The 227,068-nt window shown below is 70.3% G+C and carries 206 protein-coding genes, 3 rRNA genes, 5 pseudogenes and 2 riboswitches (2 of these 216 only partly in view); of the genes and pseudogenes, 108 read left to right on the top strand and 106 right to left on the bottom strand.

The window, feature by feature from the left end:
• The 3 genes from LRD69_RS03350 to LRD69_RS03340 all read left to right on the top strand — a co-directional run.
• Positions 1-1,524, top strand: partial view of a hypothetical protein gene (locus LRD69_RS03350; protein WP_277325047.1) — the 3' portion only. Its footprint begins 3 nt before the window's first position; the window shows 1,524 of its 1,527 coding nt (coding positions 4-1,527); its start codon lies off the left edge, out of view; it ends in the stop codon at positions 1,522-1,524.
• A 133-nt stretch (positions 1,525-1,657) separates the two neighbouring features.
• Positions 1,658-2,578 carry a hypothetical protein gene (locus LRD69_RS03345; protein WP_277325046.1) on the top strand — a complete coding sequence of 307 codons (921 nt, stop codon included), beginning with the start codon at positions 1,658-1,660 and terminating at the stop codon, positions 2,576-2,578.
• Positions 2,579-2,631: 53 nt separating this feature from the next.
• Positions 2,632-7,530: a hypothetical protein gene (locus tag LRD69_RS03340; RefSeq protein WP_277325045.1), complete on the top strand. Its 4,899-nt coding sequence runs from the start codon at positions 2,632-2,634 to the stop codon at positions 7,528-7,530.
• 26 nt (positions 7,531-7,556) lie between these two features.
• Here the strand turns inward: LRD69_RS03340 and LRD69_RS03335 are convergent, their stop codons facing one another.
• The gene (locus tag LRD69_RS03335; protein ID WP_277325044.1) at positions 7,557-8,000 is read right to left on the bottom strand and encodes a hypothetical protein; all 444 of its coding nucleotides are present in this window, start codon (positions 7,998-8,000) and stop codon (positions 7,557-7,559) included.
• Positions 8,001-8,401: 401 nt separating this feature from the next.
• Here LRD69_RS03335 and LRD69_RS03330 point away from each other — a divergent pair, with 401 nt between their 5' ends.
• Genes LRD69_RS03330 through LRD69_RS03315 form a run of 4 tightly spaced genes read left to right on the top strand, consistent with a single transcriptional unit; the run spans position 8,402 to position 12,793 of the window.
• Positions 8,402-11,317 (top strand): nitrate- and nitrite sensing domain-containing protein, encoded by a 2,916-nt coding sequence (locus tag LRD69_RS03330; RefSeq protein ID WP_277325043.1) that lies wholly within the window; start codon positions 8,402-8,404, stop codon positions 11,315-11,317.
• Complete coding sequence (locus LRD69_RS03325) at positions 11,314-11,757, top strand: roadblock/LC7 domain-containing protein (protein ID WP_277325042.1); 444 nt, start codon at positions 11,314-11,316, stop codon at positions 11,755-11,757. Before LRD69_RS03330 ends, LRD69_RS03325 begins: the two co-directional genes overlap by 4 nt.
• 9 nt (positions 11,758-11,766) lie before the next feature.
• Entirely contained in the window at positions 11,767-12,204 is a 438-nt protein-coding gene (locus LRD69_RS03320) for a DUF742 domain-containing protein (RefSeq protein WP_277325041.1), read from the top strand.
• Positions 12,185-12,793, top strand: a complete 609-nt coding sequence (locus LRD69_RS03315; protein WP_277325040.1) for an ATP/GTP-binding protein — start codon at positions 12,185-12,187, stop codon at positions 12,791-12,793. The genes LRD69_RS03320 and LRD69_RS03315 overlap by 20 nt, the downstream gene beginning before the upstream one ends.
• Before the next feature lie 89 nt (positions 12,794-12,882).
• On the opposite strand, the gene LRD69_RS03310 is transcribed toward LRD69_RS03315, so the two are convergent.
• The 4 genes from LRD69_RS03310 to LRD69_RS03295 all read right to left on the bottom strand — a co-directional run bounded on the left by LRD69_RS03310 (position 12,883) and on the right by LRD69_RS03295 (position 15,880).
• A complete protein-coding gene (locus LRD69_RS03310) occupies positions 12,883-14,073 on the bottom strand; it encodes a lipid-transfer protein (protein WP_277325039.1) in 1,191 nt (396 codons plus the stop codon).
• Positions 14,070-14,558, bottom strand: coding sequence for a zinc ribbon domain-containing protein (locus tag LRD69_RS03305; protein WP_277325038.1), 489 nt, complete (start codon positions 14,556-14,558; stop codon positions 14,070-14,072). Before LRD69_RS03305 ends, LRD69_RS03310 begins: the two co-directional genes overlap by 4 nt.
• Before the next feature lie 49 nt (positions 14,559-14,607).
• Positions 14,608-14,955: a DUF962 domain-containing protein gene (locus LRD69_RS03300; protein ID WP_277325037.1), complete on the bottom strand. Its 348-nt coding sequence runs from the start codon at positions 14,953-14,955 to the stop codon at positions 14,608-14,610.
• A 118-nt stretch (positions 14,956-15,073) separates the two neighbouring features.
• Positions 15,074-15,880 carry a M15 family metallopeptidase gene (locus LRD69_RS03295; protein WP_277325036.1) on the bottom strand — a complete coding sequence of 269 codons (807 nt, stop codon included), beginning with the start codon at positions 15,878-15,880 and terminating at the stop codon, positions 15,074-15,076.
• A 112-nt stretch (positions 15,881-15,992) separates the two neighbouring features.
• On the opposite strand from LRD69_RS03295, the gene LRD69_RS03290 reads away from it, so the two are divergent.
• On the top strand, positions 15,993-16,508 hold the full coding sequence (locus LRD69_RS03290; RefSeq protein WP_277329608.1) for an NUDIX domain-containing protein: 516 nt from the start codon (positions 15,993-15,995) through the stop codon (positions 16,506-16,508).
• Between the two features lie 6 nt (positions 16,509-16,514).
• On the opposite strand, the gene LRD69_RS03285 is transcribed toward LRD69_RS03290, so the two are convergent.
• Positions 16,515-18,866 (bottom strand): glycoside hydrolase family 31 protein, encoded by a 2,352-nt coding sequence (locus LRD69_RS03285; RefSeq protein WP_277325035.1) that lies wholly within the window; start codon positions 18,864-18,866, stop codon positions 16,515-16,517.
• Between the two features lie 220 nt (positions 18,867-19,086).
• Between LRD69_RS03285 and LRD69_RS03280 the strand changes: the two genes are divergently transcribed.
• The gene (locus LRD69_RS03280) at positions 19,087-21,066 is read left to right on the top strand and encodes an acetoacetate--CoA ligase (protein ID WP_277325034.1); all 1,980 of its coding nucleotides are present in this window, start codon (positions 19,087-19,089) and stop codon (positions 21,064-21,066) included.
• Between the two features lie 67 nt (positions 21,067-21,133).
• Positions 21,134-22,060 (top strand): hypothetical protein, encoded by a 927-nt coding sequence (locus LRD69_RS03275; RefSeq protein ID WP_277325033.1) that lies wholly within the window; start codon positions 21,134-21,136, stop codon positions 22,058-22,060.
• A gap of 60 nt (positions 22,061-22,120) precedes the next feature.
• Here the strand turns inward: LRD69_RS03275 and ptsP are convergent, their stop codons facing one another.
• On the bottom strand, positions 22,121-23,791 hold the full coding sequence (gene ptsP / locus LRD69_RS03270; protein WP_277325032.1) for a phosphoenolpyruvate--protein phosphotransferase: 1,671 nt from the start codon (positions 23,789-23,791) through the stop codon (positions 22,121-22,123).
• A 74-nt stretch (positions 23,792-23,865) separates the two neighbouring features.
• Positions 23,866-24,315: a PTS glucose transporter subunit IIA gene (locus LRD69_RS03265; RefSeq protein ID WP_277325031.1), complete on the bottom strand. Its 450-nt coding sequence runs from the start codon at positions 24,313-24,315 to the stop codon at positions 23,866-23,868.
• A gap of 678 nt (positions 24,316-24,993) precedes the next feature.
• On the opposite strand from LRD69_RS03265, the gene LRD69_RS03260 reads away from it, so the two are divergent.
• The 13 genes from LRD69_RS03260 to LRD69_RS03200 all read left to right on the top strand — a co-directional run bounded on the left by LRD69_RS03260 (position 24,994) and on the right by LRD69_RS03200 (position 40,203).
• Positions 24,994-26,519 (top strand): 16S ribosomal RNA (locus LRD69_RS03260).
• A 302-nt stretch (positions 26,520-26,821) separates the two neighbouring features.
• Positions 26,822-29,946, top strand: a 23S ribosomal RNA gene (locus tag LRD69_RS03255).
• Between the two features lie 79 nt (positions 29,947-30,025).
• Positions 30,026-30,142, top strand: a 5S ribosomal RNA gene (gene rrf, locus LRD69_RS03250).
• Together the 16S, 23S and 5S rRNA genes form the textbook arrangement of a ribosomal RNA operon.
• A 145-nt stretch (positions 30,143-30,287) precedes the next feature.
• The gene (locus tag LRD69_RS03245; RefSeq protein ID WP_277325030.1) at positions 30,288-30,896 is read left to right on the top strand and encodes a CDP-alcohol phosphatidyltransferase family protein; all 609 of its coding nucleotides are present in this window, start codon (positions 30,288-30,290) and stop codon (positions 30,894-30,896) included.
• A gap of 113 nt (positions 30,897-31,009) precedes the next feature.
• Positions 31,010-33,505 (top strand): mannose-1-phosphate guanyltransferase, encoded by a 2,496-nt coding sequence (locus LRD69_RS03240; protein WP_277325029.1) that lies wholly within the window; start codon positions 31,010-31,012, stop codon positions 33,503-33,505.
• Positions 33,506-33,602: 97 nt separating this feature from the next.
• The gene (locus LRD69_RS03235) at positions 33,603-34,523 is read left to right on the top strand and encodes a DUF881 domain-containing protein (protein WP_277325028.1); all 921 of its coding nucleotides are present in this window, start codon (positions 33,603-33,605) and stop codon (positions 34,521-34,523) included.
• On the top strand, positions 34,520-34,852 hold the full coding sequence (locus LRD69_RS03230) for a small basic family protein (protein ID WP_003970459.1): 333 nt from the start codon (positions 34,520-34,522) through the stop codon (positions 34,850-34,852). Before LRD69_RS03235 ends, LRD69_RS03230 begins: the two co-directional genes overlap by 4 nt.
• A gap of 5 nt (positions 34,853-34,857) precedes the next feature.
• Positions 34,858-35,646 (top strand): DUF881 domain-containing protein, encoded by a 789-nt coding sequence (locus tag LRD69_RS03225; RefSeq protein ID WP_277325027.1) that lies wholly within the window; start codon positions 34,858-34,860, stop codon positions 35,644-35,646.
• Positions 35,647-35,836: 190 nt separating this feature from the next.
• Positions 35,837-36,610 (top strand): FHA domain-containing protein, encoded by a 774-nt coding sequence (locus LRD69_RS03220; protein WP_277325026.1) that lies wholly within the window; start codon positions 35,837-35,839, stop codon positions 36,608-36,610.
• Positions 36,611-36,627: 17 nt separating this feature from the next.
• The gene (locus LRD69_RS03215; RefSeq protein WP_277325025.1) at positions 36,628-37,371 is read left to right on the top strand and encodes a MerR family transcriptional regulator; all 744 of its coding nucleotides are present in this window, start codon (positions 36,628-36,630) and stop codon (positions 37,369-37,371) included.
• A 54-nt stretch (positions 37,372-37,425) separates the two neighbouring features.
• Positions 37,426-37,899, top strand: a complete 474-nt coding sequence (locus LRD69_RS03210) for a bifunctional nuclease family protein (RefSeq protein WP_030921587.1) — start codon at positions 37,426-37,428, stop codon at positions 37,897-37,899.
• Between the two features lie 168 nt (positions 37,900-38,067).
• Positions 38,068-38,685 (top strand): MerR family transcriptional regulator, encoded by a 618-nt coding sequence (locus LRD69_RS03205; RefSeq protein WP_277325024.1) that lies wholly within the window; start codon positions 38,068-38,070, stop codon positions 38,683-38,685.
• Positions 38,686-38,742: 57 nt separating this feature from the next.
• Positions 38,743-40,203 carry a DNA polymerase IV gene (locus LRD69_RS03200; protein ID WP_277325023.1) on the top strand — a complete coding sequence of 487 codons (1,461 nt, stop codon included), beginning with the start codon at positions 38,743-38,745 and terminating at the stop codon, positions 40,201-40,203.
• Here the strand turns inward: LRD69_RS03200 and LRD69_RS03195 are convergent.
• On the bottom strand, positions 40,128-40,496 hold the full coding sequence (locus LRD69_RS03195; RefSeq protein WP_277325022.1) for a PRC-barrel domain-containing protein: 369 nt from the start codon (positions 40,494-40,496) through the stop codon (positions 40,128-40,130). The two genes, LRD69_RS03200 and LRD69_RS03195, sit on opposite strands and share 76 nt — an antisense overlap.
• 113 nt (positions 40,497-40,609) lie before the next feature.
• Positions 40,610-40,707, top strand: a riboswitch (glycine riboswitch).
• A 194-nt stretch (positions 40,708-40,901) separates the two neighbouring features.
• Between LRD69_RS03195 and gcvP the strand changes: the two genes are divergently transcribed.
• Positions 40,902-43,787, top strand: a complete 2,886-nt coding sequence (gene gcvP / locus LRD69_RS03190) for an aminomethyl-transferring glycine dehydrogenase (protein WP_277325021.1) — start codon at positions 40,902-40,904, stop codon at positions 43,785-43,787.
• An 84-nt stretch (positions 43,788-43,871) separates the two neighbouring features.
• Here the strand turns inward: gcvP and LRD69_RS03185 are convergent, their stop codons facing one another.
• Entirely contained in the window at positions 43,872-44,078 is a 207-nt protein-coding gene (locus LRD69_RS03185; RefSeq protein WP_277325020.1) for a DUF5999 family protein, read from the bottom strand.
• A gap of 319 nt (positions 44,079-44,397) precedes the next feature.
• Positions 44,398-44,994, bottom strand: a complete 597-nt coding sequence (locus LRD69_RS03180) for a hypothetical protein (protein WP_277325019.1) — start codon at positions 44,992-44,994, stop codon at positions 44,398-44,400.
• Between the two features lie 484 nt (positions 44,995-45,478).
• On the opposite strand from LRD69_RS03180, the gene LRD69_RS03175 reads away from it, so the two are divergent.
• A complete protein-coding gene (locus tag LRD69_RS03175) occupies positions 45,479-46,987 on the top strand; it encodes a glutamate-cysteine ligase family protein (protein ID WP_277325018.1) in 1,509 nt (502 codons plus the stop codon).
• Between the two features lie 221 nt (positions 46,988-47,208).
• On the opposite strand, the gene LRD69_RS03170 is transcribed toward LRD69_RS03175, so the two are convergent.
• Positions 47,209-48,999: a substrate-binding and VWA domain-containing protein gene (locus tag LRD69_RS03170; protein WP_277325017.1), complete on the bottom strand. Its 1,791-nt coding sequence runs from the start codon at positions 48,997-48,999 to the stop codon at positions 47,209-47,211.
• Positions 49,000-49,183: 184 nt separating this feature from the next.
• Here LRD69_RS03170 and LRD69_RS03165 point away from each other — a divergent pair, with 184 nt between their 5' ends.
• Positions 49,184-49,963, top strand: coding sequence for a CPBP family intramembrane glutamic endopeptidase (locus tag LRD69_RS03165; protein ID WP_277325016.1), 780 nt, complete (start codon positions 49,184-49,186; stop codon positions 49,961-49,963).
• A 58-nt stretch (positions 49,964-50,021) separates the two neighbouring features.
• Here LRD69_RS03165 and LRD69_RS03160 read toward each other — a convergent pair whose 3' ends face one another.
• Both LRD69_RS03160 and LRD69_RS03155 read right to left on the bottom strand, forming a co-directional pair.
• On the bottom strand, positions 50,022-50,843 hold the full coding sequence (locus LRD69_RS03160; protein WP_277325015.1) for a PhzF family phenazine biosynthesis protein: 822 nt from the start codon (positions 50,841-50,843) through the stop codon (positions 50,022-50,024).
• An 86-nt stretch (positions 50,844-50,929) separates the two neighbouring features.
• Positions 50,930-51,751, bottom strand: a complete 822-nt coding sequence (locus LRD69_RS03155; RefSeq protein ID WP_277325014.1) for a methyltransferase domain-containing protein — start codon at positions 51,749-51,751, stop codon at positions 50,930-50,932.
• Positions 51,752-51,884: 133 nt separating this feature from the next.
• On the opposite strand from LRD69_RS03155, the gene LRD69_RS03150 reads away from it, so the two are divergent.
• Positions 51,885-52,502 (top strand): PadR family transcriptional regulator, encoded by a 618-nt coding sequence (locus LRD69_RS03150; RefSeq protein ID WP_277325013.1) that lies wholly within the window; start codon positions 51,885-51,887, stop codon positions 52,500-52,502.
• Between the two features lie 60 nt (positions 52,503-52,562).
• Here the strand turns inward: LRD69_RS03150 and LRD69_RS03145 are convergent, their stop codons facing one another.
• Both LRD69_RS03145 and LRD69_RS03140 read right to left on the bottom strand, forming a co-directional pair.
• Positions 52,563-52,994 carry an SRPBCC family protein gene (locus tag LRD69_RS03145; protein WP_277325012.1) on the bottom strand — a complete coding sequence of 144 codons (432 nt, stop codon included), beginning with the start codon at positions 52,992-52,994 and terminating at the stop codon, positions 52,563-52,565.
• A gap of 78 nt (positions 52,995-53,072) precedes the next feature.
• Positions 53,073-53,267, bottom strand: coding sequence for a hypothetical protein (locus tag LRD69_RS03140; protein WP_277325011.1), 195 nt, complete (start codon positions 53,265-53,267; stop codon positions 53,073-53,075).
• A 245-nt stretch (positions 53,268-53,512) separates the two neighbouring features.
• Between LRD69_RS03140 and LRD69_RS03135 the strand changes: the two genes are divergently transcribed.
• The 3 genes from LRD69_RS03135 to LRD69_RS03125 all read left to right on the top strand — a co-directional run bounded on the left by LRD69_RS03135 (position 53,513) and on the right by LRD69_RS03125 (position 56,296).
• Positions 53,513-54,043, top strand: coding sequence for a Clp protease N-terminal domain-containing protein (locus LRD69_RS03135; protein ID WP_277325010.1), 531 nt, complete (start codon positions 53,513-53,515; stop codon positions 54,041-54,043).
• Between the two features lie 81 nt (positions 54,044-54,124).
• Entirely contained in the window at positions 54,125-55,180 is a 1,056-nt protein-coding gene (locus LRD69_RS03130; RefSeq protein WP_277325009.1) for an EamA family transporter, read from the top strand.
• 159 nt (positions 55,181-55,339) lie between these two features.
• Entirely contained in the window at positions 55,340-56,296 is a 957-nt protein-coding gene (locus tag LRD69_RS03125; protein ID WP_277325008.1) for an EamA family transporter, read from the top strand.
• Between the two features lie 99 nt (positions 56,297-56,395).
• Here LRD69_RS03125 and LRD69_RS03120 read toward each other — a convergent pair whose 3' ends face one another.
• The gene (locus LRD69_RS03120) at positions 56,396-57,091 is read right to left on the bottom strand and encodes a pyridoxamine 5'-phosphate oxidase family protein (RefSeq protein WP_277325007.1); all 696 of its coding nucleotides are present in this window, start codon (positions 57,089-57,091) and stop codon (positions 56,396-56,398) included.
• 35 nt (positions 57,092-57,126) lie between these two features.
• On the opposite strand from LRD69_RS03120, the gene LRD69_RS03115 reads away from it, so the two are divergent.
• A complete protein-coding gene (locus LRD69_RS03115; RefSeq protein ID WP_277325006.1) occupies positions 57,127-58,458 on the top strand; it encodes an aminotransferase class I/II-fold pyridoxal phosphate-dependent enzyme in 1,332 nt (443 codons plus the stop codon).
• Here LRD69_RS03115 and LRD69_RS03110 read toward each other — a convergent pair.
• Positions 58,449-59,468: a DMT family transporter gene (locus LRD69_RS03110; RefSeq protein WP_277325005.1), complete on the bottom strand. Its 1,020-nt coding sequence runs from the start codon at positions 59,466-59,468 to the stop codon at positions 58,449-58,451. The two genes, LRD69_RS03115 and LRD69_RS03110, sit on opposite strands and share 10 nt — an antisense overlap.
• 74 nt (positions 59,469-59,542) lie before the next feature.
• On the opposite strand from LRD69_RS03110, the gene LRD69_RS03105 reads away from it, so the two are divergent.
• The gene (locus LRD69_RS03105) at positions 59,543-60,472 is read left to right on the top strand and encodes a LysR family transcriptional regulator (protein WP_277325004.1); all 930 of its coding nucleotides are present in this window, start codon (positions 59,543-59,545) and stop codon (positions 60,470-60,472) included.
• A 55-nt stretch (positions 60,473-60,527) separates the two neighbouring features.
• On the opposite strand, the gene LRD69_RS03100 is transcribed toward LRD69_RS03105, so the two are convergent.
• Positions 60,528-60,998, bottom strand: a complete 471-nt coding sequence (locus tag LRD69_RS03100) for a pyridoxamine 5'-phosphate oxidase family protein (RefSeq protein WP_277325003.1) — start codon at positions 60,996-60,998, stop codon at positions 60,528-60,530.
• Between the two features lie 137 nt (positions 60,999-61,135).
• Here LRD69_RS03100 and LRD69_RS03095 point away from each other — a divergent pair, with 137 nt between their 5' ends.
• Positions 61,136-61,789, top strand: a complete 654-nt coding sequence (locus LRD69_RS03095; protein WP_277325002.1) for a cysteine hydrolase — start codon at positions 61,136-61,138, stop codon at positions 61,787-61,789.
• On the opposite strand, the gene LRD69_RS03090 is transcribed toward LRD69_RS03095, so the two are convergent.
• Together LRD69_RS03090 and LRD69_RS03085 are read right to left on the bottom strand one after the other, a co-directional pair.
• Entirely contained in the window at positions 61,773-62,225 is a 453-nt protein-coding gene (locus LRD69_RS03090) for a Rieske (2Fe-2S) protein (RefSeq protein ID WP_277325001.1), read from the bottom strand. The genes LRD69_RS03095 and LRD69_RS03090 overlap by 17 nt on opposite strands.
• A 65-nt stretch (positions 62,226-62,290) precedes the next feature.
• On the bottom strand, positions 62,291-64,441 hold the full coding sequence (locus LRD69_RS03085) for a prolyl oligopeptidase family serine peptidase (protein ID WP_277325000.1): 2,151 nt from the start codon (positions 64,439-64,441) through the stop codon (positions 62,291-62,293).
• 100 nt (positions 64,442-64,541) lie between these two features.
• On the opposite strand from LRD69_RS03085, the gene LRD69_RS03080 reads away from it, so the two are divergent.
• The 7 genes from LRD69_RS03080 to LRD69_RS03050 all read left to right on the top strand — a co-directional run bounded on the left by LRD69_RS03080 (position 64,542) and on the right by LRD69_RS03050 (position 70,637).
• Entirely contained in the window at positions 64,542-65,435 is an 894-nt protein-coding gene (locus LRD69_RS03080) for a HipA family kinase (protein WP_277324999.1), read from the top strand.
• Complete coding sequence (locus LRD69_RS03075; RefSeq protein ID WP_277324998.1) at positions 65,432-65,815, top strand: DUF3037 domain-containing protein; 384 nt, start codon at positions 65,432-65,434, stop codon at positions 65,813-65,815. Before LRD69_RS03080 ends, LRD69_RS03075 begins: the two co-directional genes overlap by 4 nt.
• 203 nt (positions 65,816-66,018) lie before the next feature.
• A complete protein-coding gene (gene fabG, locus LRD69_RS03070) occupies positions 66,019-66,780 on the top strand; it encodes a 3-oxoacyl-ACP reductase FabG (protein ID WP_277324997.1) in 762 nt (253 codons plus the stop codon).
• Between the two features lie 20 nt (positions 66,781-66,800).
• Positions 66,801-67,556, top strand: a complete 756-nt coding sequence (locus LRD69_RS03065; protein WP_277324996.1) for an SDR family oxidoreductase — start codon at positions 66,801-66,803, stop codon at positions 67,554-67,556.
• Between the two features lie 118 nt (positions 67,557-67,674).
• Positions 67,675-69,255 (top strand): ABC transporter substrate-binding protein, encoded by a 1,581-nt coding sequence (locus tag LRD69_RS03060; protein ID WP_277324995.1) that lies wholly within the window; start codon positions 67,675-67,677, stop codon positions 69,253-69,255.
• 78 nt (positions 69,256-69,333) lie between these two features.
• Complete coding sequence (locus LRD69_RS03055) at positions 69,334-70,017, top strand: uracil-DNA glycosylase (RefSeq protein ID WP_277324994.1); 684 nt, start codon at positions 69,334-69,336, stop codon at positions 70,015-70,017.
• Positions 70,018-70,145: 128 nt separating this feature from the next.
• Positions 70,146-70,637 carry a hypothetical protein gene (locus tag LRD69_RS03050; RefSeq protein WP_277324993.1) on the top strand — a complete coding sequence of 164 codons (492 nt, stop codon included), beginning with the start codon at positions 70,146-70,148 and terminating at the stop codon, positions 70,635-70,637.
• On the opposite strand, the gene LRD69_RS03045 is transcribed toward LRD69_RS03050, so the two are convergent.
• The 3 genes from LRD69_RS03045 to LRD69_RS03035 all read right to left on the bottom strand — a co-directional run bounded on the left by LRD69_RS03045 (position 70,625) and on the right by LRD69_RS03035 (position 72,462).
• Positions 70,625-71,080: a hypothetical protein gene (locus tag LRD69_RS03045; RefSeq protein WP_277324992.1), complete on the bottom strand. Its 456-nt coding sequence runs from the start codon at positions 71,078-71,080 to the stop codon at positions 70,625-70,627. The two genes, LRD69_RS03050 and LRD69_RS03045, sit on opposite strands and share 13 nt — an antisense overlap.
• Before the next feature lie 141 nt (positions 71,081-71,221).
• Positions 71,222-71,734: a DinB family protein gene (locus tag LRD69_RS03040; protein WP_277324991.1), complete on the bottom strand. Its 513-nt coding sequence runs from the start codon at positions 71,732-71,734 to the stop codon at positions 71,222-71,224.
• A gap of 41 nt (positions 71,735-71,775) precedes the next feature.
• Positions 71,776-72,462, bottom strand: a complete 687-nt coding sequence (locus tag LRD69_RS03035) for a TetR/AcrR family transcriptional regulator (RefSeq protein WP_277324990.1) — start codon at positions 72,460-72,462, stop codon at positions 71,776-71,778.
• A gap of 80 nt (positions 72,463-72,542) precedes the next feature.
• Between LRD69_RS03035 and LRD69_RS03030 the strand changes: the two genes are divergently transcribed.
• The 3 genes from LRD69_RS03030 (at position 72,543) to LRD69_RS03020 (ending at position 75,184) form a co-directional block, all read left to right on the top strand.
• Positions 72,543-73,763 carry an FAD-dependent monooxygenase gene (locus LRD69_RS03030; RefSeq protein ID WP_277324989.1) on the top strand — a complete coding sequence of 407 codons (1,221 nt, stop codon included), beginning with the start codon at positions 72,543-72,545 and terminating at the stop codon, positions 73,761-73,763.
• On the top strand, positions 73,760-74,659 hold the full coding sequence (locus LRD69_RS03025; RefSeq protein WP_277324988.1) for a Gfo/Idh/MocA family oxidoreductase: 900 nt from the start codon (positions 73,760-73,762) through the stop codon (positions 74,657-74,659). The genes LRD69_RS03030 and LRD69_RS03025 overlap by 4 nt, the downstream gene beginning before the upstream one ends.
• A gap of 177 nt (positions 74,660-74,836) precedes the next feature.
• The gene (locus LRD69_RS03020) at positions 74,837-75,184 is read left to right on the top strand and encodes a hypothetical protein (RefSeq protein ID WP_277324987.1); all 348 of its coding nucleotides are present in this window, start codon (positions 74,837-74,839) and stop codon (positions 75,182-75,184) included.
• Here LRD69_RS03020 and lnt read toward each other — a convergent pair.
• From lnt to LRD69_RS03000, 4 genes are all read right to left on the bottom strand, one after another.
• A complete protein-coding gene (gene lnt, locus LRD69_RS03015) occupies positions 75,179-76,786 on the bottom strand; it encodes an apolipoprotein N-acyltransferase (RefSeq protein WP_277329607.1) in 1,608 nt (535 codons plus the stop codon). The genes LRD69_RS03020 and lnt overlap by 6 nt on opposite strands.
• Positions 76,787-76,976: 190 nt before the next feature.
• On the bottom strand, positions 76,977-77,474 hold the full coding sequence (locus LRD69_RS03010) for a nuclear transport factor 2 family protein (RefSeq protein WP_277324986.1): 498 nt from the start codon (positions 77,472-77,474) through the stop codon (positions 76,977-76,979).
• A 112-nt stretch (positions 77,475-77,586) separates the two neighbouring features.
• The gene (locus LRD69_RS03005) at positions 77,587-78,450 is read right to left on the bottom strand and encodes a universal stress protein (protein WP_277324985.1); all 864 of its coding nucleotides are present in this window, start codon (positions 78,448-78,450) and stop codon (positions 77,587-77,589) included.
• 314 nt (positions 78,451-78,764) lie between these two features.
• Positions 78,765-80,570 (bottom strand): pectate lyase, encoded by a 1,806-nt coding sequence (locus LRD69_RS03000; protein ID WP_277324984.1) that lies wholly within the window; start codon positions 80,568-80,570, stop codon positions 78,765-78,767.
• A gap of 435 nt (positions 80,571-81,005) precedes the next feature.
• Here LRD69_RS03000 and LRD69_RS02995 point away from each other — a divergent pair, with 435 nt between their 5' ends.
• Entirely contained in the window at positions 81,006-81,830 is an 825-nt protein-coding gene (locus LRD69_RS02995) for a hypothetical protein (protein ID WP_277324983.1), read from the top strand.
• Positions 81,831-82,082: 252 nt separating this feature from the next.
• A complete protein-coding gene (locus tag LRD69_RS02990; protein WP_277324982.1) occupies positions 82,083-82,241 on the top strand; it encodes a hypothetical protein in 159 nt (52 codons plus the stop codon).
• 141 nt (positions 82,242-82,382) lie between these two features.
• Here the strand turns inward: LRD69_RS02990 and LRD69_RS02985 are convergent, their stop codons facing one another.
• The 3 genes from LRD69_RS02985 to LRD69_RS02975 form a co-directional block, all read right to left on the bottom strand.
• A complete protein-coding gene (locus LRD69_RS02985) occupies positions 82,383-82,583 on the bottom strand; it encodes a CsbD family protein (protein WP_277324981.1) in 201 nt (66 codons plus the stop codon).
• A 221-nt stretch (positions 82,584-82,804) separates the two neighbouring features.
• The gene (locus tag LRD69_RS02980; protein WP_277324980.1) at positions 82,805-83,677 is read right to left on the bottom strand and encodes an undecaprenyl-diphosphate phosphatase; all 873 of its coding nucleotides are present in this window, start codon (positions 83,675-83,677) and stop codon (positions 82,805-82,807) included.
• Between the two features lie 282 nt (positions 83,678-83,959).
• The gene (locus tag LRD69_RS02975) at positions 83,960-84,673 is read right to left on the bottom strand and encodes a TVP38/TMEM64 family protein (protein WP_277324979.1); all 714 of its coding nucleotides are present in this window, start codon (positions 84,671-84,673) and stop codon (positions 83,960-83,962) included.
• 398 nt (positions 84,674-85,071) lie between these two features.
• On the opposite strand from LRD69_RS02975, the gene tuf reads away from it, so the two are divergent.
• From tuf to LRD69_RS02960, 3 genes are all read left to right on the top strand, one after another.
• On the top strand, positions 85,072-86,247 hold the full coding sequence (gene tuf / locus LRD69_RS02970; RefSeq protein WP_277324978.1) for an elongation factor Tu: 1,176 nt from the start codon (positions 85,072-85,074) through the stop codon (positions 86,245-86,247).
• A 78-nt stretch (positions 86,248-86,325) separates the two neighbouring features.
• Positions 86,326-87,171: a patatin-like phospholipase family protein gene (locus LRD69_RS02965; RefSeq protein WP_277324977.1), complete on the top strand. Its 846-nt coding sequence runs from the start codon at positions 86,326-86,328 to the stop codon at positions 87,169-87,171.
• 22 nt (positions 87,172-87,193) lie between these two features.
• On the top strand, positions 87,194-88,039 hold the full coding sequence (locus LRD69_RS02960; protein ID WP_277324976.1) for a fused MFS/spermidine synthase: 846 nt from the start codon (positions 87,194-87,196) through the stop codon (positions 88,037-88,039).
• On the opposite strand, the gene LRD69_RS02955 is transcribed toward LRD69_RS02960, so the two are convergent.
• Both LRD69_RS02955 and LRD69_RS02950 read right to left on the bottom strand, forming a co-directional pair.
• Entirely contained in the window at positions 88,001-89,323 is a 1,323-nt protein-coding gene (locus LRD69_RS02955; protein ID WP_277324975.1) for an MFS transporter, read from the bottom strand. The two genes, LRD69_RS02960 and LRD69_RS02955, sit on opposite strands and share 39 nt — an antisense overlap.
• 123 nt (positions 89,324-89,446) lie before the next feature.
• The gene (locus LRD69_RS02950) at positions 89,447-90,526 is read right to left on the bottom strand and encodes a hypothetical protein (protein WP_277324974.1); all 1,080 of its coding nucleotides are present in this window, start codon (positions 90,524-90,526) and stop codon (positions 89,447-89,449) included.
• Positions 90,527-90,667: 141 nt separating this feature from the next.
• Here LRD69_RS02950 and LRD69_RS02945 point away from each other — a divergent pair, with 141 nt between their 5' ends.
• Positions 90,668-91,105: a DUF4442 domain-containing protein gene (locus LRD69_RS02945; RefSeq protein ID WP_277329606.1), complete on the top strand. Its 438-nt coding sequence runs from the start codon at positions 90,668-90,670 to the stop codon at positions 91,103-91,105.
• 157 nt (positions 91,106-91,262) lie between these two features.
• The gene (locus LRD69_RS02940) at positions 91,263-91,922 is read left to right on the top strand and encodes a DedA family protein (RefSeq protein ID WP_277329605.1); all 660 of its coding nucleotides are present in this window, start codon (positions 91,263-91,265) and stop codon (positions 91,920-91,922) included.
• Between the two features lie 113 nt (positions 91,923-92,035).
• Here LRD69_RS02940 and LRD69_RS02935 read toward each other — a convergent pair whose 3' ends face one another.
• Complete coding sequence (locus LRD69_RS02935) at positions 92,036-92,566, bottom strand: gamma carbonic anhydrase family protein (RefSeq protein ID WP_277324973.1); 531 nt, start codon at positions 92,564-92,566, stop codon at positions 92,036-92,038.
• Between the two features lie 191 nt (positions 92,567-92,757).
• On the opposite strand from LRD69_RS02935, the gene LRD69_RS02930 reads away from it, so the two are divergent.
• Positions 92,758-93,495 (top strand): acyltransferase, encoded by a 738-nt coding sequence (locus LRD69_RS02930; RefSeq protein ID WP_277324972.1) that lies wholly within the window; start codon positions 92,758-92,760, stop codon positions 93,493-93,495.
• A 53-nt stretch (positions 93,496-93,548) separates the two neighbouring features.
• On the opposite strand, the gene LRD69_RS02925 is transcribed toward LRD69_RS02930, so the two are convergent.
• The gene (locus LRD69_RS02925; protein WP_277324971.1) at positions 93,549-94,415 is read right to left on the bottom strand and encodes a DMT family transporter; all 867 of its coding nucleotides are present in this window, start codon (positions 94,413-94,415) and stop codon (positions 93,549-93,551) included.
• A gap of 93 nt (positions 94,416-94,508) precedes the next feature.
• On the opposite strand from LRD69_RS02925, the gene LRD69_RS02920 reads away from it, so the two are divergent.
• Both LRD69_RS02920 and LRD69_RS02915 read left to right on the top strand, forming a co-directional pair.
• Positions 94,509-95,081, top strand: a complete 573-nt coding sequence (locus LRD69_RS02920; RefSeq protein WP_277324970.1) for an XRE family transcriptional regulator — start codon at positions 94,509-94,511, stop codon at positions 95,079-95,081.
• A gap of 44 nt (positions 95,082-95,125) precedes the next feature.
• On the top strand, positions 95,126-95,686 hold the full coding sequence (locus tag LRD69_RS02915) for a YbaK/EbsC family protein (protein ID WP_277324969.1): 561 nt from the start codon (positions 95,126-95,128) through the stop codon (positions 95,684-95,686).
• Between the two features lie 102 nt (positions 95,687-95,788).
• On the opposite strand, the gene LRD69_RS02910 is transcribed toward LRD69_RS02915, so the two are convergent.
• Positions 95,789-96,556 (bottom strand): AAC(3) family N-acetyltransferase, encoded by a 768-nt coding sequence (locus LRD69_RS02910; RefSeq protein WP_277329604.1) that lies wholly within the window; start codon positions 96,554-96,556, stop codon positions 95,789-95,791.
• 136 nt (positions 96,557-96,692) lie between these two features.
• Positions 96,693-97,118 (bottom strand): CoA-binding protein, encoded by a 426-nt coding sequence (locus tag LRD69_RS02905; RefSeq protein ID WP_277324968.1) that lies wholly within the window; start codon positions 97,116-97,118, stop codon positions 96,693-96,695.
• Between the two features lie 59 nt (positions 97,119-97,177).
• Between LRD69_RS02905 and LRD69_RS02900 the strand changes: the two genes are divergently transcribed.
• The 3 genes from LRD69_RS02900 to LRD69_RS02890 all read left to right on the top strand — a co-directional run bounded on the left by LRD69_RS02900 (position 97,178) and on the right by LRD69_RS02890 (position 102,430).
• Complete coding sequence (locus LRD69_RS02900; protein ID WP_277324967.1) at positions 97,178-97,804, top strand: YigZ family protein; 627 nt, start codon at positions 97,178-97,180, stop codon at positions 97,802-97,804.
• 385 nt (positions 97,805-98,189) lie between these two features.
• Positions 98,190-99,356 (top strand): exonuclease SbcCD subunit D, encoded by a 1,167-nt coding sequence (locus tag LRD69_RS02895; RefSeq protein WP_277324966.1) that lies wholly within the window; start codon positions 98,190-98,192, stop codon positions 99,354-99,356.
• Positions 99,353-102,430: an SMC family ATPase gene (locus LRD69_RS02890; RefSeq protein WP_277324965.1), complete on the top strand. Its 3,078-nt coding sequence runs from the start codon at positions 99,353-99,355 to the stop codon at positions 102,428-102,430. Before LRD69_RS02895 ends, LRD69_RS02890 begins: the two co-directional genes overlap by 4 nt.
• Here LRD69_RS02890 and LRD69_RS02885 read toward each other — a convergent pair.
• Positions 102,420-102,866: an Lrp/AsnC family transcriptional regulator gene (locus tag LRD69_RS02885; RefSeq protein WP_277324964.1), complete on the bottom strand. Its 447-nt coding sequence runs from the start codon at positions 102,864-102,866 to the stop codon at positions 102,420-102,422. The two genes, LRD69_RS02890 and LRD69_RS02885, sit on opposite strands and share 11 nt — an antisense overlap.
• A gap of 93 nt (positions 102,867-102,959) precedes the next feature.
• Here LRD69_RS02885 and LRD69_RS02880 point away from each other — a divergent pair, with 93 nt between their 5' ends.
• The gene (locus LRD69_RS02880) at positions 102,960-103,448 is read left to right on the top strand and encodes a rhodanese-like domain-containing protein (protein WP_277324963.1); all 489 of its coding nucleotides are present in this window, start codon (positions 102,960-102,962) and stop codon (positions 103,446-103,448) included.
• A 171-nt stretch (positions 103,449-103,619) separates the two neighbouring features.
• Here the strand turns inward: LRD69_RS02880 and LRD69_RS02875 are convergent, their stop codons facing one another.
• Together LRD69_RS02875 and LRD69_RS02870 are read right to left on the bottom strand one after the other, a co-directional pair.
• Positions 103,620-105,305: a DUF885 domain-containing protein gene (locus LRD69_RS02875; protein WP_277324962.1), complete on the bottom strand. Its 1,686-nt coding sequence runs from the start codon at positions 105,303-105,305 to the stop codon at positions 103,620-103,622.
• A 207-nt stretch (positions 105,306-105,512) separates the two neighbouring features.
• Positions 105,513-106,019, bottom strand: coding sequence for an Lrp/AsnC family transcriptional regulator (locus LRD69_RS02870; protein ID WP_277324961.1), 507 nt, complete (start codon positions 106,017-106,019; stop codon positions 105,513-105,515).
• A 59-nt stretch (positions 106,020-106,078) separates the two neighbouring features.
• Between LRD69_RS02870 and LRD69_RS02865 the strand changes: the two genes are divergently transcribed.
• Positions 106,079-107,290: a PLP-dependent transferase gene (locus tag LRD69_RS02865; protein ID WP_277324960.1), complete on the top strand. Its 1,212-nt coding sequence runs from the start codon at positions 106,079-106,081 to the stop codon at positions 107,288-107,290.
• Here LRD69_RS02865 and LRD69_RS02860 read toward each other — a convergent pair.
• The 5 genes from LRD69_RS02860 to LRD69_RS02840 all read right to left on the bottom strand — a co-directional run bounded on the left by LRD69_RS02860 (position 107,226) and on the right by LRD69_RS02840 (position 115,672).
• Positions 107,226-108,668, bottom strand: a complete 1,443-nt coding sequence (locus LRD69_RS02860) for a GNAT family N-acetyltransferase (protein ID WP_277329603.1) — start codon at positions 108,666-108,668, stop codon at positions 107,226-107,228. The genes LRD69_RS02865 and LRD69_RS02860 overlap by 65 nt on opposite strands.
• Before the next feature lie 242 nt (positions 108,669-108,910).
• Positions 108,911-111,604 (bottom strand): DUF6493 family protein, encoded by a 2,694-nt coding sequence (locus LRD69_RS02855; protein ID WP_277324959.1) that lies wholly within the window; start codon positions 111,602-111,604, stop codon positions 108,911-108,913.
• Positions 111,601-112,974 carry an SWIM zinc finger family protein gene (locus tag LRD69_RS02850; protein WP_277324958.1) on the bottom strand — a complete coding sequence of 458 codons (1,374 nt, stop codon included), beginning with the start codon at positions 112,972-112,974 and terminating at the stop codon, positions 111,601-111,603. Before LRD69_RS02850 ends, LRD69_RS02855 begins: the two co-directional genes overlap by 4 nt.
• 83 nt (positions 112,975-113,057) lie before the next feature.
• Positions 113,058-114,638, bottom strand: coding sequence for an alkaline phosphatase D family protein (locus LRD69_RS02845; RefSeq protein WP_277324957.1), 1,581 nt, complete (start codon positions 114,636-114,638; stop codon positions 113,058-113,060).
• 203 nt (positions 114,639-114,841) lie between these two features.
• Positions 114,842-115,672: an alpha/beta fold hydrolase gene (locus tag LRD69_RS02840; RefSeq protein WP_277324956.1), complete on the bottom strand. Its 831-nt coding sequence runs from the start codon at positions 115,670-115,672 to the stop codon at positions 114,842-114,844.
• A 199-nt stretch (positions 115,673-115,871) separates the two neighbouring features.
• Between LRD69_RS02840 and LRD69_RS02835 the strand changes: the two genes are divergently transcribed.
• Together LRD69_RS02835 and LRD69_RS02830 are read left to right on the top strand one after the other, a co-directional pair.
• Positions 115,872-116,756: an RNA polymerase sigma-70 factor gene (locus tag LRD69_RS02835; RefSeq protein ID WP_277324955.1), complete on the top strand. Its 885-nt coding sequence runs from the start codon at positions 115,872-115,874 to the stop codon at positions 116,754-116,756.
• A 256-nt stretch (positions 116,757-117,012) separates the two neighbouring features.
• Positions 117,013-117,780 (top strand): GntR family transcriptional regulator, encoded by a 768-nt coding sequence (locus tag LRD69_RS02830; protein ID WP_277324954.1) that lies wholly within the window; start codon positions 117,013-117,015, stop codon positions 117,778-117,780.
• A 55-nt stretch (positions 117,781-117,835) separates the two neighbouring features.
• Here LRD69_RS02830 and LRD69_RS02825 read toward each other — a convergent pair whose 3' ends face one another.
• The 3 genes from LRD69_RS02825 to LRD69_RS02815 all read right to left on the bottom strand — a co-directional run bounded on the left by LRD69_RS02825 (position 117,836) and on the right by LRD69_RS02815 (position 120,937).
• On the bottom strand, positions 117,836-118,993 hold the full coding sequence (locus LRD69_RS02825) for an ROK family transcriptional regulator (RefSeq protein WP_277324953.1): 1,158 nt from the start codon (positions 118,991-118,993) through the stop codon (positions 117,836-117,838).
• Between the two features lie 99 nt (positions 118,994-119,092).
• Positions 119,093-119,743 carry a response regulator transcription factor gene (locus tag LRD69_RS02820; RefSeq protein WP_277324952.1) on the bottom strand — a complete coding sequence of 217 codons (651 nt, stop codon included), beginning with the start codon at positions 119,741-119,743 and terminating at the stop codon, positions 119,093-119,095.
• Between the two features lie 24 nt (positions 119,744-119,767).
• A complete protein-coding gene (locus tag LRD69_RS02815; RefSeq protein ID WP_277324951.1) occupies positions 119,768-120,937 on the bottom strand; it encodes a histidine kinase in 1,170 nt (389 codons plus the stop codon).
• A 108-nt stretch (positions 120,938-121,045) separates the two neighbouring features.
• Between LRD69_RS02815 and LRD69_RS02810 the strand changes: the two genes are divergently transcribed.
• The 3 genes from LRD69_RS02810 to LRD69_RS02800 all read left to right on the top strand — a co-directional run bounded on the left by LRD69_RS02810 (position 121,046) and on the right by LRD69_RS02800 (position 123,319).
• A complete protein-coding gene (locus LRD69_RS02810; protein WP_277324950.1) occupies positions 121,046-121,984 on the top strand; it encodes an ATP-binding cassette domain-containing protein in 939 nt (312 codons plus the stop codon).
• Between the two features lie 2 nt (positions 121,985-121,986).
• Positions 121,987-122,724 carry an ABC transporter permease gene (locus LRD69_RS02805; protein WP_277324949.1) on the top strand — a complete coding sequence of 246 codons (738 nt, stop codon included), beginning with the start codon at positions 121,987-121,989 and terminating at the stop codon, positions 122,722-122,724.
• Between the two features lie 160 nt (positions 122,725-122,884).
• Positions 122,885-123,319 carry a hypothetical protein gene (locus tag LRD69_RS02800; protein ID WP_277324948.1) on the top strand — a complete coding sequence of 145 codons (435 nt, stop codon included), beginning with the start codon at positions 122,885-122,887 and terminating at the stop codon, positions 123,317-123,319.
• Positions 123,320-123,351: 32 nt separating this feature from the next.
• On the opposite strand, the gene mug is transcribed toward LRD69_RS02800, so the two are convergent.
• The 3 genes from mug to LRD69_RS02785 all read right to left on the bottom strand — a co-directional run bounded on the left by mug (position 123,352) and on the right by LRD69_RS02785 (position 126,784).
• Entirely contained in the window at positions 123,352-123,909 is a 558-nt protein-coding gene (gene mug, locus LRD69_RS02795) for a G/U mismatch-specific DNA glycosylase (RefSeq protein WP_277324947.1), read from the bottom strand.
• A gap of 19 nt (positions 123,910-123,928) precedes the next feature.
• Complete coding sequence (gene purB, locus LRD69_RS02790) at positions 123,929-125,371, bottom strand: adenylosuccinate lyase (protein WP_277324946.1); 1,443 nt, start codon at positions 125,369-125,371, stop codon at positions 123,929-123,931.
• A 141-nt stretch (positions 125,372-125,512) separates the two neighbouring features.
• Entirely contained in the window at positions 125,513-126,784 is a 1,272-nt protein-coding gene (locus LRD69_RS02785; protein WP_277324945.1) for an APC family permease, read from the bottom strand.
• A gap of 372 nt (positions 126,785-127,156) precedes the next feature.
• On the opposite strand from LRD69_RS02785, the gene LRD69_RS02780 reads away from it, so the two are divergent.
• The 3 genes from LRD69_RS02780 (at position 127,157) to LRD69_RS02770 (ending at position 129,875) form a co-directional block, all read left to right on the top strand.
• Complete coding sequence (locus LRD69_RS02780; protein ID WP_277324944.1) at positions 127,157-127,783, top strand: RNA polymerase sigma factor; 627 nt, start codon at positions 127,157-127,159, stop codon at positions 127,781-127,783.
• Positions 127,780-128,541 carry a hypothetical protein gene (locus tag LRD69_RS02775; protein ID WP_277324943.1) on the top strand — a complete coding sequence of 254 codons (762 nt, stop codon included), beginning with the start codon at positions 127,780-127,782 and terminating at the stop codon, positions 128,539-128,541. The genes LRD69_RS02780 and LRD69_RS02775 overlap by 4 nt, the downstream gene beginning before the upstream one ends.
• Positions 128,542-128,735: 194 nt before the next feature.
• Positions 128,736-129,875: a glycosyltransferase gene (locus tag LRD69_RS02770; RefSeq protein WP_277324942.1), complete on the top strand. Its 1,140-nt coding sequence runs from the start codon at positions 128,736-128,738 to the stop codon at positions 129,873-129,875.
• Positions 129,876-130,077: 202 nt separating this feature from the next.
• Here the strand turns inward: LRD69_RS02770 and LRD69_RS02765 are convergent, their stop codons facing one another.
• From LRD69_RS02765 to LRD69_RS02745, 5 genes are all read right to left on the bottom strand, one after another.
• On the bottom strand, positions 130,078-130,920 hold the full coding sequence (locus LRD69_RS02765) for an SGNH/GDSL hydrolase family protein (protein WP_277324941.1): 843 nt from the start codon (positions 130,918-130,920) through the stop codon (positions 130,078-130,080).
• A gap of 178 nt (positions 130,921-131,098) precedes the next feature.
• Positions 131,099-132,118 carry a hemolysin family protein gene (locus tag LRD69_RS02760; RefSeq protein WP_277324940.1) on the bottom strand — a complete coding sequence of 340 codons (1,020 nt, stop codon included), beginning with the start codon at positions 132,116-132,118 and terminating at the stop codon, positions 131,099-131,101.
• Positions 132,115-133,452, bottom strand: a complete 1,338-nt coding sequence (locus tag LRD69_RS02755; RefSeq protein ID WP_277324939.1) for a hemolysin family protein — start codon at positions 133,450-133,452, stop codon at positions 132,115-132,117. The genes LRD69_RS02760 and LRD69_RS02755 overlap by 4 nt, the downstream gene beginning before the upstream one ends.
• Positions 133,453-133,689: 237 nt before the next feature.
• The gene (locus LRD69_RS02750; RefSeq protein WP_277324938.1) at positions 133,690-134,133 is read right to left on the bottom strand and encodes a GNAT family N-acetyltransferase; all 444 of its coding nucleotides are present in this window, start codon (positions 134,131-134,133) and stop codon (positions 133,690-133,692) included.
• 325 nt (positions 134,134-134,458) lie between these two features.
• Positions 134,459-135,343: an LLM class F420-dependent oxidoreductase gene (locus LRD69_RS02745; protein ID WP_277324937.1), complete on the bottom strand. Its 885-nt coding sequence runs from the start codon at positions 135,341-135,343 to the stop codon at positions 134,459-134,461.
• A gap of 120 nt (positions 135,344-135,463) precedes the next feature.
• On the opposite strand from LRD69_RS02745, the gene LRD69_RS02740 reads away from it, so the two are divergent.
• Together LRD69_RS02740 and LRD69_RS02735 are read left to right on the top strand one after the other, a co-directional pair.
• Positions 135,464-135,691 (top strand): antitoxin, encoded by a 228-nt coding sequence (locus tag LRD69_RS02740; protein ID WP_093551072.1) that lies wholly within the window; start codon positions 135,464-135,466, stop codon positions 135,689-135,691.
• On the top strand, positions 135,688-136,059 hold the full coding sequence (locus tag LRD69_RS02735) for a fic family toxin-antitoxin system, toxin component (protein WP_277324936.1): 372 nt from the start codon (positions 135,688-135,690) through the stop codon (positions 136,057-136,059). Before LRD69_RS02740 ends, LRD69_RS02735 begins: the two co-directional genes overlap by 4 nt.
• Before the next feature lie 63 nt (positions 136,060-136,122).
• Here LRD69_RS02735 and LRD69_RS02730 read toward each other — a convergent pair whose 3' ends face one another.
• From LRD69_RS02730 to bioB, 4 genes are all read right to left on the bottom strand, one after another.
• Positions 136,123-136,800, bottom strand: a complete 678-nt coding sequence (locus tag LRD69_RS02730; RefSeq protein ID WP_277324935.1) for a class I SAM-dependent methyltransferase — start codon at positions 136,798-136,800, stop codon at positions 136,123-136,125.
• 143 nt (positions 136,801-136,943) lie between these two features.
• Positions 136,944-137,639: a dethiobiotin synthase gene (gene bioD, locus LRD69_RS02725; protein WP_277324934.1), complete on the bottom strand. Its 696-nt coding sequence runs from the start codon at positions 137,637-137,639 to the stop codon at positions 136,944-136,946.
• Between the two features lie 3 nt (positions 137,640-137,642).
• Positions 137,643-138,947 carry an adenosylmethionine--8-amino-7-oxononanoate transaminase gene (locus tag LRD69_RS02720; RefSeq protein WP_277324933.1) on the bottom strand — a complete coding sequence of 435 codons (1,305 nt, stop codon included), beginning with the start codon at positions 138,945-138,947 and terminating at the stop codon, positions 137,643-137,645.
• Positions 138,940-140,124 (bottom strand): biotin synthase BioB, encoded by a 1,185-nt coding sequence (gene bioB, locus LRD69_RS02715; RefSeq protein ID WP_277324932.1) that lies wholly within the window; start codon positions 140,122-140,124, stop codon positions 138,940-138,942. Before bioB ends, LRD69_RS02720 begins: the two co-directional genes overlap by 8 nt.
• A 144-nt stretch (positions 140,125-140,268) precedes the next feature.
• On the opposite strand from bioB, the gene LRD69_RS02710 reads away from it, so the two are divergent.
• Entirely contained in the window at positions 140,269-141,411 is a 1,143-nt protein-coding gene (locus tag LRD69_RS02710) for an 8-amino-7-oxononanoate synthase (RefSeq protein WP_277324931.1), read from the top strand.
• Between the two features lie 21 nt (positions 141,412-141,432).
• Here the strand turns inward: LRD69_RS02710 and LRD69_RS02705 are convergent, their stop codons facing one another.
• Complete coding sequence (locus LRD69_RS02705; protein WP_277324930.1) at positions 141,433-141,639, bottom strand: DUF397 domain-containing protein; 207 nt, start codon at positions 141,637-141,639, stop codon at positions 141,433-141,435.
• Positions 141,640-141,666: 27 nt separating this feature from the next.
• A complete protein-coding gene (locus LRD69_RS02700) occupies positions 141,667-142,524 on the bottom strand; it encodes a helix-turn-helix transcriptional regulator (RefSeq protein ID WP_277324929.1) in 858 nt (285 codons plus the stop codon).
• Positions 142,525-142,728: 204 nt separating this feature from the next.
• Between LRD69_RS02700 and LRD69_RS02695 the strand changes: the two genes are divergently transcribed.
• Positions 142,729-143,160: an ATP-binding protein gene (locus LRD69_RS02695; protein ID WP_277324928.1), complete on the top strand. Its 432-nt coding sequence runs from the start codon at positions 142,729-142,731 to the stop codon at positions 143,158-143,160.
• 64 nt (positions 143,161-143,224) lie between these two features.
• Here LRD69_RS02695 and LRD69_RS02690 read toward each other — a convergent pair whose 3' ends face one another.
• The 3 genes from LRD69_RS02690 to LRD69_RS02680 form a co-directional block, all read right to left on the bottom strand.
• A complete protein-coding gene (locus tag LRD69_RS02690; protein ID WP_277324927.1) occupies positions 143,225-143,698 on the bottom strand; it encodes a C40 family peptidase in 474 nt (157 codons plus the stop codon).
• A gap of 3 nt (positions 143,699-143,701) precedes the next feature.
• Positions 143,702-143,898, bottom strand: a riboswitch (cyclic di-AMP (ydaO/yuaA leader).
• A gap of 303 nt (positions 143,899-144,201) precedes the next feature.
• Positions 144,202-144,510 (bottom strand): hypothetical protein, encoded by a 309-nt coding sequence (locus tag LRD69_RS02685; protein WP_277324926.1) that lies wholly within the window; start codon positions 144,508-144,510, stop codon positions 144,202-144,204.
• Between the two features lie 7 nt (positions 144,511-144,517).
• The gene (locus LRD69_RS02680) at positions 144,518-145,153 is read right to left on the bottom strand and encodes an ATP-dependent Clp protease proteolytic subunit (RefSeq protein WP_277324925.1); all 636 of its coding nucleotides are present in this window, start codon (positions 145,151-145,153) and stop codon (positions 144,518-144,520) included.
• 94 nt (positions 145,154-145,247) lie between these two features.
• Here LRD69_RS02680 and LRD69_RS02675 point away from each other — a divergent pair, with 94 nt between their 5' ends.
• From LRD69_RS02675 to LRD69_RS02635, 9 genes are all read left to right on the top strand, one after another.
• A complete protein-coding gene (locus LRD69_RS02675) occupies positions 145,248-145,541 on the top strand; it encodes a type II toxin-antitoxin system Phd/YefM family antitoxin (RefSeq protein ID WP_277324924.1) in 294 nt (97 codons plus the stop codon).
• A 327-nt stretch (positions 145,542-145,868) separates the two neighbouring features.
• A complete protein-coding gene (locus LRD69_RS02670) occupies positions 145,869-146,027 on the top strand; it encodes a hypothetical protein (protein WP_277324923.1) in 159 nt (52 codons plus the stop codon).
• A 138-nt stretch (positions 146,028-146,165) separates the two neighbouring features.
• Positions 146,166-146,468 carry an urease subunit gamma gene (locus LRD69_RS02665; protein WP_199919267.1) on the top strand — a complete coding sequence of 101 codons (303 nt, stop codon included), beginning with the start codon at positions 146,166-146,168 and terminating at the stop codon, positions 146,466-146,468.
• A gap of 12 nt (positions 146,469-146,480) precedes the next feature.
• Positions 146,481-146,792, top strand: coding sequence for an urease subunit beta (locus LRD69_RS02660; RefSeq protein ID WP_277324922.1), 312 nt, complete (start codon positions 146,481-146,483; stop codon positions 146,790-146,792).
• On the top strand, positions 146,785-148,506 hold the full coding sequence (locus LRD69_RS02655) for an urease subunit alpha (RefSeq protein WP_277324921.1): 1,722 nt from the start codon (positions 146,785-146,787) through the stop codon (positions 148,504-148,506). The genes LRD69_RS02660 and LRD69_RS02655 overlap by 8 nt, the downstream gene beginning before the upstream one ends.
• A 13-nt stretch (positions 148,507-148,519) precedes the next feature.
• Positions 148,520-149,182, top strand: coding sequence for an urease accessory UreF family protein (locus tag LRD69_RS02650; protein WP_277324920.1), 663 nt, complete (start codon positions 148,520-148,522; stop codon positions 149,180-149,182).
• A gap of 36 nt (positions 149,183-149,218) precedes the next feature.
• On the top strand, positions 149,219-149,896 hold the full coding sequence (ureG, locus tag LRD69_RS02645) for an urease accessory protein UreG (RefSeq protein ID WP_277324919.1): 678 nt from the start codon (positions 149,219-149,221) through the stop codon (positions 149,894-149,896).
• Positions 149,893-150,657 (top strand): urease accessory protein UreD, encoded by a 765-nt coding sequence (locus LRD69_RS02640; RefSeq protein ID WP_277324918.1) that lies wholly within the window; start codon positions 149,893-149,895, stop codon positions 150,655-150,657. The genes ureG and LRD69_RS02640 overlap by 4 nt, the downstream gene beginning before the upstream one ends.
• Positions 150,658-150,825: 168 nt before the next feature.
• Entirely contained in the window at positions 150,826-152,403 is a 1,578-nt protein-coding gene (locus tag LRD69_RS02635) for an alpha/beta hydrolase (RefSeq protein ID WP_277324917.1), read from the top strand.
• Positions 152,404-152,473: 70 nt separating this feature from the next.
• Here the strand turns inward: LRD69_RS02635 and LRD69_RS02630 are convergent, their stop codons facing one another.
• On the bottom strand, positions 152,474-153,523 hold the full coding sequence (locus LRD69_RS02630) for an NAD-dependent epimerase/dehydratase family protein (protein ID WP_277324916.1): 1,050 nt from the start codon (positions 153,521-153,523) through the stop codon (positions 152,474-152,476).
• Positions 153,524-153,587: 64 nt separating this feature from the next.
• Positions 153,588-154,298, bottom strand: a complete 711-nt coding sequence (locus LRD69_RS02625; RefSeq protein ID WP_277324915.1) for a lysophospholipid acyltransferase family protein — start codon at positions 154,296-154,298, stop codon at positions 153,588-153,590.
• Between the two features lie 948 nt (positions 154,299-155,246).
• On the opposite strand from LRD69_RS02625, the gene LRD69_RS02620 reads away from it, so the two are divergent.
• Positions 155,247-155,963 carry a hypothetical protein gene (locus LRD69_RS02620; protein WP_277324914.1) on the top strand — a complete coding sequence of 239 codons (717 nt, stop codon included), beginning with the start codon at positions 155,247-155,249 and terminating at the stop codon, positions 155,961-155,963.
• 431 nt (positions 155,964-156,394) lie between these two features.
• Here LRD69_RS02620 and LRD69_RS02615 read toward each other — a convergent pair whose 3' ends face one another.
• Both LRD69_RS02615 and LRD69_RS02610 read right to left on the bottom strand, forming a co-directional pair.
• Positions 156,395-157,285, bottom strand: coding sequence for a helix-turn-helix transcriptional regulator (locus tag LRD69_RS02615; protein ID WP_277324913.1), 891 nt, complete (start codon positions 157,283-157,285; stop codon positions 156,395-156,397).
• 7 nt (positions 157,286-157,292) lie between these two features.
• Positions 157,293-158,921 carry a transposase gene (locus LRD69_RS02610; RefSeq protein ID WP_277324912.1) on the bottom strand — a complete coding sequence of 543 codons (1,629 nt, stop codon included), beginning with the start codon at positions 158,919-158,921 and terminating at the stop codon, positions 157,293-157,295.
• A gap of 182 nt (positions 158,922-159,103) precedes the next feature.
• On the opposite strand from LRD69_RS02610, the pseudogene LRD69_RS31020 reads away from it, so the two are divergent.
• A pseudogene (locus LRD69_RS31020) lies at positions 159,104-159,253 on the top strand (dehydrogenase); the annotation flags it as partial.
• Between the two features lie 183 nt (positions 159,254-159,436).
• Positions 159,437-159,838: a cupin domain-containing protein gene (locus LRD69_RS02605; protein WP_277324911.1), complete on the top strand. Its 402-nt coding sequence runs from the start codon at positions 159,437-159,439 to the stop codon at positions 159,836-159,838.
• 120 nt (positions 159,839-159,958) lie between these two features.
• On the opposite strand, the gene LRD69_RS02600 is transcribed toward LRD69_RS02605, so the two are convergent.
• From LRD69_RS02600 to LRD69_RS02575, 6 genes are all read right to left on the bottom strand, one after another.
• Positions 159,959-161,794 (bottom strand): glycoside hydrolase family 15 protein, encoded by a 1,836-nt coding sequence (locus LRD69_RS02600; protein ID WP_277324910.1) that lies wholly within the window; start codon positions 161,792-161,794, stop codon positions 159,959-159,961.
• Between the two features lie 217 nt (positions 161,795-162,011).
• A complete protein-coding gene (locus tag LRD69_RS02595; protein WP_277324909.1) occupies positions 162,012-162,170 on the bottom strand; it encodes a hypothetical protein in 159 nt (52 codons plus the stop codon).
• A 66-nt stretch (positions 162,171-162,236) separates the two neighbouring features.
• Positions 162,237-163,187 (bottom strand): cytochrome c oxidase assembly protein, encoded by a 951-nt coding sequence (locus tag LRD69_RS02590; RefSeq protein ID WP_277324908.1) that lies wholly within the window; start codon positions 163,185-163,187, stop codon positions 162,237-162,239.
• A 111-nt stretch (positions 163,188-163,298) separates the two neighbouring features.
• On the bottom strand, positions 163,299-164,324 hold the full coding sequence (locus LRD69_RS02585) for a 6-phosphofructokinase (RefSeq protein WP_277324907.1): 1,026 nt from the start codon (positions 164,322-164,324) through the stop codon (positions 163,299-163,301).
• Positions 164,325-164,464: 140 nt separating this feature from the next.
• A complete protein-coding gene (locus tag LRD69_RS02580; RefSeq protein WP_277324906.1) occupies positions 164,465-165,190 on the bottom strand; it encodes a glutamine amidotransferase in 726 nt (241 codons plus the stop codon).
• A gap of 34 nt (positions 165,191-165,224) precedes the next feature.
• Complete coding sequence (locus LRD69_RS02575; protein ID WP_277324904.1) at positions 165,225-166,463, bottom strand: MurT ligase domain-containing protein; 1,239 nt, start codon at positions 166,461-166,463, stop codon at positions 165,225-165,227.
• Between the two features lie 114 nt (positions 166,464-166,577).
• Between LRD69_RS02575 and def the strand changes: the two genes are divergently transcribed.
• Positions 166,578-167,123: a peptide deformylase gene (gene def, locus LRD69_RS02570; RefSeq protein ID WP_277324903.1), complete on the top strand. Its 546-nt coding sequence runs from the start codon at positions 166,578-166,580 to the stop codon at positions 167,121-167,123.
• Between the two features lie 16 nt (positions 167,124-167,139).
• Here the strand turns inward: def and LRD69_RS02565 are convergent, their stop codons facing one another.
• Positions 167,140-167,790 (bottom strand): TetR family transcriptional regulator, encoded by a 651-nt coding sequence (locus LRD69_RS02565; RefSeq protein ID WP_277329602.1) that lies wholly within the window; start codon positions 167,788-167,790, stop codon positions 167,140-167,142.
• A gap of 185 nt (positions 167,791-167,975) precedes the next feature.
• On the opposite strand from LRD69_RS02565, the gene LRD69_RS02560 reads away from it, so the two are divergent.
• Positions 167,976-169,202 (top strand): acyl-CoA dehydrogenase family protein, encoded by a 1,227-nt coding sequence (locus tag LRD69_RS02560; protein ID WP_277324902.1) that lies wholly within the window; start codon positions 167,976-167,978, stop codon positions 169,200-169,202.
• Between the two features lie 170 nt (positions 169,203-169,372).
• Here LRD69_RS02560 and LRD69_RS02555 read toward each other — a convergent pair whose 3' ends face one another.
• Genes LRD69_RS02555 through LRD69_RS02545 form a run of 3 tightly spaced genes read right to left on the bottom strand, consistent with a single transcriptional unit; the run spans position 169,373 to position 171,087 of the window.
• Positions 169,373-169,861: a glutathione peroxidase gene (locus LRD69_RS02555; RefSeq protein WP_277324901.1), complete on the bottom strand. Its 489-nt coding sequence runs from the start codon at positions 169,859-169,861 to the stop codon at positions 169,373-169,375.
• 49 nt (positions 169,862-169,910) lie between these two features.
• On the bottom strand, positions 169,911-170,492 hold the full coding sequence (locus LRD69_RS02550) for a GNAT family N-acetyltransferase (RefSeq protein ID WP_277324900.1): 582 nt from the start codon (positions 170,490-170,492) through the stop codon (positions 169,911-169,913).
• Between the two features lie 13 nt (positions 170,493-170,505).
• Entirely contained in the window at positions 170,506-171,087 is a 582-nt protein-coding gene (locus LRD69_RS02545) for an XRE family transcriptional regulator (RefSeq protein WP_277324899.1), read from the bottom strand.
• 247 nt (positions 171,088-171,334) lie between these two features.
• On the opposite strand from LRD69_RS02545, the gene LRD69_RS02540 reads away from it, so the two are divergent.
• The 3 genes from LRD69_RS02540 (at position 171,335) to LRD69_RS02530 (ending at position 174,265) form a co-directional block, all read left to right on the top strand.
• On the top strand, positions 171,335-171,685 hold the full coding sequence (locus LRD69_RS02540) for a hypothetical protein (protein ID WP_277329601.1): 351 nt from the start codon (positions 171,335-171,337) through the stop codon (positions 171,683-171,685).
• A gap of 98 nt (positions 171,686-171,783) precedes the next feature.
• A complete protein-coding gene (locus LRD69_RS02535; RefSeq protein ID WP_277324898.1) occupies positions 171,784-173,295 on the top strand; it encodes an MFS transporter in 1,512 nt (503 codons plus the stop codon).
• Positions 173,276-174,265 (top strand): glutathione S-transferase C-terminal domain-containing protein, encoded by a 990-nt coding sequence (locus LRD69_RS02530; protein WP_277324897.1) that lies wholly within the window; start codon positions 173,276-173,278, stop codon positions 174,263-174,265. Before LRD69_RS02535 ends, LRD69_RS02530 begins: the two co-directional genes overlap by 20 nt.
• A 60-nt stretch (positions 174,266-174,325) precedes the next feature.
• Here LRD69_RS02530 and LRD69_RS02525 read toward each other — a convergent pair whose 3' ends face one another.
• The 3 genes from LRD69_RS02525 to LRD69_RS02515 all read right to left on the bottom strand — a co-directional run bounded on the left by LRD69_RS02525 (position 174,326) and on the right by LRD69_RS02515 (position 177,194).
• A complete protein-coding gene (locus LRD69_RS02525; RefSeq protein ID WP_277324896.1) occupies positions 174,326-174,916 on the bottom strand; it encodes a hypothetical protein in 591 nt (196 codons plus the stop codon).
• A complete protein-coding gene (locus tag LRD69_RS02520; RefSeq protein WP_277324895.1) occupies positions 174,913-176,427 on the bottom strand; it encodes a HAMP domain-containing sensor histidine kinase in 1,515 nt (504 codons plus the stop codon). Before LRD69_RS02520 ends, LRD69_RS02525 begins: the two co-directional genes overlap by 4 nt.
• A 77-nt stretch (positions 176,428-176,504) precedes the next feature.
• The gene (locus LRD69_RS02515; RefSeq protein WP_277324894.1) at positions 176,505-177,194 is read right to left on the bottom strand and encodes a response regulator transcription factor; all 690 of its coding nucleotides are present in this window, start codon (positions 177,192-177,194) and stop codon (positions 176,505-176,507) included.
• Between the two features lie 418 nt (positions 177,195-177,612).
• Between LRD69_RS02515 and LRD69_RS02510 the strand changes: the two genes are divergently transcribed.
• Both LRD69_RS02510 and LRD69_RS02505 read left to right on the top strand, forming a co-directional pair.
• The gene (locus LRD69_RS02510) at positions 177,613-178,362 is read left to right on the top strand and encodes a DUF3152 domain-containing protein (protein ID WP_277329600.1); all 750 of its coding nucleotides are present in this window, start codon (positions 177,613-177,615) and stop codon (positions 178,360-178,362) included.
• Between the two features lie 110 nt (positions 178,363-178,472).
• A complete protein-coding gene (locus LRD69_RS02505) occupies positions 178,473-179,150 on the top strand; it encodes an ABC transporter permease (RefSeq protein ID WP_277324893.1) in 678 nt (225 codons plus the stop codon).
• Positions 179,151-179,259: 109 nt separating this feature from the next.
• On the opposite strand, the gene LRD69_RS02500 is transcribed toward LRD69_RS02505, so the two are convergent.
• The 3 genes from LRD69_RS02500 to LRD69_RS02490 all read right to left on the bottom strand — a co-directional run bounded on the left by LRD69_RS02500 (position 179,260) and on the right by LRD69_RS02490 (position 183,000).
• A complete protein-coding gene (locus LRD69_RS02500) occupies positions 179,260-180,600 on the bottom strand; it encodes a chloride channel protein (RefSeq protein WP_277324892.1) in 1,341 nt (446 codons plus the stop codon).
• Positions 180,601-180,757: 157 nt separating this feature from the next.
• Positions 180,758-182,194 (bottom strand): DUF2252 domain-containing protein, encoded by a 1,437-nt coding sequence (locus LRD69_RS02495; RefSeq protein WP_277324891.1) that lies wholly within the window; start codon positions 182,192-182,194, stop codon positions 180,758-180,760.
• A 119-nt stretch (positions 182,195-182,313) separates the two neighbouring features.
• A complete protein-coding gene (locus LRD69_RS02490; RefSeq protein WP_277324890.1) occupies positions 182,314-183,000 on the bottom strand; it encodes a hypothetical protein in 687 nt (228 codons plus the stop codon).
• Between the two features lie 70 nt (positions 183,001-183,070).
• Between LRD69_RS02490 and LRD69_RS02485 the strand changes: the two genes are divergently transcribed.
• A complete protein-coding gene (locus LRD69_RS02485) occupies positions 183,071-183,301 on the top strand; it encodes a DUF6011 domain-containing protein (RefSeq protein WP_277324889.1) in 231 nt (76 codons plus the stop codon).
• Between the two features lie 9 nt (positions 183,302-183,310).
• On the opposite strand, the gene LRD69_RS02480 is transcribed toward LRD69_RS02485, so the two are convergent.
• Together LRD69_RS02480 and LRD69_RS02475 are read right to left on the bottom strand one after the other, a co-directional pair.
• Positions 183,311-184,183, bottom strand: a complete 873-nt coding sequence (locus tag LRD69_RS02480) for an acyl-CoA thioesterase II (protein ID WP_277324888.1) — start codon at positions 184,181-184,183, stop codon at positions 183,311-183,313.
• Positions 184,184-184,232: 49 nt separating this feature from the next.
• Positions 184,233-186,806 carry a DEAD/DEAH box helicase gene (locus tag LRD69_RS02475; protein ID WP_277324887.1) on the bottom strand — a complete coding sequence of 858 codons (2,574 nt, stop codon included), beginning with the start codon at positions 186,804-186,806 and terminating at the stop codon, positions 184,233-184,235.
• 79 nt (positions 186,807-186,885) lie between these two features.
• Here LRD69_RS02475 and LRD69_RS02470 point away from each other — a divergent pair, with 79 nt between their 5' ends.
• Positions 186,886-187,677: a metal-dependent hydrolase gene (locus tag LRD69_RS02470; RefSeq protein WP_277324886.1), complete on the top strand. Its 792-nt coding sequence runs from the start codon at positions 186,886-186,888 to the stop codon at positions 187,675-187,677.
• Positions 187,678-187,683: 6 nt separating this feature from the next.
• On the opposite strand, the pseudogene LRD69_RS02465 reads toward LRD69_RS02470, so the two are convergent.
• Positions 187,684-189,312: pseudogene (locus tag LRD69_RS02465) on the bottom strand (IS200/IS605 family accessory protein TnpB-related protein).
• Positions 189,313-189,507: 195 nt separating this feature from the next.
• Positions 189,508-189,870 (bottom strand): annotated as a pseudogene (locus LRD69_RS02460) (substrate-binding domain-containing protein); the annotation flags it as partial.
• Between the two features lie 229 nt (positions 189,871-190,099).
• Here LRD69_RS02460 and LRD69_RS02455 point away from each other — a divergent pair.
• From LRD69_RS02455 to LRD69_RS02445, 3 genes are all read left to right on the top strand, one after another.
• Positions 190,100-190,282, top strand: coding sequence for a hypothetical protein (locus LRD69_RS02455; RefSeq protein ID WP_277324885.1), 183 nt, complete (start codon positions 190,100-190,102; stop codon positions 190,280-190,282).
• A complete protein-coding gene (locus tag LRD69_RS02450; protein WP_277324884.1) occupies positions 190,279-191,199 on the top strand; it encodes a nucleoside hydrolase in 921 nt (306 codons plus the stop codon). Before LRD69_RS02455 ends, LRD69_RS02450 begins: the two co-directional genes overlap by 4 nt.
• A gap of 238 nt (positions 191,200-191,437) precedes the next feature.
• Positions 191,438-191,971: an HAD domain-containing protein gene (locus LRD69_RS02445; RefSeq protein ID WP_277324883.1), complete on the top strand. Its 534-nt coding sequence runs from the start codon at positions 191,438-191,440 to the stop codon at positions 191,969-191,971.
• A gap of 30 nt (positions 191,972-192,001) precedes the next feature.
• Here the strand turns inward: LRD69_RS02445 and LRD69_RS02440 are convergent, their stop codons facing one another.
• A complete protein-coding gene (locus tag LRD69_RS02440; protein ID WP_277324882.1) occupies positions 192,002-193,783 on the bottom strand; it encodes an ABC transporter ATP-binding protein in 1,782 nt (593 codons plus the stop codon).
• Entirely contained in the window at positions 193,780-195,738 is a 1,959-nt protein-coding gene (locus LRD69_RS02435) for an ABC transporter ATP-binding protein (RefSeq protein ID WP_277324881.1), read from the bottom strand. Before LRD69_RS02435 ends, LRD69_RS02440 begins: the two co-directional genes overlap by 4 nt.
• Before the next feature lie 223 nt (positions 195,739-195,961).
• On the opposite strand from LRD69_RS02435, the gene LRD69_RS02430 reads away from it, so the two are divergent.
• Positions 195,962-196,675 (top strand): L,D-transpeptidase family protein, encoded by a 714-nt coding sequence (locus tag LRD69_RS02430; protein ID WP_277329599.1) that lies wholly within the window; start codon positions 195,962-195,964, stop codon positions 196,673-196,675.
• A gap of 57 nt (positions 196,676-196,732) precedes the next feature.
• Here LRD69_RS02430 and LRD69_RS02425 read toward each other — a convergent pair whose 3' ends face one another.
• Together LRD69_RS02425 and LRD69_RS02420 are read right to left on the bottom strand one after the other, a co-directional pair.
• Positions 196,733-199,657, bottom strand: a complete 2,925-nt coding sequence (locus tag LRD69_RS02425; RefSeq protein WP_277324880.1) for an FAD-binding and (Fe-S)-binding domain-containing protein — start codon at positions 199,655-199,657, stop codon at positions 196,733-196,735.
• 97 nt (positions 199,658-199,754) lie between these two features.
• Complete coding sequence (locus LRD69_RS02420) at positions 199,755-200,198, bottom strand: MarR family transcriptional regulator (protein ID WP_277324879.1); 444 nt, start codon at positions 200,196-200,198, stop codon at positions 199,755-199,757.
• Positions 200,199-200,316: 118 nt separating this feature from the next.
• Here LRD69_RS02420 and LRD69_RS02415 point away from each other — a divergent pair, with 118 nt between their 5' ends.
• Entirely contained in the window at positions 200,317-202,122 is a 1,806-nt protein-coding gene (locus tag LRD69_RS02415) for an ABC transporter ATP-binding protein (protein WP_277324878.1), read from the top strand.
• A 56-nt stretch (positions 202,123-202,178) separates the two neighbouring features.
• Here the strand turns inward: LRD69_RS02415 and LRD69_RS02410 are convergent, their stop codons facing one another.
• Positions 202,179-203,231 (bottom strand): NAD(+)/NADH kinase, encoded by a 1,053-nt coding sequence (locus LRD69_RS02410; RefSeq protein ID WP_277324877.1) that lies wholly within the window; start codon positions 203,229-203,231, stop codon positions 202,179-202,181.
• 445 nt (positions 203,232-203,676) lie between these two features.
• Here LRD69_RS02410 and mltG point away from each other — a divergent pair, with 445 nt between their 5' ends.
• Entirely contained in the window at positions 203,677-204,519 is an 843-nt protein-coding gene (gene mltG, locus LRD69_RS02405) for an endolytic transglycosylase MltG (protein WP_277324876.1), read from the top strand.
• Between the two features lie 37 nt (positions 204,520-204,556).
• On the opposite strand, the gene LRD69_RS02400 is transcribed toward mltG, so the two are convergent.
• From LRD69_RS02400 to LRD69_RS02380, 5 genes are read right to left on the bottom strand one after another with little or no spacing between them, the layout of a single operon-like run.
• The gene (locus LRD69_RS02400; protein WP_277324875.1) at positions 204,557-205,684 is read right to left on the bottom strand and encodes an NAD(P)-binding domain-containing protein; all 1,128 of its coding nucleotides are present in this window, start codon (positions 205,682-205,684) and stop codon (positions 204,557-204,559) included.
• Between the two features lie 38 nt (positions 205,685-205,722).
• Positions 205,723-206,931 (bottom strand): LLM class flavin-dependent oxidoreductase, encoded by a 1,209-nt coding sequence (locus tag LRD69_RS02395; protein ID WP_277324874.1) that lies wholly within the window; start codon positions 206,929-206,931, stop codon positions 205,723-205,725.
• A complete protein-coding gene (locus tag LRD69_RS02390) occupies positions 206,928-207,956 on the bottom strand; it encodes an ABC transporter substrate-binding protein (RefSeq protein WP_277324873.1) in 1,029 nt (342 codons plus the stop codon). Before LRD69_RS02390 ends, LRD69_RS02395 begins: the two co-directional genes overlap by 4 nt.
• Before the next feature lie 54 nt (positions 207,957-208,010).
• Positions 208,011-208,769 carry an ABC transporter ATP-binding protein gene (locus tag LRD69_RS02385; protein WP_277324872.1) on the bottom strand — a complete coding sequence of 253 codons (759 nt, stop codon included), beginning with the start codon at positions 208,767-208,769 and terminating at the stop codon, positions 208,011-208,013.
• Complete coding sequence (locus LRD69_RS02380) at positions 208,742-209,500, bottom strand: ABC transporter permease (protein WP_277324871.1); 759 nt, start codon at positions 209,498-209,500, stop codon at positions 208,742-208,744. The genes LRD69_RS02385 and LRD69_RS02380 overlap by 28 nt, the downstream gene beginning before the upstream one ends.
• 507 nt (positions 209,501-210,007) lie before the next feature.
• Here LRD69_RS02380 and LRD69_RS02375 point away from each other — a divergent pair.
• The 3 genes and pseudogenes from LRD69_RS02375 to LRD69_RS02365 all read left to right on the top strand — a co-directional run.
• Positions 210,008-210,430 (top strand): secondary thiamine-phosphate synthase enzyme YjbQ, encoded by a 423-nt coding sequence (locus tag LRD69_RS02375; protein ID WP_277324870.1) that lies wholly within the window; start codon positions 210,008-210,010, stop codon positions 210,428-210,430.
• A gap of 198 nt (positions 210,431-210,628) precedes the next feature.
• Positions 210,629-210,793 carry a hypothetical protein gene (locus LRD69_RS02370; RefSeq protein ID WP_277324869.1) on the top strand — a complete coding sequence of 55 codons (165 nt, stop codon included), beginning with the start codon at positions 210,629-210,631 and terminating at the stop codon, positions 210,791-210,793.
• Positions 210,786-210,930, top strand: a pseudogene (locus LRD69_RS02365) (NAD(P)-dependent alcohol dehydrogenase); the annotation flags it as partial. The gene LRD69_RS02370 and the pseudogene LRD69_RS02365, both read left to right, overlap by 8 nt.
• 59 nt (positions 210,931-210,989) lie before the next feature.
• Here LRD69_RS02365 and LRD69_RS02360 read toward each other — a convergent pair.
• Entirely contained in the window at positions 210,990-211,214 is a 225-nt protein-coding gene (locus LRD69_RS02360) for a hypothetical protein (protein ID WP_277324868.1), read from the bottom strand.
• A 1,177-nt stretch (positions 211,215-212,391) separates the two neighbouring features.
• Here LRD69_RS02360 and LRD69_RS02355 point away from each other — a divergent pair.
• The 5 genes from LRD69_RS02355 (at position 212,392) to LRD69_RS02330 (ending at position 217,842) form a co-directional block, all read left to right on the top strand.
• Complete coding sequence (locus tag LRD69_RS02355) at positions 212,392-213,027, top strand: DUF1345 domain-containing protein (protein WP_277329598.1); 636 nt, start codon at positions 212,392-212,394, stop codon at positions 213,025-213,027.
• A gap of 351 nt (positions 213,028-213,378) precedes the next feature.
• Entirely contained in the window at positions 213,379-213,909 is a 531-nt protein-coding gene (locus tag LRD69_RS02350) for a hypothetical protein (protein ID WP_346771929.1), read from the top strand.
• 933 nt (positions 213,910-214,842) lie between these two features.
• Positions 214,843-216,132: an N-acetylmuramoyl-L-alanine amidase gene (locus tag LRD69_RS02340; protein ID WP_277324867.1), complete on the top strand. Its 1,290-nt coding sequence runs from the start codon at positions 214,843-214,845 to the stop codon at positions 216,130-216,132.
• A gap of 316 nt (positions 216,133-216,448) precedes the next feature.
• Positions 216,449-217,003 carry a transposase gene (locus LRD69_RS02335; RefSeq protein WP_277324866.1) on the top strand — a complete coding sequence of 185 codons (555 nt, stop codon included), beginning with the start codon at positions 216,449-216,451 and terminating at the stop codon, positions 217,001-217,003.
• A 14-nt stretch (positions 217,004-217,017) separates the two neighbouring features.
• A complete protein-coding gene (locus tag LRD69_RS02330) occupies positions 217,018-217,842 on the top strand; it encodes a transposase (protein ID WP_277324865.1) in 825 nt (274 codons plus the stop codon).
• On the opposite strand, the pseudogene LRD69_RS02325 reads toward LRD69_RS02330, so the two are convergent.
• From LRD69_RS02325 to LRD69_RS31010, 4 genes and pseudogenes are all read right to left on the bottom strand, one after another.
• Positions 217,839-218,352 (bottom strand): annotated as a pseudogene (locus LRD69_RS02325) (integrase); the annotation flags it as partial. The gene LRD69_RS02330 and the pseudogene LRD69_RS02325 overlap by 4 nt on opposite strands.
• 193 nt (positions 218,353-218,545) lie before the next feature.
• On the bottom strand, positions 218,546-220,966 hold the full coding sequence (locus LRD69_RS02320; protein WP_277324864.1) for a SpoIIE family protein phosphatase: 2,421 nt from the start codon (positions 220,964-220,966) through the stop codon (positions 218,546-218,548).
• Between the two features lie 98 nt (positions 220,967-221,064).
• Entirely contained in the window at positions 221,065-221,577 is a 513-nt protein-coding gene (locus LRD69_RS31015) for a DUF2397 family protein (RefSeq protein ID WP_346771928.1), read from the bottom strand.
• A gap of 6 nt (positions 221,578-221,583) precedes the next feature.
• Positions 221,584-221,721: a hypothetical protein gene (locus LRD69_RS31010; RefSeq protein WP_346771894.1), complete on the bottom strand. Its 138-nt coding sequence runs from the start codon at positions 221,719-221,721 to the stop codon at positions 221,584-221,586.
• A gap of 135 nt (positions 221,722-221,856) precedes the next feature.
• Between LRD69_RS31010 and LRD69_RS02310 the strand changes: the two genes are divergently transcribed.
• Entirely contained in the window at positions 221,857-222,087 is a 231-nt protein-coding gene (locus LRD69_RS02310) for a hypothetical protein (protein ID WP_277324863.1), read from the top strand.
• A 407-nt stretch (positions 222,088-222,494) separates the two neighbouring features.
• The gene (locus LRD69_RS02305; protein WP_277324862.1) at positions 222,495-224,372 is read left to right on the top strand and encodes a CocE/NonD family hydrolase; all 1,878 of its coding nucleotides are present in this window, start codon (positions 222,495-222,497) and stop codon (positions 224,370-224,372) included.
• A gap of 316 nt (positions 224,373-224,688) precedes the next feature.
• Here the strand turns inward: LRD69_RS02305 and LRD69_RS02300 are convergent, their stop codons facing one another.
• On the bottom strand, positions 224,689-224,883 hold the full coding sequence (locus LRD69_RS02300; RefSeq protein WP_277324861.1) for a transposase: 195 nt from the start codon (positions 224,881-224,883) through the stop codon (positions 224,689-224,691).
• 39 nt (positions 224,884-224,922) lie between these two features.
• Positions 224,923-225,573, bottom strand: a complete 651-nt coding sequence (locus LRD69_RS02295) for a TetR/AcrR family transcriptional regulator (protein ID WP_277329596.1) — start codon at positions 225,571-225,573, stop codon at positions 224,923-224,925.
• A 182-nt stretch (positions 225,574-225,755) separates the two neighbouring features.
• Between LRD69_RS02295 and LRD69_RS02290 the strand changes: the two genes are divergently transcribed.
• Positions 225,756-227,068, top strand: partial view of an FAD-dependent monooxygenase gene (locus LRD69_RS02290; RefSeq protein WP_277324860.1) — the 5' portion only. The gene runs 232 nt beyond the window's last position; the window shows 1,313 of its 1,545 coding nt (coding positions 1-1,313); it begins with the start codon at positions 225,756-225,758; the stop codon falls past the right edge of the window.

The raw sequence follows: 227,068 nt of genomic DNA, 5'->3' as shown, positions 1-227,068 counted from the left end.
ACTTCGCCTGCCTACACGGACAACGCTGCGCCCCAGCTCAGCGCGGGGCCGCGGCCTGCCACGGGCCCGGCCGCCGACGAGGGGCTCGCGCGGCGGCTGCGCGCGCTCGCCTGCACGGCGCCGCTGCACGACCTCGACGTGCGCAAGGCGAATCTGGCCGGTGAGTACACGGTCTACTCGATGGCGGAGGTGGCGCTCGCCGTCATCGACCTGGTCACGCTCAACATGGACTTCGACACGGGCGCCGACCACGAGCAGATAGTGACCAGGGTGCTCCCGCGCGTCGCGGCCCAGGCCCCGCGCCGCCCTGCCGCGGAGCATGAGCGGGTGGCCCGCTGGGTGCTGGAGAACCTGATCAACGTCGGAAGCGTGGACCGCGGTTTCCGTGCGGTGTACGGCACCTTCGGCCCCGACGGCGTCTATGTCCGCAGGGACTACGACTTCAAGCTGATCGAAGAGGTACCGGGATACGGCGGCAGCGTCTACCTGCGGGCCACCGACGAAGCGGTCAACGTGCTGGTCGGAGCCCTCGACACGGACGTCACCAGCGCCCAGATCGCCGCCGAGGTGAAGCTGGAGGTCCTGATCAGCAGGGGCCGCCTGGCCGACGCGCAGCTCGCCGCCGAACAGGCCCGCTACCGCACCGTGCAGTACGCGCAGACCCTCCGCAGGACGCTGGAGGCGACCCGGCGCAACGTCAGGGCCGTCGACTGGCTCAACGCCGTGCCCGACATGATCGCCGAGGCGCTGGACCACGTGGCCGACCGCTACCGCCACGAGAACGCGATCCTCACCAACATCCGCAAGGCCCGGGACGAGGCGGAGGACCCGGAGCACAAGCGCCGCGCCGCCGAGCTCGTCGACATCGTCAAGGACTGCATCCGCCGCCACACCCAGCTCCAGTCCCGCCTGCTGGAGGCCGGACCGCTGTTCCGCGCCGAGCAGGACCGGCAGGCGTTCGCCACCCCCACGGCCAGGACCGGACTCGACCTGTACGGGCAGCTGGTCGCCCCGCTGCTGCCGCTCCCCGTCGAGCAGGCCACCCGCGTCACCGACGCGTTCTTCGCCCACGGCACGGGGCTGCGCACGCCCCCGTCGGTCCGGGTGGGCGACCTGGTCGACATGCTGCTCACCCCGCCCGTCGAGCGGGAGCACCTGGGCGCCGAGATGCCCGAGCCGGACCTGATCGCAACCCCGGACGACAGCAGGTTCAGCGAGGAGCAGCTCGCGAGCGCCATGCACCTCCTCGATCTGGAGCACGACGCACCCCGCCGGCTCTCCGGGCTCCTCGCCGAGGCCCGGCGGCGCGATCCGGACCTGCCCTATCTGGTCGCTCTTCTGGCCGTCCACGCGGCATCCCCGCCGGTCGGCACGGCCTACCGGCAGGGAGAGCGGCGCCTGCTGTTCGCCGTCGACGACGGGACCGAGCTCGACGACCCGGAGTTCGGCGGCGCCGATCTGATCGTGGGCATGGCCCTGCTGGACGCGGCCGGAATGGCCGCGGACCGCTCGGAGGCGGCATGACCCGGCGCGGACGCCGGGTCCGCCCGCGTCCCCATCCCGCCCATCTCCGGCCGGGCGCCTCCGCGTGCGCCGACGCCGGCGCCGGCGCCGTCCACCCCGTACCACCGAACTTCCGCACCGAGGAGCGACCGTCGTGAGCGACCACCGCGCAGAGCACACCGACGCGTGGGGCGAGCCGACCGCCGGGTACGCAACCGACGGCGAAGCCGCCCACGAGACGACGGCGCCCACCGCCGTCACCCCGGCCGACGCCGCCGACGCCGCCCGGCTCGTCGCCTTCGGACTGCAGCCCAAGCTGTTGCCCGCCCGCGACGCCGAATACGCGGAGCTGCTGCGCCGCTACCGCGAGGAGACCCCCTTCGCCAGGCTCGCCGATGCCGTGGCCACCGGACTCGGACTCGTCGTCCTGGAGGTGTCCACCCGGGCCGGCATGGCCGTGACGGCGGGCGAGGACTCGGTCTTCGCCGTCCGCATGGGCGACTACGCCCGCCGTGCCTCCTCCGACTCCGCCGACCGCTTCCTGCACGGACTGGCCCACCTCGCCGTCGCCGCCATGGCCTTCCCACGCCCCGAGGACCTCGCCGACGACGCGTACATCGGCCGGATCACGGTCAACGGCGTCGACGCGTTCGTACGCCAGGCCTGCCACCGCCTGGAGGAGCGCGCCGAGGAGCACGGCGACAACACCGACCCGGCGACCGACGCCCCCGGCTTGGAAGCGGCCTGGCGGATCTACGCCCGGCGCAGCGCGACCGGCGCGACGAAGGACGCCCGGCGGCTGGCCGGCTCGACAACCGGCATCGTCGGGAAGGCCGTCGCCTTCCTCACCGATTCCGGCTTCCTCCAGCGCACCGGGGACGACGCCGGAGGCGCTTTCCGTACCACCGCCCGCTACCAACTGCAGGTCCGTGACATGGCGGGCACCGCCGCCATGGCCGAACTGCTGGAGCTCGGCGTCGTACCCGTCACGGACGGCGCGGCGACGCTGCTGCCGCCGCCCCACGGCGACGACCTGGAACTGGCGGCCGACGCAGGTCTGCCCTTCCACGCCTGAGCACCCCACCGCCGCCCCCCCTTCTGCTTTCCGAACGACGAGAGTCCGCCGCCATGTACGAGCTGTCCCGGGTCCGCCTCTACTCCATCGGGCCTGCCGGTGCGCGCTACGCCGACACCGTGCTTGACCTGCGCGGAGTGGGCGAGCCCGTGCCCCACCCCGCCCCGGCCCAGGCGGAGTTCTTCGAGGAGGAGCCGGTCGGCCCGCCGCGCCGCCCCGCGCCCGCCGGTGTGCTCTTCCTGGAGAACGGCGGCGGCAAGTCCGTCCTGCTGAAGCTGATCTTCTCGGTGATGCTGCCGGGCCACCGCAACACCCTGGGCGGCGCCAGCTCCGGCGTCCTGCGCAAGTTCCTGCTCGCCGACGACTGCGGCCATGTGGCCCTGGAGTGGCAGCACACCCTCACCGGCGAGTGCGTGGTCGTCGGCAAGGTCAGCGAGTGGCGCGGGCGGCAGGTCTCCAACGACCCGCGGAAGTTCGCCGAAGCCTGGTACTCCTTCCGCCCCGGGCCCGGGCTCAGTCTTGACTCGCTGCCGGTCGCCGAGGCCACCGCCGTCGGACGCCCCGTCGAAGGCACCTCCGGGGCCCAGGGCAGGCGACGCACCATGAAGGGCTTCCGGGACGCCCTCACGGACGCGGGCAAGTTCTACCAGCACCTCGATGTGTACTGGGAAGAGATCCACGACCGGTGGAACGAGCACCTCGGCGACCTCGGTCTCGACCCCGAACTCTTCCGCTACCAGCGCGAGATGAACGCCGACGAGGGCGAGGCCGCGGGGCTCTTCGCGGTCAAGAAGGACTCCGACTTCACTGACCTGCTGCTCCGCGCCGTCACCGACACCCGGGACACGGACGGCCTCGCCGACCTCGTCAGCGGCTTCGGCAACAAGCTGGGCCGCCGGGCCGAACTGACCGCGGAACGCGACTTCACCGCGGGCTCGGTCGATCTGCTCGGCCGGATCGTCGAGGCCGCAGACACCCGTTCCCGCACCCGTGACGTCCACGCGGGCGCCGAGCGCCGTACCCGTACCCTCGCGCGCAGGCTCTCCGCCCGGGCCGCCGAGGAGCGCGGCCGCACCGCCGACCTCGCCCAGCAGGTGACGGGCGCCGCGCACACCGTCACCGCCGCCGAGGAGGCCCGCAGCCGCAGCGCGCTCATCGCCGCCGAGCTCGCCTACCGGCACGCGTCCCTGGCGCTGGCCGCGGCCGAGAAGGGCGCCGCCGCCCAGCGCCGGGAACTGGCCGACGCCCGCACCCTGCACTCCGCCTGGCAGGCAGCCGAAGCCGTGCTGCGCCACCGCGCCGCCGCCGACCGGTCCGCGCGCGTCGCCGCCGCCATCCGCGAGGCCGAGCGCGACGCCGCACCGGCGCTCGCCGCCCGGGCCACGGCCGCCGCCGACCTCGTACGCGCGCTGCACACCGCAGCCGAGGCCGGCGAGCAGGTGGCCAACGAGGAGGAGGAGCGCTCCGACACCCTTCAGGCCGCGGGCGAGACCGCCCACCGGGACGCCACCACCGCCGCCACCGAGGCCCAGCGCGCCCGCAGCGAGGCCGGACATCTGCGCCAGCGCCTCGCCGAGGTCGAGCAGGAGACCGCCGAGGCCGTACGGGCGGGCTGGCTCGACAACACCGCTCCGGACGCCGACCCGGCGCGCGCCGCCCTCGCGGCGAGCGACGCCGAGAAGTCCACCGTCGCCGCGTGGAACACCGCCAGGGAGGCCGCCGTCGCCGCCGCCGACCGGGCCAGGGAAGCGGCGGCCGCCGAGAGCCGGGCCGAGCTGGCCGCGGCGCGGGCCGCCGACGGTGCGCAGGCGGCGCAACAGTCGTACGAGGCCGAGTTCAGGGCCGCCGAGTCGATCGCCGCCGACCCTCGCCTCGCGGACCTGCTGGGCCTGCCCCAGGCTCACGGCACCGGAGTACCGCGGCCCCGCCGGGGCACCGCCGGAATCGAGCCGGGCACGGCGGCGGACATCGCCGAAGCGCATGCCACCGGTCCTCATGGCGCATCCCGGGACCGCCATGGGGACTCCACCGGCACCGCGGCCGCCGGATCCGACCGGCCGGCGGCCGACGCCGACCACGGTGACGGCGCCGCTCACACCGTCGCCACCGAACGGCCCCTCACCGCCGAGGAGCTCGACCGCAGCGCCGACGAACTGCGGGACCTGCTCGATCAGGGCATCTCCGCCGCCGAACGGCGCCTCTTCGAACTGCGCACCGCGGCTGCCGACGACTCCCGCATCCTCGGCGCGCTCGGCGACGGCGGGCTGCTGCCGCCCGGGCCCGACGTCCTCGCCACCGTCGAATACCTCGGCGAGCACGGCATCCCCGCCCTGCCCGGCTGGCGCTACCTCGCCCAGGCCGTCGACCCCGCCGACCACGCGGCGGTGCTCGCCGCCCGTCCCGAGCTCGTCGACGGCGTGGTCATCACCGACACCGACTCGCACGCCCGCGCCCGCGAAGTCCTGGGCAGCGCCGCCCTGCTGCCGCGCTCCGCCGTCGCCGTCGGCACCACAGCCGCGCTGCTGGCCCCCGTACCGGCGACCGGAACAGGCTTCGACGCGGACGGCGTGTTCCTCGTCCCGCCGAACCCCGCGATGCACGACGAGCACGCCGCCGACGAGGAGCGGCAGGCGCTCAGAAGCCGGGCGGCCGCACGCGACGAGGACATCCGTACGCTCGCTGCCCGCCTCACCGGCGACCGGTCGCTCGCCGCCCGCATCGGCTCCTGGCGCGCCGACTGCCCGCCCGGCATGCTCGCCGAGCTCGCCGAAGCCGCGCGCACCGCCCGCACAGCAGCCGAGACGGCCCGGGCCACCCTTGCCGAGGCCCGTACGGTGCGCGCCGAGGCCGACGAAGCCGCCGCGGACACCGCCCGTGTCCGCGACGAGCGCCAGGAGGCCGCCCAGCGGGCCCGTCGCGCCGCCGACGCCCTCGCGGGCCTGGCCCACCGTCTTCGCGAGCGCGCCGCCTGGCAGACCAAGCTGCGCGAACTGACCGAAGAGGCAGCCGAGTCCGAGGCCCGGGCCACCGTCTGCCTGGAGCGGGCCCGCGCGGCCGACGAGGACCGCAGGGCCGCCCAGCGCGCCGCCGACGACGCCCGCCGCACCGCCCGCGCCCTGCGGGCCGAACGCGCCGAGATCGCGGGCGCCCCGGAGAACCTCCCGGAGCCCGGGGGCGACGCCCCGCGTCCCGCCCTCCCCGCCCTGCGCGAGGCGTACCGGGCCGCATCCCAGCTGTACGAGAAGGTGGGCGTCGGCGCCGACCTGCGCGCCGAACAGGCCCGCGCCGAGAGCGACGAGAGCGCCGCCCTCGCCGAGCTGGACCGGCTCACCAACAAGGTCCGCAGCCGGGCCGCCCAGCTCCTCGAAGGCACCGACGGCGCCGACGGCCCGTCCCGGCAGGCTGCCGCCGCCCGCGCCGAGTCCCTGGTCCAGCTCCTGGAGACCCGGGCGTCCACGGCGAGCGAGCAGCTCGGCCGGCTGCGCGGCGAGGCCGAGCGCCTGGCCCCGGCCGACGGCGAGACCCACCACACCGAGCTCCCCGACGAGCTGGCCCCCGCCGACGCCGAGCAGGCCCAGGACCTCCTGCGTACCGCCACGGCCGAACTCGGCACCGCCATCGGCGCCCTGGACACAGCCCGCGCCGTACATGGCGAGCTGCTGCACGCCCACCGCACCGCCGAGGCCTCCGCCGGCGGCTTCGACGAGACCGCGGCCCTCCTGCGCGACCTGCTCAGGGACCACGGCGCGGACGACGAGCCCGAGTCCCCGGATCCGTACCCGGGCAGTCTCGACGAGGCACGGCAGTCCGCCGCCGAGGCCCGCCGCTCACTGCGCGGCTGCGCCGCGGACCTCTCCGCGGCGGAGAGCGCGGTGCGCGACGCGAGCGACGTGCTCGTACGGCACGCCAACTCCACCCGCTACGAGCAGGTCCGTACCCCGGCCCGCCAGCAGATCCGTGAACTCCCGGCAGCCGCCCTGCCCGAGCACGCCGAGAAGTGGGCCGCCGCCTTCGCCCCCCGCCTCCGTGTCCTCACCGACGAGCTGGCCCAGCTGGAGCGCAACCGCGACTCCATCGTCGACCGGCTGCGCGGGCTCGTGGAGTCCGCGCTCACCACTCTGCGCTCCGCCCAGCGGCTCTCCCAGCTCCCCGAGGGGCTGGGGGAGTGGTCCGGTCAGGAGTTCCTCCGGATCCGCTTCGAGGAGCCCGACCAGGCAACGCTCACCGAGCGGCTCGGCGAAGTGATCGACGAGGCCACCCGCGCCGCTCTCAGGAAGAACTCCGATCTGCGCCGCGACGGCATGTCCCTCCTGCTGCGCGGCGTCCAGGCGGCACTGGAGCCCAAGGGCATCGCCGTGGAGATCCTGAAGCCGGACGCGGTGCTCCGCGCCGAACGTGTCCCGGTCGGTCAGATGGGCGACGTCTTCTCCGGTGGTCAGCTGCTCACCGCGGCCATCGCCCTGTACTGCACGATGGCCGCGCTCCGCAGCAACGACCGGGGCCGCGACCGGCACCAGCATCGCCATGCGGGCACGCTCTTCCTCGACAACCCCATCGGCCGCGCCAATGCCACGTATCTGCTGGAGCTCCAGCGCGCGGTGTCGGACGCCCTCGGCGTACAACTGCTTTACACCACGGGCCTGTTCGACACGACCGCCCTCGCGGAATTCCCGCTGGTCATCCGGTTGCGCAATGACGCGGACCTGCGGGCGGGCCTGAAGTACATCAGCGTGGAGGAGCATCTGCGCCCCGGTCTGCCGCAGCAGGACCCGAACGGCGAGACGGTGCACGGCGAGATCACCGCCACCCGCATGTTCAAGCGCACCCCGACGACGCCCGAGGCGTCAGCGGTGACCGAGACCGCGGGGATCCCTCAGCAGACGCAGGAGAGTCCTGCGACCCCACAGGTCCCGGAATCCTCCCGGGTCCCCGGCACCACGACCGACGACTGACCCCAACTCCCCGTCGGAGCGCGTGCTCAAGCCCGGGACAGGCTGCTCGCGCCCCGGCGGCGTATCCGCGCGCGCTCCCGCTCCGCAGCGCGGGCCGTCCGTCGCGCCGCGCGCCGTTCCCGGCGCAGCCGCCGCGCCGAACTGCTCGGCACGGACACCACACCATGGCGCTGATTCCAGACCTGACGGGTCACCCATACGTCCAGCACCGACCAGGTCGCGACCACCGTGCTGCCCACACTGCTCAGCAGCATGGGGAACGCCAGCCAGGAACCCGTCATCGTGCACAGCAGAGCCACCATGGCCTGAATGATCGTCAGCGACATGATGAGCACGGCACGCACGGCCGCCGTGCGCACCGGATCCGGCATTCGCCACCGTATCGCGGGCTCCTCGACCCACAACGGCTGACGTGGGATCCCTGTCCCGCTCCCCGTCGACACCGGGCTCCGACGCTCTTCCGTGTCCAAGGACCCTCAACTCCCCACCGCTGTCCGACTTCAGGGTTGCTGCCCGGCATGCGCCGTTTCTACGCGGGCGGACCCCACCGTCCTGCCATACGTGCGTCCCGCACTCCCCGTCCCTCGTACAGACAGACGAGTGACCGGTGGTGAAGATTCCCCCGATCCCTCGTGGAACGCATAGTTCCGGCCAACTGATGGCCGAGGGGTTACGGGGCCGTGTGGGGTCTCTTCTGCCGCTTTCGCGGAATTCATCTCCTGGAACGCCGCGACAACTCATGATCAACCATCGGGAGCGCGGCTGAAAACAGTCCGGACATGTCTTCGAGTTGGCTGTGCGGCAGTAGTAGGCTCGCGCCGTTTATTGACGGAACACCACCCCGCTGTGCGGGGCCGAGCTGGGGGAGGCCATGCGCTTTCGCGGAAAGTCCATCCGCAGGAAGATCGTGGCGTTGCTGCTCGTGCCGCTCGTCTCCCTCACCGCACTGTGGGTCTTCGCCACCTTTCTGACCGGCCGCGAAGCCGGCGATCTGATGGGCGCGAGCAACGTCGTGGAGCAGGTCGGCCGTCCCCTCGAGGACACCGTCCGCGGCATTCAGGACGAGCGCCGCCGGACACTCGTCTTCCTCGCCGACCCCCGCGCCTCCGATGCCCTTCCCCTGCTGCGCCGCCAACGGGCCGCCACCGACCGGGTCGTGGCGGACGTCAAGGAGAGCGCTCGGCAGAAGGGCATTCGGGACGCGCTGGGCCCCGATGCCGAGGCGCAGCTCAATGCGGTTCTCAGCGCGGTCGAAGGCCTTGGCACACTCCGCGACTCGGTCGAGCGGCGCACCATCGACCGCGGCCAGGCGCTGGAGTTCTACAACCGTCTCATCGACCCCTGCTATCACTTTCTGACCGGCCTCCACATGACGGAGAACGTGTCGATGGACCAGCAGGTGCGTGCGCTGGCCGGCATATCCCGGGCCCGCGAAATGCTCTCCCGGGAGGACGCCCTGGTCGCCTCGGCGCTCATTGCCGGACGGTTCGACGCGCCCGAGCTGAGGCAGATCTCCGACCTCGTCGCCAACCGCAAGCTGCTCTACGAGATCAACACCGAGGTCCTCCCGCCGGCGGAGCGCCGACGCGTCGAGCAGTACTGGGCGAGTCCGGACAGCGAACCGCTGCGCACGGCCGAGAACAAGATCCTCGCCGCCGGCCCGGCCGGCGCCCCCCGTGCGGTCGACGCCGAACGCTGGCAGGAGGTCGCCCCGCCGGTCCTCGACCGGCTGGCCAACGACTCGACCGAGATGACCAACCGCTTCCAGGACCGCAGCACGCCGGCGAGCCGCAGCGTCCTGATCAAGGCCGGTGTGGCCGGTGTCCTCGGCTTCCTCGCCCTGCTCGTCTCCGTCTTCGTCTCCGTACGCATAGGCCGCGAACTCGTCCGCGACCTCTCCCGGCTCCGCAAGGACGCCCACGAGGTCTCCGGCGTACGGCTGCCGAGCGTGATGCGCCGCCTCGCCGCGGGCGAGCACGTGGACGTCGAGACCGAGGCCCCGCATCTCACGTACGAGAAGGACGAGATCGGCCAGGTCGGCCAGGCGCTCAACACCCTGCAGCGCGCCGCCGTCGAGGCCGCGGTCAAACAGGCCGACGTGCGACGCGGCGTATCCGAGGTCTTCGTCAACCTCGCCCGCCGCAACCAGGTGCTGCTGCACCGGCAGTTGACGCTCCTGGACGCCATGGAGCGCCGCACCGAGAACACCGAGGAGCTTGCCGACCTCTTCCGCCTCGACCACCTCACCACCCGCATGCGGCGGCACGCCGAGGGACTCGTGATCCTGTCCGGCGCGGCGCCGTCCCGGCAGTGGCGCAAACCGATCCAGCTGATGGACGTCGTGAGGGCAGCGGTCGCCGAGGTCGAGGACTACGAGCGGATCGAGGTCCGCCGCCTGCCGCGGATCGGCGTCGGCGGTCCCGCCGTCGCCGACCTCACCCATCTCATCGCCGAACTCCTGGAGAACGCCACGGTGTTCTCGCCCCCGCACACCGCGGTCCAGGTGCACGGCGAGCGGGTCGCCAACGGCTTCACCCTCGAAATCCACGACCGCGGACTGGGCATGCCCCCCGAAGTCCTGCTGGACGCCAATCTGCGGCTCGCCGAGACCCCCGAGTTCGAGCTCTCCGACACCGACCGGCTCGGCCTCTTCGTGGTCAGCCGACTGGCACAGCGGCAGAACGTCCGCGTCTCCCTGCAGACGTCTCCGTACGGAGGAACCACCGCCGTCGTCTTCATGCCGGCGGCCCTGCTCACCGACGCGCCGGAGACGCACGGCTCCGGATTCAGGCTCGACCGCCGCGCCGACAAGGCGATCGGCAGCGGCCGCCCGGGCGACGCGAGTCCGCGCAGCGACAAGGACCGTAGGGACGGCGTGGCGGACCGGAGCACGGGCGGCGCGGGGCCCAGGAGCCTCGCCCCGGTCCCGGCCGGCCGCGTCGGCCCGTCCGTCCTTGACGGGCCGGTCGAGCTCGAAGGCCCGGTCGAGGCCCTCGACTTCGAGACCGACCCCGTACTCGCCCCCGTCATGGACCCGATGCTGACCCCGGTACTCGACGGGGTGTCCGACATCGACGACACCGAGAGCGAGCGCGGCGGCATCTTCCGCGCCCGCGGTGTCCGCCGCGACGGCGACCGCGACCAGCACCAGCAGGCCGCCGATGACACGGCCGACGTCCGGGCGGTGCGCCCGGACGGCCCGGTGCCGCTGCCCCGCCGCAAGCCGCCGACGCCGCTCGGCGGCCGCGGCCACCGGGCCGGCGAGACCGGCCGCGCGCACCCCACGACCACCGGCCCGGAGCGCTCACGCGCCGGAGCCGGTGCGTCGCCGCACGATTCCGGGAAGCCCGCCACAGGCTCCCGGCAGCCCGCCGCCGAGACCCGGCGGCCCACCGAACCCCGGCAGCCCACCGGCTTCCGGAGACCGACCGAGCCCGCCACGTCCGCACTCGCACCCGTGCCGGCACCGCCTGCGTCGACGCCATCGACTGCACCTTCCTCCCCCTCCGCCGCACCGTCCTCGCAGCCGGGGACCGTGGGCGGGCTGCCCCGCCGGGTCCGGCAGGCCAGCCTCGCTCCGCAGCTGCGCGACGTCTCCGGCGGCCGCGCTCCAGAGCCGGCCGGTACGGAGTCCGCCGAGGACATCGAGCGGGACGCGGACGAGGTGCGCACGCGCATGGCATCGCTTCAGCGCGGCTGGCAGCGCGGCCGCCGGCAGAACGCCGAGGACGTGACCGGCTCCGGTGAGACAGCGCAAGGAACCACTCCGGGAGGGGACGGTCGATGACCGCACCGAACGCCGCAGCACCCCACGCCGCACGCCAGGGATCCGGCGAACTCAACTGGCTCCTCGACGAACTCGTCGAGCGCGTCGGCTCCATCCGCAAGGCGCTGGTGCTCTCCAGCGACGGCCTTCCCACCGGCACGTCCAAGGACCTGACCCGGGAGGACGCCGAACATCTGGCAGCCGTCGCCTCCGGTTTCCACAGTCTCGCCAAGGGCGTCGGACGCCACTTCGACGCGGGCCGTGTCCGCCAGACCGTCGTCGAACTCGACGAGGCGTTCCTGTTCGTCACGGCCGCCGGCGACGGCAGTTGTCTCGCCGTGCTGGCCGACTCCGACTCCGACGTGGGCCAGGTGGCGTACGAGATGACGCTGATGGTCAAGCGTGTGGGGGCCCACCTGGCCAACGCCCCCCGGACGTCCGGTCTGCCCGCCGGAGGGTGAGTGGATGGCATGAGCGCTGACTCCTCCTGGGGAACGCCCCCCGGAACCCCGGCCGCTCCCACCGACCCGCAGTCGTCGCGCTGGTACGACGCCGAGGCGGGGCCGGTGGTCCGTCCGTACGCGATGACCCGGGGCCGTACCAGCAGCGCGTCCCGCCATCGGCTCGACCTGATCGCCCTCGTCGTCACGGAGTCCGCGGCCGACGATCCCGGTCTGAGCCAGACGCTCTCGCCCGAGCACGTGGAGATCGTCGAACTCTGCAGTGACATGCCTCAGTCGATCGCCGAGCTGGCGTCCGGTCTGGACCTCCCCGTCGGGGTGGTCCGGGTGCTGGTCGGCGATCTCGTCGAGGACGAGCTGGTGCACGTGACCCGTCCCGTTCCGCCGGCCGAGCTGCCGGACGTGAACATTCTTCGAGAGGTGATCAATGGCCTTCGGGCGCTCTAGCAGCAGCAAGCGGCCCGTGGTGGAACCGGTCGCCCTGAAGATTCTGGTGGCGGGCGGTTTCGGCGCGGGCAAGACGACGCTGGTCGGCGCGGTCAGCGAGATCAGACCGCTGCGTACGGAGGAGCGGCTGAGCGAGGCGGGCCGTCCCGTGGACGACACGGCCGGAGTCGAGGCCAAGAACACCACCACCGTGGCCATGGACTTCGGGCGGATCACGCTCCGCGAGGATCTGGTGCTGTACCTGTTCGGCACACCTGGGCAGGACCGGTTCTGGTTCCTCTGGGACGAACTGGCCCAGGGTGCCCTCGGGGCCGTCGTGCTCGCTGACACCCGCCGTCTGGAGGACTCCTTCGCGGCCGTGGACTACTTCGAGCGGCGCGAGATCCCGTTCACCGTCGCGGTCAACTGCTTCGAGGGCGCGGACCGCTTCCCGGCCGAGACGGTCCGGGCGGCTCTGGACCTCGACCCCGAGGTGGCGCTGCTGATGTGCGATGCACGCGACCGGCACTCCGTACGGGACGTCCTGGTCGCGGTCGTCGAACACGCGATGGCCCGGGCGGACCGCCTTCGTGAGCCGGCGGCCACCTGAGTACGGAGCATCGTCGAGCGCCATGAGGACCGGCCCGGTCCGCCGCGTGCGGACCGGGCCCCCTCGCGGTCCATGCCCACCGGCGTATCTCAGCGGACCGCGACCACCGCCGAACCGTGCCCGAACAGACCCTGGTTCGCGGTGATCCCCGCGCGCGCCCCGGGTACCTGCCGCTCCGCCGCGGCGCCGCGCAGCTGCCAGGTCAGCTCGCAGACCTGGGCGATGGCCTGCGCAGGCACGGCCTCCCCGAAGGAGGCGAGCCCTCCGCTCGGGTTGACCGGGATGCGTCCGCCGAGCGCCGTGGTCCCTTCGCGTACGAGCTTGGCCCCCTCGCCCGGCGCGCACAGGCCGATGTCCTCGTACCAGTCCAGTTCCAGTGCGGTGGAGAGGTCGTACACCTCGGCGAGCGAGAGCTCGTCGGGTCCGATGCCCGCCTCCTCGTACGCCGCCCGGGCGATCGACGCGCGGAAGGTCTCCGGAGCGGGCTCCACGGCGACCGCCGAATCGGTCGCGATGTCCGGAAGGTCGAGTACCGCCTTCGGGTAGGTGGGTGTCACGGTGGAGACGGCGCGGACACGGACCGGATCGGCGTGCCCGTGGCGGCGTGCGAACTCCATGCTGGACAGGACGACCGCCGCCGCGCCGTCGGACGTCGCGCAGATGTCGAGCAGGCGCAGCGGATCGGCGACCACGGCGGACGCGGCCACCTGCTCGGCCGTCACCGGCGCGCGGTAGCGCGCATGGCGGTTCAACGCGCCGGCTGCCGCGTTCTTCACCTTGACCAGGGCGAAGTCGTCCGGAGTGTCCCCGTACAGGGCCATCCGGCGGCGCGCGTACAGCGCGAAGTACGCAGGGTTGGTCGCCCCGAGCACCCGGAAGCGCAGCCAGTCGGGATCGTCGGGCCGGTCGCCGCCCGCCGGGGCGAAGAACCCCTTGGGCGCCGCATCCGCACCGACCACGAGCACCACGTCGGCCATGCCCGCCAGGATCTGCGCCCTGGCGGTATTGACGGCCTGGGCGCCGGACGCGCACGCCGCGTATACGCTGGCGACGCGGGCGCCCTGCCAGCCCAGCGCCTGGGCGAACGTCGCACCGGCCACATACCCCGGATAGCCGCCGCGCACGGTGTCCGCACCGACCACCGACTGCACGTCCTGCCAGCCGATCCCCGCATCGCTGAGCGCGGCCCGGGCCGCGACCGTGCCGTACTCGACGAAACTGCGCCCCCACTTGCCCCACGGATGCATCCCGGCCCCGAGGACGGCCACATCCGCGGTCATGCGGCACCGTCCGCGGCCGCGCCCGGGGCGGTGGGCACGGGACGCCAGTGCCAGGTGGTCCACGCGGCGTCCCCACCCGCCGGCGCGTCCCCGCCCAGGACGCCCGGAACGACCTCGACGGTCATTCCGACCGCCAGATCCGCGATGCCCACCCCCGGCGCCGCCTGCCCGAGTACCACCATGCGCTCGGCCGCGAGCTCGACGGCGACCAGGGTGTACGGCTCCCAGGGCGTGTCCGGGTCGGAGAGGTACGGGGCGGGGGGCCGGTAGCGGCCGTCGGTGTACGACCAGACGGTGCCGCGCCGCGAGAGCGGTACCTCGACCAGCTCACCGCCCGCGCAGCCGGGATTGCGGCAGAACGCGTCCTGGCGCGGGAAGAAGACCGACGAGCAGGCCGAACAGCGTGTGCCCAGCAGCCGGAAGTCCTCGTCGGCGGTGTCCTCGGTGAACCATCCGGCCACCACGGGTGTGCGCGTGCGCGACAAAGTCCCTCCCCGGCACTGGATCTGACGGAACGTCAGAAGTGTGCCACGGTCAGCCGTTGTCGGCGAGCCACTTGGCCGCGGTCTCCGCGAGCTCCCGGTCTCGTCCGGCCAGCATCATCCGGATCATCTGCACATCGCCGCGCAGTGACCACGCGGGATGTCCGAAGGTGGCCGGATTGTTCTTCTCGATCAGGAAATGTGCCGGCCAGGCCGTGCCGTACCCGATCAGGGGGAGCGCGGCAGCGTACCGCTTGCGGCCCCTGGCCAGGCCGTAGGCGGTGACCGCGAGACCGGTCAGGGTCCCCGTCAGATGGACCCAGCGGGTGGCGGCCTTGGAGTGCATCGCCACGTAGTAGGGCCAGAACTCTTCGTACGAATCGAACGTCTGCTGTGACATACGGGCACCGTAACGGCTGGCACGGCAACGGGATACGGCCGGTCCGGTTCCGAGAAGCAGGACGGGCGGCCGGGAACCTCGGGACGGTCCCGGCCGCCCTTGCGTGCTGGGCGCGGCCTCAGTGGCCCGCGACGGACCTCGTGGCCACCGGGAAGTCGAAGTAGGTGTCCGGGAACAGCTCGGGCTTGAAGGTGTAGTGCCACCATTCCTCGGCCAGATTCACGAACCCGGCGTCGGTGAGCGTCTTCTTCAGGAACTGCCGGTTGGCTCGCTGTACGCCCTGGATCCGCGGGTCATCGGTGTGCGACAGCGTGTCGAAGCAGTCGAAGCCCGTGCCCATGTCGACCGAATTGTCGGGGAAGCGGTCGGCCTTCGGCGCGTAGCAGGGCACCAGTGTCTCGCCCGGCCGGTACGGCCGGGTCGGCAGGGCGGGCAGCCTGACCAGGGTCAGGTCCACCGTGCTGCCACGGCTGTGCCCGGACTTCTCCGCGATGTAACCGTCCGCGAACAGCCGCGTCTTGTCGACCAGGGGGTAGAACTCGCCCTTCATGGCCTGGGCGTCGAGATCCTTCGCCCATCGCACGAAGTGGTCGACGGCCCGCTGCGGGCGGTAGCAGTCGTACACCTTCAGCGAGTACCCCTGGTGCAGCAGCTGTGTCTGCGCCCGGTGCAGGGCCTGGGCCGCGGGCCGGGTCAGGATGCAGACCGGCTGACGGTATCCGTCGACCGGCTCGCCCATGAAATTGTGACCGGTGGGGTAGCGCATCTCCTGGATGATCGTGGGGTCGACCGAGCGCAGCGCGACGAACTCCGCGGGGGCCTTCGGCTCGGCCTTGGCCTGCGCGGGAGGGGTGGCGACGGTGACGGCGAGGAGGGCGGCGGCAGCGGCTGCCAGGACGCGGACAGCGGAAACAATAGATGTCATGAGCGCATCATTCACTAGACGCGGAGGTGCCTGCAGGACGATCGGATACAGTCCGCGCGTGTCCGCGTCCGAGAAGACCGAGCGGGAGAAGGCGGAGAAGGTGGAGCGACCGATGAAGGACTCCTACTGCAGCAGCTGCGGAGCGCCGTACCCGTCGCCCGGATCCACCGGAACCTGGCCCCGCACCTGCACCGCCTGCGGCGCCACCGCCTACCGCAACCCGCTCCCCGTCGCCGTCGCCCTGCTCCCCGTCACCGACCGGGACGGCACCGCACTCGTCGTCATCACCCGCACCATCGAGCCCCGGCGCGGCGGCCTCGCCCTGCCCGGCGGCTTCATCGACCACACCGAGGACTGGCGGCACGCGGTCGTACGGGAACTGCGCGAGGAGACCGGCATCGAGGCCGACCAGCGGGACGTCCGCCTCGCCGACGCCCTCAGCTCCCCCGACGGTCACCTGCTCCTCTTCGGCCTGCTCCCGCCACGCCCGGCCGCCGAACTCCCGCCGTCCGCCCCCACCGACGAGACCGCCGGCCACAGCCTGCTCCGCGCCCCCGCCGAACTGGCCTTCCCACTGCACACCCTGGCCGCTCGCGCCTGGTTCGAAGGCCGCTACGACCACCGCTGACGCGCCTCACACCCCTCGCACCCGCACCGGGTGCACGACCTCACCCCCGGCCCCCTCGAACTCCACCACGACCCTCCCGTCCACCAGCCGCGTCGTGTACCGCTCGGCCTCAGGCAGCTTCCAGCCGTCACCCCCGTCAGGGACCACCACACCACCTCCGGTACGCCCCGCGGGCGGGGCCCACACCTCCAGTTCCAGCCCCCCGTCCGCACCCCGCACCGGAATCACCGCACCCGCCCGGACCAGCACCGGCACCCGTGACAGCGGTGCATCGACCAGCACCTGTCCCGGCCCCTCGTACGCCTCACCGGTCGCCGTGTCGTACCACCGGCCCCGCGGCAACCGCACCGCACGGCGGTCCGTCCCCCGCTCCAGCACCGGCGCCACCAGCAACGCGTCCCCCAGCAGGAACGCGTCCTCGCACTCCCGCAGCGCCCGGTCCCCAGGCTCCCCCCACCACAGCGGCCGCACATACGGCGCACCCGTCAGCCGGGCCAGCTGCGCGAGCGTCACGAAGTACGGGTGCAGCCGCTCCCGCTCCACCAGCGCCGCCCGCGCGTGCTCCAGCACCTCGGGACCGAACTCCCAGGGCTCCCGCCGCCCCGCGTCCCTCGCCGCGTGCGTACGGAACAACGGCAGCCAGGCACCCAGCTGGAACCACCGCAGATACAGCTCCGGGGACGGCGACCCGCCGAATCCGCCCACATCGGGACCCGAATACGGCACCCCGCACAGGCCGAGACCGAGCACCAGCGACAGCGAGGCCCGCAACCCCGGCCAGCCCGTCGTCACATCGCCGGACCAGGTGCCCCCGTACCGCTGCATCCCCGCCCAGCCTGAGCGCGAGAACAGGAACGGCCGCTCGTCCGGACGCAGCCGGCGCAGCCCCTCGTACCCGGCCCGGGCCATCGCCAGCCCGTACACATTGTGGGCCTCCCGGTGATCGCCCCCGCGGCCCTCCAGCACGTGCCGGGCCGAACGCGGCAACGTCGGCTCGCCGAACGCCGTGAACGACACCGGCTCGTTCATGTCGTGCCACACCCCGGAGAACCCCTGCGTCAGACGCTCCTCGTACAGACCGCTCCACCACCGCCGGACCTGCGGATCGGTGAAGTCCGGATACACACACTCACCGGGCCAGACCTCCCCGCGCACCATCCGCCCCCGCGCGTCCCGGACGAACGCCCCGGCCCCGCCGACCGCCGTACCGGTATCGAACACCGGGTATCCCGGCTCCGCCTTCACCGCCGGGTCGATGATCGACACCAGCCGCACCCCCTTCTCCCGCAACTCCTCCGCCAGCTGCGGCAGATCCGGGAACCGGTCACGGTCCACGGTGAACACCCTGTGTCCGTCGTAGTGATCGATGTCCAGGTGCAGTACGGACAGCGGCAGACCCCGCTCCCGGTACCCGGCGACGATCCGCCGCACCTCCCGCGCACTGCCGAACCCCCATCGGGCGTGCTGGGGACCCAGCGCCCAGGACGGCGGCAGCGCCGGCGCACCCGTCAGCGCCGTCCAGCCCTGCAGCACCCGGGCCGGTGTCCCCGCCACCACCCAGCAGCGCAGCGGCCCCCCGTCCATCCGCACCTCGCACATCCCCGGACGGTCGTGGCCGGACCCCGCGCCCTCCTCACCCTCGCGCAGCCTCACCCGCCCCGCCCAGGAGTTGTCGTGGAACGCCAGATGCGTCCCCGCGTCCGAGACCACCACCTGCACCGGCATCGTCAGATACAGCGGATCGTCACCCGGCCCGAAGCGCCCGCCCGGATCGGTGTTCCACAGTTCGTACGCTCCGTCGCGCAGCCGCGGCCCCGCCGCGCGGCCGCCCAGCCCGAAGAACCGGGCATCCGCCGGCACCTCGGACCGCTGCACCCACCGGGCGGGACCACCCGCCAACGGCTCCCACCAGCGCGGCGGCAGTTCCCGCCGGAGCATCACCCCACCCGGTGTACGCAGCTCCACCGCCCCGTGCCGCGACACCACCACGGTCAGCCGCTCCGAGACCACCTGCCAGCCGCCGTCCTTGTCCGGCTCCAGCACGGCCCGTGGATCCGGCTCCGGCGCCGGACCGGGCAGCGCGTACGACGGCAGCGGCTCCGCCCCGTCCCACGCCCAGAACACGGCGCCTCCGGACGCGACCCGGATGCGCAACTCCGAACGGGCGAACCTCACCACACCGCCACCGGGCCCGGGCTCCGCCCCCACGAGCAGACCCGGCACCCTGGCCCGCTCCGCACCACGGGCCGGCAGCGACCGCGCATCCGCACGCTGCCGCCGCCAGGCGGAGCGCACCGTGCGCAGCCCCTGCACCGAACCGACCATCTTCACCGAGCGCACCAGGTCACGACCGTTCATGCAGCTCACCCTGCCAGCTGACGGGGCGGCAGCGGGCTTCGTTCAACTTCCGTTCACCCGTGGCCGGACCACATAGCCGGGCAAGCAACCATGGGTGGGGAACCCTGGTGCGGAAGACGATCACATGGCATCGTCCGTGACAGCCGCCTCACGCGCACATCCCCGCCCGTGCGCGCGACACACGCAGACCCGCGTACCCGTACCGTCAGGGAGCCGACCCATGACCTCAGCAGCAGCGAACGAAGCCCCCCTCTGGCAGCCCGACCCCGAGCGCATCGCCGCCGCAGCGGTCACCCGCTTCCAGAGCTGGGCGGCCGAGCGATACGGAGCACCCGCCGAGGGCGGCTATCCGGCGCTGCACCGCTGGTCCGTCGACGAGCTGGACACCTTCTGGCGGGCCGTCGCCGACTGGTTCGACGTGCGGTTCTCCACCCCGTCCGAGACCGCCATCGGCGACCGCACCATGCCGGGCGCCCAATGGTTCCCCGGCGCCACCCTCAACTACGCCGAACACGCCCTGCGCGCCGGGGAGGACCCCCTGCACGCCGGCGCCCCGGCCCTCCTCCACGTCGACGAGACCCATGCGCAGGCCGCCGTCAGCTGGTCCGAGCTCCGCCGCCAGGTCGGTTCACTCGCCGCCGAACTCCGTGCCCTCGGGGTCCGCCCCGGCGACCGCGTCAGCGGTTACCTCCCCAACATCCCGCAGTCGGTCGTCGCGCTCCTCGCCACCGCGGCCGTCGGCGGCGTCTGGACCTCCTGCGCCCCCGACTTCGGCGCCCGCAGCGTCCTCGACCGCTTCCAGCAGGTCGAGCCCGTCGTCCTCTTCACCGTCGACGGCTACCGCTACGGCGGCAAGGAACACGACCGCACGGAGACGGTCGCCGAACTCCGCCGCGAACTCCCCACGTTGCGTGCCGTCGTTCACATTCCGCTGCTCGGCACCCCCGCCCCCGAAGGCACCCTCGCATGGTCCGCCCTCACCTCCGCGGACACCGAACCCGTCTTCGAGCAGGTCCCCTTCGACCACCCGCTGTGGGTGCTGTACTCCTCCGGTACCACCGGACTCCCCAAGGCGATCGTCCAGTCGCAGGGCGGCATCCTCCTCGAACACCTCAAACAGCTCGGTCTGCACTGCGACCTCGGCCCTGCCGACCGCTTCTTCTGGTACACCTCCACCGGCTGGATGATGTGGAACTTCCTCGTCTCCGGCCTGCTCACCGGCACCACGGTCGTGCTGTACGACGGAAGCCCCGGCTACCCCGACGTCAGCGCCCAGTGGCGGGTCGCCGAACAGACCGGCGCCACCCTCTACGGCACCTCCGCCGCGTACGTCATGGCGTGCCGCAAGGCCGGGATCCACCCGGGCCGCGACTTCGACCTCTCCCGCATCCAGTGCGTGGCCACCACCGGTTCCCCGCTTCCGCCCGACGGCTTCCGCTGGCTCCACGACGAAGTCGCCGAGGACCTCTGGATCGCCTCCGTCAGCGGCGGCACGGACGTCTGCAGCTGCTTCGCCGGAGCCGTCCCCACCCTCCCCGTCCACATCGGCGAACTCCAGGCCCCGTGCCTCGGTACGGACCTCCAGTCCTGGGACCCCGCAGGCAAGCCGCTCATCGGCGAGGTCGGAGAACTCGTCGTCACCAACCCGCTGCCCTCCATGCCGATCCACTTCTGGAACGACCCCGACGGCAGCCGCTACCGCGACAGCTACTTCGAGATGTACCCGGGTGTCTGGCGCCACGGCGACTGGATCACCCTCACCGACCGCGGCTCGGTGATCATCCACGGCCGCTCGGACTCCACGCTCAACCGCCAGGGCGTACGGATGGGCTCCGCCGACATCTACGAAGCCGTCGAACGCCTCCCCGAGATCCGTGAATCGCTGGTCATCGGCCTCGAAGAGCCCGACGGCGGCTACTGGATGCCGCTCTTCGTCCACCTCGCCGACGGCGCCGCCCTCGACGACGACCTGCGCGACCGCATCAAGCAGACCATCCGCGCGAACCTGTCGCCGCGCCATGTCCCGGACGAGATCATCGAGGTGCCCGGCATCCCGCACACCCTCACCGGCAAGCGCATCGAGGTTCCGGTCAAGCGCCTCCTCCAAGGCACGGAGCTGGCCAAGGCGGTCAACCCCGGCTCGATCGACAACCTCGAACTGCTCCACTTCTACGAGGATCTGGCGCGCACACGCCGCTGACGGACGCCACTGTCAGTGCCCGCGATTACTCTGAGTGAGCAATGTTCGACCGCGCACCGGGGGAGTCATGGCGCACACCAGGAACACCCACACCGCAAGGAAGACCGGCCACCGGCGGGCCGGCACATCGATGCGACGCATGCTGCGCCGCGAAGCACCCAGCACCATCGGCCTCCTGGCCGACGCGCAGGACTTCGCGGCCATGCGGCGCTACCGCACCTTCACGTTCGACGACCACACCGTCTATCTGCAGCAGGTCGAGGGCCTGCTCAAAACGCTCGCGGCCCAGGGCATGCACACCACCGTGGCCCTCTTCGACCCCGAGGAGTACGCGGAGTTCTGTGCCGAAACCGGCCTCGCCCCGGACGCCACGACCAGCCGCAGCCGCTTCACCGCGGAAGTCGCCGCGACCGGAGCGACCGTCGCGTACGCCGGACAACCCCTCGACACCCTGATCCCGCTCCTTGTCGGCCGAGCGGCCCGGCAGGCCACGTGGGAGCACGCCACGACGTTCCTGGCCGACCTCGGTGACTGCGCCGACTGCGGCCAGGACATCGGCCGTGCCGCTTTCGACCGGGCCTCCCACCTCCTGATGTGCACGCTGGAGACAGCAGGCCCCGGCATGCACCATCTGGTCTGCAGCACCCCCGCGGAGAACGAGCAGCTCCTTGCCGTCCTCCACACCGAACGGGACATCACGGGCCCGGCCCGATTCGAAACAGCAGAAGGGACGGAGTTCGTCACCGTCCTCGCCGTCGGCGTCGCCCTCGAGAGCCCGGGCGGACTCGTACTCCGTACGAGCAATCCCGGGATGCCCGACCGGGTCCACGGCTGGCGCCTGACCCGAGGCAGTCTCGTACCGCTCACCGCCGGTGAGGTCTTCAGCGCCTACTGCACCGACGCGGACACCGGTGATCCGGTCTCGCCGGAGTCCGGCGTGGAGTACTGCGCGGGCTTCGACATCGGCGCGGACCAGCCGGAGGAACACCACTGACACGTCGAAGGGGCTCCCCGCCGTGTCCGGCGGGAAGCCCCTTCATAACGGCTTCGCGGGCTACTCGCCCGACAGCACTGCCTGAGCCGCGAGCCGCGCCTCGTCGGCCGAGTCCGCCGCACGCGCGGCGGCAGCAGCGCGCTCGCACTGCGCGAGCGTGTGCTTCGCCAGCGTGGCGCGGACATAAGGAAGGGACGCGGCACCCATCGACAGAGAGGTGACACCGAGCCCGGTCAGCACACAGGCGAGCAGGGGATCGGCGGCAGCCTCACCGCAGACACCGCAGCTCTTGCCCTCGGCCTTGGCGGCATCGGCCGACAGGGCCACCAGATCGAGGAGCGCGGGCTGCCACGGATCCTGCAGCCGGGACACCGCACCCACCTGACGGTCGGCGGCAAAGGTGTACTGCGCCAGGTCATTGGTGCCCAGCGACAGGAACTCGACCTCCTGCAGGATCGAGCGGGCCCGAAGAGCAGCGGACGGAATCTCCACCATCGCGCCGAACTTCGCCTGCAGCCCGGCCGCCCGGCACGCGTCGGCGAACGCCTTCGCATCCGTGCGGTCCGCCACCATCGGCGCCATGACCTCGAGATGGACCGGCAGCCCCTCGACCGCCTTCGCCAGCGCGGTCAGCTGGGTCCGCAGCACCTCGGGGTGGTCCAGCAGGGTACGGAGCCCCCGCACCCCCAACGCCGGATTCGGCTCGTCCGCAGGGGTCAGGAAGTCGAGCGGCTTGTCCGCACCGGCGTCGAGCACCCGCACCACGACGCGCCCCTCGGGGAACGCCTCCAGCACCGCCCGGTACGCCGCGACCTGCTTCTCCTCGGACGGCGCCTGCTTGCTGTCGTCCAGGAAAAGGAACTCCGTGCGGAACAGGCCCACGCCCTCGGCGCCGGCCTCGACCGCCGCCGGCACATCGCCGGGTCCGCCCACATTGGCGAGCAGCGGCACCTTGTGACCGTCGGACGTTGCGCCGGGACCGGTCGAAGCGGACAGTGCAGCCTTGCGGGCCACCGCGGCGCTCTCCAACTCCGCGCGCTTGGCTTCGCTCGGCTCGACGAAGATCTCGCCGGTGCTGCCGTCCACGGCGATGACCGTGCCCTCCGCCAGCTCACCGGCACCGGGCAGGGCAACCACGGCCGGCACACCGAGCGCCCGCGCCAGAATCGCACTGTGACTGGTCGGACCGCCCTCTTCGGTGACGAACCCGAGCACCAGCGTGGGGTCGAGCAGCGCCGTGTCGGCGGGGGCGAGGTCCCGCGCGATCAGGACGTACGGCTCGTCGCTGTCCGGCACGCCCGGCATCGGCACACCCAGCAGCCGCGCGACGATCCGGTTGCGCACGTCGTCGAGGTCCGCGACCCGCCCCGCCAGGTACTCCCCGGCACCCGCCAGCAGAGCCCGGTAGGCGGCAAGCGCGTCGTACACAGCGCGCTCGGCGCTGCTCCCGACAGCGATACGCCGATCCACGTCGGCCATGAGCTCGGGGTCCTGGGCCATCATGGCCTGCGCCTCGAGTACCGCCTGTGCCTCGCCGCCGGCCAGATTGCCTCGCGCGATCAGGTCGGCCGCAACAGCGTCCACCGCCTGGCGAGCACGCCCCTGCTCGCGCTCCGCCTCCTCCGCGGGGATCTGTTTGGCAGGCGGCTCGAGCACAGCCGTACCCATGTGCCGAACCTCGCCGATCGCCACACCGTGGCTCACGCCGACGCCTCGCAGCGTTGTCTCCATTTCACCGTCTCTGTTTGTGCGGTGGCCCGTGCCACCGCGGTGGATGTACAGCCGGCGTCACTGCGCCGAACGCGTCACTGCCAGCCGAACAGCGTGTCGCCGACCTTGACATCGCCGTCCTCGCGGAGGTCGGAGAGGGAGTCGGGGGTGGCCTCCAGCGCCACGATCGGGCAGATCGGGGACTTGCCGGCGGCCTCGACGGCGGCCGGGTTCCACCGGACGATGTTCTGGCCACGCGTCACCGTGTCACCCTTGTTGACGAGCAGTTCGAAGCCCTCGCCATTGAGCTGGACCGTGTCGATACCCAGGTGCACCAGTACCCCGTGCCCGTCCGCGTCCACGACGACGAAGGCGTGCGGGTGAAGGGAGACCACGATCCCGTCCACCGGTGAGACGGCCTCCGACGGCTCCCGCACGGGGTCGATGGCCGTTCCGGGACCGACCATCGCGCCGGAGAAGACCGGGTCGGGTACGGCAGCGAGTCCGATGGCGCGTCCGTCGAGCGGGGACGTCACAGTGGTCATGGGGAGCCTCCCAGGGTGGAGCTTCAATTGGGGCCGCCGCGGCTTGCAAGGGGACGGCGTACTGCTGAGCAGCGTAAGTCATAAGAAGTCCCGGTTCCGCCCGAGTCCAGCGGGTTCGCAGACCTAGGGGAGCACCGCAAACGATTTGCCTCGACTCCCAGCGGCCTGTAGTGTCGTGCTCCTGCCTGGCCCCAGTGCGACGTTGAGTCGGGGGTCGGCGGCGACTATTCAGTCCAAACCCTAACCTCAATACGGCTTCTGCATGCCTGCAGGGCTGGTCAAGGGAAACGGAATTGGCCTGATAGAGTCGGTCTCGCCGGAAAGGGAAACGCGAAAGCGGAAACCTGGAAAGCGAATCCCGTTTCGACCGGGAATCGGACACGAAAGAGTCTGATAGAGTCGGAAACGCAAGACCGAAGGGAAAAGCCCGGAGGAAAGCCCGTGAGGGTGAGTACGAAGGAAGCGTCCGTTCCTTGAGAACTCAACAGCGTGCCAAAAGTCAACGCCAGATATGTTGATACCCCGGCCTGTTTCGGCAGGTTGGTGGTTCCTTTGAAAGTCCTGCCGGGCCTTGTGTTCCGGTGGGCAATTTTACACAGCGAGGACGCTGTGGACGACCGGTCCTATTCCGACCGGTTGTTCCGCTCTCGTGTGTGTCGTCCCGATTACGGGAAAACATTCACGGAGAGTTTGATCCTGGCTCAGGACGAACGCTGGCGGCGTGCTTAACACATGCAAGTCGAACGATGAAGCCCTTCGGGGTGGATTAGTGGCGAACGGGTGAGTAACACGTGGGCAATCTGCCCTTCACTCTGGGACAAGCCCTGGAAACGGGGTCTAATACCGGATAACACTCTGTCCCGCATGGGACGGGGTTGAAAGCTCCGGCGGTGAAGGATGAGCCCGCGGCCTATCAGCTTGTTGGTGGGGTGATGGCCTACCAAGGCGACGACGGGTAGCCGGCCTGAGAGGGCGACCGGCCACACTGGGACTGAGACACGGCCCAGACTCCTACGGGAGGCAGCAGTGGGGAATATTGCACAATGGGCGAAAGCCTGATGCAGCGACGCCGCGTGAGGGATGACGGCCTTCGGGTTGTAAACCTCTTTCAGCAGGGAAGAAGCGAGAGTGACGGTACCTGCAGAAGAAGCGCCGGCTAACTACGTGCCAGCAGCCGCGGTAATACGTAGGGCGCAAGCGTTGTCCGGAATTATTGGGCGTAAAGAGCTCGTAGGCGGCTTGTTGCGTCGGTTGTGAAAGCCCGGGGCTTAACCCCGGGTCTGCAGTCGATACGGGCAGGCTAGAGTGTGGTAGGGGAGATCGGAATTCCTGGTGTAGCGGTGAAATGCGCAGATATCAGGAGGAACACCGGTGGCGAAGGCGGATCTCTGGGCCATTACTGACGCTGAGGAGCGAAAGCGTGGGGAGCGAACAGGATTAGATACCCTGGTAGTCCACGCCGTAAACGTTGGGAACTAGGTGTTGGCGACATTCCACGTCGTCGGTGCCGCAGCTAACGCATTAAGTTCCCCGCCTGGGGAGTACGGCCGCAAGGCTAAAACTCAAAGGAATTGACGGGGGCCCGCACAAGCAGCGGAGCATGTGGCTTAATTCGACGCAACGCGAAGAACCTTACCAAGGCTTGACATATACCGGAAAGCATCAGAGATGGTGCCCCCCTTGTGGTCGGTATACAGGTGGTGCATGGCTGTCGTCAGCTCGTGTCGTGAGATGTTGGGTTAAGTCCCGCAACGAGCGCAACCCTTGTTCTGTGTTGCCAGCATGCCCTTCGGGGTGATGGGGACTCACAGGAGACTGCCGGGGTCAACTCGGAGGAAGGTGGGGACGACGTCAAGTCATCATGCCCCTTATGTCTTGGGCTGCACACGTGCTACAATGGCCGGTACAATGAGCTGCGATGCCGCGAGGCGGAGCGAATCTCAAAAAGCCGGTCTCAGTTCGGATTGGGGTCTGCAACTCGACCCCATGAAGTCGGAGTTGCTAGTAATCGCAGATCAGCATTGCTGCGGTGAATACGTTCCCGGGCCTTGTACACACCGCCCGTCACGTCACGAAAGTCGGTAACACCCGAAGCCGGTGGCCCAACCCCTTGTGGGAGGGAGCTGTCGAAGGTGGGACTGGCGATTGGGACGAAGTCGTAACAAGGTAGCCGTACCGGAAGGTGCGGCTGGATCACCTCCTTTCTAAGGAGCACTTCTTACCGAGCTTGCTTGGTCAGAGGCCACTACGTCGGCAAATGTTCGACGGTGGTTGCTCATGGGTGGAACGTTGACTATTCGGCACGGTTCTTCGGGATCACTAGTACTGCTTCGGCGTGGAACGTGAATCGTGAGGGGTCGTGTCGGGCACGTTGTTGGGTGTCTGAGGGTACGGGCTCGTTTGAGTCTGTCCTTCGGTTGCCGGCCCCAGTGAACTCGCCCTTGTGGGTGGGGTGATGGGTGGCTGGTCGTTGTTTGAGAACTGCACAGTGGACGCGAGCATCTGTGGCCAAGTTTTTAAGGGCGCACGGTGGATGCCTTGGCACCAGGAACCGATGAAGGACGTGGGAGGCCACGATAGGCCCCGGGGAGCTGTCAACCGAGCTTTGATCCGGGGGTGTCCGAATGGGGAAACCCGGCAGTCGTCATGGGCTGTCACCCGCTGCTGAACACATAGGCAGTGTGGAGGGAACGAGGGGAAGTGAAACATCTCAGTACCCTCAGGAAGAGAAAACAACCGTGATTCCGGGAGTAGTGGCGAGCGAAACCGGATGAGGCCAAACCGTATGCGTGTGATACCCGGCAGGGGTTGCGCATGCGGGGTTGTGGGATCTCTCTTTTGCGGTCTGCCGGCCGTGAGACGAGTCAGAAACCGTTGATGTAGGCGAAGGACATGCGAAAGGTCCGGCGTAGAGGGTAAGACCCCCGTAGCTGAAACATTGACGGCTCGTTTGAGAGACACCCAAGTAGCACGGGGCCCGAGAAATCCCGTGTGAATCTGGCGGGACCACCCGCTAAGCCTAAATATTCCCTGGTGACCGATAGCGGATAGTACCGTGAGGGAATGGTGAAAAGTACCGCGGGAGCGGAGTGAAATAGTACCTGAAACCGTGTGCCTACAAGCCGTGGGAGCGTCGCTGTTGTTCTTCGGAGCAACAGTCGTGACTGCGTGCCTTTTGAAGAATGAGCCTGCGAGTTTGCGGTGTGTTGCGAGGTTAACCCGTGTGGGGAAGCCGTAGCGAAAGCGAGTCCGAATAGGGCGTTTTAGTAGCACGCTCAAGACCCGAAGCGGAGTGATCTAGCCATGGGCAGGTTGAAGCGGAGGTAAGACTTCGTGGAGGACCGAACCCACCAGGGTTGAAAACCTGGGGGATGACCTGTGGTTAGGGGTGAAAGGCCAATCAAACTCCGTGATAGCTGGTTCTCCCCGAAATGCATTTAGGTGCAGCGTCGTGTGTTTCTTGCCGGAGGTAGAGCACTGGATAGGCGATGGGCCCTACCGGGTTACTGACCTTAGCCAAACTCCGAATGCCGGTAAGTGAGAGCACGGCAGTGAGACTGTGGGGGATAAGCTCCATGGTCGAGAGGGAAACAGCCCAGAGCATCGACTAAGGCCCCTAAGCGTACGCTAAGTGGGAAAGGATGTGGAGTCGCAGAGACAACCAGGAGGTTGGCTTAGAAGCAGCCACCCTTGAAAGAGTGCGTAATAGCTCACTGGTCAAGTGATTCCGCGCCGACAATGTAGCGGGGCTCAAGCGTACCGCCGAAGTCGTGTCATTCGTACATGTATCCCCAACGGGAGTACGGATGGGTAGGGGAGCGTCGTGTGCCGGGTGAAGCAGCCGCGGAAGCGAGTTGTGGACGGTTCACGAGTGAGAATGCAGGCATGAGTAGCGATACACACGTGAGAAACGTGTGCGCCGATTGACTAAGGGTTCCTGGGTCAAGCTGATCTGCCCAGGGTAAGTCGGGACCTAAGGCGAGGCCGACAGGCGTAGTCGATGGACAACCGGTTGATATTCCGGTACCCGCTTTGAAACGCCCAATACTGAATCAGGCGATGCTAAGTCCGTGAAGCCGGCCCGATCTCTTCGGAGTTGAGGGTAGTGGTGGAGCCGACGAACCAGACTTGTACTAGGTAAGCGATGGGGTGACGCAGGAAGGTAGTCCAGCCCGGGCGGTGGTTGTCCCGGGGTAAGGGTGTAGGGCGTGTGATAGGCAAATCCGTCACACATTAAGTCTGAGACCTGATGCCGAGCCGATTGTGGCGAAGTGGATGATCCTATGCTGTCGAGAAAAGCCTCTAGCGAGTTTCATGGCGGCCCGTACCCTAAACCGACTCAGGTGGTCAGGTAGAGAATACCGAGGCGTTCGGGTGAACTATGGTTAAGGAACTCGGCAAAATGCCCCCGTAACTTCGGGAGAAGGGGGGCCATCACTGGTGATTGGATTTACTCCATGAGCTGGGGGTGGCCGCAGAGACCAGCGAGAAGCGACTGTTTACTAAAAACACAGGTCCGTGCGAAGCCGTAAGGCGATGTATACGGACTGACGCCTGCCCGGTGCTGGAACGTTAAGGGGACCGGTTAGCTGACTTTCGGGTCGGCGAAGCTGAGAACTTAAGCGCCAGTAAACGGCGGTGGTAACTATAACCATCCTAAGGTAGCGAAATTCCTTGTCGGGTAAGTTCCGACCTGCACGAATGGCGTAACGACTTCTCGACTGTCTCAACCATAGGCCCGGTGAAATTGCACTACGAGTAAAGATGCTCGTTTCGCGCAGCAGGACGGAAAGACCCCGGGACCTTTACTACAGTTTGATATTGGTGTTCGGTTCGGCTTGTGTAGGATAGGTGGGAGACTTTGAAGCAGCCACGCCAGTGGTTGTGGAGTCGCCGTTGAAATACCACTCTGGTCGTGCTGGATGTCTAACCTGGGTCCGTGATCCGGATCAGGGACAGTGTCTGATGGGTAGTTTAACTGGGGCGGTTGCCTCCTAAAGAGTAACGGAGGCGCCCAAAGGTTCCCTCAGCCTGGTTGGCAATCAGGTGTTGAGTGTAAGTGCACAAGGGAGCTTGACTGTGAGACCGACGGGTCGAGCAGGGACGAAAGTCGGGACTAGTGATCCGGCAGTGGCTTGTGGAAGCGCTGTCGCTCAACGGATAAAAGGTACCCCGGGGATAACAGGCTGATCTTCCCCAAGAGTCCATATCGACGGGATGGTTTGGCACCTCGATGTCGGCTCGTCGCATCCTGGGGCTGGAGTCGGTCCCAAGGGTTGGGCTGTTCGCCCATTAAAGCGGTACGCGAGCTGGGTTTAGAACGTCGTGAGACAGTTCGGTCCCTATCCGCTGCGCGCGTAGGAATATTGAGAAGGGCTGTCCCTAGTACGAGAGGACCGGGACGGACGAACCTCTGGTGTGCCAGTTGTTCTGCCAAGGGCATGGCTGGTTGGCTACGTTCGGAAAGGATAACCGCTGAAAGCATCTAAGCGGGAAGCCTGCTTCGAGATGAGTATTCCCACCCCCTTGAGGGGTTAAGGCTCCCAGTAGACGACTGGGTTGATAGGCCAGATGTGGAAGCCCGGTAACGGGTGGAGCTGACTGGTACTAATAGGCCGAGGGCTTGTCCTCAGTTGCTCGCGTCCACTGTGTTAGTTCTGAAATAACGAACGGCCGTGTTGTTGTCCGGTGTTGGTTAATTTCATAGTGTTTCGGTGGTCATTGCGTTAGGGAAACGCCCGGTTACATTCCGAACCCGGAAGCTAAGCCTTTCAGCGCCGATGGTACTGCAGGGGGGACCCTGTGGGAGAGTAGGACGCCGCCGAACAATTATTCCGGGAAAGCCCCGCACCTCTGGTGCGGGGCTTTTCTGCGTTTAACAGGTCCTTCCCTCACCCCCGTGCAAGCGGCCGCAGTGGCTGAGGGTAGGGTCAGGGGGCATCATTGGCACGTTCTTCACAGGAGGCCCCCGGGTGGAGGTCCAGGAGACTCGGGTTCAGACGGACCGAGTCCTCACCATCCCCAACATCCTCAGCATGGCTCGCCTTCTCGGGGTGCCGCTCTTCCTGTGGCTGATCCTTCGCCCCGAGTTCGGCGGCCCCAAGAGCGATGGCTGGGCGCTGCTGGTCCTGATGCTCAGCGGGATCAGCGACTACCTCGACGGCAAGCTCGCCCGACGGTGGAACCAGATCAGTAGTCTCGGGCGACTCCTGGACCCGGCTGCCGACCGCCTGTACATCCTTTCGACCCTCGTCGGTCTGACCTGGCGGGAGATCCTTCCGCTCTGGCTCACCGCGGCCCTCCTCGCCCGTGAGCTGATGCTTCTCGTCATGGTGGGAATCCTCCGGCGCCACGGCTATCCGCCGCCCCAGGTGAACTTCCTCGGGAAGGCCGCTACGTTCAACCTGATGTATGCCTTCCCCTTGTTGCTGCTCAGTGACGCAAGTGGTTGGCTTGGATCGCTGGCCGCTATTTTCGGATGGGCGTTCGCGGGGTGGGGTACAACGCTCTATTGGTGGGCAGGGATCCTCTACGTGGTTCAGGTCCGCCGGCTCGTCAAGGCGGATGTAGCAGCCGATTGAGCTCGTTGATGCGGTACCGCGCAGTGTGGCCGGTCCGCGGTTGATCTCTCAGATGTTGCCCCGACGGGCGAAGTCGGCCAAACCGTCGTCTCTGCAAGGAGGACGTTTCCGACATGAAGGCCGTCGTGATGGCTGGTGGCGAAGGCACTCGTCTTCGCCCCATGACCTCGAGCATGCCCAAGCCTCTCCTGCCTGTGGCCAATCGGCCGATCATGGAGCATGTGCTACGGCTGCTCAAGCGGCATGGGCTCAATGAGACCGTCGTAACCGTCCAGTTTCTCGCCTCTCTCGTCAAGAACTACTTCGGGGACGGCGAAGAGCTCGGGATGGAGCTCACCTATGCCAACGAGGAGAAGCCTCTCGGCACCGCGGGGAGCGTGAAGAACGCCGAAGAGGCGCTGAAGGACGACACCTTCCTCGTCATTTCCGGGGATGCCCTGACCGACTTCGACCTGACCGACCTCATCGCCTTCCACAAGGAAAAGGGCGGTCTCGTTACGGTGTGCCTGACCCGTGTTCCGAATCCGCTGGAATTCGGAATCACGATCGTGGACGAGGGTGGCCAGGTCGAGCGGTTCCTGGAGAAGCCGACCTGGGGTCAGGTCTTCTCGGACACCGTCAATACAGGCATCTACGTGATGGAGCCCGAGGTCTTCGACTATGTCGAGGCCGACGTCTCGGTGGACTGGTCCGGCGACGTCTTCCCTCAGCTCATGAAGGAAGGCAAGCCGATCTACGGCTACGTCGCCGAAGGCTACTGGGAGGACGTGGGCACGCACGAGAGCTATGTGAAGGCACAGGCCGACGTCCTTGAGCGCAAGGTCGACGTCGAGATCGACGGCTTCGAGATCTCGCCCGGTGTATGGGTCGCCGAAGGCGCGGAGGTACATCCCGACGCGGTGCTGCGCGGGCCCGTGTACATCGGGGACTACGCAAAGATCGAGGCCGGAGTCGAGCTGCGCGAGCACACGGTCATCGGCTCGAACGTCGTCGTCAAGACGGGTGCGTTCCTGCACCGGGCCGTCATTCACGACAATGTCTACATCGGCCAGCAATCGAATCTGCGCGGATGCGTGATCGGCAAGAACACCGACATCATGCGGGCGGCCCGCATCGAGGACGGCGCGGTCATCGGCGACGAGTGTCTGGTCGGTGAGGAATCGATCATTCAGGGCAATGTGCGGGTCTACCCGTTCAAGACCATCGAGGCCGGCGCCTTCGTCAACACCTCGGTGATCTGGGAGTCGAGAGGGCAGGCCCATCTCTTCGGCGCCCGCGGCGTCTCGGGAATTTTGAACGTGGAGATCACCCCGGAACTCGCCGTGAGGCTGGCCGGCGCGTACGCCACCACCCTCAAGAAGGGGTCGACCGTCACCACCGCGCGTGACCACTCCCGAGGCGCGCGTGCGCTGAAGCGAGCCGTCATCTCGGCGTTGCAGGCCAGCGCCATCGACGTGCGGGACCTGGAGAACGTACCGCTCCCGGTAGCGCGTCAGCAGACGGCCCGGGGGAGCGCCGGCGGAATCATGATCCGTACCTCCCCCGGAGTGCCGGACTCCGTGGACATCATGTTCTTCGACGAGCGGGGAGCAGACCTGTCCCAGGCGCGCCAGCGCAAGCTGGACCGGGTCTACGCACGTCAGGAGTACCGGCGGGCCTTCCCCGGGGAGATCGGCGACCTGCACTTCCCGTCGAGCGTCTTCGACTCCTACACGGGGTCGCTGCTGCGCAATGTGGACACCTCCGGAATCGCCGCCGCAGGGCTCAAGGTCGTCGTCGACGCGTCCAACGGCAGTGCCGGGCTCGTCCTGCCCAGCCTGCTCGGGCGGCTCGGTGTGGACGCGCTGACCATCAATCCGGGGCTCGACGAATCGCGTCCCACCGAATCCGCCGACGCCCGGCGCTCCGGGCTGGTGCGGCTCGGGGAGATCGTGTCCTCGGCCCGGGCCGCGTTCGGCGTGCGCTTCGACCCGGTCGGTGAGCGGCTCTCCCTGGTCGACGAGCGAGGCCGGATCGTGGAGGACGACCGGGCTCTGCTGGTCATGCTCGATCTGGTGGCCGCCGAGCGACGCAGTGGGCGGGTGGCACTGCCGGTGACGACGACGCGCGTTGCCGAGCAGGTGGCCGCGTACCACGGCACACAGGTGGAGTGGACGACGACGTCGCCCGACGACCTGACGCGGGTGGGACGCCAGGAGGGCACCATCTTCGGCGGCGACGGGCGCGGTGGTTTCATCGTTCCCGAATTCAGCAGTGTCTTCGACGGTTCGGCCGCCTTCGTGCGGCTCATCGGGCTCGTCGCCCGGACGCAGCTCACGCTCAGCCAGATCGATGCCCGCATTCCCCGCGCGCACGTCCTGCACCGCGATCTGGCCACGCCGTGGGCCGTCAAGGGGCTGGTCATGCGCCGCGTGGTGGAGGCCGCAGGCGAGCGCGATGTCGACACCACCGACGGTGTACGGGTCGTCGAGGCGGACGGGCGCTGGGTGATGGTGCTGCCGGACCCGGCGGAGGCCGTCACCCATTTGTGGGCGGAGGGTCCCGACGACGCCTCGGCCCAGGCGCTTCTCGACGAGTGGGCAGAGGTCGTGGAGAGCGCCGGCCACTGACGTTCCCCGGATGCGCCGGGAGGTGCGGTGCCGCGCCTCCCGGCGCTTGGGTGGGGCCATTCGGCGGTAGCAGGTGCAACGTGCGACGATGTGCGGCATGTCGCAGCAGCCCCCCGATCGGAGTAGTGCTTCGGCATCCGCGCGCCCTGACGCGTCCATGTCGCTGCTGACCAATGTGATGCACCACAGCCTGGACGAGGGCTACGCCGAGGCCACCGCGCGCCGCAAGGCCGACGGAAGCGCGGGGATGCCGCGCACGGTGAAAGCGAAACTGGGCCTCGCGGCGGGTCTTGTGCTGGCTGCGCTCGTCGTCACGCTCGGCGCAGCGGAGGCACGTGTCGCGGCACCCGTCCTCGCCAAGGAACGCGAAGAGCTCATCGACCGTATCGATGCCGAGACATCGGCGGCCGACACCCTCGAGTCACAGGTCGACCGGCTCCGGGACGATGTGAGCGAGCGTCAGCGTAAAGCGTTGGAAAAGCATGGCGGGGACCAGGGCGAGCTGGTGGCGCTGCTCTCCGGGGCGACGGCGGTGCAGGGGCCGGGTGTGAAGCTCGTCATCGATGACGCGCGGGAGTCCGATCAGGGCGGTGGCGGGCCGCGGGAGACCACCGGCTTCGCCGATACGGGGCGGGTGCGCGACCGCGACCTGCAACGGGTCGTCAACGGCCTCTGGCAGTCCGGGGCGGAAGCCATCGCTATCAACGGGCAGCGGCTGACCGCCCTGTCGGCGATCCGCGCCGCCGGCGACGCCATACTGGTCGACAACAGACCGCTCGTGCCGCCGTACACGGTGCTTGCGGTGGGGAACGGGAAGCGGCTCAGTACCGCGTTTCAAGGCAGTGCCGACGGCCTGTATCTGCAGGCGCTGAAGGACACATTCTCGATCCGGACCAGCATCTCGGTCCAGGATCAGGTGCGCCTTCCGGCCGCGCCGAGCCTGATCGTACGAACAGCAGAGCCGAAGGCCGCAGACACCGGCAGTGGTGCGGCAGACACAGGGAAGGGCACATCGTGATCGCCGTACTGGGCCTCGTCGTGGGAGTCGTGGTCGGACTGTTGGTCCGGCCCGAGGTGCCGGCGGTGGTCGAGCCCTATCTTCCGATCGCTGTCGTGGCTGCGCTCGACGCGGTCTTCGGCGGTCTGCGGGCCATGCTCGACGGCATCTTCGTCGACAAGGTGTTCGTGGTGTCGTTCCTGTCGAACGTCGTCGTGGCAGCGCTCATCGTGTTCCTGGGTGACAAGCTGGGCGTCGGCGCGCAGCTCTCCACGGGTGTGGTGGTCGTGCTCGGTATCCGGATCTTCTCCAACGCCGCGGCGATCCGCCGGCACGTCTTCCGGGCCTGAAGCCGATGAACGACGAAGAACTTCCCCGTGACGAGGAGCGCGCCGGCGAGCAGCGGGCCGACGCCCCCAAGGAGCTCACCGGGCGCCAGCGGCTGATCGCCGGAGTCTGGCCGCCCCGGGTGACCCGGGCTCAACTCATCGTCGCGCTGCTGCTGTTCGTGCTCGGCCTGGGGCTGGCGATCCAGGTGCGGTCGAACAGCGACAACAGCGCACTGCGCGGCGCGCGCCAGGAGGACCTGGTCCGCATCCTCGATGAACTCGACGACCGCACACAGCGTCTTGAGGATGAGAAGCAGCGTCTGGACGATCAGCGCACGGAGCTCGAGAACAGCTCGGACCAGGCCGAGGAGGCTCGTAAGCAGACGGTGGAGAAGGAGCGGCAGCTCGGTATTCTCGCCGGGACCGTGGCGGCACACGGGCCCGGGATCACGCTGACGATCAACGACCCGGGCGACGGGGTGGAGGCGGACATGCTGCTCGACGCCCTCCAGGAGCTGCGTGCGGCGGGCGCGGAGGCGATCGAGGTCAACGGCGTGAGGGTGGTCGTCAACACGTACTTCTCCGGTGACGGCGGCCACATCAAGGTCGACGACCGGTCCATCTCCGCACCGTACGTCTTCAAGGTCATCGGCAAGCCGCAGGATCTGGAGCCGGCGCTGAACATTCCCGGCGGCGTCGTGCAGACACTGGAGAAGGAGCAGGCCACTGTGCATGTGGCACAGGCGGACGACATCGTGGTGAACGCCTTGCGACCGGCGAAGCGGCCTGACTACGCTCGGTCGTCACCCCAGTGAAGCCGCCGGGTACGGGGGTCGGAGGACACAGGTACGAGGTTGCGGGGGGTCGCCGCATCGTATTGGTGGGGCGTGGTGGAAACTGTCGAGTGACTGGGGACGTTGTGAAGATGTCCGGGTCGGCAGGTGTGTTCATTCAGGGTTCGTCCTGCCCCACGGGCGGGTCTATTTCGGTCAAGGGGAATCGCCCGTGAAGTTGTTTGCGAAGTTGTTCGGCAAGAGCGCCCGCGACGAGGCTGCCCGCCATCGCGCACCGCGCCATGGCCAGGCCGATGAGCAGGGCACGGAGCGCCCGCTCTTCCGCGATGAGGTGGCGGGTGCAGGTGGTGACATTCCGGGTGGTTCCGGCGCGTCGTCTGTTGACCCTGCCGGTGCGGGCCGCATAGGTTTCGGGGATCCATCAACCTCGAGTACGGGTGGAGGGTTTGCGTCCATGCCGGTCTGTACGAGGTGCGGCCATCGCAACGCCGAGGCCAGTCGTTTCTGCTCCAACTGCGGTGCGCCGCTGAGGGGTGGGGCTCCGTCCGAGCGTCCCTCGGAGACGACCTCGACCATCTCCATCTCCGGTCTCGAGGCGTACGAGGCGGAGGCGACGGGTCAGACGTCCGTGCCGTCCCTCTCTCCCGAGGCCCAGGCCGCCGTCGACGCCCTGCCGCTGGGCTCGGCGCTGCTGGTGGTGCGCCGCGGTCCCAACTCCGGCAGCCGCTTCCTGCTGGACAGCGAGCTGACCACGGCCGGCCGCCATCCGCAGAGCGATATCTTCCTCGACGACGTGACGGTCTCGCGCCGGCACGTGGAGTTCCGCCGGAACGCCGACGGCAGCTTCACGGTCGGGGACGTCGGCAGCCTCAACGGCACGTACGTCAATCGTGAGCGCATCGACTCCGTCGCGCTGTCCAACGGCGACGAAGTGCAGATCGGGAAGTACCGGCTGGTCTTCTACGCGAGCCAGCGAGGCATCTGACCCGTCAGGGAAGGTCCATGCTGAGAACACCGACGGGCGGTGCCGGTCACGGCACCGCCACCGCCGACGACCGTGCACTGAGCATCGGCGCGGTGCTCCTGCAGTTGCGGGACGAGTTTCCCGAAGTCACCATCTCCAAGATTCGCTTCCTGGAGGCGGAGGGGCTCGTCGAGCCGCAGCGGACGCCTTCCGGATACCGGAAGTTCCGGCCCGACGACGTGGAGCGGCTGGCCCAGGTGCTGCGGATGCAGCGGGACCACTATCTTCCGCTGAAGGTCATCCGTGAGCACCTGGACGCACTCGCCCGCGGCGAGCAGGTCTCCCTGCCGTCCCCGGGCGGGCAGCGGGACCTTCCCGACGGTGCCTGGGAGACCGGGCCGGGGCGGGCGACTGCGGCGCGAATCGGCCGCGCCGAGCTGCTGGCAGCCGCCGAGGTCACCGAGAGTGATCTCGAGGAGTGGGAGTCGTACGGCCTCGTCGCTCCGACGGCGGACGGCGGATATGACGCCGAGACGGTCACCGTGGCCAAACTTGTGGCGGATCTGGGGCGATTCGGTCTGGAACCGCGTCATCTGCGGGCCATGAGGGGGGCCGCGGAGCGTGAGGCCGGGCTGATCGAACAGGTGGTGGCGCCCCTGCGCCGGCACCGGAATCCGCAGACCAGAGCACATGCGGAGGCCACGGCGAGGGAGCTTGCGGAGCTCTCCGTGCGGCTTCATTCGGCGCTTGTGCAGACGGCTCTGCGGATCAGGCTCCACTGAGTCACGGAGGAGCCCGACTACCCAAACCTGCCGAGCACGTCCTAGGGTTGCTGTGTGAACGAGCTCGACGTTGTGGGTGTCCGGGTGGAAATGCCCTCCAACCAACCGATCGTGCTCCTGCGTGAAGTGGGAGGCGACCGGTACCTCCCCATTTGGATCGGTCCTGGCGAGGCGACTGCGATCGCCTTCGCGCAGCAGGGCATGGCTCCGGCCAGGCCGCTGACCCATGATCTCTTCAAGGATGTGCTCGAGGCCCTCGGCCAGGAGCTCACCGAGGTCCGCATCACGGACCTCCGCGAAGGGGTCTTCTACGCGGAGCTGGTCTTCGCCGGCGGGGTCGAGGTGAGCGCGCGTCCGTCGGACGCCATAGCGCTCGCGCTGCGCACCGGCACGCCGATCTACGGCAGTGACGGGGTGCTCGACGACGCCGGTATCGCCATCCCGGACGAGCAGGAGGATGAGGTCGAGAAGTTCCGGGAGTTCCTCGACCAGATCTCGCCGGAGGACTTCGGTACCAACAGCCAGTGACCGTCCTGCGGGGTAGCCGTCAGCGCATCCGACAAGCCTTTCCCGGGAGCGAGACACGGGAAACCACTCTCAGGGTGATTATCACTCGGCGTGCCGAGTGTGGCGATCGTTGACGCACCCCGGGTGACTGCCTACCTTCGAGATGGCAGGTCAAGGACGGAGGTCGGCGTGAGAAGCAGCGGCGACGGTACGGCAGCAGGTGGGCCGTATCGGCAGCACGGAAGTACAGCCGGCCACACCATCAGGCAACCGGTTCAGCCGGCGGCTCCGGCAGGCGGCGGGACGGCGGCGGCCGACGACCTCGGCTACCGCGGGCCGACGGCGTGCGCGGCGGCAGGGATCACCTATCGGCAGCTCGATTACTGGGCGCGCACGGGGCTCGTGGAGCCGAGCGTGCGCCCGGCCTACGGCTCGGGCACGCAGCGCCTCTACAGCTTCAGGGACGTCGTCCTGCTGAAGATCGTGAAGCGCTTCCTGGACACGGGCGTCGCCCTGCAGAACATCCGCACCACGGTCCAGCATCTGCGGGCCCGCGGATTCAGGGATCTTGAGCGGATGACGCTCATGAGTGACGGTGCGACCGTCTACGAGTGCTCCTCGCCCGACGAGGTCGTGGATCTGCTCCAGGGGGGTCAGGGGGTCTTCGGCATCGCCGTCGGGGTGGTCTGGCACGACGTCGACGCCGCGCTGTCGCAGCTGCACGGCGAGCGGGTTGACACCGGCGAGACGCTGATCGGCAACAACCCCACCGACGAACTCGCACGGCGGCGCAACCGCGCCGTCTGACCGGGCGCGGATCCGGAGCGCGGCGATTGTCAGTGCGGTAGGGCAGCATCGATGGATGTGAGAGCCGCGCCCACCATCCTGCATCTCGACATGGATGCCTTCTACGCCTCTGCGGAGCAGGCGGCGAAGCCGAGTCTGCGCGGCAAGCCCGTGGTGGTGGGCGGGCTGGGGCCGCGCGGGGTCGTCGCCACCGCGTCGTACGAGGCGAGGCGCTTCGGGGTGCACTCGGCGATGCCGACCGCCCAGGCCAGGCGACTGGCACCCAATGCCGCCTATCTGGTGCCTCACTTCACGCTGTACCGGACGGTCAGCGACCAGGTGATGCACCTGCTCGGGCAGCTCTCGCCCCTGGTGGAGCCGCTCAGCCTGGACGAGGCCTTCGTCGACCTGGAGGCCGGAGGAGTGGCGGACGACACCGCGTCCGCGCGGGCCATCGGTGAGCAGTTGCGCGAAGCGATCAAGGCGGTCACCGGACTCACCGGCTCGGTGGGCCTCGCAGGCTCCAAGATGCTGGCGAAAATCGCCTCGGAGGAGGCAAAGCCGAACGGGCTGCTGCTGATCGAGCCGGGTACCGAGCGCGAACTGCTCGCGCCCATGTCCGTACGGATCCTGCCCGGTGTCGGACCCGCCACCGGAGACCATCTGCGGCGCGCCGGGATGACCACAGTCAATGACCTGGCCGTGGCGGGCGAGGCGGAGCTCGTGAGACTGCTCGGGAAGGCCCACGGCGTCGCCCTGCACCGGATGGCCCTCGGGTACGACAACCGGCCCGTCGTCGCGGAGCGCGACGCGAAGTCGGTCTCGGTCGAGGACACCTTCGACGTGGACCTGCACGACCGGGTCCGGGTCAGGACGGAGGTCGAGCGCCTGGCCGACCGGTGTGTCCAGCGGCTGCGGGGAGCGGAGCGGTCGGGACGGACCGTGGTGCTGAAGGTCCGCAGGTACGACTTCTCGACGCTCACGCGGTCCGAGACGCTGCGGGGCCCCACGGACGACCCCGCGGTGGTCAGAGAGGCCGCTGCGCGGCTTCTGGAGGCCGTGGACACGACCGGAGGCGTACGGCTCCTCGGCGTCGGTGTCACGGGGCTCGCCGACTACACCCAGGAAGATCTCTTCGCGCAGGCGGCCGGTGAGCGGGCCGCGCCCGAGGACCCGGCCGGCGAGGACCCGGGCGCGGTCGCGGGCGACCAGGGGGATGCGCCGGTGGACGGTGCACAGGAGCAGGCCACCGCCGAGCAGCTCGCGGCCCGGCGGTGGCCCGCCGGGCACGACGTGTGCCATGACACCTTCGGCCACGGGTGGGTGCAGGGCAGCGGCGTGGGCCGGGTGACGGTGCGGTTCGAAGAACCCGAGTCGCCGCCCGGCCGGGTACGCACGTTCCGTGTCGACGATCCGGAGCTGCAGCCCGCGGACCCGCTGCCGCTGGTGCGCGACCCCGTGGACTACTCGTCCTGGCCGGCCAGCCTGCCGAAGTCGCGGTCCGTTGCCGGCTCCTCGGGCGGCGAGTCCAGACCGTAGTGCCGGTAGAGCTGGAGTTCCTGTTCCGGTGAGAGATGGCGGCCGACTCCGAAGTCGGGTGCGTCCTTGATCAGGGCCCGGTCGAAGGGGATGCGCAGCGAGTTCTCGACGAATTCGCTCGGCTCCAGCGGGACGAAGGCATCCCTGCTGAACAGCCCGGTGCGCACGGCGGCCCACTCGGGTACACCGGTCGCATCGTCGAGATACACCTCGTCGACGGTGCCGATCTTGGTGCCTGTGCGGTCGAACGCCTTGCGGCCGATCAGGCTGCGCGGATCGATGTCGGTCTGCACGGTCCCTCCCGTTGGTCGCGGCTACTCCACAGCCACTACGAAAGTGCAGATCCGGGGTATCGGCCACTCGAGAACTCGAACACGAACCCCGCTGGTAGGCTGGCTATGGCTGATGACCCCGTGCGGGAGAGTCCACCGGAGCACATCCGGCAGGCGCCGAAGGAGCAAATCCTCCCCGGAATCTCTCAGGCCCCCGTACCGCATGGACGAGGTCACTCTGGAAAGCAGGGCGGGTTTCGTGGCGGCAGATGCCGGGACGGTTCCCTTCCTCACCGACGGTGAAAGCCGGTACGCCGCTGGGCGGGCCGGTGAAGCTCTCAGGTTGAGATGACAGAGGGGGAGGCCGTCAGGGCACCCGCGCCGCGGTGCCCCTCGCAGGTCGTGACAGACCAGGAGGCCTCCACCATGACCCCCCGTCGCACTCCGCTCTCCCAGCTGGAGCAGGGCATTCCCTTCGAAGAGCGCCACATCGGACCCGATGCCGAGGCGCAGGCGAAGATGCTCGCCCAGGTCGGTTACGGCTCGCTCGACGACCTGACCGCGGCCGCAGTGCCGGATGTCATCAAGAGCGCCGAGGCGCTGCAGCTGCCGGCGGCCCGCACCGAGGCCGAGGTCCTGGCCGAGCTGCGCTCCCTCGCGGACCGCAACCAGGTCCTCGCCCCCATGATCGGGCTCGGCTACTACGGCACGTTCACCCCTCCCGTGATCCTGCGCAACGTCATGGAGAACCCGGCCTGGTACACGGCCTACACGCCGTACCAGCCGGAGATCTCGCAGGGCCGCCTCGAGGCCCTCCTCAACTTCCAGACGATGGTTGCCGAGCTCACCGGGCTGCCCACCTCCGGTGCCTCGCTGCTCGACGAGGGCACCGCGGCCGCGGAGGCCATGGCGCTCGCGCGGCGTGTCGGCAAGGTCAAGAACGGCGTCTTCCTGATCGACGCCGACGCCCTGCCGCAGACCGTCGCCGTGATCCAGACCCGCGCCGAGCCGACCGGTGTCGAGGTCGTCGTCGCCGACCTCACCGAGGGCATCCCCGCGGAGATCGCCGAGCGCGGGGTCTTCGGCGTGCTGCTGCAGTACCCGGGCGCCTCCGGTGCGGTCCGGGACATCAAGCCCGTCATCGACCAGGCGCACGAACTCGGCGCGATCGTCACCGTCGCCGCCGACCTGCTGGCCCTGACCCTGCTCACCTCGCCCGGCGACCTCGGCGCGGACATCGCCGTCGGCACCACGCAGCGTTTCGGTGTGCCGATGGGCTTCGGCGGACCGCACGCGGGCTTCATGGCCGTACGCGAGAAGTTCGCCCGCAGCCTGCCCGGCCGCCTGGTCGGTGTCTCCGTCGACGCGGACGGCAACAAGGCGTACCGCCTGGCCCTGCAGACCCGCGAGCAGCACATCCGCCGTGAGAAGGCCACCAGCAACATCTGTACCGCTCAGGTGCTGCTCGCCGTCATGGCCGGGATGTACGCCGTCTACCACGGCCCCGACGGGCTGCGGACGATCGCCCGGCGCACGCACCGCTACGCCACGATCCTCGCCGAGGGGCTGCGGGCCGCGGGCGTCGATGTCGAGACCGGCGTCCACTTCGACACGCTCACCGTGCGGGTCCCCGGCAGGGCGGCCGAGGTGGTCGCCGACGCCCGCGAGCGCGGGGTCAACCTGAGGCTCGTCGACGCCGACGTGGTCTCCCTCGCGTGCGACGAGACCACCACCCGCTCGCAGATCGAGGCCGTGTGGGCCGCCTTCGGCACCGACGGTGACATCGAGGCGATGGACGCCTCGGCCGCCGACGCGCTGCCCGAGTCCCTGCTGCGGACCGACAACTTCCTCACCCACCCGGTCTTCCACCAGCACCGCTCCGAGACCGCGATGCTGCGCTACCTGCGCAAGCTCGCCGACCGTGACTACGCGCTGGACCGCGGCATGATCCCGCTCGGCTCCTGCACCATGAAGCTGAACGCGACCACGGAGATGGAGTCGATCACCTGGCCCGAGTTCGGTGCGCTGCACCCGTTCGCACCGGCCGAGCAGGCACAGGGTTTCCTGACGCTCATCCGTGAGCTGGAGGAGCGTCTCGCCGAGGTCACCGGCTACGACGCGGTCTCCATTCAACCGAACGCCGGCTCGCAGGGCGAGTTCGCCGGCCTGCTGGCCGTGCGCGCCTACCACCGGGCCAACGGTGACGAGCAGCGGACCGTCTGCCTCATCCCGTCCTCCGCGCACGGCACCAACGCCGCGAGCGCGGTGATGGCCGGCATGAAGGTCGTCGTGGTGAAGACCGCCGACGACGGCGAGGTCGACGTCGCGGACCTCCGCGCCAAGATCCAGCAGCACCGCGACGAGCTGTCCGTGCTCATGATCACGTACCCGTCGACGCACGGTGTGTTCGAGGAGCACGTCGCCGACATCTGCGCCGAGGTGCACGACGCCGGCGGTCAGGTGTACGTCGACGGTGCCAACCTCAACGCGCTGGTCGGTCTCGCCAAGCCGGGCCGGTTCGGCGGCGATGTCTCGCACCTGAACCTGCACAAGACCTTCTGCATCCCGCACGGCGGCGGTGGCCCGGGTGTCGGCCCGGTCGGCGTGCGCTCGCACCTCGCGCCCTACCTGCCGAACCACCCGCTGCAGCCCGCCGCCGGCCCCGAGACCGGTGTCGGACCGATCTCGGCCGCTCCGTGGGGCTCGGCCGGCATTCTGCCGATCTCCTGGGCGTACGTACGCCTGATGGGCGGGGAGGGCCTGAAGCGCGCGACGCAGGTCGCCGTACTCGCCGCCAACTACATCGCCAAGCGTCTGGAACCGCACTACCCGATCCTGTACACCGGCCCGGCCGGTCTGGTGGCGCACGAGTGCATCGTGGATCTGCGGCCGATCTCCAAGGAGACCGGGGTCAGCGTCGACGACATCGCCAAGCGCCTGGTCGACTACGGCTTCCACGCGCCGACCATGTCCTTCCCGGTGGCCGGAACGCTGATGATCGAGCCGACCGAGAGCGAGGACCTCGCCGAGCTCGACCGGTTCTGCGACACGATGATCGCCATTCGCGAGGAGATCGAGAAGGTCGCCTCCGGTCAGTGGAGTGCGGACGACAACCCGCTGGGCAACGCCCCGCACACGGCCGCCATGGTCGGCGGTGAGTGGAACCACGGCTACAGCCGCGAGGAGGCCGTCTTCCCGGCCGGCGTCTCGGCCGCCGACAAGTACTGGCCGCCGGTGCGCCGGATCGACGGTGCGTTCGGTGACCGCAACCTCGTCTGCTCCTGCCCGCCGCTGGACGAGTACGACAACTGAACCACCCCTGGGGTGTGACGCGGACATGCGTCGGGGCCGGTGCGGAGATCTTCTCCGGGCCGGCCCCTGTTCGTACGGGCCGCGTCAGGCGGCCTTCATCACCCGGCCGGTGTCCAGCGGACGGTGCGGGGCGATGATCTGTCCGTCCGGGAGCAGCTCACCGGTGTCCTCGAAGAGCAGGACGCCGTTGCACAGCAGGCTCCAGCCCTGTTCCGGGTGGTGCGCCATCAGGCGGGCGGCTTCCCGGTCGGCTGAGTCTGCGGACGGGCAGGGTGGCTGGTGCTGGCACATGGATGGGTTCTTTCGCTGCGTTGTAGTGAATGTCCTGCGGCTTGACGATGTGTTCATGGCCGCCCCCCGTATCAATCGGTCCGGTCCCAGTGTTGCCCCACGGGCGTCAATCCGCAGGGATTTCGCAGCAGCGCTTGTCCTACTCTCATGACGCGTCACCCGGCCGGACGGTTCAACACAACTGCACTGTCCCTTCGGGTGGTTCGGGGTGGCCGGACCGGACTAGTCCGGATGGCCCCGAGTGCCCCTGCGCCGTACTGTGCCCCGCCACCGGAAACGGTGGCGGGGCACAGTACGGCGAGCCGGAGTCGGGCTGTGGTCAGGCCGGTGAACCGAGCAGCGGGCCGGAGCGGCCCGGGGTGATGCGCAGGGTCATCACGGGGAGCAGATCGGCGACCCGGTGCGGACGGTGTGCGGCGATGCCCGGTGGTGCGGGAGCCAGCGGCACCAGAAGATCGGTGGGGGCGAGGGCGCCGGCCGACGCGTCGGCCTCGATGTCCTCGTGCAGCCACAGCGTCAGCATGTAGAGCTCGGGGATGGACAGCAGACGCGGCTGGTAGTGCGGCGTCACCGTCTCCGCCTGGCGCAGGGCGAGTTCGGTCGAGGCGATGTACGGGCCCTCGAAGAAGTGCGAGAAGGTCCAGCCGTCCGGGGTGAGCATGGTATCGGCCGCCGCGACGGCCCGATCCGAGCTGCGGATCAGGAACCGCCACCCGGCCAGGCTCGTGCGCGGTGCGCCCCCGCTCGGGCCGATCCGGTCCAGCACATGGACGGGGAGCGGGAGTTCGGGGCTCAGCGGTCCCTGGACGGACCGGAGAGCGGGCGTGCGGGCCTCGCGGACTGCGGTGGGTGAACCGAGTGCCGCGAGAACGCTGCGCAGGGCAGGCGCGGGAGCCGGGGGTACATGCAGCGGCATAGTGGGTCGCCTCTCACTTCGGAGACACGGTGATGCGTGGGCTGGGGCAGACGGCGCTGTCGGCGTGCGGGGCCAGAGGGGGGCCGGTGACTGGGCCGGTGCGTCAACTCTCTGCCTCGTCCGCGGAGTTTATACGACAGGTGTTCACACGGTGTTTCCGCTAGCCGCCGCAGGTATTGCCGGCAAGGCGGTATCCGGACTTTATTATGCGGAGAATCTTCTGATTCGACGTGCGTGGCGCAGTTGCTGCCTGGTGTTTTTTCCCGGCCGCGGTCGGCCGAAACACGTCGGCGTTTTCACCACCCGCCTCACGGCGGAAACTGCGCAGTGCTCCATGCCGTCGGAATGTGCCCCGGGCGGCCGCCCCCAGATTACTGGGTCCGCGCTGTCCGTGGGGGCGTTATCGATCACCTGCCCTGGGCATTATCGACCGTGACGCGAGCGGCCTGGGGCGCGGGCCGCCCACTCGAGGAGGGACGCTTCGATGGGGGAGAAGGTCGTGGTGGGCACCTTTGACCTGTCCGATCGGCAGAGGTACCGGAAGAAGCTTCACCTGTGCCTGGAGGGGCTGGAGAGGCTCCTGGCGGAACGGAGGTTCGACCGCCCGCGCAATCTCATGGGACTGGAGATCGAACTGAATCTGGCAGGTGTGGACGGTCTGCCGCGGATGATGAATGCGGAGGTTCTCGAGCGGATCGCGAGCCCTGATTTCCAGACCGAACTCGGGATGTTCAATCTGGAGGTGAACATCGTTCCGCACCGCCTGGACGGACGCGTATTCGATCAACTGGCCGAGGAGCTCAGGACCGGCCTCGGATATGCCCACAGGAAGGCAGGAGAGATCGCTGCCGGAATCGTGATGATCGGAATACTGCCGACCCTCGGCCGTCAGGACCTCGTGCGGGCGAACCTCTCGGACGGGGACCGCTACGCACTGTTGAACGATCAAATGGTGGCCGCGCGCGGCGAGGATTTCGCGCTCGATATCGAAGGTGTGGAACGACTGGTCTGTACCTCGACATCGATCACGCCCGAAGCGGCCTGCACCTCGGTCCAGTTGCATCTGCAGGTGACCCCGGCACGGTTCGCGGACGTGTGGAACGCGGCCCAGGCCGTCGCCGCCGTCCAGATAGCCCTCGGAGCCAACTCACCCTTCCTGTTCGGCAGGGAGCTGTGGCGGGAGTCCCGCCCGCCGCTCTTCCAGCAGGCCACCGACACCAGGCCGCCCGAACTGCAGAACCAGGGGGTGCGCCCGAGGACCTGGTTCGGCGAGCGGTGGATCGGCTCGGCCTACGAGCTCTTCGAGGAGAATCTGCGGTACTTCCCTCCGCTGCTGCCGATCTGCGACGAGGAGGACCCGCTGCGGGTCCTCGACGAGGGCGGGATACCGGCGCTCCAGGAGCTCGTGCTGCACAACGGGACGGTCTATCGCTGGAACCGGCCGGTGTACGGGCTGGCCGACGGTGTACCCCATCTTCGCGTCGAGAACCGCGTCCTGCCCGCCGGCCCCACCGTCACCGATGTGATCGCCAACGCCGCGTTCTACTACGGTCTCGTACGGGCGCTCGCGGAACAGCCGCGTCCAGTGTGGACCAGGCTGCCGTTCGCCGCCGCGGCCGAGAACTTCGAAACCGCCTGCCGCAGAGGCATCGACGCCCAGCTGACCTGGCCCCGGCCGGGGCGGGCGGGCGGGCTGACCCGGGTGCCGGCCGTCGAGCTCGTGCGGGACGAACTGCTGCCGCTCGCCGCGGCGGGGCTCGATGCCTGGAACATCGAGCCCGCGGACCGGGACCACTACCTGACGGTCATCGAGGAGCGCTGCAAGCGGCGGGTGAACGGCGCGTCCTGGCAGGCGGACACGTATCACTGCGGGCTGGACGCCGGGCTCGGACGGGAGGAGGCGCTCGCGGCCACCACCCGCCGGTACGCCGAGCTGATGCACAGCGGCGAGCCGGTGCACACCTGGCCGGTGGGCTTCCCGGACGGTTCCTGAGGGCCGGCCCGTCATCCCCGGCGGGCGCACGACGGCAGCTGCGGCACCTCGCCGCGTTGTCGGAACGCCTGCATACGCCCCGAACGAGGACGCCTCTGCGCCGTGCGCCGCACCACATCCGACGCCACGCGCCGATCCACCAGGGGGGACGGGACAGCCCTCGGGCCGGTGTCGTCACCGCACCGGGCTGCCGTTCGGCGCTGTACCCGGCCGAGTGGCGGCTACTGCTGGGCGTCGCGGCTGTTCTGCCCGGCAGTCATCACGGCCTGGAGAATGACGGCTTGGATGTCGGCGGGATCGGTGACCTGGTATCCGCCGCCGCCGGTCACCTTGGCTATCTCGTCCACCTCCTCGCGGTCGGCCTCGGGACCGACCGCGATGGCGAGGAGCGGTACCGGGCGCTCCGGGTCGGCGAGCCGCTTGAGCTCCGAGATCAGGCCACTGCGCGAGATGGAGCGGTAGTCCTGGTTCGAGCCGTCGGTGAGGATCACCACGGCGTTGAACTTGCCCTTCACATAGGTTGCCTGAGCCGCCTGGTAAGCAGCCAGCGTGGTGTCGTACAGGCCCGTCGCGCCGTTCGGCACCGGCTGGAGCGCGGAGAACGCGGCAGCGAGCTTCTCGCGGTGCGTGCCGCCGCCCTTCACCGGGTCACCGAGCCGGGCGGTCGGCACCATCGTGCGGTAGTCCTTGTCGCCGTCGAGCGTGGTGGCGAACTCCCACAGACCGATCTCGTCGTCCGGGGTGAACTGGCCGAGAGCCTGGATCAACGACGCCTTTGTGACATCCATCCGGGACTGATTGCGCCCCGGAACGATCGTGGCCATGGAACCGGAGGCATCGACGACCGTGGTCAGCCGCGCGCTCTGCACCGTGATCGTCCACATGCCGAGCGTCTCCTGGAGCGCCTCGGCGGACGGGGGAACGGCGGACGGGGTGGCGTACGGCTGCGGTACCCGGCCACCCGCAGACGCCACCACCGCCTCCCCGGTCGTCCCGTCGGTCGCCCTGAAGCCGTGCTGCGCCAGGGTGCGCCGGGCGCTCTCCTGGCCGAGCAGCGTCATGAAACGCAGTGCCGCACGGCTCTCGTCCGTGCTCAGCTTCATCTCGTTGACCAGCGTGTACGGGTAGTCGAGCAGTGGGGTGCCGTCCTTCGGGTAGAAGAGATCGAGCTTCCCGCCCCCGGCCGGGGCGGCGTTGTGGGCGAATGCCGCCTGCTCGGAGAGCAGTACCGCCTGATTGCGCTGCGGATTGCCGCCCTCGGCGCCCGAGTCGTCCTGAGCCAGGGTCTCGAGCACCTGGGTGTCGCCGTCGGACATCCGCTGCGCGAGCAGTTTGGCGGTGGCCGCGACCCGGGTGTCGCTGTCTCCGCCCTGCTCGTCCGACGACGCGGCGATGCTGGTGAGAGCCAGCAGACCGGTGGCACTGCGGGCCGGGTCGGCCGCCCCGAGGCGTACCTTGTCCGACTCCGTGGCCGCGGCCGTCAACTCGGCCCAGGAGTACTTCTTCCTCGGCCAGCCGAGGGTCTTCGCAGCCGACGGGATCATGGCGAGGGTCACCGGGGAGGAGGCGATGGAGTCCTCCGGGGTGATCGGAATGCTGTTGCCGCCGCCCTGGACACGGTCCAGCCAGAGGTCGGAGTCGGGCAGCCAGACCTGGTAGTCGGGGGTGCGGGCGCCGGCCGACAGTGCCTCGGCGACCTTGTACGAGTCACGGGCGACGACCTGGACGTACAGGCAGTGCCCGTCGGACCGGACGCCGTCCTTGCGTGCCTGGTCGGCGACGGCATGCACGGCGGGGGCGATGTCGGGGGAGGCCACCATGGAGAGCCGTACCGCGGAGTCCTCGCAGGACTCGGAGAAGGACAACAGGCCGCTCCGGACCGCGACTGCCGTACCTGCCGCCACCGTGAGGACGAGCATGGTGGCGAGTGCGACGGTGCGTCGGTGGCGTGGCCGGGAACCGCCCCCGCTGTCTTGCCGCGCGTAGTCGTCGGGCAAGCTGTGGCGTCCCATGTCGGTGGTGCCTCTCCTTGAGGATGAACAAGGAAAAGGGGGACCACACCCTCACCGATGGTGGTTGTCCCCCGGCCTGTCGCGCATGATCTTCGTACCTGCATTCGAGACCCTAGCGGGACGGGGAGCGGGATGAGACGCGAATGCACAACTGAAGGCGGGTGTACAGGTGGAGGAGGGGCGGGTGGCTGAATCTTTCCCCGGGGAGGCAGTGCCACGGCGGATCCTGCGATCCGAGACGGTGCTGGTACTGGCCCTCTCACTGGGTGCCAGCGGGGTGTCCGCCCTGATCAGTTTTGTCGGATCGCTGACCAAACCCGGGGGTCTGAAGGACCAGGCCGCGACGCTCAACAGTTCGTACGCTCCCGGGCGGCCCTGGCTCGATCTCGCCTGGCAACTCTTCGGAATCGCCACGGCGCTGGTCCCCGTCGCGCTGGTGGCGCATCTGCTGATCAGGGAGGGGACGAGCCTGCGTGCCATCGGCTTCGACCGGAGCCGGCCCCGGTCGGACCTGGGGCGCGGCACGTTGATCGCCGCGGGCATCGGCAGCGCCGGGCTGGCCTTCTATCTGGTGGCGCGGGCCGCCGGGTTCAACCTCACGGTGGTCCCGGAGTCGCTGCCCGGCGTGTGGTGGAAGTTCCCCGTCCTGATCCTCTCCGCGCTGCAGAACGCCGTGGTGGAGGAAGTGATCGTCGTCGGGTATCTGCTGCGCAGACTCGGGCAGTTGGGGTGGACGCCGACGGCCGCCCTGGTGGCGAGCTCGGTGCTGCGCGGCTCATACCACCTGTATCAGGGGATCGGCGGCTTCATCGGCAACATGGTGATGGGCGTCGTCTTCGTGCTGCTGTACCGGCGTTGGGGGCGGGTGGGCCCGCTGGTCGCGGCACATGCGCTGCTCGACATCGGGGCGTTCGTCGGGTACGCGCTGCTCGCAGGGAAGGTGGGGTGGCTGCCGACGCCGTGAGCAGGGGCGCGGAGGAAAGGTGCGTACGGATCGCTCCGTACGCACCTGTTCGCGCCGGTCAGAGTGCGGTCAGCAGTTCGCCGTCGACGACCGTCACCGCGCTGCCCGTCAAAAGCGTGCGCGGGCCGCGCAGCGATGTGCGAACCAGGCCGGAACGCGCCGAGGCCTGCAGGCCGGTCAGTTCGTCCCGGCCGAAGCGGTCCGACCAGAAGGGGGCCAGTGCGGTGTGCGCGCTGCCGGTGACCGGGTCCTCGTCGATGCCGACCCTGGGGAAGAAGCCGCGGGAGACGTAGTCGTAGCCACGGGACGGGTCCTCGGCGGCGGCGGTGGCGATGATGCCGCGCCGCGAGCAGGAGGCCAGCGCGGCGAAGTCCGGGGTCAGTGCGCGTACGGAGGTCTCGTCGGCCAGCTCGACGAGCAGGTCGCCGATGTGGTCGCCGGTGTCATGGATGGACAGCGGCTCGGCGCCCAGGGCGGCGGCCAGTCCGGCCGGGGCGTCGGCCGCCGTGAGCGGGGCCGTGGGGAAGTCGAGCGTGAGTGAGCCGTCGGGGTGAGCGGTGGATGTGAGGACTCCGCAGCGGGCGGCGAAGCGCACCGTTCCGCTCGCCGCTCCGGTGGTGTGCAGGACGTGGGCCGTGGCCAGCGTGGCGTGCCCGCACATGTCCACCTCGGTGGCCGGGGTGAACCAGCGCAGCGCCCAGTCGGCCTCGCCGCCCGGCGGCAGCGGGTGCGCGAATGCGGTCTCGGAGAGGTTCATCTCCAGGGCGACCTGCTGGAGCCGGTCGGCTTCGGGGAAGGCGTCGGAGTCCAGCAGCAGAACGGCTGCGGGATTGCCCGTGAAAGGGCGGTCGGTGAACGCGTCGACAATACGAATCCTCATGGGTCGACCGTAGAGCGTGCGGAGCGCCGCAGGCCAAGGCCAATTCCGGGATTCCGGCCTGGGACGGTGCATGCCACGCCCGAGGGTTACGGCCGGCGCCCCCAGGCGGAGACGAGCGGAGCGGTGGCCAGATCGAGGCGCCCGGTGGCGACGTTCGCCAGGTGCCGGTCGATCTCCTCGTCGCAGGCGAGACCCGATGTCACGAGCCGGCCGCGGATCTGCCGCACGGTCGCGGCCTCCAGGACGGTGCACGCCGGTGAGGTGATCGGGAAGTACGCGTCGGCCTGCACATCGTCGAGACCCGCTTCGCGCAGCAGTCGCGGCAGGGTCCGGCCGTAGGCGAGGTCTGCCCCACGCGCCGCCATGAGTTCACGGAAACCCGACCGCAGGCGATTGGCGAGGCGCTGCTCGGGGCCCGATTCGTCGGGGCACAACAACGGCTGCAACCCGGGGTCGGCGTCCTCCAGGAGGAGCACTCCACCGGGGCGCAGCGCCTGGATCATGCGGCGCAGCGCCTCGGCGCGGTCGGTGACGTGCACCAGGACCAGCCGGGCATGCACCAGGTCGAAGCCGCCGGGAGGCGGCGGATCGGCGGCGACGTCGTGGCGCAGCACCTCGACGACATCGTTCGCCGCCCCCTGCGCCCACGACACGTCGATGTCCGTCGCGACCACGGCTCCGGTGGGACCGACCCGTGCGGCCAGCCCCGCCGGAACGGAGGGGCCACCGGCGCCGACCTCCCAGCACCGCATGCCCGTGGTGATCCCGAGCCGGTCGACATGCCGGAAGGTCACCGGGTCGAAGAGCTCGGCGAGGGCGCCGAAGCGGATGCCCGCCTCGGACTGCCGGTTGTCGAGCAGGTATCCGTGGTCCGGGCCGTGCCCGTTCTCCGGGCCGGGTGCGGTCATGTCGCATCGCCTTCGTTCTGTGCCGTGTCGGGGCCAGCCCAGTATGCAAGGCCCGTCGCAGCGATTGTCGTGCGACCGGTTCCGATATATCGTTGACGCATCGCGACAGATCAACGACAGGAGGAGCGCGGTGATGCGTTCACATGGACACGGGCATGAGCACGGGCATGGGCACTGCGGGCCCGGTCATCAGGGTCGGGGCGACTTCGAGGGGCGTCGCGCCGCCTTCGGGCAGTTCGGTCCGCCGTTCGGCGGCGGCCCGCTCGGTGGGGGTCCCTTCGGCGGCGGGCGTCGTGGAGGCGGCCGGGGCAGGGCGAGGCGCGGCGATGTGCGCGCCTCGATCCTGGCGTTGCTGAAGGACCGGCCGATGCACGGGTACGAGATGATCCAGGAGATCGGCGAACGCAGCGGTGGGGCCTGGCGGCCCAGCCCGGGCTCGGTCTATCCGACCCTCCAGCTGCTGGAGGACGAAGGGTTGATCCTCAGCGCGAGCGAGGGCGGCAAGAAGCTGTTCACGCTCACCGACACGGGCCGCACCGAGGCCGAGTCGGGCCCCGAGGCGCCCTGGGAAGAGGCCGGGCGCGGGGTCGACTGGGAGGGCGTGAACGAGATCCGGCAGGCCGGCTTCGGCCTGATGGAGGCGTTCGGCCAGGTCTGGAGGACCGGCTCGGCCGATCAGCGCCAGAAGGCGCTCACGGTGATCAACGACGCCCGCAAGAAGCTGTACCTGATCCTTGCCGACGAGGGCTGACCCGAGGGGTGCGGTGCGGGGGTCGCGCGGCCGGGTCGCGCGACCCCCGTCCGCGCGTGGTCAGGTGGCGACCAGACCGCCCAGTTTGCGCAGCGATTCGAGGAGTGCGGCGGTCGCCGAGTCCTTGAGCTTGCCCGCCATCAGGGAGACCGCGGCGCCGGTGAACTCGCCGTCGATGCGGACGGTGGTGGCATCGCCGTCGGGCGTCAGTGAGTAGCGCATGGCCAGACTGACACCCATGGGGCCCTTGCCCCTCGTGGTCAGCAGCCGGGCGGTCTCCAGCTCCTCCACCGTCCAGAGCACCTCTGCGGGGAAGCCCATGAGCTTCATGTTCTCCTCATAGGTGGCCGCGAGTTCGAGCGGTGCCGGGCCGCCCTTGGGGAAGCTGGTGTGGGTGGCGTTCCACTGGCCGTACGCGGTGAAGTCCGTCAACTGGGCCCAGACCTTCTCGGCCGGCGCTTCGATGCGTGCTTCGGCACTCACTTCGGCCATGCGACCACCCCTTCTCATCGGGTTACGGTGTCGCGGAACGTAGCCGCAGTGGCGAGAACATTCAATACTGATGAACCGTCAGACCTCTTGGGTGCGGCTCGCGCGCCAGATCAGTGCCGCGTCGAAGCAGTCGGATGCGCGTGGGTGCGGTCCGTCGTCATGACAGTGGAACGCCGCCCAGAACAGGTCGGCCGGCAGGGCGTCGCACGGTGCGTAAACCCGGTAGACGTACTCCCGCCCGTCGAACGCCGACAGGGCGACCATCCATGGCACTCCGGCGCTCCCATCCGTCCGTCGCGAATGTGATGTGGCGTGAGGGACGTGTACGGGTCTGCCCGCGGTTGCTTCCGCGGCGCGAGGCAAGGCGGCGCGCGCCGTTTCCCGCGATCGTATCCATGAATGGCGAGATCTCATCCGTAAGGAGGAGGAACCGTTCTGATGTGCCCACCTTCGGTGGGATGTGCATATGCGCCCCACCGGGGATGACCGGAGGCCCGGGGACTGATGGGGTGAGAGGTGTGCAAAACCGTACGCCGCAGATCCCTCAGCAGCCCGCATCGAGCCATGCCGGGCTCGATGCCGGACTCACTGCTGAGCTGGCCTCGGTGGTGACGGGTGCGCGCAGGCGCGCGCTGCGGGACGGCGACCGGCAGATCGACACGGCCCATCTGCTGCACTCCCTCATCGAGGCGGATCCGCAGGTCCGTGCCGCCTTCGACGGTGGACCGCAGCTGGCCAAGGTGCTCGGCTACCTGGTGCAGCGCTCCATCGGCTACGGGCTCCGCTGGCAGGCTGCGGTGGAGGACTCCGGCGCGGTCGCCGCGGTGCCGGAGGCCGGGGCGGACGGCTGGTCGCCCTCGGCCGTGTCCGCGATGGAAGGGGCGCGCGCACGCGCGGCACTGCGCGACGTCAGGCTGGTCGGGGGCCTCGATCTGCTCGCCGCACTGGCGGCGGATCAGGAGTGCCGCGCCGTCGAGGTGCTGGCACGGGCGGGCGTCGACGCGGGACTGCTCGCGGAGCGGATCGCGACGGCCTTACGGCGGGGGTGACGGTGCCGGCGTGATGCGTATGACGCGCATGACAGGGGTGACCATGGTGACGCTCCTGACATCAGCTGTCATGATGTGCCGATGCACGCGTCTCAGGGGAGGAGCGCCGGCCTGGGACTAGCCCTGGCCTCGGCGTTCGCATTCGGTGGTTCAGGGGTGGCGGCCAAGCCGCTGATAGAGGCGGGGCTCGACCCGCTCCATGTGGTGTGGCTACGGGTGGCAGGCGCCGCCCTGGTCATGCTGCCCGTGGCCTGGCGCCACCGCGCTCTCGTACGCGACCGGCCGGTTCTGCTGCTGGGCTTCGGACTGCTGGCCGTCGCGGGTGTCCAGGCCTGCTACTTCGCCGCGATCTCCCGTATCCCCGTCGGCGTGGCGCTGCTCGTCGAGTATCTGGCGCCCGCGCTCGTCCTCGGCTGGGTCCGGTTCGTCCAGCGCCGTCCGGTCACCCGGGCGGCAGCGGTCGGTGTCGTGCTCGCGGTCGGCGGTCTCTCCTGTGTGGTCGAAGTGTGGTCCGGGCTGAGCTTCGACGCCGTCGGGCTGCTCCTCGCCCTCGGCGCCGCGTGCTGCCAGGTCGGCTACTTCGTCCTCTCCGACCAGGGGAGCCAGGACGGCGCGGCGGGTGCGGAGCCTCCGCATCCGGTCGGCGTCATCGCGTACGGGCTGCTCATCGGCGCGATCGTCCTCACGGTGATCGCGCGGCCCTGGGGCATGGACTGGTCGCTGCTCGGCGGCAGTGCGGGCATGAACGGGACGGATGTGCCTGCGTGGCTGCTGTTGGTGTGGATCGTGCTGCTCGCCACCGTGATCGCCTATGTCACCGGCGTGATCTCCGTGCGGCTGCTCTCCCCGGCGGTGGCGGGTGTCGTCGCCTGTCTGGAGGCGGTCATCGCGACCGTGCTGGCGTGGGTCCTGCTCGGCGAGCACCTCTCCGCCCCCCAGCTCATCGGCGGCTGTCTGGTGCTGATCGGTGCGTTCATCGCCCAGTCGTCGACACCGAAGGCGTCTTCCGGGCCCGTGGCATCGGGGCCCGGTGAGGCGGCACGGGCCGAGGTGCCGGACGAAGGCCCAAGCAGGGCGCGGACCGCGGATCGTGCGGCCGCCGAGGCGGAGTTGTCCGCCGAGCGTGCCGCCACGTAATGTGTGCATCATGCACTTGACCGTACTTCCGCCGCCTGCCGCCTAGCGCGGGCGGCCACTCCTGACGAAGACCGGGCTCGGGCAGTCCCCGAGCCGGATCGTCGCTGCCCGCGTGCGGAGCCGAGCGACCACCGTCCTGTCTTCCTCTGGAGAAGTCACGTGTCCCATCCTGCTTCAGGCCTGCCCGTCGGGCGGAGCCTGTTCTATCTGATCGTCGCCGGAGTCGCCTGGGGTACCGCGGGGGCAGCCGCCTCGCTGGTCTTCCGGGTCAGCGATCTCGGCCCGCTCGCCCTGTCGTTCTGGCGCTGCGCGGGCGGCCTGGTGCTGCTGCTCGGCGCCCTCGCGCTGAGGCCGCGGCGGACGGCCGCCCCCTCCGAGTCACGGCGACGCCGGCTGCTGCGGATCCTCGGGACCGGCGTCGGTCTCACGGTGTTCCAGAGCGCGTACTTCGCGGCTGTCGAGGTGACCGGCCTCGCGGTCGGGACCGTCGTCACCCTGGGGGCGGGGCCCGTCCTCATCGCGGTCGGCGCGCGGCTGACCATGGGGGAGCGGCTGGGCGGCGGCGGACTCGCGGCCGTGGTGGGCGCGCTCACCGGGCTCGCCGTGCTGGTGCTCGGCGGTGACGGCGGTACGGTGCGTCCCACCGGGGTCGCGCTGGCGTTGCTCTCCGCTGCCGGTTACGCCGCCATCACTCTGCTGACCCGGTGGCTCGGCCGCGACGGCGGCGGCACCGACGCGCTCGCCACCAGCGCCTGGGCGTTCGGGATCGGGGCGCTCGGGCTGCTGCCGATGGCGGCCGCCGAAGGGATCGTGCCGCACACCGCGGACACCGCCCAGGTGGTGTGGCTGCTGGTGTACGTGGCAGCGGTCCCGACCGCGCTCGCCTATGCGCTGTACTTCGCGGGCGCGGCGGTGGTGCGGGCCGCGACCGTGTCCGTGATCATGCTCCTCGAACCGGTGAGCGCTGCCGTCATCGCCGTGGCCGTGCTCCGTGAGCAGCTCACCGCGGCCACCGTTGTCGGCACGCTGCTTCTGCTCACAGCGGTGGCGGGGCTCGCTGTCGCCGAAACGCGCGGGGCGGCGAGCGCCCGCCGTCGGGCGGCTGTTCCCGCCTGACCGCCTGGCCGTTCGGCTCCGCTGCGCGCATGTTGCTGACAGGTCGTCAGGGATGTGCGGGCCCACTCCCAGGGAGTGGGCCCGCACATCCGGACAGCCTCAGAGAGCGGTCAGATAGCCGGGCACGGCGATCGCCGGGTCGAGGTCGTCCGACGGCTGCGGCGCGCGGTACCCGCGGGCCAGCGGAAGGACGCCCGCCCAGTGCGGCAGCGCCAGGTCGTCCGGTTCGTCGTTCGGCCCGCCGGTCCGCACCTTCGCGGAGACCTCGTCGAGATCGAGCCTGATCACGGCCGTGGCAGCGAGCTCCTTCTCGTTGGCCGGACGGGAGTCGGCGGTCCGGCCCGGCACGACATGGTCGACGATCGCGTCGAGTGCGGTGCGCCGCTCCTGCGGGTCGGTCACCGTACGGGCGACGCCGTGGACCACCACGGAGCGGTAGTTGATCGAGTGGTGGAAGGCGGAGCGGGCCAGCACCAGACCGTCGACATGCGTCACCGTGAGGCAGACCGGCAGGCCGGGGTCCGCCTGCCCGGCCGCCCGCAGCGGGCGTGAGCCCGTCGAGCCGTGTACGTACAGCCGCTCGCCGATCCGGCCGAAGAGCGTCGGCAGGACGACCGGGGCACCGTCGCGGACGAAGCCGAGATGGCAGAGGTAGGCCTCGTCGAGTATCGAGTGGACCAGTTCCCGGTCGTACGAGGCGCGCTCCCGGGAACGGGTGGGGACGGTCCGCTCGGTCGGTTCGTACGGGGCCGCTGCCTCCGGGGCCGTGATCTGCGGCGGTGCGGTGTCCGACATGGCCAACTCCATTGCACTAGTGCATAATTGTGTTTGTGTTAGAAGAATATCGGATCACCGGGCGGCGTGCATCGGACATTGCCGCGAGTGTGGAGCGAGCGGTCGGGTCGGGCGAGCTCGCGCCAGGACAAGTGCTGCCGCCCATGCGGGAGTTGGCGGCCCGGTTGGAGGTCAATCCGAATACGGTGGCGGCCGCCTACCGCACCCTGCGCGAGCGCGGAGTGATCGAGACGGCCGGGCGCCGGGGAAGCAGGGTGCGCCGGCGCCCCGCCAGTACCGCGCGCGGATCGTTCAGGGTCGAGGCGCCGCCCGGTGTGCCGGATCTGGGGGCGGGGAACCCCGACCCGGGGTTGCTGCCGCCGCTGGGCGAGGCGTTCGCGTCGGCCACGCGTGCGTACGCGGAACGGCCGGGGATGTACGGAGAGGTACCCGTGGATCCGGAGCTCGCGGCTCTGGCGCGTGCCGCCCTCGATGCCGACGGCGTGCCGGCCGGGCCGGTGGCCGTCACCTCCGGATCCCTGGACGCCATCGAGCGGGTGCTCGTGGCGCATCTCAAGCCGGGTGACGCGGTCGCGGTCGAAGATCCCGGGTGGGGCTCCCTGCTCGATCTCGTGCCGGCGCTGGGGCTGCGTCCCGTGCCGATCGCGCTCGACGACGAGGGCCCGTTGCCCGACGCCGTCGAGCGCGCGCTGGACGAAGGCGCCCGCGCGCTCGTCGTCACCGACCGCGCGCAGAATCCGACGGGCGCCGCCGTCGGGGCCGCACGGGCGGAGGAGTTGCGGTGCGTTCTCGCCGGGCACCGCGGTGTGCTGCTGATCGAGGACGACCACGGCCACGCGATCGTCGACCTGCCGCTGCATCCGCTGGCGGGTGCCACCGACCGCTGGGCGTTCGTGCGATCGGTCGCCAAGGCGTACGGGCCGGACCTGCGGGTCGCCCTGCTGACCGGGGACGCGGTCACGGTCGACCGGGTCCTGGGGCGGCAGCGGCTGGGGCCCGGCTGGGTCAGCAGGCTGCTGCAGCGGGCCGTGTTGCACCTGATGGCGTCGGGCGCGGTGGACTCCGGCGCGGTCGCACAGGCCTACGGGGAGCGGCGCGATGCGCTCGTACGGGCGCTGACGGAGCGCGGTGTCGAGGCGCACGGCCGCAGCGGCATGAATGTGTGGGTTCCGGTGAGCGACGAGACCGGGGCCGTGTCCCGGCTGCTGAACGCGGGCTGGGCGGTGGCGCCCGGGGCACGGTTCCGGATCGCCGCACCGCCGGGCATACGGCTCACCGTGTCGCCCCTCACCGCGGCCGACATCGAGCCGCTGGCCGACGCGGTGGCGGCAGCGGCGGGGCCGCCCCGGCCGATGAGCTACGGCTGAGACGGACCCGGACGCGGAGCGGGCCCGCGCGTACGCGCCCTGCTCTGGGTGAGGGCGGCACCGGCCAGGACGATCAGCGCGCCGACCGGAGTGTTCCAGCTCAGCTGCTCACCGAGCACGGCGACCCCGGCCGCGGTGGCGATGACCGGGATGAAATACGTGACCATCTGGGCGGTCGTCGGGCCGACCTCCTGGACCAGTCCGTACTGCATCAGCACCGCGAGCCCCGTGCCGAGCGCCCCCAGAGCGATGACGGCGAGGGTCGGCAGCAGCGGGAACCCGTCGGGCGCGGCCGTGAACAGGGGGGTGACCACCGCGATCTGCACCGTGCCGAGGAAGAGCTGGCTGCCGGTCAGGGCAAGGGTGGACGAACCGCTGCCCGCCAGGGTCCTGCGGACGTAGATCCAGCCGACCGGATAGCTGAGGGAGGCGAGGAGCGCCATCGCCGTACCGCCGAAGTCCAGTCCGGAGAAGCCCTGCCAGGCGCCCAGCACCGTCAGCACGCCGAGGAAGCCGAGGCCGAGCCCGGCCACCCGGCGACGGGTCGGCCGGTCCTCGGAGAGTGCGACGAGCGAGAGCGCCATGCCCCACAACGGCGACGTCGCGTTGCAGATGCCGGCCAGCGTCGACGGAATGGTCGTCTCGGCATAGGCGAAGAGCGAGAACGGCAGCGCATTGAGGAAGAACGCGGCGACGGCGAGATGGCCCCAGGTACGGGCGGTGCGCGGCAGGCGCTCACGGCGCACCACCATGGCGACGGCCAGCACCGCCGTACCCGAGAGCAGTCGTCCGAGGGTGACCTGGAAGGGGGCGTACCCCTCGGTGCCGACCTTGATCAGAAGAAAGCTGAAGCCCCAGATCAGCGAGAGCGCCCCGAAGCGGATCCGCCAGTCCAGCGCGGGGCGCCGGGCGGCGGCAGGCGTGGCCGCCGGAGCGGCGGCCGACCGGACGGGGGTGGGTGGCACGGGGTCCGGTGCCGGAGCGGTGGTGGTCGAGCGTGGGGCGGTCATGAGAGCAACAATGACGAATTCAACCGCGTAGGACAAGCGAGACTTCGTGAGATCGTCCGCGTAGCATTGCTTACATGTTGAACTTGGAGCGCCTGCGCACGCTGGATGCCCTCGCCCGGTTCGGTTCTGTCGGTGGCGCGGCCGAGGACCTGCATGTCACCACATCCGCGGTCTCCCAGCAGCTGGCGAAGCTGGAGCGCGAGGTGGGACAGCAGCTCCTCGCCAAGAACGGCCGCGGCGTCCGGCTCACCGACGCCGGCCGGCTGCTCGCCGACCATGCTGCGAAGATTCTTTCCCAGGTGGAACTGGCCCAGTCCGACATCGAGGCCCAGCGCGGCGAAGTGGTGGGTGAGGTCCGGCTGGCGGGCTTCCCGACCGCGGCACGCGGACTGTTCCCGGCGACGCTCGTCTCGCTGCGCGCGGACCACCCCGAACTGAAGGTGCGCACGACGGAGTTGGAGCCCGAGGCCGGAATCCGCGCGGTGATGAGGGGCGACGTCGACCTGGCGGTGGTGCTCGACTGGAGCAACAAGCGCTTGCCGGTTCCGGGCGGTCTCACCAAGGCCGAACTGCTCGACGACGCGCCGGACATCGCGATGCCGGCCGGTCATCCGCTGGCGGACCGGACCGAGGTGGGTCTGGAGGACTTCGCCGACGATGACTGGATCTCCTGGCCGGAGGGCGAGTTCTGTCACGACTGGCTGATGTTCACGCTGCGTTCGAAGGGAATCGAACCTCGCATCGCCCATCTTGCGGGCGAGCACCACACCCAGCTCGCGCTGATCGCCGCCGGGGTGGGTGTCTGCGTGGCACCCCGGCTGGGGCGTGGGGTGGTGCCGGACGGGGTGCGGCTCGTGCCCGTACGGCAGAAGATGCGGCGGCACGTCCACGCCGTGTGGCGGACGGACGCCGACCGCCGGCCGTCGATCAGGGCGGCGGTCGCGGCGCTGCGGGCGGCGGGCCGTGGCCTGGACGCACCGGTGAACGGCGACGGCGGGGACTGACCCGGGAGGGCGGGCGCCGCGCCCGCATCCGGGAGGCCGGGCCGCGGAGGTGGCCTCAGGCCAGGTCAGCCAGCTTCCGGAAGTCCCATGATGTGATCGCCTTCGGGGTCAGCCGCAGCCATGCGTGCCGTCCGTCGTGCGGCATGACGTCCATGCCGAAGTACTTCTCCGCGAAGAGCCGCTCCGGTCCGGTCAGTTCCGGGCAGGCCTCGCCCGTGCGCGGTGTCTCGCCGACGAAGACCGCCTCGCCGGAGAGCTCGACGCCGCGCAGTTCCCCGTACTCCGCGCCGTCGTCGACGACCACCGCGATTCTCGGGTCGTGGCGCAGCTGCGACGAGCGCAGGCTCCGGGTGATCGAGTACAGCCACAGCGAGGTGCCGTCCCAGACGAACCAGAGCGCCCCGATGTGCGGGCGGCCGTCGACGGAGACGGTGGCGACCCGGCAGGTGCGCTGCTGGGTGAGATAGGCGTCGCGTTCCGCCTCCGTCATCATGATCCGACGGCCCCGTTGCTGAATGACGGCCATGGGACGTCTCCTCAGGTTGGCTGACTGTGTGTCAGAAATCATGAGGCCTCTTCCTTCCTGACGCAATGGCCGTTAGCCTCGCGCGCCCGGTCCGTCAGAAGAGGCCCGTCACCCGGAATCCACCGAGAGGGGCAGCCGTGCCGCCCAGGGAAAAGCTTGCCGAGCAGCTCGATCCTGCCTCCACCGTCCTGCTGACGGTGGAGTGCCAGCAGGGTGTCGTGGGTCCGGACAGCGCACTGCCCGAACTCGCCAGGGAGGCCCGGACCTCCGGCGCCCTGCACAACATCGCCCGACTGGTCGCCGCCGCCCACGGGGCGGGGGTGCAGGTACTGCACGCGGTCGCCGAACGACGCCCCGACGGACGCGGTGCGAACCACAACGCCCGTCTCTTCCGGGCCGCCGGCCGGCTGCCCGTACAGCAGTACTCCGGCACCACGGCGGTCCGGATCGCCGCGCCCGTCGAGGTGGCGGACGAGGACATCGTCGTACGGAGACTGCACGGTCTCTCTCCCGTCGCGGGCACAGGCGTCGACGCGCTGCTGCGCAATCTGGGCTGTCGCACCCTCGTCGTCACCGGGGTCTCGGCCAACGTCGCCATCCCCAACGCCGTCTTCGACGCGGTGAATCTCGGCTACACGGCGGTCGTGCCGTCCGATGCCATCGCGGGGGTGCCTGCCGACTACACCCCCGCGATGATCCGTAACACGCTCGCCCTCGTTGCCACCGTCACCACTACGAAGGATGCGCTGGGCTGCTGGCAGAGCCCCCGAAGGGCTATGAAGCGAGCATGATCGAGTCACCCTCGACCTTGATCGATGCGGCGGGCAGCGGCTTGGGGGCCGGGCCGCCCGCCACCTCACCGGTCGCCGCGTCGAACGTGCTGCCGTGACAGGGACAGTTGATGACGCCGCCCGAAACGCTCGACACCGCGCATCCCTGATGCGTGCACTTCGACGAGAACGCTTTGAACTCCCCGGCCTTCGGCTGCGTGACCACGACGCCCTGGTCAGCGAAGATCTTTCCGCCGCCCTCCGGGATGTCGGTGGTCTTCGCGAGCACGCCCGAGCCGCCCGGGCCCCCCTCCGCGGCCGGCTCGACGGCATCTGAACCGCCCGTGTCCTTGGAGTTCCCGCACGCGGTGAGTACGGCAGCCACCCCGACCGCACCGACACCTGCCACAACGGTGCGACGTCCGAGACGGACCTCGTGCTCCTGCGATGCGCTCATGCTGACTTTCCCTTCCGCGGTATTCATGCCTTCGACCAGGGGTACGCGCCGCCGAGGCCCCGTGTTCAACGGCCGAGGGACTTTGCGAGGAAATCCCGTTCCAGCAGCAAGAGGTTGCTCGCCGTCTCCTCCTGTGTGACCAGATGCCCCGACCCGGAGAGCGGCAGCACGGTGTGCGACCGCCCCGCGGCCAGCAGCGCGGCCGAGAACCGCAGCATGTGGGCGACGGCGACATTGTCATCGGCAAGTCCGTGCACCAGCATGAGCGGGCGCGTCAGCCGGTGAGCCTCGGAGAGCAGCGAATTTCGCTCGTACGCCTCCGGCTCCACATCCGGATGGCCGAGAAACCGTTCCTCCCAATGGGTGTCGTACAGCCGCCGGTCGGCCGGCGCCGCACCCGCCACGGCCGCGTGGAAGACCTCCGGGTGACGCAGTACGGCCGCGGCCGCGAGGTAGCCGCTGAACGACCATCCACGCATCGCCACCCGGCCCAGGTCCAGTTGCGGGTAGCGCGCCGCCGCCGCGTGCAGCGCGTCGATCTGGTCCTCCAGGACCGCCGTCAGCCGGTCGCCGCGCACCGATTTCTCCCAGGCCTCGCCCCGCCCCGGGGTGCCGCGGCCGTCCGTGACGAGCACCGCGAACCCCTGCTCGGCGAACCACTGGGCGGTCGCGGCCCACCAACTGCGCACCGGCAGCACCAGTTGGAGGCCGTGGCCCGCGTACGGGCTGAGCAGCACGGGCAGCGGGCCGTCTCCCTGCCGGTGCCACGACGGCAGGTACAGGCTGCTGCGCAGCTCCCGCACCCCCAGACTCAGCGCGAGGGGCCGTGGCGTGACCACGGGAGTCTCCGCGAGGACCGCGATCCGCCCGACGGGCGCGCCGTTGCGCACCACGGTCACCGTCTGCCCGTCCGGGGTCCGGCTGTCCAGCACGACCGTGGTACCGCCCACCGCGGCCGTGTGCACGCCACGCTCGCCGGTGAGCCGCTCGGGAGCGTCTGCGGACGAACCGGCTGCACAGGACCAGACATGGATCTCCGTCGGCTCCTCGCTCGCGGTGAAGAACACCCGGTCCCCCACGGCGCCGAGAACCTCGCGGACCTCCAGACCCGGCGGGGTCGCACGGCCGCCGACCTCCAGCCCCTGGGTGTCGCCGCCCGGTTGCGCGGGAACGACGAGCGCCCCGGACGCAAGGCGACGCGGCGTGCCCGCTCGCAGCGCGACCCAGGCAGGGTCATGGGCGCGGTGCAGGACCCGGGTCCCTCCCGTGGCCGGATCCACCGCGAGGACATGGACCGAACGCTGGTCACGCGACTGCACCGAGACGAGCGGCCCGTGCGTGTCCCAGCCGGCCGTCGCGACGTACTCGAACCGCGGGTCGGTCCACGTCCCGGCAGGGTGGTCCGCGCCGGCCGCCACAGGCAGCCGGACCGCGATGCGTCCACCGGCCACCTGCACCAGATGCAGGGACACCTCCGCGTTCGGCGTGCCCGCCGCCGGGTACGGCACCACGCGCGGCCGCCGCTCCGGATCGGCCGGATCACTGAGGTATCTGCGCTGCACCATGGCGGTGTCCACGCGTGCCACCAGCAGGGCATCGCCTGCCGGCGACCACCAGTAGCCGCGCGAGCGCCCGAGCGACTCCGCCGACACGTGGTCCGAGAGCCCGTACGTCACGTGCTCCTCCTCCGGGGTGACCGCTGCCCGGTCGTCCGTCCCGTCGCTCCGCACGATCCGCAGCGCACCCCCGCAGACGTAGGCGATCAGGGTGCCGTCCGGTGAAGGGCGCGGATCGGTCACGGCGCCGGCGGTGGCGATCCTGTGCGGGGTGCCGCCGTCCGTCCGTACGGCCCACAGCTCACCGTCGAGTGCGAAGACGACGAGCCGGACGTCCGCGTCCGTCGCGTACGACACGATCCCCGACGACGTCTCGCGGGCCCGCTCACGGCGGACCAGTTCCTCCTGCGGGACTTCGCCGCCGTCCGCGCGATCGCGCCGAACGGCTGCCGGGTCGGCGAGCATCCGCTCCGCGCCGTCCTCGTAAAGCCACAGGCGGCCGACCGGATCGGTGCCGCCGGCCGTCCTTGTGAAGAGCACCCGTTCGCCGTCGGGCGAGACCGTGAACTGCCGGGGCACGCCGAGCGAGAAGCGCCGGGTGCGGGCGGACTGGAGAGGCAGTCCGCCGGGGCCGGTTCCGTCGGATCGGTCCGGGGTCATGTCGGAGTTCCTTCCGTTGGTGATCGGTTGCTGCGACCGGGAGACGAGCGGGTTTGCAGCGCGTGGAGGGACGACCGGTGCACCCCAGTAGCCTGGGGTGATGCTCACCGAAGTCACAGCGACCCGCTACGTCACGCCGTTGCGTGAGGGCGGCTCGCTCCCGGGCATCGTCGAAGCCGACGATCTCGGTACGTACGTCATGAAGTTCACCGGCGCGGGGCAGGGCCGCAAGACCCTCGTCGCGGAGGTCATCTGCGGGGAGCTCGGCCGGCGGCTGGGACTGTGGGTCCCGGAACTCGTCACGATCCAGCTCGACCCGGTCATCGGGCTCGCCGAGCCGGATCAGGAGGTGCAGGAACTGCTCAAAGCGAGCGGCGGGCTGAATCTCGGAATGGACTATCTGCCCGGTTCGATCGGGTTCGATCCGCTCGCCTACCAAGTGGATCCAGCAGAGGCCGGGAAAATCGTCTGGTTCGATGCGTTGATCAACAATGTCGACCGATCGTGGCGGAACCCTAACATGCTGGTCTGGCACGGTGATGTCTGGCTCATCGACCACGGCGCCACCATGATCTGGCACCACAACTGGCCGGGTGCACAGGCATCGGCCGCCAAGCCGTACAACGCCTCCGACCATGTGCTCGCGCCCGTCGGTCCGGACATCGCGGCCGCGGCCGCCGAGCTGGCCCCGCTCGTCACCGAACAGCTGCTGACCGAGGTGACCGCCGACGTGCCCGACGAGTGGCTGGTCGACGAGCCCGGCTTCGACACGACGGACGCCCTGCGCCGCGCCTATGTGGAGCCGCTGCTGGCGCGCGCCGCCACCATCCATGAGCGGATCTCGATGGACACACCCACGAAGACCGGACCGTCCCGGGCGCCGGGGTGGCTCACCGAGCACCTCACGCCGTGGCCGCATCCCACGAAGAAGGACCGGGCCGAGCGAGCCGCAGCCGAGCAGGCCGCGCAGAGCAGCAAGGACGACCGCCGGTGAGCAAGCGCGAGGTCTTCGAGTACGCGCTGCTGCGCGTCGTGCCCCGGGTCGAGCGCGGTGAGTGCTTCAACGCGGGGGTGCTGGTGTACTGCCGCGCCAGATCCTTCGTGGCGGCCCGTACCCATCTGGACGAGAACAAGCTGAGGGCGCTGGACCCGGACGCGGACGTGGCCGGCGTGCGGGCGGCACTGCGGGCGGTCGAGGGTGTCTGCGGTGGCGGAGACGCGGCTGGTCAGGCCGCCGGCGACGACGTCGGCCGGCGTTTTCGCTGGCTGATCGCCCCGCGCTCGACGGTCGTTCAGCCGAGCGCCGTGCACAGCGGTCTCACCACCGATCCGGAGGCCGAGGTCGAGCGGCTGCTCGACCTGCTGGTGCGCTGATCCGGCACCCGTCGGCGCCGTCCGTGTCCTCTGCGGTCGCGTCGCCGGCGGGTGTGACATGCGCTGCTGTCCCCGTGGGCCGTTGACACCGAGTGCCAGGGCTTCTAGCGTCTCGTCTGCTGAAGGTACTAAGCGGTTGCTCAGTCATCGGGAAACTTCCTGACGTCCGCTGAGCCGCGATCCAAGGGCGAGGAGAACCAAGCATGTCCACCACCGAGCAGCGCGTCGCCATCGTGACGGGAGCGGCGCGGGGCATCGGCGCCGCCACCGCCGTCCGTCTGGCGGCCGAGGGCCGCGCCGTCGCCGTACTCGACCTCGACGAGGCGGCCTGCAAGGACACCGTCGAGAAGATCACCGCCGCCGGAGGCACCGCACTCGCCGTCGGCTGCGACGTGTCGGACAGCGCCCAGGTGGAGGCCGCCGTCGCGCGCGTCGCCGCCGAGCTCGGGGCCCCGACGATCCTCGTGAACAACGCGGGCGTGCTCCGCGACAACCTGCTCTTCAAGATGAGCGAGTCCGACTGGGACACCGTGATGAACGTGCACCTCAAGGGCGCGTTCCTGATGGCCAAGGCCGTCCAGAAGCACATGGTGGACGCCACGTTCGGCCGTATCGTCTCGCTGTCGTCCTCTTCGGCGCTCGGCAACCGCGGCCAGGCCAACTACTCCGCCGTCAAGGCCGGCCTGCAGGGCTTCACCAAGACCCTCGCCAAGGAGCTCGGCAAGTTCGGCATCACCGCAAACGCCGTCGCGCCCGGCTTCATCGTCACCGAGATGACCGCGCAGACCGCGGCCCGGGTCGGCATGGGCTTCGAGGAGTTCCAGGCTGCCGCCGCCACCCAGATCCCCGTGCAGCGCGTCGGCCGCCCCGACGACATCGCCAACGCCATCGCCTTCTTCACGGGCGACGAGGCCGGCTTCGTCTCCGGCCAGGTGCTGTACGTCGCCGGCGGACCGCTCAACTGACCCGAAGGGCAACGCAGATCATGACTGTGCAGGACAGCGGGAAGGTCGCACTGATCACGGGCGCGAGCCGGGGGATCGGTTACGGCATCGCCGAGGCGCTCGTCGCCCGTGGCGACCGGGTGTGCATCACCGGGCGCGGTGAGGACGCCCTCAAGGAGGCCGTCGAGAAGCTGGGCTCCGACCGGGTCATCGGCGTCGCGGGCAAGGCGCACGACGAGGCGCACCAGGCGGTGGCCGTCGAACGCACCATGGAGGCGTTCGGCAGGGTCGACTTCCTGGTCAACAACGCCGGCACGAACCCGGTCTTCGGCCCGATCGCGGAGCTCGACCTGGCCGTCGCGCGCAAGGTCTACGAGACCAATGTGATCTCGGCGCTCGGCTTCGCCCAGCAGACCTGGAAGGCCTGGCAGAAGGAGAACGGCGGGGCGATCGTCAACATCGCCTCCGTCGCCGGTGTCTCCGCCTCGCCGTTCATCGGTGCGTACGGCATGAGCAAGGCCGCCATGGTCAATCTGACCCTTCAGCTGGCGCACGAGTTCGCTCCGGTCGTCCGGGTCAACGCCATCGCCCCCGCGGTCGTGAAGACCAGGTTCGCCGAGGCGCTGTACGAGGGTCGCGAGGCCGAGGCCGCCGCCGCCTATCCGCTCGGCCGGCTCGGTGTCCCCGAGGACATCGGGGGGGCCGCCGCGTTCCTCACGTCCAACCAGTCCGACTGGATCACGGGGCAGACGCTCGTCGTCGACGGCGGCATCTTCCTGAACGCAGGGGTGGGCTGAGCACGGCCTGATCCGGTTTCGCCCTGATTGCCTCAAGTGCCCCGTCGGGCCTACGGATTGACCCGACGGGGCGCTGCGGTATGGTCTGCCGACCCATGGCCGATCGAGGAGCGTGCACGTGTTCTACCGGGCCAGGCTGCAGGTCGTTGCAGCGCTTGCTTCCCTTTCATTGCTGGCCGGTTGCGGTCTGCTGTCCGACGGCGCGTCGGAGAGCGAGCAGAAGATAGTCGTCGGCACCACGAGTGAGCCCTCCACTCTTGATCCGGCGGCGGCGTGGGACAACTCCTGGGAGTTGATGCGCAATGTCTTCCAGACCCTGGTGAGCTTCCCCACCGGCAGTACGAGCCCCGAGCCCGATGCCGCGGATTCCTGCACCTTCACCGACCGGACCAGCACGGCCTATCGCTGCAGGCTCAAGAAGGGCCTGAAGTTCTCCAACGGGGACGCACTCGACGCCGAGGCCGTGAAGTACTCCATCGACCGGATCTCGACCCTCAAGGTGAAGGGCGGCCCGGTAGGACTGCTCGGCTCGCTCGACCGCGTCGAGACCGTGGGTGACGACACGGTCGTCTTCCACCTCAACAAGCCCGACGCCACCTTCCCGTTCGTCCTGGCCACCCCCGCGATGTCCCTGGTGGCTCCCGGCGACTACCCGAAGGACAAGGTCCGCGAGGACGGAAAGATCACCGGGTCCGGCCCCTATCTCCTGGACTCGTACCAGCCGGGTGACCGGGCCGAGCTGGTGAAGAACCCGAGTTACAAGGGGTTCGCCAACCGCAAGAACAACGCCGTGACCATCAGGTACTTCAAGGGGTCCACCCCCATGGTCGAGGCCCTGCAGAAGAACGAGATCGACGCCACCTACCGCGGCCTCACCGCCGAGGAGGTGGTCAGGCTCGAGGACAACAAGGAAAAGAACAGCGAGCTGCAGCTCATCGAGACCGTCGGCGCCGACATCCGCTTCCTGGTCTTCAACCCCGAGGACCCGGCCGCCGGGAATCCGGCCGTGCGGCGGGCCATCGCCCAGCTCGTGGACCGGGACGCCTTGGTGGCCAAGGTCTACCAGGGCACCGCCGAGCCGCTGTACTCCATGGTGCCCAAGGGCATCGCCGGTCACACCACCAGCTTCTTCGACAGCTTCGGCGACCCGAACGTGGAGAAGGCCAAGGAGATCCTCACCGGGGCGGGCGTCACCGAGCCGGTCGCCATGACGTTCTGGTTCACCACCGACCGCTACGGCTCCTCGACGGCCCCCGAGTTCGATGAGCTGAAGCGCCAGCTGGAGACCTCGGGCCTGTTCAAGATCACGCTGAAGAGCGCCCCGTGGAAGACGTTCCAGGCGGGCTACACCAAGGGCGAGTACCCGGTCTTCGGCCGTGGCTGGTTCCCGGACTTTCCGGACCCGGACAACTTCATCGCTCCCTTCGTGGGCAAGGACACCGTCACCGGGATGCCGTACGTGAAGAACGAGATCACCAAGTACCTGCTGCCGCAGAGCCGCCAGGAGAGCGACCGGGGCGCGGTCAGCAAGCAGTTCGAGCGGGCCCAGAAGATCCTGGTCGACGACGTCCGGCTGCTGCCGCTGTGGCAGGGCAAGCTGTATGTGGCGGCGGGCGAGGACATCGGCGGCGGCGAGCGCGCCCTGGACCCGCAGACGGTCATGCAGATGTGGGAGCTGTACCGCAAGGCGAGTTGGTAGGGCTCGCCCGGCCGATTGTCAGTGGGCCCCGGTAGGTTCTGTGGTCAAGAACCGATTTGCGTACCGGAGGTTGTTGACGTGACCGACACCGACCTGCTGCCCGAGTCCTGGCGCGGCGTTCTCGGCGATGAGCTGCAGAAGCCGTACTTCAAGGAGCTCGCCGACTTCGTCGAGGAGGAGCGGGCCAAGGGGCCGGTCTATCCGCCGCGGGAGCAGGTCTTCGCCGCACTGGAGGCCACTCCGTACGACAGGGTGAAGGTCCTGGTCCTCGGCCAGGACCCATACCACGGCGAGGGCCAGGGGCACGGGCTGTGCTTCTCCGTGCAGCCCGGCGTCAGGACGCCGCCCTCCTTGCGGAACATCTACAAGGAGATGAAGGACGAGCTCGGCCTGCCCGTCCCGGACAACGGGTATCTGATGCCGTGGGCCGAGCAGGGCGTCCTGCTGCTCAACGCCGTGCTGACGGTCCGCGCCGGAGAGGCCAACTCGCACAAGGGCAAGGGCTGGGAAAAGGTCACGGACGCGGTCATCCGGGCGGTGGCCGCGCGTCCCGATCCGGCGGTCTTCGTCCTCTGGGGCAACTACGCACAGAAGAAGCTCCCGCTGATCGACGAGGAGCGCCATGTGGTGGTGAAGGGCGCGCACCCGTCGCCCCTGTCCGCGAAGAAGTTCCTCGGCTCCCGCCCGTTCACGCAGATCAACGAGGCGATCGCGGCGCAGGGGCACCAGCCGATCGACTGGCGCATCCCCGACCTGGGCTGACTGCGGGCACCTGCCTGACAGGCTCGGGTGCTTTGCCCGAGCCTGACCGGGTTTGCCCGTACCAGCGGCTAGCGTCGAGCCATCCGGAATCGAACGGGATCGGCTGGACGGGTGCGAGGGAGACTGCGGTGGCGGAGCAGCAGGAGGCGTCGAAGGACGCAGTCATGACCAGGATCGGCCAGGCGATCATGCTGCTGCACGGTGGTGACCGCGAAGAGGCCCGCAACCGGTTCGGAGCGCTCTGGGCCGAGATCGGCGAGGACGGCGACGCCCTCCACCGTTGCACCCTCGCGCACTACATGGCCGACACCCAGGACGATCCCGGTGACGAGCTCGCCTGGGACCTGCGGGCGCTGACCGCCGCAGAAGGGCTGACGGACGAGCGGGCGGCCGAACACCGGGACACGCTCGCGGTCCGCGCCTTCTCGCCGCTGCTCCATCTCAGTCTCGCGGCGGATTATGCGAAGCTCCAGCGCCCGGACGCCGCCTGGATCCATCTGAACCGGGCCCGTCAGGCCTCCGACGTCCTCGCGGACGACGGAACGGACGACGGATACGGGGGAGGGGTACGGGCGGCGATCGGGCGGCTGGAGCGGCGGCTGTGGGATCAGTGGCCGTAGGCGTCTTCGCAGATCCGGGACGGTGTGCTGCCGGTGGGCCAGCCGCCGTATCCCCGCCCGAGCGCGCAGACGTCCGTCCCGGTCACGGGGGAGGCCGGCAGAACCGGGACCGGTACCAGTACCGCGCCCGGAGCCTGCCGCGGCCGCGGCAGGACCCCACCGGGATGCTCACCTTGCCGCGGTGTGCGCTGCCCGGTGCGACGGGTGTCCGAGTGTGCTCCGGAGCTGGGCTCTGACGCCTTTGCGGAGGGCTTCGGATCCGGCAGGGATTCCAGGGTGTCCCGGACCGGTGGCCGGGCGATCTGAGGGGCCAGGTCCCGGGCGGGCCTGCTGGTCCCGGGCCGGGGCGCAAGGCCCGGCTGGGGCTCCACGGACACGCAGCCGGAGACGGCAGTGACGGCCACCCCGACCAGGAGCTTCACGGCGATTCTGGTTCGTTGCACCCTGCAACTCTGCTGTGCGGGTGATCCATTGCGGGAGGGAAGAAGCCGTGATTGGCCCGCACGAGTGACCCCGGTCGGCGCAGTCCCCGCCTGTCGCTGCCCCCGGGGCGCGCCGGATGCGGGCGAGCGGCCGCGGCGGGATCAGTCGCCGGTCGCTCCGTCGATCCGCTCCCGGACGAGATCGGCGTGGCCGTTGTGCCGGGCGTACTCCTCGATCATGTGGGTGTAGATCCATCGCAGGTTGTACGGCTCGCCCTTGCGGCTCAGGCCGATCGACAGATCGTCGAGCCCGACGTTCGCGGCGATCTCCCTGGCCCGTGCGATCTCCTCCCGCCAGATCGCCCCGTCCTTCTCCCAGGTGTCCGCCTCGGTGAGGTGGAACTCGCCTTCCGGGTCCTCGTCCGTCCCGTAGACGGCCTTCACGTCCTCACCGGCCAGGACCTCGCGGAACCAGCCGCGCTCCACCTCCGCCATGTGCCGCACGAGCCCGAGCAGGCTGAGCTCCGACGGGGGTACGGACGCCTCCCGCAGCTGGGAGTCGGTGAGGCCTGCACACTTCAGGGCGAGCGTGTCGCGGTGATAGTCGAGCCAGCCCTCCAGCATCGGGCGCTCTGCGGCGGTGAGGGCGGGCTCGGAGCGTTCGTCCGTGGTCATGGCGCGCATTCTTGCCCAGCCATCACGAATGGGCCGGGCGTTCAGCGGCTGTCGCGGCCCAGCATGCCGCACAGCAACTCGGTGAAGCCGGTGCGCAGTTCCTCCTCGGTGGGTACGGACCGGTGGTACGACCCGGCGGCGCAGGAGAACATCAGCCCCTCGCACCAGGCCACCAGCGACAGGGCATGGCGATCCGGCTCGGCCGAACCGGCTGCCGTCATCAGTGCCACCAGGGGGTCGCGGAACTGGCGGCCCATGGTGTCGAAGAACTCACGCAACTCCGGGCGCCGGGTGGCCTCCAGGGCGAGTTCGTAGCGGCAGATGAGCAGTTCGGGGTGACGGGTCAGATACCGGTGCATGGCCAGTGCGAGACCGCCGACGACGGCGTCCAGACCGTCACCTGCCTGCCCTGCCGCCTTCCCTCCTGTCCCGTCGGCTGCCTCCGCCTCGGTTTCCGCCCTGCCGACTGCTGCGCCGCCGGGCATCGGGAGCTCTCCCGGGGCGAGCACCTGTGCCTCACGCTCGGCAAGGCGTCGCACCGTGGCCTCCAGCAGGGCCTGCCGGGTGCGGGCGTAGTTGGACGTCGAACCCTGGGGGAGTGCCGCGCGCTCGTCGACGGCGCGGTGGGTGAGCCCCCGCATCCCGCGCTCGGCGAGCAGTGCCAGGGCGGCGTCGGTGATCAGGCCGGCCCGGGAGGCGCCGGCGATGCGGGGGGAGCTTGTGGCCATGGGGCCAAACCTACCGCTGCAACTACACCTGTAGTACGTTGGTCTCCTCACTACAGATGTAGTTTCGAGGAGGGGGAGTCATGACACAGCCCCATGCGGTCGTCATCGGCAGCGGGATCGGTGGGCTGACCGCCGCCGTCGCCCTGCACCGGCGCGGCTGGCGGACCACCGTCCTGGAGCGGGCGGCCTCCCTGGAGCCCGTCGGCGCAGGGATCGGCCTCGCGCCCAACTCCCAGCGCGCCCTGGACGTCATCGGCCTCGGTGACAGGATCCGCTCCCTGGCCGCCTGGCAGGGCGACGGCGGTATGCGCACCCCGGGCGGCCGGTGGCTCGCCGGGACGAGCAGCGAGGCCGCGACCGAGCGGTTCGGCGGATCGATCGTCCTCGTCCATCGCGCCACCCTGATCGACGTGCTCGCCGCCGGACTTCCCTCATCCGCGATCCGTACCGGGGCGCCGGCGCAGCTCCTGGAGCCGGGCACCGCGGGCGGCGCCCGGGCGATCGTCGCCACTGCGGCCGGAAACATCGAGGCCGACCTCGTCGTCGGCGCCGACGGCATCGACTCGGCCGTACGCTCCTGCCTCTTCCCCGCGCACCCCGGACCGTCGTACGCGGGCTTCACCACCTGGCGCGTCGTCGTCCCGGCGCCGGAGAAGGCCTTCGCCCCGCACGAGACCTGGGGCCGCGGCGCCCTCTGGGGCACCCAACCGCTCAAGGACGGCCGGATCTATGCCTACGCGGCCGCTGTCGCGCCTGCCGGGGAGCGGGGCGCCGACGGCGAGAAGGCCGAGCTGCTGCGCCGGTTCGGCGACTGGCACGATCCGATCCCCGGGATCATCGCCGCCGTCGAGCCCGGACAGGTTCTCCGCAACGATGTGCACCATCTGATCGACCCCCTGCCGGTGTTCCACCGCGGCCGCACCGTCCTGGTCGGCGACGGCGCGCACGCCATGGCGCCCACACTCGGACAGGGAGGCAACCAGACGATCGAGGACGCCATCGTGCTCGCTCACCATGCGGCGCCCGGCGGCGACCTGGCGGCGGCCCTGGCCGCGTACAGCGCGGACCGTGTCCCGCGCACCCACGCCATCGTCCGCAAGGCCGCCCAGGCAACCCGGCTGATGCGTCTGACCAGCGCACCTGCCGTCGCACTGCGTGACATATCGATGTCGGTCGTCGCCCGGTTCGGGCCCGGCCTCGTCCTGCGCACCTTCGACGGCATCGCGGACTGGCAGCCGCCGCAGCACACGTATGCTGCCTCGACGGATGACGCGCACACAGCGAGAGGGAGTTCCCTGTGAAGGTCGGCTGCATCGGGCTCGGCGACATCGCGCAGAAGGCGTACCTGCCGGTGCTCACCACCCTGCCCGGGGTCGAACTCCATCTGCAGACCCGCACCCCCGCGACCCTGACGGCCGTCGCCGAGGCCCACAGGATCCCGCCGGAGCAGCGCCACACCGACCTCGACTCGCTGATCGCGGAGGGCCTGGACGCCGCCTTCGTCCACGCTCCGACCTCCGTGCACCCGGAGATCGCCGGGCGGCTGCTCGACGCGGGTGTTCCCACGTACGTCGACAAGCCGCTCGCCTACGAACTCGCAGAGTCCGAGCGGCTGGTGAACCTCGCCGAGGAGCGCGGTGTCAGCCTGGCCGTCGGCTTCAACCGGAGGGTCGCGCCCGGCTACGCGCAGTGCGCCGAGCACCCTCGCGAGCTGATCCTGATGCAGAAGAACCGGGTGGGACTGCCCGAGGACCCGCGGGCCATGGTGCTCGACGACTTCATCCACGTCGTGGACACCCTGCGCTTCCTGGTGCCGGGCCCGGTCGAGCACACCGTCGTACAGGCCAGAATCCGTGAGGGCCTGATGCACCACGTCGTGCTGCAGCTGTCCGGCGACGGGTTCACCGCCATCGGTGCGATGAACCGGCTCAGCGGCTCGACGGAGGAGCGGCTCGAGGTCTCCGGACAGGACTCCAAGCGCGAGGTGGTGAACCTCGCCGAGGTGATCGACCACAAGGGGCAGCCGAGCGTGCGGCGGCGCGGGGACTGGGTGTCGGTGGCCCGCCAGCGCGGCATCGAGCAGAGCGTGCTGTCCTTCCTGGACGCCGTGCAGGCCGGAAAGCTGCTGAGCGCCCGGGACGCCCTGGAGACGCACGAGCTGTGCGAGCGCATCCTCCGCGACCTGGGCTGCGCGTAGTCCTCTCGTCCGGATCGTGCAGGGCCTGCGGGGCGGACGGCGTCCGGTGGGCTGTGCGGGACGGTCGGATGTCAGCGGAACCCGCAGGTGAGGACGGGTTCGATCCGCTCGGGATGCGTCCCGCACAGGCCGGAGGCAGGCTGGGGGGATCGATCACCGGCCCGTGGAGGTGACCTCGTGAAGCCCCACGACGAGCCACAGGGATGGGGCGCTCTCCAGCCACCCCCCGGCTACTACTCGGCGGACGGGCAGCCACCCGACGCGATGCAGCGCGGCCTGATCCTCGACTGGGCGGTCAATCAGCGGATCGCCAACGGCTGGCGGGTGGAGTCCCGGGCCGAGACGCAGGTGGTGATGGTCCGGGGACAGCCGCTCAACCACGTGTTGCACGCCCTTCTGATGGTGTTCAGCTGCTTTCTGTGGGGCGTCGTCTGGGCGGTCCTGGCGGTGACGAACAAGGTGGAGCGGGTGGCGCTGACCGTCGACGCGCAGGGAAACATCGTCTCCGTGAACGCCCCGTCATAGACCGTGTGTCCGTGCCGTCGGACTCACCGGGCCGACCGGCTCCAGCGGGGCACGCCGCCGCAGGGACCGGACACCCTCGTAGGCGCAGAACGCCGCCAGCACGCCCAGCGCGCCGTGCACCGGCCAGTCGCCCAGCCGTACGTACAGCGTGGTGCCACGGGCCAGCGGTACGTCGTACACGGCGGCCCCGCTCGTATCCGTCCCCATCGGTGAGCCGATGCGCGCGCCCTGCGGGCCGTACGCCGTGCTGATGCCGGTGAGCGTCGCATGCACCATCGGGCGGCCGTTCTCGGCGGCCCGCAGCGCGCCGAGCGAGGCGTGCTGCTCGGGTGCCCAGGTGTGCTGGAACGACGAGGTCGAGGACTGGGCGATCAGCAGCTGGGCCCCGTCACGGGTCAGGCGCCTGCTCATGTCGGGAAACGCCGACTCGAAGCAGACCAGCGGCCCGATCCGCAGACGGTTCTCCGAGGCACCTACGTCGGTGGGAGATCCGGTGGACCGGTCCGCGCGAGACGGCTCGGGAACGGACATCACGACCTGCCGGGTGCCGCGCAACCGGTCCTCGCCGGCTGCCCTGCCCACCGACGTCACCCAGCCGAGCACCGAACGGGCCGGGACGTATTCGCCGAACGGCACCAGGCGCATCTTGTCGTAGCGGTCCCCGGTCAGGCCGTCCGGTCCGACCAGCACGGCGCTCTTGAAGATCCCCGTCCGGCCCGACGCGCCGGTCTGCCGGGCATCCATATTCACCAGCACATCCGCGCCGACCTCGCGCGAAAGCTTCGCGATCCGCGCGGTCAGGTCCGGTCGCCGGGACAGATCCTGGCCGACGCTGCTCTCGCCCCACACCACCAGATCGAGGTCGCGGCCGGCCAGCGTGCGGGTCAGCCGCTCACTGCGGTCGAAGCGGCGCTCGACGCTGTCGGGTCCCCCGACCACCCCCGGCTGGACGACGGCGATCCGGGCCGTCCCCGCCTGCTGGGGCTGCGGCGCCCACGTCCATATCGCGCCCACGGCGAGAGCGCACACCACGATGCCGACCGCCGCAGCCGTCCGGGCGCGCGAGGTCACGAGCAGCAGGGCGACAGCGGTGTTCACCGCAACCACCAGGAGACTCACCAGCCACACGGCGCCGACCGATGCGACCCGGAGCGCCACAGGCACCTGCCACTGGCTCGCGCCGAGCAGCCCCCACGGACCGCCGAGCCCCTCCCAGGAGCGGCCCACTTCGATCATCAGCCAGCCGCACGGCACCACGATCAGGGCGGCCGCGGCCCGTGCGCCGGAGGGGGCACCCCCGAGCATCCTGGACACCAACAGGCCCCAGGGCGCCCACAGCAGACCGAGCAGCGCCGCGAGAATCACGATGAACACGTGCAGGCTCGGCATCAGCCACTGGTGCACGGCGAGCAGGTAGCCCGCCCCGCCCAGCCAGCCGTCGAGGGCTGCCCGGCGCGGCGTGCCCGCCGACCGGATCAGCAGCAGCCAGGGCACCAGTGCGACATAGGCGAACCACCACAGCGACGGGGCGGGGAAGGCGAGCGCGGGCAGTGCACCGGCGAGCAGCGCGGCACCCGAGCGCCACCAGGGCGACCGGAGCATCCGCCGGCGCTGTTCACGACCGACGGGCCTCCCTTGCTCACGGTGGCCCAGCTCCCCCTGCTCACGGTGGCCGACCGGAATCCGCATAATGCGCCTCCTCGTCCTGCCGGGTGAGCAGGTGTTCCCTTCTTCTTCCCCAGTGTGGGGGGAGCGGAACGGGTGCGGCGAGGCCGGCGCTGTTCGGCGCGACTCAGCCCGCGGTCAGGGAGCCGGAGAGGGTGCGCCACTTCTCGTGGACGGTGACGCTGTGGATCCGCCAGCCGGCCTCCGTACGCACCAGTCCGAATGCGTACCGGCCGCCCGAGACGAAATTCGGCGCGACGGTGTCCGGGGGTGCGGCACCGCCGCCGTCCGGCGTGCCCTGCAGCCGCATCGGGTTCAGGTAGTCGGCCTGCACCTCGGCGCGGTCACCCGGGTAGCCGCCCAGGTCCTGGAGGGCGATCCGGCGGTTGACGACCAGGTGCTGCCGTACGGGGAAGAGCCGCATCGTCTCCGCGAGCCACTGCGCGACCTCGGCCGCGGGCCCCTCCACACCGCCCGCACCGCGGTAGTCGGCGCGGCCCTCCGGGGTGAACAGGTCCCGGTAGTCCTGCCAGGCGCCGTCGTCCACCGCCACCGCATAACCGGTGATCACTGCGTCGATGGACAGCTGGTCCATCACGGTCGCGAGAGCCACGCGCTGCGTCATCCGGCCAGTGTGTGCCCGCCGGCCGCGGAGGCCAAGGGGCGTGCACGCGCGGTGCACCCTCCAGCCGCCGCGCGCACGTCCGCGGTGTGGGTGCCGATCCACCCGGACGGTGTCAGCAGGGGACCACGGCCACCGGCCCGGCCGCGTGTGTGAGTGTCGTCTGCGCCACCGGGGACAGCCCGAATCCAAGATCCTCGCCGCCCTTGCGCCGCCCGATCACCGTGAGGGCGGCGGTCTCCGACGCCGTGACGAGGGTGCGGGACGCGGACCCGTGGACCGGCTCCTGCACCACGTCGATCTGCGGGTACTTCTCACGCCGGCCCGCGGTGAGCTCCGCGAGGGTCCGTGCGGCCGCGTCCGCCGCCGCGTCGCGGTCGAAGACGGGACCGCCGGAGAGCATCGACGAGAACATCGTCCAGCCGTGCACGATCCGCAGGCACGCGCCGGGCCGGGACATGGCCGCCTCGAACGCGAAGTCCAGCACCGCCTCACTGCTCTCGTCGGCGGCCACCCCGGCGACGATGTCCGCGAACGCCTCGCGTGTCTCCGTCCCGTCCTCGTCCGCGGCGCTGCTGTGGACGACGACGACGGGGCACCTCGCCATCGAGGCCGTCGCCAAGCTGTTCGAGCCGACCAGCAGCGACCGGAACCCGCCCAGCCCGCGCGAGCCCAGCACCAGCATCGACGCGTGCTCGCTCAGCGCGGTCAGTGCCGCCGTCGGGAAGTCCAGCGGGGCGAGGGTCGACGTGTGCAGGGCCGGAGCGACCTGTGCCACCCGGCCCACGGACTCCGCGAGCAGTTCCTCGGCCTCGCGCCGCTGAACCTCCTGACTGGTACGCCGATCGAGCGGCCTGACATGCACGATCGTCAGCGGAAGCCCTCGCCGGACGGCGTCGTGCGCGGCCCAGGCGAGCGCCTCGAAGCTGTGCCACGAACCGTCGACGGCGGCGATCACAGGAAGCTCGGCGGTGGTCATGGAGTCCTCCAGAGTCCGGCAGTACCTGTCCCAGGCTGGTACGTGTACGGAGCACGCGGTGGGGACCTCCGACCGCGTCTGCCCCGTATTCCTCCGGTTGTGTTCCGTACGCTACGGCCGGTCGGCGTCCGGCGCAGGAGCAGCCGACGCGCGCACAGCGAAGTTCTGTGCAGCGATGAAGCGCGTCGCGGAAGGGTACGGGCGGACGGGTTTCCGGCTCTCCGGACTGCCGGCCGCGGGCCTTCTGCGACGCGCTTCAGCACGAGGGCGATCCGGCGACGGTCGCACTCAGGACGGAGCGGGGACGGGGCGGATCAACTGCCGGCGACGTACGCCGTCAGAGTGCCGAGATTGTCGATGAAGTCCGATGTGGTGATGCCCAGGGGACTGTTCTGCGGCGTGTAAGGAGCCTCCAGGGGCGGCTTGAGCGGGTCGTACGGCGAGGTGTCGTAGAGGTCGCCCACGTTGCGGCTCATATAGGCCTTGCCGTCGTAGGGCGTCGCGGGTGCCGGTCCCCGGTAGGGATTGGTGATCGACCCGATCGGCGTCAGCCAGTGGTCCCGTGTGCCGAGCCCGTCGACGACGGCGTCCGCCTGCGCCTGCGTCACGGTCGGCAGCGACGGACCGGCGTCGCGGAACAGGTCGTCGAGACTGAGGTCGCTCAGCGAGAAGTAGGCCGGCAGCTCCCGCCTGCCATGGGCCGAGAGCGGCGAGCGGGCCTTGAGGTCGGCGACCTCGGACCGGCTCATCGCCATGAGCTCCTCGTACGTCGCGCGCAGCGCTGCGGTGTCGACCTTGCGTCCGCCGCCGTAGTGGCTCGGGGTGTCCCGGTGGTCGTAGTCGTTGTAGTAGGCGCCATTGCGGATGTTCGAGCCGAAGCGGTGCACGAAGCGAGCGCGGTTGGTGCCGAGTTCGACGAAGGTCGGATGTGTGCTGGACGCCAGGAGCGGGTTCTCCGCCTTCTGCTGATCCGTCAGCCGGCAGGTCTCCAGCCAGGCGATGGCTTCCGGGACGCGACGCAGGAAGTCGTGGTCACCGGTGAGCCGGAAGTAAGCGAAGAGCTGCTGGACATTGGTCTGAGTGGTGTGGGTGACCAGCGCCCGGGGTTCGTAGGAACGGGCACCGGCGGGAGCGCCGGCCGGTCGGCCGCCCGCCGCACGGGCGAGGTGCTGGAGGCCCCAGCCGGCCTGCGGGCCGGGCTGCTGCATGCGGTGGAGGCAGGCCATGGCCCGCCGGACGTTGGGTATCAGGTCCCGGCGGCCCAGGGCGGTGACGCACATCAGCAGGAACTTGATGTTCTCGCCGAGCACGTTGTCGTTGAAGGTCACATGCCCGGTGTAGTCGCCGTCCTCCATGCCGTGCCGGATGCCGGAGGGCAGCCAGGCCGGCAGTTCCTCCGGCCAGGGCATCTGCTCGGCGGAGCCGGAGAAGGCAGGGAACCGCTGGGGCCAGCCGCCGTCGGCGACACCGCCGCGGTACTGCGCGGCGACGACGAAGCGGATCGCGCGGTCCAGAGCGGCTTCGAACTTCGGGTGCGGGCGCTCCAGTTGGAGCCGGAGTATCAGCTGCGCGGCGGTGGCGGTCGCCGCGTCGTCGAAGGTGGCATTGCCGTAGAAGTGCTGGAACTCCTCCAGCCGCCACCCGTTGGCTCCGATGGTCCTGTACCAGTCGCGCAGCGAGCCCTGGCCCGCCGTGTCATGGATGTAGTTCCAACCGCCGCAGGCCAGTTGGGCGTCGACAAGCGCCAGTCCGGTGCGCTTGGCCGCCCGGTAGCAGGCCTCCGATCCGGTGGCGTGGTAGGCGTCGAGCATGCTGTGGCCGACGGACGGAGTGCCGGGCGGCTGGATCCAGCACATGGTGCGCCGGGCCTCCATCTCGCCCCAGGTGGTGGAGAGATCCGGGAGATAGCTCCAGACGTAACCGCCGCCGTAGGAGACGTGCTCGTCCATGAACGTGGTGACGCGGGCCACGGTCGCGGCGATGTCCCCGCGGGTCCGTGCGGGGGTGGGAACGGCCGCGGCGGGTGGCGCGGTACTGGCGGCCGTCGCGCGCCCGGCCGATCCGATCACAAGGGCTGCTGCCGGTGCGACAGCGAGGCGGGAGAAGGTACGACGGCTCACGGGCAGGTGCATCGAACGACTGCCTCCAACTCGGGTGGCGAAACGCGAACAGGGGCCGCGGGGCGGCGGTCCCGGGCATGACGCAGCGTGATCCGATGATCTCGCGCTCCATGTGAAAGGAGTTCTAGCACCATGCGATGGTGGAGCCAAGAGGTCATACACAACAACGAAGTTCATGTATGTGGAGTGCTGGATGGATCAATCGGGCATATGTAACTCATGGGTTCGCTCACCTGGACATCGGTGACCGCGCTGCGCGGGCCGAGGGGAACTCGGCAGTCGTCACGCAGAGATATGTGCAGACCCCTTGAGCGACACGGCGACCGCGGCTTAGGGTCAACTGGTGAGTGGGGTCACGGGTACTCCATGCGGTGTACGGCGACTGCCTCCGGACGTACGACGACGGCCGGGCCCGCCCCGCGGGATGCTCCGGGCATGGAGAACCAGTCCCCAGCGGTCATCAGTACGGAACCGGCGCGCAGAGGCCTCGCCCACCCGCTGCCGAGCACCCGTGCGTGGCACGGTCTGCGCTCGGTGGAACGCCTCTGTTACGCCACCGGATCGGCGCTCGTCGTCTCCGGGCTGCTGCACCTGGTCGTCTTCGCGGTGGACGGCGGTCCCTGGTCCGGCCCGGTGTCCTGGCGCAAGCCCGTCACCTTCGGGCTCTCCTTCGGTCTGACGCTCATCGCGATCTGCTGGGTGGCCTCGTACGTACGCATGCATGCACGCACCCGCACGGTGCTGCTCGCGGTGTTCGCCGCCGACTGTGTGCTGGAGGTCGCGGGCATCACGCTCCAGGCCTGGCGCGGCGTGCCGTCCCACTTCAACATGGAGACGCCCTTCGACACGGCGGTCTCCATGGCGCTGGCCGTCGGCGGGGCGGTGCTGGTCGTCGTCCTCACCGGCCTGGCGGCGGCCTCGTTCGCCCGTCCCCCGGAAGGACCCGCCGGGATGGCGCTCGCGCTGAGATCCGGTTTCGCGATCCTCGTCGTCGGGCTGCTGTCGGGGGCGGCGATGATCGCCCGCGGCGTCTATCTGACCCGCACCGGCCACCAGCCGGCGGGCTATGCCTCCACGGCATCGCTCAAACCACTGCACGGGGTGGCCCTGCACGCGATCCTGGTGCTTCCCGCGCTGGCTAGGGTGCTGGCCGGTACGTCATGGAGCACTTCCACCCGGCGCACCGTCGTGCGCGCCGCCGTGGGGTGCTACGCGGTGGCCGTCGCCGGGGCGCTGACATGGGCGGTCGTCGCGTACTGAACCGTCGCGTACGGACGACTGCGTGGTGGTCGGCCGAAGATCCCGCCCGGCCCCGACGGCCAGGACGGTACGGAGGGCAGGCCCGGCGCTGGCGGCCGAACGTGTCCTGGTGGATACTCCCTGCAGGCACCTTCGGCTGATCCGGACGCCCTGGTGTGCCGCCCCATGGTGCAGAAGCACCGCCACCGCACACCAGCCGTGGTCTTCTCGGGCTCGGGGCCCTCACAACGACCGCTATGCACAGGAGACTTGATGGCTGACGCTTCACCGCGCCAGGTACGACAGCGCGCGAACGACGACGCTGCGGACATGGGCACGACGGTTGTCCTCGACCCCGTCGAGCCGCCGCGGCCGCAGTATGCGGGGTTGTTCGTCGCGCCCCCCGACCTGCCGGCGGCCGACACCGAATGACGCAGCCCCCTCCCGCTCCGGCGGGAAGGGGCAGTTTCATGTCCACGGACATGTCTGCTCGTCCTTCACCGCGGTGAACCCGACGAGCCCCCCTCGGCGTGGCTGAGCCCCCACCATCCAGCGGGGGCTCGGAGCCTGGACCTACTCGTCGTCTCTGATCAGCGGGTCCGTCGGGCCGGACTTTCCGGGCACGTGCTTGCGGGCGTCGTCCAATGCGTCTTTGGCGCGCCCCTTGGCCTGGTCGGCCTTGCCTTCCGCGATCTTGCCGCGGTCGCCGGTCACCTTGCCCAGGGTTTCCTTGGCCTTGCCCTTGATCTTGTCCTTGCTGCTTCCTGAGGTCACTGGGACTCCTCGGCTAGACGAATCCCCCTGACCAAGCTAGGGCACGTCAGGCCGGGTCGCCTCGTGTGGGACGCGGCAGGAGGGCAGATGTCCCTGCCGCAGTGGTCCTGGCCCGCCACCAGTACCCCCCGTCGGTGGGTTCGGTCCGGGGGAGGGCGTCTTCGGCGGCCACGCATGTGCGGGCGTGGCCGCACCGGGGTGTCTCGCCGGCCGAAGAGCCCTTAGCCCGCCGACTCACCCGCGTGCGGGCTCAGTACGCCGGCCGCCACCAGCGCGAACAGCGCTACACCGAGCAGTACGCGGTAGATGACGAACGGCATGAAGCTCTTGGTGGTGATGAACTTCATGAACCATGCGATGACGGCGTAGCCCACACCGAAGGCGATGACCGTCGCGAAGATCGTCGGACCCCACGACACATGTCCTTCGCCCGCGTCCTTCAGCTCGAAGGCACCCGAGGCGAGCACCGCCGGGATCGCGAGGAGGAACGAGTAACGGGCCGCCGCCTCGCGGGTGTAGCCCATCAGCAGGCCACCGCTGATCGTCGCGCCCGAGCGGGATACACCCGGGATCAGCGCCATCGCCTGGCAGAAGCCGAAGATCAGACCGTCCCTGACGCCCAGTTCCTTGAGAGACTTGCGCTCCCTGACGGCCCGGTGCTTGCCGCCGGTCTCGTCGCGGGCGGCGAGGCGGTCGGCGACACCGAGGACGATGCCCATGACGATCAGTGTGGTGGCGATGAGCCGCAGGTCGCGGAAGGGGCCCTCGATCTGGTCCTTGAACGTCACGCCGAGGACGCCGATCGGGATGGAGCCGACGATGACCAGCCAGCCCATCTGGGCGTCGTGGTTGCTGCGCATCGACCGGTTGGTCAGCGAGCGGAACCACGCCGAGACGATCCGCACGATGTCCTTGCGGAAGTAGATGAGAACCGCCGCCTCCGTGCCGATCTGGGTGATCGCGGTGAACGCCGCACCCGGGTCGTGCCAGCCGGCGAACGCTGCGGTGAGCCGCAGATGCGCGCTGGAGGAGATCGGCAGGAACTCGGTCAGTCCCTGAACGAGGCCCAGGACGAACGATTCGAACCAGCTCATGGGGCTTTGGCCATCCCGGAAGTCATCGCGCATCGGCCGACGGACGGCGGAGCCGTCGGCAACGTGCGGAGTGCGGTCGTGTGAGGGAGGGGCCACGGCGGGCCCGATGATCGTCGGTCGTGCGCGGGCAGCGTATCGCCCCTGGATGAACGGGGTGACGGCTGCCCCCGGCGACCGGCCGGCTCCGCTGCCCGCGCCGGCGTACCCCGGCGACCGGCCGGCTCAGTCGCGCCGGCGCCGGTCAGCGTGCCTGCGGCCGGCGCGGATCGCTCCGGCCCCCGGTCATCGCCCGCCGAAGGAGTGCCGCCTGCGCCAGGCGACGGCGGCCGCGCCGATCCCCGTCAGCACGATGAAACCCATCGCGGCCAGGAACGCGGGCGACGTCGGCGACGAGGCCGTGCTGCCTGCGACGACGTATGCCGCAGTGTTCGGGACGGAGCCGATTCCGGTGGCCATCAGGAACGGCGGATACCCCATGCGCGACACCGCGGCGCAGTAGTTGGCCGCGGCGAACGGCACACCCGGGAAGAGCCGCAGCGCCAGCATCGAGCGGAAGCCGTGCCGGCTCAACTGTCCGTCCGCCGCCTTCAGCCAGCGCCCGCGCAGCAGCGTACGCAGCGCGTCCTGCCCCAGGACCCTGCCGAGGCCGAACGAGATGCCGGCCCCCAGCACCGTGCCCACCAGGGCGGCGGCCAGACCGGCCTGGGAACCGAAGAGCGCACCCGCGGCAAGATTGAGCAGCGGCCGCGGTACGAACGCCACGGTGCACACCCCGTACGCGACGCCGAACAGCAGCACCGCGACGCCGCCACTGCTCAGCCGGGCCGGCCAGCCGGTGGCCAGCAACCGCTGCGGTTCGAGGAGCAGCATCATCGCCGCGGCGGCCAGCAGCACGACCACGAGCAGCGAGAGCCGGGACCAGGGCGAGAGCAGCGCCCTCGCGCAGCGCGCGGCGAGGCCCGCGGAGGGCCGGGTGGCGGGGGAGGGGTCGAGCATTCGGGGAGACTAACCGACGACGGTGTGTGAGCGCCGTAATGTGCCCCGGACGATCCGCCGCACACGCGCCGCCCGGGAGCCGACAGCGCAGCCGAAAACCATTCGACGGGTCCGCGGCCGTCGGCCATGATCTGACCCATGTTCCGGTACGCCTTCCTCGCAACGCAGTCCGCAGTCGCGGACGCGCCGAAGGCTGCCGTCATCCCTGCTGTCCACGCTGCCGCGGCACTCACCGCGGCAGCGGCCGCAGTCGACGCAGCAGCGTGCACCGCTGCCGCAGCGTCCCTCGGCGGCGCCCGAAGCTGACCCTCCCCCGACAGTCCGGCGGACCCCGCAAGGGGAGGGTCGGCGGGGCCCTGGGGTCTTCTCTCTCAGCTTCGAGTCACGAAGGACGAGCCATGCCCAAGACGGCATACGTGCGCACCAAGCCGCACCTCAACATCGGCACCATGGGCCACGTCGACCACGGCAAGACCACCCTGACGGCGGCCATCACCAAGGTCCTCAGCGACCGCGCCGGCAGCAGCACCTCCTATGTCTCGTTCGACCGGATCGACCGGGCGCCGGAGGAGGCGCAGCGCGGCATCACCATCAACATCGCGCACGTCGAGTACGAGACCGACACCCGGCACTATGCGCATGTCGACATGCCCGGCCACGCCGACTACGTGAAGAACATGGTCACGGGCGCCGCGCAACTCGACGGGGCGATCCTCGTCGTGTCCGCGCTCGACGGGATCATGCCGCAGACGGCCGAGCACGTCCTGCTCGCCCGCCAGGTGGGCGTGGACCACATCGTCGTCGCCCTCAACAAGGCGGACGCGGGCGACCCGGAGCTGACCGACCTGGTCGAGCTGGAGGTCCGCGAGCTGCTCTCCGCGCACGGCTACGGCGGCGACAGCGTCCCCGTCGTCCGGGTGTCGGGCCTGAAGGCCCTGGCTGGCGACGCGCGCTGGACCGCGTCCGTCGAGGCGCTGCTGGACGCCGTCGACACGTACGTACCGATGCCGGTGCGCTACACCGACGCGCCCTTCCTGCTGTCCGTGGAGAACGTCCTGACCATCACCGGCCGGGGCACCGTCGTCACCGGAGCCGTCGAGCGCGGCACCGTGCGCGTCGGCGACCGGGTGTCCGTGCCGGGGGCGGACATCGAGACGGTCGTCACCGGTCTGGAGACGTTCGGGAAGCCGATGGACTCCGCGCAGGCCGGTGACAACGTGGCGCTGCTCCTGCGCGGGGTGGAGCGCGACCGGGTCCGCCGCGGCCATGTGGTGGCGGCGCCCGGCAGTGTGACACCGAGCCGTCGCTTCACCGCGCAGGTGTACGTCCTGTCGGCCAGGGAGGGCGGCAGGACCACACCGGTCACCACCGGCTACCGGCCGCAGTTCTACATCCGTACCGCGGACATCGTCGGGGACATCGACCTCGGTGAGGCGGCGGTGGCGCGCCCCGGCGACACGGTCACGATGACCGTCGAGCTGGGCCGCGACATCCCGCTGGAGTCCGGTCTCGGCTTCGCGATCCGGGAGGGCGGCCGCACGGTCGGCGCGGGCACCGTCACCGGCCTGCTCTGATCCGTACCCGTCCGCGCACCGGCCCCGTCTTCCGCACCCACGGCAGGCGGGGCCGGCGCCATGCGCAAGACTGACGGCATGGCAGATATTGCACTGGTGCTGGGGTCCGGCGGTGTCACCGGAAGTGCCTGGGAAACCGGGATCCTGCACGGACTCGCCGAGGCGGGCGTGGACCTGTCCGCCGCGGATCTGATCATCGGCAGTTCCGCCGGGGCCGTCGTCGGCGCCCAGGTCGCCTCCGGACGGCTCGGCCTGCCCGACCTGTACGCACGCCAGCTCGCCGGTCCGCAGGGCGAGACCGGCGGCAGGCTCGGCACGGGCACCCTCATGCGCTACGCCCGGGCCGTGCTGACGGCGGATACCCCGGAGGCGTACGGACGGAAGCTGGCCCGCATGGCGCAGACCGCCCGGACCGGAGCCACCGCGGCCGAACGCCGGGCCGTGATCGCGAGCCGGCTCCCGTCGTCCGAGTGGCCCGAGCGGCTGCTGCGCATCACCGCCGTCCACGCGGCCACCGGTGAACTGCACACGTTCGACAAGGACAGCGGCATCCCGCTCGTGGACGCCGTCACCGCCAGCTGCGCCGTTCCCGCGGTCTGGCCGGTCGTCACCATCGACGGGCAGGACTGGATCGACGGCGGGGTGTACTCCCCGGCCAATGCCCATCTGGCCGCCGGATACGAACGCGTCGTCGTCATCGCACCGACGGCGAGCGGGAACAAGGTGATCGTCCCGCCGCTCTCCCAGGCCACCGACCTCGAAGCGAAGGGCGCCCGGGTCGCCGTCATCACCCCGGACGCGGCCGCCAGAAAGGCGTTCGGGCGCAACCCTCTCGATCCGGTCCGCAGGGAGGCGGCCGCCCGCGCCGGACGCGCCCAGTCGGCCGCGCACACCGCAGCGGTCGCCGCGGTCCTCAGCAGCTGAACAGGCACCCCACAATGGAAGGGTGAACGAGCCGATACCTGTCATCCGGGACGTGGACCAGGGCACTGCCAGACTGCTTCCCGATGTGGACCGGGACCGGGCCTGGCTGCTCACGGTCGACGGCGCACCGCAGTCGTACGTCGACCTGGACGATCCAGTCCACCTGGAGTTCGAGTACACCCAGCGGCTCGCCCATGTCCTGGACTGCGCCGCGGAACCGGACACCCCCCTCGACGTGCTCCACCTCGGCGGCGGTGCGCTCACCGTGCCGCGCTACGTCACCGCGACCCGGCCGGGCTCGCGGCAGGTCGTCGCCGAGGCCGACCACGGCCTGCTCGCACTGGTCGCCGAGCAGCTGCCGGTACCCGAGGGCAGCGGCATCACCGTGCACGCGACCGACGCCCGAGGCCTTCTGGAGGAGACACCGCCCGCGTCCGTCGACGTCCTGATCGCGGACGTCTTCGGGGGTTCGCGGGTGCCCGCGCACTTCACGTCCGTCGAGTACGCGCAGGCGGCCGGACGGGCGCTGCGTGACGACGGCGTCTACGCCGCCAACCTCGCCGACTGCACGCCCTTCGGCTTTCTCCGCTCGCAACTCGCCAACTTCGCGACCGTCTTCGGCGAGCTCGCGGTGATCGCCGAACCGGCGGTGCTGCGCGGCCGGCGTTTCGGGAACGTCGTCCTGGTCGCCTCCCGCAGCCCCCTCGACACCGCGACGCTGGCCCGCCGCTGCGCCGCCGACGCCTTTCCGGCCCGGGTCGAGCACGGGGCTGCGCTCGCGCGGCTCATCGGCGGCGCCCGGCCGGTCCGGGACGCCGACGCGGTCGCCTCACCCGAGCCGCCCGACGGCACCTTCGGGATCGGCTGACGGCACCTGCCCCGCCGGGGTGTCCGCGGCCGTGGACACCGGTGCCTTCGCGGCTGCGGACCCCGCCACCGCGGCGCCCGTCCGGCGGGTCAGGTTGCGTACGTCGGGTACGAACAGCACGGCCCCCGTGACCAGCACGATGAGCACCGCACAGCCCCACAGCGCCTGGCCCCGCCCGACCAGGCCCTCCATCGGACCGGCGACCGCGGTGGCCAGCGGCAGCATCGCCACCGATCCGAACCAGTCGTACGCCGAGACGCGCGACAGCTTCTCCTCCGGGATCTCCTGATGCAGGGCCGTCATCCAGGAGACGCCGAACACCTCGATGGCGACGCCGCTGACGAACATCACCGCGCTGAGCCCGGCCACCGGCAGCGGTACGGCGAGCGCCGCCGAGGGCAGGGCCAGCGGGAAGACGCAGAGCGACCCGGCGAGCAGCAGCCGCCGGGGTTTCCAGCGCATCATCAGCAGCGCCCCGCACAGGGTGCCCACCCCGAACGCGGCGAGTGCGAGTCCCCAGGGGCTGGCGCCGCCGAGCTCGTCGCGGGCGACCAGCGGCCCGTACACCGACTCGGCCGCCCCGACCACCGCGACCACCACCGAGAACTGCGCCACGATGGACCACAGCCAGGGGCGGCCGACGAACTCCTGCCAGCCCTCGCGCAGATCGGCCAGCAGCCCGCCGCCCGGCGCGCGCGACGGGATGTGGGCGACGTCGAGGAAGGCGCGCAGCAGCCCGGCGACCGCGAAGGCCGCGGCGTCGACGGCCAGCACCCAGCCCGGATTCATCGCCGCGATCATGGCACCGCCGAGCGCCGCACCACCGATGGCGGCGCCGTGCATCGACATCCGGAACAGCGCGAAGGCACGGCTGGCCTGTTCGCCGCTGACGCTGGACATCAGCATGCCCTCGGCCGCCGGGTTGAAGAACGCCTGCCCGGTGCCGCACGCCGCGGTGAGCACCATCATCTGCCAGAGCTCCGGATCGCCGGCCAGGACCAGCCACGCGAAGGCGGCCTGCGAGACGCAGTTCAGGGCGTTCGCCGCGACCATCACGCGGTGGCGCGGCAGCCGGTCCGCGATCGCGCCACCGATGAGAAGGAAGACGACCAGGGGTGCGGTACGGGCGGCGGCGACCAGACCGACGTCACCACCGTCGCCGCCGGACTCCAGGACGGCGAACGCCGACGCGATCAGTGCGCCGTGGGTACCCAGGCCGGTGATGATCGCGGCGGCGGTCAGCAGACTGTAGTTGCGCCCCGCCCAGGCGGGGCGGCGGCGCATACGGGGCGAGGGTACGGAAGCAGGAGTCACCAAGGGACTATCCCTGTCGGGACCCCGCCCTGCCAAATGCATTGCCTGATCCGGCCCCGGAGCGGGCCGGATCAGGCACAGGTCACCGGTGGATCAGGACTTGGTGATGTCCGTGAGCCGCAGGGTGCTGAGGATCTTCTGGATCGTGGTGTCCGGAAGCTCGCCCTCGACGTCCGCTCCGGCGTAGAGGATCCACGACGAGTACTCGCCGTTGCTGTTCTTGAAGGAGAACGCGATCGACTTGCCGTCGCTGTCGCACTTGTGCTTCTTGGTGACGCCGGGCGCGGTGGCCGTGACGACACTGCCGGTGACACCGGACTTGGTGGTGTACGGCTTGGGCTTGCCGATCTTGATGGTGCCCTTCGGCATGTGCTGCGCATAGGCCGCCCACACCCAGTTGGCGGCCTCGTTGGTGGCGGCCTCGTCCGTGGACTTGGCCCCCTGGGCGCCCTTGGTGCCGACACCGGCCAGGCTCATGTCCTCCTTGGTGCCGTCCTTGTCGACGTCGTCGACGCACCACTTGCTCTTGTAGTACGCCGGTGCGGAGAAGCCGACCGCCGGCGAGCCGTCGCCCTTCTTGTCGTCCTCGAAGAAGGAGAACACCCCCGGAGCGGCGACCTCCCAGTCACCGGGCACGTCGAACTGGGTGCCCCACTTCGGGTTGGTGACGACCTTCCAGCCGGCGATGAGGGGCTTGGCGTCCCCGTCGGTGCCGCGCGGGTTCGCCTCGGGCGAGGACGCGCTGTCGGACGGCTTCGGGGAGGACGACGACTTCCCGTCATCGGCGACGTCCGTACCCCCCTTGTCGTCGTTCTTGTTCATCACCACGACACCGGTGACCACGGCGGCCGCCACCACGGCGGTGGCCGCGACGATCGCGACGACGGTCGTCGACTTCTTCTTGTTGCCACCGGGCTGCGGCGCACCGGGCGGACCGGGAACCGCGTACTGCGGCACGGTCGGCTGCTGGTACGGGTTCGGCTGCGGGTAGCCCGGCTGTCCCTGCTGCGGGTAACCGGGCTGCTGACCCGGCTGGCCCTGCTGATATCCCGGCTGCTGGTATCCCGGCTGCTGATAGGGATTCGGCTGCTGGTAACCCGGTTGCTGATACGGGTTCTGACTCTGGTCCTGCGGGTTCTGCTCGCCCCCGGGCGGCTGCTGTCCTGGCCACATGGGGCGTAACGATAGAGGGGCTGCGGCCGGTCGGCTACGGCCGCCCCCGTGAGGGAACGGTCAAGGTGGACGCCGGGAGGGGAGAGGTATGGTCAAACGGTGCTACCCGTGAGTAACATTCGGCTCATGAGCGCTGAACAGATGACCGTCGGGGAGATGCTCGTCGCGACGGTTCCGATGGCCCGGACCCTCAACCTCGAGTTCCTGGAGACCACCGCCGAGCGGGCGGTGGTCCGCATGCCCGACCAGGCCGACTACCACAACCACGTCGGTGGACCGCACGCCGGAGCGATGTTCACGCTGGCGGAGTCGGCGAGCGGAGCGATCGTCATCGCCGCCTTCGCCGACCAGCTGTCCCGTGCCGTGCCGCTCGCCGTGAAGGCGGAGATCGGCTACAAGAAGCTGGCGATGGGCGTCGTCACCGCGACCGCGACCCTCGGCCGACCGGTGGCGGACGTCGTCGCCGAACTCGACGAGGGCAAGCGGCCGGAATTCCCCGTCACCATCGAGATCCGGCGTGCGGACGGCGCGGTGACCGGTGAGATGACGGTCGTCTGGACGCTTCGCCCGAACGCCTGAGACCCCACGGCGCCTACCTGGGCCGTCCTGCCCCGTGACGGGGGGCGGGGCGGCCCTTCGCGCTGTCCGGCCGGTGGCCCCGGCAGGTAGGCTTCCCGCCGTGCGCCGAGGAGCTTTCCCGGCGGGCGACGGCACATCAGCACGGGAGGAACCGGCGTTGCACATCCAGGAGTGGCTGGAGACAGTCCCTGCGATCAGCGTGTACGTCCTGGTGGGCGTCGTCATCGGTCTGGAGAGCCTGGGCATTCCGCTGCCCGGTGAGATCGTCCTTGTCAGCGCCGCGCTGCTGGCCGCCGGGCACAGCGGCATCGACCCCGTGATCCTCGGCGTCTGCGCCACGGCGGGAGCCGTCGTCGGGGACTCGATCGGGTACGCCATCGGCCGCAGGGGCGGCCGCCCCCTGCTCGCCTGGCTCGGTGGCAGGTTCCCCAGACACTTCGGTGTGGACCAGATCGCCATGGCGGAGCGGTCGTTCCAGAAGTGGGGCATGTGGGCGGTGTTCTTCGGCCGGTTCGTGGCGCTGCTGCGCATCTTCGCCGGACCGCTGGCCGGAGTCCTGCGCATGCCGTACTGGAAGTTCCTGATCGCCAATGTGCTGGGCGGCATCGCCTGGGCGGGTGGTACCACCGCCGTCGTCTACTCGGTGGGGGTTGTCGCCGAGGCCTGGCTGAAGCGTTTCTCCTGGCTCGGACTGGTGGTCGCGCTGCTGATCGGCCTGACCTCGATGCTGGTCCTCAGGAGCCGCGCGAAGAAGGCGGCGGCGCAGTCCGAGGAACGTGCGGCCGCCGAAGCGGCGTCCGTACCCGTCGCGGACTGAGCCCGTCGGCCGGCTCATGGGGCCGACCGCTCCTGCGGTACTCGCCTTCGAGCGACGGCCAAAGACGCCTGCGGCCGGCCTTCGTCGGACGGCCGGGCGGCTCCTGCGGTGCTTCAGCCCGCGTGTGCCCGGCGGTGCGCCTTGGCCAGCTCGACGTACCCCACCGCGTTGAACTTGATGCCCTCCAGCTCCTCCTCGGTCAGCTGTCGCTTGACCTTGGCGGGCACGCCCGCGACGAGCGAACCCGGCGGTACCCGCATCCCCTGCGGGACCAGCGCCTGAGCCGCGACCAGCGAACCGGCGCCGATGTGCGCCCCGTTGAGGACCGTGGCGCCCATGCCGACCAGGACGTCGTCCTCGACGGTGCAGCCGTGCAGTACGGCGTTGTGGCCGACCGAGACGCGCTCACCGACCGTCGTGGGGAACCCGGGGTCGGCGTGGACGGTGCAGCCGTCCTGGATGTTGCTGTCGGCCCCGATGGTGATGGAAGCGCTGTCGGCGCGCAGTACCGCCTGGTACCAGACGCTGGAGCCCGCGGCCATGGTCACCTCGCCGATCACGACCGACGTCGGTGCCGTGAAGGCCGTCACGTCGATGGCCGGTTCGTGGCCGCCCATGCCCGTGATCAACGCCTGCTCTGCCATCGCCCGTTCCTCCGTGCTCCGGTTCGGTCGGCCGCATGGTCCGGCCGCGGTTGTTCGTGCGCGGTGGCTCGATCGCGGTTGCCGACCGGGCCAGGGGAACCGTATGCGACGGCCGTCCGCCGTCGTGGAGTGGGGTGAACATCACAGGACACCGCGGTGACCGGCCCGGTCGTGCCGACTACCGTGAGCGAGTGCCGAAGAACAGCAACACGTTCTCATCCCTCACCGCCTGGCGCCGCCGCGTCCTGTCGCGGGCCGTCCACCGCGGCTGGCGTGCGATACAGGAAGCGGGCGCCGTCACCGCGGAGCACCCCGGCGGACTGCGGTTCGGCCGCATCGGCGAGGGGACCCGGCTCGCGTTCCCGCAGGGCACGGTCTTCGGTGAGCCGTGGATCGAGCTCGGCGGCCACTGCATCATCGGCGAGCAGGTCACCCTGACCGCCGGACTGATGCCGGACCTGGACCTCGGCTCCGCACCGATCCTGACCCTCGGCGACGGTGTGGTGCTCGGACGCGGCAGCCATGTGGTCGCCGACACCACGGTGACCATCGGCTCGAACACGTACTGCGGACCGTACGTCTACATCACGTCCACCAATCACAGTTACGACGACCCGCACGAGCCGGTCGGCAGACAGTGGCCCCGCATGGAACCGGTGGCCATCGGCCCCGGCTGCTGGATCGGCACCGGCGCGGTGATCCTTCCGGGGGCCCGGCTCGGGCGCAATGTGGTGGTTGCGGCGGGTGCGGTGGTGCGCGGCGAGGTGCCCGACCACGCGGTGGTGGCCGGGGCGCCCGCACGTGTCGTACGCAGCTGGGACCCGGCGAAGGGCTGGCAGCCGCCGCTGCGCACGCCCGCTCCGGTCCCGATCCCGGCCGATGTCACGCCCGAACAGCTGCTGGCCGTCGCGGAACTGGACGAAGGGTAGGGGCAGGGTCTGCCCGACGCCCGGGGAGGGTTCCGGAGCCGCGAACCGGATCGCTATCCGGTGGCGAGCAGCACGGTCCCCACCAGGGCCAGACCGGCCCCCGCAGCCTGTACTCCGCGCAGCCGCTCGCCCAGCACCCCGCGCGCGGCCAGGGCCGTGACCACCGGATACAGCGAGGCCAGTACGGCGGCCACGGTGACCGGGCCGTGCTGCGCGGCGAGGGAGTAGGTGCCGTTGGCCGCGACATCGGCGAGGCCGACGAAGGCCAGCGCGGGCAGTGCGGCGGCCACCGCGGCCGCCCCGCCCTCCTCGGGCAGTGCGCGCGCACCGCGCCGTACCGAGACGTACAGAGCCGCACCGCCGACCGCGATATTGGTGACGCGCTGCACGAAGAGCGCCAGGAACAGTCCGGTGACCGTCGTGGAGGCGTGCGAGATCAGCGACATCACGGCTCCGAAGCCGAACGCGGCCAGCAGGGTCAGCAGCACCGCCTGCCGCTGCACCGGTGCGCCGCGCAGCTCCGGCCCACCGGCCAGCACGATGCCCGCGATCGCGACGCCGACCCCGGCGAACTGCAGCAGTCCGGGCCGCTCGCCGACGACCAGCCCGACGGTCACCGGCACGGCGACGCCGAGCGAGCCCAGCGGGGACACGACCCCCATCGGGCCGAGCGCCAGCGCCTTGTAGAAACTCAGCATGGCCACGGGGCCCACCGCTCCCGCGGCCACGGCGAACCAGAGCTGCGGTCCCGCCTCGCTCCAGCCCCCGGTCGCCACCACGACGACGCCCAGCACGAGAGCGGCCATGGTCTGTGACACCACGACCACGGTGAGCGCGGGTGCACGCCGGGTGAGCAGCCCGCCGCCGAAGTCGGCCAGCCCCCAGAGCAGGCTGGTGGCCAGGGCGAACAGTGCTGTCATGGCAGGCCTCGCAGTACAGTGCGATGAACGGTTGGGTGCACCACACCGTAGTGCAGTATTTTTGACTCTGTCATCCAGGATATTGGACGGAACGTGTCTGATCTCGACCAGCTCACCCAGTCGCTCGCGCGCAACCTCAAGCGCTGGCGCGGTGAACGTGGCTTCACCCTGGACGCCCTCGCCGCCCGCGCAGGGGTCAGCCGAGGCATGATCATCCAGATCGAGCAGGCGCGTACCAATCCGAGTGTCGGCACCACGGTGAAGCTCGCCGACGCGCTGGGCGTCAGCATCACCACCCTGCTCGACTACGAACAGGGATCGCACGTCCGGCTGGTGCCCGAGAGCCAGGCGGTGCGCATGTGGTCCACCGAGGCGGGCAGCTCCACCACCCTGCTCGTCGGTACGGAGGCGCGGGGGCCGCTCGAACTCTGGTCCTGGCGCCTGGTCCCCGGCGACAGCAGCGCCTCCGACCCGCACCCCGAGGGCACCGTCGAACTGCTCCACGTCACGGCGGGCGTCCTCACCCTCGTGGTCGACGGCGAGGAGCATTCCGTACCCGCGGGCAGCTCCGCCACCTTCGAGGCCCATCTCCCGCACGCCTACCGCAACGAAGGCTCCGAACCCGCCGAGTTCACGATGGCGGTGTCCATCCCGCCCGTACGCTGAGACGGCCGATCGCCCGTCGCGCGGCGGCTGTTAGCGTGGCGCTCATGCGTGCACCCATCGGAACCTTCGAGGACGCGGGCCCCGCCGTCGACCGCATCGGTCTCCTGACCCCGCCGGTCGCCAAGGCCGTGCGCGAGGGCTGGGGCGGCGTCCCCGCCGACCGGATCATCCACGTCGACACGGACCCGGCGATCGCCGACACGGCGGTCTTCGTCGCCCACCACGGTGCCGACCTGCTCGACCGGTCGGCCAACTGCGTCGTCGTGGCCGGCAAGCGCGGAGGCGAAGTCACCCTGGCGGCCTGCGTCGTCCTCTCCAGCACCCGCGTCGATGTGAACGGGGCGGTCCGCAGGCACCTCGGCGCCCGCAAGGCGTCGTTCGCCTCCATGGACACGGCGGTCGGCGAGACCGGCATGGAGTACGGGGGCATCACCCCGGTCGGACTCCCGGACGGCTGGCCGCTCCTGCTCGATCCCGCCGTGGTGGACGAGGAGTGGGTGCTGATCGGCAGTGGCAGCCGCCGGGGCAAGCTGATCCTCCCGGGCAAGGCACTTGCGGCGCTGCCGAACGCGGTGATCGTCGAGGGGCTCGGCGTCGAGGTGTGAGACCGCTGCGGTTCCACGTGGCGTCGGCGGCGGCCCGCGACACGACCCGAGGGCCGGGCCGGCAGCGCCGCGCACCGGGAACCGGCGCGACGCCGGGCCGCGTTACCGCCGCGCTGCCCGGTGGCGGGGAAGGCTGCGCGCGGCGAAGTCCACCGCGTCGGTGAGACGGAAGAGCCGGGCCGTGGCCGAGCCGACCGGGCCCGAGCGTACGGCCGCGCCGTCGTCCGCGCGCTCGAACTCCGCTCCGAGCGCCGCGAAATCACTGTCGTCCAGCGCGACGTCCTCGTACTCCCACCAGTGGCGTCTGCCATCGGTGGTCACCACGCAGCGGTAGGTGCGGCGCGGCGGGTCCGGTACGCGGTACTCGCCGAGGTGGAACGAGGTGCAGGTGTCGAACCCGGTGCCCAGCAGCAGCACTTGGGCCCGTACGTCGTAGAGGCCGGCCAGTGGGGAGTCCTCGCCGAGATGGCAGTCGGGGCGGTGGTGCGCGACGAGCTTCCCGGCCAGGGGACCCAGCGCGGTGAACGATGTCTGGGGGTGTCCGCTGCGTGCTGCACCCGACGTCAGCCTTACAGCCTCCGAGAGACGGCCCATCGACGGTGCGGCCGACGTCGCGGGGTCGAAGGGCGGCATGCTTGCGCGCACTTCCTTCCGGGCCCGGTCGGTGAGGCCCCGGACCCGTTCGAGATAGTGCGGGGACGTGTCGGAGTTCTCCGGTGTGAACGAGGGGACGACCAGGGTGCCGTCCTCACCGAGCGCGTCCCGCAGCGCGCCGATGACGGCAGCGACCCCGCCGCGCACGGTCCCCACCGCGCGCATCGACGCATGCACCATGAGTACGCCGTTCCGCTCCAGGCCGAGCCCGGCCAGCTGATCGGCGAGCCCGCTTCGGCAGTGGCCCGCGCCCCTGGCGCGCGGTGCACCGGTGACAGTCACAAGTAGGCATTCTCCCAGCGGAGCACCGTGTGTGACACCCCGCACATTCGGCCGAGGAACAGAACGCCGCTTATCGTTCCAGAAGGGGTATTTCGATCGCCGGGCAATGGTCCATCACCATGTCGAGTCCGGCCGCCCGCGTGCGTTCGTACGCGGCCTCGTCGATCACTCCCAGCTGGAACCAGACCGCCTTCGCCCCGATCGCGACGGCCTCGTCGGCGACGGCGCCCGCGAGTTCGCTGTTGACGAAGACGTCCACGACATCGACCGGGAACGGGATGTCGGCCAGTGACGCGTATCCCTTCTCGCCGTGCACCCGCTCCGCCTTGGGATGCACCGGGACGACGCGCTTGCCGAAGCGCTGCAGGACCGCGGCGACGCGATAGGCCGCGCGCGACTCGTTGGCGGACAGTCCCACCACGGCCCAGGTGTCGCCGGTCTCCTGAAGGATCCTGCGGATCGTCTCGGTCCCGGTCTCTGCTGCGTCTGCGTACATGATCCGGACAACGGACGGCGGCCGCGGACCATTCCCGCCCGTGCGCATAGGGTGGCCGGATGCAGGAGCAGTACCGGACGGTCGCCCGAGCGGGCGTGCACGAGACCGAGATCAACCGATCGCGCTTCATCTGCGCGCTCGCGCCCGCCGCCACCGAGCAGGAGGCGCAGGACTTCGTCGCACGCATCCGCAGGGAACACCCGACCGCCTCCCACAACTGCTTCGCGTACGTCGTCGGCGCCGACGCATCCGTGCAGAAGGCCAGTGACGACGGCGAGCCCGGCGGTACCGCGGGTGTTCCCATGCTGCAGATGCTGATGCGCCGCGAGATGCGGTACGTGGTGGCCGTCGTCACCCGCTACTACGGCGGCGTGAAACTCGGTGCCGGGGGACTGATCAGGGCGTACGGAGGGGTCGTCGGCGAGGCTCTCGACGAACTGGGCACGATCACCCGCCAGCGGTTCCGGCTCGCCACCATCACCGTGGACCACCAGCGGGCGGGCAAGCTGGAGAACGATCTGCGCGCCACCGGGCGGGCCGTGCGCGAAGTCCGGTACGCGGAAGCGGTGATCATCGAGATCGGGCTGCCGGACGCCGATGTCGAGGGCTTCCGGGGCTGGCTGGCCGATGCGACGGCGGGTGAGGCGCTGCTGGTGCTGGGCGGCGAGGCGTACGGCGACGCCTGACGGGCGATCCGTACGGGGAGGCTTGCCGGTCCGAGGTGAACCGCGCGCTGCCGCGGCCCACCTGGCCGGCCGGGCGCGGTCCCGCGGCGGAGTCGCCGGGGTCCGGCTGCCGGCCCCGTTGCCCGGGTACTCGGGGCTGCTCGTCGCAGCCTGCGCCGGAACGCGGGGTGGCCCGCACTTCTTTCCCTGAGCCCGTCGGGGGCGGTGGTCCGTGATGGGAGACTGTGCGGGGTGAGGAAACAGGTTCGTGGGAGAACAGGGGCTCACCGGCGTTAGCGTGGTCGGTGCACCGTGCGGACCCGTGCCGGTGCGGTGCGGCTCCGGTGCACCGCCGGTGCGGGTGCTGGGCACGAAGGAAGAGAAACATGCAGGTCGGAGCCAGCTCTTGAGGATTTTGCACACATCGGACTGGCACTTGGGGCGATCGTTCCACCGGGTCTCCCTGTTCGACGCCCAGGCCGCCTTCCTCGACCATCTGGTGGCGACGGCGCGCGCCCGCGAGGTCGATGCCGTCGTGGTGGCGGGTGATGTGTACGACAGGGCCGTACCCCCGCTGTCCGCCGTCGAGCTCTTCGACCGGGCCCTGCACCGTCTCGCCGCAGCCGGCGTACCCACGGTGATGATCTCCGGAAACCATGACTCGGCCCGCAGGCTCGGCGTCGGTGCCGGGCTGATGGGCCGGGCGGGCATCCATCTGCGGACCGACCCCGCGCAGTGCGCCACCCCCGTCGTCCTGCGGGACGACCACGGCGACGTCGCGTTCTACGGTCTGCCGTATCTGGAACCGGCTCTCGTCAAGGACGTGTTCAAGGCGGAGCGGGCCGGACACGAGGCCGTGCTGACCGCTGCCATGGACCGCGTCCGCGCCGACCTCGCGACCCGGCCGGACTCCACCCGCTCCGTCGTGCTCGCCCACGCCTTCGTCGCCGGCGGTGAGCCCAGCGACAGTGAGCGCGACATCACCATCGGCGGTGTGGCCGCCGTCCCCGCCGGAGTCTTCGCAGGCGTCGACTACACGGCGCTCGGACACCTGCACGGCTGCCAGGCCGTCACCGAGCGGGTGCGCTACTCCGGCTCCCCCCTCGCCTACTCCTTCTCCGAGGCCGCCCACCGCAAGACCATGTGGCTGATCGACCTCGACGCCACGGGCACGATCGCCGCCGAGCGGATCGACTGCCCGGTACCCCGGCCGCTGGCCCGCCTCCGCGGCCGCCTCGACGCGCTTCTCGACGACCCGGCGCTGACCCGCCACGAGGAGGCGTGGGTGGAGGCCACCCTCACCGACCCCGTCCGTCCGGCCGAGCCGATGGCCCGCCTGACGGACAGGTTCCCGCACACCCTGAGTCTCGTCTTCGAACCCGAGCGGACGGCCGAGGATCCGCTCGCTTCGTACGCACAGCGCCTGAGAGGGCGCGACGACCAGCAGATCGCGGAGGACTTCGTGGCGCATGTCCGGGGCGGAAACGGCGCGGACGAACGGGAGCGCACAGTGCTGCGCGGTGCGTTCGAACACGTACGGGTGGACGACGCCGTGCACGAGGTGAACCGTTGAGACTCCACGGACTCACCCTCACCGCCTTCGGCCCGTTCGGCGCCACCCAGGACGTCGACTTCGACGCGCTCTCCGCTGCCGGGCTCTTCCTCCTGCACGGTCCCACCGGGGCCGGTAAGACATCCGTCCTCGACGCGGTCTGCTACGGGCTCTACGGTGCGGTGCCCGGCGCCCGCCAGAGTCCCGGAACCTCGTTGCGCAGCGACCACGCCCCGGCCGGCCTCCCCACCGAAGTGCGGCTGGACCTCACCGTCGGCGGACGGCGCCTGGAGATCACCCGGCGCCCCGCCCAGCCGCGGCCCAAGAGGAAGGGCGCCGGTTTCACCACCGAGAAGGCCCAGAGCTGGCTGCGCGAGTACGACCCCGAGCACGGCTGGCAGGCGCTCAGCCGGTCGCATCAGGAGATCGGCGAGGAGATCACCCAGCTCCTTGGAATGAGCCGTGACCAGTTCTGCCAGGTGGTGCTGCTGCCGCAGGGCGACTTCGCGCGCTTTCTGCGCGCCGATGCCGAAGCGCGCGGCAAACTGCTCGGCAGACTCTTCGACACCCGCCGCTTCGCGGCTGTCGAGGAACGCCTCACCGAACTGCGCCGTACCGCCGAAACGCAGGTCAGGGCCGGGGACGAACAGATACTCGCCATCGCCCAGCGGATCGCGCAGGCCGCCGGACCGGCGGCCGGGGAGCTGCCTCTGCCGGACGCCCAGCCCGGCGAGCCCGGGCTGGCCGAGGCCGTACTCGAGTGGGCCGCGGTTGCCCGCAGCAGCGCCCGGGAACGGCTCTGCATCGCGGAGTCCGTCCTGTCCACCGCCGAGAGCCGGCAGACGGCGGCCCATGAGGCGCTCGACTCGGAGCGCGGACTCGCCGGACTCCAGCAGCGGTACGAGGAGACGCGGCGCCGCGCCACCGAACTGGAAGCACGCCGCCCCGACCGGGACCGGCACCACGAGCGGCTCGCTCGCGCCCGCAAAGCGGAACTCGTCGCCCCCGCACTGGAGTTGCGCAACGAGGCCGAACGGAACCACCGCATCGCCTGCGTGGCCCGTGAGCGGGCCCGCGTCCAGCTTCCAGCCGACCTTGTCGACGCCGGTGCGGACCAGTTGGCGACCCTGGAGCGCAGGCTCCGACAGGAGTTGGGCGGGCTCGACGCCGCGCGTCGGGCCGAACGGCGCAGCACGGAGATCGACACCGAGCGGGCCGCACTGGAGCGGCAGGCCCGGGCTGATGACGAGCTGATCCAGGAAGCGGAGAGCTGGCTCGCCGGCTGGGACTCCACCCGCCGCGGACTGCAGGAAGGCATCGAAGCGGCACAGGAGTCCGCGACCCGTGCCGAACAGCTGGCGGGACAGCTGGAACCGGCCCGCCGACGGCTGGACGCGGCCCGGATCCGCGATGCGCTCGCGGCCGAGGCGGACGCCGCCGCGGACCGGCTGGCCGCGGCTCGCGAGCACGCCCTCGGCGCCCACGAGAGGTGGCTGGAGCTGCGCGAACGACGGCTGCGCGACATCGCCGCCGAGCTTGCGGCGCAGCTGGTCGACGGCGAGGCCTGCAAGGTGTGCGGGTCGGGCGAGCACCCGAGTCCGGCCCGCGCGGGCGACGGGCACGTCGACCGGGCCACCGAGGAGACGGCTCTCGATGCCTACCGGCGGGCCGAACAAGCCCGTACGGAAGCGGATCGGGAGCTCGGGGTCGTGCGCGAGAAGCACGCTGCGGCACGGTCTGCGGCGCGATGGGTACCGCCGGTGCCGGGGCCGGACGTCGCCGGCGAGCAGGCCGACGTCGCCACGTCACCGGATTCCGACCCGACCGTCGCCGAACTCGAAGCCCGGGTCGCCGGGTTGGCCACCGAGCACGCCCGGGCGCACCGCACCGCTGCCGGTATGCACGCCGCGCGCGAGGCTCTCGCAGCCGCCGAACGGGAACAGGGCGAGCGGCTCGAAGGGCGGCAGTCGGCCGAGCGCCGCGCCGCTGCGCGGACTTCGCGACGTGAGGGGCTCGACCGCGAACAGTCCAACTTGGAAGCCGAGTTGGTGTCCGCCCGCGGTGAGTCGGACAGCGTCGCCGCGCATGCGGCCCTGCTGGAGCGCCGGGTCGCCCTGCTCGCCGACGCCGCCGAGGCGGTGCGCGCCGAGGAAGAGGCGGCGCAGCGGCGCAAGGAGGCGGACGGCCGGCTCGCCGACGCTGCGTTCCGGGCCGGGTTCGACACCCCGCAGGCCGCCGCGGCGACCCTGCTGACCGCTTCCGAGCAGCGCGAACTCCAGCACCTGATCGATGCCTGGCAGGCCGAGGCCGCCGCCGTCGCCGACCGGCTCGCGGAAACCGGGACCCGGGCCGCCGCCGAACGCCCGCAGGCGGCTCCCGACGCGGCGCAGGCCGCGTACGACGCCGCCGGGCGACAGCTCAGGGACGCCGCGGCCGCGCTGGCCGCCGCCCGCGAGCGCTGCACCGAACTGGGCAGGCTGTCGCGCCGCGCGGCGGACGAAGTGCGCAGGCTGGGCCCACTGCGTGAGGAGTACGACCGCGTCGCACGGCTCGCCGGGCTCACCGCCGGCACATCGGCCGACAACGAACGCAAGATGCGGCTGGAGTCGTATGTGCTCGCCGCCCGGCTCGAACAGGTCGCGGCGGCCGCCACCGCGCGGCTGCAGCGGATGTCGTCGGGCCGCTACACGCTGGTCCACTCCGACGCGCGCACCGGAGGCCGCCGCGCAGGCCTCGGGCTGCATGTCGTCGACGCCTGGACCGGCCGCGAGCGGGACACGGCGACACTCTCCGGCGGCGAGACGTTCTTCGCGTCGCTCGCCCTGGCGCTCGGCCTGGCCGATGTCGTCACCGATGAAGCGGGCGGGGTCCGGCTGGACACGCTCTTCATCGACGAGGGCTTCGGCAGCCTGGACGACCAGACCCTGGACGAGGTGCTCGACGTACTGGACTCGTTGCGCGAGCGGGACCGCAGCGTCGGCATCGTCAGCCACGTCGGCGATCTGCGCCGCAGGATTCCCGCCCAGCTCGAAGTGGTCAAGGAACGGCACGGATCAGCGGTGCAGCACCGCGTCGGCGGCGGGGTCAGCGGCTGATGGCCCGCCGGGGCAGGGGCGAGGAGTAGACGACGCTGGTGGTGACGGAGCCGAGCGCGCCGATCTTTCCCGACACCGCTTCCAGGTGGCTCATCGAGCGCGCGGTGACCTTCAGGACGAAACAGTCGTCGCCGGTGACATGGTGGGCTTCCACGATCTCGGGCGTGGTGTCGAGGAGATCGTGGAACGGCTTGTAGTTGCCGTTCGGATAGCGGAGCCGCACGAGGGCGAGAATCGGCAGCCCGAGCCGCTCCGGGTCCACCACGGCGGCGTAACCACTGATGACGCCCGCATCCTCCAGGCGGCGCACCCGCTCCGTCACCGCGCTCGGTGACATGGCGACGGCGCGTGCCAGTTCGGCGAAGGTGGCTCTTCCCTCGCGTTGCAGGACGTCGAGGATGCGCCAGTCAGTGGCGTCCGGGGAATAGTCGGTCACACGCTCAGAGAACAGGGAAATCCCCGGAGGTTCAAGCGGAGTGCCGAGGATCATGCCTTCCGGCACCGGGGCACCGGCCGTAGATTTTCGGTCATGACTTCGCAGCTCACCGCATCCGCCGGTAACCCCGTCCTGCGCGTTCCGCCGGCCTCCCCGGCCGCGGCCGCCGCCTACTTCGGCGCCTCGCTCGCCTTCCACGCCGATGTCTCCGACGTCGCCGCCGCACTCGCCGCCGAGGGTGACCCCGGCTTCGTGGTCCTCGACTCCCGGTCCACCGCCGCCTGGGACCAGGGGCACGTCCCCGGCGCCGTCCACCTGCCCACCGCCCTCATCGCCGAGCAGGCCCGGGACCTCCTGGACCCGGCCGTGCCCGTCGTCACGTACTGCTGGGGCCCCGGCTGCAACGGCGGCACCCGCGCCGCGCTGGCTCTCGCCGAACTGGGCTATCAGGTCAAGGAGATGCTCGGCGGGTTCGAGTACTGGGCGCGCGAGGGCTTCGAGTTCGAGACCTGGGAGGGGCGCGAGCGGTTCACCGCCGACCCGCTCACCGCGCCGGTCGGCTCCGATGCATGCGGCTGCTGAACGGCGGGAGTCCCGGTATCGGTACGGTCCCGAGTCCGCTCCACCCGGGCGAACGCCCCGCGGCCGGTTCACCGGACTCTCACCGGAGAGAGCGGATGCGGGTGGCCGCCGTCGGCCGGGCCCATGGCGCAGGGCCGGGGCAGGCCGACGGCGGCCGAGTGCTGTCCGGGGTCAGAGCTTCGACAGCTCGTCGACCAGATCGTCCAGACCCAGCGACCCCTGCGACAGGGCGGCCATGTGCCAGGCCTTGGCGTCGAACGCATCGCCGTGCGCCTTGCGGGCGTTCTCCCGGCCGAGCAGCCAGGCGCGCTCGCCCAGCTTGTAGCCGATGGCCTGGCCCGGCATGGACAGATAGCGGGTCAGCTCGCTCTCCACGAACTCCGCGGGCCGGCCACTGTGGCTGCCGAAGAACTCCTGGGCCAGCTCGGGCGTCCACCGCTCGCCGGGGTGGAACGGGGAGTCCGCGGGGATCTCCATCTCCGCGTGCATGCCGATGTCCACGATCACCCGGCAGGCGCGCATCATCTGCGCGTCCAGATAGCCGAGACGGCGCTCGGCGTCGGGCAGGAAGCCCAGCTCGTCCATCAGCCGTTCCGCGTACAGGGCCCAGCCCTCGGCGTTGGCGCTGACCATGCCGATCGACGCCTGGTAGCGGGAGAGACTCTCGGCGACATGCGTCCACTGCGCGATCTGCAGGTGGTGGCCGGGCACACCCTCGTGGTACCAGGTGGAGACCAGGTCGTACACCGGGAACCGGGTCTCGCCCATGGTGGGCAGCCAGGTGCGGCCGGGACGCGAGAAGTCCTCGGACGGACCCGTGTAGTACGGAGCCGCGGCGCCGCCGGGCGGTGCGATCCGGGACTCCACCTTCCGTACCCGCTCGGCGAGTTCGAAGTGCGTACCGTCGAGCGCCTCGATCGCCTCGTCCATCAGCGCCTGCAGCCAGGTCTGGACCTCGTCGACACCCTCGATGTGCTGTCCGTGCACATCGAGATGGGCCAGTGCCTCCCAGGGGCCGGCGCCCGGCAGCACCTTCTCTGCCTCGGCCTTCATCTCGCCGAGCAGCCGGTGGTATTCGGACCAGCCGTACGCGTAGGCCTCGTCGAGATCGAGATCGGTGCCGTTGAAATAGCGTGACCAGCGGGCGTAACGCTCACGGCCCACCGTGTCGGGCGCGCCCTCGACCGCCGGGGCGTACACGTCGCGCATCCAGTCGCGCAGCGCCACCATGGACTCCGTGGCCTGCCGGGCGGCTTCGTCCAGATCGGCGCGCAGCGCGTCCGGGCCGGGAGCGACGAAGCTCTCGAAGAACCCCGTCCCGTCGTCCCCGATCCACTCGGACAGCTGGTCGATGAAGGTGGCCGTGGCTCGCGGACCGCCGTAGAGCTTGCGGTCCAGACCCAGTGCGAGCGAGGCACGGTACCCCTCAAGGGCCGCGGGGACCGCCTGCAGCCGCTCCACGACGGCCGCCCAGTCGTCCTCGGTCTCGGCCGGCGTCACCGTCAGCACCTCACGGACGGCGTGCGCCGGTGAGTGCAGATTGGAGACGGTGCGCAGGCTCTCGTCGGCCTCGTGGACGGCGAGTTCCGCAGTCAGGCGTTCGCGCAGCAGGCGGCCGCAGCGGCGCTCGGCGTCCGTGTCCGCCCCCGGCAGCTGCTCGGCCGCGTCGAGCTTCACGAGAGTGGTGCGGGCGAGCTCGGCAAGGGCTTCCTGGCCGGCGGGGGAGAAATCGGGGAGGCGGCGCGAGCATTCCGTGACACCGAGATAAGTGCCCGCGATCGGATCGAGTTCGATGAATGCGTCGACATAGGCGTCGGCGACCTGGCGGGGCAGCGGGCTGTGTGAAGTGTCTGACATGCGGACATCCTCATACGGCGAAGGGTGCCGCGTCACTAGCGTGCGGGCCTCGGCCTCCTGTCGCCCAGGTGACAACCTGCCGGCCGAACCCGTTCTTCCGGCTTCGCGGCCGGACTCGGCCGGCTCCGGTGGCCGGTCCTCACCGTCCGTCCTCACCGTCCGGACACGGTGGCTGCGCTCGATCGCCGCCTCGGTGGCCGGGCCCCGTCAGTCGGCCACTGCGGCCCGTCCGGGCGCCGCGGGCGACGGTGGCAGCAGCGGGCCGCACTCCCACTGCTGGAATATCAGCCGGGTCTCCACCCGTGCCACCTCACGCCGTGACGTGAATTCGTCCAGCACCAGCCGTTGCAGATCCGCGGTGTCCGCGACGGCCACATGGACCAGGTAGTCGTCGGGGCCGGTCAGATGGAAGAGCGCACGGGACTCCGGAAGCCCCCTGATCCGCTCGACGAACGGGCCGATGAGCTCCCTGCGGTGGGGGCGGACCTGCACCAGGAGCAGCGCCTCGAGACCACGGCCGAGCCGGGCCGGGTCGAGCCGCAACTGGTGGCCGAGAATGACTCCCGAGCGACGCAGTCTGGTCACCCGGTCCAGGCAGGTCGACGCTGCGACGCCGACTTCGGCGGCCAGCTCGCGGTAGGTAGTCCGGGCATCGTTCTGCAGCAGCCGCAGAATGTGCAGGTCCACCGGGTCCAGAACGACAGAATCGGCCATGTGCCGAACGTAGCACGGCGTCTCACCACCAAGGCCCGGTGAGTGTTCAGAGTGGTGTCATGGACACTGAAGCCTCGATGCAGCCCCGGATGACATTCCGGTCCAGGGCCCTGGCCACCGAAGCCGTGCACGCCGGACGCGACGACCTGGCCGCACTCGGCCTGCACGCCCCGCCGATCGACCTGTCCACCACCTATCCCTCGTACGACTCCCGGGGAGAGGCGGAACGGATCGACGCCTTCGCCACCACGGGTGCCAGGCTCGACGGGCCGCCCGTCTACGCCCGGCTCGACAACCCGACCACGGCCCGCTTCGAGACGGCACTGGCCCGGCTCGAAGGGACCGGCAGCGCCGTGTCGTTCGCCAGCGGCATGGCGGCGCTCACCGCCGTCCTGCTGGTCCGCGCGAGCATGGGGCTGCGCCATGTGGTGGCCGTCCGCCCGCTCTACGGCTGCAGCGACCACCTGCTCGGCGCCGGGCTGCTGGGCACCGAAGTCACCTGGACCGACCCGGCGGGCGTCGCGGAGGCCATCCGTCCGGACACCGGTCTGGTCATGGTCGAGTCACCGGCCAACCCGACGCTCGCCGAAGTCGACATCCGGGCGCTCGCGCACTCCTGCGGCTCGGTGCCCCTGCTCGTCGACAACACCTTCGCCACCCCCGTCCTTCAGCGCCCGGTCGAGCAGGGGGCCGCGATCGTCCTGCACAGCGCCACCAAGTACCTGGGCGGACACGGCGATGTCATGGGCGGAGTCGTCGCCTGCGACGAGGAGTTCGCGGCCCGGCTGCGCCAGGTGCGCTTCGCCACCGGCGGGGTGCTGCATCCGATGGCCGGATATCTGCTGCTGCGGGGACTCTCCACACTGCCGGTGCGGGTACGGGCCGCTTCCGCGACCGCTGCCGACCTGTCCCGACGGCTGGCCGCCGACCCCCGTATCGCCCGGGTCCACTACCCGAAGGTGGGTGGGGCGATGGTCTCCTTCGAGGTGTACGGGGATCCGCACCGGGTGATCTCCGCGGTACGGCTCATCACGCCCGCGGTCAGCCTCGGCAGCGTCGACACCCTGATCCAGCATCCGGCCTCCATCAGCCACCGCATCGTGGCTGAGGGAGACCGGCGGGCCGCGGGTGTCGGGGACCGGCTGCTGCGCATGTCGGTCGGCCTGGAAGATGTCGAGGACCTCTGGGCCGACCTGTGTCAGGCGCTCAGTGCCCCGCCTGCTCGTACGGCGGCAGGGACCGTACCGGAGTCGCTTCCAGCCGTGCCGTGATGACGAGCGTGCCTTCCTCGATCTGGTAGTCGAGAGGCAGCGCGAGGGCTCGCATGGCGGCAACCATGCCCGTGTTGGACGCCTGGGTGACGGCGTACACACTCTCGCAGCCGGCCTCGATGGCGAGCGCCACCAGGCGGCTGAGCAGCTCCGAGCCGATGCAGCGGCGCTGCCAGTCGTCCTCGACGAGGAGGGCGACCTCCGTCTCGTCGCCGTCCCAGAGCAGGTGGCCGAGGGCGACGACTCGGCCGGAGGCCGTCTGCACGGCCAGGGTGCGGCCGAACCGGGGGCTCAGCAGGTGTTCCAGATAGCGGTCGGCGTCACGGACCGGACCGTGGTAGCGCAGCCGCAGCGTCCGCTCGGAGCAGCGGTCGTGCATGGCCCGGGCGGCGGCCAGATCGCTCTGGTCCGCACGGCGCACGGTGATCTCGTTGCCCTCGGGGAGCGTGAGCACGTGCTCGCTGCGCGGGACGCGGGGGCCGAGCCGGGCGTCGAGCTCGACCAGGGCGCGGGCCCGGGCGAACTCGGTCGGTGTGAACGGAAGATAGGGCCGCTCGACGGTGATCGCGCCGCCGGACGGGTCGCGCAGCCGCATCACGGTCTCCTCCAGCACCCCTTCGACCGGCGCGGTCTCGCCGGTGGCGCGGCCGGTGATCGAGACTGCCGGGAGCGAGTGGATGGTGCAGCGCCCGAGCAACTGGCGCAGGGCAAGGGGGAGTTCGGCTGCATCGAGAGCAGTGCGGGTGGCGAGGCCCAGCATGCGCGTCGGGGCGTCCACCAGATCGTGCGCGTCGGCGCGCTCGATCCAGGTGGAACTGCCGCCCGCGGCGGAGATCTCCCGGCTCAACTGCTGGGCCTGGAGTACGGCGGGGGCACGCAGCAGGAACTCGTCGACCGTGCCCTCGGCCAGCGGGTGCGTCTGCAGCGTCAGGATGTCGACCCGGTGCCGGGCGAGCGCGATGCAGAGCGAGGCCAGGCTGCCGGGGGTGTCACGGACGGTGGTACGCATCCGCCACAGCGCCGTGTCCTCGTCGGACAGGGCGCGGCCCGCGGCCGTGGCCACGGGCGCGATGTCGGCGGTCGTGGTGCCGGTCCCCTGCGCGGCCGCGCGGACGTCGGCGGAGCGGGACGCGTCCGCGCTGCCGGGAACGGCGGTCGGCGGCGGCGCGTGACTGTGCCGTCGTGCCCACCACGTGTGGAATGCGGCCGTCGCCGCCAGTGCCACGGCCGAGGCGATCAGCAGGTACGGCCCGTCCGGCTGGTGTCCGATGAGGTTGGCGATCGCGTCGGCCACCGCGACCGCGGTGAACAGTGCGGCCAGTTCGATCAGGTCGTGCCGCCAGTGGTGGGGGCGGCGGGAGCTCTTCGCGGATGTCACGTCAGTCATGGCTTCACTGTGACGGAGTGGTGTTGCCTGATCACGAACGCCTTGTGACTGATGGGTTAAGTGTGCATCTGGTCCTCTATCACCGCTTTTTGGCTGGTTGATGTCGTGAGTGAGGGCGATGGCGGCGGTGCGCGTGCGAGGTGACGGCAGCCTGTGAACGGTTCGCACCGGGTGCGCGCGGTGGGGCGCGGCCGGCCGAAGGCCCGCCCCGCGTGACAGCGCGACGCGTCCGGTTACGGCACGATGTCCACGGCTGCCGAGCCCGCACACTGCTCCCGGGCGGCCTGCAGCCGCACTGCCTGGCGCACCAGCTGCGACGATCCGCCGCGCGCGGCCACTGCGGAGAGCCCGGTCATCGGTCCGGCCCCGACCGGACCACAGCGCTCCGTGCAGTCGGCGGCCACGGACAGCAGGTCGCTCAGCCCGCGCGGAGCCTTCTCGTACGCCAGCAGCGGGGGCAGGACGGCCGACAGGACGGAGAGCACCGTTCCGCAGGCGCCGGTGGCGGCAGCCGTACGGGCGGACTCCGCGAGCCGGTTGGGCTTCACCAGGTCGCGGTCGACGAGAACCGCCAGCTCCCTGCCGAGCAGTGCCGCGTCCAGCCTGCCCTGGGACGCGAGCACCAGCAGGGCGTCCACCGCCGACAGCCGGTCCTCCGGATGGCGCGCCCCCAGCCCGTACGCCAGGGCGAGATGGATGGCCTGGGCAGCCGGGCCGCCGAGTTCGACGAGCCCGGGCAGTGACCGGGCCGCACCCCGCTGTCCTTCGGTCGCACAGGCCGTGATGGCGGGAAGCAGCCAGGTGGCCACTGTCTCGCCGTCCTCGGGCAGAGTGGCGAACCAGAATCCTGGCCGCTCACCCCAGTGGTAGCACTGGCGCGGGTTTGCCAGGTGCGGACTGCCCAGCCGGCGGAACGGGGGCGGGAACTCCTGCTGGACGACCGGCCGTTCCCCGGTGGCCGGCAGGACGCGCCGCGCCCCGGCCGTCGACCGCTGCCACTCGTCTCGGGCCGGAGGCTGTGCACCCTCCCCGGGGTGCGGCACCACGGGTCCTACCGGTTCGTCCGCGTTCAGCCAGGCGGCCAGCCGATCGCCCTGCGCAGTGCCGAGCAGGGCGGCCGCCGCCGCTGCCTCGTGCTGACCGCTGCGCCGTACCCGCAACAGCGCCTGGGCGAAGTCGGCGGCCCCGGGTTCGACGCCGAGCCGCTGATACGCACGCAGTCGCCCGACCAGCACGGCGGGGTCCAGCGAGCCCGTCCGCCACGTCGGCGTGGCCAGCAGAAACGGCGACCTGCCGATCAATACGGAGTAGGCGGCCTCCCAGAGCCGCGCCCGGAGCACCGCGTCGAACGCGACGTGCACACAGCTCGCGGTTCCGGTCCAGGCGGCGAGCCCGTCATGCACCGCGCGCACCGGCACCCTTTCCAGCAGTACGGCCACGACGAGTTCGACGCCCGGCTCCCTGGTGAGCCGCTGCTCGACACCCGACAGCGCGTCGTCGTCCAGCCACCACCGACCCGCCAGCGCACCGCGCAACGCGTCGGCCAGCGCCGGCCGGTCCGCATGGGCATGGCGGACCAGCCCGTCCAGGGCCCGCTCGAAAGCGGTGACGTCCCGCGACCCGGATCTCACCAGCGCCACCACCTCCTCGACGAGCTCGGCCGGCGTCTGCGGTGCCGGTTCGAGGAGACGCGGGGCAGAGACGGGCGGCAGGAGTTCCTCATGCGGCTCGGTCGGCGGTGCGGCGGCGAGCAGATTCCCGAACACCCCGGCCGCCGCGGCCCGGTTCACCGGACCCAACAGGGCTGCGGACAGGGCGAGTTCCTCGCGGAGCGGATCGCCGGGAGCAGGTGCGTACCGTGCCACCAGCTTCAGTGCCCGTTCCTGGATGTCGATGTCCTCGTGCCCGAAGGCCTCGGCGACGACCGGCAGCAGCTCCTCGGCGGTCGACGCGTCGCGGCGCAGCGCCTTGCCCAGCAGCACGAGCTGGGCCCGGACCAGCTTCTTCTCGGTACGGAACAGCACCGGACCCGAGGCATCCGCAAGATCCCGCGTGGCCAGCCCGCCGCGTTCGTCCAGCCGGGCAAGCACCTCCTGTGCATGCCCCGCGACGGTGGAAATGCCGTCCGCCGCCATCCCGATCCAGTCGGCGACCCGCTCGGCCTCCTCCTGCTCGGTCAGCGCGAGCTGACGCAACACCTCGAGGAAGAACCGCAGATCGCCGGGTTTCCCGCCACGGAGCAGCCGTGTCACACAGCTGTTGACGAGCACGGCGCGCTCCAGTACCCCCTCTTCCGCCAAGGTGACCAGGGCGGTGGGCCAGTGGTCGCCGGGGCGGGCGTCCGGATCGCCGTACCAGATCACCTGCGGGGGCAGCGCCGTGGTCTCGAAGAGGCGAGGGACGAGAACCGTGAAGTGCGGATCGGCGCGCAGTATGTCGATCAGCGGTCGCCGGTCCTTCTGCTGCCATTGCGCGACGTAGACCGTCTCCGCCCAGCCCAGCACGTAGCCTTCCGTGGCGGGCACCGGGCACTGTGCCAGCTTCGCCAGCTCGGACACGAACCGGTAGTCGATCCTGGTGGCAGTGGGGCGCGCTGCCAGCCGATGCGCCAGGTCGCCGAGCCAGGCAGGGTCACGGTCCGCAAGAGCTTCGAGGACAAGCGGGTAGGGGGATCGCGTCCAGTCGCGCAGCTCCCGGCCGCCGATCCAGGTGGCGCAGCCCGCGGCTCCGCTGTGACAGCCCGCACCCGCGATCAGCAGGGCCTTTCGGATCTTGTCTTGTTCACGCCATCCCCATTCCCGCGCCTCCTTGCGGAGCGCCTTCAACTCGGCCAGCGCCAGCCTCCGCTGCGCCCGGTCCAGCGGTGCGAGGAGCGCGGGGACGTCCTCCTTGCGCCCTTCCCGTACGGCAGTGAGCAACTCCTTCATCGCACACCCCCGGCAACCGGAGCACCCCGGCGGACCATCCGAACGGCCAGCGCGTGTTTGCACGGGCCCCGCCGTCCCCGGTAGTCGGCCCACCACTGGCAGGTGCAGCTCAGCGCTCCGTCCCGCTCCCTCACCTGATAGCGACGGTCCCCCGAGGCCACGGCCGCCAGTTCCCCGTCGAGTGCGACCGCCCCCGAGCCGGCCAGCTGCCGGGCGGCCACCAGGCGCGGATTGTGCCGCTCGGCGCGGTCGGCGTCGTACGGCAGTTCCCGGTGGAAGTACGCCGCCTCCGCGAGGTCGTACCCCACCCGGCCCGCTGTGCCCAGCCGGGTGAGCGCGGACCGAACCCGCCCCACCGTCAGACCCGATTGCTCCGCGAGGTCGGCCGGATCGATCCGCGGCTCCCAGGCCAGCAGCACGGACACCAGCTCGGCGTCGGCCGCCGCGTCGCCGGTGGCCAGCGCGTCCAGCACACCGCCCTCACCGGAGAAGCCGCGTGAGGCATCGGGCGACAGCGTCAGCGTGAGCCGCATCCCCGGCAGCACCACCTCCCAGGCGCTCGCAGCGGCCGTGCCATCGGCCCCGGGCCCGTACACCCGCAACGCCGTCGCATGACGCAGCACCCTCTGCAGCGCCGCCAGTCGCTCGGGCCCGGGCAGGCACACCGCACCCGCCGTCGGCCGGGTGGTCGGCCGCAGGGTCTTCCCGGCGGGCACCACCCACTGCGCACCCCGTGAGGCATGGCCCGACGAACGCGGCAGCGACTGCAGGAACCTGACCGCCTCCACCGCGGGCAGCTCGGCCCGCAGATCGAAACCGGCGGAGGCCACCTGTGTCTCGGCGAACCCGCGCAGCCACCGCTCGGGCAGCGGCACCTTCTTCTCCACGACCGAGCCGTCCAGCGTGGTGACCGCCATCTCCTGCGGGCCGACCCGCAGATGCAGCGGATCGTCCCCCGTCATCCGCGACAGCGCCTCCCGCAGTGGATTGTTGACATCCACATTCGTCGTGCCGTGCCCCGTCTCCGCGCCGTCCAGCCCGTCCTGCAGCACATCGAGGCGGGCATGGACCCCGCAGCAGCCGGAGAACGACTCGAAGCGCAGCCGGTCGCCGTTCCCCGTCACCACCGGGTCGAGCGAAGTGGCCGGGGTCCGCCGGTAGTAGCGGGCCGACGCCACGTCCGCGACGGCCAGCAGACCGCGGGCGGCGATCCGAGGCGAGGCGAGAAAGCCGTCGAAGAAACGGGGATGGGGCTCGGCGCCGTGCGGAGTGAGGCCGGCGGCGGTCTCCAGGCCGAGCAACTGCCCGGCCTGGGACGACTCCAGGGCGGAAGGGCGGGAGTAGGCCAGGGCCTGTACGGAGCGGGTCATGCAAAAACCGTAGGACCCACCACTGACAATCGGTCTCGGACGGCCGCCCGCGGCCCCCGCCCATGGAGGTCAGCAGGGCAGGTTCACTGTCCCACTCGTCCCGGCTGCAACACCTTGCTGAACAGCACGGAGCCGCCCTGGGCCCGCAGCCGCACCGTCAACTCGCCACTGTCACCGTCGATGTCGACCTCGCCGAAGAACTGCGGCGACTCCATCGGCGACACATTCGCCCGGTCGGGCGCGCGCACGAAGACCTGGTCGGGGCCGAACGTGCCGTCCAGCGCAGTGGCGGGGAAGCCGCCCGCGGCCAGCGGGCCAGACACGAACTCCCAGAACGGTGCGAAGTCCTTGAACGCCGCGCGGTCGGGGGCGTAATGCTGCGCCGAGGTGTAGTGCACATCGGCCGTCAGCCAGAGAGTGCCGGTGATCCGGCGGTGCTTGATGAACCGCAGCAGCTCCGCGATCTGCAGTTCACGGCCGAGCGGGGCGCCGGGATCGCCCTGGGCCACGGCCTCGAAGTTCGTCGCGCCGTCCGTGACGACCAGCCCCAGCGGCATGTCCGCGGCGATCACCTTCCACACCGCGCGGGACCGCGACAGTTCGCGCTTGAGCCACTCGAGCTGCTCGGCGCCGAGGATGCCCGTGGCGTCGTCGGGCTGCCGGCCGGGGGAGTTGGCATTGCGGAACGACCGCATGTCGAGGACGAACACGTCGAGCAGCGGGCCGTGCCGCACCACCCGGTGCACCCGGCCGTCGCCGGACGACGTGTGCAGCGTGGACACCGGGAAGTACTCGCGGAACGCCTGCATCGAATGCGAGGCCAGGACGTCGACGTTCTTCTCGGTGTACCGGACGTCGTCCAGGATCTGGCCCGGGTACCAGTTGTTGCGGACCTCGTGGTCGTCCCACTGGATGATCGACGGCACCTGTGCGTTGAACTTTCTCAGGTTGTCGTCGAGGAGGTTGTAACGGAAGTTCCCGCGGTACTCCGCGAGCGTCTCGGCGACCTTCGACTTCTCCTCGGTGGTGATGTTGCGCCAGACCCGGCCGTCGGGCAGCGTCACGCTCGGCTCGATCACCCCGTCCGCGTAGATGTTGTCGCCGCTGCAGAGAAAGAAGTCCGGGTCGAGACGGCGCATCTCGTCGTACACCCGGTAGCCACCGATGTCCGGGTTGATGCCCCAGCCCTGTCCCGCGATGTCGCCGGACCACAGGAAGCGGACCCCGTCCCGGCGGCGGGCGGGCGCGGTACGGAACGTCCCGTACACCGGCTCACCGGTCCGGCGCGGATCGTCCGGGGACGCGAGCGTCACCCGGTAGTGCACCTGTTCGCCGGCAGGCAGCCCGTACAGCGGTGTCGTGCCGGTGAAGTCGGTACCGGGACCGACCAGAGGCCCGTCCCAGGTGTGGGCCCGCCGGAACGACTCGGTGGCCGACGTCTCCACGATCATCCGCGCCGGACGGTCGGAACGCACCCAGACCAGGGCCGACGATGCGGTGACGTCGCCGACCTGAACGCCCCAGGCCGCGCGCGGCCGGCCGGACAGGGCGAAGGCCGGGGCCGCCCCCGCAGTCACGGGGAGCGTGAGCGCGGCCGAAGCGGCCAGGGAACCGCGCAGCACAGCGCGGCGGTCCGGCACGGGAATGCGTGGACGGTACGACATGAAGGTGCCTCCGGGGCAGCGGGACAGAGGTACGGGTGGCCGGTCGACCGGCCCCACCTTTGTGCCTGTCGGCGGCGAGCACACCAACCTCAGATGAACAGCGGGCCGCACCCCGCTCCCATGTCCCGTTCGTGGGCCTGCCGTTGGGCGTCCCGTGGCGCGACACGCCGATGGTTGGAGCCGGTCCGGGGGCTGTTGTCCGTTCAGCGACCGGTGTCGAGGATGACGCGTGCCACAAGTGCCGGATCGTCGTTCATCGGCACGTGTCCGCAACCGGGCAGCCGCACCAGCCGGGCGCCGGGGATGGTGTGCTTCGCCCTGATCCCCTGCCGGCGCAGCAGCAGACGGTCGCGGCTGCCCCAGGCGACGGTCACCGGCATCCCCGGCACATCGTCGGTGAACGCGATACTCCGTCCGACGTCCAGCGTCTCGTGGAATCCGGTCGCCTCGCGCAGGGCGACGGTCTCCGCGACGACGGCCTCCGGCGAACGGCGGCCGGGCCGCGCGTAGATGGTGCTGGTCAGGGCCGCCCGCCCGGCCGCACTGCGGGCGAGCCTTTCGATCAACGGCAACGGCATCGCCCGCGCGCCCTGCCGCATCGCCCGTAGCGTTGCGAATGCGTAGCGCCGCTCGCCCTCCGTCCAGAACCCGGCAGGCGACAGTGCGGTCACCGACCTCACGAGCTTCGCGCGGCCCAGTTCCAGGGCCAGCAGCCCGCCGAGGGAGTTCCCCGCGACATGCGGCCGGTCCACGTCGAGCGCCTCACAGAACGCACCGAGCACCGGGACCACGCTCCCGAGGTCGTACGGAACACCTTCCGGGAGAGCCGGTGAGACGCCGAAGCCGGGCAGATCCACGGCTATGACGTCGCGTTCCAGGGCGAGTACCGGCAGCACCGGATCCCATGCCTGGTGGTGGTGTCCGATGCCGTGGAGCAGCAACAACGGCTCTCCGGAACCGGTCCGCCGGTACGCCACGGACACCGTCCGCGGTCCTCGGGGCGAGTCGGCGGTGAACGAGACCGTGGTGGTCATGAGGCTGCTCCCGGGGTGGGTCGCGCGTGGCAGTGAGGGTGTGCGAGCGGGCCTCCCGGCAAAGTGCCGGACTGCAAAGAGCCGTGCGCACAAGGGTTTAGACGTGCTGTCAACAACAATTACCGCCCAGTAGACCGCAGTTCAAGGGGGCCTGCGATTCGCCCTGGACATGGCACGGGGTGTCGGCTGGGATGGAACCGTGACAGCCGACACCGTGACCGACCTCTTCGAAGAACACCGCCCCGTCCTCACCGGGGTCGCCTATCGCATGCTCGGCCGGATCGCCGACGCCGAGGACGTGGTGCAGGAGGCCTGGCTGCGCTGGTCCTCCGCGCCGCGCGGGGACATACGCGAGCCGAGGGCGTTTCTCGTACGGATCACCACCCGCCTGGCCATCGACCGACTGCGACAGGTGCAGACGCGACGTGAGGCGTACGTCGGGCCGTGGCTGCCCGAACCGCTGGTCACCGACTTCGGGCCCGCGGTTCCCGACACCGCCGAACGGGCCGTGCTCGCGGACTCCGTATCGGTTGCCGTGCTGGTCGTCCTCGAATCGCTCTCCCCGCTGGAGCGCGCCGTCTTCGTCCTGCGCGAGGCCTTCGGCTTTCCGTACGCGGAGATCGCCACGACCCTCGACCGGACCGAGGCGGCCGTGCGTCAGATCGCCGGGCGGGCCCGGCGGCACGTGGAGGAGCGCAAGCCCCGTTACGACGTCGACCCGGCCCAGCGCCGTGACCTCACTCAGCGGTTCCTCGCTGCCGCTGCGGGCGGCGACATCGAGCAACTGCTGACACTGCTCGCCCCCGATGTGCGACTGGTCGGCGACAGCGGCGGAAAGTCGAAGGCGCCGCTGCGGATCATCGAGAGCCGGGACAAGGTGGGCCGCTTCCTCGCCGCTGTCGCCCACGGCCAGGCGACGGACATGGACTTCCGGTTCATGGAGCTCAACGGCGGTCCGGCCGTACTGGTGCTTTTGGACGGCAAGCCCGATTCCGTTTTCCAGGTCGACATCAGGGACGGCATCATCCAATGCGTATATATCGTCCGTAATCCCGACAAGCTCGTGAGTCTGGCCGCCGCATAGTCACCAGACCTGCGACGCGCCCCGGCCGAAGCCCCACGGATCCGCCACCCGGACGTGGGGCTTCGTGCTGCGCGGGCCGCACGGCACCACGAACGTCCCGTGAACGCTCAGCGGCAGAGCCCTGCTTCGCTGCGTGACGGAACGAGGATTGGTCTTGACCAAGGGGGTGCACCGTCCTATGGTCTCAACGTTAAGACAGGAACCTTTAATAAAGAACGTCGCGGAAGTAAGACGCCGGGTGATTGCGGAGGACAGGGTGGGGACCACGCAGCTGGAATCGGTGCAGGAGCCGAAGTACTGGCACCTCAAGACCGTGCTCAGTGAGGCACTCGACTCGGACTTTGCGGTAGGAGAGATCCTGCCCAACGAGCGTGAGCTCGCTGCCCGGTTCGGCGTCGCACGGGCCACGCTCCGGCAGGCGCTGGAGCAGCTCGAGCTCGAGGGCAGGCTGCAGCGCCGCCGCGGCGTCGGGACCACCGTCGCCCCGCCGCGCCTGGGCGTGGCCGTCTCGACCGCGCAGCACGACTGGAGCGGCGGCGGTGCCGGCGAAGCCTGGCAGGCCGTCGACTGCACGACCGCGGTGGCACCCGCACCGGTGCTGGCCATGCTCGACGTGGAGAGCGACGAGCCCGTGCACGTCGTGCGCCGGATCCGGGTCACACAGGGGCAGCCGGTCGCCGCGGAGCTGCTGTACGTGCCGTCGTCGTCCGTTCCCGAACTGTCCGCGATCGAGAGCCCGTCGGGGCCCGCGCGTGCCCGAAGCGTCGTGCGTGAACTGCACCGTCTCGGCCTCGACGGCCAGGACCGGTCGGTGGAGCTCGGTTCGGCACGCGCCGACGACGCCAAGGAACTCGACCGTCTCCCCGGCGCGCCCGTGCTCGTCGTCACCACCCGCTACCTCGCAGCGGGCGGCACGGCCGCCGTCTCCGTCGCCACCTACCGGGCCGACACCTGCCGGCTCACCTTCGGCGACTCGGGCGACCTGGAGATCAGCCACTCCGGCCCGGAGCGCCAGGCGTCCTGAAGCCGGTCACGCCGGCTGCCCACGGCACGCAAGGCACGCACGGCCCGCCGCACACTCAGCGGCGGGCCGTCACCGTTCCCTCCACCGCGAACAGCTGCTCCTCCACGTGGTCGAGTGCCAGCCGCAGCGCACCGGTGGCCACGGCCGCCTCGCCGAGGAGCGACAGAGCCACCCGCGGCGGCCGCAGGCAGTAACGGTTCAGTTCGCCACGGAGCGGATCCAGGACGCCGTCGAGCCCGGCTGCCCAGCCGCCGATCACCACCAGTTCCGGGTCGAGCGCCAGCACCAGCGCCGCCACGTCGTGCACCAGACGCTGGATGAATCGCTCGACCGCCGCCGTCGCCCGTGCATCGCCATGTCGGGCCTGCGCGAACACTGCGGCGACCGCCTGCTCGTCCAGTGGGTCCAGCGGCGTGTCCGTCGTCGACAGCAGTTTCTCCGGCGTGGCCTCGCGGCCCAGCAGATGCAGCGCGCCGATCTCGCCCGCCGCACCGCCGAAACCACGGTGCAGCCGGCCGCCGATCAGCGAGCCGGCCCCCGGACTCAGCCCCGCCAGGACGAACACGATGTCGTCGGACTCGGTGGCTGCGCCCTTCCAATGCTCGGCCACGGCCGCGGCATTGGCATCGTTCTCCACGAGAACCGGACAGCGGAAGGAGCGCCGCAGACGTTCACCGAGTGCGAGACCGGTCCAGTCCGGCAACGCCGTGCCCAGCCGTACGGTCCCGTCGGCCTCCACGATGCCCGGACTGCCCACCCCGACCGCACGCAGACTGCTCCGGGCCACCCCGGAACGCCGCAGGAGATCGGCGACCACGGCCCTGACCCGGTCGAGCCGGTCGTCCGCGCCTGCCGTCTCCGACACCTCGCGCGAACCGGCGCCGATGATCCGGCCGTCCAGTCCCGACAGAAGTGCGGAGATGCGGTGGGCGCCGATCTCGATGCCGAGCAGATGTCCCGCCTCGGCACGGAACCGGAACCGGCGGGCCGGCCTGCCCTGACGTCGGGCCCCACCCTCGTCCGGTGCGGATTCGACGACCAGCCCGGCCTCGAACAGCCCCTCGATCACACCTTCGACCGTGGGCCGGGACAGACCGGTGATCCGGGTCAGGTCTGTGAGCGTGGGGGAGTGGGCGCCGCGGAGGGCATGAAGTACCACCGCGGAATTGATCCGCCGCAACAGCGACGGGTCCCCACCGGTCAGCCGGCCCACGGTGTTCCCTTCCAGTTCGTGCGCATGTCAGGCGGATGGTACTCGCTGCCCGGGGGCAGGGCGACCGGGGGCCTCGGGACGATTCCGGCGGGGCCGACGTCAGCTCGGGGCCACAAACCCGGACTCGTAGGCGGCAATCACCGCCTGGGTCCGGTCCCTGGCCCCCAACTTGGCGAGCACCGCGCTGACATGGGTCTTCACCGTCTCGACGCCCACCACGAGTTTGGCGGCGATCTCCGCATTCGACAGCCCCCGGGCCATCAGCCGGAGCACCACGGCCTCGCGGTCGGTGAGCGATGCCCGCTCCATGGCGGCCTTGGCCTTGCTCGTCCCGTACTCGGCGGCGAGCTGCCGGACCGCGGCCGGGAACAGCAGCGACTCGCCCTCGGCGACCAGACGTACCGCATGCACGATCTCCGCGGGCCTGGCGCGCTTGAGCAGAAAGCCGTCCGCCCCGGCGCGCAGCGCCTCGTACACGTACTCGTCGTTCTCGAACGTCGTCACCACCAGGATCTTCGGCGGATCAGGCACCGTGCGAAGCACCACCCGGGTCGCCTCGATGCCGTCCATCAGCGGCATCCGCACATCCATCGCCACCACATCCGGGCGCAGTGTGTGCAGGAGCGGAATGACCGCGGCGCCGTCGGCCGCCTCGCCCACCACCTCGATATCGGGCTGAGCCTCAAGTACCGCACGCAGGCCCGCGCGTACGAGCGGTTCGTCGTCGACCAGAAGAACGGTAACCGGCATCCGGTCAGCCTAAGGGCTGTCCCGTCAAGCGGTATCCAGCGGAAGGCTCGCGTGCACCCGCCACTCACCGTCGTACGGACCCGTCTTGGCCTTGCCGCCCAGCAGCGCCGCCCGCTCACGTATGCCCCGCAGCCCGCTTCCGCCGCCTGGAGTGCCGGTCACCCCGGTGAGCGGATTGGTCACTTCGAGCTCCAGCCACCCGTCCGTGACCGTGATCCTCACGCGCACGGGGACGGCCCCGGAGTGACGCAGCACATTGGTGAGGGACTCCTGCAGGATCCGGTATCCCTCGCGCGACACGGGGCCGGGCACCATCTCCACCGGACCGGTCACTTCGGAATCGACCTTCGCCCCTGATCCGCGGGCCGACTCGAGCAGCCGGTCCGCCTCGCCCAGCGTCGGCCGCTGACCCAACGGTGCGTCCGATTCGCGAAGCACCCGCAGCACCCGTTCCAGATCGTCCAGTGCGTCCCGCCCCGTCTCCTCGATGGCCGCCAGCGCCCGCTCGGTGAACTCCGGATCCTTCGCCGCCCGCGCTGCCCCGGCCTGCACGACCGCGACCGTCAAGGCATGCCCGATCGAGTCGTGGAGCTCGCGCGCAATGCGATTGCGCTCCAGAAGTTGCTCGGTGCGTTCCTCCAGCGCCGTCATCCGCTCCACCCGCGACTGGCCGAGCAGCCACCGCGCAGCGGCTGTGATTCCCTCACCGCACACCACGACGACCGCGACCAGCACCAGGAGGGGCAGTGGCGCCAGCAGGGCGTACCACCCGTGCGGCTCCACCCAGCGGAACAGCCATTCGTCGCTCGGCCCCGCGTCCGACGCGGTGAGCAGAAGGTCGACCGTTGTGGCAGGCAGCCAGACCGTCGCGAACGTCGTCACGACGGAGAACAGGAGCCGCACTTCCAGCCAGACCACGGTCCGCCAGCGGTCGGCCCATGTCGCCGCGGGAGCAGCCGAGATCGAGGCGTCCGGACTGCCCCGCTCCCCGGGGGTGAGCAACAGCTGGGCCTGAAGGCCCTCGGCGAGCCGCATGGCGGGAAGCAGACCCATGGGCACCGCAAAGATCATCGGTGCCCATGGCGTATCCATGGAAATGAACAGCCACACGCTGACGACCGCGCTCGGGATGAGCAGATGGAGCCAGCGGGTGTAGGTGACAGCGGCGGTCAGCGGACCGAGGAAGCGGCGCATGCTGCCATCGTGTCAGTGCTCCCGAGCGCGGCGGCTCCCCCGAGCGAGGGAGACGATCCCCTCTGGCGGGGGAGGCCAGGGGCTGGGCACGGCCGCCAGGCTGAGGACATGACCAGCATCGACGTCCATGAGCTCACCAAGGAATACGGCGCCACCCGCGCCGTGGACCGCCTCACGTTCAGTGTGCGACCCGGCCGTGTCACCGGCTTCCTCGGCCCCAACGGCGCCGGCAAGTCCACCACCATGAGACTTGTTCTCGGTCTGGACCGGCCGACGCTTGGCACCGCCACGATCGGCGGCCGTGCCTACGCCACGCTGGACCATCCGCTGCGCCGGGTGGGTGCGCTGCTCGACGCCCAGGCCGCCCACGGCTCACGGACCGCGCGGAACCATCTGCTGGCTCTCGCCACCAGTAACGGCATAGCTCCCAGCAGGGTCGAAGAGGTACTGGAGGAGGCGGGGCTCGGCCGGGTCGGCAGTCATCGGATCAAAACGTTCTCGCTCGGTATGCGACAGCGTCTCGGCCTGGCGGCCGCCCTGCTCGGCGACCCGGAAGTCGTGATGCTGGACGAGCCGTCGAACGGGCTGGACCCGGAAGGCATCGTCTGGATCCGCGAACTGATGAAGCGGCTGGCGCGTGAGGGCCGCACGGTCCTGGTCTCCAGTCACCTGATGAACGAGACGTCGTCGTTCGCCGACCATCTCGTGGTCCTCGGCCGGGGCCGACTCCTCGCAGACCTGCCGATGCAGGAGTTTCTCGACTCCCGCAGCCGCCCGCGTGTGCGCCTGCGCACGACCGAGTCCGGCCGGCTCCGTGACACCCTGACCCGCAAGGGATACGAGTTGTCGCAGGGCGACGACGGGCGCTGGACTGTCGAAGGGGCCAAGGCGGAGGAGATCGGTCCCCTGGCAGCCTTCGAAGGCATCCCCATCCTTGAACTCACCGACGAACAGGCCACGTTGGAGCAGGCCTACCTCGACCTCACGGCCGATGCGACGCAATTCGCATCCGCGGCCGCCTCGCCCACGAACCGTCAGGAGGCCTGACCATGTCGACCGCCGCAGTGCTCCGTTGCGAGTGGATCAAGATCAGATCGGTGCGGTCCGTCGCCGGCTCGTTGATGGCGGTCTTCCTGGCAACGCTCGCCGTCACCGTGCTCGCCTTCGCCACCGTCGGCCAGGCCGAGGCCGACGATCCCGGTGCCGATCTCGTCTTCGGTGCCTTCTACGCACTGAACTTCGGCCAGATCGCAGCCATCAGCTTCGGTGCGACCGCGCTCTCATCGGAGTACCTGAACGGTGCGCTGAGGATCTCGCTGGCCGCGGTGCCGCGCCGTGATCTCTTCTACGCGGCCAAAATGACCGTCGTCGGGGCACTCGCCCTGGCTGTCGGGCTCGTGACCAGCTTTGCGGCGTTCCTGGTGGGCCAGATGTTCATGGGGGAGTACGCGATCGGCTTGGACGAACCAGGAGCACTCCGGGCTGCCTTCGGCGGCGGCGTGTACCTGGCCCTGATGACCCTGTTCGCCGCAGGCCTGACCGCTCTGCTGCGCAGTGCGGTCGCCGTCCTCAGCCTGCTCATCCCGTTCATCCTGATCGTCTCCTTCGTGGTGGGAGACATCGCGGGCGGCGTCACGCAGTATCTGCCCGACCGGGCAGGACAGTTGGTGCTGCACCAGAGTCCGGACGGGGGGCTGGGGCCGTGGACGGGGCTCGCGGTCACCGCTGCCTGGGCGGGCGCGGCTCTGCTGGCCGGCTGGTGGGCGATGAGGCGCAGGGACGTCTGAAGGGCCGGACCGCCGACTCCCGCGGTCCCGATCTTCCTGCTGCCGCAGTCCCGGTGGGCCGTCGAGGACGCAGGGACGGCGCAGCCGGTGGGCGGCTGAAAACCCCTCAGGGCTCGGACCGGGGGCCCCGCTTGTCAGTGGCGGACGGTTTACTGACGGCATGACCAGCGCACAGCACCTCCGCCTCATCGACGGGATGCGCACCCGGGACTTCCCCACGGAGCGCATCTGGTCGGGCTCGGGAGTCAGCGGTCCCGGCTACCACACGGTGTTCCTGCACGGGGATGCCGAGCAAGGGGACGACGAGGCGGCGTGGCTGGAGCACCGGGCGCAGTGCCTGGCGGAGCACGACGCGCTGTTGACGCTGCTCACGGGGCGCTGGGGCGAGCCGCAGGTGATCAGTCCATGGAGTGCTCAGCAGCGGATGATCGCCGGTGAGGAGATAGCGGAGCCCTGGCGCGAGGCGGTTGTACGCTGCGCGGTCCTTCAGCTGTGGCGCATCGAGGACCGGTGGATTGCGATGGGTCTCTGCATGGAGGAGGAGGGACCAGGGTGCGAGCTGTGCGTCCTGGTGACGGATGTCGATCCGCCGTAACGCGGCGTCTACGGCTCTCTCCGGCCCGAACCTCAGCCCGAATGACGGGGACCGTCCGCATCGACGGCCGCGCGGAGGCGTCCGTACTCCTCGGCCATGGTCTGCACGGTCCAGTGGGCGTTCAGGCCGCTGGGGTTGGGCAGGGCCCAGACCCGCGCGCCACCGATCGTCCGGTCCTGCGGGCCGATCCTGGCGCGTCGGTCGTCAAAGGCGGTCCGGTAGGCCGTGACGCCCACGACGGCGAGCCATCTCGGGCGCAGTCGCTCGACCTTGGCCGCGAGAATCAGTCCGCCCGCACGGAATTCCTCGGTGCTCAGCTCGTCGGCGCGCGCCGTGGCCCGGGCGACCACATTGGTGATGCCCAGGCCGTAGTCCAGCAGTTCGCCCTGTTCCGACGGCTTCAACTGGCGGGGGGTGAAGCCCGACCTGTGGAGCACCGGCCAGAAGCGGTTGCCGGGCCGGGCGAAATGATGTCCCGTGGCCCCGGTCATCAGGCTCGGGTTGATGCCGCAGAACAACACACGCAGGCCGCCCGCGACCACATCGGGAACGGTGCGGTCGCGGGCGGCCTGGAGCTCTTCGGGTGTCATCCGGTTGCGGATCCGGCCGTCAGAGGATGGAGCCCGGCGTGTATCCGGCGGCCTCCGGGTGCTGCTTGGTGATCTCTTCGATCCGGGCGACGAGCGCGGTGACCTGGTCGCCCGCCGCACCCGTGAAGGAGAGCTTGTCGGCCATCAGGGCGTCGAGCTGGGCGCGGTCCAGCGGGATGCGGTCGTCGGCAGCCAGCTTGTCGAGCAGTTCGTTGCGCTCCGTGCCCTGTTCGCGCATGGCCAGGGCGGAAGCGACGGCGTTCTCCTTGATCGCCTCGTGCGCGAGCTCGCGGCCCACACCGGCGCGGACCGCACCCATCAGCACCTTCGTCGTGGCGAGGAACGGCAGGTACCGGTCCAGCTCGCGGGCCACGACCGCCGGGAACGCCCCGAACTCGTCGAGCACCGTGAGGAAGGTCTCCAGCAGACCGTCGAACGCGAAGAAGGCGTCCGGCAGAGCCACCCGGCGGACCACCGAGCAGGACACGTCGCCCTCGTTCCACTGGTCGCCCGCCAGCTCGCCGGTCATCGAGGCGTAGCCGCGGAGGATCACCATCAGGCCGTTGACGCGCTCGCAGGAACGGGTGTTCATCTTGTGCGGCATCGCGGACGAACCGACCTGACCCGGCTTGAAGCCCTCGGTGACCAGCTCGTGCCCGGCCATCAGGCGGATCGTCTTCGCGATCGACGAAGGTGCGGCGGCCAGCTGCACCAACGCGGTCACCACGTCGTAGTCGAGCGAGCGGGGGTACACCTGGCCGACCGAGGTGAAGGCCTGCCCGAAACCGAGGTGCCCGGCGATGCGCTGTTCCAGCTCGGCGAGTTTTCCGGCGTCGCCGCCCAGCAGGTCGAGCATGTCCTGCGCCGTGCCGACGGGGCCCTTGATGCCGCGCAGCGGGTAGCGGCCCAGCAGGTCCTCGAGTCGTCCGTATGCCACCAGCAGCTCGTCAGCCGCGGTGGCGAAGCGCTTGCCGAGGGTGGTCGCCTGGGCGGCGACGTTGTGGGAGCGACCGGCCATGACCAGCTCGCCGTACTCGCCCGCCAGCTTGCCGAGCCGGGCGAGGACGGCCACCGTACGGTCCCGCATCAGCTCCAGCGAGAGCCGGATCTGCAACTGCTCGACGTTCTCGGTGAGGTCCCGGGAGGTCATGCCCTTATGGACCTGCTCGTGCCCGGCGAGAGCGTTGAACTCTTCGATCCGTGCCTTGACGTCGTGCCGGGTGACCTTCTCGCGCTCGGCGATGGAGACGAGGTCGACCTGGTCGAGGACACGCTCGTAATCGGCGAGGGCCGCGTCGGGCACCTCGATCCCGAGGTCCTTCTGAGCGCGCAGCACCGCCAGCCACAGCTGGCGCTCCAGCTTCACCTTCTGCTCGGGGGACCAGAGGACGGCCAGCTCCGTGGAGGCATAGCGGCCGGCCAGGACATTGGGGATGCGAGGCTTCGCAGACACAGCAGTCACGTGTCCAGATTCTACTGGCGGTTTCTGCAGGCCAGCGACGCGGCCCGATTTGTGGCTTGCTACGAACGCGGCGTCTCGTGCGGGAGACGCGATCCGACCGCGGCCTCGTCCACCTCGGTCGCCGGTCGCCGGTCGCCGGTTTCAGCCACGTGGGGTTCGACCCCTGCGCAGGCGATAGGCGGCCGCACCGATCAGCGCCACCGCCGCGCCCGACAGCACCGACGGCAAGGGAAGCGTGAAAGCGAGCACCAGACAGCCGGCCAGACCGAGAACCGGAACCGCGCGTACGGGACGGCCCTCGGCCGGCGCGAGGGTGAGGGCGGCCGCGTTGGCGATGGCGTAGTACAGCAGTACGCCGAAAGAGGAGAACCCGATCGCGCCGCGGACATCACCGGTGGCAGCCACGAGGGCAGCGATCGCGCCCACGGCCAGTTCGGCGCGGTGCGGGACGGCGAAACGGGGATGGACGACGGCCAGGGAACGCGGCAGGTGGCGGTCGCGGGCCATCGCCAGCGTCGTACGGGAGACGCCGAGCAGCAGGGCGAGCAGCGAACCGAGCGCGGCGACCGCCGCACCCACGCGGACGACCGGCACGAGTCCCGGGGCGCCCGCCGCGCGCACCGCGTCCGCCAGCGGGGCTGCGGCATCGGCCAGCCGGGCCGGACCCAGGACCGACAGCACCGCGACGCCGACCGCCGCGTACACGATCAGCGTGATCCCCAGAGCCAGGGGGACGGCACGGGGGATCGTGCGGGCCGGGTCCCGGACCTCCTCGCCGAGCGTGGCGATCCGGGCGTAACCGGCGAAGGCGAAGAACAGCAGGCCCGCCGCCTGCAGCACCCCTCCCACCGTGGCGTCCGGACCCGGCGCCAGGCGGGACGCCTGGGCGCCGCCGTCGGTCAGGCACACCGTGACGACGGCGGCGAGTACCGCGAGGACCACGGCCACGGCTGCTCTGGTCAGCCAGGCGGACTTCTGCACGCCCAGGCAGTTCACGGCGGTGAGCGCCACCACCGCGGCGACCGCCACAGCATGCGTCTGCCCGGGCCAGACATAGGCGCCCACGGTCAGGGCCATGGCCGCGCAGGAGGCCGTCTTCCCGACGACGAAACACCATCCGGCCAGGTAGCCCCAGAACGGACCCAGCCGCTCACGCCCGTACACATACGTCCCGCCGGACGCCGGATGGCGGGCCGCGAGCCGCGCCGACGACGTGGCGTTGCAGTACGCCACGACCGCGGCCACGGCCAGACCGATCAGAAGCCCCGACCCGGCTGCACGGGCGGCGGGAGCGAGTGCGGCGAAGACCCCCGCGCCGATCATCGAGCCCAGGCCGATGACGATCGCGTCGAAGACCCCCAGACGACGCCTCAGCCCATCGGCGTCCCCCGTAGCGCCAGCCAACGTATCCACCCCTCACGCACCCCTTCCCGCATCTGCACCGTCCGCTGCGCGGCACCGTACAGAGCGAAGGTGACGCGATGGTGGACGACTGCCGCACGGCCTGACCGGAGCCCCCCGTGCCGTGACCGGGAGACGGGTGCCGCCGCCTCGACACGGCACGCGGTGCGTCGTGATCGCGCCGACCCCCGTGGCCGATTCCCCACGGCCGCCTCGGCCTATCCGAGTCGCAGGGATCCGGGGCGCACCGAGGCTCCTCACTGTGACATTTCTGTGCGCTGTCACGCAGAAGTACTCGAGAGGCTCGCGGATCCTGGGGGGACGGGCGCGGCGGGCGGTGTCCGGGCTGTGCGGTTCGGACGCAGTCGGTACGAAGAGGACAGTGTGGCCAAGGGCGGGGAACAGCGCCGCGGGCAGGTGGACGACGCCGAGCTCGGCGCTGCGGTGGAGCGGGCCCAGCAGGGGGACGAGGAAGCCTTCGCGGTGGCGTACCGGCTGGTCCATCCCGGACTGCTCGGCTACGTGCGGGGGCTGGTCGGCGAGGACGGCGAGGACGTGGCCTCCGACGCCTGGCTGGAGATCGCCCGCGACCTGGGGCGGTTCCGCGGCGACGGGGCGGGATTCCGTGGCTGGACCGCCACGATCGCCCGGCACCGGGCACTGGACCATCTGCGCAGACAGAAGCGGCGGCCGCGTACCGCACTCCTGGAACAGGACGTTCTCGAGCTGCCGGGCGGTCATGACACGGCCGCGGCCGCTCTGGAGGCCCTCTCCACCGAGCAGGCGCTCGCGCTCATCGGGCAGCTGCCGCAGGAGCAGGCGGAGGCCGTTCTGCTGCGCGTCGTCGTCGGTCTGGACGGGCCCGCGACGGCGCGAGTGCTCGGCAAGCGAGCAGGGGCCGTACGCACCTCCGCCTATCGCGGCCTGAAGAGACTGGCCGAGCGCATGACCTCGGCCGGGTCGGACACTGTGACGTCTGCGACGCGCCGCACGCTGAGAGATGAGACATGAGAGACGAGACGCAGCGGACGAACGACGTGCCGGTGACCCCCGAAGTGGCCGCCCTCCTCACAGCCGCACAGCGTGTGGGTGAGACCGGCCTCATGGCCGAGGAGCGGGCCCTCGATGCGTTTCGCACGGCGCGCGACAAGGGCGCACACGCACCGGTCCCGCCGCTGCTCCGGCGCCGGCGCGACGACTGGCGACCGGTCGAACGGTGGCGCGGGGCGCGCTCCCTTCGGGCGATGGCCGCCGGCTTCGCGGCCGCGGCGATGCTGGGCGGGGTCGCGGTGGCCGCGGGTTCGGGAGCCGTACCGACACCGTTCGGCGACCACCGGCCGCCCCCCACCCGCTCGACGAACGACGAGCCGGACTCGCCCGGCAGCCGCCCACGCGCAACGCCGACGCCGAGTACGGACGGGACGCGGCACGGCGTGACGGACGCCGTGGGCACCGGGCCTGCGGCCGGACACCCCGGCCGGGCGCAGGACAGCACGGGGCTCTGCCGTGCGTACCGCCTGGTGGAGGGGAGAGGCAAGGCCCAGGACGCGTCCGCGTTCGACCGGCTCTCGGCGACGGCCGGCGGGGCGTCGGCGGTGCCGGGCTACTGCGACGGACTTCTCGGCCCCCGGACAGCGCAGGAGAAGCAGGGGGCCGGCAAGGGCCAGGGGCCGGAGCCCGGTTCAGGGGCCCCGAAACCGACTCCGAGCGGCCCGAAACCGGCGAAGGAATCCAGGAGCGGCACCCCGGACGACTCCGGCGCACGCTGAACCCGGACCGGCAGGCATCACCGGGATGACTTTTCGCACTGCAGAGTGCCAGGACGCCCGACGGCGGGACAGAACGCGCCGACGGGTACATACGCGACAGCTAATCCGGGACATGGCACCGGCGTGCCGCCGCCGCTCCGCGCGGACCCGTCACTAGGGTCGCCCGGACTCGTCCGTCCGGGATTGGTGTTGCCATGAAGCCGTCCATCTGCCTGTGCATGATCGTCAAGAACGAGGCCCACGTCATCGAGCGCTGCCTCGCCTCCGTTCGTGGACTGATCGACACCTGGGTGATCTCCGACACCGGTTCGAGCGACGGAACCCAGCGGCTGATCCGCAGCGCACTCGACGGCATTCCGGGCGAACTCCTTGAGGAACCCTGGGTGGACTTCGGTCACAACCGGACCCGGAACATCCGGCACGCCCACGCCAAGGCCGACTACCTGCTTCTCCTCGACGCCGATCTGGTGATCCGCAAGGAGGGCCCGCTGCCTCCGCTGACCGCCGACTCGTACCTGCTGCGGCACGAAGGAGCGACCGAGTGTCGCAACAAGCGTCTGGTACGCGGCGACATCGCCTGGCGGTACGAGGGGGTCACCCATGAGTACCTCACCGCCGACCAGCGCGACGACCAGCAGATTCTCGACGCGCTCGTGATCGAGGACCACGCCGACGGTGGATCACGGCACGACAAGTTCGAGCGCGACGCCCGCCTGCTCGGTGCGGAGTTCGAACGCGACCCCGCCAACACCCGCACGGTCTTCTACCTGGCACAGACCATGCGTGACCTGGGCGACACCGCGAAGGCGATCGCCCTGTACGAGCGGCGCGCGCAGATGGGCGGCTGGGGCGAGGAGGTGTACTACTCGCTGCTGCAGGCCGGAATTCTCAAGGCCGACTCCAATGACTGGCCGGCCGCCATGGACGCGCTCTCGCGTGCCTGGGAGTCGCGGCCGCAACGGCTCGAAGCCTGCTACGAACTCTCCTCACGGCTGCGTGGCCTCGGCCGCCACCGGGCCGCGCACGCGTTCGTGTGCGCGGGGCTGGACCGGGAACCGCCCGACGACCTGCTGTTCATCCAGCCGTGGGTGTACCGCTGGGGACTGCTCTTCGAGTACTCGATCAACGCCTACTGGGTCGGAGACATCGACGGATCGCTCACGGCCTGCGACCGGTTGCTGTCGATGCCGGACCTCCCCGATGCGTGTCGCAGGCAGACGCTCACCAATCGCGAGTTCGCCGAACAACGTCAGTCGACCCGCCATGTGTCGTGGGCGTCACCCCCGGACTGGCGACGGGGCCCGCACCTCAGGGCCACCGGCTGCCGAGCCTGACACATCGAGTACGCCCAGCCTGATCCAAACGAGGGGCGCCAAGGGCTGTCCCGTAATCCGTGGTGGATCAGCGCGCGGCGTCAGATGTGGTGCATCGCAAGGCGGAGGGGCGTCCTCATACCGGGCGTATTCGGGCGTTCCGACAACGCAGCGAGGTGCCACAGCTGTCGTCGTGCGCCCGCCAGGGATGACGGGACAGCCCTTAGCCCGCGCCGTCCGCCCGGCGCCACGTCGCCACCGGACCGGGAGCCCGGTGGTCCTCGGGGGTGACCCAGAAGGCCTTGCCCAGCTCGGCGCTGAACTGGGCACCTGTCCGTCCGTCCCCGGACGACCTGCCGGTCAGGCGCCGACCGATCCACGGCACGAGATGCTCCCGCGCGAAACGCAGATCGTCGACGCGCCGCGTCGCCCACCGGGCCGGTACGGCGGCCGGGAGCGGCGTCTGCCAGTCGTGCTCCGCCGGAAGACCGAGCCGCTGCCAGACCGCTTCGGCGACCCTGCGGTGCCCGTCGGCGGTCAGGTGCAGCCGGTCGACGTCCCAGAGCCGGGGGTCACCGAGCGTCGGGGCCCCGTACAGATCGACGACCAGCGCGCCGTGGCGGTCCGCCAGCTCGTCGACCAGGCTGAACAGCTCTTCCATGCGGGGGCGGAACCGCTCCATCACCGGGCCGGTGCGCCCGGGGCTGCGCATCAGCACGAGCTTCTTGCACGACGGCGCGAGACGCTCGACGGCCTCTTCCAGCTGCCCGCGCACCATGCCCATGTCGCACTTGGGCCGCAGCGTGTCGTTGAGACCGCCGACGAGCGTGACGACATCCGCCTGCATGGCGGCGGCCGCATCGACCTGCTCGTCGACTATCTGCCGGATCAGCTTTCCGCGTACGGCGAGATTCGCGTACCGGAACCCGGGGGAGCGGGTGGCCAGCCGGCCCGCGAGGACATCGGCCCAGCCCCGGTACGAGCCGTCGGGCAGAAGGTCCGACATGCCCTCGGTGAACGAGTCGCCGACCGCGACGAGACTGCTGTAGGAGGCATTCATTTCCATGGCCCGGCGATCGTATCGTGCCAGGGCCATGGCCCTGCCGGGACGGGTGGCGAGGGCGTGGAGGCTGCGGACAGGGACGGAGGCCGGAGAGGGAACGGGGGGCGGCCGCACCCCGAAGCCCCGCGACGTCCGCCCCGTTGCCGGACCCTCAGCCGCCCGTCCTGCCCGCATGGGGCGCTCAGCGGCCCTGCGACTGCCCCACCAGCTCGCGCAGCACGTCCTCCATCGTGACCATTCCGGCCAGCTTGCCGTCCTCGTCGACCACCGCCGCCAGATGCGTGCGGCTGCGCCGCAGCGCGGTCAGTGCGTCGTCGAGCGGTGTCGCGGCCCGTACCCGGGCGATCGGGCGCATCGCCGTGACCGGGAACGGCACATCGCGCGGCGTCGCGTCCAGGGCGTCCTTCACATGGAGATAGCCGAGGATCCGCTGCGTGCTGTCCATCACCGGGAAGCGCGAGAAGCCCGACTCGTACGAGAGCCGTTCCAGCTCCTCGGGCGTCGTCCCGACCCGGGTGGACACCACCCGGTCCACCGGCAGCACCACGTCGCGCACCGGTCGACGGCCCAGCTCCAGGGCGTGCCGCAGCCGCTCGGCCGCCCGGTCGTCGACGAGCCCGGCGTCGCCGGCGTCCTTCACCAGCCGGGCCAGCTCGTCGTCGGAGAACGTCGCGGCCACCTCGTCCTTCGTCTCCACCCGCAGGAGTTTCAGCAAGGCGTTGGCGAAGGCGTTGACCGTGAAGATCACCGGGCGCAGCGCCCTGGCAAGAGTGACCAGCGGCGGACCGAGCAGCAGTGCGCTCCGTACCGGCTCGGCCAGCGCGATGTTCTTCGGCACCATCTCGCCGAGCAGCATGTGCAGATACGTCGCCACGGCCAGCGCGATCACGAACGAGATCGGATGGACCAGCCCGTGCGGCACACCCACCACGTCGAAGACGGGCTCCAGCAGATGCGCGATGGCGGGTTCGGCGACGATGCCCAGGACCAGCGTGCACAGCGTGATGCCCAGCTGCGCAGCCGCCAGCAGGGCCGACACATGCTCCAGGCCCCAGATGACGCTCCGCGCCCGCCGGTTCCCCGCCTCGGCGTGTGGCTCGATCTGGCTGCGGCGTACGGAGATCAGCGCGAACTCCGCGCCGACGAAGAACGCGTTGACGACCAGGGTCAGCAGGCCGATGAAGAGCTGGACGGCAGTCATCGTCCGGCCTCCGTCTCGTCGTCGGAACCGGGCAACGGTGCGTGCAGCAGAGCCCGCGCGGCGCGGCGCCCCGAGGCGTCCACCACGTCGAGCCGCCAGCCGGCCAGTTCGATGGAGTCGCCCACGGCCGGGATGCGGCCCACCTCCGTGGCGATCAGACCGGCGAGCGTCTCGTACGGTCCTTCCGGTACCCGGAGCCCGATCGTCTGCAGCTGGTCGGTGCGGGCGGCGCCGTCGGCCGACCAGAGGGTGCGCCCGTCGGCGTCCTCACCGGCCGGTGCGAGGTCCGGTGTCTCGTGCGGGTCGTGCTCGTCGCGCACCTCGCCGACGACCTCCTCGACGATGTCCTCCAGGGTGACGACGCCGGCCGTGCCGCCGTACTCGTCGATGACGACAGCCATCGCGAGTTTGCTGGACAGCCGGTCGAGCAGCCGGTCCACGGTGAGGGTCTCCGGTACCAGCAGCGGCTCGCGCAGCATGTCCGAGACGCGCGTGCGGTGCCTTGCGTCGGCCGGGATCGCCAGCACGTCCTTGATGTGTGCGACACCGACGACGGTGTCGAGGCTGCCGCGGTAGACGGGGAAGCGTGACAGCCCGGTCGCCCGGGTGGCGTTCGCGACGTCCTCGGCGGTCGCCTGCACCTCCAGCGCGGTGACCTGCACCCGCGGGGTCATCACGTTCTCCGCGGTGAGTCCTGCCAGATTGAGGGTGCGGACGAACAGTTCCGCGGTGTCCGCCTCCAACGCGCCCGCCTTCGCCGAGTGACGGGCCAGCGCCACCAGCTCCTGCGGGCTCCGGGCGGAGGCCAGCTCCTCGGTCGGTTCGAGGCCGAGACGGCGCACGATCCGGTTGGCCGTGTTGTTGAGGTGGGCGATGAAGGGCCGGAAGACCGCGGTGAAGGCCCGCTGCGGGGTGGCCACGGTCTTCGCCATGGCGAGCGGGGACGAGATCGCCCAGTTCTTCGGGACGAGCTCGCCGACCACCATCAGGAACACCGTGGACAGCGCCGTACCGAGCGCGAGCGCCAGCGAGGAGGCCACGCTCGGGGACAGGCCGAGCGCCTCTACCGGACCGCGGATCAGTTTCGCGATCGACGGTTCCGAGAGCATGCCGACGACCAGGTTGGTGACGGTGATGCCGAGCTGTGCGCCGGAGAGCTGGAAGGTGAGGCTGCGCACCGCCTTCATCGCGCTCGCCGCGCCCCGCTCGCCGCGCTCCACGGCCCGTTCGAGCTGGCCACGGTCGACGGTGGTCAGGGAGAACTCGGCCGCGACGAAGGCCCCGCAGGCGAGCGAGAGCAGTACCGCGACGAGCAGCAGGAGCACTTCGGTCATCGGTTCACCTCCGTCCCATGATCGGGCAGGGGCGGGAGGATCGCTCGATGTCGGCGATCGTGGCTCGTACTGGGAGGCTCGCCCATGGGCGGACGCTCACACCTTTCGGAAGGGTCGGTCAACGGTGCACCCATAGTAAAGGATCAGCAAAGTCGACTGTCCGGGGGTGATCGCCGGGCCGCCGCGGCCGGTGTCCGCGGCGGCGAGCGGCGCCCCCGTCCGCATGCCGCCTGCGGATCAGGATGGACCCCGACCCTGTGCGAGGAGCGGCTTGACCCAGCGCCGCCAGCGGTCCTCGCGCCGGTATCCAGCCGCAGCCCACGTGTGGTGTGCCCGTTCGTTGGCTTCCAGGACCATGGCGTCGACCCGTCGACCGCCCAGTGCGGTGAACCGTTGCTCCGCTGCGTCCATCAGGGCGGTCGCGATGCCCTGCCGGCGGCAGTCCGGGTGCACGGCCAGTCGGTAGGCGGAGCATCGCCAGCCGTCGAAGCCGGCTATCACGGTCCCCGTGAGGAGGCCGTCGCGCTCCGCGAGGAGCAGGGCCTCGGGGTCTCTTGTGAGGAGTCGGGCCACGCCGTCGTAGTCGTCGCTGATGCTCGTTCCCTCCGCTGCCGTGCGCCAGAACTGCAGCACGGCGTCGATGTCCGGAAGGGTGGCGCAGCGGATGTGGAGATCACTCATGGGGCGAGCCAAGCAGAGCGCCGACCTGTTCGGCCAACGGTTTCCGTACCGAACAGGTGGCTCGGCCGGTGATCCGGGAATGCGCCGGCCTCCGCTTCCCCGTGGCCCGCTTGAGGGCCCGAGGAGTCGTCGGCGGGGGCGGAGGCGGGCACGGTCGTCGTGGCCGGGATTTCCCTCGGTCCAATGCCTGTACGGGACGGCAGAGTTGCTGTGACCGACTGCGCCGACGCAGCGCTTCACCCCATCTGGGAAACGGAGTTCGGTACGGCTCGCAGTTCCTGGACATCGGTACGGGCATCCCGGCCGAGCGGAAACCGTCACGCGGTCAGCTCCCGGCAAGTTCCTCGAGGACCGGGGCGAACGCCTCCATGTCCCGCTCCAGCACCGTCAGGTAGGAGAAGCCGTAGCGCTCCCGCTGCTCCCTGAGCTGTTCGGCCATCTGCCCGACCGTGCCCAGGATGTACAGCGGCAGGGCCAGGGCCTGGTCCTCGTCGAGACGAGGTGTCCTCGGCAGCACCTCGCGCACGGCTGCACGGCGGTCGCGCGTGATCCGGACGCACTGGATCAGCAGGTTCAGTTCGGCAGGGCTCTCCCGCCCTGCGGCGAACCCCCGGTAGGCGGCGACGCGCTCGTCGAGCTGATCGGCGGTGAGGGGGGCGAGCTTGCCGGTCCGGTCGGTGCCGGCTCCGGTGAACGCGACGATCTCCGCGAACCGTGCCGCCAATTGCAGGACCCGGTCCCCGTTCCCGCCGATCAGCAGCGGCGGCCGCGGCTTCTGCGCGGACCGCGGGAGCCCGGTCTCGTCGCACAGCAGGCGGTCCAACTCCTCGACCGTGTGCCGCAGATGGTTCACCCGGCCGCCGGGGGAGAGGAATTCGATACCCGCTCGGTCGTGCTCGTCGCCCACGTATCCGGTCCCGATGCCCAGTTCCAGGCGCCCGTCGGTCAGCGCATCCGTCCCCGCAGCCTCGCGGGCCAGCAGCGTCGGGTTCCAGAAGCCGGCGTTGAGCACGAAGGTGCCGACACGCGGCCGCTCGGTGGCCTCGGCGGCCGCGACCAGTGCCGGAAAGGGGGCCGACGTGCCCAGATGGTCGGGGACCTGAATGACGTCGTAGCCGAGCTGCTCCGCGCGCCGGCAACGCGTACGCCACTGCGCCCGGCTGCCGGCGGGCGTCAGCAGGTTCACTCCGAATCGAAACGGCCTCGCCATGGCCTCTCCTCGCGCCGGGTTGATCGATGGATGGGACACACACTCTGCCAAGGACGCGTGGCTCCGTGTGCCGAAACGCCCCTCTTGCCGGTGCTAGCAGTCCCGCGCTAGCGTGTAAGCGTGCCCAAGACCCAGCTGAACGTACGAGTGGACGAGGCCACCGCCGAAGCGGCGCGGCAGCGCGCGCTGCAACGGGGGATGAGCGTGAATCGCTACATAGAGGAGCTGGTCAGACAGGATGCCGGCGAGGTCGGACATACGTTTGTCGAGGCTGCTGCCGACTTCATGAAGCAGTACGAGTCGGTGTTCGCCGAGGAGTTCGGCCCGGAGCGCAAAGGCACCCGTTGAACCTCCGGATCGACCTTTCCTGGCTGCTCATGGTCGCCGAGCACAAGACGCCCGGTGATCCACAGGTCGTCGACTGGGGCGCGCTCGTTGCCGCGGTCGCCCGCCACGAGGCGGAGATCTTCGGCAGCTCTGTCTACAGCGACCCGTACTCAAGGGCCGCAGCACTTCTGCAGTTGCTGCTCCATGTTCCCGCGCTGGAACACTCCAACGCGATGTTCGCCTCCGCCGTGGCGTACGGCTATCTCGTCGCCTCGGGGCTGAAGGTCATCACGTCGCCCGAGCAGGTGCGCGATCTGGCCCGGCTGGCCAAGGAGGGCAAGGCCGACGTCCGCGCCATCGCCGACGAGCTCCGCCAGTGGAGTCTGTGAGTCCTGCGTCCGGACGGGCTGCGTTGCGCAGGGCGGGGCGGCGGGATCAGCCGGACCGACGGGTCAGTCCACCACCGTCGTCCGGCGGGCCACGCCCAGGATGCACGAGGAGGTGGGGAGCCGGATGCCCCACTCCGGCATCCTGACCCTGCGGTACTCCTCCACCACGAACCCGGCCCTCTCGATCGCGGCGAGGGTGTCGCGCGACGTATGGCACCCGCCGCACACCAACGGCCACACCGTGCGGTCCAGCGCCCGCTGCGTGGCCGCCATGGCCCGGTCGTCGGCCCGCACGTGTTCGAAGAAGCGCAGCTCCCCGCCGGGACGCAGCACCCGCACGATCTCCGCGAGCGACCGTTCCACATTCCGCACGGTGCACAGCACCAGTGAGGCGACGGCCCCGTCGAACGCCTCGCTCTTCACCGGAAGCGCCTCCGCGCACCCCGGCACGACATCCACCGGGATGCCGGCGCGCAGCGCGGACCGCACCGCGAGCTGACGCAGGCACCGCTCGGGTTCGATCGCCACCACCTCGGAGACGGCGAGCGGGTAGTGGGCGAAGTTCAGGCCGTTGCCCACGCCGACGTCGATGATGCGTCCGGACAGGCCGGCGAGCAGTTCCGCGCGGATGGCCGCCATCCCCGCCCTGGTCTCCGCCGCCACGCTCATGCGGGCGTAGAACCGGGCGAAGACCGGGTGATACACCGCGTCCTTCGGGATCTTCGTGCTCCGCAGATGCATGACGAACCTCCTCGACAGGACCCGGCCGCACCGCACGGTTCGGTCGGTGGGAGGGCCCGACCGACCGGAGCCGCCCGATGCGAGAACCCGGCCGGCAAAGTACGGCTAACTTGATTCTCCCCCGTCCCGAGCCGCTCAGCCGCTCAATCGGCCACCCGGTTTCCGCCGAGTTCCGCCGTCAGCCAACTCGCCGCCCGGGCACGGAAGTCGACGGGCGCCAGCGCCCCCGCCCCGGCCGGCACCACACCCAGCAGTGGTGCGCCCGCCGCCACCGGCAGATCGCCGAGATTGCAGCGCGCGGCCAGGTCCGGCTCGGCGGGCATGCTGCCCACCACCACACCCGGGCAGCTGAGCCCCCGCGCCCGCAAGGCCTCCGAGGTCAGCGCGGTCGTGTTGAGTGTGCCGAGCCCGGCCGACGCCACGACCAGGACCGGAGCGGCCAGCAACCGGGCCGCGTCCGCGAGCGTGGCGCCCTTCTCGTCGTACCGTACGAGCAGCCCGCCGGCCCCCTCGACGAGCACCAGATCGTGCTCGGCCGCGAGCTTTTCGGCCGCCTCCGCGATCCGTTCCGGGCGCACGGGCGCCATGCCCGCCCGCCGGGCCGCCGTGTCCGGCGCCAACGGCTCCGGGAAACGCGCCAGTTCGAGGCCGGTGACCGTCTCACCCGCCAGCCGGAGCACCTCGAACACATCGCCCGGCTCTCCCGGCGCGACACCCGTCTGAGCCGGCTTGAGCACGGCCACCGAACGCCCGGAGGCGACTGCCACAGCCGCCAACGCCGCCGTGACGACCGTCTTTCCGATCTCCGTACCCGTGCCGCTCACCACCAGTACCGGCATGTCTCAGCCCTCCCGCGCCGCCGCGCACACCGCACGGCAGATACGCGTCAGATCGTCGTCCTCGGTCACATACGGCGGCATCGTGTAGATCAGGTCCCGGAACGGACGCAGCCACACGCCCTCGCGGACCGCAGCCTCGGTGGCCGCAGCCATGTCCACGTCGTGATCGAGCTGTACGACGCCGATCGCGCCCAGGACGCGTACGTCCCGTACGCCGGGGAGGGAACGCGCACCGGCAAGACCGTCCCTCAGCCCCGCCTCCAGGCGTTCGACCTCCCGCTGCCAGTCCTGGCCGAGCAGCAGGTCGATCGAGGCAAGGGCCACCGAGGCGGCCAGCGGATTGCCCATGAACGTCGGCCCGTGCGCCAGCACCGGCACTTCGCCGCGTGAGATGCCGTCCGCCACCCGTGAGGTGCACAGCGTCGCGGCCATCGTCAGATATCCGCCGGTCAGCGCCTTGCCGACACACATGACGTCGGGGGAGACGCCGGCGTGCTCGGCGGCGAACAGCTTTCCCGTACGTCCGAAACCACTGGCGATCTCGTCGAAGACCAGCAGCACGTCATGCGCATCGCACGCCTCGCGAAGTGCCCGCAGATATCCGGGGGAGTGGAAGCGCATCCCGCCCGCACCCTGCACCACCGGCTCCACGATCACCGCGGCCAGCTCATCGGCGTGGCGCGCGATCAGGTCCCGCAGATGCCGTACGTACGCGGCGTCCGGCTCCGCGACGAAACCGCCCGGCGGCTCGTCGGCGAATACCTGCCGGGGCAGCGCGCCCGACCACAGCCCGTGCATGCCGCCCTCGGGGTCGCACACCGACATCGGCTGCCAGGTGTCCCCGTGGTAGCCGCCGCGCCAGGTCAGCAGCCGCTTCTTCGCCGGCCGTCCGGTCGAGTGCCAGTACTGGAGGCACATCTTCACCGCGACCTCGACCGACACCGAGCCGGAGTCGGCGAGGAAGACATGACGCAACGGTTCCGGCGTGATCTCGACGAGCCGGGCCGCCAGCCGCACGGCGGGCTCATGGGTGAGCCCGCCGAACATCACATGGCTCATCCGGTCCAGCTGACCGCGCGCCGCCTCGTTGAGTACCGGGTGGTTGTAGCCGTGCACCGCCGACCACCACGACGCCATGCCGTCGACCAACTCGTGCTGCCCATGGGCCGGTTCGGCGAGCCGGAGACGTACTCCGGACGCGGACTCCACGATCAGCGGCTCCTGACGGCCCGGCATCGGGCCGTACGGATGCCAGACATGGGCCCGGTCCAGGGTCCGCAACTCCGGGAGGGAGAAGGGCTCAGGCATTGGGCGCGACATCCGTCCCCGCGCCGCGACGGCGGACCGCCACCAGGTCCGTACGCGCGGCCGGAGCTTCGGCCCCGGCGGTCGAGGGCTCGTCGGCCGCCTCACCGCAGGGCGCACAGCCCCCGGAGTGCCCACCGCAACCGCCGCCGGTCCCCGGCTCGGCCCCCGCCTCCGTACGGTGTCGGGGCAGCGTCGTCGTGCCCGCGCCCTCCACCTCGAAACCGGCGTCCGCGATCATGTCCAGATCCGCCTGCCCGGCCTGGCCTTCGCTGGTCAGATAGTCGCCCAGGAAGATCGAGTTGACCAGGTGCAGGGCGAGCGGCTGCATGGAGCGCAGATGCACCTCGCGGCCGCCCGCGAGCCGGACCTCGACATCCGGGCAGACGAACCGGACCATCGCCAGAATGCGCAGGCAGCGCTGCGGAGTGAGGTTCCACTCCTTGGCGAGCGGGGTCCCCTCGAACGGGATCAGGAAGTTCACCGGAACCGAGTCCGGGTCCAGTTCACGCAGCGAGAAGACGACGTCGACCAGGTCCGTGTCGCTCTCGCCCATCCCGGCGATCAGCCCGGAGCACGCGGAGAGCCCCGCCGCCTGCGCCTGCTGCACGGTCTGCACCCGGTCCGCATAGGTGTGGGTGGTGGTGATGTCCCCGTACGTCCCCTCGGACGTATTGAGGTTGTGGTTGTACGCGTCGGCGCCCGCCGACCGCAGCCGGTCCGCCTGTCCGTCGGAGAGCAGCCCGAGGCAGGCACACACCTCGACGCCCTCGTTCTGTTCCTTGATCGCCTCGATGGTCTGCGACACCCGGTCGACGTCCCGGTCGGTCGGGCCGCGGCCGCTCGCCACCAGGCAGACGCGCTTCGCGCCGCCCGCCACCCCGGCAGCGGCGGCCTTCGACGCCTCGTCCGGTTTCAGCCAGGTGTACTTGAGGATCTCCGCCTTGGAGCCGAGGCGCTGCGAGCAGTACGAGCAGTCCTCCGGGCAGAGTCCGGACTTGAGATTGACCAGATAGTTCAGCTTCACGCGCCGGCCGAACCACTGGCGGCGCACCTTTCCGGCCGCGGCCACCACCTCGAGCAGGTCGTCGTCGGAGGTCGCCAGCACGGCGAGGGCTTCTTCGCGGGTCGGCAGCTCGCGCCGCAGCCCCTTGTCCACCAGCGTGTTCAGGAGATCCATGGCGATGATCCTTGCCTACTCCACCACCCGCAGCCAAGGAGGAACCGGACAACAGCGCCGGCAGAGGGTGTGTGTATTGCCACACCATGCCCGACTGCGCCCCCGGTTAGGGTCTGTGAGCTGCCTACAAAAGGGACCGCCGACATGCCCTTCGCCCCGTTCGAATGGATCGACGACGAGGCCCGCCGCCGTGCGGATGCCGGACTCGTCCGCACGCTCCGCGCCCGGCCCGCCGAACCGGAACTGCTGGACCTCGCGAGCAATGACTACCTGGGCCTCACCCGGCACCCCGAGGTGACCGCGGCCGCCGCCGAAGCCGCGCAACGGTGGGGAGCGGGCGCCACCGGCTCCCGGCTGGTCACCGGCTCCACCGCACTGCACGCCGAACTCGAACGCGAACTGGCCGCATTCTGCGGTTTCGAGGCCGCCCTGGTCCTCTCCTCCGGCTACGCGGCCAATCTCGCCGCGCTCACCGCCCTCACCGGCCGGGGCTCCCTGATCGTCTCCGACGCGGGCAACCACGCCTCCATCGTCGACGGCTGCCGGCTCTCCCGCGCCGAGACCGCCGTCGTACCGCATGCCGACCCCGAGGCCGTCGCCAAGGCGCTGCACGCGCACGACGGCCGCGCCCTGGCCGTCACCGACTCCGTCTTCTCCGTGGACGGCGACGCCGCACCGCTGCGCGAACTGGTCGACGTCTGCCGTACGCATCGGGCCGCGCTGCTCGTGGACGACGCGCACGGTCTGGGCGTACTCGGAGAGGGCGGGCGCGGCGCCCCGGCCGCCGCCGGACTCGCGGGGGACGACGGGATCGTCACCACCGTCACCCTCTCCAAGTCCCTGGGCAGTCAGGGCGGAGCGGTCCTCGGGCCGGCCCGGGTGATCGACCACCTGGTCAACACCGCCCGGACGTTCATCTTCGACACCGGGCTCGCACCGGCCGCGGCGGGCGCCGCCCTCGCGAGCCTGCGACTGCTGCGCCGCGAACCGGAGCGGGCGGGCCGGGCCCGTACGGTCGCCACCGCCCTGTACGAACGGCTGACCGCGGCGGGGCTGACCGCCGTGCGCCCCGACGCCGCCGTCGTCTCGGTCCGGGCGCCTTCGCCGGACGCGGCGGTGCGCTGGTCCGCCGACTGCCGAGCGGCCGGGATGGCGGTGGGCTGCTTCCGGCCCCCGTCGGTTCCGGACGGGATCTCGCGGCTGCGGCTCACCGCCCGGGCCGATCTGACCGGTGCGCAGATCGAGACCGCGGTGGAGACCGTGCTGCGGACAGCCCCGACGGCCTGACCGCAGCCCCGATCGGGTCGGTCAGCCGGCCGGACCGCCGGTCAGACCGGAGACGAACGACGTCCAGGCCGCGGCGGAGAACCGCAGCGGGGGCCTGGACACGTCCTTGGAGTCGCGCACGGCAAGCAGCTCCGGACCGAAGGACGCTGCTTCCACGCAGTTGTTCATTCCGGTGCTGCGGCTGCTGCGCCGCCACTGCAACGCCTGCTGGGCGGGACAATCGGGCATCGGGCCCCCTCGGGCAGTCTGAGGTTCCTAACCGTCGCGGTCTATTGCGGCGATCAGGTCCAACGAGTGCTCCGGCGACAGCGCGTGTGCCTGCATCGTGGCGAAGGCCGAGCTGTACGCCTCAAGGTCTTCTTTCCGCTCCAGATAGAGGCTACTCGTCAAATGGTCGAGTACGACCACATCCAGATCAGAAGTGTTCGGAAAAGAGAAGATAACGAAAGGCCCGGTGAGTCCTACGTACCCACCCACCGAGAAGGGCAGCAACTGCAGTTGTATGTGCGGTAGTTGGGATACCCGGGCCAGATGGCGCAGCTGGTCCCGCATCACCCGGCGCCCGCCGACCTCGCGTCGCAGCACCGCTTCGTCGAGCACCGCGGTCAGCCGCAGCGGCGGATCGGTCCGCAGTACGCCCTGCCGGGTGAGCCGCACCTCCACCAGCGAGTCCAGCTGGCCGGCGGGCAGGTCGTCCAGCGACGCACGGGTCACCGCCCGGGCGTAGTCGGCGGTCTGCAACAGCCCCGGCACCACTGAGGTTTCCAGCGTGCGGGCGGTTCTGGCCTGGGACTCCAGACTGATGAAGTCCCGGTACTGGGGCGGGATGAGACCTCGGTAGGCATGCCACCAGCCGGTGCCGCCACCGCCCGCCGAGCCGGCGAGCATCTTCAGGAGCGCTCGCAACTGTGGGTCGTTCACGCCGTAGGCATCCAGCAGCCGGCTCACATCGGCCGGTTTCACACTGCTGACACCCGTCTCGATCCGGCTCACCTTCGACTGATGCCAGCCGGCCATCCGCGCCGCGTCCCGGCTCGTCAGTCCGGAGGCATGGCGCAGACCGCGCAGCTCCTCCCCGAGCTTGCGGCGGCGCACCGCAGGTCCATGCTGCATGGGCGGCCTCCCTCCCCCTCGTGCCGAGGGGCCAGTGTGCCGCCCATGTGCGGGCTTCCGGGGCAGAGTTCACCGCATCGAGCGACAGATATATGCACATCTTGGTGGATCGCCGTCGCGGAGGGCAGCATCAGTGGCACTCTGGCGCGAAGCGCATCCCGGACCGACCGCGGGTCGGTCCGGGTGGGAAAGGGACGGCTCGCCATGGCAGACCATCAAGAAGCACGTGTCACTCTGCCGAGCGAGCCGCTTTCGGTCTCCTCGGCCCGGAGATACGTGGCCGGCGTGCTCACCGACTGGGGTCTGGCCGATGACAGCGAGGTGGCCGACAGCATCCGGCTCATCGTCTCGGAGCTCGCCACCAACGCCGTCCAGCACACCTTCGGTCAGTCGCCCACGTTCACGGTGGACCTCCGGCTGGAGCGGGAGGAACAACTGCGTCTCGGGGTGACGGACAGCCACCCGCGCTGGCCCCAGCGACTGCCCGCCGCCGTGCGGCAGGACAACGGGCGCGGCATGGTGATCATCCGCTGTCTGGCCAAGGAGTGCGGCGGACAGCTCACGGTCACACCGACCGCTGAAGGAGGCAAGACCGTCTGGATCGAGCTTCCCTGGACCGTCCCCGTCCAGACCTGACCACCGGCCCGGGCCCCGGCGTCGCGTCGTGAACGGACGAGGGCCGGCCCGGCGCCACCAGGGATCAGCGGACCCGTCCGTACCAGACGCTCCTGGTCCAGATCTTCTCCAGCCGCACCACGGCACCCGACTTCGGTGAGTGCCAGATCCGGCCTTTGCCGGCGTAGATCCCCACGTGGTAGACGAAGCTGCCGTAGTGGAAGAAGACCAGGTCGCCGCGTTGCCGATGCCCGGACGAGATGTGCCGGCTCTTGTTGTACTGCTGCTGAGCCGTGCGCGGGAGCCTCTTGCCCGCCTTCTTGAACGCGTACTGCGTCAGGCCCGAACAGTCGAAGCGGTGCGGGCCGGTGGCCCCGTAGCGGTAGGGCGATCCCCTCTTCGACGCGGCGATCTTGAGCGCCTTCGCCGAATGGGTCGCGGCCTGTGCCTCGGTCACGGAGCCGGGGGCGATGATGGGGCCGCCGACGGCGGCGAGCGTCAGAACCGTGGCCGTACCGGCCCGGGTGAGCAGAGACGGGACATGAACCTGCGCAGTCATGCGCAACCCTTCGTCAGCCGCCTGTGAAGGATGACCTGTCGGGTTCGGGCTGGCGAAGTTGCCCGGCCGCACGTAGCGGCTTCACCCCGAGGGTCGACCGGATGCCCGGCCGACCCGTTGTGCTCGGGTCCTCCACTCCTGCCGATCCACTCCTGTCGACCAGGCATCCGGACGGCGGCAGGACTCGGCGTCCACCCGGACCGCCCCGCCGCGGTGGCGGGGGCTTGTCGTCCCAGGGATCTTGACTCACCGACTGCCGGATTTCCGAGGTGGAACGGCATGGTGTGAACCTCATGACGAATGACCCGTTCGGGTGGGCAGAGCCGCTTCGGGGTCTCGCCCGGTCGCCCTGACCGGTCCCGTACCAGCGACGGAACAAAAGATTCCGCTTACTGTCCACATCGGGAACGCAAGTTGAAATGTCCCCCGCGCGGGGGATCTCCTACGCCGAAAGAGCGAGGAATTCTGATCAGCACGTCGGGCGTGTCGCGGAAGGGAATTGATCAACTCGTCGGGGCAGGGGGCACGGTGACCCGTTCGGCACGCCGTTCCCCGTCCAACACGCGCAGCGCCCGGGCCAATGTGGCAGCGTGGAGCTGTGCTTCACCGCGCTCGTGCATCAACGCGAGTGCGTCCCGCAGGGCGCGCGCCCGCGAGGCGAGCGCCTGCGCCGCGCGCAGAGCGCGATAGGTGTCGCTGCCGTGAGCCGGGTTGATCCGGCCCAGCTGGTCGAGGACTTCGAGGTAGCAGTCGATGAACTCGCTCTCGGCGCGCGTCAGTGCGGGCAGCGGCGGGAACTCCGGTGGCTGCATGGGGCGTTCACCTCGCACTGTTCGGCGGGAGCAACGGCTTGCGGTTCTCCAGGACGTGGTCGACCAGGCCGTACGCCTTGGCGCCCGGCGCGTCCAGGATGAGATCGCGGTCGATGTCGGCGGCGATCTGCTCGGTCGCGTGCCCGGTGTGACGGGCCAGCAGACCGGTGAGCAGCGCGCGGATGCGATCCAGTTCCCGCGCCTCGATCTCCAGATCGGACGGCTGGCCCTGCACCGGCTCGGGAAGTGCGGGCTGCTGGAGGACCATCCTGGCTCCGGGCAGGGCGTGCCGTCGGCCGGGGGCGCCCGCGGCCAGCAGCAGGGCCGCGCCGGCTCCGGCCTGGCCGAGGCAGAAGGTCTCCACCTCGCACGCGAGGTACTCCATCGTGTCGTAGATCGCCGTCGTGGCGCCGAATGAGCCGCCGGGGGAGTTGATGTAGAGGGAGACGGGACGGTCGGGCGCAGCGTGTTCCAGGTACATGAACTGCGCGATCAGGTCGTTCGCGGAGGTGTCGTCGACCGCGGTGCCGAGGAAGACGATGCGCTCGGCGAGCAGCTTGGAGTACGGGTCGAGGGTGCGGGTCCCGTCGGTCGTGCGCTCGGTGAATTCGGGCAGCACATAGCGGGCGGCAGGGCGGAACATGGCGAGCCTCTCCTCCGGTGTCCGTGTCTGCGGGCGGCCTGCACAGGCATCTGTAAAAAATGTACAGGACGTACAGACGGTTATGATGGGGACTATGGCCTACGAGATTCCGGTGACGCAAGCGCGAGCTGAGCTCGCCGAACTGATCAACCGCGTCGTCTACGGCGGTGAACGCGTCGTGGTGACGCGGCACGGCAAGCCGCTGGTGGCGCTCGTTTCGGCTGCTGACCTGGAACGACTCGAGAAGGGCGAGGCGGCGGCGGAGGAGCAGGTGATCAGCTCGGTCTCCTCGATGGGCACCGCCGCGTCCGCTCCGGGCGAACGGCGGCGCTTCGGTATTGCGGCGGAGCACCGGGGGCAGAGCGACCCGGGCAGCGGACGGCCGTGACGCCTGGGCGCCGGCGCCGCGTACGTCCCTCGGCGACGTCGCCGCGGACGCCCGTCGCCCCGTGACTCCGTCCCCGTGCCGCGGAGGCCGCGCACCCGTCCGCTGAGGCGGGGGTGCACGGCGGCTTCGAGGGTGGTGCTCAGCCCACCGGGCCCGGGTGCGGCGGCTGCCGGCGTCCGGCGCCGTGTGCCGACGAGTACAGCGGTCAGCCCGAGCGCCGCCCACAGGGCGAGCGTCAGCGGCGCGCCTCCCGCCGCACTGCCGTCCAAGAGAAGGATCGTTCGTTTGACGACGGCCCTGTCCCGCCGGCGCCCGAAATCGTCAAGAATGAATGTTCGTTTTACGGCTCGCGTATCCCGGGCCCGTCTCGACGCCCGACGGCGGCAGATCCTCGACGGCGCTGCACGCTGCGGTGACGCCGCACCCGAGATGCTGGAGGACGGCCTGCGCGGGCTGATGTCCACGGACCTGCAGCGGATCGGTTAACGCGCCGGAAAAACTTCACCCCTAACCTGCATTACCTTGCCGTGAGACACGGGCTTGCGTTCAACGGTCTGTTGAGCGCGGTTAAGGTCTCGCTACGCCCAGGACCGGTGCCGGGCGGAGGACTGTGAGGTGGATGCGTTGCAACTGACCCCGCACGAGCAGGAACGCCTGCTCATCCATGTGGCCGCCGACGTGGCTGAGAGGCGCCGGGCGCGCGGACTGCGGCTCAACCATCCCGAGGCGGTCGCGCTGATCACCGCGCATCTGCTGGAGGGTGCCCGGGACGGCCGTACGGTCTCCGAACTGATGGCGTCCGGACGCAAGGTGCTCACCCGCGACGACGTCATGGACGGGATTCCCGAGATGATCCACGACGTCCAGGTCGAAGCCACCTTCCCGGACGGCACCAAGCTCGTCACCGTCCATGACCCGATCGTCTGACGGGCGGCGCCGATGATTCCCGGAGAGATCCTCTACGCGGACGGGCCCGTGCCGCTCAACGCGGGCCGCACCGTCAGCCGCCTCACCGTCCTCAACACCGCCGACCGGCCCGTCCAGGTGGGCTCGCACTACCATTTCGCCGAGGCCAACCCGGGCCTCGAGTTCGACCGTGCGGCTGCCCGTGGCCTGCGGCTGAACATCGCCGCGGGGACCGCGGTCCGCTTCGAGCCCGGCATCCCCGTCGATATCGAACTCGTGCCCCTCGCCGGACGGCGCGTCGTCCCGGGCCTGCGCGGCGAGACCGGAGGCGCTCTCGATGGCTGAGCTCCACCGCGCCGTGTACGCGGATCTGTTCGGGCCCACCACAGGCGACCGGATCCGGCTCGCCGACACCGATCTGCTCGTCGAGATCGAGGAGGACCGCTCCGGCGGCCCCGGACTCGCCGGTGACGAGGCCGTGTTCGGCGGCGGCAAGGTGATCCGCGAGTCGATGGGCCAAGCGCGCACCACCCGTGCCGAAGGAGCCCCCGACACGGTCATCACCGGCGCCGTCGTGATCGACCACTGGGGCATCGTCAAGGCGGACATCGGCATCCGCGACGGCCGTATCGCCGGCATCGGCAAGGCCGGCAACCCGGACACGATGGACGGTGTCCACCCCGGTCTCGTCATCGGCCCGGAGACCGAAATCATCACGGGCAACGGCAAGTTCCTCACCGCCGGTGCCATTGACGCGCACGTCCACTTCATCTCGCCGACCCTGGTCGACCAGGCACTCTCCGCGGGTATCACCACGCTCGTCGGCGGCGGCACCGGACCGGCCGAGGGCACCAAGGCGACGACGGTCACCCCGGGCGCCTGGCACCTTGCCCGGATGTTCGATTCGCTGGAGACCTACCCCGTCAACATCGGACTTCTCGGCAAGGGCAACACGATGTCCGGTGACGCCATGCGGGCACAACTGCGCGGCGGAGCCCTCGGGTTCAAGATCCATGAGGATTGGGGGGCCACCCCGGCCGTCATCGACGCCTGTCTGAACGTGTGTGAGGAGAGCGGCGCACAGCTCGCCATCCACACGGACACCCTCAACGAGGCCGGTTTCGTCGCCGACACCCTCGCCGCGATCGCCGGGCGCTCCATCCACGCGTACCACACCGAAGGCGCCGGCGGCGGGCACGCCCCGGACATCATCACCGTGGTCTCCGAGCCGTACGTTCTGCCCAGCTCCACCAATCCGACCCGGCCGCACACCGTCAACACCATCGAGGAACACCTCGACATGCTGATGGTCTGTCACCATCTCAACCCGGCCGTGCCGGAGGACCTGGCGTTCGCGGAATCGCGGATCCGGCCGTCCACCATTGCGGCCGAGGACGTGCTCCACGACCTCGGGGCGATCTCCATCATCTCGTCCGACTCCCAGGCGATGGGCCGCATCGGCGAGGTCGTCCTGCGCACCTGGCAGACCGCCCATGTGATGAAGAAGCGCCGCGGCCCGCTGCCCGGTGACGGCGCGGCCGACAACCACCGAGTGCGTCGCTATGTCGCCAAATACACCATCAACCCGGCGGTCGCTCAGGGTCTCGACCGGGAGATCGGCTCCGTCGAGACCGGCAAGCTCGCCGATCTGGTGCTGTGGGACCCGGCGTTCTTCGGCGTGAAGCCGCAGACCGTCATCAAGGGCGGCCAGATCGCGTACGCGCAGATGGGCGACGCCAACGCGTCCATTCCCACCCCGCAGCCGGTGATGCCCCGGCCGATGTTCGGTGCACTGGGCCGGGCGCCCGCCGCCAACTCGTTCAACTTCGTGGCGAACGCCGCCATTGAGGACAGGCTGCCGGAACGCCTCGGACTCGGCAAGCGGTTCGTGCCGATCACCAGCACCCGAGGGGTCACCAAGGCGGACATGCGGGAGAACGACGCGCTGCCACGGGTCCAGGTCGACCCCGACAGCTTCGCCGTGACCATCGACGGTGAGCCCGTCGAGCCCGCACCTGCTGCCGAACTCCCCATGGCCCAGCGTTACTTCCTCTTCTGAGGACGGACAGACCATGACGCGCGCAGCTCTCCTCGTCCTCGCCGACGGCCGGTTCCCCGCCGGGGGTCACGCCCACTCCGGTGGCGCCGAACCGGCCGTCGAGGCGGGGCGCATCCGTGATGCCGATGACCTGGCCGCCTTCTGCCGGGGCCGGCTGCACACCACCGGACTCACCTCCGCCGCACTCGCCGCGGCGGCCGCGCACGGCCTCGAACCGCTCGCACTCGACGAGGCCGCCGACGCCCGCACCCCGTCACCCGCCCTGCGCATGGTGGCGCGCAAACTCGGCCGGCAGCTGATGCGGGCCGCCCGCGCCACCTGGCCGAGCCCCGAACTCGCCGCGCTCGCCGAGGCCCGGCCGCGCGGCGCCCACCAGCCCGTCGTGCTCGGCCTCACCGCACGCGCGGCGGGCCTCGGGCCCGAGGACGCCGCGTACTGCGTGGCGTACGAGACGGTCAGCGGTCCGGCCACCGCGGCGGTCCGGCTGCTCTCCCTCAACCCCTTCGATGCCACCGCCGTCCTCGCCCGCCTCGCACCCGAACTCGACCGGGTCGCCGAACAGGCTGCCGCCGCCGTGCACCATGGCATCGACGCGTTGCCCGCGGCCTCCGCGCCGCTGCTCGACATCACCGCCGAAGCGCACGCCGCCTGGCCGGTCCGTCTGTTCGCCTCGTAGCGCCAACCGCACCGCACCCTTCAGGAGCCGCACCGCATGCACCTCGACCATTCCCATGACGGACCCGCCGCCGTCGGCGCCGACGCCGCACGCCCCGACGGCACCCGCCGGGCCCTGCGCATAGGGCTCGGCGGACCGGTCGGCTCCGGCAAGACCGCGACCGTGGCAGCGCTCTGCCGAGTGCTGCGCGACCAGCTGTCCATCGCCGTCGTCACCAACGACATCTACACCCGCGAGGACGCCGCCTTCCTGCTGCGTAACGCCGTACTGCCGCCCGAGCGCATCCAGGCCGTCGAGACCGGCGCCTGTCCGCACACCGCCATCCGCGACGACATCTCCGCCAACCTCGAAGCCGTCGAGGACCTGGAGGACGCCGTCGGTCCCCTCGACCTGATCCTTGTCGAGTCCGGCGGCGACAACCTCACCGCCACCTTCTCCAAGGGCCTGGTGGACGCCCAGATCTTCGTCATCGACGTGGCGGGCGGAGACGACATCCCCCGCAAGGGCGGCCCCGGCGTCACGACCTCCGACCTCCTCGTGATCAACAAGACGGACCTCGCCCCGTATGTCGGCTCCGATCTGGACCGGATGGCACGGGACGCCGCCGACCGGCGTGGCGGACTCCCCGTCGCCTTCACCTCCCTCACCTCCGCCGACGGCGTCAAGCCGGTCGCGGACTGGGTGCGCGAGCAGCTCGCCGCCTGGACCGCATGAGCGTCCAGGCGACCGCCCGGATCATCGCCGTCGCCGACGGCCGGGGCGCCACGGTCCTTCCCGTGCTCGAGAGCGACGGGCCGCTGGCCCTGCGGCGGACCAGGGCCACCCTCGCGGCGTGCGCCCGGGTCACCGTCGTCGGCGCGATGAGCGCACCGCTGGGCGGGGACCGGCTCGCCATCGAGGCACGCGTCGAGGACGACGCCCGGCTCACCGTGGACTCCGCAGCGGCGACCGTCGCCCTGCCCGGCCCCGGACCCGGCATTCAAGGTGCCACCTACGACATCGAGTTGCACGTGGGAGAAGGCGCGGAACTCAACTGGCTCCCGGAGCAGCTCATTTCGGCGAACGGCAGTGAGCTGCGCGTGAACACCCGGGTCGAACTCGCTCCGAGCGCACGGCTGGTGCTGCGGGAGGAACAGATTCTCGGCCGCCATGGTGAGACCACCGGGACTCTCTTCAGCCGCCTGACCGTCCGCCGCGCCGGCCGTCCGCTACTGGATCAGCACGTCGCATACGGGCCGGGGGCGCCCGGCGGCTGGGACGGCGGCGCCGTGCTCGGCGGACACCGGGCGGTCGGACAACTCCTCGTCGTGGACCCGGCCTTCGACGACACATGCCCTGCCGCACGGCTGCTGGGACCGACCGCCGTACGCACGCCGCTCGCCGGTCCGGCGGTACTGGTGACCGCCGTGGCCCCGGACGCACGGGCGCTGCGCACCGTCCTGGACGGCGCGCTGGACGAGGTGCTGGGCGCCTGACGCCGGTGCGCACCGCTCAGCGGGACACGGGTGTCCGGTTATCGATTCGGTAAAGAAGTGGGTGTACAGCCTGTTCTCAGGAACCCCACAGACGACAGGATCCGCGGGAGGCTCCAATGTGAAGTGCGCTGCTCTCTGCGGCGCTTCGGACAATGGGGGAGGTTCCACTTGAGACGCACAGCAGTGCTCGGCTCGGCCGGCACTCTGATTGCGGGCACGCTCATAGCGAGCGCGATCGCCGCACCGGCGGCCACGGCCGACGGCCGTCACCACAGCGGTTCGGAGGCGCGCGGCGTCCAGATCGCCGCCGCACGGGCGGCCCACGCCGGTATCGACTGGAAGGACTGCCCGGCCGACTGGGCCCTGGCCACGCCGATTCAGTGCGGCTGGGTGACCGTACCGCTCGACTACGCCAAGCCCGACGGCAAGCAGATCAAGCTCGCCGTCGACCGGCACGTCAGTACCGGTACGAAGGACGAGCGGCAGGGCGCACTGATCTACAACCCGGGGGGACCCGGCGGCTCCGGGCTGCGCTTCCCCACCCGGATCACCAACAAGAACCCGCTCTGGACGAAGACCGCGAAGGCGTACGACTTCGTCGGCTTCGACCCCCGCGGCGTCGGCCACTCGGCGCCGATCTCCTGCGTCGACCCGCAGGAGTTCGTCAAGGCCCCGAAGGCCGACCCGGTGCCCGACAGCGAGGCCGACAAGCGCGCCCAGCGCAAGCTCGCCGCCGAGTACGCGGACGGCTGCGCCGAGCGGAGCGGCGGCATGCTGCCGCACATGACCACGCCGAACACCGCACGCGACCTGGACGTCATCCGCGCCGCGCTCGGTGAGAAGAAGCTCAACTATCTGGGCGTCTCCTACGGCACCTACCTGGGAGCGGTCTACGGCACCCTGTTCCCGGACCACGTCCGGCGCATGGTCGTCGACAGCGTGGTCAACCCGGCGAAGGACAACATCTGGTACCAGGCCAACCTGAACCAGGACATCGCCTTCCAGAAGCGCTGGGACGACTGGGAGGCCTGGGTCGCCAAGAACGACGCGGCCTTCCACATCGGCACCACGCCGGCCCAGGTCGAGCAGGAGTGGCTGAAGCTCCGTGCCTCCGCCAAGAAGAGCCCGATCGGCGGCGTCGTCGGACCCGCCGAGCTCATCGGCTTCTTCCAGAACGCGCCGTACTACGACTCCACCTGGGTGCTCGTCGCCCAGACCTGGAGCGACTACCGGGCGGGCGACACCCAGGCGCTGGTCGACGCCGCGGGCCCCGACATGTCGGACCTCGCGGGGAACGCCTCCTCGGAGAACGGCAACGCCGTGTACACGGCTGTCGAGTGCGCGGACGCCAAGTGGCCCACCAGCTGGCAGAAGTGGGACCGCGACAACACCCGGCTGCACAAGGACTACCCGTTCATGACCTGGGCCAACGCCTGGATGAACCTGCCCTGTGCGACCTGGTCGGCCAAGCAGCAGACCCCGCTGGAGGTCAAGACCGGCAAGGGTCTGCCGCCGGTGCTGATCGTGCAGTCCACGCGTGACGCCGCCACTCCGTACGAGGGCGCCGTCGAGCTGCACAAGCGTTTCAAGGGCTCGCGTCTGATCACAGAGAAGGACGCCGGCTCGCACGGCGTCACGGGCCTGGTCAACCCCTGCATCAACGAGCGGGTGGACACCTACCTGCTCACCGGGCAGACCGACCGGCAGGACGTGACGTGCGCCCCGCACGCCACCCCGAAGCCGTAGGCGGCTGAGTGAGGGGGACGGGCGGCCGGACGAGCACCACCGGCCGCCCGTCCTCATGTACGGGCCCGTCTCACCTGCCCAGGTCGTACTGCTCCAGCCAGGCGTCCTCCGCCGCATAGTCGAACAGGCCCTCGCCGTACGTCCGCAGCATCGCCGGGAAGGCGTCCCGCCAGTCCCGGCCGTTCAACTGCCCGACCAGCCACTCGACAGTCTCCGGCAGCGACTCCGCGTACCCCGTCACCGGCCGGTAGCCGAGCTCCTTCCCGGCAGCCGTCATGTCATACACGACGGGATGGGCAATGGTCCACGGCGTCTCGCCGACCTCGCCCATCGGAGAGGGTCCCTCCACCAGTACCGTCTCCGTCTCCCTGCCGAGCACCTCGTCGATCGCCGACGCGATCTCAGCGACCGTGGGCGCCTGCGGATCGGCCGCGTTCAGTACCCGCGACCCGGGACGCCGTGCGGCGAGCCGGATCAGCTCGGCCACATTGGACACATGGACCGGATGGAAGCGGCCGGTGCCGTTGTACGCCAGCACCCGCCGCTTGCGCCCGTCCAGCAGCCGCTTGACGAAGTACAGCTCGCGCGGCGTACGGCAGTACGGGCCATGGACCGCACCGGCCCGCAGCAGCGTCACCGGCAGCGTGTCGCCCGCAGCGAGCAGATCCCGCTCCAGCCGGACCTTTCTCGTCGCATACGTGGCATCCCCCGGTGCCACCGTGCGCTGGGTCTCCGCGATCGGCACCGGATACTGCGGGGCGCCGTCGGGCTCGTTCTGGGTGTCGAAGCCGCGGCCGCGAGCGTCCTCGTAGACCGCGCCGCTGGAGATGACGACGGCCGAACCGACCCGGTCGGCGAGCCCGGCAAGCTGCCGGGCGTGCTGCTCGCCGTATGCCACCATGTCGACCAGGACGTCACAGCCGTCGCCCAGTGCCGCGGCCAGTGCCCCCTCGTCGTCCCGGTCGAGGGCTGTCGTCCGTACCCCGTCGGCCCATCGCTCGTCGCGGCCGCCGCCGCGCGAGACCGCGGTCACCTCCCAGCCGTCCTCCGCGAGCGCGCGCACCGCCGCGCGCCCGATCTGTCCCGTGGCCCCGAGTACCCATGCCTGTCCGTTGCTCATGGGAGGAACGCTAGGCGGTGCCGGACCGGTTGGGCATGAGGGTTCGCCGATCGCGGATTCGCGGTCAGCGTCGCAGTCTCGGGAACTTCTTCGGCTGGGCTGCCTCTGCGGCCTTCACCTTGACGGCGTACTCGTCGACGTACTCCTGACCGGAGAGCCCGAGGATCGCGTACATGATCTCGTCGGTGACCGCCCGGATCGCCGCTTTCTGGTCCCCCATACCGGCGTAGCGGGAGAAGTCCATCGGCTCACCGAAGCGGATGGTCACCCGCTTGATGCGCGGGACGACCTTGCCGGGAGGCTGGATCTCGAACGTACCGACCATGGCGCACGGCACGACCGGCACCCGCGCCTTGATCGCCATCACCGCGACACCGACCTTGCCCTTGTAGAGCCGGCCGTCGTGCGAACGGGTCCCCTCCGGATAGATCCCGAGCAGTTCGCCCTTGCTCAGCACGCCGAGCCCTTCATCGATCGCGGCCTGCCCCGCGTTCTTGCCGGACCGGTCCACCGGGATCTGCCCGGCGCTGCGGAAGAACGCGGCGGTCAGCTTCCCCTTCAGCCCGGGACCCGTGAAGTACTCCGCCTTGGCGAGAAAGGTGATGCGCCGTCGGATGATCGCGGGCATCAGGAAATGGTCGGAAAAGGACAGATGGTTACCGGCGACGATCGCCGCGCCCTCCTCCGGAATGTGCTCCAGTCCCTCGATCCTGGGCCGGAAAAGCAACCGCAGCAGCGGCCCCAGAATGACGTATTTGAGCACGTAGTAGAACACGGCGTCTCTCCACTCTCTACCGGATCGGCTCTGGGAACGGGCGTGCAGGACGGAGGTGATCGATCGTAGCCCGACCGGTCGTCGAGGGCGCCGCCGAGGACTCAGGCGGTTGGGCTGTGCCCGGCCCACTCTCCAAGGGTTCCCGGCGACAGTTGTGGGGAGGGCTGGGTGGATCGGTCGGCCGAACTGGCAAGTCGGCTGTGCGCGGGACGGCTTCGACGTGAATCAGGTCGGTGCAGTGCCTCTGCCACTCGAAGGGATACAGCTGTCGTTACGGCCTTGGCGGGCGCCGGAGATCGGTCATGACCGCTGCTGTTGGTGTCAGGCGCCGATGTCGGCGAAACAGCCATGTGTGCCATGCGCGCGATTGCTGATCTCAGCCGCTATGGCCAAAGGGCATGGGCCAGACGGACCATGCCCGCCGAAAGGAAGATCGCACCCAGGATCGCGCAGACCGTCCTCACGGCGCCGACGCGGTTCGACACGTGACGGGAGGCGCGCACCGCCCAATCGCGGACATTGAACGCGACCAAGAGCAAGGCGACCCCGCGCCCGAGGTCCCACACGATCCTGATCCACATACCCGACCCGTCTCCCCACCTCGATCAACCGGGCTCATTGTGCATGGCCGCTCGAGGTGCTCGACTGCCGGCCAGGTGACCTGCCCACCGTCCGGCGCGCATCACGACCGCGCCGCATCAATCCTGGCCGACCTGCAGGCCAGGGCTGCGCCGGTCTCATCTGCGGCCGTGGACGACCCGTCTCGGCGGAGGCGGGATGTTCCGAGGGGCGGAGGATCCGGGTCGTACCGTCCCGGGTAAAAAATATTAGGAGCATATACTCTTAATTGAGGTGCGCCGCGCCGACCACGTGCCGCCTCTTCGGCCGGGCTGCGTCAGCCGGTCACATATCCGACGAAACATCCCACGGATCAAGGAGGAATCTGCCATGAGTGATCTCGTCACACGGGTCATCGAGGCGCACGGCGGCCTGGACCGCTACAACCGGTTCAGCTCGGCGACCGTGCACCACCGGGTCGGAGGTTCGCTGTGGAGGCTGAAGGGCCGGGAGGGGATACTGAGCCACGTGGCTGTACGGCTCGACCTGCATCAGCAGCACGCCAGCCACTACCCCTTCACAGCGCCCCACCTGCGGACGTCCTTCACCGCGCAGCGGGTGGCCGTGGAGTCCGCCACCGGAGAGGTGACGGCCGAGCGGGCTGACCCTCGTGCGTCGTTCCCGGGCGACGTGCGCGCTCCCTGGGACGATCTCCAGGTCGCCTACTTCGCCGGGGAGGCCATGTGGACGTACCTGACGTCCCCGTTCACCTTCACCTCTCCCGGATTCGAGACCGTGGAGCTGTCCCCGGTCGCGGAGGAGGGGGAGACCTGGAGGCGTCTGAAGGTCACCTTCCCTGACCACATCGCGACGCATTGCCCTGAGCAGATCTTCTACTTCGACTCGAACGGGCTGCTGCGCAGGCACGACTACACGCCCGAGGTCATCAACGCCGGGCCTGCCGCGCACTACCCCTCCGAGTACAAGGAGTTCGACGGGATAATGATCCCGACCCGGCGACGCGTCTACCGGCGAGGGGAGGGCGGAACGGTGAACCGGGACGTGGAACTCGTCACCATCGATGTCGAGAGCGTCCTGTTCATCTGACCGGGCAGCTGGAGCTCTTCATCCCGGCACCTAGGCACCAGAGGGGTGCGCGGTCGCGCCCAGGATGCAGATCCGGCGACTGCCGTGCGCGCGACGCTCATTTGCCGACAGCGCTGATGGTCTGTCACCCCACTGGTTTCGTCGTGCAGTTCATCCTTGGTGGAGGGCCGCGCTCGGGGCGCATCCGACTGGCCCAGGTGCGAGCTGCCCGGACCGACGTGAGGGTCGGGGTACGGGCGGTGGCCCGGCTGCCTCCCGGCATGCCGGTTCGCCCTGACTGGCGGCCGGACCGCCTCTGGGATCTCAGGCCCGGTGGCAGCTTTTGCAGCCGCTGCCTGCGCTGTCTCACCCTGGCCGTCGGGGCCGTGTCTCACGAGAGAGGCCGGAGCCCAAATCGATGCAATTCTGCGGCGGTTGCTCGTTGAACCGCGTCAGTCCGTTGTGCGGTGCTGCGTGGGGGCTCGGAGTTCCTGGGTGGCGGCCCAGGAGGCGAGCAGGAGCAAGCCCTCCTCGGAGGGCGACCCGGGCTCGGTGGCGTAGATGGTCAAGGTCAGACCGGGTTCGGCGGCCATCTCCAACCCTTCGTAGGCGAGCGTGAGTTCGCCTACGGCCTGGTGGTGGAAGCGCTTGGTGCCGGTGCCGTGATGGCGAACATCGTGGGCACCCCAGCGGGTGCGGAACTCGTCGCTGCGCGTGGACAGCTCGCCGACCAGGTCGTGGAGGTCCTTGTCGTGGGGATTGCGGCCGGCTTCGGTGCGCAGGATGGCGACAGCGATGTCGGCGGCCTGCTCCCAGTCGGGGTAGAAGCGGCGCGAGGCAGGGTCGAGGAAGTTGAAGCGCGCGAGGTTCGCCCGGTTGGACGGGGAGGCGTAGACGTCGTTGTAGAAGGCGCGGGCGAGTTGGTTGGCGGCGAGCAGGTCCATGCGGCCGTTGCGAACGAATGCGGGCCCCGCGGTGATGGCGTCGAGGGTCCATTGCAGGCTGCGGTGCGGGGCCCAGTGGCGGGTGGTGCGGCGCCGAGGCCGGGTAAGGGCGTCGGAGCCGTCGGCGGCCTGGGCCAGATGGAGAAGGTGGGCGCGTTCGGCGTCGTCGAGCCGGAGGGCACGGGCGACGGCTTCCAGTACGGCCGGGGAGACGCCGGCGAGGCTGCCGCGCTCCAGCTTGGCGTAGTACTCCACGCTCATGTCGGCCAGGGCCGCGACCTCGCTCCTGCGCAGGCCCGGCACGCGGCGCCGGCTGCCGGAGGGCACGCCCGCCTGCTCGGGGGTGATCTTGGCTCGCCGCGAGGTCAGAAACTCGCGGACCTCTTCACGGTTGTCCACACCGTTCCTAGCCAGTGCGCATGAGTGAGTCTTGGACCCACTGCTGCGTACTGGGCGCATCCCGAACGGTGTTGGATGCGCTGGGTTCCCGCTTTCGCGTCCCGTTCGGCGACGGTCCTCCGGGGGGCCGGTCCGTGGTGGGTGGGCGGGTTCCCTCACGTCCCCGGTTACCTGGTGCGGCCTGGACGGTCCGATGCCCCGCACGATCACTCCGGTCGTGTGGGGGCGGTGCCGTCCGACGCCGGATCGGGTGCCCGAGGGCGCGTCGTGCGATCGCGATGCCCGCGGCATCGTGACGGGACATGGTGCGGTGCGGGGTGGCCAGTGGTTTCTGCCAGTGCTGGGCACCCCACAGGCTGGTGTAGGCGGGGTCGACCGCGACGATGCTCAGGCCGTGTTCAGCGGCCATGGACACCAGCCGGGCCTTCAGCTTCCCGGTCGGGATACCGCAGATGAGCTGCCTGAACCTTTTCCGGCGGCCGTGCTTCTCGCGGGTTGCCTCGGTGGTGAAGTCCAGGTCTTCGATGCCGATCGCCGCGACACCGACCCGCCCCGCCCAGTTGATCAACCGGGTCAGCGCGTGGCGGATCTGGGCGTCGCGGTGAGCGGTGGTCCCGGACAGGTCGTAGCCGAAGCGGTGCGGGTCACCGACCGGATTGCCGTGCCGGTCGAGCCGGTAGGCGGCGAAGTGGTCGGCGTTGGTGTCGACACCGATCATGCCCCGGGCGCGGGCGGCCTCCAACGCGATGGTCTGCACGACGGGGCGTTGCCAGGACGCGGTGAGGTACCAGCGGCCGCGCTCCGTATCGAGGTGGATGCGGTAGGCCACCGCCCGGTTCGCTTCGATGCGGTCGGCCCACTCCACCCCCCGGTGCGCGAACGCCACGGTGGCGGTGAGGGTGTACCGGCCGTGCTTTGCGTTGGCCAGGTGCGCGAGCGGGGCAGGGAGTCTGATGCTGACTTCGCCGTGCGGGGTGACGCGGATCGTCTCGTTCCCGAACCGCTTCCCCGATTCGCCGTCCGCAGCGAGGAACGAGCGTCCCGCCTCCCACCGCTCCCGCCACCGGGCCTCGGTGAGCTCGGCCTCGGCGAGATGATGGCGGGTGTTCAGCAGACGTTTACCGCCCCTGACCACCCGGACCCGTCCGGCCTGCCAGTCGGCAACAGCAGCAGCATGCCGGTCTTGCAGTGCCGCGAGGCGGCGGGACTTGCGAAACCACTCACCCTGGGAGCGGTAACCGCCCGCCGCGCGCTTGGTGCCCTTCTCCCCGAGCGGAAGGGACAGCCGGTGCCGTAGCGTCTTGATCCCGGCTTCCAGGTTCTGGATGTGCGCCGCCTGGCAACGGCGGGCCAGCGCCCACTGATCGTGCGTGGCCTTCGTGATCGCCCCGGCGATCCGCGACGACGATAACCCGGTCAGCTCCCGCTTACGCGCCGCCCAGGTGTCCGCACCGTGCTCCAGCCCATCCACGCAGCGGGCCTTGAGATCATGGGAAGCCAGCGCTCCCTGATGCGCACCGACCGCACGCAGCACCCTCTCGTCCCGGGCGGTCAGGTGCTTGAAGCGGTCCCGGACCGCCACCCCGCACGGCCCGGGCACCACGAAGGACGCGGCCAGCTTCCGTAAACCACCCACCACATCACCCCCCCCAGGCGGGACGCCCTGCCACCCAGCCCAACGAGCAACAGCCACCAAGGTCACCCATTCGGCCCCAGAACCCCCGTTCCCACCCCACACGCCCACCGCCAGGACTCACTTCCGCTCGCTACAACTCACTTCAATGCAGCAAACCCGCAGCAGCTCACAACCCTCGCGTCGGAGAACATCCACATCGCCCACTGATCGTCCCGGGCGCCATCCGACCCGATGCCGAGCACTCCAGCCCCTCCGTGCTGGCTGAGCGCCTGTACGCCCTGCACACCGACCGTGACGGCTTCAGGCACTACGCCGAGCCGATGCCCGACTGAACCCGGACACGACGCCATGTCCCGCACCGCTCTGCGCTGCGCCGTCGGCGCGGTCTCCGCTGCCAGGCTGCTGCTGTCCGCCGCAGCGTGCAGCGGCACCATCCCGGCATCCCGGCCGCCGCCGTGCCGCTCGTCCTGATCGCGGCACCCCGTACTCCGCCACTACCGCAAGGAACAACTGACGTGGAACACATCACCGCCGCCCCCACCGCCAAGGCCCCGGCCGGGCGCTTCTCGGGCGATGTCTACCTCAACATGATCGAGACGCCCACCGAACCCGCCCGCCTCGCCTCGGCACTGGTCCGCTTCACCCCCGGCGCCCGCACCAACTGGTACTCCCACGCCAACGGCCAGACCCTCTACATCACCGACGGTATCGGCCTGGTCGGCACCCGTGACGGCAAGGTCGTACGCGTCTGCGCCGGCCAGACCGTCAAGTGCCCGCCCGGGGAGGAGCACTGGCACGGCGCCACCGACACCACTTTCATGGCGCACATCGCCATGGTTGTCGGCGACGCCGATGGCGACGGCACCACCTGGCTGGAACGTGTCACCGACGAGCACTACAGCGCATCCTGCACGTAAGGATGACGTGGGCAGCGGTGGTGTTCGCGTGCGCGCGAGCTGAGCGCCCATTGGGGTGGTGAGGGTGTGAGTGGCCGTCGATCCGTGAGGCGGGCGCTTCGCGTCGTCGCCCGGCGGGACTCAGCCCAGGGCCCGGTCGAGGTTGAACGCGGCGCTGATGAGTGCCAGGTGGGTGAAGGCCTGGGGGAAGTTGCCCATCTGTTCGCCGGTGCGGCCGATCTCCTCGGCGAACAGCCCGAGGTGGTTGGCATAGGTGAGCATCTTCTCGAAAGCGAGCCGGGCCTCGTCCACGCGGCCTGCGCGCGAGAGCGCCTCGACGTACCAGAACGAACAGATCGAGAATGTGCCCTCCTCGCCTCGCAGTCCGTCCGGGCTGGCGTGGGGGTCGTAGCGGTAGACCAGGGAGTCGGACACCAGCCCATCGCCCAGCACATCCAGAGTGGAGAGCCATTTCGGGTCCGTCGGAGAGATGAACTTGGCCAGCGGCATCATGAGGACCGCAGCGTCGAGGACGTCTTCGCCCTCGTGCTGGACGAATGCCTTCCGCTCGGTGGACCAGCCGCGTTGCATGATCCGCCGGTAGATCGTGTCGCGGGCGTGGGACCAGCGGAGCATGTCCGCGGGCAGCCCGCGATGGGTGGCGATCCGCATCGCCCGTTCGATCGCGACCCAGCACATCAGCTGCGAGTACAGGAAGTTCTGGATCTTGCCACGTGTCTCCCAGATGCCCTCGTCCGGCTGGTCCCAGTTGTCACAGACCCAGTCGACCAGATTGCCGACGGTGTCCCAGTGCTCGCTGGAGAGCGGCTGGCCCCACTTGTCGTAGAGATAGAGCGAGTCGATGAGGGCCCCGTAGATGTCCAGTTGGAGCTGGTTGACCGCGTTGTTGCCGATCCGGACGGGAGCCGAGCCCAGGTGGCCTTCCAGATGGGACAGCTCCTCCTCGGGAAGTTCGCTGCGGCCGTCGATGCCGTACATGATCTGCAGGGGGCCACCGGCGGTCTCCTTGAGGCTGATCCTCTCGGACAGGAAGCGTACGAAGGACTCGGCCTCGGCGGTGAAGCCCAGCCTGAGCAGCGCGTAGATGCAGAACGCGGCGTCCCTCACCCACACGTACCGGTAGTCCCAGTTGCGCTCGCCGCCGATCTGTTCGGGCAGGCTGGTCGTGGGAGCGGCGACGATGGCGCCGGTCGGCACGTACGTGAGGAGCTTGAGGGTGAGCGCGGAGCGGTGCACCATCTCCCGCCAGCGTCCCCGGTACCGGGACTGGGACAGCCATGAGCGCCAGTACCGGACCGTGGCGCCGAAGAGCGCCTCCGCCTCCGTGACCGCACAGGCCCGGGGCTCCACCCCGTCGCCGATCCGATCGAGCGCGAACACCGCGGTCTTGCCCTCTTCCAGTGTGAAAGAGGCCGTGGCGTCCGGACCGTCGATGTCGACCGGAACACTGGACGTCAGCGCGAGCGAGAGTTCCGGGGAGTCGAAGACGATCTGGCCCTGCTGCCTGCTCACCGTATGCGTGCGCCGGCCGTAGTCGAACCGGGGAGCCACGCGCGCGGTGAACGGCATCGACCCTCGCACACAGAGCACCCGTCTGATCAGACGGTGGCGGTCCGCCTCGCGCGAGTCGTCGACGATCGGCATGAAGTCCTGGACCTCGCCGACACCGTCGTCCGCGAAGAACCGGGTGATCAGGATGTTGGTGTCGGGGAAGTAGAACTGCTTCGTCCGGGCGGGCACATCCGGGGCGAGCTCGAAGGCCCCGCCGCGGTCGGCGTCCAGGATCGCCGCGAAGACGCTGGGCGCATCGAATCGTGAGCAGCAGTACCAGTCGATGGTGCCGTTCGTGCCGACGAGCGCGGCCGTGCGAAGGTCGCCGATCAGGCCGTGCTCAGCGATGGGCATGTAGCGCGGCGCATCTGCCCTGCAGGGCCGGAGGCTTTCACCTGTGGCCATGTGACCTCCCCCGTTCACGGGAGCGGGATCATTGGATTCAGGCTACCTCCGAGCGCTTGCAGGCAGCGAACGCAGCGGCCGCCCCGAACCCGCCGGCCTGACCGCCCACGCCACAGGGAGCGCCGGCTTCCTTCGTGGGCAGCCTCGAGACCATGAGGAGCGGGCACGCCAGGTCGCTGAAGAGCAGGGCTCGCAGGCGCCCCGGCCGGGGCGCCGCTCAGGTGTCGCGCGTGGCAGCCATCCCCACCGTGAGCAGCCCGAGCACCACCCAGCCGAACCAGAGCCAGCCGTTGCTCCCCAGCGCCACCGTGTAGGCGGTGACCATCACCAGGGCTCCGACGGTGAGTATCCCCATCGTCTTCGTGGATCCGGACATGCGCGCACCCTCCTCGTCGGCCGCGCGGCCGTGGACCCCATCGTCACCCGGAAGGGGCGTCCTCCGCTACTGTCCGCGCGCCTGCAACGATGCGAGATAGGCGTTGTACGCCTTCAGCTCCTGGTCGCCGTCCCGGTCGGCGGCGCGGTCCGCGCGCTTCGCCGTCCGCTGCTCGGACCGGTACCACTGGAAGACCAGCGCGATCAGCACCAGTACCGAAGGGATCTCACTGAAGGCCCAGGCGATGCCGCCCGCCCAGTTCTGGTCGCTCAGTGCGTCGATGCCGAGCGAGGCCGGCGGGTGCTCGTACGTCTCCACCATCGGCGAGGTCGCCATCATCAGGGCGATGCCGAAGAAGGCGTGGAACGGCATTCCCGCGAACAGCTCCAGCATCCGCATCACATAGCCGGGCCGGTGCGGTCCCGGGTCGACGCCCATGATGGGCCAGAAGAAGACCAGACCGACCGCGAGGAAGTGCACCATCATCGCGAGGTGCCCGGTCTTCGAGCCCATCAGGAAGTCGAACAGCGGGGTGAAGTACAGCGCGTACAGGCTGGCGATGAAGAGCGGGATGGTGAACACCGGATGGGTGATGATCTTCATGTACCTGCTGTGCAGCAGCATGAGCAGCAGCTCGCGCGGGCCCGTGCGGCCGCGGCCCGCGACGGGCAGGGCGCGCAGCGCCAGGGTCACCGGTGCGCCCAGCAGCAGCAGGATCGGCGACAGCATGCTGATCACCATGTGCTGCACCATGTGCACGCTGAACATGACCATGCCGTAGTCGTTGAGCCTGGTGCACATGACCAGGGCGATGGTCAGCACGCCGATGACGAAGAAGACCGTCCGGCCGACCGGCCAGCTGTCGCCGCGCCTGCGCAGCCGCAGCACGCCGTACCCGTACAGGCCGAGCGCGAGGACACAGCCGATCAGGAAGAACGGGTCCGCGGAGAAGACGAGCCCACGTCCCAGCGTGAACGGCGGCAGATCCATGGTCATGCCGTGCCCGCTGTGATCCATCTGTTCACTCCCGATGGGGACGTCCCCGTTTCGTGCCGGTTGTCCCGACCAGAGTAGAACTGCCCCCGGCCGCAGCTGCGGCCGGGGGCAGTCGTCACGTACCGGTGTCGCTCAGAGCACGCACTCCGCTTCGGCGTACCGCTCGGCCGGGACCGTCTTCAGCGTCTCCACGGCCTGTGACAGCGGCACCATCGTGATGTCCGTGCCACGCAGCGCCGTCATCATGCCGAACTCGCTGCGGTGCGCGGCCTCGACCGCATGCCAGCCGAAGCGGGTCGCCAGGACCCTGTCGTACGCCGTCGGCGTGCCACCGCGCTGCACATGACCGAGTATCACCGGGCGTGCTTCCTTGCCCAGGCGCTGCTCCAGCTCGACCGAGAGCTGCGTGGCCACTCCGGTGAAGCGCTCGTGCCCGTAGACGTCCGTGGCGCCGGCCTCGAACTCCATGGAGCCGGCTCGCGGCTTGGCGCCCTCGGCGACCACGACGATGGCGAACTTCTTGCCCGCCGAGAAACGCTTGCCGACCAGCTCGGTCAGCTCGTCCATGTCGAAGGGGCGTTCCGGCACGACGATGGCGTGTGCGCCGGCCGCCATGCCCGAGTGCAGGGCGATCCATCCGGTGTGGCGGCCCATGACCTCGACGATGAGCACCCGCTGGTGCGATTCGGCGGTGGTTTTCAGCCGGTCGAGGGCCTCGGTGGCGACACCGACCGCGGTGTCGAAGCCGAACGTCACATCGGTCGACGCGATGTCGTTGTCGATGGTCTTCGGTACGCCGACGATCGGCAGCCCCGCCTCGGAGAGCAGATTGGCAGCCTTCAGCGTGCCCTCTCCGCCGATCGGGATGATCGCGTCGAGACCGAGATCGGCGACGTGGCTCCTGGCCTGCTCGACGCCGCCCCGCAGATGCGCGGGCTGGACCCGGGAGGAGCCGAGGATCGTGCCGCCACGCGCGAGGATGCCGCCGACCGCGTCGAGGTCGAGCTTGCGGTAGTCGCACTCCAGGAGGCCCCGCCACCCGTCGTGGAAGCCGATGACCTCGTCGCCGTGGTCGACCACCGCGCGGTGCACGACGGAGCGGATGACGGCGTTGAGGCCGGGGCAGTCGCCGCCGGAGGTGAGCACACCAATTCGCATTGCCCGGGAAACCTTTGCAACGTGGGCCGACGACCGGACTGCGTCGTCCGGCTGGATCCCCGCCACCCTACCGGCGCAGGGTGGCGGGACCGAACCAGGCGTCCGCCTGGTGGACTCTGCTCAAGTGAGCGAAGACCACGTCAGGCGGGCTGGGTTGCCGAATTGATGCGCTCGGCGCGCAGCGCCTCGTACCAGCGGTCGTCCGTCGGAGGCAGAGCGTTGACATCGAGAGCCAGCTTCAGCAGCAGGTCCGCGATCATCGGGTTACGGGCCATCACCGGCCCGTGCATGTACGTACCGAAGACCGTGTCGTTGTACGCGCCCTCGGTGCCGTCACCCGTGCCGTTGCCCCGGCCGAGCTGGACCCGGGCGAACGGCCGTGCCGTCGGGCCCAGATGGGTGACGCCCTGGTGGTTCTCGAAACCGGTCAGCTGCGGCAGGCCCAGCTGCGGATCGATGTCGGCCAGTACGTCACCGACGCAGCGGGCACCCTCGCCGCGGGTGGAGACCACGTCGAGCAGCCCGAGGCCGGCCTCGCGCTCACCGAGATCGTTGATGAACTCGTGGCCGAGGATCTGGTAGCCGGCGCAGACCGAGAAGATGATCGCGCCGTTGGCAGCGGCCCGATTGAGACCGCCGTCGCGGCGCAGCCGCTCCGCGGCGAGCCGCTGCGGCCGGTCCTCGCCGCCGCCGATCAGATAGATGTCGCCGGACGTCGGGATCGGCTGGTCGCTGCGTACGTCGACGCGTTGTACGTCGAGACGGCGCTGCCGGGCCCGCCGCTCCACCACCAGTGCGTTGCCCTGGTCGCCGTAGGTGCTCAGCAGGTCGGGGTAGACCCAGACCAGACGCAGACCGTTGCTCATGCTTCGTCCTCTCCGGAGGTGGCCGGGGCCGGGGTCAGTTGCCGACACGGCGGCGCAGATCCTGGAAGGCGGTGTAGTTGGCGATGACCTCGATACGCCCGGGCGGGGCCTGCTGCACGGCCTCGTCGAGGCTTTCGCAGACCCGGAAGTCGAGCCCGGCCACTTCGAGGCGGACCGCGAGGTCCAGCTTGCGGTCGCCGAGCACGAAGATCGGGTGGCCGGCGAGCTGGGTGTAGTCGACGTCCCACAGCCACGAGGTGTCCGTGCCGTCCGCGCCACGGGCGTTGACGGAGAGGATCACCGGCGTGGGCGGCGGGTCGATCAGGGAGAACGTCTCGAGCCAGCCCGCCGGGTTCTTCGCCAGCAGGAGCCGCAGCTCACGGCCGAGGAAGCTGACCACGTCGTAGCGGCCCGCCACGGCCTGCACCTGGTACATGCGCTCCAGCGCGACCTGGGGCGGCACGCCGAAGACGGCGGCGACGGCCGCCGAGGTGGTGGCGTTCGCCTTGTTCGCCCGGCCGGGCAGCTGGAGGTGGATCGGCCAGGCCGAACCGTGCGGATCCAGGACGTAGTCGCCGTGCAGCACCCAGCTCGGCGCGGGGCGGCGGAAACCGCACTCGCCGCAGAACCAGTCGTCGCCGGGGCGCTGCATCACACCGCCGCAGGACGGGCAGGACCAGGCGTCGTCCTTCCACGCCTGACCGGCCGCGACCCACACGACGTTGGTGGAGGAGGACGCCGCCCAGACGATCAGCGGGTCGTCGGCGTTGGCGACGACCACGGCCTTGGAGCCGGACAGCCCCTCACGCCACTTCTCGGCCAGCATCCGGGTCTCCGCCGCGCGGTCCAGCTGGTCGCGCGAGAGGTTGAGCAGCGCGATCACCTTGGGCGTCGTGTCCCGCGCGACACCGGCGAGGTACTTCTCGTCGACCTCGATCACGCCGTACTTCGCGTCCGAGCCACCGGCCAGTGCCGAGGTGATGCCCGCGGGCATGTTGGCGCCCAGTGCGTTGGAGACGACCGGACCCGCCGCCCGCAGTGCTTCGGCGATCAGCCGGGTCGTCGTCGTCTTGCCGTTCGTCGCCGACACGAGGATCACGTCCAGGTGCTGCGCCAGTCGCCCCAGCAGGTCGGGGTCGAGCTTGAGCGCCACCCGGCCGCCGATCACCGATCCGCTGCCGCGCCCCGCAGCGCGCGACACCGCCGCAGCGGCCTTGCCCGCCGTCACCGCCAGCTTGGCCCGCGGCGACAACGGCTCCGTGTTGCCTGCCATCGTCCTAGATCCTCCTTGCATCGGTCCGCGCCCAGCCTATCGATGTCCGGCGCGGCGGCCGCACCGCGGCACCACCGGGAAGGTGGAGGTCACGTGGAACGTACCCTTACGGCCATGCGAAACCGTCCGATCCCCGGCAGTTCCGGACTCGTCCGCGCCCTGAGTCTGCTCGGCGACCCCGTGCTGCACAGCGCCTGCGAGGACGTCACCGACTTCGGGCCCTCGCTCGGCAGGCTCGTCGAGGACATGTTTGCCACGATGTACGCCGCGCAGGGGGTGGGGCTCGCCGCCAACCAGATCGGAGTCCCGCTGCGGGTGTTCGTCTACGACTGTCCGGACGACGACGACGTCCGCCACCTCGGACATCTCGTCAATCCGAAACTGGTCGAGGCGGACGGCATCACCGTGCGCGGGCCGGAGGGCTGTCTGTCGCTGCCCGGTCTCGAGGCGGGCACCCCGCGCTTCGACCATGCGGTGGTGGAGGGGATGACTCTCGAGGGGCAGCTGGTGAGGATCGACGGCACCGGCTGGTTCGCACGCTGTCTGCAGCACGAGTGCGACCACCTCGAAGGCTCCGTCTACACCGATCGGCTGACCGGGCTGCGCCGGACGCGGGCGCTGCGCGCGGCCCGCCGGGCGCCGTGGGGGCGTACGGACTGACCGCGGTCGCGCGCGGTCAGAAGCCCGGGCCGCCCGGCCGGTCGCCGACGGCGGCCAGTCTGCCCCACAGCAGATCGGCCAGGCTGCGCACCAACTGGTCGCGTGAGCAAGGGCGTTCACCCAGCCACCAGTCGCCCGCCGCATGCATCATGCCGACGATGCCATGGCCCCAGATGCGGGCCATCTCCTCGCTGTCCGGGCCCAGGTCCACCCGCTCGGCGATCACCAGGGCGAGCTCCTCACCGAGCCGGCGCAGCAGCGGGGCGGAGTGCCGTCCGACGTCGAAGCCCTGCTCGGGGGAGGGGGCCGCGTCGTCGGACGGGTGCATCAGGAAGCGGTAGACCTGCGGGCGGGCCTCGATCGCCGCGAGATACGTGTCGAGCGTCGCCTCGACCCGCCGGCGCCGCTCGGCGGGGGCGTCCAGCGCGGCCCGCAGTGCGCTCAGCAGGGCGTCGGTGTGGCGCTTGGCGAGCGCGCGGTAAAGGCCGCCCTTGTCGCCGAAGTGCCGGTACAGAATGGGCTTGGTGATCCCGGCCTCTGCGGCGATGGCGTTCATCGAGGCCTTCGGCCCGTCCCTGAGCACCACGCGGTCGGCAGCCTCGAGCAGCTCCCGGCGGCGCTGTTCGGCCGCGGTCCGCTGTCGCTCGGCCTGTCGTGTGGTCTCCATGTCGCTCTCTCCCCACCCCTGGCCGTGCTCGTGGCCATGCAAGTCCGTCATGCCTGCGCAACGTAACACCCTGCCCTGCGGTGGTGCTGATCGAAGCGGATCGGTTGACAGAGGCTACTAGTCGGTAACAGACTGTTGTTACCGCAAGTAACGACTTGTTTTTACTGCAGTGCATGGAGGGGAACATGGCCGAGTTCACGCTCGATCTCAACGACGACCAGAAGCAGGTCCGTGACTGGCTTCACGGGTTTGCCGCGGATGTCATCCGCCCGGCCGCCTCGGAGTGGGACGAGCGTGAGGAAACGCCCTGGCCCGTCATCCAGGAGGCGGCCAAGATCGGAATCTACTCCCTGGACTTCTACGCGCAGCAGTTCTTCGACCCGACCGGGCTCGGAATCCCGATGGCGATGGAGGAGCTGTTCTGGGGCGACGCCGGCATCGCCCTGTCGATCGTCGGTACGGGCCTGGCGGCCGTCGGCGTCCTCGCCAACGGCACCGAGGAGCAGATCGGCACCTGGATTCCGCAGATGTACGGCGATGCGACCGATGTGAAGGTCGCCGCCTTCTGCTCGTCCGAGCCGGACGCGGGCTCGGACGTCGCCTCGATGCGCACGCGTGCGGTGTACGACCAGGCCAAGGACGAGTGGGTGCTCAACGGCACCAAGACCTGGGCGACCAACGGCGGTATCGCCAATGTCCATGTCGTCGTCGCCGTGGTCGACGCGGAGCTCGGCTCCAAGGGGCACGCCTCCTTCATCGTGCCGCCGAACACCCCCGGTCTCTCGCAGGGGCAGAAGTTCAAGAAGCACGGCATCCGGGCCTCGCACACGGCGGAGGTCGTCCTGGAGGACGTCCGGGTCCCCGGCCACTGCCTGCTCGGCGGCAAGGAGAAGCTGGATCAGCGCCTGGCGCGGGCCCGCGAGCGTGCCCGGTCCGGCGGCGAGCGCGTGAAGAACGCGGCCATGGCCACGTTCGAGGCGTCCCGCCCGGCGGTCGGCGCCATGGCGGTCGGTACCGCCCGGGCGGCGTACGAGGTGGCGCTCGACTACGCCAGGACGCGCACCCAGTTCGGCCGGCCGATCATCGACAACCAGGGTGTCGCGTTCCAGCTCGCGGACATGCGCACGCAGATCGACGCGGCCCGGCTGCTGGTCTGGCGCGCTTCCTGGATGGCGACCACCGGCAAGCCGTTCGAGTCCGCCGAGGGATCCATGTCCAAGCTGTACGCCAGTGAGACGGCGAAGAAGGTCACCGCGCAGGCGATCCAGATCCTCGGCGGCAACGGCTTCACCCGTGAGTACCCGGTGGAGCGGATGCACCGGGACGCGGCGATCTACACCATCTTCGAGGGCACGAGCGAGATCCAGCGGCTGGTGATCGCGCGCACCCTGTCGGGCATGCCGATCCGCTAGCACGGTGCCGCGGGGCGGGCCGCCGGAGTGGTTGCGGTGCCGTCGACCCCGGTGTGTGCTCGATCGCCGGACGGCCTCGATGCCGTGCCCGGCGGGCCGGGACGACGCCCGCGGGGGCGAGGTGGTGCCGGGCGGGCCGAAAGCCGGCCCGCCCGGCACGACGTCGTTCGTCAGGCGGAGAGCAGGGCCTCGATCGCCGCCACGAGCTCCGGGGCCTCCGGCTCGGTGCGGGGGCGGATGCGGGCCACCGCCTCGCCGGCCGGGGAGATCAGGAACTTCTCGAAGTTCCACTGGACGTCACCCGCCTCGCCGTCCGCGTCCGCGAGCTGCGTCAGCTCGGCGTACAGCGGGTGCCGGCGGTCACCGTTGACGTCGGCCTTCTCCAGCAGCGGGAAGCTGACCCCGTACGTCGTGGAGCAGAACGTCTGGATCTCCTCCGCGCTCCCGGGCTCCTGGCCCGCGAACTGGTTGCACGGCACACCGAGCACGGTGAAGCCGCGGTCCCCGTAAGTCTTCTGTAGTCGCTCCAGGCCCGCGTACTGCGGGGTGAGCCCGCACTTGGAGGCGACGTTCACCAGCAGGACCGCCTGGCCCCGGAAGGCGCCCAGGGTGGTCGGCTCGCCGGTGAGCGTGTGCAGGGGAATGTCGTACAGCGTCATAAGGATCTCCTCGTCAGTGGCTTGCCCGGTCATTGTCCAGCCCGCGCGTTCATCGGGGCGACGCCGGCTGCTCCGTCGTCCGGATCGCCTTGTAGTAGAAGGTGGTCGGCCGCAGGGCCCCGGCCGGGTCGCCGGCGTAGTCCGGAATCGAACCGCACTCCGTCCAGCCCGCCGTACGGTAGAGCCGCTCGGCGGGGCTGCCCGTCTCGGTGTCCAGGACCAGCAGAGTCAGACCGGCCTCGGCCGCGGCCCGTTCCGCGGTGGCGAGCAGCGACCGACCCACTCCGTGGCCGCGCATCGACGGGCGCACCATCACCTTGGTGATCTCCGCGCGATGACGGGAATTCGGCAACTGGGCCAGGTTCAGGCCGATCGTTCCGGCCACCCGCTCGCCGTCCCGGGCGATCCAGACACGGTGGTGGCCCGCGTCGACCGATGCGGCACGCCCCCGCCACCAGTCGGCGGCGGCATCGCGGTCGAGGGGCGCCAGGAATCCCACGGAGGCGCCGCCGGCCACGGTCTCCACCAGGAGAGCGGCCAGCTCATCGGCGTACGTGATCAGCTCGGGGCCGGAGACGGGGACGATCTCGGTGCCCGGGACGGACTCGGCGGATGCGGTGGCCTCGGTCATGACACGGGTCCTTTCACGGCAGAACGATCATCACGGCATAGCGGACCGGGTCGGGGCCCGGACAGCGGAAGTGCGAGGGGCCGTTCAACCGGAACCGCAGACAGTCCCCGGGGCGCACGGTGTGCACGGTGTTCTCGACGGTGATCTCCACCGTCCCCTCCAGCACCCAGACGTGCTGTTCCAGACCGGGCACCGGCGCGTGCTCGTACGCGATGCCGGCGCCCGGGTCGAGCGTCCCCTCGATGATCTCGGCGCGCAGACCGGTGTGCGGCGGCGAGACCGATCGGCGCACGAAGCCGGACGCCTCGTCCCGCCACACCGGCTGCCGCTCGACGGGCACCAGCTGCGGTGGCTCCGTCTCCACCTCCATCAGCAGCCGCGACATCGTCCGCTGGAACACCGTGCACAACCGCCCCAGCTGGGCGGCGGTCGGGCTCAGCTCGCCGCGCTCCAGGCGCGACAGCGTCGAGCGGCTGACACCGCTGCGCCGGGACAGTTCGTCCAGCGGCCAGCCGCGCTCGGCGCGGAGCTCGCCCAGCCGGGCGGCCAGCCGGGCATCGACGGAAGCCGGTTCCACCTCTTCGGTCCCTCTCACACCAGAGAGAATATCCCTGATGTGAGAGGTCTATGGGTGCAGTCCGCCGGAATGCCGAGCAGGTACGGCCATGCCACGCTGTGACGGGGGGACACGGACGGTCAGGCCCACCCGCGGGCCGGCCGGAATGCCGCCCGAGGAGGCGACCGACATGGCCAGTAACGCCACCGCGCCCAAGACAGGCAAGGCCGACCCAGGTCCGTGGTACGGGCCCACATCCGGCACCACCGTCCTCGCGGCAGCCCTGATGATCTTCGGGGGAGTGATGGCGATCCTCGAGGGGATCGCGGCCATCGCCAGGGACGACCTCTTCGTCGCGACGCGTCACTACGTCTTCCAGTTCAGCCTGTCGGGCTGGGGCTGGGTCCACCTCATTCTGGGCATCGTCATCGTCCTCGCCGGCTGCGCCGTACTCACCGGAGCCCTCTGGGCACGCTACTTCGGTGTGGTCGTCGCGGGGCTCGGCGCGATCGCCAACTTCCTGTGGCTGCCGTACTACCCCTTGTGGGCGATGACGCTGGTGGCGGTCAACATCTTCATCGTCTGGGCGCTGTGCACGGGTCAGCACCGAGAAGCGCACATGGGCTCGGCGGCCTGACCGGACGTGCCGTCTGGCCTCCTCCCCGACGGCGGTGTTTACGGCAGTCGGCCCTGTCACGGGTGAGGAATCGCGACCGGCCGCCTAGGGTGCGAGTCATGCCGGAGAGCGCAACGTCCCAGGGTGGCGCGGCGGGGCGCGAGATGGCCCCGGCGCCCGACCCCCGCCGCTGGCAGGCACTTGCCGTGTGCCTGGTGGCGGGCTTCATGACGCTGTTGGACGTGTCCATCGTCAACGTCGCCCTGCCGTCGATCCGCAACGACCTGCGGAGCCCGGAATCAGATCTGCAATGGGTCCTCTCCGGCTACGCCCTCGCCTTCGGGCTCCTGCTCATCCCCGCCGGGCGGCTGGGCGACGCCCGGGGGCGCCGTGTGGTGTTCCTGGCGGGGCTGGCCCTGTTCACGCTCGCGTCGGCGGCCTGCGGAGCCGCCCACTCCAGTACCTGGCTGGTGGTCGCCCGGGTGATTCAGGGCTTCGGCGGAGCCCTGATCTCGCCGCAGATCTCCGCGTTGATCCAGCAGATGTTCTCCGGCCAGGAGCGGGGCCGCGCCTTCGGCATGTTCAGCACGGTGGTCGGAATCTCGACCGCCGTCGGCCCTTTGCTGGGCGGGCTGCTGATCCAGGCCGCGGGACGGGAGGGGGGCTGGCGCTGGGTGTTCCTCGTCAACCTGCCGCTCGGCATCGTCTGCTTCCTGCTCGCCCGGCGTCTCCTCCCGGACACACCGGCGGCCGGCCGCGTGCGGCCGAGGGACCTCGACCCCGTCGGCGTACTCCTCCTGGGTGCGGGCGTGCTGGCCCTGCTGCTGCCCTTCGTCCAGGAGCAGCAGTGGTCGGGCGACGGGAAGTGGCTGCTGGTGGTCGTGGCCGTGGTGCTGCTCGCCGCCTTCGCCGGCTGGGAGGCCCGGTGCGGCAGGCACGGCACCGTGCCCGTCCTGGACCTGTCGCTGTTCCGGCTGCACTCCTACTGGCTGGGCTGTCTGCTCAGCCTGCTGTACTTTGCCGGATTCACCTCGATCTTCTTCATCAGCACCCTCTATCTGCAGGCCGGCCTGCACTGCACCGCGCTCCAGGCCGGACTGGCGATCACGCCGTTCGCTCTGGGGGCGGCGGCCGCCGCGGGACCGGGTGGCCGGATGGTCAGCCGTTACGGGAGACCGCTGGTCGTCGTGGGACTGTCCATGGTGGTCGTCGGACTCGCGGCCACGGCGTTCGCCGTGCACATCGTGCCGGGCCGCAGTGTCGCCTGGGCGATGGCGGCCCCGTTGCTCCTGGCCGGTGTGGGCAGTGGCCTCGTCATCGCTCCGAACCTGACCCTGACCCTGTCCCAGGTGCCGGTGGTCGGCGGTGGGAGCGCCGCGGGGACGCTCCAGACCGGCCAGCGCGTCGGCTCCGCGATCGGGATTGCCGCGGTCGGCTCGGTCTTCTTCGCACGGCTGCCTTCCGAGGGCTGGAGGAGCGCGTTCGACAGCGGGCTCATCGTCTCGATCGCCTTCGTGCTGGGGGCACTCGTGCTGGCGATGACCGATGTGGCGCTCACCCGGCGGAGGACGCGACGCCAGGACGGCCTGTCCGGCTGGAAGGGAGACCACGATGAGCAACCCCACCGGTAGTGGACCCGACGGCAACGCAGCGTACGGACACAAGCCCTTCAAGCGGTCCACGAGCCACTTCGCGGACCGGATCACGGCCGACGGCCGGGACGGCTGGCCGGTCGAGGCAGGCCGCTACCGGCTGGTCGTCAGCCGAGCCTGCCCCTGGGCGAGCAGGGCTCTCGTCTCCCGGCGGCTCCTCGGCCTGGAGGACGCCCTCTCGCTCGCCGTGGCCGACCCCATCCAGGACGACCGCAGCTGGCGCTTCACCCTGGACGAGGGCGGCCGGGACCCGGTACTCGGCATCTCCTACCTCAGCGAGGCATACGAGGCGCGCGAAAGCGGCTACTCCGGCGGTGTCAGCGTGCCCGCGATCGTGGACGTACCCAGCGGGAAACTCGTCACCAACGACTTCCAGCAGATCACCCTGGACTTTGCCACCGAGTGGACCGCGCTGCACCGGCCCGGAGCGCCCGATCTCTACCCCGAACGGCTGCGGGACGAGATCGACGAGGTCATGGGCGGTATCTACCGAGACGTCAACAACGGCGTGTACCGGGCCGGATTCGCCAGCAGCCAGGACGAGTACGAAACCGCGTACCACGACGTGTTCCGCAGACTCGACCTGGTCTCCGGACGCCTCAGGAACCAGCGGTACCTGGTGGGGGAGACGATCACGGAGGCCGACATCCGGCTCTTCACCACGCTCGTCCGCTTCGACGCCGTCTACCACGGCCACTTCAAGTGCAACCGCTCGAAACTGACCGAGGACCCGGTGCTGTGGGCCTACGCCAGGGACCTCTTCCAGACCCCGGGATTCGGCGACACCGTCGACTTCGACCACATCAAGCAGCACTACTACCGGGTGCATACGGGCATCAACCCCACCGGCATCGTGCCACTGGGCCCCGACCTGACCGGCTGGCGGACCCCGCACCACCGCGAGCAGCTCGGCGGCCGCCCGTTCGGCGACGGCACCCCGCCCGCGTAGGGGCTACGGACCGGTCGAACGACGATCTCCACCGTTACCGGGGCCGTGCCCGGACCACTCCTACGGCTGGGCAGGGTCGGGACACGAGTCGTCCGACTGCTTCATCGCCCATCCGTCCCCGAGCACAAGGACGCGCGTGTGTCCGGGGGAGCGTTGCGCAGTGACGGGCGGAGCTGCAGCGGCGCCGTCCTGATTCGTGTCCGCGGGCTGCGCGGCAAACGTCACAGCGACGTGAGCCGCCGTGCACGCCAGCTGCCGCATGGCCAGGTGGCTGAAGGGGGGGACACCTTTGGGGAGCTGGATGGAGAAGGTGTTGTCGCCGCTGATCGCCACTTCCGGTGTATCCGTCAGGTGGGGCAGCTCCGTGGTGGCCGTGACGGCCTCGCTCGTGGTCGGTCCGTCGAACAGCAGGCGCACGACGGCCCCGAAGTCCCCCGGGGCGCGCACCTTGCGAAGATACGGCGCCAGATCACCGTGGTGCAGGAAATAGACGGAGACGAGGGTTGGCGCCGAGGGCTGTGGACCGGGGGAGAACATGCCGCTCGCCGGAGCGCCGGCCTGGATGACGTCGGACGGGGGGACTCCGCACGCCGAGAGCGTGAGCGCGGCCGTGAGCCCGGTCAGCAGCGCCGCCACGCGCGAGCCCCTCACCAGGCACTCCCGGTGGCGTCGTCGTCGGTTGCGGAGTCGCGGCGCAGGGGGAGCTCGACCGTGAACACCGCGCCGCCCTCCGGCAGGTTCGCCGCGCTGATGCGTCCTCCGTGCAGGCGCACGTTCTCCGCGGTGATGGCCAGGCCCAGACCGCTGCTCTCGCTTCTGGTCCGTGTGGTGCTCGCTTTGTAGAAGCGTTCGAAGATGTGCGGCATGGCTTCCTCGGCGATCCCCGGTCCGTTGTCGGTCACCTCGATGACGGCCCACGCCATGTCCGCTCGCTCCTCTCTCACGCCCATGCTCAGCCGCACCGGCGGGTCCCCGTGCCGCAGCGCGTTGCCGACCAGGTTGGCCATCACCACGTCGAGCCGGCGCGGATCCACGCGCGTCCTGAGCACGCCCGGTCGGGGCAAGCGGGTCTCGACCTGGCCCTGCCACCCCCGGGCGGCAAGGGTGTGCTGCACGAACTCGGCCAAGTCGATCTCGTCCAAGTTGAGTTCAGCCGCGCCCGCGTCGAAGCGGGAGATCTCCATCAGGTCGTTCACCAGCACGCTCAGCCGACTGGTCCCCTCGCTGATGAGCTGCAATGCCTCGCCGGTCTCCCGGTCCAGGTGCAGCGCCTTCTCGTCCAGCACGTCGGTGACCGCCGACATCGCCGCCAGCGGTGTGCGCAGTTCATGGGAGACGTCCGCGACGAAGCGTCGCGCCTGGGCCTCCAGGCGGCGCAACTCCGCGACCGACTCCTCCAAGGCGGCCGCCGTGTGGTTGAAGGACTGCGAGAGGTCGGCCAGTTCGTCGGAGCCGTTGACGGCGAGCCGGACGTCGAGGTGTCCCTCGGCCATCCGGCGTGTGGCCCGGCGCAACGCCCGCACGGGACGGAGAACGCCGCTCGCGGCCACCAGCGCCAGGACGACGGCGAGGCACAGCGCCACCAGGGTGGCGTGCTCGATGGCGCTGACCATCGCTTCGACGTAGGCCTGTTCGGTGTTCTGCGGTACCACCAGGTACATCACGAGCCCTGAGAGCTTGGGCTTCGTACCCTCGCCGCTGTTGTAGGTGACCGGCAGTCCGACGACGAGGTAGGGATGCCCGTCGGCGTTCACCCGCTGGAACACCGCGGCAGGTGTGGTTCCTACGGACCGGCGCAGTTGCGGGCTCAGCATGTCGAAGCCGGCACTCGGTGCGTAGGCTCGGAGGCTGCGGTACGTGGCCAATACCCGCCATCCTTGTGACTGGTTGGCGTGGAGCACCTGGTCCACCGCCGTCTGCAAGTCCGACTGGCTCGGCGGCAGGGGGGTCTGGACAGCCACGGCGTCGATACTGGCCCGAAACTGCCGGATGACGGAGTCCTGGCTCTGCTGAAGCACCCCCGTGCGCGCCTCCCGGAAGGCGAGGGCTCCGGTGCTCAGGGCGCCGGCCACAGCCACCAGGGCGAAGGCCACCACCAGGCGCGAGCGCAGGCCCCGCAGCGCAAGAGGGACGTGCACCAGGGCGGCCCGAAGGAACCGCACCGGCCTGGGTCCCTGCCCGGCTGTCACGGTCTCGGGTTTCCGTACGGCCTTTCGTGCCCGTACGGATGTCCGGCCGTTCACCGGTTGCCGAAGCGGTAACCGAAGCCGCGAACGGTCTGGATGTACCGGGGGGCACCGCCCAGCTCGCCGAGCTTGCTGCGCAATCGCTTCACACAGGCGTCCACGAGCCGTATGTCACCGTGGTAGCTGTGCTCCCAGACCGCTTCCAGCAGCTGCTGGCGGCTGAACACCTGGCCGGGGGAGGCCGACAGGGTCAGCAGCAGCCGAAGCTCGGAGGGGGCGAGCGCGACGGGTTCACGGCGGTGTGTCACCACGAGCCCGGCCCGGTCGATGACCAGTTCGCCGTGCGACTCCGCCCTGGGGCGGACGGCTTCGGAGACCGTCGCGTCCTGCCTGCGCAGCACGGCCCGTATTCGCGCGTCGAGCACCCGGGCCTGCACGGGCTTGACCACGTAGTCGTCCGCGCCGGCCTCCAGCCCCACGACCACGTCGATGTCGTCCCCCTTGGCGGTCACCATGATGATCGGCACCTGGTCGCGATCCCGTATCCGCCGGCATACGTCGAGGCCCGACATCCCGGGCAGCATGAGGTCGAGCACGACGACGTCCGGATGGAAGGGGCGGAGCTGTTCCAACCCCTCTTCACCCGTTCCGGCGGCGAAAACGTCATGTCCCTGATGCCGCAACGCCAGCTGGACGGCCTTACGGACATCTGGGTCATCTTCGACAAGTAGGACTCGTGGCACGTTGACAGTATGCACAGGTCGTGTTCGGAGACTGTTCTGAAGGAGGGGGTCTCTCGGGAGCTGTTACAGAAGGATCACAACGGATGGGGATGCGTGGGCGGTCTCCGGTCGGCGTGCCGTCGGGCGGACGGTCCCGTCGAACCGGTCTGCCGGCGCAAGGGGCGGGAGTCGCCGGACAGCCACTCGTTACTCTTTCGTGATGATCCGAACCAATGGCGATCATCTGACCTGACCAGTCTCGGCTGCCATGCATTCGGCACAAGAGCGGGAATCCGCACCGCCCACCGGCAACGCCGTGGCCTCCGACCGCGTCGGCCGCCGGCACCGGTCATCCCCTCGCGGTGGCGGTCGGCGCCGCTCCGCCCACAGCCGGGGCCGTCCCCGCCGCCGGGGCCGGAGCTATCTGGTCGGCGTGCTGGTGGCCGCCGGCCTGCTCGGCTCCGCGGCGTTCTTCCTGAACGGGGGACGAAGCGACGCGTCGAGCGATGCGCCGCGCCCACAGAGCACGGTCACCACCCCCACGCCCACCCCGACGCCCACGCCCACCCCGACCCCAACCCCGACGCCGACCCCGACCCCCACCGAGGTCGATGTCCCCTCGACGGGCACCGGCACGTTCGTCACCGCGCATGCCAGTGGCGCGAAGGCCGGTCGTGGTTCGCATCTGCTCCGCTACGTGGTGGAGGTCGAGACCGGGCTCGACATCTCACCGGCCCAAGCGGCCGACGAGATCGCCGACATACTTGCCGCCCCCCGGGGCTGGACCCACAACGGGGTCTCTTCGTTCCAGTTGGTGAGCGCGGGGGAGCCCTACGACCTCAAGGTGAAGATCGCGACACCGGGAACGGCGGACGCCCTGTGCTGGGAGGGCATCCACCAGGACACCGAAGGCGAATACAACTGCGAGATTCGCAACGGGGTGGTGGTGAACCTCAAGCGCTGGGTGAAGGGCTCGCCCACGTTCAATGGTCCGATCCATGACTACCGCGCGCTGATCATCAACCACGAGATGGGGCACTTCCTGGGCCACCCGCACACGACCTGCGCGGGACCCGGGCAACTGGCCCCCGTCATGATGCAACAGATCAAGGGCCTGCACGGATGCATCGCCAACGCCTGGCCCTATGACAGGAGTGGTCACTTCGTCTCCGGGCCGCACGGGACGTGAACCGGCGGCGACCAGGCCCCCGACGGTGGGCACTCGGATCGGGCCGCCTCGCGGCCCGGGTCGGGGCGACGCCCGGCGGGGGGCTGGAAAACCAGCGTTACAGCTTGGTCATGGTCCAGGACTCTCCCGCGGTCTTCCTGAAGGGCCAGGCCTACACCGTGATCGGGATACTCGGCGGAGCCGAGCGGGAGCAGCAGCTCTCGACCGCGGTGATCCTGCCGCCCACGACAGCCGAGGACCAGCTGGGCCTGGAAACGGTGACCCGGGTACTGATCAACACCGCACTCGGCGCGGCGAAGCAGGTTGCCCACCAGGCACCGATCGCGCTGGCTCCCGGAGCGGAGGACGCCCTCACCGTCACGGCACCGCCCGACCCGACCAAGGCACGCAAGGGCGTACAGGGCGACGTCAACGGGCTGTTCCTGGTACTCGGACTGGTCTCGCTGGTGGTCGGGGCCATCGGTATCGCCAACGTGACACTGGTGACGGTCATGGAGCGGATCGGGGAGATCGGACTGCGCCGCGCTCTCGGCGCCTCGCGACGGCAGGTGGCCGGCCAGTTCCTGGTGGAGTCGACGACCATCGGACTCCTCGGCGGCGTCATCGGTGCCGTCCTGGGCATGGTGGTCGTGGTGGCCGTCTCCGCCATCAGGGACTGGGCTCCGGTCCTGGACGTCCGTCTCGCTTTCGGAGCCCCGGTCGCCGGGGCTCTCGTCGGACTCCTGGCCGGTCTCTACCCGTCACTGCGGGCCTCCCGCATGGAGCCCGTCGACGCACTGCGCTCGTAGACCGTGTCCGACACATGGCGCCGTCCGCCCGTGGCCGCCCGCGCGACGGCCTGGCGCGGGCGCGGGCCGACTGCGCCCCGCCGGCAGGACGCGAACCTGCGGCCAATGCTCAGGCGGCGCCCTGTCCGTCCGGGAGGGCGTGCGGCGCCGGGTCGAGCCGGAGCGAGACGACATACGCGACCACGACCGAGACGATCACCAGCGGCATGACGGTGAGCCCGGGTGATCCCAGCAACAAGGTGGCCAGCAGCACCGAGGTCATCGGCAGCCTGAGCATCGCGACGCACATGGCGCCGATGCCCATGGCGAACCCCGACGTCACGTTCAGCCCGGGGAGATGGGAGAGCGCGATGCCTCCCGCCGCTCCTACGAACATCGCGGGGAAGACGGGGCCTCCCCGGAAACTGCTCAAGGACGCGCAGTACGCCAGCCCCTTGCAGACGATGAGCAGCAGGAGCGTGCCCACCGTGTACCTGGCGCTGTCGGTGAGCAGCGGGTCCAGCGCGTTCTGCCCCGAGTACAGCACCCCGGAGGCGGCGTTCCCCGTGGCTTCTGCATACGCCAGCGCGAGGACCCCGACCACCAGCCCCATCAGCACGGTGCCCACTACCGCCCGTCGCTCGACCCGCGCCTGCAAGAGCAGGGAGAGCCGCCGGATCCCTTCGCCGACGACGGCCGCCGCCAGCCCGACGACCACTGCCCAGCCGAACTGGGCGAGGTCCGGCTTGTCGGCCTGCGGCACGTGGTGAAGTGCCAGGGAGTACGTTCCCAGGCCGGTCCACGAACCCAGCCCGACGAAGATGAGGGAACCCACACCTGAGGCGAGCAGGCCCGGCACCAGGACCATTCCCAGCACGGCTCCGCCGAGTCCCGACGCCTCCATCAGCAGGAACGCCCCGAGGAGCGGAGACCCCAGCAGCGCACTGACCGCGGCGAAGCTCCCGGCGGCCCCCACCACGGCACTCGCGCCCGGCGTGACGTCCCGCTTCACCAGGCGCACGGCCCACACGGCCAGCCCGCCGCCGAGGGCGATGAGCGGCGCCTCGGGCCCGAGCACGGCACCGAGGCCGAGGGAGGCCAGGGCCGCGATCACGATTCCGGGCAGCTCCCATGCTGCCGGTGCCCCCGTCGTCTTCATCCCTTCGGCCGGCTTGTGCCCGCCTGCGCCGGGGAGGTGACGGATGGTCAGCCCGACCAGCAGGCCGGCGACGACCAGCAGGGGCACCGGCCACCACGTGGGCGTGGACGAGAAACCCAGTGCCCTCGGCAGGTCCGAGTAGGTCAGCGACTGGAGTTCGTGGGTGAGCGCGAGGAACCCGAAGGCCACCGCCGAGATCGGCACCCCGAGCAGCGCAGCCATCACCAGGAGTCCCGCATAACCACGGGTACGGACGAGTGCGACGGGGTCCGGTGGCGCCGTGGCGGAGGCCCCGGCGGGCTTGGCCGACATCTTCATCGTCTCCTCAGCGTCGGCGCCCCTGGCAGGCGCCGGCCCACGAGCGTTCAGAATGTGATATCACGCCAGGGCGATGCCCCCGGGACGTCGGACCGGCGCTGTGCGGTGAGTCCCGGACTTCCACCCCCGTGGCCCTGGACCGGTGTCCGGATCACCGCCGGTCGCCGTCCGGCTCGGACGCGGGAAGCCGGCCCGTGCGTACCGCCTCGACCAGCGCCTGGTGGTCGCGCTCGTTCCGGTCGGCATACGCCTCGGCGAATTCCTCGAGCGCACGGTCGAACGCGTCGCCGCGGCCCAGATACGCGGCGATGGCGATGCGGTCGCCGGATCTCGCGTGGGCGCGGGCCAGTGTGGAGCCGCAGACCTCGCCGTACGTCCTCAGGCCGGCCGGCACCATTGACTCCGGCTGGAGGCCGCCCTTCCAGTCGCGCAACTGGCGTACGTAGAAGTCGCGGCGCCGCCCGTCCATCCCGTCCGCCCGTTGCCAGCCGAGGAAGATGTCGCTCGTGGCCTGCATCAGCCGCTGCCCCGCGACCACCCGCTCGCCCTGGTTCCGGTATGTGCCGGGGCCGGCGTACGGGGCGAGCACCGACGGGCCGGCCTCCTTGGCCTGCAGGAAGAGCGGGTCCCGGCCGTCCCTCCCGGCCAGAAGGATGATCCAGCACCGGGTGCCGACGCTGCCCACCCCGACCACCTTGCGGGCGACGTCCACGAGCCGGAAGTCGCCGAGCAGGGCACGACGGTCCGACGAGAGACTCCGGCCGTAGTCCTTGAGCAGTCTGCCCAGCCGTTCCTCCAGCGCGTCGCGCTCGACCTCGGGCAGCAGATCCGCGACGGGCACGAGCAGCGGCGGGTCCGCGACGATCCGGACCCGTCCGTGCACCACCTCGGTGAGCTTGTCGAAGGCCTGCAGACTGTCCCGGGACCGGGCCCTGGCCATGGCCCGGTCCAGGTTCCTGCGGCCGCGCGTCGCCAACTCCCGGTCCGCCACGGCCTGCAGGCGGTCCGCGTCGGTCCTCGCGTACCACACGCCGAGGTTGGTCATGCCCGCGAACCGGATCATCGACTCGCGGTATGCGCGCACAGTCGCCGGAACGATGCCGGAGCGCTCCCGGTCCGTGAAGCCGTTCGCCCTTCCCGCGACGGCGAGACTGGCCGCCAGCCGCTTGACGTCCCACTCCCACGGACCGGGCAGCGTTTCGTCGAAGTCGTTGATGTCGAAGAGCAGTTGCCGTTCCGGGGAGGCGAGCAGACCGAAGTTCGACAGATGGGCGTCCCCGCACAGCTGGGCCCTGATCCCGGAGTCCGCAGTGGTGGCCAGGTCGGCGGCCATGATCGCGGCGGCGCCCCGGTAGAAACGGAACGGCGACTCGGCCATCCGGCTGTAGCGGATCGGGACGAGTTCGGGAATCCGGTTCGCGGACTGGGCTTCGAGCACGTCCAGCGGGTCCGGCCGGTCGGACGACGGTGCGAACCCGGCGTGGCTCGACCGGGGCGCGCCGCGGCGGGCGGCCTTGCCACGGGCCGCGCGTTCCCCGGGTGTCAGGTCCGGTGCGGCACGGAGCGTCGACGCGCTGGTCTGGCTCATCGAGGACCCTCCTGACCGATTTCTCTCCGATCATCGCGGGCCGCCCCGGTTACGGCATCATCTGGCGGCGCCGTCGCCCGGTGCGGGTCCCGGGCACGTCGTCCGGGGCACGCCGCCGATCACTTCCGCCGGTCGTCCCAGGGGGCTCCCAGCCAGCTGTCGAAGCTGCGCAGAAGCGCCACCAGAGCCGCGCCCAGTCGCCAGTCGCACCACTGGGCGTGCAGAAGGATCCGGTCGTCCTGGAACTCCAGCGGGGTCTCCTTGACGCTACGCCAGAAGATGCGGCGCGGCCCGCGGGCGACTTCGCCGCCACCGGCGACGACACTGCCCACGGCGATGGCCACCTGGACGGGGAACAGCAGCCACCACACGTACCACCAGAAGATCCGGCCCTTGTAGCCGACGGCCTCGGGGCTGCCGGGCTGGGTGACCGTCCACCGTGTTCGCAGACCTTTGCCGGAGAGAGCCTTCTCGCGGACGAACGTCCCGAGGGGCTCGCCCTGCGGGCCGAGTACCCGATACGTCGCCACACCGTCGTCCGCGGACGCGGTGACCAGCGTGGCCAGTCGCGCCTGCCGCTGCGGATCGGCCCACAGGACGAAGGAGCGTGCCCCGCTCTTGCGTGCGTCCAGGTACGCCGGTATGCCGCCCGGCGGCAGTTCGCGCTCCGGGTACGCGACGTCCCGGGCCGTGCCGCCGGGTGAGTCGGTGTATCTGATGACATGGCCGACCGGATCGACACCGTCCGGTGCGATGTCCTTCTTCTTGTCCTGGGGGACCGGCTCCAATGTCAGCACGCTGCTCACCCGACGAACTCCTCCGCTGTCTGTCTTTCGGAAGTCGCGGAGTAGACCGCGGACTTGAGAGGATCGACGCGTGGATTCCCCTGAACCGTTCCCCGGGACGGACATCGAGCCCCTGCCCGGCACCGGACGGGCTGCGGGGCGCCGACCGGTCCGTTGCCGGCTGTGCGGCCGCCCGCTCACCGGTACGGACTCGCGCCGCACCGGGCTGGGTCCCGCCTGCGATGCCAAACTCCACCCTGCCGCACCGGACATCCGCACCCGGCGCCACGACGTCGAGCAGGACCCGCTGCCCGGCATCTGAACGGCGGGTCTACGCGCCCAGGCGGCGGAACAACCCCTCCTGCACCACGGACACCAGCAGATTGCCGTCACGGTCGTAGATCCGGCCGCGGGCCAGCCCCCGACCGCCCGTGGCGATCGGCGACTCCTGGTCGTACAGGAACCACTCGTCGGCCCGGAACGGCCGGTGGAACCACATCGCGTGGTCCAGCGACGCCATGTCGAAGCCGCGCGGTCCCCACAGCGGTTCCACCGGGATGCGCACCGCGTCGAGCAGCGTCATGTCGCTCGCGTACGTCAGCGCGCAGGTGTGCACGAGCGGATCGTCGCCCAGTGGGCCGACCGCGCGCATCCAGACCGCGCTGCGCGGGTCCGCGTCCTTGACCTCCTCCTGCGTCCAGCGCAGCCGGTCGACGTACCGGATGTCGAACGGCTGGCGCCGCGCCATCCTCTCCAGCGCGTCCGGCAGCGCCCCGAGATGCTCGCGCACCTCCTCCGCGACGGTCGGCAGTTGCTCGGGGTCCGGGACGCTCCGGGTGGGCGGCAACTGGTGCTCGAAGCCCGCCGTCTCGGGCCGGTGGAACGACGCCGTCAGATTGAAGATCGTCCGGCCCTGCTGGACGGCGGTGACCCGGCGGGTGGTGAACGACCGCCCGTCCCGCACCCGCTCGACGTCGTAGACGATCGGCACCCCGGGACGGCCGGGCCGCAGGAAGTACGCGTGGAGCGAATGCACCGGCCGGTCACCGTCGGTGGTGCGACCGGCCGCCACCAGCGCCTGCCCGGCGACCTGGCCGCCGAAGACCCGCTGCAAGGACTCCTCGGGGCTGCGCCCGCGGAAGATGTTGACCTCGATCCGCTCCAGGTCGAGCAGGTCGACCAGGCGCTCGGCGGGATTCGTCATGCGGTTCGTCTCCACTCTCGCAGCGGTGCCGTGTGTACGGCGAGCGCGGTCACAGCTGGCCGACCGAGGTGACTCTGACGACGGCCCGGCCCTCTTCGTCGGAGGCCGCCAGATCGATCTCGGCGCTGATGCCCCAGTCGTGGTCGCCGTTCGGGTCGGCGAACGTCTGCCGTACCCGCCACAGTCCGTGCGCGGCGTCCTCGTCGATCTTCAGCAGCTTCGGCCCGCGGGCGTCCGGACCGGTGCCCAGGTCCTCGTACTCGTCCCAGTACGCGTCCATCGCCTCGCCCCAGGCGTCCTCGTCCCAGCCCGCATCGCCGTCCAGATCGCCGAGCTCGGCGACCTTGTCCAGCGCGGCCAGCTCCACCCGGCGGAACATCGCGTTGCGGACCAGCACCCGGAAGGCGCGGGCGTTGGCGGTGACCGGCTTGACCTCGTCGGCCCGCTCCTGCGCCTGCTCGGCGGTCTCCACCTCCGGGTTGGCGAGCTGCTCCCACTCGTCGAGAAGACTGGAGTCCACCTGCCGGACCATCTCGCCGAGCCAGGCGATCAGATCCTCCAGGTCCTCGGACTTCAGGTCGTCCGGGATGGTGTGCTCAAGAGCCTTGTACGCGCTCGCCAGGTAGCGCAGCACGATTCCCTCGGTGCGGGCCAGCTCGTAGTTCGAGGTGAACTCCGTGAACGTCATGGCGCGTTCGTACATGTCCCGGATCACGGACTTCGGCGAGACCGGGTGGTCGCCCACCCACGGGTGGCTCCTGCGGTACACGTCGTACGCGTGCCACAGCAGCTCGCTCAGCGGTTTCGGGTACGTCACGTCCTGGAGCCGCTCCATGCGCTCCTCGTACTCGATACCGTCCGCCTTCATCTGGCCGACCGCTTCGCCGCGCGCCTTGTTCTGCTGGGCGGCGAGGATCTGCCGCGGGTCGTCGAGCGTCGACTCGACGACGGAGACCATGTCCAGGGCGTACGACGGCGATTCGGTGTCGAGCAGGTCGAACGCGGCCAGCGCGAACGTGGACAGCGGCTGGCTGAGCGCGAAGTCCTGCTGGAGATCGACGGTGAGCCGCACGATGCGCCCCTCCGCGTCCGGCTTGTCGAGCTGCTCCACGACGCCGCCGTCCAGCAGGGAGCGGTAGATCGCGATGGCCCGGCGGATGTGGCGCAGCTGCGCCCTGCGCGGCTCGTGGTTGTCCTCCAGCAGCCGCCGCATCGCCTCGAAGGCGTTGCCGGGACGTGCGATCACGGACAGGAGCATCGTGTGCGTGACCCGGAAGCGGGAGGTCAGCGGCTCCGGGTCGGACTGGATCAGCTTGTCGAACGTCGTCTCCGACCAGGCGACAAAGCCCTCGGGGGCCTTCTTGCGGACCACCTTGCGCTTCTTCTTGGGGTCGTCGCCCGCCTTCTTGACGGCCTTCTCGTTCTCGATGACATGCTCGGGTGCCTGCGCGACGACGAAGCCCGCCGTGTCGAAGCCGGCCCGGCCCGCGCGGCCGGCGATCTGATGGAACTCACGGGCGCGCAGAGTGCGGACCCGGGTGCCGTCGTACTTGGTGAGCGCCGTGAACAGCACCGTACGGATCGGGACGTTGACGCCGACGCCGAGCGTGTCCGTACCGCAGATCACCTTCAGCAGACCCGCCTGGGCCAGCTTCTCCACCAGCCGCCGGTACTTCGGGAGCATGCCCGCGTGGTGCACCCCGATGCCGTGCCGCACGAAGCGGGAGAGGTTCTGGCCGAACTTCGTGGTGAAGCGGAAGTTGCCGATCAGATCGGCGATCTTCTCCTTCTCCTCCTTCGTGCACATGTTGATGCTCATCAACGACTGCGCCCGTTCGACGGCCGCGGCCTGTGTGAAGTGCACGATGTAGACCGGCGCCTGCCGGGTGTCCAGCAGCTCGGTGAGCGTCTCGGTGATCGGGGTGAGCCGGTACTCGTAGCTCAGCGGTACCGGTCGGGTCGCCGAGCGGATCACGGAGGTCGGGCGGCCGGTGCGCCGGGTCAGGTCCTGCTCGAACATCTTGACGTCGCCGAGCGTGGCCGACATCAGAACGAACTGGGCCTGCGGAAGCTCCAGCAGTGGGATCTGCCAGGCCCAGCCGCGGTCCGCTTCCGCATAGAAGTGGAACTCGTCCATCACGACCTGGCCGATGTCGGCGTACTTGCCGTCACGCAGCGCGATGGACGCGAGCACCTCCGCGGTGCAGCAGATCACCGGGGCGTCCGCGTTGACGGAGGCGTCACCGGTGAGCATCCCGACGTTCTCCGTACCGAACAGCTTGCACAGGTCGAAGAATTTCTCCGAGACCAGTGCCTTGATCGGGGCGGTGTAGAAGGTGACCTTGTCCTGGGCCAGCGCCGTGAAGTGCGCACCTGCCGCGACCAGGCTCTTTCCGGAGCCGGTGGGGGTGGAAAGGATCACGTTCGCCCCGGAGACCACCTCGATCAGCGCCTCCTCCTGGGCAGGGTAGAGGGTGATGCCCTGGGTCTCGGTCCATGACGAGAAGGCCTCGAAGAGGGCGTCCGGGTCGTCGGTCGGGGGCAGCTGATCGATAAGGGTCACGCCCCCATCTTGCCTGCCTTCTGCCCGGATGAGGGAACCGGGCGACCGCACGAAGATCATGGACGATAGGCTGCCCACTCAACTCGGCCGCACCGCAACGGCGATCGCGACCGGACGGACTCTGGGGGCGGGAAGAACCATGATGGGACCGGCACACTCTCTGTCAGGGGCGGCGGCCTGGCTGGGGGTGGGCGCCGCGGCGGCCGCCGCGGGCCATACGATGCCGTGGCCCGTTCTGGTCGTCGGTGCGCTGATCACCGCGGGCGCCGCCCTGGCCCCGGACCTCGATCACAAGTCCGCGACCATCTCGCGCGCCTTCGGGCCGGTCTCCCGCGGACTCTGCGAGATCGTCGACAAGCTCTCGCACGCCGTCTACAAGGCGACCCGGGGCCCCGGTGACCCGCGCAGGAACGGCGGTCACCGGACGCTGACGCACACCTGGCTCTGGGCGGTCCTGATCGGCGCCGGGGCGTCCGCCGCGGCGATCACCGGCGGCCGGTGGGCGGTCCTGGCGATCCTCTTCGTCCACCTGGTGCTCGCCGTCGAAGGCCTGCTCTGGCGGGCCGCCCGGATGTCCAGCGACGTACTGGTGTGGCTGCTCGGCGCGACCAGCGCCTGGATACTGGCAGGCGTCCTGGACAAGCCGGGCAACGGCTCGGACTGGCTCTTCGCGGCCCCCGGCCAGGAGTACCTCTGGCTCGGACTGCCGATCGTCCTCGGCGCCCTCGTCCACGACATCGGCGACGCACTGACGGTCTCCGGCTGCCCGATCCTGTGGCCGATCCCGATGGGCCGTAAGCGCTGGTACGCGGTGGGGCCGCCGAAGGGCATGCGATTCCGGGCCGGCAGCTGGGTGGAGCTGAAGGTTCTGATGCCGGCGTTCATGGTGCTCGGGGGAGTGGGCGGAGCGGCCGCCCTCAACTTCATCTGACCGTTCCTAGCCAGTGTGCGTAAGTGGGTCTTGGACCCGCTGCTGCGTACTGGGCGCATTCCGAACGGTGTTGGATGCGCTGGGTTTCCGCTTTCGCGTCCCGTTCGGCGGCGGCCCTCCGGGGGGCCGGTCCGTTGCGGGTGGGCGGGTTCCCTCACGTCCCCGGTTACCTGGTGCGGCCTGGACGGTCCGATGCCCCGCACGATCACTCCGGTCGTGTGGGGGCGGTGCCGTCCGACGCCGGATCGGGTGCCCGAGGGCGCGTCGTGCGATCGCGATGCCCGCGGCATCGTGACGGGACATGGTGCGGTGTGAGGTGGCGAGTGGTTTCTGCCAGTGCTGGGCACCCCACAGGCTGGTGTAGGCGGGGTCGACCGCGACGATGCTCAGGCCGTGTTCGGTGGCCATGGACACCAGCCGGGCCTTCAGTTTCCCGGTCGGGATGCCGCAGATGAGCTGCCTGAACCGCTTGCGGCGGCCGTGCTTCTCGCGGGTTGTCTCGGTGGTGAAGTCGAGGTCTTCGATGCCGATCGCGGCAACACCGACCTGCCCCGCCCAGGTGATCAACCGGGTCAGGGCGTGGCGGATCTGTGCGTCGCGGTGAGCGGCCGTGCCGGACAGGTCGTAGCCGAAGCGGTGCGGGTCTCCGACCGGGTTGCCGTGCCGGTCGAGCTGGTAGGCGGCGAAGTGGTCGGCGTTGGTGTCGACGCCGATCATGCCCCGGGCGCGGGCGGCCTCCAACGCGATGGTCTGCACGACGGGGCGTTGCCAGGATGCGGTGAGGTACCAGCGGCCGCGCTCCGTATCGAGGTGGATGCGGTAGGCCACCGCCCGGTTCGCTGCGATGCGGTCGGCCTACTCCGCGCCCCGGTGCGCGAACGCCACGGTGGAGGCGAGGGTGTACCGGCCGTGCTTGGCGTTGGCCAGGTGCGCGAGCGGGGCAGGCAGCTTGATGGATACTTCGCCGTTCGGGGTGACGCGGATCGTCTCGTTCCCGAACCGCTTCCCCGACTCACCGTCCGCAGCGAGGAACCAGCGTCCCGCCTCCCACCGCTGCCGCCACCGGGCCTCGGTGAGCTCGGCCTCGGCGAGATGATGGCGGGTGTTCAGCAGACGCTTGCCGCCCCTGACCACCCGGACCCGTCCGGCCTGCCAGTCGGCAACAGCAGCGGCATGCCGGTCTTGCAGTGCCGCGAGGCGGCGGGACTTGCGAAACCACTCACCCTGGGAGCGGTAACCGCCCGCCGCGCGCTTGGTGCCCTTCTCCCCGAGCGGAAGGGACAGCCGGTGCCGTAGCGTCTTGATCCCGGCTTCCAGGTTCTGGATGTGCGCCGCCTGGCAACGGCGGGCGAGCGCCCACTGATCGTGCGTGGCCTTCGTGATCGCCCCCGCGATCCGCGACGACGACAACCCGGTCAGCTCCCGCTTACGCGCCGCCCACGTGCCCGCACCGTGCTCCAGACCATCCGCACAGCGGGCCTTGAGATCACCGGAAGCCAGCGCTCCCTGATGCGCACCGACCGCACGCAGCACCCTCTCGTCCTCGGCGGTCAGGTGCCCCAGACGGTCCCGGACCGCCACCCCACACGGCCCCGGCACCACAAAGGACGCCGCCAGCTTCCGCACACCACCCACCACATCACCCCCACAGGCCGGACGCCCTGCCACCCGGCCCAACGAGCAACAGCCACCAAGGTCACCCATTCGGCCCCAGAACCCCCGTTCCCACCCCACACACCCACCGCCAGGACTCACTTCCGCTCGCTACAACTCACTTCAATGCAGCAAACCCGCAGCAGCTCACAACCCCCTCGACCCGGCCGCGGGGGATCAGGCCGATTCGCACGGCACCGGACGGTGCGCGAGAACGATCTCCCGGGCCGGGCCCGAGTCCCCGCCCTCCAGCCGGTCCAGCAGCAGCTGCACCGCCGAACGGCCCATCTCCCGGGCCGGGTTGAGCACGATGGTCAGCGCAGTCGAGACCAGTGACGCCGCCTCGATGCCGTCGTACCCGGTGATCGCCACCCGGTCAGGCACCCGCAGCCCGGCCGCCCGTGCGGTGCCGAGCGCGGTCAGATCGTTGGCGCACACCACAGCGTCCGGCGGTTCCGCGGCGTTCAGCACCGCCGTCGCACCCGTCCGTCCGCTGATTCCGTTCGACGCGATCGCGATCCCGCTGTCCGACATCTTCCGACCGGGGACTGCAGAACACGTACGCCGGTCTGATCCTGTCCGGCATCGGCAACGGCCTGGCGATCTTCCTGCTGCGCCAGTTCCTTCTCGCCATCGCGCGCGAACCCGTCGAGGTCGCCCGGATGGACGGGCTCAGCCGCGGGCGTCTTCACGAAGATGTACGTACCTGTGGCGCGGCCCGCCCTGATCGGCGCCGGTCCTGCCCTGTTCACCTTTCCGGCAGTCCTCCATGTGGCCGCTGCTCGTCGGCACGGAACCGGACAAGCGGCTCAGCCCGATTGCCCTCGGCACCCCGCACGGACAGATGGTCGTCGACCACGGTCAGGTGTTCGCCGCCGACGTCGACCTGACCGTCATGCTGCGCCTGCAGCGGTACTTCACGCGGTCCATCGCGGGCAGCCTGAAAGTGTGACCACCGATCCTCGTGCCGACGACCCCAGGAGCAAAGTGAACCAGCGCACGGCAGACGTCCTCCTCGACACCGACATCGGCAGCGACGTCGACGACGCCCTCGCCCTCGGTGTGCTGCTCGGCTCGCCCGAGGCACGCATCACCGGCATCACCACCGTCTACGGCGACACCCTGCTCAGGGCCCGCCTCGCCCACCGGCTCGGCGCCCTCGCCGGACGTGACCTGACCGTCGTGCCCGGAGCCACCGAGACCCTGTCGGGCAAGGACGTCTGGTGGGCCGGACACGAAGGCCGGGCCTTCCCCGACCTGGAGACCGAACCGGTACGCGACGACATCGCCGCCGATCGCTTCCTGGTCGACACCGTGCTCGCCGAGCCCGGCGCGAGTGATGTCATCGCCATCGCCCCGCTCACCAACATCGCCCGCGCGATCCGCCTCGACGACGGCTTCGCCCCCGGGGTACGCACCCTGTACCTGATGGGCGGAGACTTCGGCCCGCGCGCCAAGGCGGAGCACAACATCGTCAGCGACATCGCCGCCGCCCGCATCGTCTTCGGCTCGGCCGTGCGCATCGTCGTCACCGGGCTGGACATCACCACCTGGCTGCGCATCGAGCGGGACGGCGTCGAGACGATCCGGGCGGCCGGACCGTACGGGGAGGCGCTCGCCCGCGAGATCGACGGCTGGACCGGTTCCACCGGCAGATCGTGGAGCGTGCCGCACGACCCGATCACCGCGCTGTCCCTGCTCCGCCCCGACCTCTACACCACCGAACGCGGCACGGTCGAGGTCACCGACGAGGGGCTGACCGTGTTCACGTCCGACCCGGAGGGCCATGTGGACCGCGTCGTCGACGCCGATGTGCGGGCGGTCGCCGAGCAGATCGTCGCCCGGATCGTACGGGCCCAGGGCCTCTGAGAGGGGGCGCCGAGCCCATCCGGCCCGCGTCCACCGCTGTGGTCGTGGCCGACGCGGACCCCGTGGTCCGCGTCGCACGTCGCCCCGCCGCCGGGGAGACCGTGCTCGGCGGCGATCCGACGGTCCCACGGGCGGCAAGGGCGCCGACCAGGCCGTCGCCACCGGCCCGCTCGGCGCCGAAGCGGTCCACCATGGGCGCCCTCGTCGCATCCGCCCGGAGAGCCGGTACCGTGCAGCCGTGACCGGTTCCGCGCAGCGCCCGCTTCTCTTCCTCGATGTCGACGGTCCGCTCATTCCGTTCGGAGCGACGCCGCAACAGCGCCCGGACGGGTATCCGACGTACCGCACGGGGGCGGCACCCGGGCCGGCCGCGTTGAATCCCCTTCTGAGCAGGATCGATCCCGGGCTCGGGCCTCGGCTGACGGCGCTGGGCTGCGATCTCGTCTGGGCCACGACCTGGCTGGACGAGGCGAACGAGTGCATCGCACCGTGGCTCGGCCTGCCGGAGCTGCCTGTGGTGGCCTGGGCGGAGCCGGCGTACGAGGACCCACTCGACTGGCGGGACGGGCTGCACTGGAAGACGCGCCCCCTCGTCGACCGGGCGGCAGGGCGCACCTTCGTCTGGGTCGACGACGAGATCACCGGCACCGACCGGGCCTGGGTGGCCGCACATCACCCGGGGCCGGCACTCCTCCATCGTGTCGACCCCGCCCAGGGGCTCACCGACGCGGACTTCGCCGCTCTGGACGCGTGGCTGCGCGCGAACCGGTGACGGTCCGCGCACCACCTCCGCCTTCTCCGCTCAGCCGTGCCAGGATCGCCACAGCGCCGCATACGCGCCGTCCGCCGCCACCAGCTCGTCATGGCTGCCCAGCTCGCTGATCCGGCCGTTCTCGACCACCGCGATCACATCCGCGTCGTGCGCGGTGTGGAGCCGGTGTGCGATCGCCACGACCGTTCGGCCGTCCAGGACCCGGGCCAGTGAGCGCTCCAGATGCCGGGCCGCCCGTGGGTCCAGCAGCGACGTCGCCTCGTCCAGCACCAGCGTGTGCGGATCGGCCAGCACCAGCCGGGCCAGCGCGATCTGCTGCGCCTGTGCCGGGGTCAGGGCCAGACCGCCCGAACCGACCTCCGCGTCCAGCCCCTCGTCCAGCGCCCTCGCCCAGCCGTCCGCGTCGACCGCGGCGAGCGACGCCCACAGTTCCGCGTCCCCGGCATCCGTACGCGCCAGCAGCAGGTTGTCGCGCAGCGATCCGACGAATACATGGTGCTCCTGGTTGACGAGCGCGACATGCGCCCGTACCCGCTCGGCCGGCATCCGGGACAACTCCGCTCCGCCCAGAGTGACTTCACCGCTGCGCGGGGCGTAGATCCCGGCCAGCAGGCGGCCGAGCGTGGACTTGCCCGCGCCGGACGGGCCGACCAGCGCGAGGCGCGTGCCCGGGGCGACGTCGAGTGACACCCTGTGCAGGACGTCGACCCCCGTGCGGTAGCCGAAGTGCACCTCGTCCGCCCGGACGTCGCGGCCGTCCGGGGCGACCTCCGTGTCGCCCGCGTCCGGCTCGATGTCCCGTACGCCGACCAGCCGGGCCAGTGACACCTGCGCGACCTGGAGCTCGTCGTACCAGCGCAGGATCAGACCGATCGGGTCGACCATCATCTGCGCGAGCAGCGCACCGGTCGTCAGCTGTCCGACGGTGAGCCACCCCTCGATGACGAACCAGCCGCCGAGCATCAGCACCGCGCCGAGGATCGTCACGTACGTGACGTTGATGACGGGGAAGAGCACCGACCGCAGGAACAGTGTGTACCGCTCCCAGGCCGTCCACTCCTTGATCCGCCGGTCCGACAGCGCCACCCGGCGCGCGCCGAGACGGTGCGCCTCCACCGTCCGTCCGGCGTCCACGGTCTCCGCGAGCATCGCGGCGACCGCCGCGTAACCGGCGGCCTCCGAGCGGTACGCGGACGGCGCCCGGCGGAAGTACCAGCGGCAGCCGAGGAGCAGCACCGGCAGTGCGATCAGCACCGAGAGCGCCAGCGGCGGAGCCGTCACGGTGAGCGCACCGAGCAGCAGCCCCGCCCACACCACGCCGATCGCCAGCTGCGGTACGGCCTCGCGCATCGCGTTGGCCAGCCGGTCGATGTCCGTGGTGATCCGGGAGAGCAGGTCACCGGTCCCGGCCCGCTCCAGGACGCCCGGCGGAAGTGCGACCGACCGCACGAGGAAGTCCTCGCGTAGATCGGCCAGCATCTCCTCGCCGAGCATCGCGCCGCGCAGCCGCATCATCCGCGTGAACACGGTCTGAACGACCAGCGCGAACGCGAACACCGCGGCGGTGCGCTCCAGATGGAGGTCGGCGACCCCGTTCGACAGGTCCTCGACCAGTCCGCCCAGCAGATACGGTCCGACGATCGAGGCGATCACCGCGACCGCGTTGAACGCGATGAGCACGGCGAACGGCTTGCGGTGGCGCCGTATCAGGTCCCGTACATAGCTCCGTACGGTCGTGGGGGTGCCCACCGGCAGGGTCGTCGCCGACTCCGGGGCGGCCGGGTCGTACGCCGGTTGCGCGACGCCGATCATGCCCTCTCCTCGATCTCTTCGATCGCCTTGATCTCCTCGATCGCGTCGATCGTGCTGGTCGTGACTGTCGTGGTCTCTTCCGACGCGGTCCGGTCCGTGATCTCGTCGTCGGTCTCGCGGGTGACGACCGCGCGGTACCGCGGTTCGGTGTGCAGCAGTTCGCGGTGCGCACCGACCGCGACGACCGTGCCGCTGTGGACCAGCACCACCCGGTCCGCGAGGTCGAGGAGCAGCGGCGACGAGGCGAACACCACGGTCGTACGACCGGTGCGCAGCGCCTTGATACCGGCGGCCACCCGGGCCTCGGTGTGCGAGTCGACGGCGGACGTCGGCTCGTCCAGAACCAGCGCCTCCGGGTCGGTGACCAGGGAGCGGGCCAGCGCGAGCCGCTGCCGCTGGCCGCCGGAGAGCGACCGCCCGCGCTCGGTGATCCTGGTGGTCATCGGGTCGTCGGCGCCGGCCGACGCCTGCGTCAGCGCGTCCAGGACATCACCGCACTGGGCGGCCGACAGTGCGTCCTCGGCGGTCACCCGACCGGAGGACGGCACGTCGAGCAGCTCCCGCAGCGTCCCGGAGAGCAGCACCGGGTCCTTGTCCTGGACCAGCACCGCGGTCCGGGCGGCCTCCAGCGCAAGCTCGTCCAGGGGTACGCCACCGAGCAGGACCGAGGGGGCTCTGCCCGGTGCGGCCGTGCGGGAGCCGTCCGCCGGGCCGGAGCCCGAGGCGCCTTCGGAGCCGTCGTCCGCCCCGGCGGCCTTCGCGCCGACGCCCGGGGCGTCGCCCTGCGCACAGGACTCCGCGGCCGTCCCGGCGTGCCCGCCGAGCCGTTCGGCCAGCCGCCCCGCCTCGTCCGGATCGCCGCAGACCACCGCGGTGAACAGGCCCGACGGAGCCATCAGCCCGGTGACCGGGTCGTACAGATCACCGGACGGCACCGCGTCGACCGTCGACGGCTCGGCGGTGCGGCGCAGCGAAAGCACCCGGACGGCCCGCTTCGCGGACGGCCGTGAGAAGGAGTACGCCATCGCGATCTCCTCGAAGTGCCGCAGCGGGAACAGCATCAGTGTCGCCGCGCTGTACACGGTGACCAGCTGACCGACCTCGATCCGGCCCTCGCGGGCCAGCGTTGCTCCGTACACGACCAGGGAGATGAGCAGCATGCCGGGCAGCAGCACCTGGATCGCCGAGATCAGCGACCACATCTGCGCGCTGCGCACCGCGGCCCTGCGGACCTCCTGCGAGGCGCGCCGGTAGCGGCCGAGGAACAGCTCCTCACCGCCGATGCCGCGCAGCACCCGCAGACCGGCCACGGTGTCCGACGCCAGCTCGGTGGCCTTGCCGGCCTTCTCGCGCTGCAGGTCGGCGCGCCGGGTGGCGCGGGGGAGAAGCGGCAGCACGGCCAGTGCCAGCAGCGGCACCGCGAGCGCCACCAGGACACCGAGCGACGGCAGGTACAGGACGAGCCCGACGCAGATCAGCACGAGAGCCCCGGCGGCAGCGGCGAAGCGGGAGAACGCCTCGACGAACCAGCCGATCTTCTCGACGTCGCCGGTGGACACCGCGACGACCTCGCCCGCGGCGACCCGGCGGGTCAGCGCGGCGCCGAGCTCCGCCGTCTTACGGGCCAGCAGCTGCTGGACGCGGGCAGCCGCGGTGATCCAGTTGGTCACGGCGGTCCGGTGCAGCATGGTGTCGCCGACCGCGATCAGCACGCCGAGGACGGCGATGAGCCCGCCGGACAGTGCGAGCCGGCTGCCCGAACGGTCGACGACCGCCTGCACGGCGAAGCCGACGGCCAACGGCAGCCCGGCGATGGAGCACTGGTGCAGCAGGCCCCAGGCAAGGGAGGTGAGCTGCCCGCGGATCTGGTTGCGGCCGAGCCAGAGCAGGAAGCGCGGGCCTGACCGGACATCGGGATCGCCGGGATCTGCGTACGGAAGATCGCGAATGTGCATGATGTCCCAAGGCTCGGAAGGGCGGAGGTCTGAGGAAGACCTCGAGGATCGGGTGAGGGGACCAAACCGTGCAAGGTTCGCGTCCTGCCGGGGTCCGAGGCAAACGGTTTTTCGCTCGGCGGTAAAGATTCGGCGCGTATCCGCGGCAGGTCACAGGCGGTGAGCCCGCCGCCCGGCCGGGTGGTGCGAGCATGGACGGATGCGAATAACCGGTCGGGTACGAATGGCTGTCGCGGCGGCGGCCTGTGGTCTCATGCTCACGCCCGTGACGGCCTGCGGCGGCGCGCAGGGCGGGCAGAAGGACGATACGCGTGCCGGCAGTGCGGCGAACCGGAAGGAACCGGCCGCCGACCTGAAGCGCATTCCCGACGTGGGCGACCGGCTGTACGCGCAGATACCCGAGAACGCGCGTCAGGTCGTCGCGGTCTACGGCGAGGGCGAGAACTCGGCCGACTCCACCGGGGTGCTGTACACGAAGCACGGCGCCACCTGGGACACCACCGCCAGGTGGAAGGCCCACAACGGCAGGAAGGGCTGGACCACCGACCATCACGAGGACGACAAGCGCAGTCCGGTCGGCGTGTTCACGCTCACCGACGCAGGCGGTGCCCTTGCCGACCCGGGTGCCCTCCTCCCGTACACCCGATCGGCGTCGATCCAGGCCCCGCGCTACTGGTCGAAGCCGTACTGGCACGACTTCGACTACGTCATCGCGATCGACTACAACCGTGTCAAGGGCACTGCGCCCAACGACCCGACGCGCCCGCTGGGACAGTCGAAGGGCGGCAGCATCTGGCTGCACATGGACCACGGCAGTGGTACCTCGGCCTGTGTGAGCCTGTCCAAGTCCGCCATACTGACGCTGCTGCGCACGCTCGACCCGAAGCAGCACCCGGTCGTGGTGATGGGCGACAAGGCGACGCTCCGCGCAGCGTGACCGCTCCCCCCGCCCGGCCGCGGACATCCGCATGTGCGCGGCCGGGCGGGGGACGCGTCAGGGCCGCGTCGCCCGTTCGAGCTCCATCAGGACCGAGTAGTACGAGCGCCCCGTGGCCCGGTCCATGCCGATCTCGCACATCCGGTTGGCGGAGAGATATGCGTCGTACTCCCGGGAGTTCACCTCGGCGGCCTCCTTCGCCGTCGCCGACGCCGTCAACTCCTTGTGCAGCATTCCGCGGTCGCCCGCGAACGCGCAGCATCCGGCGTCGTCCGGGATGACGACCTCCTCCGCACACGCCTCGGCGACCGCACGCAACTGCTCCACGTCCCCCAGATGCTGCATCGAGCATGTCGGGTGCAGTACCGCCGAACCGGTCTTCCGCAGGACCGTCAGCTCCGGCAGCAGCTCGTCGGCAGCCCACACGAGGGAGTCGACGATGGTCAGTTCCCGGTGCAACTCCCGGTTGTCGTCGGTCAGATAGGGCACCACCTCATGGGCGATCCCCAGCGTGCACGACGACGCGTCGACGACCAGCGGCAGTTTGCCGCCCGCCGTCCAGCCCCACGCGGCCTCCACGATGCGGTTGGCCATCACCGCATTGCCCGCGTCGTACCCCTTGGAGTGCCAGATCGTCGCGCAGCAGGTTCCCGCCACGTCCTCCGGGATCCATACCGGCTTTCCGGCGCGGGCCGAGACGGCGACGACGGCCTGCGGCAGCGAAGGACCGCGGTGGCCCTCCGGGCCGCCGAAGATGCGGTTCACGCACGCCGGGTAGTACACGGCGCTCGCACCCTTCCGCGAGGTAGGGGGCAGCTGCCGGGCCGCGGCGCCCGGGATCTCCGGCAGCCACTCGGGCACCAGATCGGGGCGTACGGCCTTGCGGGCGAGCCCGGTGACGGTCTCCAGCAGCCGGTCGCCGATCTTGTCCGCCGCGGCGACCGCCAGCCGCGCCGAGACCTCCACCGCCTTGAAGTTCTTCGCGGTGACTGCCGCGATCCGCTCCTCCCGCGGCGAGTGGCGCCGGTGGCGGAAGTCCTTCATCATGGCGCCGGTGTCGATGCCGACCGGGCAGGCGAGTTTGCAGGTGGAGTCGCCCGCGCAGGTGTCGACGGCGTCGTACCCGTACGCGTCGAGCAGGGCGGACTCCACCGGCGAACCGTCCGGCTGGCGCATCATCTCCCGCCGCAGCACGATCCGCTGGCGAGGCGTCGTGGTCAAGTCCTCACTGGGACAGGTCGGTTCACAGAAACCGCATTCGATGCACGGGTCACCGATCGCCTCGACCTCGGGGATGGTCTTCAGACCGCGCAGATGGGCCTTCGGATCGCGGTCGAGGACGATCCGCGGAGCCAGCACCCCGTCGGGGTCGATGATCTGCTTCGTACGCCACATCAGCTCCGTCGCCTTGGGGCCCCACTCCAGTTCCAGGAACGGTGCGATGTTGCGCCCGGTGGCGTGCTCCGCCTTGAGCGAGCCGTCGAAGCGCTCCACGGTCAGCCGGCAGAAGTCGTCCATGAATGCGGCGTACCGGTCGACGTCGGACGGCTTCGCCGCGTCGAAGGCGAGCAGGAAGTGCAGATTGCCGTGTGCGGCGTGGCCCGCGACGGCGGCGTCGAATCCGTGTTCCCCCTGCAGCCGGAGAAGGGCCTCGCAGGCGTCGGCGAGCAGGGACGGCGGGACCGCGAAGTCCTCCGTGATCAGCGTCGTGCCCGACGGGCGGGAGCCGCCGACCGCGGTGACGAAGGCCTTGCGGGCCTTCCAGTAACCGGAGATGACCTTGGCCTCGCGGGTGAACTCATTGGTGATCGAGGCGACCGGCGTGACCAGGTCCAGCCCCTTGACGACCGCGGCAGCCGCCCGTTCGTACGCCTCCTGCCCCGGCTCGTCCGGAGCCCGGAACTCCACCAGCAGCGCCGCGGTCTCCCTGGGCAGCTCGGCCCAGTCCGCGGGCACGCCCTGCACGCTCACGGATGCGCGCAGCGTATTGCCGTCCATCAGCTCGACGGCGATCGCCCCCGCCTCGTTGAACCGGGGAACGGCAGCCGCCGCGGCGGTCAGCGAGGGGAAGAAGAGCAGCGCGCTGGAGACCTTCCGGTCCAGTGGCAGGGTGTCGAAGACGACCTCGGAGATGAAGCCGAAGGTGCCCTCCGAGCCGACCATCAGCCCGCGCAGGATCTGGACCGGGGTCGAGCCGTCCAGGAAGGCGTCGAGCCGATACCCGTTGGTGTTCTTGATCTCGTACTTGGCGCGGATACGGGCGGTGAGCTCCGCGTCCGCCTCGATCTCCGCCTTCAGGGCCATCAGCCCCTCGCACAGGTGCGGTTCGGCATGCGCCAGCAGTTCGTCCGCCGCCGGGTCGGCGGTGTCGACGACCGTGCCGCTCGGCAGCACGAAGGTGAGCGAGGAGACGGTGCGGTACGAATTCCGGGTGGTGCCCGCGGTCATTCCCGAGGCGTTGTTGGCGACGACCCCGCCGATCGTGCACGCGATGGCGCTGGCCGGGTCGGGGCCCAGCAGCCTGCCGTACCTGGCGAGGGTGGCATTGGCGCGCATGACCGTCGTCCCGGGGCGGATGCGCGCCTGCGCGCCGTCGTTCAGGACCTCGATGCCCGTCCAGTGGCTGCGGACGTCCACGAGTATGTCCTCGCCCTGCGCCTGGCCGTTCAGGCTGGTGCCGGCGGCCCGGAAGACGACCTCGCGGCCCTTGCCGTGCGCGTACGACAGGACCGTCGAGATGTCGTCGATGTCCTCGGGGACCACGACCACCTGCGGGACGAACCGGTAGGGGCTGGCATCGGAGGCGTACTTCACCAGGTCGGAGACTTTCCACAGCACCTTCTCCGGCCCGAGCAGCGCGGTCAGCTCCTCGCGCAGCCGTTCGGGTGTGCCGGCCGCCCGGTTGTCGGGGACCCGGTCGTGGGACGCGGTGCGCGGCACGGCGGGGCGGAGGGCTTCCGGCTTCGGCTCCAGTAGCGGCATGGCGACGGTCTCCTCAGCGGATCGGTGCGGTTCTCCCCCCTTTCTATCAGCGAAGATCCGCACCGCTCACGATCGGTACGACTATCGGGCAGGGCCCTTAGCAGCGGCGCTCCGGTATCCCGGCGACCAGGGCGGACAGCAGCCCGCCGAGCACCTCGCGCTGGTCGGCGGTCAACGGAGCCAGGATCTCCTCTGCGGCCGCCCGGCGCGCGTCGCGCAGCGACCGGAGCGTGGCACGGCCCTCGTCGGTGAGCTCGATCCGCACCACCCGACGGCTGTCCGGATCCGGGGTGCGGCGCACCCGGCCGCTCGCCTCCAGCGCGTCGACCAGGCTCGTCACGGCGCGCGGGACGACATCCAGACGCTGCGCGAGATCCGCCATCCGGGGCGGTCCGTCGTAGTGGGCGACCGTGCGCAGCAGCCTGAACTGTGCGGGGGTGATGCCGATCGGCTCCAGCTGGCGGCTCTGAATGCGCTGGAGCCGGCGGGTGAGCCGCAGCAACTGCTCGGCCAGCAGGCCGTCGGAGTCGGGGGAATCCATGAGGGAACAATATCAGGACTGCGCTCATTGTGAGTATAGGTAACAATGAGCTATGCTCTCAAAAGCTCGACTGCCGTCCGCGGCTGTCTCACTTCCCTCATGCATGTCGAAGGAGCCCATGAAGCCCGACGAACCCACATGGACGCCCCCGCCCAGGGATGGCGCACTGCCGCCTGCCGAGCTGCGCCGCATCCTCCGCCTCTTCCAGCCGTACCGCGGCAGGCTCGCGCTGGTCGGAGTGCTCGTCGGCGCCTCGTCGCTGGTGTCGGTGGCCTCGCCGTTCCTGCTGCGCGAGATTCTCGACACGGCCCTTCCCCAGGGTCGTACGGGACTGCTGTCGCTGCTCGCGCTCGGCATGATCGCCACCGCCGTGATGAACAGTGTCTTCGGCGTCCTGCAGACCCTGATCTCCACCACGGTCGGCCAGCGCGTCATGCACGACCTGCGCACGGCGGTCTACGCCCAGCTGCAGCGGATGCCGCTGGCCTTCTTCACGAGGACGCGCACGGGCGAGGTGCAGTCCCGTATCGCCAACGACATCGGCGGCATGCAGGCGACCGTCACCTCCACCGCCACCTCGCTGGTCTCCAACCTCACCGCGGTCATCGCCACCGTCGTGGCCATGCTGGCGCTCGACTGGCGGCTCACCCTGGTCTCGCTCGTACTGCTGCCGGTCTTCGTCTGGATCAGCCGCCGGGTCGGCCGGGAGCGCAAGAAGATCACCACGCAGCGCCAGAAGCAAATGGCCGCGATGGCGGCGACGGTCACCGAGTCGCTCTCCGTCAGCGGCATCCTGCTCGGACGGACCATGGGCCGGGCGGACTCGCTCACCAAGGGCTTCGCCGAGGAGTCCGAGCGCCTGGTCGACCTCGAAGTGCGCTCCAGCATGGCCGGGCGCTGGCGGATGTCGACGATCGGCATCGTCATGGCCGCCATGCCCGCCGTCATCTACTGGGCCGCGGGCCTCGCCCTGCAGACCGGTGGACCGGCCGTCTCCATCGGCACGCTCGTCGCCTTCGTCTCGCTCCAGCAGGGCCTTTTCCGGCCGGCCGTGAGCCTGCTCTCCACCGGAGTGCAGATGCAGACATCCCTCGCGCTCTTCCAGCGGATCTTCGAGTACCTCGACCTCACGGTGGACATCACCGAACCCGAGACCCCCGTCCGGCTGGAGAAGATCCGCGGCGAGATCCGCTTCGAGGACGTCGACTTCAGCTACGACGAGCAGAGCGGCCCGACCCTCACCGGCATCGATGTCACCGTGCCGGCCGGAGGCAGCCTGGCCGTCGTCGGACCCACGGGCTCCGGCAAGTCCACGCTCAGCTACCTGGTGCCGCGGCTGTACGACGTCACCGGCGGCAGGGTCACGCTCGACGGCGTCGACGTGCGTGACCTGGACTTCGACACCCTGGCCCGGGCCGTGGGCGTGGTCTCCCAGGAGACGTACCTCTTCCATGCCTCGGTCGCCGAGAACCTGCGCTTCGCCAAGCCCGACGCGACCGACGCCGAGATCGAGGAAGCTGCCCGCGCGGCACAGATCCACGACCACATCGCCTCGCTGCCCGACGGCTACGACACCCTGGTCGGCGAGCGCGGCTACCGCTTCTCCGGCGGTGAGAAGCAGCGCCTGGCCATCGCCCGTACGATTCTGCGAGACCCGCCCGTCCTGATCCTCGACGAGGCGACGAGCGCACTTGACACCCGCACCGAATTCGCCGTGCAGGAAGCGATCGACGCACTGTCGGCCGGGCGCACCACGATCACCATCGCGCACCGTCTCTCCACCGTGCGCGACGCGGACCAGATCGTCGTCCTGGACGGCGGCCGGACCGCCGAGCGCGGCACCCACGAAGACCTCCTCCAGCTGGACGGCCGCTACGCCGCCCTGATCCGCCGGGACACCCAACTCGCCTCGGTGGCCGGCTGATCTCCGGCGCTCAGGGCAGACGACAGGAGTCCGAACGGTTCAGTTCCCGCCCGGTATCAGTCCACCGGAGGAGGCAGCCGCATCCCGACAAGATCCTCGGGCACATCCGCGTTGGGTGCCGCGAACAGCGGCGAAGCCGCACCGTCGGGCACCGTGGCAGGAGCGTCGGCGAGCCGGAAACGGTTGCGCAGCCGCTGGAAGAAGTCGGCGGGGCCGAGCCGGATCAGATGTATCCGGCACGGTGACGGGTACACACCGATCCAGTCGCCCGGATCGAGTACTCCCCGCAGTTCGCCGTCGATGCTCACGGCGACCTGTCCCGAGTGCGGCAGGACCCGCGCGGCGACGGGCTCGTTCGCCGCGGCCACCACCGTACGGTTGAAGGCCATGTGCGGGGCGACCGGGGTGAAGACCACGGCTTCCACCCCTGGTGAGAGCACGGGCCCGCCCGCCGCGAAGCTGTATGCGGTGGAGCCGGTCGCCGTCGCCACGATCGCGGCGTCCGCCGAGTACGACGCCAGCAGATGTCCTGCGATGTAGACGGCGACGCTGATCTGCCGGTCCCGGGCGAGCTTCTCCAGAACGATGTCATTGAGCGCGGTGACGTCCAGAGCCACGCCCCAGCCGGTGTCCTCACGAAGCAGCGTCGGCGGCGGCAGGGCGGGCCCACGCCCGTAGCGCAGAAGGGCATCGATGCCCTCGGGGATCTCCAGGGTGCGTGACGTACGAAGGGTGAGGGTCAGGCGTTCCTCCACGCTGACATCGTCCCGGAGCACGGCGTCCAGCGCCTTCAGCACGTCGTTGACCGGAACCTCGGTGAGGAAGCCGACGCGGCCCAGGTCGATGCCGAGGACCCAAGCGCCGTCCTTGGCGGCGATCCGGGCCCCCCGCAGGAATGTGCCGTCCCCGCCGAGGGTGACGATCCCGTCGGGGTGCCCCGCGGCCTCGGCCTCCTCCTTGCCGCCGTGCCGCGGCATTCCCCGACGCCAGACGTCGATGTCGGTACAGGGGATACGGTGCCGGTCGCACCAGACGTGGACGGCGTGGGCGGCAGTGACGGCGGCAGGGCGTCCTTCGTGCACCACCAGGCCGAGCCTGTTCAGGGCCATGCCGTGCCTGCCTCTCTCAGCGCCCCACCGGCCCGCGTTGCGTGCCGGTGCCCGCAGTTCCTTGATAGGACGGGGCCCGGGTGCGCGGGCGGTGTGCGAGCTTGCAGGGAGGAGGGCCCAAGGGCTCCTGACCGGTGGCGACGCCCATCGGTTGCGCGCGGGGCCGCACGCCCCTGATCCGGATCGGCTGTGTGAGGTGTCCGACTGTGGAGATCACCGCGTGCGCCCGCCGGTTCCGGCCAGGTGGCCACGGTCGAAAAGGCAACGCCTTGTTCCACTGAACACCCCGTTCCGGGGGGCCGCAAGCCGTGCAGAGCGCCGTGCACACCCGTCAAGGAACGGCAGGTCGTCGGGGTGGACTCGCTCGTCGAAGCCGCGCAGCAAACCCTGCGCCGCGCCGTCCGGGGGGCGCTTGCCCGCGGCCGGCCCGGGATAGCGTGCGCGCATGGTGAACGAGTCCCCGGGCGCCCGGACCCGTCGCGGGATCCGCGCGCCCCGGCGCGGGCGGCTGGCGCTGTCCGTAGGCGTCGTCCTCGGCGTCGCGGCAGCCGTCCTCGTGCCGCTGCTGACGAGGGAGGCGAATGTCGGCCCGCAGCGCACCCTCCTCATCCCCGAGGGATGGCGGGCCTCCCAGGTGTATGCGGCAGTCGACCGGTCACTCGACGTGGAGCCCGGTACGACCGAGAAGGCCGTCGGCAGGGCGGACCTCGCCCTGCCGACGGAGGCGAGGGGCAACCCCGAGGGCTACCTGTTTCCTGCCACGTATCCCGTCACCTCCGGCACCACCCCGACGAGTCTCCTGAGGTACATGGCCGACACGGCAGGGCGGCGATTCGGCGCGCACCACATCACCGCCGGGGCGTTGCGCAACAACGTCTCCGTCTACCGGACCGTGACGATCGCCAGCATCGTGCAGGCCGAGGTGGACACCGCCGCCGACATGGGCAAGGTGGCCCGGGTCATCCAAAACCGGCTGGCCGAGGGCATGCCGCTCCAGATGGACGCCACTCTCAACTACGCGCTGAACCGCAGCACTCTGGATACCACCGTCAGCGACACCAGGATCGACAGCCCGTACAACACGTACGCGCACACGGGACTGCCGCCGACTCCCATCGGCAATCCCGGAGAGCAGGCGATGCACGCGGCCCTCACACCCACGCCGGGCCCCTGGCTGTACTTCGTGACGGTCGCGCCCGGGGACACCCGGTTCACCGACAGCTACGCCGAGCAGCAGCGGAACGTCGCGGAGTTCAACCGCAACCGGCTGAGCACGAGCGGCGGTTGACGGGCAGTCGGATCCGGCGCGCCGTTGCGGCGCGGTGTCACACGGGAACGGCGGCGGGTTCGTCCCCATGCCCGGCGGTACCGTCCTCGGCGGCCTCCAGCAGGCGCTTGATCCCGCGCACCGCCTCCCGCCCCGCCCGGTTGGCCCCGATGGTGCTCGCGGACGGCCCGTATCCCACGAGATGGATACGCGCATCCCGTACGGCCTGCGTTCCCTCGACCCGGATGCCACCGCCGGGTTCGCGCAGCCGCAGCGGCGCAAGATGGTCGATGGCGGCCCGGAAGCCGGTCGCCCAGAGGATCACATCGGCGTCCACGGTCCGGCCGTCGTCCCAGGCCACTCCGGTCGGGGTGATGCGGTCGAACATCGGCAGCCGGTCGAGCACCCCGTCCGCGCGGGCGCGCCGCACGGCGTCGTTGAGCGGCAGCCCGGTCACGCTCACCACGCTCTGCGGCGGCAGCCCCTGTCGCACCCGCTCCTCCACCATGGCCACGGCGGCCCGCCCCTGGACCTCGCTGAACGGCCCTTCCCGGAAGACGGGCGGCCGACGTGTCACCCAGAAGGTCTCCGCCGCCACCTGGGCGATCTCCATCAGATGCTGGGTGCCGGAGGCCCCGCCACCCACCACGATCACCCGCTGCCCGGCGAACTCCCGAGGCCCCGGATAGTTCGCGGTGTGCAGCTGGCGGCCCCGGAAGGTCTCCTGGCCCGGGTAGCGTGGCCAGAACGGCCGGTCCCAGGTACCCGTGGCATTGATCAGGGCGCGCGCGGCGTACGGACCCTCCGAGGTCTCGACGAGCAACCGCCCACCGCCGCCCTCCCGTACCGCGCTCACCTCCACGGGCCGGTGGACCCGCAGGCCGAAGGTGCGCTCGTACGCGTCGAAATAGGCGCCGATCACCTCCGACGAAGGCCGGCTGTCGTCCGCGCCGGTCAGTTCCATGCCGGGCAGTGCGTGCATGCCGTGGACCTTGCCGTATGTCAGTGACGGCCAGCGGAACTGCCATGCGCCGCCCGGCCGGGGCGCGTGGTCGAGCACGACGAAGTCGCGGTCCGGCTCCAGGCCGACGCGCCGCAGATGGTAGGCGCCGGACAGACCTGCCTGTCCGGCGCCGATCACGACCACATCCACCGCGCGCGCTGCGCCGACCCCAGAGTTGTTCACGCTTCTACCAACTGTGGGGGAGTCCCGGATCTTCCCGGTCAGCGGCCCCCGGCGATCAGCAGCGGAGCGCCGCCCGGTGCGGACGCCGGGCGCCCGTTCGCGGCCGGCACCCCGAGCAGCGGCGAGGCCGGGACCGTGGACAGCAGTCCGCGCCTCGCCAGCTCCGGTGTGACGCCCTCGCCGAACCAGTACGCCTCCTCGAGGTGCGGGTAGCCGGAGAGCACGAAGTGCTCCACGCCCAGCGCGTGGTACTCCTCGATCCGGTCCGCGACATCCGCATGACTGCCGACCAGCGCGGTGCCCGCACCACCCCGGACCAGACCCACACCCGCCCACAGGTTGGGCGAGATCTCCAGCTCGTCGCGCGAGCCGCCGTGCAGCGCCAGCATCCGCTGCTGTCCCACCGACTCGCTCCGCCCCAGCGCCTGCTGCGCGGCGGCGATCGTCTCCGGATCGAGATCGCCGAGCAGCCGGTCCGCCGTCGCCCACGCCTCCTTCGCCGAATCGCGCGAGATGGTGTGCAGCCGGATGCCGAACCGGACACGGCGGCCCTGCTCCTCCGCGAGCCCGCGGATCCAGTCGATCTTCTGCTTCACAGCGGCCGGCGGCTCGCCCCAGGTCAGATACACATCGGCATGCGCGGCGGCCACCGGCCCGGCCGCCGCCGACGACCCACCGAAGAAGATCTCCGGCAGCGGGTCCGGAGGCAGCGCCGTCAGCCCGCCCTCGACCTGATAGTGCTCACCGTCGAAGTCGTACGGCTGCCCGCTCCACACGCCCCGCACCACCGAGAGGAACTCGGCGGTCCGCGCGTAGCGACGGTCGTGGTCCAGGTGGTCACCGAACCGCCGCTGTTCGGTCGAGTCGCCGCCCGTCACCACATTGAGCAGCAGCCGGCCCCGGGTGATCCGCTGATACGTCGCGGCCATCTGCGCCGCGAGCACCGGCGAGATCACCCCCGGCCGGAACGCGACCAGGAACTTCAGCCGCTCGGTGTGCTGCGCCAGCGCCACCGTCGTCAGCCAGGCGTCCTCGCACCAGGTGCCGGTCGGCGTCAGCACCGCCTCGAAACCCAGTTGCTCGGCAGCCTTGGCGATCTGTGCCAGATACTCGATATCGGGCGCGCGCACCCCGCTGACCGGAGTGATCCGGTCCCGCTTGATCCCTCCGTCGGTGTACGCATGCCGGTCGACGAGTGTGCGGCCGTCACCGCCGGTGGGCAGGAACCAGTGCAGATGAACATTCATGACGAGGCCTTTCCGTACGAGCGGGGGGCTGCCGTGGACGCGGGCAGATCGCGGTTGAACCGGGTGTCGACGTAGTCCGTGAAGACGAACCTGCGGGGAATGAGCTTCAGATCGGCGAAGGTGTCGGCGATCTGCTGTTCGGACGCGATGGCAGCCGCGTCGACGGCCACGGGCACCCGCGTCCCGTAGCTGCGCTTCACGGCGTCCAGCGCCACGTCGTACGGCAGCCCGGTCTCCTTCGCCCAGACCTTCGCCCACGCTTCGGGATGCTTGAAAACCCAGTCCTGCGCCCGCCTCAGACGGTCCAGCAGATCGTCGATCGCCTCGGACTTCCAGGCATCCTTCAGTGCGGCGGGCGAGGCGACCTGGAAGCTCAGACCGTTGACGAGTCCTTCACCGGTGGTCAGCACCCGCGCATTCCCGCCGCGCAGGACCTGTGAGGTGTACGGGTCCCAGATCGACCAGGCGTCGACCTTGCCCCGGCTGAACGCGGCCAGCGCATCGGCCGGCTGAAGGTATTTCAGCCGCACGTCGGAGACGGTGAGCCCCGCCGCCTTCAGTGAGGCGACGAGCTGGAAGTGGGCGGAGCTGCCCTGGGCCACCGCGATGGACTTGCCCTTGAGCTGCGAGGGAGTCTTCAGCGGAGAGTCCTTCGGCACGACGACCGCTTCGCCCGCCGACGAGCCGTGACCGGCGCCCACCACCACGATCTTCGAATCGGACCCCGCGGCGAAGACCGGAGGCGTGTTGCCGACGCCCCCGATGTCCACGGCACCGGCGTTCACCGCCTCCAGAAGTGGTGGTCCGGAGGTGAAGGTCGACCATGTGATCCGGTAGCCGAGGTCGTCGAGTTCTCCGGAGGCCCGCAGGATGGCCTCGTACCCCCCTTTCTGATCACCGACGTCGAGGGTGACATCGCCCTTGCCGTCGGTGCTGCCGGCAGTGGACGCGGACGAAGCGCCACCGCAGGCGGCGAGCAGCAGGACGAGCGGCAGAAGCAGAGCGGGCAGGGTTCGGCGTCTCATGACATGTCTCTTTCCGAAGGTCGAACCGATGGAGGACGTGTGCGGGTGAGCTGGTCAGGCGGCCTCGACCGGAGCGGCTTCTTCCGCGACGCCCAGCTCGGTCAGCAGCCGGGAGCGCAGTGCGGCGAACTCGCCATGGCCCACGGTGCGCGGACGGTCCAGGTCCACAGGGGTCTCGTACGCGATGGCGCCGTCGCGCATGACCAGCGCGCGGTCGGCGAGCAGCAGCGCCTCGTCCACGTCATGCGTGACGAGCAGCACCGCGCAGCCGCGCCGCTGCCAGAGTTCGGCGACCAGCTGCTGCGCCTTGATCCGGGTCAGCGCATCGAGCGCACCGAACGGCTCGTCGAGCAGCAGCAGATCGGGTTCGCGCACCAGGGCTCGCGCCAGCGACGCCCGCTGCGCCTCACCACCGGAGAGCGTCCTGGGCCACGCCCCGGACCGCCCGCCGAGCCCGACCTCCTCCAACGCCCGTTCGGCCAGCTCCCGTTCGGGCTTGCCCGGCAACCCGAGCAGTACATTGCGCCAGACCCGCTTCCACGGCATCAGGCGAGGCGACTGGAAGGCGACGGCCCGCCTCCTGGGCACCAGCACCGTGCCCGTGATGTCGCGGTCCAGGCCGGCCAGCACCCGCAGCAGAGTCGACTTCCCGCAGCCGCTGCGCCCGAGCAGTGCGGTGAACTCCCCGGCGCGCAGGGTGAGATCGAGCCCGTCGACGACGGCCAGGCCGTCGAAGGAGCGGGTCAGCCCCTCCACCCGTACGGCAGGGTCGGAGGACCGCGGGCTCACTGGCCCTTGAAGGTCGGTCGCCATTGCAGCAGCAGCCTTTCGAGTATCCGGACGATGACATCGGCGGTGAGGCCGAGGAAGGCGTAGACGACCAGGCAGACGACGATGACGTCGGTACGGAAGAACTCCCGGGCCTGGTTCATCAGGAAGCCGATTCCGGCGTCGGCGTTGACGGACTCGCCGAAGACCAGCGCCAGCCACGCGGTGGCGAGCGAATAGCGCAGCCCCGTCATGGCCCCGGGCAGCGCACCCGGGAGCACCACATGCCGGACGAGACCCCACCGCCCGAGCCCCAACGACTGGCCCGTCTCGATGAGTTGGTCGTCCACGCCCCGGATCCCGGCGTACACATTGAGATACAGATGGAAGGCCACGCCGAGCGCGATGAGCGCCACCTTCGGGGCCTCGCCGATCCCCAGCCAGATGATGAACAGCGGGATCAGTCCCACCCAGGGGACTGTCCGCAGCATCTGCACGGTCGCGTCGCCCAGGTCCTCACCGAGCCGGGACAGTCCGGACACCAGGGCCAGCGTGGTGCCGACGGCACCTCCGAGCACCAGCCCCACGGCCACCCGCTGGAGCGAGATCGCCATGGCCGACGGCAGGGTTCCGTCAGTGATCAGATCCCGGCCCGCTCGGGCGATGGTGCCGGGGGAGGCGAGCACGTCCGGATGGAGCGCACCGGTGGCGCTGAGTACCTGCCAGAGAGCGAGCAGCAGGACGGGTCCGATGGCGCGCCGCAGCGGGCGGGGCACGGAGCGCAGCCGCGAGCCGCGAGCCGCGGGCGGACGCCGGCACAACGGGCTCCAGTTCGACCGCCCGACATGAGGACGGTGTATTGATTTCATCTGATATATCCGGCGGGGCGAGGGCATGGCCAACGGACATGAGAGCTCCACGAGCAGTCCACGGACGGGCGGAGGCACGCCTCGACCTCCCGACCGCGGCACCGCTGCGGCGCGGGAGCTACGGCAGGGGAGGGAGAGGTGGCGTACGACGGGGTGCCGACGGCAACAGGCCGGCACTCACACCAGGTGCGGGCCGAAGGACCCCTTGATCACCTGCGGGAAGCGTGCCGAAAGAACGTCAGCAGCCGCGGCGACACGCGGCGGAGGCCACCCGCAGCAGGTCGATGTGACCGCGCGAAGTGAGCAGAGCTGAACGGAACATGTCGCCGAACGTAGCGACGCACCTCGGAACCGGTCAATGCCGTCTCGGCACGTGGACGCGCCATCACGCGCCACGAGCGAGAAGATGTCGGCATGTCCCATGCCTTCACCACCAGCGTTCTGAGCGTCACCACCGGCGCGGCCGAAACGGTCGCCGACCTTACGCGCGACTGCGAAGAGTTCCTCACCCGCGCCTCCCGTGGCCGGGACGGTCTGCTCAACATCTTCGTGCCCCATGCCACCGCCGGAATCGCCATTCTGGAAACCGGCTCGGGCAGCGACGACGACCTCCTCGCCACCCTCCACGCGCTGCTGCCCGCCGACAACCGCTACCAGCACCGCCACGGCAGCCCGGGCCACGGCCGTGACCACGTACTGCCGGCCTTCGTCGCACCGCACGCCACGCTGCCGGTGATCGGAGGACGGCTGGAACTCGGTACGTGGCAGTCGGTGTGCCTGGTCGACACGAACGTCTCGAATCACAACCGTCAGGTGCGGCTGTCGTTCCTCGGGTAGCTCTGCGGCAGTCGCAACTGTAGGAGCGATTTCCGGCCGGCCTAAAGGGAAAGCCGACCCAGCTCGGGCGCACCTTGCGCGAGCCGTCCCGTACGGCGAGACACGAGTGCCGAGGAGCGGGTCCGGGAGAACTGGCGCCGAGAGGGGTCTGCTCAAACGCACTGGCGCTGTCAATCAGGGCTGCGGCAGAGCGAGGGCGTGAACGCAGTGCTGGTCGGCCTTGCCGCCAACCCCTCCCTACCGGCCGAGCTCGTCGGCCCGCTGATCGAGGCAGCGGATGACGAGACCGCCTGGAAGCTTGCGTATCGCTTTGACCTCACCTCGACGCAGGTGACAGCCCTCGTCGCGCGGTCGCGTCGGTGACCACGTCGTGCTGAGCTTCGGCTCTTGCGGACACTGCCGGAACTGCCGCGGCCCCCGCATACTGCAAATCCTTCGCCTCCCTCAACCTCTTCGTAGGACGCAAGGAGGACGCGCCGCGGCTCACCGAAGCGACAGGGGAAGGTGTGGGGATGTAGTCGCGAGCGCTGTCAGGCAACGCGGCCACACACGCCGATGATCAGACGCTGACCAGCAGGGGCAATAAGTCAGTGGCCACGCGAAGCGAGATCCACACCTGATGGAGTCCACCCTGCTCGATCGCGTGGTTGCAGACGCTGCAGTTGTGGATGGCGGTGACGCCCCAGCGCCGGGGATTCAGGTTGCCCGGATCGAGGTCCGCGACGGAGTCCGGAGAGGGCTGATGCTGCGGGAAGGGTGGCCGCAGCTTGTAGTTGCCGAACAATGCGTGCTCACCGTGCTGCGGGTCAGCTTCCGGCAGCGGGTGATCTCGTAGGGGAACCAGTGCAGCTGGTAGGAGGTGTCGGGGGTGAACTCCTCCAGGCTGATCATGGCCCCGATCTCGGGCGGGGTCCGGACTAGGTGCTGCCGTAGAGCACGAGGTGCTTCACCGCCGTCAGCCTGGCGATATTCGGCGGCAGGGTGATGACCTGCCCCCGCTCGTCCGGGCCAGCTCGGTCAGGGGACGGAACCCTTCGCGTCCGTCGGCGGTGGCCTCGTCGACCAACTCCAGCAGGTGCCGCCAGCCCGGGGCGGAGGTGTCCTGCCGCCGGGCGTGGAACCCGACTCGGGCTTGCGGATGAGGCCCAAACTGGTCGAAGCACGAGCAGACGTCCCTGTAGGACCCTCGCCGGCCTGGGGCCGGATCCGACGTGTCACCCTGGCGGTTCACAGAGAGCCTCGGCTCTTCCTCGTCCGTCATGGCGCCAAGATACGGAGGTTGCCCTGGGTCGTCGCAGTGATTATGTCGGTGAGAGTACGGACTGCACCCGTCGCCGCGCTCGAATGTCTGAGTGGGGAAGCTGACGCTGCTGATGGGGGATTGCGTGACGCTCCACAGCACGTCGGCCGGTCACGCCGACCTGGCCGGTTTCGACCTGAACAACCGCTTCTGGCTTCGAACATGAACCCCTACGCAACCCAGCAGTAGACGCCCTGGCTCTGGCGTCGGGCGCTTCTGGCGAGATCAGCCAGATCACCCAGGATCGTGTCGGCGATCTCCGTGTCGACGACCTCTCCATCCTCCGCGCGCAGCTGGGCTCACGAGACAGCGACGTCACGCAACCTGGAGCGCTCGGCGTCCACGAGTGCAGTGGACAGGTGAGGCGAGATCGCAAAAACGACGCACCCATCATCGTCCTGGCCGGCGGCGATACGAGGCTCGCCGACTTCGACAAGTTCCTCGTAGCTGTCGCCGGCAAGAAGGCATTCCCGATAACGGCGGACCGCTACCCGTTGACGCGGCTACCCGAATTCGGGCCGTTAACCGACGTTTCATCCGCTTTCATCCCGTATCTTCGGGTCATTCAGATCATGCGGATCGCGTGGATCACTCGGATCGTCCAGAGGGAGCGAAAAGGAGCGCCGTGCAGTACTGGCTCTCGGAACGCCGTCGGGACGTCATGAGCGGCAGCATCGCGCTGGGCGCGGCCGTGATCCTCCTGTTCCTCGACTGGCGTCTGGCGCTCATCTCAGTGGGAGACACCGGGGTACTGGTGCTGTTCTCGTACCTGCTGCCCTATCTCGTTCTCACGCTGAGCGCGTTCACCACCGTCTCGCCGGAACGGCTGCGTGCCTGGGCCGGGCGCGAGGCGCGCGGGACGGTGCTCCAGCGGTACGTCTACGGGACCGCGCCGGGCCCCGGCGGGTCAATCTTCATCGCGGTAGCGGCGCTGCTGGTGGCCGTGGTGTGGCTGCCTGGTTATCTCGGGTCCGCCTTCCCGGTGGTACCGAGAGTGGCGACGGCCCTGTCGCTGGTCGTCGTCGCCTGGCTCTGCGTCCTCTTCTCCTTCGCCGTCACCTTTCAGGCCGACAACCTGGTGGAAGGCGAGCAGGCGCTCTTGTTCCCCGGTGAGGAGACAACCGCGTGGGCCGACTACGTCTACTTCGCCCTGGCCGTCATGACCACCTTCGGCACCACCGACGTGACCGTGGTCTCGCGGGAGATGCGCCGCACGGTGGCGGCCAACGCCGCCATCGCGTTCGTCTTCAACACGGTGACCGTAGCCAGTCTCGTCTCCGCGCTCGGCGGTGTGTGACGGAACTCGGCGCGCACAGCGCCCATCGTCGTGGTCGAAGACCGGGCGACTGGAGCGGTCCGGCCGTGCGGGGCGGCCGGAGTCGCGCTGTCACGGGCCGAGGGCGTGCTCTCTGAAAGTCTGCGGCGTGGGATGAGCGCGGGATACCGCCGGGCGCCGGAGGGCGCGGCCGGCAGACTCTCGCCACAATGTACGAATTCCTCCCCGTGGCGGGCTGCTCGCCCTACTCACGATGGTGCCCGGACCGGACATGGCAGTCGTGATCCGACGCGCCGTCACGGCCGGCCGCGGCGACGGCTGCGGACCGTCGCGAGCATCACCACCAAGCTGCTGGTGTGGGGCGTGCTGTCCATGGCGGGGCTCGCGGCCGTGCTGGCCGCCTCCGCCACCGCGTACACCGCCGTCAAACTCGCCGGCGCGCTCTACCTCGTCGTCCTCGGCGTACAAGCCCTGATCGCCGCCCGCCGCGGCCGGAGCGGCGGAGTCCGTGCGGATGCCGGCACCGTCCGGCCACCCGTGGCGCACCGGCCCGGTGACCAACATCCTCACCCGAAGGGCGCCGTCTTCTACACCGGTCTGCTGCCGACCCTCGCGCCGCACGGCCTCTCCCTGCACACCGGGATGGCCCTGCTCGTCCTGGTCCACGTGGCGCTCACCGTCGTCTGGCTCGGCGGCGACGTGCTCCTGCCCTCCGTGCGCCGAGGCGTGGAGCGGATCAGTGAGGATTGCGTTCGTCGTGATCGCTACTACATGACATTGAGGGACACGGCCGTGGAGTACACGCCGGACGGGGGCGACCTGGTCGAAGACGATGCTCTCGCGAGCCAGCAGGTAGGTCAACGTCAGGAATGCGAGCGTGCGTTGCCGTCCTCGAACGGGTGAAAGAAGCAGATGTCGAGGTAGGCGCGGGCCGCGCGGACGTTGAGGCGACGCGGGCGAGCGTCTTACGCGGCTCGGTGATCGAGTGCGCCGCACAGCACCAGCTGCCGACCGGGCCGCCACCGATGTCTCCCTCGTCATGAGCCCAGCGCCAGCCGGGGACCCAGCGGCCATAGCGTTCGACAAGGGCTCGGGTCATGGCCTCCGTCCACGGTGCCCCCACCTCCCAGCTCCAGCTGCGGCGCTCCTGTAGCGATGCCGGTTCGTCCTTATTTCCGAGGCGATCTTCACGGGGGTCGCCCCGGGCCAAGGAGCGCATCGGCTTCGCCCGGACCAGCTGGGGCGACCCGCTGGCCCGTCGTCGGTTGGAGGTGAGCCATGGACCCGGTTGCGTTTGGGGTTGCCTTAACGGAGTTTGGTGGACACCAACATCTCGAATGACAACCGTAAGGTGCGCCTGAGTTTCCTCGGCCAGTCAGTCGCTTCGGTGGGACTGTAGAGGGGAAATCCGGCCGCACCAACTGAGTGGCGCGCAGGTTGGCGGATGAGCGTGCCACGCCTGCCAGCAGGTTCTTCGTCTGCTGGTGGTACCACGTCAGCGCCTTGCTTGACCAGGGAGTATGGCTCCGTTGACGGAGCCCATGGGGAAGTCGGTCCGGGAATGGCCCGGATCTTGGTGGCCCATGGCGAAAGCCGTTGCCGACTGGGCCCCAATCTGGTTCGTGGCGGGCGCCTTGGTGAGCAGCCCGGTCCCGTACGTCTTCCGTGGACGAGACCGAACTGCGGTGTCAGGACTTGGTGTAGATAGTCAACGATCCTGAAAACCCTGGACATTGGGACAGTCAACGGGTTAGAAGGAAGGCTGCCTGCTGGCGTACACGGAGCAGCGTGGCGTAGCGGCGAGAGACCCCGGACAGCCCTGGAGAGGAACGCCTCATGTCCTTCGAGCCTGTGTACGTATCCCGGCGGAAGGCCCTGCGGGCCGGCGCAGCCGCCGTCGCCGGTCTCGGGGCCGGCCAGCTGGCCGGTGCGAGCGGTGCCTCGGCCGCCTCTCCGGCCGACCTGTCGGACACCGCGTACATCATGAGCTGCGACGAGTGGGGTGCCCGGCCGCCCGCCGGGGAGCTGTCGACCCGTACGGGCTCCACCCGGCGGATCGTGGTGCACCACATGGCGTTCCCGAACACCATGGACTTCTCCATGGAGGCGGCCATCGCCTGCGCCGAGCGGGTCCAGTACATCCACATGGACAAGAACGGCTGGTCGGACACCGGAAATCACTTCAGCATCAGCCGCGGCGGCCATGTGCTGGAAGGCCGGCACGGCAGCCTGGACGCGCTCGAGGACGGCGGATATCAGATCGTCAGCGCGCACGCCGTCGGCCAGAACACCCAGTCGATCGGTATCGAGAACGAAGGCACCTACGTCGACGAGCTGCCCACCGGCAAGCTGTGGTGGTCGCTGGTTCAGCTCTCCACCACCATCTGCACCCAGTATGGCTTCGGCGCCCAGAACATCACTGGCCACTGGGACTGGAACAACACCCAGTGCCCCGGTGCGAAGTTCTACTCCACCTTCCCGCTGCTGCGCCTGCACGTCGCCAAGCGCCTCGGCCAGGACCCGAGCACCATCCCGGCCCGCACCTGGCCCGACACGTTCACCTCCTGCGCGGGCGCCACGGTCCGTACGCTGCAGTACCTGCTGAACACCCAGGGGTTCAACCTCGTTGCGGACGGGGCCTTCGGCCCGGCCACGCTGGCAGCGGTGCGCGCCTTCCAGACGGCGCACGGCTTCCCCGCCGCCTCGGACGGCACGATGACCGGGCCGACCTGGGAGGCGCTGGCCCCGGAGATCGGCATGGGTGCCACCGGGTCTGCGGTACTCGGCGTCCAGTCGATCCTGGCGACCAAGCTGTACGCCGTGAAGGCGACCGGCACCTTCGACCGGGCGACGTGGGTCGCGGTCGCCAAGCTGCAGGCCCTGCACGGGCTCCGGGTCACCGGGCGGGTGGACCTGAGCACCTGGTGTGCCGCGCTCGGCGGTGTGGTGGAGGAGAACTTCCGCGGGCTGAAGGGCCAGGCGGGGCTGGAAAGCGAGCTTGTCGTGCCGGAGGCCGAGTCCCTGCCTCCCGTGACCCTCGCGGCGGACGGGGTCGTGGCGAGCGACGCACCCGCCACGCAGTTCGAGGAGTTCCCGGTCGACCAGGACGTCCAGGAAGGGTTGTAGGCCCTGCGCCGGCGGCGCCCGACCTCAGGGCGCCGTCGGGCCAGTACGGTGTCGATGGTCCCGAAGAACGCCGCGATCCCGGGCAGGTTCAGCCCCTTGGCCCGGGACGCGGCGAAGTCCACTCGCCGTCCGTGAGCCCGTCCAGGCGGCGCCGAGGATGCCGTCGCGGTGCGCCTCGAAGTCGGCGACGCCTTGGCCTCGATCCACCGAGTGACTCGCTTCCTGTGGACGGGCCATCAAGAAGAGGTGCCTGCTGACCTGCGATGATGGGAGTTCTGACGCTTCCAGCACGCACAATCAGCAAGGCACCTCGTAGATGCAAGTTTCCCACACTCCGGCAGCGGTCTCCGCTGTGTTCGATGACCCGAATCTGATCGCGCATGCCGGGCTGGTCCCGGTGCTGCGGCTGGCCGAGCGGTGCGGCCTGTCCCGGCTGGTGGCCCAGAAGGTGAGGCTGACCGGCGCGAAGAACGGCGCGGGGGCCGCGGTGGATGCCAAGGTCACCAGCATCGTCGCCGGCATGGCCGCGGGCGCGGACAGCATCGACGACCTTGGAGGCCTGCGGCACGGGGCGATGCCGGTCGTCTTCGCGGGTATCCGTGCCCCGTCCACGCTGGGCACCTTCCTCCGCACGTTCACCCACGGTCATGCCCTGCAACTCCACGCTGTCCACTGGCGGTTCCTCGGCGCACTGGCCGCGCACACCCCGCTGCTGCCCGGCTCCGGCGAGAAGGCATTCATCGACGTCGACTCCACCCATAAACGCGTCTACGGACGGGCCAAGCAAGGCGCCGAGTACGGCCGGTTCAAAGGCATTCGCACCCTGCACCCCTCCTCGCCACGATCTGCACCCCCACCTCGCGGCCGGTGATCGCAGGAGTGAGGATGCGCCGCGGCAAAGCAGCCGACTCCCGCGGCGCCCCGAAATTCGTCAGCGAGGCCCTGGCCACCGCCCGCGAGGCCGGCTGCACCGGCACCCGCATCCTGCGCGCGGACTCCCAGTTCTACAACGCCGGGGTGATGGCCGCCTGTCGCCGGGCCGGAGCCCATTTCTCGATCACCGCCGGCATGAACCCCTCCATCAAACGGGCCGTCCACAGCATTCCCGACGACGCCTGGCAGCACATCAGTTACCCGACTGCGCTGCCCGACCCCGAGACCGGCGAACTCATCTCGGACGCCGAGGTCGCCGAGATATCCGCATACACCGGGTTCGCGAGCCGCAAAAAGAGCGAGCGGGTCACTGCCCGGCTGATTGTGCGCCGAGTCCGTGACCTGACCAAACCCGTCGTTGTCGGTGAGCAGGGCGAGCTGTTTCCCGTCTGGCGCTACCACCCGTTCTTCACCGACCAGCCCGCCGCGACCCTGAGCGCCGAGCGGGAACACCGCCCTCACGCCGTCGTCGAACAGGTCATCGCGGACAGCAAAGCCGGTGCCATGGCCCACCTGCCGTCCGGACACTTCCACGCCAACGCCGCCTGGCTGACCCTGTGGGCCAGGACCTACAACCTGCTGCGGGCCGCAGGTGCGCCCCGGCTGACACGCACAGCCCCCGCCAACCCGCCCCCCAGGGCACGACCGGAACCGAACATGTGGAAAAGCTGGGCAAACCAGCAGGCACCACCTGCCCTGCCCCAGCCACCAGCCCGAAGTCAACACAGAAGCCGATCAGAAGATCACCTTCAGCACCCGTCGGTGGATCGAGGCTGAGCCTGCGCCGTGAGGAAGTCGCGCCAGGTGCGGCCGGAGCGGCGCGGGGCCGGGTCGATGCGTGCCGCGTGCAGGATCTCCCAGACCGTGGTGGCCGCGAAGGGGTGCCCGAGTCGGGCCAGTTGGCCTGGATGCGGCGGTGGCCCCAGCGGGGATTTTCATCAGCCAGGCGCAGCACGAGACTCTTGAGCGCGGCCGTCCGGTGCGGGAGCTGCGGGCGGAGTAGTCCCACTTCCTGGCGATGAGTTTGCGGTGCCAGGTCAGCAAAGTGCCGGGGGTGGCGGGGAAGACGGCGGCCCAGCGACCACGCGGTATCAGCGAGGTGAGGGCGGCGAGCCAGAATCGGTCGGCCGGCTCATAACGCACCTTGCCCTTCAAGTGCCTGCGCAGGATGGCGTTCTCGTGCCGCAGCACCAGCAGTTCGGCATCCTTGGCGGTGTCTCGGCGCAGTAGGACCGCGGGGACGGACAACAGCGCGCGGGCGGTGCGGTAGAGCAGGGACACGATCATCAGGGCAGCATGACAAGTTTCCACCGACGAGCCTGGAGGCGGGCGCTGACCAGCAGCGACGACTTTACGAGCCCCACAGGGGCAGCGCGGCGGCGCGCAGCAGGACCGTCCGGGACCGGTAGTGCTCGGCGAGCAGACTGCTGTACGCGCCCTGACCGGGGCGAGGGTTTCCCGCGGCTCGGCCACCGTGCTCTCACGGTCGGCCGGGAAGGTCCTGTTCTGCCCAGATGGTCTTGCCGAGGTCGGAGTGCCGGGTTCCCCAGCGCTGGGTGAGCTGGGCGACCAGGAGCAGGCCGCGTCCGCCCTCGTCGAACACCCGGGCCCGCTTGAGGTGCGGCGCCGTGCTGCTGTTGTCGCGGACCTCGCAGATGAGGCTGCGGTCGTTGATCAGCCGCAGCCGGATGGGCGGCGCACCGTATCGGATAGCGTTGGTGACCAGTTCGCTGACCACCAGCTCGGTGATGAAGGCGAACTCCTCCAGCCCCCATGCCGCCAGCTGGTCGAAGGCGTTCTTGCGGGCCCCGGCGACGGCGATGGGGTCAAACGGGATGTTCCAGGTGGCGACCCGGTCGGCCGGCAGCACCCGGGTGCGGGCCAGGAGCAATGCGATGTCTTTCTCGGAACGCCCGGGGACCATTGCGTCGAGAACGGTGTCGCAGACGGCTTCAAGAGACTCGGCGGGCTGGGCGAGGGGCTGGCGCAGCAGGTCGACCTTCTCTCCCGTGTCACCGGCGTGCCCCTCGATCAGGCCGTCGGTATAGAGGGCCAGGATGCTGCCCTCGGGCAGTTCGACCTCCACCGCTTCAAAGGGCAGGTTGCCCAGACCGAGCGGTGGGCCGCCGGGGAGGTCGAGGAAGTCGACGGTGCCGTCCGGGCGCCGCACCACGGGCAGGGAATGTCCGGCGCGGGCGAGGGAGCAGCGGCGGGAGACCGGGTCGTAGATCGCGTAGAGGCACGTGGCACCGACGTCTCCGGTGGAGTGGGGACCGGAGACGGTGGGAGCTTCGGCGTTCAGGCGGATGACGACGTCGTCCAGGTGGGTGAGCAGCTCGTCGGGAAGGAAGTCGAGGTCGGCGAGGGTGCGCACCGCTGTGCGCAGCCGGCCCATGGTCGCGGACGCCTGGATGCCGTGGCCGACGACACTGCCGATGACCAGGGCGACCCGGGCACCTGAGAGCGGGATGATGTCGAACCAGTCGCCGCCCACCCCCTCCTCGGTACAGGCAGGCAGGTAGCGGGAGGCCACCTCAAGCGCTGTCTGCTCCGCCAGTCGCCAGGGCAGCAGGCTGCGTTGGAAGGTCACGGCCCTCGTGCGCTCGCGGGTGTAGCGGCGAGCGTTGTCGATGCAGACGGCCGTTCGGGCGGTGAGCTCCTCCACCAACAGCAGGTCGTCCCGTTGGAAGGGCTCCGGCCGTCGATGGCGGATGAAGAAGGCCACACCGAGGCCGACGCCACGGGTCCGCAGCGGCGCCACGATCACCGAGTGAGTGCCCAGGTCACGAAGCCGGGCAGCCTCGACCGGTTCGTGATCCGCCCATCGGGCGAGGGCAGGATCGGTCATCTGGTACATGGCGGGCGCGACCGCCCCCAACCACTCGGCAGCAGGGGAGGATACGGCAGGGGTGGCTGTCTCTCCCACTCCGACCGAGGACTCGGGCGCGCCCGGAAGGATGGACCGCTGGGCGGTACGGCGCATGGTGACCGGGCCCGACATCGGGCCGGAGGGAAGCTCTCCGCCGCCGTCGAGGCCGGTCAGCAGATCGACGGCGACGAAGTCCGCGAGCCGCGGAACGGCCAGGTCGGCCAATTGCTGCGTGGTCACGGTCATGTCCAGGCTGGTACCGATGTGCTTGCCAGCCTCGTTGAGGAGCAGCAGCCGCTGCCGGGCCTCGTACTGTTCGGTGGTGTCCTGCGCCGCGAAGCACACTCCGCACAGGCGGCCGGCCGGGTCGTTCAGCGGGGCGAGATGGATGGCCCATGCGTGTTGGCGCCTCTCGCCCGCCACGCTCAGATAGACCTCCAGGTACTGCCGCTCACGCGTCTCCAGTACGCGGCGCATGGCCTGCTCGATCCTCTCGCACGCGGGGTGCGGTGCCGCCTCCGTCATGCGCATCCCGCGCACCTGGTCCCTGGTGAGGGCGATCGCGTGCTCCTCGTCGGCGTTCGTGTGCACATACCGCAGATCCGTGTCGAAGATCGCCAAAATGCACGGCGACTGGCTGAAGCACCACTCGATCGGGACGCCGTCCTCCGCCCGTTGGGCCGGTCCCCGGGCCGCGTCCCATACAAGGAGCCAGTCGGACCCGTTCCGCCCCACCCGACGATGCGCGAGCAGCTCACCCGACACAGGGTGGCCGTCCCGGTGCCGTACCGCCACATGCCCTGTCCAGCTCGGCTGACCGGCGAGGAACGCCCCGTCAGCCGGTGCATCCTCAGCCAGAAGCTCGGCAGCCGGCCGACCCACGACATCCTCGGGGCGGTGGCCGAACAGACGCCGGGCGCCCTCACTCCACCCGGTCACGATGCCCTGCTCATCGGTGGTGGCCGTCGCGACGTCCGCCGTACCGAAGGCATCAGCGGGCGGATCCTTGGAGGTGGCGCCGTGGCCCGTCATTGCAACTCCTGTGCAGAGAATCTTCCCCGACAGCCCTACCCGCACACGGGCCGGGAGCCGTGCAGGGCTACGGCAACCGGACTACTGGCGCCGAAAAGTCATCCGCGCAGACCACAGCCTTGCCTGCCGGCCGACTTCCTCGCCCCCGGAAGGTGCGGCCACAGCGCGTCCAGGGCTGCCGAGATCCGGGGGGCCCGGAAGCCCACGTCCTCCGTGATCGCCTCGACGTAGTCCAGAAGCAGTTCCTTGAAGCCCTGGTACTCGGCGCTGTCCAGGTCGTACCGGGCGAGCACCTGGCCGAGGTAGGCGTAGAAGTCCCGGATGGAGTCCGCGAACTCGGCGAACTGCACGAACAACGTGCTGACCCGCTCCAGCCCGTCCTGCGGGGCGATACCGCCCGGCTCGGACACCAGCTCGGCGAGCTCCCGGAGGCCGCGCTCGACCAGGGCCAGCAGCTCGTTGCTCACCTCGCGGGCGGCATCGGCCTCGGCCAGCGCCCCGTCGGCGTCCCGCTGGATGCGTTCGCCGAGCCTCGACAGCTGGTACCGGGCGCGGGAACGCTGGTACTCGGTGATGCTGGACGCCTTCACCGTGCGGCTGCCGCGGAGCAGGTTGCCCTACCGCTCCAGCTGTTGCAGCCGGGCCGTGAGGGTGTCGGCGTCGAGTCCCGCACCTGGCCCGCCGGACTCGCGCAGCTTCGCCATGACGTCCGGGACGGCCAGGTCCGCCAGGAGCGTCCCGCAGAAGACTCGCATGATCGCGATGCGCTCCAGTCGCTCCGGCGCGCCCAGGTAGGCGTACGCGTCCAGCCGCCTGCGCGTCGCGTCGTCGCCGGGTTTCGGCGGTGTGCCGGGCGCGGTCGGATGCTGCGCGAGGAGACGATTGCGGAAATGCGCAGGTTGCTGGACCGGGAGCAACTCCTCGCGGAGGTCCGGGCGCCCTCGCCGTGGATCCGCCGGAGGCGGCCGCCGGGCTGGGCCGAGGTGCTCCTGAACGTGGGCCGGGTGTCACCGGCCGAGCTGGAACCGCTGCTTGAGCGGGTCGAGCGCGACTATCCGGTGGCGGACGAGTTCATCGCGTGGGCGCGCAGGCAGTCCGGCGACTGGGCTGCGCGCATATAGCCGGAGCTGGTTTCGCCCCGTAGGGCTACCAGGCGGCTGCTTGGTGCGTCCACGGGCGACAGGATGCAGCCCGGACAGGGCGTACACGGCGCGTCTCACCGCCGATCTGGGGGTGGCCTACTGTGCACGGTCGGAGAAGGTGTGAAGGCTGAGGACGCCCTCAACTGCCCCTGGAAACAAGCGATTTGTCTCCATCACATCACCGACACAGTGGATGCACAGCACCGTTGACGCGTTTCAGTGCTGACCTTAGGCTCGCTCACCATCGGTTCCGGCCAGGGTTCGCACACGCGGTCCCGTTCGCGACGTGCGTGCGACCGTCCGTCGTCGCAGCGGCGACGGCGGGCTGGGGCTGCCGTTCAGCCGGAACCGCCGCACCACTCCGTACCGACGACTCTGGAGAGCATGTGAACAGACGTCGCGCGCCTGGATGGGCCGCCTCGGCACTCGTCACCACTCTGGCGCTGACCGGTGCACTCGCCGGCCCTGCCGTCGCGTCATCGCCCGCCCCTTTCGCTCGGACCCCGACCGCCGCGGTCGCCACCGCGACCGACGGCATTACGCACGAGCAGAACGACCGTGTCCCGGAGGGCTCGGTCTGGACCCAGCACTACTTCCCGTCCTCGGACGGCTCCGGTACCGAACTGCACGGCGACCTACTGATGCCCGAAGGCGTATCCGCCGGGCATAAGGTGCCGGTCATCCTCTCCATCGGCCCGTACTTCGGACACACGGGCCAGACGGGCCCCGAGGGTTGGAGCCACACCGGGCCCTCGAACCGTTTCCAGGACTTCATCGAGGGCAGCGACCTCTTCGCCGACGGCTACGCGTTCCTCATGGTCGACCTGCGTGGCTTCGGCGGCTCGACCGGCTGTCTCGACTGGGGCGGTCCCGGCGAGCAGGCCGACGTAAGGGCCGCGATCAACTGGGCCGCGAACCAGCCGTGGTCGACCGGCGCGGTGGGCATGTACGGCAAGTCCTACGACGCCGTCACCGGCCTCATCGGCAACGACCTGAAGCAGTCCGCGCTGAAGGCCGTCGTTGCCCAGGAGCCCCTCTGGGACATGTACCAGTACATCTACTCCAACGGTGTCCCCCGCCCGAACGTGACCGGAACCGCCAATGCCTACAACGGCATTGCCGCAATGGCCCCGCTGTCGGACGACGACGCGCACTACCAGGCCAACGCCCGGTACGAGAACTCCCACCCCCAGTGCCTGACCGAGAACTCGGCCGGCTACCGGATTTCAGACCAGAAGGACCCGTTCTGGACCTCCCGTGACCTGGCCAAGATGGCTCAGGGCACCAACACGCCGCTCTTCGTCACCCAGGGCCTCATCGAGAACAACACCAAGCCCGAGGAGATGCAGGAGTACCTCACCAACCACAACGGCCCGGAGCGCGGTTGGGTCGGACAGTGGGACCATGTGCGTGGTGGAGACCGGGTGGGGGACGGCCGCCTGGCTATGGGCCGCGAGGGCTGGTACGACGAGACGCTGTCCTTCTACGACCAGTACCTCAAGGGAGTTGAGCCCTCGGTCGAGTACCCGATGTACTCCGTCGAGGACTCCACCGGACACTGGCGGGCCCAGGACACCTGGCCGGTGGTGGAGCGCGACGTCACCCTCCCGTTGGGGAACGGAAGTTACCTCGACGACGGCGGTGCCTCCGCCCGCGCCGCCCTGGCCGCAGCCGGCGCGCCGGTGCCCAAGGCGGTCCAGCCGTCGGGCAACTGGGACATGGAGAACGCCCCGGCGACCGAGCAGCCGGCGCCCAAGGGTCTGGCCAAGGGGATCGCGAAGAGGCAGCAGGCCGGTGAGGTCGGCTCCAGCTTCTTCGTCTGGTCGCAGCCGCTCACCCAGGACGTGCGGCTGACCGCCACGCCGAACATCTCGCTGACCGCGAAGGGCGAGGGCAACGTCATGCTCAAGCTCTACGACGTCGGCCCGGACGGCAAGGCCGTGATGTTCAACGAGCAAGTCTCCCTGCTGAAGAAGGGCCGGATGAGCGTCGACCTCAAGGCGACCGACTGGACGCTGGCGGCCGGGCATGTCCTGGCCGTGGAGATCGGCTCGATCCGGACCGGGTCGTGGCGTGACACCCCGTCGGGCCGGACCATCCGCGTTTCGGGCGCCGTGCTGAGGCTGTCCCTGGACGACCCGTCCGACGACGCGGCCACCCAGGGCGACCGCTCGCCGTACCTTGACACCTACCTGCGTCAGTACACCGTGGACCTGCCGGCCGGTCCGGCGTCCATCACCGTGACGCCCGGCGGCCACATCTGACCCCACGCCCACAGGCCGGCGCCGGCGGCACGGCTCCCGGACTCGCTCCGGAGCCGTGCCGCCGGCCCAGGCACCAGGGGTTGCCGAGTGCCGGCGCTTCTCATGGACATCGAAAACAGCGGCGGGTGGGGCTCCGCGGTTGCCGGAGGTGGACCGGCTGCCGAACGCTTTGCGCGCCATGGCTACCACTGCGAGGCGATCGAGGTACTACGCGGGGCCGCGGAGACCGCCGGCGGGGACGCCGACAACAGCAGGATCCGCAAGACTCTCGGCTGGAAGACCCTCGCCGAAGCCCTCGACGAACAGCTGCTGTTGACTATGGACCCGTGTTGCGACGACCGGTTGAACCTGAGTTGGGCACCACCTGCGGAGAACCCACATCGGTCAGCACCCGCCGCTTCGACGTCCTATTGCGCGAGTTGCCCGAGCCCGCAGCTGCTTTGTCGCCCTTCTCGTAGCCCGGGTGCTCGGTCGGTTCCGCCTCCAAAGCGCCCTCCAGGACCAGTTTCACCAGCCTCGACCCGCGTCACCGGTGCGGGTCGCGGCCTCGTCAGTCGGCGGCGATGATCGCCGCGCCGAGCGCCGCTATGGAGTCGGCGAGCTGATCCATCCATGCCGAGACGGGCCTGCCGCCTTCGGACTGCAGGGCGACGAATGCGCCGTCATAGCCGGCCATTCCGAAGGGGGCGAGGGCCTCTGCGATCTTGTCGGCGGCCTCCTCGCCCGCGCTCTGGAAGGACGAGCGGATCATGTGCGCCATGTAGACGCGCCCCTCGTCGCGGACCGCGATCACGGTCTGCAGGGCCTCGGGCGCCTCTGCCGCTTCGCGGCTCATCACCAGCACGAGCAGCAGGCGCAGGAACTCCTCGCCGTTCTCCATGACGTTGCCGGTCCGGCGCAGATACCAGCGGAGCCGCTCGTGGGGGGTGCCGCCCTCCGGGGGGTTGCGATGGGCTTCGCGCATGGCGTCGAAGAAGCCGTACGCGCCCTGTTCCATGACGGCCGAAAGCAGTCCCGCTTTGGATTCGAAGTGGTGGTAGAAGGCGCTCTTCGGCAGGCCGGTCTCTTTGGCGAGCACCGACATCGGTGTTCCGGCGTAGCCGCGTACGGACATCACGCGGGCGGCCGCGTCAAGGATCTCCTGCCGTGACCGGCGGCCGCGGCGGTTGGTGCGTGTCTCCGGCGCGGGCGGCTCGATCATTTCCACCTTTCGGAGTGTAGGCGACGCCGGGGCGCGCTTCCCACCAGGACCGGGGCCCGCCGGTGTGGAAAATCCCTGCCCGGAATCTCTTGACGGGCCGCGGAGGGGCGCTGCTACCTTAAAAATATACCGACCGATCGGTCCAAAACCTTCTGCCATTGCGTTCACCACGGAGCCAGCGCATGACCAAGAGATATGACGCGGATGTCGCGATTGTCGGCTACGGCCCGACCGGTGTGATCGCCGCACTCACCCTCGCCAGATACGGCATCTCCGCCGTTGCGTTCGAACGGGACCGGGACATCTACTCCCGGGCGCGTGCCGTGACGGTCAACGACTGGACGATGCGGATCTTCCAGGACCTCGGCATCGACGAGCGGATCGACAAGGTGATCGACCCGCAGCGCGCCCTGCGATGGATGACCTACGACCGCACGGAGATCATGCGGATCGAACACCCGCCGTCCACCCTGGGCCGCACTCCGCGCTTCTACAACATCTACCAGCCGACGATGGAGGCCGAGCTGCGCGCGGCCGTCCAGGAGCGGTACGACGACCTGGTCACCGTCCACTACGGCGACGAGGTCACCGGCATCGAGCAGGACGCCGACGGCGTCACCGTCACCTCGACCGCCGACGGCGTGACCCGTACCACCCGCGCTCGTTACGCGATCGGCGCCGATGGCGGCAGCAGCGCCACCCGCGGCCGGATCGGCTGCAAGTTGCTGGGCGACACCGACGACGTCACCTGGGTGGTCGTCGACTGCCACGTCAAGCGCTGGTGGCCTGATCGAGACTTCCTGACCTTCTGGTCCGACAGGGAGCGCCCGGTCGTCGACATCGCCCTGTCCGCGGGCAACCACCGGTGGGAGATCCCGCTCAAGCCCGACGAGACCCCGGCGGACTATCCGACGAGCGCCGAGATATGGCCTCTGCTCAAGGCGCTCGGCGTTTCCGAGGACGATGTCGAGATCCACCAGCACGCCTTCTACCAGCACCACGTCCGGATGGCCGACACGTTCCGCCAGGGGCGGGTGTTCCTGGCCGGTGACGCGGCGCATCTGATGCCGCCGTGGGCCGGTGCCGGCATGCAGACCGGCATGCGCGACGCTCACAACCTGGGCTGGAAACTCGCCCGTGTACTCAAGGGCGAGCTGCCCGAAAGCTGGCTGGACACCTACGAGGCGGAGCGGCGCCCCAACGCCGCCTTCTACACCGGCCTCGCGGTCGGCCTCGGCCGGGTGATCAAGCAAGAGGTCTCCGAGGAGGAGCAGGCCGAGATGAACGCGGTGCCCGAGAGCACGGTCACCCCGTTCGAGCCGCCGCTCACCGCTCCGCCGGTACTGGCGGGCGGCTGGATCCGCGGCGAGACCGGTGACGCCAGCGTCATCGGCCGCATGATCCCGCAGCCGATCACCGGTGACACCACCGGCCGGATGGCCCGCCTGGACCATCACCTCGGCCACCACTTCGTGCTGCTCGGCGACGACGTCGA

The organism is Streptomyces sp. JH14 (assembly GCF_029428675.1).
In the GTDB taxonomy this organism is placed as follows: domain Bacteria; phylum Actinomycetota; class Actinomycetes; order Streptomycetales; family Streptomycetaceae; genus Streptomyces.
Note: the sequence above shows the minus strand (reverse complement) of the source record. Positions and strands in the feature narration are given on the sequence as shown.

Excerpts from the sequence above, each read along its gene's own strand:
- LRD69_RS02765 (WP_277324941.1), bottom strand. The coding sequence starts at position 130,920 with ATGGAAATGAATGCCTCCTACAGCAGTCTCGTCGCGGTCGGCGACTCG.
- LRD69_RS03080 (WP_277324999.1), top strand. The coding sequence starts at position 64,542 with ATGCTCACCGAAGTCACAGCGACCCGCTACGTCACGCCGTTGCGTGAG.
- LRD69_RS02410 (WP_277324877.1), bottom strand. The coding sequence starts at position 203,231 with ATGGCCCTGAACAGGCTCGGCCTGGTGGTGCACGAAGGACGCCCTGCC.
- LRD69_RS02395 (WP_277324874.1), bottom strand. The coding sequence starts at position 206,931 with ATGAATGTTCATCTGCACTGGTTCCTGCCCACCGGCGGTGACGGCCGC.
- LRD69_RS02295 (WP_277329596.1), bottom strand. The coding sequence starts at position 225,573 with ATGATCGAGCCGCCCGCGCCGGAGACACGCACCAACCGCCGCGGCCGC.
- LRD69_RS02320 (WP_277324864.1), bottom strand. The coding sequence starts at position 220,966 with ATGACGGGCCACGGCGCCACCTCCAAGGATCCGCCCGCTGATGCCTTC.
- LRD69_RS03180 (WP_277325019.1), bottom strand. The coding sequence starts at position 44,994 with ATGCCGCTGCATGTACCCCCGGCTCCCGCGCCTGCCCTGCGCAGCGTT.
- LRD69_RS02730 (WP_277324935.1), bottom strand. The coding sequence starts at position 136,800 with ATGCATCTGCGGAGCACGAAGATCCCGAAGGACGCGGTGTATCACCCG.
- LRD69_RS02760 (WP_277324940.1), bottom strand. The coding sequence starts at position 132,118 with ATGACTGCCGTCCAGCTCTTCATCGGCCTGCTGACCCTGGTCGTCAAC.
- LRD69_RS03185 (WP_277325020.1), bottom strand. The coding sequence starts at position 44,078 with ATGTGCCAGCACCAGCCACCCTGCCCGTCCGCAGACTCAGCCGACCGG.
- LRD69_RS03150 (WP_277325013.1), top strand. The coding sequence starts at position 51,885 with ATGCGTTCACATGGACACGGGCATGAGCACGGGCATGGGCACTGCGGG.
- LRD69_RS02470 (WP_277324886.1), top strand. The coding sequence starts at position 186,886 with ATGATGGGACCGGCACACTCTCTGTCAGGGGCGGCGGCCTGGCTGGGG.
- LRD69_RS03295 (WP_277325036.1), bottom strand. The coding sequence starts at position 15,880 with ATGACATCTATTGTTTCCGCTGTCCGCGTCCTGGCAGCCGCTGCCGCC.
- LRD69_RS03120 (WP_277325007.1), bottom strand. The coding sequence starts at position 57,091 with ATGTCGGACACCGCACCGCCGCAGATCACGGCCCCGGAGGCAGCGGCC.
- LRD69_RS02425 (WP_277324880.1), bottom strand. The coding sequence starts at position 199,657 with ATGCCGCTACTGGAGCCGAAGCCGGAAGCCCTCCGCCCCGCCGTGCCG.
- LRD69_RS02955 (WP_277324975.1), bottom strand. The coding sequence starts at position 89,323 with ATGCGCCGCCGCCCCGCCTGGGCGGGGCGCAACTACAGTCTGCTGACC.
- LRD69_RS03320 (WP_277325041.1), top strand. The coding sequence starts at position 11,767 with ATGAGCGCTGACTCCTCCTGGGGAACGCCCCCCGGAACCCCGGCCGCT.
- LRD69_RS03110 (WP_277325005.1), bottom strand. The coding sequence starts at position 59,468 with ATGACCGCCCCACGCTCGACCACCACCGCTCCGGCACCGGACCCCGTG.
- LRD69_RS02855 (WP_277324959.1), bottom strand. The coding sequence starts at position 111,604 with ATGAAGGAGTTGCTCACTGCCGTACGGGAAGGGCGCAAGGAGGACGTC.
- fabG (WP_277324997.1), top strand. The coding sequence starts at position 66,019 with ATGTCCACCACCGAGCAGCGCGTCGCCATCGTGACGGGAGCGGCGCGG.
- LRD69_RS02555 (WP_277324901.1), bottom strand. The coding sequence starts at position 169,861 with ATGACGCTGTACGACATTCCCCTGCACACGCTCACCGGCGAGCCGACC.
- LRD69_RS03340 (WP_277325045.1), top strand. The coding sequence starts at position 2,632 with ATGTACGAGCTGTCCCGGGTCCGCCTCTACTCCATCGGGCCTGCCGGT.
- LRD69_RS03265 (WP_277325031.1), bottom strand. The coding sequence starts at position 24,315 with ATGACCACTGTGACGTCCCCGCTCGACGGACGCGCCATCGGACTCGCT.
- LRD69_RS02755 (WP_277324939.1), bottom strand. The coding sequence starts at position 133,452 with ATGACCGAAGTGCTCCTGCTGCTCGTCGCGGTACTGCTCTCGCTCGCC.
- LRD69_RS02430 (WP_277329599.1), top strand. The coding sequence starts at position 195,962 with ATGGCTGTCGCGGCGGCGGCCTGTGGTCTCATGCTCACGCCCGTGACG.
- LRD69_RS02350 (WP_346771929.1), top strand. The coding sequence starts at position 213,379 with ATGGCGGGGCTCGCGGCCGTGCTGGCCGCCTCCGCCACCGCGTACACC.
- mug (WP_277324947.1), bottom strand. The coding sequence starts at position 123,909 with ATGACACCCGAAGAGCTCCAGGCCGCCCGCGACCGCACCGTTCCCGAT.
- LRD69_RS02650 (WP_277324920.1), top strand. The coding sequence starts at position 148,520 with ATGACGCGCGCAGCTCTCCTCGTCCTCGCCGACGGCCGGTTCCCCGCC.
- LRD69_RS03300 (WP_277325037.1), bottom strand. The coding sequence starts at position 14,955 with ATGTCACAGCAGACGTTCGATTCGTACGAAGAGTTCTGGCCCTACTAC.
- LRD69_RS02810 (WP_277324950.1), top strand. The coding sequence starts at position 121,046 with ATGACCAGCATCGACGTCCATGAGCTCACCAAGGAATACGGCGCCACC.
- LRD69_RS02800 (WP_277324948.1), top strand. The coding sequence starts at position 122,885 with ATGACCAGCGCACAGCACCTCCGCCTCATCGACGGGATGCGCACCCGG.
- LRD69_RS02905 (WP_277324968.1), bottom strand. The coding sequence starts at position 97,118 with ATGTACGCAGACGCAGCAGAGACCGGGACCGAGACGATCCGCAGGATC.
- LRD69_RS02505 (WP_277324893.1), top strand. The coding sequence starts at position 178,473 with ATGGTCCAGGACTCTCCCGCGGTCTTCCTGAAGGGCCAGGCCTACACC.
- LRD69_RS02340 (WP_277324867.1), top strand. The coding sequence starts at position 214,843 with ATGTCCTTCGAGCCTGTGTACGTATCCCGGCGGAAGGCCCTGCGGGCC.
- lnt (WP_277329607.1), bottom strand. The coding sequence starts at position 76,786 with ATGCTCCGGTCGCCCTGGTGGCGCTCGGGTGCCGCGCTGCTCGCCGGT.
- LRD69_RS02375 (WP_277324870.1), top strand. The coding sequence starts at position 210,008 with ATGTCCCATGCCTTCACCACCAGCGTTCTGAGCGTCACCACCGGCGCG.
- LRD69_RS03145 (WP_277325012.1), bottom strand. The coding sequence starts at position 52,994 with ATGGCCGAAGTGAGTGCCGAAGCACGCATCGAAGCGCCGGCCGAGAAG.
- LRD69_RS02945 (WP_277329606.1), top strand. The coding sequence starts at position 90,668 with ATGACCGTCGGGGAGATGCTCGTCGCGACGGTTCCGATGGCCCGGACC.
- gcvP (WP_277325021.1), top strand. The coding sequence starts at position 40,902 with ATGACCCCCCGTCGCACTCCGCTCTCCCAGCTGGAGCAGGGCATTCCC.
- LRD69_RS03130 (WP_277325009.1), top strand. The coding sequence starts at position 54,125 with ATGCACGCGTCTCAGGGGAGGAGCGCCGGCCTGGGACTAGCCCTGGCC.
- LRD69_RS03315 (WP_277325040.1), top strand. The coding sequence starts at position 12,185 with ATGGCCTTCGGGCGCTCTAGCAGCAGCAAGCGGCCCGTGGTGGAACCG.
- LRD69_RS02870 (WP_277324961.1), bottom strand. The coding sequence starts at position 106,019 with ATGGCCGATTCTGTCGTTCTGGACCCGGTGGACCTGCACATTCTGCGG.
- LRD69_RS03085 (WP_277325000.1), bottom strand. The coding sequence starts at position 64,441 with ATGACCCCGGACCGATCCGACGGAACCGGCCCCGGCGGACTGCCTCTC.
- LRD69_RS31010 (WP_346771894.1), bottom strand. The coding sequence starts at position 221,721 with ATGCGAGTCTTCTGCGGGACGCTCCTGGCGGACCTGGCCGTCCCGGAC.
- LRD69_RS03280 (WP_277325034.1), top strand. The coding sequence starts at position 19,087 with ATGACCTCAGCAGCAGCGAACGAAGCCCCCCTCTGGCAGCCCGACCCC.
- LRD69_RS02560 (WP_277324902.1), top strand. The coding sequence starts at position 167,976 with ATGGCCGAGTTCACGCTCGATCTCAACGACGACCAGAAGCAGGTCCGT.
- LRD69_RS02590 (WP_277324908.1), bottom strand. The coding sequence starts at position 163,187 with ATGGATCACAGCGGGCACGGCATGACCATGGATCTGCCGCCGTTCACG.
- LRD69_RS03040 (WP_277324991.1), bottom strand. The coding sequence starts at position 71,734 with ATGACCACGGACGAACGCTCCGAGCCCGCCCTCACCGCCGCAGAGCGC.
- LRD69_RS03290 (WP_277329608.1), top strand. The coding sequence starts at position 15,993 with ATGAAGGACTCCTACTGCAGCAGCTGCGGAGCGCCGTACCCGTCGCCC.
- LRD69_RS02705 (WP_277324930.1), bottom strand. The coding sequence starts at position 141,639 with ATGCCCGATTGTCCCGCCCAGCAGGCGTTGCAGTGGCGGCGCAGCAGC.
- LRD69_RS02435 (WP_277324881.1), bottom strand. The coding sequence starts at position 195,738 with ATGCACATTCGCGATCTTCCGTACGCAGATCCCGGCGATCCCGATGTC.
- LRD69_RS02630 (WP_277324916.1), bottom strand. The coding sequence starts at position 153,523 with ATGAGCAACGGACAGGCATGGGTACTCGGGGCCACGGGACAGATCGGG.
- LRD69_RS02935 (WP_277324973.1), bottom strand. The coding sequence starts at position 92,566 with ATGGCAGAGCAGGCGTTGATCACGGGCATGGGCGGCCACGAACCGGCC.
- LRD69_RS02455 (WP_277324885.1), top strand. The coding sequence starts at position 190,100 with ATGTGGCCGCTGCTCGTCGGCACGGAACCGGACAAGCGGCTCAGCCCG.
- LRD69_RS02925 (WP_277324971.1), bottom strand. The coding sequence starts at position 94,415 with ATGACAGCACTGTTCGCCCTGGCCACCAGCCTGCTCTGGGGGCTGGCC.
- LRD69_RS03225 (WP_277325027.1), top strand. The coding sequence starts at position 34,858 with ATGAACGACGAAGAACTTCCCCGTGACGAGGAGCGCGCCGGCGAGCAG.
- LRD69_RS03100 (WP_277325003.1), bottom strand. The coding sequence starts at position 60,998 with ATGGCCGTCATTCAGCAACGGGGCCGTCGGATCATGATGACGGAGGCG.
- LRD69_RS03310 (WP_277325039.1), bottom strand. The coding sequence starts at position 14,073 with ATGACCGCGGATGTGGCCGTCCTCGGGGCCGGGATGCATCCGTGGGGC.
- mltG (WP_277324876.1), top strand. The coding sequence starts at position 203,677 with ATGGTGAACGAGTCCCCGGGCGCCCGGACCCGTCGCGGGATCCGCGCG.
- LRD69_RS02420 (WP_277324879.1), bottom strand. The coding sequence starts at position 200,198 with ATGGATTCCCCCGACTCCGACGGCCTGCTGGCCGAGCAGTTGCTGCGG.
- LRD69_RS02620 (WP_277324914.1), top strand. The coding sequence starts at position 155,247 with ATGAGTGATCTCGTCACACGGGTCATCGAGGCGCACGGCGGCCTGGAC.
- LRD69_RS02330 (WP_277324865.1), top strand. The coding sequence starts at position 217,018 with ATGCGCCGCGGCAAAGCAGCCGACTCCCGCGGCGCCCCGAAATTCGTC.
- LRD69_RS02595 (WP_277324909.1), bottom strand. The coding sequence starts at position 162,170 with ATGTCCGGATCCACGAAGACGATGGGGATACTCACCGTCGGAGCCCTG.
- LRD69_RS02575 (WP_277324904.1), bottom strand. The coding sequence starts at position 166,463 with ATGGCAGGCAACACGGAGCCGTTGTCGCCGCGGGCCAAGCTGGCGGTG.
- LRD69_RS02750 (WP_277324938.1), bottom strand. The coding sequence starts at position 134,133 with ATGAGTGATCTCCACATCCGCTGCGCCACCCTTCCGGACATCGACGCC.
- LRD69_RS02965 (WP_277324977.1), top strand. The coding sequence starts at position 86,326 with ATGGCAGATATTGCACTGGTGCTGGGGTCCGGCGGTGTCACCGGAAGT.
- LRD69_RS02390 (WP_277324873.1), bottom strand. The coding sequence starts at position 207,956 with ATGAGACGCCGAACCCTGCCCGCTCTGCTTCTGCCGCTCGTCCTGCTG.
- LRD69_RS02335 (WP_277324866.1), top strand. The coding sequence starts at position 216,449 with ATGCAAGTTTCCCACACTCCGGCAGCGGTCTCCGCTGTGTTCGATGAC.
- LRD69_RS02530 (WP_277324897.1), top strand. The coding sequence starts at position 173,276 with ATGAGCAACCCCACCGGTAGTGGACCCGACGGCAACGCAGCGTACGGA.
- LRD69_RS02640 (WP_277324918.1), top strand. The coding sequence starts at position 149,893 with ATGAGCGTCCAGGCGACCGCCCGGATCATCGCCGTCGCCGACGGCCGG.
- LRD69_RS02900 (WP_277324967.1), top strand. The coding sequence starts at position 97,178 with ATGCAGGAGCAGTACCGGACGGTCGCCCGAGCGGGCGTGCACGAGACC.
- LRD69_RS03090 (WP_277325001.1), bottom strand. The coding sequence starts at position 62,225 with ATGAGCGCATCGCAGGAGCACGAGGTCCGTCTCGGACGTCGCACCGTT.
- LRD69_RS02865 (WP_277324960.1), top strand. The coding sequence starts at position 106,079 with ATGGACACTGAAGCCTCGATGCAGCCCCGGATGACATTCCGGTCCAGG.
- LRD69_RS02820 (WP_277324952.1), bottom strand. The coding sequence starts at position 119,743 with ATGCCGGTTACCGTTCTTCTGGTCGACGACGAACCGCTCGTACGCGCG.
- LRD69_RS02385 (WP_277324872.1), bottom strand. The coding sequence starts at position 208,769 with ATGGCGACCGACCTTCAAGGGCCAGTGAGCCCGCGGTCCTCCGACCCT.
- bioD (WP_277324934.1), bottom strand. The coding sequence starts at position 137,639 with ATGCCGGTACTGGTGGTGAGCGGCACGGGTACGGAGATCGGAAAGACG.
- LRD69_RS02950 (WP_277324974.1), bottom strand. The coding sequence starts at position 90,526 with ATGTGGCCAGGACAGCAGCCGCCCGGGGGCGAGCAGAACCCGCAGGAC.
- LRD69_RS03160 (WP_277325015.1), bottom strand. The coding sequence starts at position 50,843 with ATGAGGATTCGTATTGTCGACGCGTTCACCGACCGCCCTTTCACGGGC.
- LRD69_RS02500 (WP_277324892.1), bottom strand. The coding sequence starts at position 180,600 with ATGTCGGCCAAGCCCGCCGGGGCCTCCGCCACGGCGCCACCGGACCCC.
- LRD69_RS02990 (WP_277324982.1), top strand. The coding sequence starts at position 82,083 with ATGGCTGACGCTTCACCGCGCCAGGTACGACAGCGCGCGAACGACGAC.
- LRD69_RS02535 (WP_277324898.1), top strand. The coding sequence starts at position 171,784 with ATGCCGGAGAGCGCAACGTCCCAGGGTGGCGCGGCGGGGCGCGAGATG.
- LRD69_RS02685 (WP_277324926.1), bottom strand. The coding sequence starts at position 144,510 with ATGCAGCCACCGGAGTTCCCGCCGCTGCCCGCACTGACGCGCGCCGAG.
- LRD69_RS02480 (WP_277324888.1), bottom strand. The coding sequence starts at position 184,183 with ATGACGAATCCCGCCGAGCGCCTGGTCGACCTGCTCGACCTGGAGCGG.
- LRD69_RS02915 (WP_277324969.1), top strand. The coding sequence starts at position 95,126 with ATGCGTGCACCCATCGGAACCTTCGAGGACGCGGGCCCCGCCGTCGAC.
- LRD69_RS02995 (WP_277324983.1), top strand. The coding sequence starts at position 81,006 with ATGGAGAACCAGTCCCCAGCGGTCATCAGTACGGAACCGGCGCGCAGA.
- LRD69_RS02580 (WP_277324906.1), bottom strand. The coding sequence starts at position 165,190 with ATGAGCAACGGTCTGCGTCTGGTCTGGGTCTACCCCGACCTGCTGAGC.
- LRD69_RS03105 (WP_277325004.1), top strand. The coding sequence starts at position 59,543 with ATGTTGAACTTGGAGCGCCTGCGCACGCTGGATGCCCTCGCCCGGTTC.
- LRD69_RS03330 (WP_277325043.1), top strand. The coding sequence starts at position 8,402 with ATGCGCTTTCGCGGAAAGTCCATCCGCAGGAAGATCGTGGCGTTGCTG.
- LRD69_RS03285 (WP_277325035.1), bottom strand. The coding sequence starts at position 18,866 with ATGAACGGTCGTGACCTGGTGCGCTCGGTGAAGATGGTCGGTTCGGTG.
- LRD69_RS02695 (WP_277324928.1), top strand. The coding sequence starts at position 142,729 with ATGGCAGACCATCAAGAAGCACGTGTCACTCTGCCGAGCGAGCCGCTT.
- LRD69_RS02670 (WP_277324923.1), top strand. The coding sequence starts at position 145,869 with ATGAATGTTCGTTTTACGGCTCGCGTATCCCGGGCCCGTCTCGACGCC.
- LRD69_RS03030 (WP_277324989.1), top strand. The coding sequence starts at position 72,543 with ATGACACAGCCCCATGCGGTCGTCATCGGCAGCGGGATCGGTGGGCTG.
- LRD69_RS03325 (WP_277325042.1), top strand. The coding sequence starts at position 11,314 with ATGACCGCACCGAACGCCGCAGCACCCCACGCCGCACGCCAGGGATCC.
- LRD69_RS02845 (WP_277324957.1), bottom strand. The coding sequence starts at position 114,638 with ATGTCGTACCGTCCACGCATTCCCGTGCCGGACCGCCGCGCTGTGCTG.
- LRD69_RS02700 (WP_277324929.1), bottom strand. The coding sequence starts at position 142,524 with ATGCAGCATGGACCTGCGGTGCGCCGCCGCAAGCTCGGGGAGGAGCTG.
- LRD69_RS02980 (WP_277324980.1), bottom strand. The coding sequence starts at position 83,677 with ATGAGCTGGTTCGAATCGTTCGTCCTGGGCCTCGTTCAGGGACTGACC.
- LRD69_RS02680 (WP_277324925.1), bottom strand. The coding sequence starts at position 145,153 with ATGTTCCGCCCTGCCGCCCGCTATGTGCTGCCCGAATTCACCGAGCGC.
- LRD69_RS02550 (WP_277324900.1), bottom strand. The coding sequence starts at position 170,492 with ATGACCGAGGCCACCGCATCCGCCGAGTCCGTCCCGGGCACCGAGATC.
- LRD69_RS03155 (WP_277325014.1), bottom strand. The coding sequence starts at position 51,751 with ATGACCGCACCCGGCCCGGAGAACGGGCACGGCCCGGACCACGGATAC.
- LRD69_RS02850 (WP_277324958.1), bottom strand. The coding sequence starts at position 112,974 with ATGACCCGCTCCGTACAGGCCCTGGCCTACTCCCGCCCTTCCGCCCTG.
- ureG (WP_277324919.1), top strand. The coding sequence starts at position 149,219 with ATGCACCTCGACCATTCCCATGACGGACCCGCCGCCGTCGGCGCCGAC.
- LRD69_RS03010 (WP_277324986.1), bottom strand. The coding sequence starts at position 77,474 with ATGACGCAGCGCGTGGCTCTCGCGACCGTGATGGACCAGCTGTCCATC.
- LRD69_RS03215 (WP_277325025.1), top strand. The coding sequence starts at position 36,628 with ATGCTGAGAACACCGACGGGCGGTGCCGGTCACGGCACCGCCACCGCC.
- ptsP (WP_277325032.1), bottom strand. The coding sequence starts at position 23,791 with ATGGAGACAACGCTGCGAGGCGTCGGCGTGAGCCACGGTGTGGCGATC.
- LRD69_RS02565 (WP_277329602.1), bottom strand. The coding sequence starts at position 167,790 with ATGGAGACCACACGACAGGCCGAGCGACAGCGGACCGCGGCCGAACAG.
- LRD69_RS02805 (WP_277324949.1), top strand. The coding sequence starts at position 121,987 with ATGTCGACCGCCGCAGTGCTCCGTTGCGAGTGGATCAAGATCAGATCG.
- LRD69_RS02815 (WP_277324951.1), bottom strand. The coding sequence starts at position 120,937 with ATGCGCCGCTTCCTCGGTCCGCTGACCGCCGCTGTCACCTACACCCGC.
- LRD69_RS03065 (WP_277324996.1), top strand. The coding sequence starts at position 66,801 with ATGACTGTGCAGGACAGCGGGAAGGTCGCACTGATCACGGGCGCGAGC.
- LRD69_RS02655 (WP_277324921.1), top strand. The coding sequence starts at position 146,785 with ATGGCTGAGCTCCACCGCGCCGTGTACGCGGATCTGTTCGGGCCCACC.
- LRD69_RS02585 (WP_277324907.1), bottom strand. The coding sequence starts at position 164,324 with ATGCGAATTGGTGTGCTCACCTCCGGCGGCGACTGCCCCGGCCTCAAC.
- bioB (WP_277324932.1), bottom strand. The coding sequence starts at position 140,124 with ATGGATCTCCTGAACACGCTGGTGGACAAGGGGCTGCGGCGCGAGCTG.
- LRD69_RS02495 (WP_277324891.1), bottom strand. The coding sequence starts at position 182,194 with ATGAGCCAGACCAGCGCGTCGACGCTCCGTGCCGCACCGGACCTGACA.
- LRD69_RS02660 (WP_277324922.1), top strand. The coding sequence starts at position 146,481 with ATGATTCCCGGAGAGATCCTCTACGCGGACGGGCCCGTGCCGCTCAAC.
- LRD69_RS02720 (WP_277324933.1), bottom strand. The coding sequence starts at position 138,947 with ATGCCTGAGCCCTTCTCCCTCCCGGAGTTGCGGACCCTGGACCGGGCC.
- LRD69_RS02710 (WP_277324931.1), top strand. The coding sequence starts at position 140,269 with ATGCCCTTCGCCCCGTTCGAATGGATCGACGACGAGGCCCGCCGCCGT.
- LRD69_RS02690 (WP_277324927.1), bottom strand. The coding sequence starts at position 143,698 with ATGACTGCGCAGGTTCATGTCCCGTCTCTGCTCACCCGGGCCGGTACG.
- LRD69_RS02310 (WP_277324863.1), top strand. The coding sequence starts at position 221,857 with ATGCGCAGGTTGCTGGACCGGGAGCAACTCCTCGCGGAGGTCCGGGCG.
- LRD69_RS02880 (WP_277324963.1), top strand. The coding sequence starts at position 102,960 with ATGACTTCGCAGCTCACCGCATCCGCCGGTAACCCCGTCCTGCGCGTT.
- LRD69_RS03005 (WP_277324985.1), bottom strand. The coding sequence starts at position 78,450 with ATGACCACCGCCGAGCTTCCTGTGATCGCCGCCGTCGACGGTTCGTGG.
- LRD69_RS03175 (WP_277325018.1), top strand. The coding sequence starts at position 45,479 with ATGGGGGAGAAGGTCGTGGTGGGCACCTTTGACCTGTCCGATCGGCAG.
- LRD69_RS02440 (WP_277324882.1), bottom strand. The coding sequence starts at position 193,783 with ATGATCGGCGTCGCGCAACCGGCGTACGACCCGGCCGCCCCGGAGTCG.
- LRD69_RS02840 (WP_277324956.1), bottom strand. The coding sequence starts at position 115,672 with ATGACCACCACGGTCTCGTTCACCGCCGACTCGCCCCGAGGACCGCGG.
- LRD69_RS03275 (WP_277325033.1), top strand. The coding sequence starts at position 21,134 with ATGGCGCACACCAGGAACACCCACACCGCAAGGAAGACCGGCCACCGG.
- LRD69_RS02475 (WP_277324887.1), bottom strand. The coding sequence starts at position 186,806 with ATGATCTTCGTGCGGTCGCCCGGTTCCCTCATCCGGGCAGAAGGCAGG.
- LRD69_RS02975 (WP_277324979.1), bottom strand. The coding sequence starts at position 84,673 with ATGCTCGACCCCTCCCCCGCCACCCGGCCCTCCGCGGGCCTCGCCGCG.
- tuf (WP_277324978.1), top strand. The coding sequence starts at position 85,072 with ATGCCCAAGACGGCATACGTGCGCACCAAGCCGCACCTCAACATCGGC.
- LRD69_RS02875 (WP_277324962.1), bottom strand. The coding sequence starts at position 105,305 with ATGTCAGACACTTCACACAGCCCGCTGCCCCGCCAGGTCGCCGACGCC.
- def (WP_277324903.1), top strand. The coding sequence starts at position 166,578 with ATGCGAAACCGTCCGATCCCCGGCAGTTCCGGACTCGTCCGCGCCCTG.
- LRD69_RS02775 (WP_277324943.1), top strand. The coding sequence starts at position 127,780 with ATGAGAGACGAGACGCAGCGGACGAACGACGTGCCGGTGACCCCCGAA.
- LRD69_RS03170 (WP_277325017.1), bottom strand. The coding sequence starts at position 48,999 with ATGGGACGCCACAGCTTGCCCGACGACTACGCGCGGCAAGACAGCGGG.
- LRD69_RS02745 (WP_277324937.1), bottom strand. The coding sequence starts at position 135,343 with ATGGCGAGGCCGTTTCGATTCGGAGTGAACCTGCTGACGCCCGCCGGC.
- LRD69_RS03240 (WP_277325029.1), top strand. The coding sequence starts at position 31,010 with ATGAAGGCCGTCGTGATGGCTGGTGGCGAAGGCACTCGTCTTCGCCCC.
- LRD69_RS02600 (WP_277324910.1), bottom strand. The coding sequence starts at position 161,794 with ATGGCCACAGGTGAAAGCCTCCGGCCCTGCAGGGCAGATGCGCCGCGC.
- LRD69_RS03235 (WP_277325028.1), top strand. The coding sequence starts at position 33,603 with ATGTCGCAGCAGCCCCCCGATCGGAGTAGTGCTTCGGCATCCGCGCGC.
- LRD69_RS02540 (WP_277329601.1), top strand. The coding sequence starts at position 171,335 with ATGATCTTCGGGGGAGTGATGGCGATCCTCGAGGGGATCGCGGCCATC.
- LRD69_RS02355 (WP_277329598.1), top strand. The coding sequence starts at position 212,392 with ATGAGCGGCAGCATCGCGCTGGGCGCGGCCGTGATCCTCCTGTTCCTC.
- LRD69_RS02415 (WP_277324878.1), top strand. The coding sequence starts at position 200,317 with ATGAAGCCCGACGAACCCACATGGACGCCCCCGCCCAGGGATGGCGCA.
- LRD69_RS02675 (WP_277324924.1), top strand. The coding sequence starts at position 145,248 with ATGGCCTACGAGATTCCGGTGACGCAAGCGCGAGCTGAGCTCGCCGAA.
- LRD69_RS03035 (WP_277324990.1), bottom strand. The coding sequence starts at position 72,462 with ATGGCCACAAGCTCCCCCCGCATCGCCGGCGCCTCCCGGGCCGGCCTG.
- LRD69_RS02770 (WP_277324942.1), top strand. The coding sequence starts at position 128,736 with ATGAAGCCGTCCATCTGCCTGTGCATGATCGTCAAGAACGAGGCCCAC.